We start from the raw sequence: 230686 nt of genomic DNA, 5'->3' as shown, positions 1-230686 counted from the left end.
AAGTGCCTGCGCTCGGTGATGCTTCGTTAAAAACCGGTTCGGACAGTGGCTTGCCACTGAACGCGCTTTAGCGCGGCCCGGAGGGCGAGCGGAGCGAGTAATGCTCATTTACAGCTCGTAAACTCCGCTTCCTCACCGGTTTTTGCCTCGCCTGACCTTCGCTCGGCGACTTTTCGTACAGAACCTAGCGGCTACTCCGCCACCCGTGGGCGCTCGCGCACCCAGGTCATGAACAGCTCGAAGCCGAGCGCCAGCACCACCGGGCCGACGAACAGCCCGAGGATGCCGCTGGTGAGCATGCCGCCGAGGGCGCCGATGAGGATCACTGGCATCGGCACCTTGACCCCGCGGCCGAGCATCAACGGTTTCAGCACGTTGTCGGAAAGCCCGGCGATCACGGTCCAGATGGTGAAGACGATGGAGATCAGCAGCGAATCGTTGGTGAGGAACACGTAGATCAGCGCAGGCAGGGTGATCAGCACCACCGGCAACTGCATGATCCCCAGCAGCAGCACGCCCAGCGCCAGCAGGCCGGCGCCGGGGATGCCCATGACGATGAAGCCGACGCCCAGCAGCAGGGTCTGGATGAAGGCGATCCCCACCACGCCCTGGGCCACCGCGCGGATGGTCGAGGCGCACAGTTCGGCCAGTTCCGGCCCGCGTTCCTCGCCGGAGATGCGCACGGCGATGGCTTCGGCGGTGCTGCTGCCATTCTTGCCGTAGGCCATGATGATGCCGGCGATGAGGAAGGCGGCGAGGAACTCCAGCAGGCCCGCGCCGGCGCCGGCCACCTGGTGCAGGACCGGTTTGGCGAAGCCTTGCAGATGCGGCGCGACCTGATGCAGCACGCCCATGAAGTCGGTGGCGAGGCGTTGCCAGAGCGAGTGGATGGGCTGTCCTACCAGCGGCCAACCGCGTACCGAGTCCGGCGGCATGGGAATGTGCAGGGTCTTGTTCTGGATGGCGTGGACTAACGTGCCTACCGATTCGGCCATCGACGTGCCGAGCATGGCCACCGGTACTAGCAGCACCACGAGTCCGAGCAGGAGGATCAGGATCGAGGCGCCGGCATGGCGGTCACCCAGCCAGCGGGTGAATACCTGGTGCAACGGGTACAGGGCGATCGCCAGGATCACTGCCCAGAGCATCAGGTCGAGGAACGGATGGAAGATACGGAAGCAGAACAGCGCCAACAGCAGGATCAACCCTGCGCGGATAAGCACGTCCAGCAGGTTGCGCGAATGCAGCTGTTCCGGGAGGGGCATTCCAGATCTCCTTGAATGGGGCCGCGTGAGGGCCAGTCCTAACTATCGGCGGACTCTGCCGCAGTTCAAGTGGACAAGGCAACTTTTGCCGGGGAGGAGGATATCTGGAGGGGAGGAGAGAGGAAGGGAAGCCTGCCGCTGGGGGCAGGCTTCGGGGGCATTACTTCTTGCCGAGGCTGATGTGGCGGCTCGGTGCGGCATAGTTCTGGCCGGAAACACCCTTGGCGATCTGCTGGATCTGGCCGCCGCCGTTCAGGAAGGCCGCTACCTGGGCTTCCAGGGACTCGCGGGTTTCCACTGCCGGCGGGGGTTTCGGCATGGATTTTTGGCGGGTGACGGGCTTCGAACTCATGGCTGCCATGACCTTTCATCATCAAAATGGCCGATCATTGTACATGAAATGAGCAGCCTGCGGGGCGGGAATTGGCATGAGCGGCAATGATCCAGGTCAACAGGGGGTGGTATAGCCTGTGACTTCGCGGCTTTCCATTGCATGGACTACGCCCGAGACGGCCTCAGGTGTAGGAGCGAGCTCTGCTCGCGAAGCTTTTGAGTTGCCGGCGTTCGCGAGCAGAGCTCGCTCCTACAGGAATTCACCCTATGGCCAGCCGTACAAGTGGGCTACGCCTTGCGTAGTGCTACGCTCGGCGCAGTGCCCCATCTTGCCGCGAGCAGCCCATGTCTTTCCTGTCGTCACGCCAGCGCACTGCCTTGCGTCTGGCCCGAACCTTCCTCGCTCCCTATCGCTGGCGGGCGCTCGGTGCGCTGGTCGCGCTGTTGTTCACCGCCGCCATCACCCTGTCGCTGGGGCAGGGCATTCGCCTGCTGGTGGACCAGGGATTGCTCACCCAGTCGGCGGATTTGCTGAACCGCTCGATCATGCTGTTCTTCGTGCTGATCGTTGGTCTGGCGGTTGGCACGTTTGCGCGCTTCTATCTGGTGTCGTGGATCGGCGAGCGCTGCGTCGCGGATATCCGCAAGCGTGTGTTCGACCATCTGATCGAGCTGCATCCGGGCTTCTACGAAGACAACCGCAGCTCGGAAATCCAGTCGCGCCTGACTGCCGATACCACCCTGCTGCAGACGGTGATCGGCTCGTCGCTGTCCATGGCGTTGCGCAATACGCTGATGCTGGTGGGCGGGGTGATCCTGATGTTCTTCACCAACGCCAAGCTGACCAGCATCGTCATCGCCGCATTGCCCCTGGTGATCGCGCCGATCCTGCTGTTCGGCCGCCGCGTGCGCAGCCTTTCGCGGCAGAGCCAGGATCGCATCGCCGATGTCGGCAGCTACGTCGGCGAGGCGCTCGGGCAGATCAAGACGGTGCAGGCCTACAACCACCAGACAGAGGATCGCCAGCGTTTCGGCCAGACGGTCGAGCGCGCCTTCGTCACCGCGCGGCGGCGCATCGCCCAGCGTGCCTGGCTGGTCAGCGTGGTGATCCTGCTGGTGCTCGGCGCGGTGGGGGTGATGCTCTGGGTTGGCGGGCTGGATGTGATTTCCGGGCAGATAACCGGCGGCGACCTGGCGGCTTTCGTGTTCTACAGCCTGATCGTCGGCATGGCCTTCGGCACTCTCAGCGAGGTGATCGGCGAGTTGCAGCGCGCCGCCGGCGCCGGCGAGCGGATAGCCGAGCTGTTGCGCGCACGCAGTGAAATCCGTGCGCCCGATGCCGGCCTGCTGAGATTGCCGGCGCGGGTGCAGGGGCGTATCGAGTTGCAGGGCGTGCGCTTCGCCTATCCCACGCGCCCGGAGCAGTGGGCGATCGACGGTATCGACCTGCTGGTGGAACCGGGAGAAACCCTGGCGCTGGTCGGGCCGTCGGGGGCCGGCAAGTCGACCCTGTTCGACCTGCTGCTGCGCTTCTTCGACCCGCAGCAGGGCAGCATCCGCATCGACGGCCAGCCCATCGACCAGCTCGACCCACGTGACCTGCGTCGCTGCTTCGCGCTGGTGGCGCAGAATCCCGCGCTGTTCTTCGGCACGGTGGAGGAGAACATCCGCTACGGTCGCCCGCAGGCCAGCGATGCCGAGGTGGAGGCGGCCGCCCGCGCCGCACATGCCCACGAGTTCATTCTCCGGCTGCCGCAGGGTTACCGGACGCACCTGGGCGAAAGCGGCCTCGGCCTTTCCGGCGGGCAGCGCCAGCGCCTGGCCATCGCCCGCGCGCTGCTGGTGGATGCGCCGATCCTGCTGCTCGACGAAGCCACCAGCGCGCTGGATGCGGAGAGCGAGCACTTGATCCAGCAGGCGCTGCCGAGCCTGATGAGCGGCCGCACCACGCTGGTCATCGCCCACCGCCTGGCCACGGTGCTGAATGCCGACCGTATCGCGGTGATCGATCACGGTCGTCTGGTGGCGCAGGGCAGCCACGCGGAGCTGGTGCGCCGCAACCCGTTGTATGCGCGGTTGGCGGAATTGCAGTTCGGCCAGGCGGTGGGCGGGTGACGCTTGTTGGCGCGTGGCGGCACGGCGCTCCTACGGGCAGACGTGGGGCGTATTCCTGTAGGAGTGAGCTCTGCTCGCGAACGCCGGCAACTCAAAAGCTTCGCGAGCAGAGCTCGCTCCTACAAAAAGCGCCCTCGGCTGCAAGACAGTTGCTCCTACGGGCTGTAATGCTCCACCGTTGGCGCTTCGCAACGCGAAGCCCAACATCGCCATCGTTGGGCTTCACTGCGTTCAGCACCAACCTGCGCGAGTTTTGGCCCAGCCACGTTGCTCCTACGGAAGCGCAAAGACACGGGAGGGAGTAGAATCCTCGCCCTCTTTTTCGAGGTAGACGAACATGGCGGTCATCGGGCGTTTCAATTCATTGCAGGTGGTCAAGCACACCGATTTCGGGCTCTACCTGGACGGCGGCGCGCACGGCGAAATCCTCCTGCCCAAGCGCTACGTGCCGAAGAACGAGCCAACGGAAGAGGGTGACTGGCTGAACGTCTTCGTCTACCTGGACAGCGAGGACCGGCTGATCGCCACCACGCTGAAGCCCAAGGTGCAGGTCGGCGGCTTCGCCAGTCTCAAGGTGGTCGAGGTCAACCGGGTCGGCCTGTTCCTCGACTGGGGCCTGCCCAAGGATCTGCTGCTGCCGCACTCGGAAGAGAAGCGCCCGCTGCAGGTCGGCGACTATTGCGTGGTGTACGTCTACCTCGACGAGCGCACCCGCCGCATCACCGCCACCGCACGCCTGGATCGCTACCTCGACAACACCCCGGCCAACTACAGCACTGGTGAGGAAGTCGACCTGCTGGTGGTCGAGCGTACCGACCTCGGCTACAAGGCGATCATCAACGGCAAGCACTGGGGCCTGATCCACAAGAACGAGGTGTTCAAGTTCGTGCGCAACGGCATGCGCGAGAAGGGCTACATCAAGGAAATGCGCGACGACGGCAAGATCAGCCTGAGCCTGCAGCCGGTCGGCCAGGCCGCCCGCGACGACCTGAGCGAGAAAATCCTCGCCGCGCTGCGCGATGCCGGTGGATCGCTGCCGCTGAGCGACAAGAGCCCGCCGGAGCTGATCAGCCAGCAGTTCGGCGTCAGCAAGGGCAACTTCAAGAAGGCCATCGGCGGCCTCTACAAGCAGGGCCTGATCGTCATCCTCGACGGCAGCATCGAGCTGCCCTGATACCAGGGCGGCCGGGGCTTGCGCGCCGGCCGATGGCGGACCAGCATTGCAGACCCACTACCCGTATCGATGAGGCCGGCATGATCCGCGAAATCCTGAAGATGGGCGACGAGCGCCTGCTGCGCATTGCGCCGCCAGTGCCGCAGGAGTTGTTCGGCAGCCCCGAGTTGCAGACCCTGATCGACGACATGTTCGAAACCATGCGCCACGCCGGCGGCGTCGGGCTGGCAGCGCCGCAGATCGGTGTCGACCTGCAACTGGTGATCTTCGGTTTCGAACACAGCGAGCGCTATCCGGATGCTCCGGCGGTGCCGCAGACCATCCTGCTCAATCCGCTGATCACGCCGCTCGGCGAGGAAGTGGAGGAGGGCTGGGAAGGCTGTCTTTCGGTGCCCGGACTGCGCGGCGCGGTGAATCGCTACCGGCGCATTAGCTACCAGGGCGTCGATCCGCAGGGGCAGCCGATCGATCGCATTGCCGAAGGTTTCCATGCGCGCGTAGTGCAGCATGAGTGCGACCATCTGATCGGCAGGCTCTACCCTTCACGCATCAGCGACTTCAGAAAGTTCGGCTTCACCGAGGTGTTGTTCCCCGGGCTCGATCCCAAAGCCGACGACTGACGGAACGAATCGAGGGGCGGATAACCCGGGAGGGGTTATCCGCGTGGGATGTGCATCAGGGTTGCGACGTGTGGCTGCCGAGCAGAGCCGGACCGGCTTTCTTGTGCTTTTTCGCCATGCGTTTTTCCTGAGCGGTTTTCTGGGGCTTTTTCTTTGCTTCCTTATGGGCATCAAGACCTTTGCTCATGACCTTCACCTCAGATGCTGGTTGATGGTTGCGGCATCCCTGCGGAACGCTCTTTGGCCATTACCACCTCCCGGGGCGCATGAGCGCCGACGAATCGACAAGCTTCTACAGCATAGTTCCGAACCTTGCGGATGGTGTTCGCGTCGGTCGGTTGGCTATATGGCTCTGCCCTCACCCCAGCCCTCTCCCAGTGGGAGAGGGGGCCGCCCCGGAGTGTCGGGCAGGCGTGGCGCTTCTCTCCACGCCGAACAGTCCCCTCTCCCTTCGGGAGAGGGTTAGGGTGAGGGGAAGCCGATCGAGCGGAATGCAATTCCGCCTCAAGACTCCGCCGCCAGCCGCTCCAGCTCCCGCCGCACCATCGCCGCATATTCCGGCGGGCTGAGGCGATACAGTTCTCCCGCCACCCATTGCAGCCAGCGGCCACCCATGCTGTCACGTCGGGAGAGCAGGCGTTGCGCCTCCTCGCGGGCCTTGTCGGCGTGCTGCTGATGGAAGGCGGCGCGGCTCATGCGGAATCCTGTCGCACTCAGCCGCGGCAGCGCAGCGTCTGCGGGTCGATATCGACCTTGGCCAGCAGCTTGCCGTCGTTGCCGGTGTACTGATGGCTGACGCGGATGCGGTAGCGGCGGAAGCGTTCGAGCAGTTCCTGCTGCTGGCAGGTGGCGGCGACCAGCCCGGCCCTCAGGCCGTCCTGCAGCTTCGCCTTGCCTGCAGCGTCAAGTTGCGTGGAGCTCACGCTGGAGATGGAGTAGCGGTAGTACAGGGTCCTGTCGTCCAGACTCAGCTTCACGCTGTTCAGGGTGGTCACCTTGTCCACCTGCTTCGGCAGGTTGTCTCGGGTCTGCTGGTCGAAGAACTCCGCCGACTGCCTGAGGAAGGTTGCCTCGTCCATCGGCGGCTGACCGGCGCGGGCCGAGTAGAGGTAGCCGAGCAGCGCCAGCGGGATTGCCAGCGCGGCGCCAATGAGGATGCGTTTGAGCGTGAATATCCTGCGGGCGGGGTCGCTCGGCATGCTGAAGTCCTGCGTTGGTGGAGAGAGATGGCCGTGCCTTGCGACACGGATGGGCTATTCGCAGTTATAGGTCAAACTGCGTCGCCGTGCCGTGGCTGCAATCCGTTGCAGCGTCGGTATCCCCGGATGTCAGCGCCCCGCCGCCTGGGCGTCCTGCGAGGATGCTGCGCCGAGCATCCCGTCGACCAGCGTCAGGGCCTTCTCGAAGGATGGATAGCCGCTGATCGCCACGTCCAGCCGGCTGTAGGCTGCGCGGTACTGGCTGGCCTTGGCGCGGTCCGCACTGGGGATCAGGAAGGGTTCGCTGTAGACCTTGTAGAGCAGGGCGGTGGCATAGGGCTGGCCTGCCTTCGCGGCCTCTTCCAGCAGGTCGAGGGCTTCCTCCGTGGGCGCGCCGTCCTTGATCTTCAGCAACGCCTTGTAGAAGGGCGCCTCGCCCTTCCGGTCGTAGGGCATGGCGCGATCCAGCAGCGCATCGGCGAGCCGGTAGTTTTCCTTTTCGCCGGAGGCGATGAGCAGTCGGGCCTGCAGCATGTCGTTCTGGTACAGCATGCGCTCCGCCTGGCAGCGTTCGCTGAGGTCGGTGCAGGGTTTGGATGCGGCACAGCCGGCCAGCAGGATAGGCAGGCTCAAGGCGATCAGGCGGGTACTCAGGCGATACATGCCCACGAAACTCCTCGATGTCGAGTATTGCACCAGGACCGCTGCCGGCCGCTGCGCAGTTTTTTGTAGGGAGCCAGCATAACCGGTCGGGGATGCAGGCAAAAAGCCATTCTTCAGTTGTCGCGCAGCATCTTCAGGTCCGTATCGGATGCGTCTGAGCCGTGCTCCAGCTTGATCTTCAGGCTGAGATCGGTTCGCGAATCGGCGAACTTCAGCGCGTCCGACAGGCTGATGCGTCCGGATTCGAACAGCGTGTAGATGCTCTGGTCGAAACTCTGCATGCCCTGTTCCAGAGCCCGCTCGGTCGCTCCCTTCATTTCCCCCAGTTCGTCGCGCTGGATCAATCCGCGGATATGCGGCGTGCCCAGGACCACTTCGACCGCGACGACGCGCTTTTGTGCCGTGCCGGGTATCAGGCGCTGGCCGATCACCGCCAGCAGGTTCTGCGCCAGATCCGCCATCACCTGGTGACGGGCTTCATCCGGGAAGAAGCGGGCGGCGCGTTCCATGGCATGGCGGGAGCTGGTGCCGTGCAGCGTGGCCAGGCACAGGTGGCCGGTTTCGGCGTAGTGCAGGGCATGCTGCATGGTTTCCAGGTCGCGGATTTCGCCGATCATGATGACGTCCGGCGCCTCGCGCAGCACGTTGCGCAAGGCCTCGGAGAAACTGTGGGTATCCAGCCCGACCTCGCGCTGGTCGATGATCGAGCGGCGGTGGGTGTGGAGGAACTCGATGGGGTCTTCCACGCAGACGATGTGCCCGCTGCGCCGCTTGTTGCGGAAATCCAGCATGGACGCCAGGGTGGTCGATTTCCCGCTGCCGGCCGCGCCGACCACCAGGATCAGCCCGCGATCCTGCAGCGCCAGCTTTTCCAGTATCCGCGGCAGGCCGAGGGTGGCGAAGTCCGGGATCACGTCCTTGATGTGCCGTGCGACCATCGCCACTTCGCCGCGCTGGTAATAGATGTTGATCCGGTAGCGCCCGCTGTCGGGCACGCTGATCGCCAGGTTCATCTCCAGATCGCGTTCGAAGTCGCCGATCTGTTTCTCGGTCATCAACTGATAGGCCAGTTTCTTCACTTCCCCGGAGGTCAATGGCCGCTCGCCAACCTGCTGGTTGTGTCCTTCCACCTTGATCAGCGGTGCTGCGCCGACGCTGAAGAACATGTCCGAACCGCCATGCTGGTGCAGCAGGTTCAGATAGGCGAACACATCGCTGGAGTTGTCCTGGGGCAAGTCGTTCATGGTGCCTCCGCGGGCTATCGGGAAAAGCCTAGCAGTCCGGCGCCGTGGGCGTGAAAGGGGCCGGCACTTCGATGCGGGCGGGCTATCCTTAGGCTGGCATGGGTGTGCGCAATCGGCAGCGTCATCCGACCGGCGTCGCCCGGGGCAGACCAAATGGGGCGGCATTCGATACAGGGACAAGACATGAAACCGATATGGGGATTGTTACCGTTGCTGCTGACCGGCTGCGCGTCGGTGAGCGATGTCTGGCCGGTCGGCGACGGCATGTATGTGGTGTCCGCCGCAGCGCTGCCGGGGATCGGCGGCGCCGCCACGGCCAACGAGTATGCGCTGCACAAGGCGCAGCGGTTCTGCGGGCAGAAGGACTATCGCGTCCTGCTGGTGAACGAGGACTACCAGGACCTGACGCGGCTTTCCATCAGCGGGTCCTTCTATCGCGTCGGCAAGTCCTACACGGACGACATGTTCAAGCACCAGCGCGACGGCGTCGTCTTCAAATGCGGGGTTGTCGCCGGCCGCAACGTGTCCGGGTGAGTCCGGGGCAGGCGGCGGATTCATCCCGCCTGCCGAATCTGCGCCGGAAATGGCCGTTCAGTCGTTTGTCGTGCTCATGCGCCAGTGGTATCAAGTTCCTGCCTCCGCAACGCCCCGGATGAACTGCGGAGTTTTCTTTCAGGAACGCCTAGAACAAGGAAAACAAGCATGAGCGTTACTTTGACCCACCTGGCCACCGCCACCCTCAAGCTGGGTGAGCCGGTCCAGATGCCCAATACCCCGCGCGGCACGCGCCTTGTCGTCGAACTGCTCGGCGGCCAGTGGGAGGGCGAGCGGCTGAAAGCCACCATGAAGAACGTCGCCGCCGCCGACTGGGCGCTGATCAGTCCGGACGGCACGCTGTTCATCGAAGTGCGCTGCACCCTGGAAACCCACGATGGCGCATTCATCCAGGTGTCCTATGAGGGCCGTGGCGCCATCGGCCCCGAGGGCCTGGGCGCGGTCATCGCCGCTCCCACCTTCGAAACCGGCGACCCGCGCTATGCCTGGCTGAACAAGGTGCAGGCCATCGGTCGCGGCCGGAAGACCAGCGACGACACCCTGGTATACGACTTCTACGAGGCGAGCTGATCGCCGTTCCGCATCGGTCGCGGTGCCGGATGGGGTGCGCTCCATCCTGTCACCGCTTGCGTAACACTTCCGCACCAGACTGAGGCGCATGGGAACGCTTTCGGGAGCAGGATTCGTTCATATACCTGCGCAGGCCCGCGATTGGCGGGGGATCGGTCTTGTGGCTCGATTCCTGCTTTATCTAACGGTTCAGCTTTTTTCCGAAGTTTCATGCTTTTCCTTCCCCGTCAATACCTTCGGTTATTCCTTCCGGCTCTTCTATAATTTGTTGTCGCATTGAAGAAATAACGGCTTCCGGGCTGCCGCTAGAATGCCGCCACCCCGGTTAGTGCGTTTCTACCAGAACCGCGCTACAGCGATGCGCAGATGACTCACCCCTCCATTTGCACGGACAGCCAGGGCCGATTCCTTTCTCCGCCAATCGAAGTCACATCCTCGAAGGAGCTGATGATGAAGAAGTTCGTACTTCTCGGCGCGCTGGCCATGTCCGCGCTCTCCCTGGTCGCCCATGCCGACGACAAGCCGGTGCGCATCGGCATCGAAGCCGGTTACCCGCCGTTCTCCTTCAAGACTCCGGATGGCCAGCTGGCCGGTTTCGACGTGGATATCGGCAATGCGCTCTGCGAAGAGATGAAGGTCAAGTGCAAGTGGGTCGAGCAGGAGTTCGACGGCCTGATCCCGGCGCTGAAAGTGCGCAAGATCGACGCCATCCTGTCGTCCATGACCATCACCCCCGAGCGCCAGAAGTCGGTCGACTTCACCAACAAGTACTACCACACCCCGGCGCGCTTCGTGATGAAGGAAGGCGCGGCCATGAGCGACCCGACCGTCGACCTGAAGGGCAAGAAGGTCGGCGTGCTGCGCGCCAGCGTGCATGATCGCTACGCCACCGACGTGCTGGCTCCGGCCGGTATCGAAGTGGTGCGCTACGGCTCCCAGCAGGAAGCCAACATGGACCTGGTTTCCGGCCGCATCGACGCGACCATGGCCGACTCGGTCAACCTCGACGACGGCTTCCTGAAGACCGAGGCCGGCAAGGGCTACGCCTTCGTAGGTCCGGAGTACAACGATCCGAAGTACTTCGGTGGTGGCGCCGGCATTGCGGTGCGCAAGGGCGATACTGCCCTGGCGGAGAAATTCAACGCTGCTATCGCAGCGGTCCGCGCCAACGGCAAGTACAAGCAGGTCCAGGACAAGTACTTCAAGTTCGACGTCTACGGCGAGAACTGATTTCCGTCCACGAAAGTGGCACAAGCGAGGGTGAAGTCCCGTTGTTTGTGCCACTTTTTTATTGGCGTGGTGATTTCCTTTCGGCGGCTGTCCTGATGCCGTCGTCCGCAAGAGGTGTTGAGCGATGTTCACTGGCTACGGGGCAACCATCCTTGATGGTGCCTGGCTGACGCTTCAGCTGGCGCTGCTTTCGATGGTCCTGGCGATTGCCCTCGGACTGATCGGCGCAGCCTTCCGCCTGTCGCCGGTCCGCTGGCTGGCCTGGTGCGGCGACCTGTATGCCACGGTCATCCGCGGCGTGCCTGACCTGGTGCTGATCCTGCTGATCTTCTACGGCGGCCAGGCCCTGGTGAACTGGGTCGCGCCGATGTTCGGCTACGAGGACTACATCGACCTCAATCCGTTCATCTCCGGCGTCGGCACCCTCGGCTTCATCTTCGGCGCCTACCTCTCGGAAACCTTCCGTGGCGCCTTCATGGCCATCCCGAAAGGGCAGGGCGAGGCCGGCTTCGCCTACGGCATGAGCGGCCTGCAGGTGTTCTTCCGCATCCAGGTGCCGCAGATGATCCGCCTGGCCATCCCCGGCTTCACCAACAACTGGCTGGTGCTGGTCAAGGCGACCGCGCTGATTTCCGTGGTCGGCCTGCAGGACATGATGTTCAAGGCCAAGCAGGCCTCCGACGCCACCCGCGAGCCGTTCACCTATTTCCTCGCCGTGGCGGCGCTGTATCTGGTGGTGACCACCATTTCGCTGATCCTGCTGCGCATGCTCGAACGCCGCTACTCGGTCGGCGTGAAAGTCGCCGATCTCTGATACAAGGGGTGCCATCGTGATTTTCGACTTCTCCGTCATCTGGGACAGCATCCCGCTCTACATCAGCGGCCTCTGGGTCACCCTCAAGCTGCTGGCGATCTCGCTGTTCTTCGGCCTGCTGGCGGCGGTGCCGCTGGCGCTGATGCGGGTGTCCAAGCGCCCGCTGGTCAACCTGCCGGCCTGGTTCTACACCTACGTGATCCGCGGCACGCCGATGCTCGTGCAACTGTTCCTGATCTACTACGGGCTGGCCCAGTTCGCCGTGGTGCGTGAAAGCGCGTTCTGGCCGTGGCTGTCCAACGCCACCTTCTGCGCCTGTGCGGCCTTCGCCATCAATACCAGCGCCTACACCGCGGAAATCCTCGCCGGCAGCATCAAGGCCACGCCCCATGGCGAAATCGAGGCAGCCAAGGCGATGGGCATGTCGCGCCTGAAGATGTACCGCCGCATCCTCCTGCCGTCGGCGCTGCGCCGCGCGCTGCCGCAGTACAGCAACGAAGTGATCATGATGCTGCAGACCACCAGCCTGGCTTCCATCGTCACCCTGGTCGACATCACCGGCGCGGCGCGTACCGTCTATTCGCAGTACTACCTGCCGTTCGAGGCGTTCATCACCGCCGGCCTGTTCTACCTGGTGCTGACCTTCACCCTGGTGCGCCTGTTCAAGATTGCCGAGCGCCGCTACCTGGCTTATCTCGCACCGCGCAAGCACTGAGGAACTGAGCATGGAACGTATCGATCACCTGCTGCCGTGGAGCAGTCTCGGCAGCGAACGCCGCCTGAGCGTGTTCCGCTTCGGCGCCGGCGAGCGCAAGGTCTACATCCAGGCCAGCCTGCACGCCGATGAGCTGCCGGGCATGCGTACCGCCTGGGAGCTGAAGCAGCGTCTTGCCGATCTGGAGGCCAGGGGGCTTCTGAAGGCGCGTGTCGAGCTGGTTCCGGTGGCCAACCCCATCGGCCTCGGCCAGACCCTGCAGGCCAGCCATCTCGGCCGTTTCGAGCTGGGCAGCGGGAAGAATTTCAATCGCGACTTCGTCGAGCTGAGCGAACTGGTTGCCGCCCGTGTCGGCGCGCGTCTCGGTGCCGACGAACAGGCCAACGTCGCGCTGATCCGCCAGACCATGGTCGAGGCGCTGGACGAGTTGCCGCCGGCCGGTTCCGAGCTTCAGGGCATGCAGCGCCTGCTGCTGCGCCATGCCTGCGATGCGGACGTGGTGCTCGACCTGCACTGCGATTTCGAGGCGGCGATCCATCTCTACGCGATCCCGCAGCACTGGCCGACCTGGCGCTCCCTGGCGGCGCGCCTGAAGGCGGGCACGGTGCTGCTGGCGGAGGATTCCGGCGGCAGCTCCTTCGACGAGTCCTGCTCACTGCCGTGGCTACGCCTGGCGCGCGCCTTCCCGGATGCGGCGATTCCGCTGGCCTGCCTGGCGACCACCGTTGAACTCGGCAGCATGGGCGATACCCGCGTCGACCAGGCCCGGGCCAACGCCGAGGCGATCCTCGGCTTCCTCGCCGAACAGGGCCTGATCGCCGGCGAGTGGCCGGCGGCGCCCGCGGAATGTTGTGAGGGAGTGCCCTTCGAGGGCACCGAATACCTGTACGCGCCGCATGCCGGCGTAGTCAGCTTCCTGCGCGCCGCCGGCGAGTGGGTGGAGAAGGGCGATGCACTGTTCGAAGTGGTCGACCCGCTGAATGACAAGCTCAGCACCGTTCATGCCGGGACTTCCGGGGTGTTGTTCGCCATCGAGCGCGGGCGCTATGCCCAGCCGGGGCTGTGGTTGGCCAAGGTGGCCGGGCGTGAACCGTTCCGCAAGGGCCGGCTGATCAACGACTGAATTCGAGAATCGACAGCATGTACAAACTGGAAATCCAGGACCTGCACAAGCGCTACGGCGACCACGAAGTGCTCAAGGGCGTATCCCTTGCCGCCAAGGCTGGCGACGTGATCAGCATCATCGGCTCGTCCGGCTCGGGCAAGAGTACCTTCCTGCGCTGCATCAACCTGCTGGAGCAGCCGCACTCCGGCAAGATCCTCCTCAACGGCGAGGAACTGAAGCTGGTGCCGACGAAGAACGGCGGGCTCAAGGCCGCCGACAGCAAGCAGTTGCAGCGCATGCGTTCGCGCCTGTCGATGGTGTTCCAGCACTTCAACCTGTGGTCGCACATGAGCGCGCTGGAAAACGTCATCGAGGCGCCGGTGCATGTCCTCGGCGTGCCGAAGAAGGAAGCGCTGGAGAAGGCCGAGCACTACCTGGCCAAGGTCGGCGTGGCGCACCGCAAGGACGCCTACCCGGCGCACATGTCCGGCGGCGAGCAGCAGCGCGTGGCCATCGCCCGTGCGCTGGCGGTGGAGCCGGAGGTGATGCTGTTCGACGAGCCGACTTCGGCGCTCGACCCGGAACTGGTCGGCGAAGTGCTGAAGGTCATGCAGGACCTCGCCCAGGAAGGCCGCACCATGGTGGTGGTGACCCACGAGATGGGCTTCGCCCGCGAGGTTTCCAACCAGTTGGTGTTCCTGCACAAGGGGCTGGTGGAAGAGCGCGGTTGCCCGAAGGAAGTGCTGGCCAACCCGCAGTCGGAACGTCTCAAGCAGTTCCTTTCCGGCAGCTTGAAGTAAGCTTGGGTATTCACACCTATACGAGGTCGATGGAACGTCCAGCATGACAGCCCAACGCATCGGTTTCCTGCTCTGGCCGCAGACTCGCGCGCTGACCCTGGCGCTCGCCGAGGAGGCCCTGAGGGTGGCCCGGCGGTTGCATCCAGAGGCGCTCTACGATCCGGTCTTCATGCTCGCCGAAACGCCAGCCGAAGGCGATGGCTGGCACCTGCCCGGAAAGCCCTGGCAGGGTCTGCTGGAGCAATGCCAGCGGGTGTTCCTGGTCGCTGACGAGGCTTCGGCGCAGGTCGCTCCGCCACTGGCTGCCGCGCTCAAGCAACTGGTGCGCGGCGGCTCCAGCGTCGGTGCGCTATCCGCCGGCATCTATCCTCTGGCCCAGCTGGGACTGCTCGACGGCTATCGCGCCGCCGTGCACTGGCGCTGGCAGGACGATTTCACCGAGCGCTATCCCAAGGTCATCGCCACCAACCACCTGTTCGAATGGGATCGCGACCGTCTCAGTGCCTGTGGCGGCATGGCGGTGCTCGACCTGTTGCTGGCGGTGCTGTCGCGCGATCACGGCGCGGAACTGGCCGGCGCGGTATCCGAGGAACTGGTGGTCGAGCGCATCCGCGAAGGCTCCGAACGCCAGCGCATCCCGCTGAAGAACCGCCTCGGTTCCAGCCACCCGAAGCTCACCCAGGCGGTGCTGCTGATGGAGGCGAACATCGAGGAGCCGCTGACCACCGACGAGATCGCCCAGCACGTCTGCGTGTCGCGCCGCCAGCTGGAGCGCATCTTCAAGCAATACCTGAACCGCGTGCCCAGCCAGTACTACCTGGAACTGCGCCTGAACCGCGCGCGGCAGATGCTCATGCAGACCAGCAAGTCGATCATCCAGATTGGCTTGTCCTGCGGCTTCTCCTCCGGCCCGCACTTCTCCAGCGCCTACCGCAACTTCTTCGGCGTCACCCCGCGGGAAGACCGCAACCAGCGCCGTGGTCATGGCGCAGCCGAGGCCGCTCCGGCCGTCAGCGAGCGCGGTTGAATAACGTCGCCGGGTTTCACTCCTCGTAGGTTGGGCTGAGGTACGAAGCCCAACGACTGCATCCGGCCCGACAGATGTCGGGCTTCGCTTCGCTCAGCACCAACCTACGGGCTCCGAAGAAAATTTCCCGCCGGCTGCGCCCATTGTTCCGCCTGCGTTTAAACTGCGCCTTCCCGACGCTTTCTGTCGCATTTCCGTAAGCCTCGGAATTCCGCGGGTTGGCGCTATAACAAGTTGTCGCATGGCGGCAATGCCGGCCTCGTTTCAGTCCCTACAATCCTTTCATCGATAGCCGCCTTACCAGGCAGGAGAACACCGATGTCCGCTCCGCAAGCGCAGGTTCAACGTTCCGACTTCGACCAGGTCATGGTTCCCAACTATTCCCCGGCCGCTTTCATTCCGGTGCGTGGTCAGGGTTCCCGAGTCTGGGATCAGAGCGGCCGTGAGCTGATCGACTTCGCCGGCGGCATCGCGGTGAACTCGCTGGGCCATGCGCATCCGGCGCTGGTCGAGGCGCTGACCGAGCAGGCCAACAAGATCTGGCACGTGTCCAACGTGTTCACCAACGAGCCGGCCCTGCGCCTGGCGAAGAAGCTGATCGACGCCACCTTCGCCGAGCGCGTGTTCTTCGCCAACTCCGGCGCTGAGGCCAACGAGGCCGCGCTGAAGCTGGCCCGCCGCTATGCCCACGACGTCTACGGTCCGGAGAAGTACGAGATCATCTCGATGGTCAACAGCTTCCACGGTCGCACCCTGTTCACCGTCAACGTCGGCGGCCAGGCCAAGTATTCCGATGGCTTCGGACCGAAGGTCGAGGGCATCACCCATATCCCGTTCAACGACCTGGATGCGCTGAAGGCCGCCATCTCCGCCAGGACCTGCGCGGTGATCATCGAGCCGGTGCAGGGCGAGAGCGGCGTGCTGCCGGCCGACCAGGCCTACCTGGAAGGCGTGCGCAAGCTCTGCGACGAGAACAATGCGCTGCTGATCTTCGACGAAGTGCAGAGCGGCTTCGGCCGTACCGGCTACCTCTATGCCTACCAGCACTACGGCGTGAATCCGGACATCCTCTCCAGCGCCAAGAGCCTGGGCGGCGGTTTCCCGATCGGCGCCATGCTGACCACCGCGAAGATCGCCGAGCACCTGGTCGTCGGCACCCATGGCACCACCTACGGCGGCAACCCGCTGGCCTGCGCGGTGTCCGGCGCGGCGTTCGACGTGATCAACACCCCGGAAGTCCTGGCCGGCGTGAAGGCCAAGCATGAGCGCTTCAAGGCGCGTCTGGAGAAGATCGGTGCCGAATACGGCATCTTCACCCAGGTTCGCGGTCTCGGCCTGCTGATCGGCGCGGTGCTTTCCGACGCCTGGAAGGGCAAGGCCAAGGACGTCCTGAACGCCGCCGAGAAAGAGGCCGTGATGGTCCTGCAGGCCGGTCCGGACGTGGTGCGCTTCGCGCCCAGCCTGGTGATCGCCGATGCCGACATCGACGAAGGCCTGGATCGCTTCGAGCGCGCGGTCGCCAGCCTGACCCGCGGCTGAACGCCCGGCTAAGCTGAAATATCTGCACCGGATCGCAGATCCGGTGCCTTCGATCCGGTCGGTGCAGTGTCCGACCGTTTCCCGTAGGGATTGAATGCGGCGACGCAGGATGTGTCGCGCCTGTAATTCACGGAAGACCTTTCGATGATTTGTCTGGTTAGAGGAGTGACGCCATGCTGGTGATGCGCCCCGCCCAAACGGCCGACCTGCAGGAAGTGCAGCGTCTCGCCGCGGACAGCCCGGTAGGCGTCACGTCGCTGCCGGATGATGCGGCCGTGTTGAAGGAGAAGATTCTCGCCTCCGAGGCTTCGTTCGCCGCCGAGGTGAGTTTCAACGGCGAGGAAAGCTACTTCTTCGTCGTCGAGGACACTGCCACCGGCCGCCTGGTCGGCTGTTCGGCCATCGTCGCCTCGGCCGGTTTCTCCGAGCCGTTCTACAGCTTCCGCAACGAGACCTTCGTGCACGCCTCCCGCGAGCTGAAGATCCACAACAAGATCCACGTCCTCTCGCTGTGCCACGACCTCACCGGCAACAGCTTGCTGACCAGCTTCTACGTCGAGCGCGACCTGGTGAACACGCCGGTCGCCGAGCTCAACTCGCGCGGCCGCCTGCTGTTCATGGCCAGCCATCCGGAGCGCTTCGCCGACGCGGTGGTGGTGGAGATCGTCGGCTACAGCGACGAGCACGGCGAATCGGCGTTCTGGAATGCCGTCGGCCGCAATTTCTTCGACCTCAACTACACCGAGGCGGAGAAGCTTTCCGGCCTGAAGAGCCGCACCTTCCTCGCCGAGCTGATGCCGCACTACCCGATCTACGTGCCGCTGCTGCCGGACGAGGCGCAGGAAGCCATGGGCCAGGTCCACCCGCGCGCGCAGATCACCTTCGACATCCTGATGCGCGAAGGCTTCGAGACCGACAACTACATCGACATCTTCGATGGCGGCCCGACCCTGCACGCGCGTTCCTCGGGCATCCGTTCGATCGCCCAGAGCCGCCTGGTGCCGGTGCGCATCGGCGAGGTGACCAAGGGCACCCGCAGCTACCTGGTCACCAACGGCCAGTTGCAGGACTTCCGCGCCATCGTCGCAGAACTCGACTGGGTACCCGGCAAGCCGGTGACCCTTAGCCTTGAAGCCGCCGATGCCCTCGGCGTCGGCGAGGGCGCCAGCGTGCGCCTGATTGCGGTCTGAGGGGGCCCAGCATGATCGTTCGTCCCGTTACCAGCGCCGACCTGCCTGCCCTGCTCGACCTGGCGCGGAGCACCGGCACCGGCCTGACCACCCTGCCTGCCAACGAGAAGCGCCTGGCGCACAGGGTCGGCTGGGCGGAGAAGACCTTCCGCGGCGAAGCCGAGCGCGCCGACGCCGACTACCTGTTCGTGCTCGAAGACGATGATGGCAAGGTGGTGGGGATTTCCGCCATCGCCGGTGCCGTCGGCCTGCGCGAGCCCTGGTACAACTATCGCGTCGGCCTGGTCGTCAGCGCCTCGCAGGAGCTCGGCATCCACCGCGAGATTCCCACGCTGTTCCTCGCCAACGACCTCACCGGGCAGTCCGAGCTGTGCTCGCTGTTCCTCCACGCCGACCATCGCAGCGGTCTCAACGGTCGCCTGCTGTCGAAGGCGCGGATGCTGTTCATCGCCGAGTTCCGCGAGCTGTTCGGCGACAAGGTGATCGCCGAGATGCGCGGCATGTCCGATGAAGAGGGCCGTTCGCCGTTCTGGGAAAGCCTCGGCCGGCACTTCTTCAAGATGGAATTCAGCCAGGCCGACTACCTGACCGGCGTCGGCAACAAGGCCTTCATCGCCGAACTGATGCCGAAGTTCCCGCTGTACACCTGCTTCCTTTCCGAAGAGGCGCGGGCGGTGATCGGCCGGGTGCATCCGAATACCGAACCGGCGCTGGCGATGCTCAAGGCCGAAGGCTTCAGCTACCAGGGCTACGTCGACATCTTCGACGCCGGCCCGGCCATAGAGGCGCCGACCGACAAGATCCGCGCCATTGCCGACAGCCAGAACCTGGTGCTGGCCATCGGCACGCCGGGCGACGACGCCGAGCCCTACCTGATCCACAACCGCAAGCGCGAGGACTGCCGCATCACCGCGGCGCCGGCGCGGGTCGCCGCCGGTTCTCTGGTCGTCGATCCGCAGACCGCCAAGCGTCTGCGCCTGGCTGCCGGCGCCTCGGTGCGCGCGGTGCCGCTGTCCGCTGGAAAACGCAGCTGATCCCGTCAGGGAGCAGAGGAGCCTGATGATGTCGAGTTTGTATATCGCCGGTGAATGGCTGGCAGGTGAAGGTGAACTGCTGGAGTCGCTCGACCCGGTGAGCCAGGCTGTCGTCTGGTCCGGCCGCGCGGCTTCGCCGGCGCAGGTCGAGCGTGCCGTCGCCGCTGCTCGTGCCGCGTTCCCGGCCTGGGCGCGCCGCCCGCTGGAAGAGCGCATCGCTATCCTGGAGCTGTTCGCCGCGGCCCTGAAAGCCAAGGCCGACGTCCTGGCCCGCGCCATCGGCGAGGAAACCGGCAAGCCGCTGTGGGAAGCCGCCACCGAAGTGACCAGCATGGTCAACAAGGTCGCCATCTCGGTGCAGGCCCATCGCGAGCGCACCGGCGAGAAGAGCGGTCCGCTGGCCGACGCCACCGCCGTGTTGCGGCACAAGCCGCATGGTGTGGTCGCCGTGTTCGGCCCGTACAACTTCCCCGGCCACCTGCCCAACGGGCATATCGTCCCGGCGCTGCTGGCCGGCAACGCGGTGATCTTCAAGCCCAGCGAGCTGACCCCGAAAGTCGCCGAGCTGACCGTGCAGTGCTGGGCCGAAGCCGGCCTGCCGGCGGGCGTGCTCAACCTGGTCCAGGGCGCCCGCGACACCGGCGTCGCCCTGGCCGGTCATGCCGATATCGACGGACTGTTCTTCACCGGCTCCAGCCGCACCGGCAACCTGCTGCACAGCCAGTTCGGCGGCCAGCCGCAGAAGATCCTCGCGCTGGAGATGGGCGGCAACAACCCGCTGATCGTCGATCAGGTGCAGGACGTCGACGCGGCCGTCTACACCATCATCCAGTCCGCCTTCATTTCCGCCGGCCAGCGCTGCACCTGTGCCCGCCGCCTGCTGGTGCCCGCGGGTGCCTGGGGCGATGCGCTGCTGGCGCGCCTCGTGGCAGTAGCCGCAGGCATCAAGGTCGGCCGCTTCGACGAGCAGCCGGCGCCGTTCATGGGCTCGGTGATTTCCCTCGCCGCCGCCGAACACCTGCTCAAGGCACAGGAAAACCTGCTGGCCGGGGGCGCCGTGACTTTGCTGGCGATGACCCAGCCGCAGGCCGGCGCCGCACTGCTGACGCCGGGCATCCTCGACGTGACGGCCGTCGCCGGGCGTCCGGACGAAGAGTTCTTCGGCCCGCTGCTGCAGGTGATCCGCTACGCCAGCTTCGACGACGCAGTGCGCGAGGCCAACGCGACCCAGTACGGTCTGGCCGCCGGCCTGCTGTCGGATTCGCGTGAGCGTTTCGACGACTTCCTGATCGAAAGCCGCGCCGGCATCGTCAACTGGAACAAACAACTGACCGGTGCTGCCAGCAGCGCGCCGTTCGGCGGCATCGGCGCCTCCGGCAACCATCGCCCGAGCGCCTACTACGCCGCCGACTATTGCGCCTATCCGGTCGCCTCGCTGGAAAGCGAAACCCTCAGCCTGCCTGCCACTCTCAGTCCCGGTATCAGCCTATGAACGCCTATGAAGTGAATTTCGACGGTCTGGTCGGACCGACCCACAACTACGGCGGTCTGTCCTACGGCAACGTCGCCTCGCAGAGCAACAGCCAGGCGGCTTCCAATCCTCGGGAGGCCGCCAAGCAGGGCCTGGCGAAGATGAAGGCGCTGATGGAGATGGGCTTCAAGCAGGGCGTGCTGGCCCCGCAGGAGCGTCCGGATGTCGCCTCGCTGCGCGCACTGGGCTTCTCCGGTACGGATTCCGAGGTGATCGCCAGGGCGGCGAAGGAAGCCATGCCGCTGCTCGCCGCGGTCAGCTCCGCTTCCTGCATGTGGACAGCCAACGCCGCCACCGTCAGCCCCAGCGCGGATACCGCCGACGGTCGCGTGCACTTCACCGCGGCCAACCTGAACTGCAAGTTCCACCGCTCCATCGAGCATCCGGTCACCAGTCGCATCCTCCGCGCGATGTTCAAGGACGAGAAACATTTCGCCCACCACGCCGCGCTGCCGGCGGTGGCGCAGTTCGGTGACGAAGGCGCGGCCAACCATACACGCTTCTGCAAGAGCTACGGCGAGGCCGGCGTGGAGTTCTTCGTGTTCGGCCGTAGCGCCTTCGACAGCCGCTTCCCGGCGCCCCAGCGCTACCCGGCGCGGCAGACCCTGGAAGCCTGCCAGGCCGTGGCCCGCCTGCATGGACTGGGCGAGGAGGGCGTGGTCTACGCCCAGCAGAACCCGGCGGTGATCGACCAGGGCGTGTTCCACAACGACGTGATTTCCGTGGGCAACGGCGAGGTGCTGTTCCACCACGAGGACGCCTTCCTCGACACCGACCACGTGCTCGCCGAGCTGCATGACAAGCTGAGCCGCCGCAACGGCCGCTTCCGTGCGGTATGCGTGCCGCGCGACCAGGTCGCCGTGGAAGATGCGGTGAAGTCCTACCTGTTCAACAGCCAGCTGCTCAGCCGCGCCGATGGCTCGATGCTGCTGATCGTCCCGGAAGAGTGCCGGCAGAACGAGCGCGTGTGGAACTACCTGTCGCGCCTGACCGCCGAGGACGGCCCGATCCGCGAGGTGAAGGTGTTCGACCTCAAGCAGAGCATGCAGAACGGCGGCGGTCCGGCCTGCCTGCGCCTGCGCGTGGCGCTGAAGGACGACGAACTGGCCGCGGTTAACCCGGGCGTGATCATGACCCCGTCGCTGTACGACACGCTGGTCGCCTGGGTCGACAAGCATTACCGCGACCGCCTGTCCGAAGCCGACCTGGCCGACCCGCAGCTGCTGGTCGAGTGCCGCACGGCGCTGGATGAATTGAGCCAGATCCTTAAACTGGGCTCGGTTTATCCCTTCCAACGGAGTTGAGAACTGCCATGTCCGAAAGTCTCCCGCTGATCCTCGAAGACGCCCACGGTGAACGCCGTGAAACCCATAGCGCCCGTATCGCCATCCGTCTCGAAGGTCGCGAGCTGTGGCTGGAGGCCGATGGCAAGGGCAACCTGCTGATGTACGCCGAGTCCTTCGAAGAGGACACCGAAATCCCGGTTCTGGTGGTGCGCCCGCAGGCGGTCAACCAGCTCCTGCTGAGCCTGGAACTGGAACCCGCCGAAGTGCACGAACATGGTCCAGACTGTGGTTGTGACCATAATCATTGAACGCGGGAACCACGGTCGCACGCGGCCGCTTGGCTCGATGGAGGCGTCCGCATGCTAGCCCTCGGCAAACTGCTTGAACTGACTCTTGCCGGTCGCGAGCCGACCGAGAAAATCCAGCTCACCGCCGACGGCACGCGCCTGCACTGGCTGGCCGAGGGTGTGCTGGAAGTGACGCCGATCGGCGCCCGCGACAACGGTCGCGACCTGCTGCTGTCGGCGGGCATTCATGGCAACGAAACCGCCCCCATCGAACTGCTCGACCGCCTGCTGCAGCGCATCGCCCGTGGCGAGCTGAAGCCGGCGGCGCGCCTGCTGTTCCTCCTCGGCAACCCGGAGGCCATGCGCCGCGGCGAGCGTTATCTGGAGCAGGACATCAACCGCCTGTTCTGCGGCCGCCACCAGGACGGCAGCGGCAACGAGGCCCTGCGTGCCTCCGAACTGGAGCGCCTGGCCGCGTCGTTCTTCTCCCGTGCCGGACGCAGTCGTCTGCACTACGACCTGCACACGGCGATTCGTGGTTCGAAGATCGAGCAGTTCGCTCTCTATCCCTGGAGCGAAGGCCGCCAGCACTCCCGCGCCGAGTTGGAGCGACTGCGCGGCGCCGGGATCGATGCGGTGCTGCTGCAAAGCAAGCCGGGCATCACCTTCAGTTCCTATACCTACAGCCAGCTCGACGCCGAGGCCTTCACCCTGGAGCTGGGCAAGGCCCGGCCGTTCGGGCAGAACCAGGTGGTCAATCTCGATCGCCTGGAAGAGTGCCTGCGCACCCTGATCGCCGGCGAAGAGGCCGAAGTGGATGGCTCGCAGCTCGACGGCCTGCAGCTTTTCGCCGTCTCGCGGGAGGTGATCAAGCACAGCGACCACTTCCGCCTGCATCTCGACGACGCCGTCGACAACTTCACCGAACTGGCGCAGGGCTATCTGCTCGCCGAGGACATCGGCGGCACGCGCTGGGTGGTGGAAGAGCTGGGCGCGCGGATCATCTTCCCTAATCCGCGGGTGAAGAACGGCCTGCGCGCCGGAATCCTGGTAGTGCCCGTCGAGCTTTGAGGCGCCTGTAATTTGCTTGCGGCCCGCCCGTCTCTCCGGGGCGGGCCGTTTTTTTATGATTCATTCGTAACTACGTGGCTGGGCCGGAATTCGCGTAGGTTGGTGCTGAACGTAGTGAAGCCCAACGATGGCGATGTTGGGCTTCGCGTTGCTCAGCGCCAACCTACGGTAGGCATTGCAGCCCGCAGGGGGCCATGCCCGCGATTCGCGCCCATGGGGCGCTCCTACATACACTCCCGATGCATGCGAGTCCGGTAGGGCGGGTGCAACCCGCCAATCCCGATGTGCCATGGCGGGTTGCACCCGCCCTACGGAATGGGAACTCCAAGAACCTTTTTATTGGTCCCGCGCGGCGGTGCGGAAAGCCCGGAATCCACGGAGTGAATGGCGAAAGTGCCAGTGTTTCAGGCATTTCAGGATAGAATATGGGCCTTTTCCATCGGATGTAGTAAAACTACACGATGTCATGCCCCGGAATGTCCGGGAAGGGATTGGATTCAGGACATTCGGACATGCTTTCGCATCCGCTTCTGCGTTTCTTTCATTCCATGCGGGCCAAGCGGCCATTCGACTGGGTACGTTTCCAGCGTCGCGACCTGCTGCTCATCGATCACCCGATGTGCCAGGCGGTGTTCTGCCGTCGCGGCGCACAGCTCCTGCATTTCCAACCCCAGGGCGAACGCCCGCTGCTGTGGTGCGCGGCCGACTGGCCGAGCCTGAGCACGGCGCCGATCCGTGGCGGGATTCCGGTCTGCTGGCCGTGGTTCGGCAGCCATCCCACCGAAAGCGGCTGGCCGCAGCACGGCTGGGCGCGCGAGCGCGAATGGCGCCTGGTGGAGGCGTACGCCGATGAAAGCCGGGTGACGGTAAGCTGGCAGCTGGATATCGAGGACTGGCACATCCGCCTGGATGCGCGCCTTGGCCAGACCCTGGAAATGGAGTTGTGCAGCTACCACGAGGATGACGGCGACTGCCTGTTCAGCTTCGCCCTGCAGCCGTACTGGCGGGTTGGGGCGTTGCGCCGGGTAGTGGTGCACGGTATGGAACTGGAAGGCGCCCGTAGCCAGCCGGGTGCTTCGCGGATTCCCGGCACCTGGAAGCCGAGCGGGGCGATCAAGCAGGTGCTTTACCACCCGGGCTCGCTGGTGCTGGAGGACGCCGGCTGGCAGCGGCGCCTGCGTATCGACAAGAACGCCAGCGCCGGCAGCGTCATCTGGCATCCCGGCAGCCGCTCGGTGACCCAGATTGAGCCGGGAGAGGCGGAGCGCTTCCTCTGCATCGGCGCCGCCGGCTACCGCCCGGGCGGGCTGATCCTCGCTCCGGGAGAGCGCATGCGCCTGAGCCTGCGCGCGGGGCTTGTGTAACACCTGCCGACTATCAAGGCTCTTGGCGCGGCTGTAGGAGCGAGCTCTGCTCGCGAACACCGGCAACACAAAAGCTTCGCGAGCAGAGCTCGCTCCTACAGGTGCATACCAAGCCGTAACTGTCTTGCATCCTACATAACTACGTGGCTGGGCCAGAACTCGCGTAGGTTGGTGCTGAACGCAGTGAAGCCCAACGATGGCGGTGTTGGGCTTCGCGTTGCTCAGCGCCAACCTACGGTGGGTTTTGCAGCCCGTAGGGCCATGCCCGCGAATCGCACGCATGGCGTGCCCCTGCGTTTCAACCTTCCTCGTCGAGCTGGTAGCGCGTCGGCACCAGGCTCTCCTTGATCCTGCGCAGATGCGGCTGGAAGTCCACGCCGCGGCGCAGGGTGACGCCGGTCGCCAGCACGTCGAGCACCGTCAGCTGGATGATCCGCGAGGTCATCGGCATGTAGATGTCGGTGTCTTCCGGCAGCGGGATATCCAGCGTCAGCGTGCAGGCCTTGGCCAGCGGTGAGCCGGCGGCGGTCAGGCCGAGCACCGAGGCGCCGTTTTCCCGCGCCAGGTGCGCCACGTCCACCAGTTCGCGGGTGCGGCCGGTGTAGGAAATCACCACGAAGAGATCGCCGGTGTGCGCCACCGAGGCGATCATCCGCTGCATCAGTACGTCGCTGTGCGCCGAGACCGCCAGGTTGAAGCGGAAGAACTTGTGCTGCGCGTCCAGCGCCACCGAGCTGGATGCGCCGAGACCGAAGAAGTGGATCTGCCGGGCCTGGATCAGCAGGTCCACGGCGCGGTCGATGGCGCGCGGGTCGAGCAGCTTGTGGGCGCTGTCCAGCGAGGCGATGGTGCTGCTGAAGATCTTCCGCGAGTAGGCTTCGGGGCCGTCGTCCTCGGCTACTGCCTGGGCGACGAAGGCGGCACCGCTGGCCAGGCTCTGCGCCAGTTGGATCTTCAGTTCCGGATAGCCGCTCATGCCGAACGAGCGGCAGAAGCGGTTCACCGTCGGCTCGCTGACGGCAGACGCCTGGGCCAGCGCGGCGATGCTGAAGCGCGTGGCCTGCTGCGGGTTCTGCAGTATCACTTCGGCGACCTTGCGTTCGGCCTTGTTCAGCTCGTCCAGGCGGGACTGCAACTGCTCCAGCAGGTTCTTCATCCGGGCTCCTAAGCATTCGATCGGCTTGGCCATTGGGCTCGGCCAGCGGCGCTATCCTAACTTCAGGACGGCAGGCGACCAACTGCGCAGCGTTTTGCGGAAAAATATGTTGTTTTATTACTACATATTTGTCTTAATTGCGCTGTTGATGGCCTAATATCTCTCAATATTTGGTTGGTAACAACAAATGCCTGATGTCCGAGTCCTGCCTTGCATCCTTGCCCTGTTCGGCGCCCTGGGCGATCTCGCCCTGCGCAAGCTGGTTCCGGCGCTGTACCAGCTCGATCGTGAAGGCCTGCTGCATCCCGACACCCGCATTCTCGCCCTGGCCCGCCACAGCGATGGCGAGGGCGATCCGCTGGCGGTGATCGAAAAGCGCCTGCGCCACGCGGTGCCGGCGAACGAGTGGAACGATGCGGTGTGGAACCGCTTCCACGCACGGCTCGGCTTCATCGCCATGGATTTCCTCGATGCGCGTTCCTATGCGGATCTGCGCGATGCGGTCACGGGCGACTTGCCGCTGGTGGCCTATTTCGCCACGCCGGCCTCGGTGTTCGGCGGGATCTGCGAAAACCTCGCCGCCGTCGGGCTGGCCGAGCGCACCCGGGTAGTGCTGGAGAAGCCCATCGGTCACGATCTGGAGTCGTCCCGCGCGGTGAACGAGGCGGTGGCGTGCGTCTTCCCGGAAAACCGCATCTATCGGATCGACCATTACCTGGGCAAGGAGACGGTGCAGAACCTGATCGCCCTGCGCTTCGCCAACAGCCTGTTCGAAACGCAGTGGAACCAGAACCACATCTCCCACGTCGAGATCACCGTGGCGGAAAAGGTCGGCATCGAAGGGCGCTGGGGCTACTTCGACCAGGCCGGCCAATTGCGCGACATGGTGCAGAACCACCTGCTGCAACTGCTCTGCCTGATCGCCATGGACCCGCCGAGCGACCTCTCCGCGGACAGCATCCGCGACGAGAAGGTGAAGGTGTTGCGTGCGCTCGAACCGATTCCGCCGGAGCAACTGGCGACGCGCGTGGTGCGCGGTCAGTACACCGCCGGTTTCAGCAAAGGCAAGCCGGTGCCGGGCTACCTGGAGGAAGAGCACGCCAATCGCGACAGCGACGCGGAGACCTTCGTCGCCCTGCGCGTGGACATCCGCAACTGGCGCTGGTCCGGCGTGCCGTTCTACCTGCGTACCGGCAAGCGCATGCCGCAGAAGCTGTCGCAGATCGTCATCCACTTCAAGGAACCGCCGCACTACATCTTCGCCCCCGAGCAGCGTGCGCTGATCAGCAACCGCCTGATCATCCGCCTGCAGCCGGACGAGGGCATCTCCCTGCAGGTGATGACCAAGGACCAGGGGCTCGGCAAGGGCATGCAGCTGCGCACCGGTCCGTTGCAGCTGAATTTCTCCGAGACCTTCCAGACCGCACGGGTGCCGGACGCTTACGAGCGTCTGCTGCTGGAAGTGATGCAGGGCAACCAGTACCTGTTCGTGCGCAAGGACGAGGTGGAGTTCGCCTGGAAGTGGTGCGATCACCTGATCGCCGGCTGGCAGCGTCTTGGCGACTCGCCCAAGCCGTATCCGGCGGGCAGCTGGGGGCCGCAGGCGGCCGTGGCGCTGATCGCGCGTGATGGGAGGGACTGGTATGGCGATCACTGATCTGCAACTTCCGGCCGGTGTCGGCTGGAACGAATGGGAAAACGCCGCCGCCCAGGCGAGCGGCCTGGCCGGCGTCGTCGCCGGGCATCTGCGCACGGCGCTGGCCGAGCGGGGCACGGCGCTGCTGGTGGTGTCCGGTGGCCGCAGTCCGGTGGCATTCCTCGAAGCGCTGAGCGTCGAGGAACTGGACTGGTCGCGGGTGTGCGTCAGCCTGGCCGACGAGCGCTGGGTGCCGGAGTCGCATCCGGACAGCAACGCCGGGCTGGTGCGTCGTCATCTGCTGCGCGGTACGGCATCCGGCGCGCGCTTCATCGGCCTGTACCAGCCGGCGGCAAGCCTCGACGAAGCAGCCGAGGCGGCCGACCGCTACCTGCACGAACTGCCGCTGCCGATCGATGTGCTGGTGCTCGGTATGGGCGACGACGGTCATACCGCCTCGCTGTTCCCGGACAGCCCCGGCCTGCGCGAAGCGCTCGATCCGGCCAGCGAGCGCCGCTGCCTGCCGATGTGGGCGCCGGGTGTGCCGCGTCAACGGCTGACCCTGAGCCGTGCGCTGCTGGCTTCGGCCCGCGTGCAATTGCTGGCCATCCAGGGCGACGCCAAGCTGACCACCCTGAAGGCCGCGCTTGCCGTGGAGCAGGAGCAGTCGATGCCGGTGCGTGCCTTCCTTCGTTCTCCCTTGTCCATCCATTGGTGCCCTTGAGTCGCAAAACATGATCAGCCTTGAACAGAAGACCCAGCGAATCGACGACATCTGCCGGCGTGCGCGAATCCTTCCGGTGATCACCATCGAGCGCGAGGCGGACATCCTGCCGATGGCCGATGCTCTGGCCGCAGGCGGCCTCGATACGCTGGAAATCACCCTGCGCACCAGCCTCGGCCTGACCGCGATCCGCATCCTGGCCGAACAGCGCCCGCAACTGATCGTCGGCGCCGGAACCGTCGTCGATCCGAACACCTTCCGGCAGGCGGAGGAGGCGGGTGCGCAGTTCGTCGTCACGCCGGGCTGCACCGAGGAATTGCTGAAGTACGCGCTGGAAAGCGAAGTGCCGCTGTTGCCCGGGGTGGCGACGGCTTCCGAGATCATGCTCGGCTACCGACTGCGCTACCGTCGCTTCAAGCTGTTCCCGGCCAAGGTCTGTGGTGGTCCGGAGGCTTTGAAGGCTTTTGCCGGTCCTTTCCCGGATGTGCGTTTCTGCCCGACTGGCGGAGTCGGTCCGGACAATCTGAATGACTACTACCGGCTGCCGAACGTGATGTGCGTCGGTGGCAGCTGGATGCTGCCCAAGGCGCTCATCGACGCCGGCGACTGGGCGGCCATCGAGCGCCTGAGTCGCGAAGCGGTGGAACTGCTCGCGAGCAAATGACCACACTGAGCTGTCCCTGTTTTGGACGAGCCCGGCCTTCGCGCCGGGCTTTTTTTTATTTCACGGAGCGACGTAGGTTGGTGCTGAGCTTGCGAAGCCCAACATCTGGCGGGAATGAAACGTTGGGCTTCGCGGGCTCAGCCCAACCTACGCGCAGATTGCGCGGGCGTGAACCCTATTTCTTGCCTCGCACACAACCGTTCTCGTCGAAGCTCACGGTGCGTGCGCCGTGGTTGTGGTCGGCCTTGTACTGGTAGCGCACCTGTCCGTTCTGCTGGCTGATGCGCTCGGGCTTGCCCAGCGTGCTCTCGACATCGGCGCGGGTCATGCCGGTCTTGATCCGGCCTTCGATCATGGCTTTCCGGCGTTCGCTGCCGGTGACGCGGTTGCCGCAACCATCCTGCCGTTCACCGACCACCGTGAGCGATTCGGCTTCCCTGTTCGAGTCACCGTGCTGTTTGCGCTCCCTGTGCCGGGCTTCGGGATTGGCCAGCGGTACGGGATCGTCGCTTCCGGGAGTGGGGTTGTAGGCATCCTGCAGCGACTGGCTCTGGTCCGTCGCGCAACCATGCTGGCTGTAGGTGATGCGTCCGCCGGCGGCTTCGCAGCGGAACACGGTGGTGGCTTCGCACAGTGGCAGGTAGAGGAGGGCGAAGAGGATCGAGAAGGGAACCGGCGAGCGCATGGGCAGTCCTTTCCTGTATGGGATTCGGCGCAGCCTAGAGGTGGGCGTCGTGATCCGGCTCCGGATGTTCTGCGGGAATGTTCCGCAGAATGGACTGACTGTGAACTTTGCAATGCAAGCGGTTGTTCTATCCTGATTTTGTAACGCGCACGGCGCCCCGGAGTGTTATCATTTGCGAGATCAGCCCCGCTTGGGCGCATGGGACACAACCATGGACATACCCAGTAGTTACTCAGAACCTCGATTGCGTAAACACGACCTGATGTACTGATCCCCAGCGGCGCGCTCTGCCACTGGGGGTGGAGCGTGCTATGACCGAAGTAGAAGCCAAAAAACCGCAGGAAAGCCTGCAGGACCGCCTCAGCCAGGTGGTCGACCTGCTGCAGAAGCATCGGCTGGTAGAAGACCTGACCCACCGTCAGGAAGGCCAGCACCACGACCTGGTAGAGAACCTGGTCCACCGGCAGAACCTCGCCGAACTGCAGCGCAAGCTCGACGAGCTGCACCCCGCCGACATCGCCCACATCCTCGAGTCCCTGCCGCTGGACGACCGCATGACGGTCTGGCAGCTGGTCAAGGCCGAGCGCGACGGCGACATCCTCCTCGAAGTATCCGACGCGGTGCGCGAGACCCTGATCGCCGACATGGACGATCACGAGATTCTCGCCGCGGCCAAGGAAATGGACGCCGACGAACTCGCCGACCTGGCTCCGGAACTGCCGCGCGACGTCGTCCACGAACTGATGGAAACGCTCGATGCGCAACAGCGCGAGCGCGTGCGTTCGGCGCTGTCCTACGAAGAGGATCAGGTCGGCGCGCTGATGGACTTCGAGATGGTCACCATCCGCGACGACGTCAGCCTGGAAGTGGTGCTGCGCTACCTGCGCCGGCTGAAGGAACTGCCCGGCCACACCGACAAGCTGTTCGTGGTCGACTACGACGGCATCCTCAAGGGCGTGCTGCCGATCAAGCGCCTGCTGGTCAACGACCCGGACAAGCAGGTGGCCGAAGTGATGGCTACCGACCCGGTGACCTTCGACCCCGACGAGGACGGTAACGACGCCGCCCAGGCGTTCGAGCGCTACGACCTGATTTCCGCGCCGGTGGTGGACAAGAACGGCAAGCTGATCGGCCGTCTGACCATCGACGAGATGGTCGACCTCATCCGTGAGGAGAGCGAGGCGGAAGTGCTGAGCATGGCCGGTCTGCGCGAGGAGGAAGACATCTTCGCCTCGGTGTGGAAATCCGTGGGCAACCGCTGGGCCTGGCTGGCCACCAACCTGGTCACTGCCTTCGTCGCCTCGCGGGTCATCGGCCTGTTCGAAGGCTCCATCGAGAAGCTGGTAGCGCTGGCGGCGCTGATGCCGATCGTGGCGGGCATCGGCGGCAACTCGGGCAACCAGACCATCACCATGATCGTCCGCGGCATGGCGCTGGACCAGGTGCAGCTCAGCAGCGGCGGCCGTCTGCTGCGCAAGGAGCTCGGAGTGGCGCTGGTGAACGGCATCGTCTGGGGCGGGGTGATCGGTGTGGTCGCCTACTACCTGTACGGCAACTGGGAGCTGGGCGCGGTGATGACCGCGGCGATGACGCTGAACCTGCTGCTGGCGGCGCTGATGGGCGTGCTCATCCCGATGACCCTGCAGCGCCTCGGGCGCGATCCGGCGATGGGCTCCAGCGTGATGATCACGGCGATGACGGACAGCGGCGGCTTCTTCATCTTCCTCGGTCTGGCGACCTTGTTCCTGATGTAGGCATCCGCGCCGCGTCGAAAGAAAAACCGCCTGCGGGCGGTTTTCTGTTTTCTGGAGAGAGAAACGAAAAAGCCGGCGAGATGCCGGCTTTCAAGGTCCGTCGGAACTCAGGCGTCGTTCTGCGCCAGTTCCGCATCGTGGGCGATGAGGGCGATCAGCGCATTCTGCTGGCGGTGGGTCAGCTGGCGGAAGCGTTGTACCAGTTCATGTTCGTGCGGGCTCAGGTCTGCGCTGTCCAGGCGCAGGCCGATGCTGTCCTGGAAGGCTCCTTCGCGGAGCAGGCTTTGCTCCAGACGGGCGATGATTTCAGAGTTCATGCTGCGGTGATGGCTGCGGGCGACATCGGCGATACGTTCACGCATGCCTTCGGGCAGGCGAACGACGAATTTGTCGGCAGTACGGCTGGAGTAGGTGGGGGTTGCCTGTTTCAATGGGCGCATACATTAAAACCTTTCAGTCGGAAAGAACGATGCCGGGAATCGATGGGTCTGGCGCTTTGACAGCTACTTCCATCGAATGTTCAGCGCAGGATTCTGATTTTTGTTTTTCCTGGCTTTACCTTGCCCGCATCCTAGACGCTATTCTCGGCTGGATGGAGGCTAATTGCCAGCAGTCTCCTGCTGAAACCGGATCGGCTCGACAGAACTTTTTTTCAGCGGTTCCAGTCTTTTAATGCCGATTTGTCGAAGCGTAGTCAAAGAATCGCTGTTGCGAATTGATTGCATTTGAATTTTCCGATTTCCTCAACTTTTATCTTCCCGACAGGTCGCAATACCTGGACGGGTTGTTTCGTGCAAACTCCACCGATGACCGACGTCGCGCTCCCCACCTCGTACCGACGTAGTGCTACCTGAAAGAGAATGTGATGAGCGGCAGACTGATTTATCTGATGGGCCCTTCGGGCTCCGGCAAGGACAGCCTCCTGCTGGCGGCGCGCGACGCACTGGCCGCACGCGGCTGCCGGATCGCCCGGCGCGTGGTTACCCGTTCGAAGAAAGCCGATGGCGAAGATGCGCACGCGGTTTCGGAAACGGAATTCGCGGCACTGGAGCAGGCGAACGGTTTTGCCATGAGCTGGCGCGCCCATGGCCTCAGCTATGGCATTCCGCGGATCATCGACCAGTGGCTGGCCGAGGGATACGACGTGCTGGTCAACGGCTCGCGCGCCTATCTGCGCGAAGCGCGACGTCTCTATCCTGAGTTGCTCGGGCTGCTGCTGACGGTGTCGCCGGATATCCTGCGGCAGCGCTTGCTGCAGCGCGGCCGGGAGAGCCTGGCGGAGATCGACGCGCGCCTGGCGCGCAATGCCGCGTTCGCCCGCGGGCTGGACGGCTCGGTGGTGATGCTGGACAACTCCGCCAGCCTGGATTGCACCGTCGGCCGCCTGTTGACCCTGCTCGACACGGATGCCTGCGTCGCCGGCTGAACCTTCAGTCGAGCTTCAGCGACAGACTGACGCCGTGCGGCGCGAAGCCCAGTGCGGCGTAGAAGCGCTGCGCCGTTTCGCGATCCTGATGGCTGGACAGCGCCAGCTTGTAGCAGCCCCAGTGGCGAGCCTGTTCCACCGCATGGCCGATCAGCGCCTGGCCGATGCCCTGGCCGCGGGCGCGGCTATCCACCACCATATCCTCGAGAATCGCCGAGCGCGCGAAGTTATGGGCGATGTGCTCGATCAGGTGCAGCGTGCAGGTGCCCAGCAGACTGCCATCGCGTTCGGCCACCAGCGTCACCTGCATGGGGTTCTGCAGGCGCAGTCGCTGTTTCAGGACGCCCGGGTCCGGCACGGGATCGTCCGCGCCCAATTGCTGCAGCAACTGCGCAAGCGCGGTCGCGTCGCGCGGGCTGGCGGTGCGCACGTCGAAGGTGGCGAACGGCGAATCGGGGAGAGAGGCGGAGTGGGCTGTCCGGTTCATGGCATGGCTCCTGGGTGGCCGGAAAATAATGCCGGCGGCAGGTGGCAGTGGCATGACAAATCGACCAGCGCTGGTTAACATGCGCACCCGCCAGGCGGCAACGTCCCCATAGTTCAAGGGATAGAATAAGCCCCTCCTAAGGGCTAGATACTGGTTCGAATCCAGTTGGGGACGCCATCCCGCCGCCAGGACCGACTTCCGCTTTCCTCCCCGCGTCGCATCTCCCTCCGCTATCACTGCCGAGCCAGCCGGGCATCGATCGGCGAACTATCCTTTCGAATGCACTGGCCGAGATGCCTGTCGAGCAGCCGAGTATGGAGCGCCAGTGCGCATTTCAGCTGGCCGCGTCAGCGGCCTCCGAATCGATGCATGCGGGCCGTTGCACCCGCAGCGCCATCCACCCTGCGCAGTGATGATAGGAGACGAAAATGGCTGTCTACACACATGTCACGGTCGGCACCAACGACTTGCCCAAAGCCCGCGAGTTCTATGACGACGTCCTCGGCAAGCTGGGCCTGAAGCGCCTCGCCGACCTCGGCGAGAACGGCTCCATCTGGGGCATCGACGCGCCCTCGTTCTTCGTGCTGAAACCCGCCAACGGCCAGCCGGCCACCGTCGGCAACGGCGTTACCGTCAGCTTCGAGGCACCGGACCGGCCGTCCATCGACGCCGCCCACAGCGCCGCCCTGGCCCGCGGCGGCAAGGATGAAGGCGCACCCGGCCCGCGCAGTTGGAAGGAGAATGCCTACGCGGCCTACTTCCGCGACCTGGACGGCAACAAGATCGCTGCGTACTGCTTCAAGCCGGCCTGATCCTTTCGTGCCGGGCTGGTAATCTCGTGTTTTTTCGCGGGCGTGGCCCTACTACAGGTATGGCAAGAGCGTAGGGTGGAAATCGCGAAGCATTTCCACCTTGTCGTGGGGCCGGGGCGGTGGACAAGCTTCGCGTTGTCCACCCTACGCCTGCGTAACTACGTGGCTGGGCCAGAACCCGCGTAGGTTGGTGCTGAACGCAGTGAAGCCCAACGGTGGCGATGTTGGGCTTCGCGTTGCTCAGCACCAACCTACGGTGGGCATTGCAGCCCGCGAACATCAGTGCCGCAACCGACAACGAGGAAAACCATGCAGCCCCGCATTACCCAGGAAGACCTCTGGATCGAAACGCCCCACGGCCGGATGTTCGCCCGCCGCTGGCGCCCGGACGGCCAGGGCGATGCGACAGGGCAGGCGCCCTTCATCCTGTTCCATGACTCGCTGGGCTGCGTCGAATTGTGGCGGGATTTCCCCGGCCAACTCGCCGCAGCGACCGGCCGCGAGGTCATCGCCTACGACCGGCTCGGCTACGGACGCTCCGATGCTCATCCCGGTGGCTGGTCGCCCGACTTCATCCGGGACGAGGCGCAGCGTTACTTCCCGTTGCTGAGAGAGAGCCTCGATCTCGGGCACTTCATCGCGTTCGGCCATAGCGTCGGCGGGGCCATGGCCGCCACCTGCGCATCGCTGTACCCGCACGCCTGCCTGGCGCTGATCACCGAGTCCGCCCAGGCGTTCGTCGAAGATCGCACGCTGCACGGCATCCGCCAGGCCAAGGAAGACTTCCGCAAGCCGGGACAGATCGAGCGGCTGCAGAAGTACCACGGCGACAAGGCCCGCTGGGTGCTGGAGGCCTGGACCGAAACCTGGCTGTCCGGCGAGTTCGCCGACTGGACCATCGAGCGCACGGTGTCTTCGGTGAACTGCCCGCTCCTGGTCATTCACGGCGAGGAGGACGAGTACGGTTCGCTCTGCCATCCGCCGCGTATCGCCCGGTTGACGTCCGCCAGCAGCGAGTCGCTGATCCTGCCCGGATGCCACCACGTCCCGCATCGGGAAATGCCCGGGCAGGTTCTGGAAGCGGTCATCCGTTTCCTGCAGGCGTCGCACCGCTGAGCCTCCGCCCCTTCCCGGACAACCAGCGCAGCGCAAGCTAGATTTTCCAGAGCAGGCTGACCGATCCCGCCACGCGGGCAGCGCATCGGCTGGCCCGGGTCTGCGATCGCTGCCGCCATGGCATGGGCTGTTCCGACAACGGGGAGAAAAGCGTTGATGCCACATGATGGAAGTCTGCTCCAGGCGACGGTGATCTTCCTGCTGGCGGTGGTGCTGCTGGTGCCGCTCGTCCAGCGGGCGAAGCTGGGTGCCGTGCCTGGCTACCTTCTGGCGGGAATCCTGATCGGTCCGTCGGTGCTGGGGCTGATCAACAATCCGGACAACGTCAGCCGGCTGTCGGAAATGGGCGTGGTGATGCTGCTCTTCATCATCGGCCTGGAACTGTCGCCGCGCCGGCTGTGGATGATGCGCCGCTCGCTGTTCGGCATCGGTTCGATCCAGGTGGTCCTCAGTGCGCTGGTGATCGGGGCGATCGCGTTTCTCCTGTTCGCCCAATCCTTCAAGGCGGCAATCGTGCTTGGCCTGGGCCTGGCCCTGTCGTCCACCGCCTTCGGCCTGCAGATGCTGGCAGAGCGCAAGGAGCTCGGCCGTCCGCATGGCCGCCTGGCCGTGGCGATCCTGCTCTTCCAGGACATCGCCGCCATTCCGCTGATCGCCCTGGTGCCGATTCTGGGCGGCGGCGATGCGGCCGATACGGACGGTGGCGGGCTGCGGCAGTTGCTGGCGGTCCTGGGCGGCATCGGCGTGGTCATCGTGGGTGGACGCTATCTGTTGCGCCCGGCTTTCGGCTGGGCCGTCGGCTCCGGTTTGCGCGACCTGTCCACCGCCACGGCGCTGCTGGTGGTGTTCGGCACCGCCTGGCTGATGGAGCACGTCGGGGTGTCCATGGCGCTGGGCGCCTTCCTCGCCGGCCTGTTGATGGCCGAATCGCAGTTCCGCCATGAGCTGGAATCGCAGATCGAGCCGTTCAAGGGGCTGCTGCTGGGGCTGTTTTTCGTCGGTGTCGGGATGACCGCGGATCTCCGCCTGCTGTTCGGCCAGCCACTGGCGGTCTTCGGCCTGACGGTGCTGCTGGTGGGTATAAAGCTGCCCCTGCTCTATGGCATCGGACGCCTGGCAGGTGGTTTGACGCGAGCCGAGGCGACCTGCCTTGGCGTGGTGCTGGCCTCCGGCGGCGAGTTCGCTTTCGTGGTGTTCAAGCTGGCTCTGGGGAGTCGTCTGCTGGATCAGCAGGTCCACGATCTGCTGGTGCTCGTCATCACACTGTCGATGGCGTTGTCGCCCCTGGTGATGATTGCCCTGTCGCGCCTGTTCAAGGCCGAGGCTGCCGTGCCGGAAGCGCTGCAAGCGGCGCCCGAAACCGATGACGAGCCGAAGGTGGTGATTGCCGGCATGGGGCGGATGGGCCGCGTCATCGCGCGTTTGTTGCAGGCCCAGGGTATTCCCCTCGTCGCCCTGGATACCTCGGTGGCTGCCCTCAACAGCCAGGATGGTGCGGGAGGCGTGCCGATCTTCTATGGCGATTCGACGCGCCCGGAGATTCTCCACGCCGCCAAGGTCGACACGGCGGGGCTGGTCATCGTCACTACCGATGATCCGGAGATCAACCTGAAGACGGTCGAGGTCATCGCGCGGCTCTATCCCGGGGTCAAGGTGATCGCCAGGGCGCATAACTGCCAGCAGGCGGTGCAGTTCATGAATCTGGGGGCCAGCCCGGTTCGGGAAACCTTCCATTCCAGCCTGGAGATGGCGCGGCGTGCGTTGCTCGCCCTGGGCCAGAGCGAGAGCCAGGCCGCCGAGTGGGTCCGCCGCTACCGGCAGCAGGAAGAGGAAACGCTGATGGGCCTGTACCGTGGGGCGGATGGCCAGGCGCCAGGCGGCAGCGAATTCGACGACGTCGACGGGCCGCCCGTGCCTGACCCGGACGGGCGCCGGTAAGGCGACGCGCCGGAACCGATCAGTTCAGGTGGTATTGCGCCAGCTCCTGCGGCGAGAGCACGCGCATGTGTTTCGGATCGATGCTCTGCATCTCCGACGCGAGGCTGTCCGGGACGTTCATTTCGCGGAAGTAGGCGCTCGGGCTGTAGCGGATGCCGCGCTGAGCGGAGTCGGCGAGGGCGGAGTCGCCGCTGGGGAAGTAGGGGCGGTGGAGGCCGACGTAGCCGCGCACCTTCCGGTTGTGGCCGGCGGCGAGCAGGTAGACGCAGGAGCCCTGGCAGACGCCATCGTTCGGAACCAGCGTGTCGAAACCCGCTTCGCGCAGCAGGCGGCCCATCTTCATGGCCTCGGGGACGCTGCCGCCGATGCTGTCCAGCAGCGCGACCTTCTTCGCGAACTTGCCCGGGTTGCCGACGATGCCCTTGAGCAAGCGTTCGTAGTCGCCGGGAGCGATGTCCTCGGTGATCCGCACGGCCAGGACCTGGCCGGCGCTCTTGTGTTGTACCGGCTGCACTTCGACCCTGGCGACGGCAGCACTTGCGCCGAACGCCAGGGCGCAGAAAACAACGGCCCGAAATGCGTTGCTCGCCATTCCCGGTCTTCCTCGGATGTTTCGTCGGTGGATGGATGAAAGATACCTGCGGCGGCTGGGGCTGCACAGGCGGAAACGGTGTCGGTTTGTAGCGACGATCCGCCCTGCCGTGGACCTTCGTCAGGCGGCTGGAATCATTTGGCCATTATGCGTGTCGATTGCTTGAAGCGAAACCGCTTGTGCAATGAATGAGCCGGCCGGCGCTGGCTCATTCAGGAGGTTCGAGCATGCGTCTGGTCTGGGCGGCAATCGGCCTGGCGGCAGCCCTTGTCGGCGGCCAGGTCATGGCGGCGGAAGCGGAACGGAAGGCGGAAGTGGCGGTAGACAAGGCCGAGGTGCTGGAGCAGCAGGCGGCGACCGGTGGTAGTGGTTCTACGCCTCGCGGCGAGGCGATCACCCGCTCCGAAGCACAGGCGGTCGACCCGGCAGGCGCGCAGCCGCTGGACGATGCGATCACCTGCCTTGCCCGCACCATCTATTGGGAGGCCAAGGGGGCCGCAGCCTCGGACATGGAAGCGGTCGCCAATGTGGTCATGAACCGCCTGGGCCGGGACGGCTTTGCGGATACGGTCTGCGGGGTGGTCAAGCAAGGCTCCGAGCGGCGCGCCTGCCAGTTCTCCTGGTGGTGCGACGGGCGCCCGGACCAGGTGAAGGAGGACGCCCGCTACGAGATCGCCAAGGAAGTGGCGCGCAAGGCGCTCAACCGGCAACTGCGCGATAGGACTCGTGGCGCGCTGTATTTCCACGACAGGAACGTCTCGCCCAAGTGGTCCGCCGTCTATCTCCGAACGGCCGAAACCGGCAGGTTTCTCTTCTACAAGCCTCGTGGCGGCGCCCTGCGATAACCGGGCCAGCCGTCACTCGGTGGCATCGAACGTCGGCAGACTGGCGCGTAGGTTGGCGCTGAGCTTGCGAAGCCCAACATCTGGCGAGGCCGGCACCAATTTCGTTGGGCTTCGTGCCTCAGCCCAACCTACGCGCTGAACGCAGTGAAGCCCAACATCCGTCGGTCGTGGCAACGTTGGGCTTCGCAAGCTCAGCGCTAACCTATGCACTGGATACGGCACCGGGCGGGGCTTCACTCGGTAGCCTCGAACGCCGCGTGATAGGCCACTTCTCCCACCGGCCAGCTGCCGCTGAAGGACACCGCCTGGAAGTACTCGGCCGGCACCCCAGGCAGCACCAGCCCGGGCCGGGCGGTGAAGCCGAAGCGCTGGTAGTAGCCGGGGTCACCCAGCAGCACGCAGCCCTCGGCGCCGAGTTGGCGCAGTTCGGCCAGCACCGCGTGCATCAGTTGCGATCCGATGCCCGTTCCCTGTCGCGCCGGCAATACGGAGATCGGCCCGAGGCCGAACCAGCCGCTGGCGCCGGAGGAAATCGTCACCGGCGACAGCGCGACATGGCCGATGATCCCGTCGGCGTCCTCCGCCACCAAGGAAATCGTCAGCTGCCCGGCGCGGCGCAGGGCGTTGACGATGAACTGTTCGGTATGACTGCTGTGCGGCGCGTCGAGGAACGCGGCGGCGGTCAGGCGCTCGATGGCGTCGATGTCGGCGGGGGTTTCCGGGCGGATGGATAGCGGCATGCGGTCCTCGTTGTCATTCATTCGCGGCTGAGCGCCGGGCAGGGCAGAGACAAGTCTGCGGCCTGTCCATTCCTCCGGCAAATCCCTGTGCTGTCACGAAATGAAAAGTCGCTGTCGTGCGATGTGAAGCGCCTGTTCCGGCCCGTCCGTACAGTCCTGTCATAACTTGCCGCGCCCCTCGGGCCGCGCCGAACAGAACCAACAAGAATCCAGACAGGAGAATAGGCATGGCCAAAGCGGTTCGCTTCTACGAGACGGGTGGCCCCGAAGTACTGCGCTACGAGGATGTGGAGGTTGGCGATCCGGGTCCGGGCGAGGTGCGCGTACGCCATGTCGCCGTTGGCCTGAACTACGCCGACACCTACTTCCGCAATGGCACCTACCCGGTTCCGATGCCCAACGGTATCGGCGTCGAGGCAGCCGGCGTGGTGGTCGCAGTGGGCGAGGGCGTGAGCAACGTCGTGCCGGGTGACCGCGTCACCTACACCGGCTTCCTCAACACCCTCGGCGCCTACAGCACCGAGCGCCTGGTGTCCGCCGCGCCGCTGATCAAGCTGCCGGAAACCATCGCCTTCGAGACCGCCGCGGCGATGACCATGCGCGGCCTGACCTCGGCCTACCTGATGCGCCGCATCCACGCGTTCCACGAGGGCGACAGCATCCTGCTGCACGCCGCGGCTGGCGGTGTCGGCCTGATCGTCTCGCAGTGGGCCAAGCTGCTCGGCCTGACCGTGATCGGCACCGTGTCCAGCGCCGCCAAGGCTGAAGTCGCCCTCGAACATGGCTGCGACCATGTCATCAACTACAGCAATGAAGACATCGCCAGGCGCGTGCGCGAACTGACCGGCGGGCGCGGCGTCGACGTGGTGTTCGACAGCGTCGGCAAGAGCACCTTCATGGCTTCGCTGGACTCGCTCAAGCGCCGCGGCCTGATGGTCTGCGTCGGCACCGCTTCCGGCCCGATCCCGGCCTTCGATCCGGTGCTGCTGGCCATGAAAGGCTCGCTGTACATGACCCGCCCGGCGCTGGCCGATTACATCGCCGATCCGGTCGAGAAGGCCCAACTGGTCGGCGAGCTGTTCGACCACGTCGGCAGCGACCGCATCCGCATCGACATCAACCAGCACTACGCGCTGGAAGATGCCGTGCAGGCGCACCGCGACCTGGAGTCGCGCAAGACCACCGGCTCTTCGATCTTCGTTATCTAAGGAGTGTCGACCATGCGTGTTGAACAATTGACCTGCAGTATCGGCGCCGAACTCAGTGGCGTGAACCTGGCCGACGCCTCCCGCGACGACGGGCTGTTCGCCGAGATCCGCCAGTTGCTGCTCAAGCACAAGGTGCTGTTCCTGCGTGACCAGGACTTCAGCCGTGCCGAGCACGTCGCCTTCGCCCGCCGCTTCGGTGAGCTGGAAGACCACCCGGTAGCCGGCAGCGATCCGGAGCATCCGGGCCTGGTACGCATCTACAAGAACCCGGACCAGCCCAACGACCGCTACGAGAACGCCTGGCACACCGACGCCACCTGGCGCGAGATGCCGCCCCTGGGCTGCGTGCTGCGCTGCATCGAGTGCCCGCCGGTGGGTGGCGACACCATGTGGGCGAACATGGCGCTGGCCTACGAGATGCTGCCCGCCGAGATCAAGACGAAGATCGCCGACCTGCGTGCCCGCCACAGCATCGAGGCGAGCTTCGGCGCCGCCATGCCGATCGAGAAACGCCTGGCGCTGAAGGCCATGTATCCGGACGCCGAGCACCCGGTGGTGCGCACCCATCCGGAAACCGGCGAGAAGGTGCTGTTCGTCAACGCCTTCACCACCCACTTCAGCAACTACCACACGCCGGCCAACGTGCGCTTCGGCCAGGACGCCAACCCCGGCGCCGCCGACCTGCTGCGCTACCTGGTGAGCCAGGTGTACATCCCCGAGTACCAGGTGCGCTGGCGCTGGAAGCCGAACAGCGTGGCGATCTGGGACAACCGCTGCACCCAGCACTACGCCGTGATGGATTACCCGCCGTGCCATCGCAAGATGGAGCGCGCCGGGATCATCGGCGACAAGCCCTTCTGAACCACCGTTTTGCCTGATCCGGTCCTACCGTTCCGGGTCGGGCACTTTTAACAAGTACGAACAAAGGATCCCGACCATGCAATTCCTCGACGATTCGCTGCACCCCGAGAACCAGGAAAAGGTAGTCATCACCGTAGCCCCCTATGGTCCGGAATGGGCGCCGGAAGACTTCCCGGAAGACATCCCGGTCACCATGGAAGAGCAGGTCCAGAAGGCGGTCGACTGCTACGAGGCCGGCGCCACCGTGCTGCACCTGCACGTGCGTGAACTGGATGGCAGCGGCTCCAAGCGCCTGTCGATGTTCAACGAGCTGATCGCCGGCGTGCGCGAAGCGGTACCGGACATGATCATCCAGGTCGGCGGCTCGATTTCCTTCGCCCCGGAGACCGAGGGCGAGGCGGCCAAGTGGCTGTCCGACGACACCCGCCACATGCTCGCCGAGCTGACGCCGAAGCCGGACCAGGTCACCGTGGCGATCAACACCACGCAGATGAACATCATGGAACTGCTCTATCCGGAATACCTGGAGGGCACTTCCCTGGCCAACCCGGCCTACCAGGCTGCCTACAGCGAGATGACCGTTCCGGCCGGTCCGGCCTGGGTCGCGGAGCACCTCAAGCGTCTGCAGGACGCCGGCATCCAGCCGCACTTCCAACTGACCGGCATGCACGCCTGGGAAACCCTGGAGCGCCTGGTACGCAAGGGCGTCTACCGCGGTCCGCTGAACCTGACCTGGATCGGCATCGGCGGCGGCTTCGACGGCCCGAACCCGTTCAACTTCATGAACTTCGTCCAGCGTGCCCCGGACGGCGCCACCGTCACCGCCGAGTCGCTGCTGAAGAACGTGCTGCCGTTCAACACCATGGCCCTGGCCATGGGCCTGCACCCGCGCGTCGGCATCGAGGACACCATCATCGACCAGCACGGCAAGCGTTTCACCTCCGTGCAGCAGATCCAGCAGACGGTCCGCATCGCCCACGAACTGGGCCGCGAGATCGCCAGCGGGAAAGAAGCGCGCGAGATCTACAAGATCGGCGTGCAGTACAAGGACGTTGAAGAAACGCTGCGCATGAACGGCATGGCGCCTAACCGCGTCGCCGGACAGAAGCACGTACCGCTTCGCGCCTGATTGGCGCCGAAGGACCGGTCCACGACACCGGTCGACAGGTAGGGGGACGCAACCCGTCCCCCCACCGACTACAACAACAAGAACCAGCGTTTCAAGGTGGTACCGCCCATGGCATTCCATACCGTCGCGGCCTGCGACACCGATGACTCCGCCCTCAGCGTGCCGCGCCGCTACGCCTGGGTGGTGTTCGCACTGACCTTCGGTCTGCTGATCTCCGACTACATGTCGCGGCAGGTGCTCAACGCGGTGTTCCCGCTGCTCAAGGGCGAATGGGCGCTGACCGATTCGCAGCTCGGCCTGCTCAGCGGCATCGTTGCCCTGATGGTCGGTCTGCTGACCTTCCCGCTGTCGCTCATGGCGGATCGCTGGGGGCGGGTCAAGAGCCTGACCCTGATGGCCGTCCTGTGGAGCCTGGCCACGCTCGGCTGCGGCCTGGCGGAAAGCTTCCAGCAGATGTTCGTCGCACGCTTCCTGGTCGGAGTGGGCGAGGCCGCCTATGGCAGCGTCGGCATCGCCGTGGTGCTCTCGGTGTTCCCCCGCAGCATGCGTGCGACCCTGACCGGTGCATTCATGGCCGGCGGCATGTTCGGCTCGGTGCTCGGCATGGCGCTGGGCGGCATCCTCGCAGAACACCTGGGATGGCGCTGGTCGTTCGCCGGCATGGCGCTGTTCGGCCTGCTGCTGGCGTTCGCCTATCCGATCGTGGTGCGCGAATCGCGGATCGCCCGCCCGGATGCTGCGCAGGGCGAGAGCAAGCCCGCCGGCAAGGGTGCATTGCGCACGATCTATTCCAGCCGCTCGGTGATCGGCGCCTATGTCGGCAGCGGACTGCAGCTGTTCGTCGGCGCCGCGGTGATGGTCTGGTTCCCCAGCTATCTGAATCGTTACTACCACATGGCGACCGATGAGGCGGGCGTGGTGTCGGCGGTCATCGTGCTGTGCGGCGGCGCCGGCATGGTCATCTGCGGGATGCTCAGCGACCGCATGTGCCGGCAATCGCCGGATCGCAAGATCGCCCTGGCCATCGCCTTCTGCCTCATCAGTTGCACGCTGCTGGCCGTCGCGTTCCGGCTGCCTGCCGGTCCGCTGCAACTGTCGCTGATCGCCATCGGCATGCTGGTTACCACCGGCACCTCCGGTCCGGCCGGCGCCATGGTGGCCAACCTGACCCACTACTCGGTGCACGGCACCGCCTTCGCCACCCTGACCCTGGCCAACAACATGCTGGGCCTGGCGCCGGGACCGCTGCTCACCGGCGTGCTGGCGGACTCGCTGGGTCTCGACCGTGCCTTCCAGATCATCCCGCTGATCAGCGTGGCGGCCGCCCTGGTGTTCCTCTACGCCAAGCGCCACTACCACCGTGACATTCAGAAACTCGGCGGCGCGGACACCCGCGCTGTGCCGACGGAGTAACAGACGTGAGCGCTCTACTGGTCGAAATGACCTTCGACTTCATCTGCCCCTGGTGCCTGATCGGCAAGCGCAATCTCGACAACGCGCTGTGGCAGTTCGCGGCAGCCCGCCCCGACGTATCCGTACAGGTGCGCTGGCGGGGTGCGCAACTGCTGTCGCATCTGCCCAGCGAAGGTGTCCCGTTCAAGGAGTTCTATGTCCAGCGCCTGGGCAGCGAAAGCGCCGTGCGCGCACGCCAGGCCCAGGTGCTGGCTGCCGCCAGGCTGGCCGGCATGGACCTCGCCCTGGACCGCATCGAGGTGATGCCCAACACCGCCAACGCGCACCGGCTGCTGGCCGGTGCCATGGACAAGGGCTCCACCGGGCAACTGGACAACCTGCTGGAGCGCGTGTTCGCCGCGCATTTCCAGCTGGGTGTGAACATCGGCCGGCAGGATGTGCTGCTGAGCCTGGCGGAGTCCTGCGGCTACGACCCGGAGCCGCTGAAGGCGCTGCTGCGCGATGATGCTGCGCCGTATTTCGGACTGCACGCGGAGTCCGCCAGCTTCGGCGTGCCGGGCTTCCTGATCAATGGCCGGCTGGCGCAGGTCGGCGCCCAGCCGGTGGATTGGCTGCTGGCCGCCCTGCATGGCGCGGTGGAAGACCGCCAGGCAGCGATGGAGCAGCGGGCATGAGCCGCTGGGTACTGATTCCGCCGGAAAAACTGCCGGCAGCGGGCAGTCGCAGCCTGTTCTGGCATGAGCAATACCGCGTGGTGCTGTTCAATCTCGACGGCCATTTCTACGCCATCGACAACAGTTGCCCGCATGCCGGTGCCTCCCTGTTCGGCGGCAAGCTGGACGGCCGCTGGCTGCAGTGCCCGGCGCATGGCCTGCGCTTCGACATCAGCAGCGGCTGCATGGCGCATGGCAAGGGATTGGGCGTGAAGCGCTATGAGATCGAGGCGCGGGAAGACCAGTTCTACATCAAGTTCCCTGACACAGGGCTCCAGGAGTTGTCGGCATGACTGCTACCGCCATTTCAATGCTGGGTTCGCGTAGCCGGACCCTGATGCCTGGCATCATCGTCAGCGCCATGGTCGCCGCGGCGGCCTCCTTCCTTTCCGAACACTACGGCGCGCCGGTCATGCTGTTCGCGCTGCTGCTGGGGATGTCGATCAACTTCCTCGCCGTCGACGGCGTGTGCAAGGCCGGCATCGAGTTCACCGCCCGCGAGATCCTGCGTGTCGGCGTGGCGCTGCTCGGCATGCGCATCACCCTGGAGCAGATCGCCAGCCTCGGCTGGCAGCCGGTGGTGATGGTAGTGGTGCTGGTCACCGTGACCATCCTGGTGTCGATCGGCGCTGCGCGGCTGATGGGCTTCAACAGCCTGTTCGGCCTGCTCACCGGCGGCGCCACGGCGATCTGCGGCGCCTCCGCCGCACTGGCGCTGGCCGCTGCGCTGCCCAGTCACAAGGAGAAGGAAAAGGCCACGCTGTTCACCGTGATCGGTGTGTCCGCGCTCTCCACGATGGCGATGATCCTCTACCCGATGATCGCCCAGGCATTCGGCCTCTCGCCGCTGAATGCCGGGATATTCCTCGGCGGCACCATCCACGATGTCGCCCAGGTGGTCGGCGCCGGCTACGGCATGTCCCACGAGACCGGCGACAGCGCCACCGTGGTCAAGCTGATGCGCGTGGCGATGCTGCTGCCGGTGATCCTCTGCGCGGCGATGATCACCCGCGCCCGTGGCGTCGAGCCGGGCAGCAAGCGGCCGCCGCTGCTGCCGTGGTTCGCCGTGGGCTTCGTGATACTCGCCGCGATCAACAGCACCGGCTACGTACCGGAGCAGATCCAGGAGGCGGGCAACAGCCTGTCGCGCTGGTGCCTGGTGATCGCCATCAGTGCACTGGGCATGAAAACCCAGCTCAAGGCGCTGGCAACCGTGGGCATCAAGCCGATCCTGTTGATGGTGGGGGAGACGGCCTTCCTCGCAGGACTGGTGTTGCTGATGCTGCACTGGAAGCCTTAAGCGACCTCGTGCTGGTCATCGACGCCCTGTTAACCAAGGGCCTTCCGCCGCGCAAAGGGCACTTCTGCGCGGCGTTTTTTTATCCGGAGTCCAGGGCAGGAGGGTACGCCCACCGAAAAGGCGGGGGGTATCCGCGCCGCGACAATCGATAGATTCCCGAACGTACTCACGCGGGGGCGTGGGAGCCATGAAAAATAACAACAAGAAGGAAACATGAATGATGCGACCGACTCTGCTGCTTGCTTGCCTGCTGTCCTGCGTTGTCTGCCTGCCAGCCTGGGGGAGTGGCGAAAGCGCCAGGCAACTGAATGAAATCGCCAGCCGCAGCCGGCTGCTTTGCGCCGCCGCCATGGCCTACTTCAATCCCGGGGAGCGCGAGCCGGACCCGAACGGCCTGACCACGGTGTTCCACCAGCTCAACATGCTCGACACGCTGGTGCAGCAGCAGGGCCGCCCGGCTGCACTGGCCAACCCGCTGCAGGCGATGCGCCGCCTGTTCAACACCCTCGACGGCATGTCACGCGAGCAGGCCGGGAAGTATCCTCCCCTGGTGCGCCAACTGCTGGAGCAGGGGAGCCTGTTGCAACAGGCGTCCAGCGAAGCGGCCGCCGGCATCGGGGCCAGTCCGCAGTCGGCGGCGTTCGCTGCGCAGAGCCTGGCACTGGCCACCCTACTGCAGGATTACGAACTGCGCGGCTATCCGCTGCCCGACAAGCAGGCATTCGCCCTGAGCAGTTCCGAACTGCAGGCACTGGACGTTGCGGTTGGAGAGCGATTCGCGCAACTGCAGGCGAGCTACCCGCAGCATGCGGCGGAGCTTGAGAAGATCAGCGGCACCTATCGCTTCGTTCGCGGGCAGTTGCAGGGCAGCAAGGGCCATGCGGGTGGCGGCGCGGGTTTCTATCTTGGACGGGCGATCAGCGATCTGGATGAGCTGGCGGGGGAATGAACCGCCGCAGCGTTTCCGTAGGTTGCGTAGGGCGGGTGCAACCCGCCATGCAGAAGGCGGCGGGTTGCACCCGCCCTACGGTTTTACGCCAAGTCCTGCGTCACCTTTCCTGCTTCCCCTGCCGCTCCTTCCGCCATGCCGCGGGCGACGTGCCGAACTGGCTGGCGAACCAGCGGGTGAAGGAGCTGGCCACCGAGTAGCCGAGCAGGTCGGCCACCTGGCCCAGGGTGTAGCGCGGGTTCTCCATGTAGCGCACCACCAGTTCGCGGCGCACGTCGTTGATCAGGTCGGAGAAGGTCACGTCGTTGTCCTCCAGCCGGCGCTGCAGGGTGCGTACGTTGAGGCCGAGGGACAGGGCGATCTGTTCGATGCTGGCGCGGCCCATCGGCAGCAGCAGGTAGATCGCCTTGCGCACTTCGTTGAGGGTCGACTGCTCGCTGGCACCGGGCAGGGTTTCGACGAAGCGCTGCGCGTGGCGGGCCATGGCCGGGTCGGCCAGCGGGTTGGGTTTGTCGAGGTCGGCGGCCAGGCAGACGATGCCGTTGAACTCGCTGCCGAACTCCAGCTTGCAGCCGAACAGCCGGCGATGCACGCGCTGGTCTTCCGGCGCGTCGTGGGTGAAGTTCACGCTCAGCGGTCGCCAGTGCGCGCCCAGCAGCGCACTGCACAGGCGGAACAGCACGCCGATGGCCAGTTCCAGCGCCTGGCGCATCGCCACGGGCGGATCGGAGAGGATCTCCTCGCGCATGATCACCAGCTTGCCGTGTTCCTCGACGTAGATCGCCAGGGACTCGTTGATCAGGTGGCGGTAGCGGGCGATGGTGTCGAGCGCGTCGCGCAGGGTTGCCTGGTGGGTGAGCAGCAGGCTGATGGCGCCGAAGTCGGAGAGCTGGCGCGATTCGGCCATGCGCAGGCCGAAGTTCTGGCAGTTGCTGGCGCGCGCCGAGTTCTCCAGCAGGGTCACGGCGGCGGAGGTGGGGATGCGTTGCTCGGGGTTGTCGAGGATCGACAGGCTGAGGCCGGCGTCGCGCAATTGCTGCTGTGGGCTCAGACCCAGGTGGCGGGCCACTTCCAGGTAATTGGTGAGACCCGCTGCGCGCACCATCGTCGTGGTCATTTCCAGGCTCCGGAGAGATTGCATGGCCGGTAACGGGGCAACCCGGTCCGGCGTTATTGTCATGAAAAGGCAAGAGAATCTTCCATGATTCCTACGTTCTGACAAGACCATGGATGACAGACCGAAAACCTGACTTCGGCTGCAGCCCAGTCCTGGCGGGCGTTCCAGCCATAACGCCGTGTGTAGTCCTACACCCGTGTCATCAAATGCGAAGACACTGACGCCCATTGCGAAGCGTCCGCATCCCCACGTCCTTACTGTGTCCCCATCGAGCCGAGAACCTCGCTTGCGCATAGGTAAACGACGTGAACACCCATAACGATAATGACAACAGCACCATCCTCATCGTCCCCGGTCTGCGCGACCACGTGCCGGAGCACTGGCAGACCCTGCTCGCCGCACGCCTGCTGAAGGTTCGCAGCGTACCGCCGCTGGAAGACAACAAACTCAGTCTGGACGCCCGCGTCGAAGCCATCCAGCGCGAACTGGAGCAGATCGACGGTCCGGTGATCCTGGTCGCCCACAGCGCCGGCGTACTGATGGTCGCGCACTGGGCGGCACGCTACAGCCGGCCGATCAAGGGCGCGCTGCTGGCGACCCCGCCGGATCTCGACGCCACCTGGCCGGCCAACTACCCGACACCCGAAGCCCTGCGCGAACACGGCTGGTCGCCGCTGCCGCGCCAGCCGCTGCCGTTCCCCAGCCTGGTCGCCGCCAGCGCCAACGATCACCTCGCCAGCCTCGACGCGGTGCGCCGCCTGGCCGAGGACTGGGAGGGCACGCTGGTCGAGCTGGGCGAAGTCGGCCACCTCAATCCAGCCGCCGGCTACGGCGACTGGCCGGATGCGGATGAGTTCATCCGCATGCTCGATCGCTGATCCGCAGCGACTTTCTCCACCAGCCGTGACCCCTTTGCGGTAACCCACAACAACAAAAAAGCGGAACCAACGCATGACACAGCAAAGCAAGAATCCCCGGAACCTGCATCGCTGCCTGCTGGCCTCGGCCATCCTGGCGGCCATTGGCGCCCCGGGCGCGCACGCCTTCGAAGTCAACACCGGCAACCCCGACTGGGCGGTGCGCTTCGACAACACCATCAAGTACAACTACGGCGTGCGTACCGAAAGCGCCGACAAGCGCATGTTGGGGACGCCGAACAACAACGACGGCGACTACAACTTCCGCAAGTCGGGCACCAACATCACCAACCGCATCGACCTGCTCACCGAACTGGACATGGTCCACGGCGGCAACAAGGGCGTGCGCATCAGTACCGCCGCGTGGTACGACCGGGCCTACGAGAACACCGGTTCCAGCTCCAACCCGTTCGTCAACGGCAACGAAGGCTCCTCGGGAATCATCGGCCTGCCCAGCACGACCAACCCGGGCTTCGGCAGCCCGCACCTGAGCAACTACGCCCAGCGCTACTACGCCGGCCCGTCCGGCGAGATCCTCGATGCCTTCGCCTTCTGGGGCACCGAGATCGGCGAGGAGTCGCAGATCAACGTCAAGGTTGGCCAGCACAACGTGTTCTGGGGCGAGACCCTCCTCAACCCGGTGCACTCGATCAGCTATGGCCAGTCGGGACTGGACCTCGCCAAGCTCGCCGCTTCCCCGGGCACCGAGGCGAAGGAGCTGTTCGTACCGCGCGAGCAGATTTCCACGACCTTCACCGTCACCCCGGAGCTGTCCATCGCCGCGCAGTACTTCTTCAAGTGGGACGCCGCGCGCCTGCCTGAGGCCGGCACCTACTACGGCAGCTCGGACCTGGTCGGCTTCGGCTCCCAGTCCCTCCTTCTCGGCCACACCGGCGGTCCGGGCCTGGCGGGTCCGAACGGCACGCTGACCAACGTCCGCCACGGCCACGACTTCGAGCCGGACGACCAGGGCGACTGGGGCATCATGGCCAAGTGGTCGCCCGAGTGGCTGAACGGCACCCTCGGCGTCTACTACCGCAAGACCTCGGAAATCCTGCCGCAGGCTGTGATCGACGGCCGTGGCCTGACCACCAATGGCCTGGCCGGTGCGGCAGGCGTAGGTGCGCTGCGCAACTCCATCGCCAGCACCTCCTACGGCTTCGGTTATGTCGACGACATCGATATCTACGGCATCAGCCTGTCCAAGGATGTTGGCGGCGTCAGCGTCGGCAGCGACCTGAACATCCGCCACGGCATGCCGCTGTCGAGCATTCCGATGCTGGTCAGCCCGGCGCTCGCCACCGGCATTCCCGGCCTGGCCCTGCCGGCGCGCAGCCCGGCCACCGGCACGGTCGCCGAGATGCCTGGCGACGGTGACAGCTTCGGCGCCACCGGCGACACCCTGCACTGGACCATCAACGGCCTGGTGAGCATCGGCGACACGCCGCTGTTCGACTCGGCCTCGCTGCTCGGCGAGCTGTACTACAGCAACCTGCTGGAGCTCGATAACAGGAACGAGGCGCTCTACAAGGGCAAGAGCACCTACCAGGGCATCGACAAGCCGACCCGTGACAACTGGGGTATCGCGGTCAACTTCACCCCGACCTGGTTCCAGGTCTTCCCGGGTGTCGACCTCACCGCGCCGATGTCGATCAACGTCGGCCTGGACGGCGTATCGCCGGTACAGGGTGGCGGTGCGGAAGACACCGGCAACTACTCGGTCGGTGTCGGCGCCGCCATCTACAACCAGTACTTCGTGGACCTGAAGTACGTCGACTCCTTCGGTGATTCCGCCAAGTGCTCCAACGGCGCCACCGACGGCTCCACACCCAACGCACTGGATGCCACGCAGCGCTACACCTGCTACGCGGGGGGCTACTCCTCCTTCTCCGCCGGCGGTGCAACCACGGAAGACCGTGGCGCGATGTACCTGACCTTCAAGACCACCTTCTGATTTCCGCATCGCCTGGATAACAGGCAGGAGACTTACGAGATGAAATTCGTACCCACTCTGTTGGCGGCTTCCCTTGTGGTCGCATTCGCCGGTACCGCCCAAGCTGCCGTGTCCTCCGCCGAAGCGGCCAAGCTGGGCACCAGCCTGACCCCGATCGGCGCCGACAAGGCCGGCAATGCCGACGGCTCCATTCCCGCCTACAGCGGCGGCCTGACCACTCCGCCGGCCAGCTTCAAGTCGGGCGACAGCGTGCGTCCCGATCCCTTCGCCAACGAGAAGCCGGTATTGGTGATCGATGGCAAGAACGTCGACCAGTACAAGAACCTGCTCAGCGCCACCACCGTGGAACTGGCCAAGCGCTTCCCGTCCTTCCGTGTCGACGTCTATCCGACCCACCGCACCGTGGCGATGCCGCAGGGCGTGCTGGACAACAGCGTGAAGAACGCCACCGGCGCCAAGTCGGAGAATAACGGCCTGGCGATCCAGAACGTCCTGCCGGGCGTGCCGTTCCCGATCCCGCAGACCGGCGCCGAGGCGATGTGGAACCACCTGCTGCGCTACCAGGGCGTGACCATCAACGCCAAGTACGACTCCTGGAACGTCGACTCTGCGGGCGTGCCGACCCTGGCCACCACCGGCCTGGCGTTCATCAACTACCCGATCTACGAAGACCTGAACAAGCCCATCAGCAATACCGACGTGTATTACCAGATGAAGCTGTACTACTCGGGTCCGGCTCGCCGCGCCGGTGAGGCGATCATGCTGAAGGACGCCGCCAACGCCGTGGAAGTACCGCGCAAGGCCTGGCAATACCTGCCTGGTCAGCGCCGCGTGAAGCTGGCGCCGAGCCTGGCCTACGACACGCCGAACCCGGGCACCGCCGGCGCCGGCACCTATGACGACGTATTCGTCTTCAATGGTGCGCTGGACCGCTACGACTGGAAGCTGGTGGGCAAGCAGGAAATGATCGTGCCCTACAACACCTACAAGCTGACCTACGCCAAGGACCCGAAGACGGTGACCACGGCGAAGCACCTGGCGCCTGACTACGTGCGCTGGGAGAAGCACCGCGTGTGGGTGGTCGAGGGCAACCTGAAGTCGGGCGCGCGCCACATCTACGCCAAGCGTCGCTTCTACCTGGACGAGGACAGCTGGATCGCTCTGGCTTCCGACCAGTACGACGCACGCGGCCAGCTGTATCGCGGCTCGTTCGCCTTCCTCAGCCAGAGCTATGACAAGCAGGTGCCGGACTCCACGCCGTTCATGATCTACGACCTGGTAGGCAACTCCTACAACATCAACGGCATCGTCGGCCCGTACGGCGGCATCCACTACATCGACGCGCTGTCCAAGGCGCAGTGGTCTTCCGAGTCGCTGGCCGGCGCGGGCATCCGCTGATCCTGCCTTGCATGGCCGCCGCGCCCGCTGGCGCGGCGGCCCCGTTTTGGAGCCTGCTTTAACGCTGCATGAGCAAGAAGTGCAGGCAGACATCGAGCAGGCTCGTTAGAGGTTTCCCACTATGTTGCTGAACAAGAGGATCGCCCTGGCGACCCTGGGCCTGCTGCTGCACGCTGGCATGGCCCAGGCCGCACCCTTCGTCGATGTGCTGGACCTTCCGGCCAAGCGCAGCGAACTGGCGGCGCAAAGTCCGTTGCTCGACCTGGCCGAAGCCGGTCAGCGCCTGGTGGCGGTGGGCCAACGCGGCCACATCCTGTATTCCGATGACGGCGGCAAGCAATGGAAGCAGGCCGACGTGCCGGTCAGCTCCGACCTTACCGCCGTGTATTTCCCCACGCCCAGCGAGGGTTGGGCGGTCGGCCATGACGGCGTGGTGCTGCACAGCCGCGACGCCGGCCACACCTGGGAAAAGCAGCTCGACGGCCGGCAGATCGGCCAACTGATGCTCGACCGCTACGCCGGTGTCGAACACTGGCAGGACGAGGCGCAGCGCCTGGCGAAGGAGGGCGCGGACAAGCCGTTCCTCGATGTCTGGTTCGCCAACGAGAACGAAGGCTTCGTCGTCGGCGCCTTCAACCTGATCCTGCGCACCGTCGATGGCGGCCGTCACTGGCAGCCGTGGATCGACCGCGTGGACAACCCCACCGGCTTCCACCTGACCGCCATGGCCTCCGATGGCGAGCACCTGTTCCTCGCAGGCGAGCAGGGCCTGCTGCTGCGCCTGGACGCGGCCGGCGAGCGCTTCGAAGCGCTGCAGTCGCCCTACCAGGGCAGCTTCTTCGGTCTCTACGCCGAACCCGGCGTGGTGCTGGCCTACGGCCTGCGCGGCAATGTCTTCCGCAGCACCGACGGCGGCGCGAACTGGACGCAGGTCGCTATCAACCTGCCGGTGAGCATCACGGCGTCGGCGCGTGGCGCCGATGGCCGCCTGTACCTGTTCAGCCAGGCCGGCCACGTGCTGGTCAGTACGAATCGCGGCGCGACCTTCCAGCCGCTGGATACCGGCGCCCTGGCCCCGGTAACCGCTGCCCTGACGCATGGCGACGCGGGTCTGGTGCTGGTCGGCAACCGTGGCCTGACTCAGCGGCCGCTTGTCGCTGCGACACAAGAATAAATAGAGAGGCGAACCCTCATGGGTGCGATGAAAGAAGGCGTAATGCCGGTAATCCGGAATCTCGAGGATTTCGACACACGCAGCGGCAACCTGCTCGAACGGATCGTGTTCAACAACCGCCTGCCGTTCGTATTCTGCATTCTGCTGATGACCGTGCTGCTCGGCTACATGGCCGTGACCCGGCTGGAGCTGAAGCCGAGCTTCGAGAAGATGATTCCCCAGGGGCATCCGTACATCCAGAACTTCCTGGCCAACCGCGATTCGCTGCGCGGCCTGGGCAACAGCGTACGGGTGGTGGTGGAGAATCCGAAGGGCGACATCTTCGACCCTGCCTATCTGGACGCGCTCAAGCAGGTGCATGACGAGCTGTTCCTCAGCGCCGGCGTCGATCGCGCCTGGATGAAGTCGCTGTGGGCGCCTGGCGTGCGCTGGACCGAAGTGACCGAGGAGGGCTTCCAGGGTGGTCCGGTGATGCCGGACGGCTACGACGGCTCCCCGGCCAGCATCGAGACCCTGCGGCAGAACATCGCCCGCGCCGGCATCGTCGGCAGCCTGGTCGCCAACGACTTCAAGTCCACCATGCTGGTGGTGCCGCTGCTCGACCGCGACGCGGCGAACGGCAAGGCCATCGACTACCACCAGTTCTCCCAGGAACTGGAAAACAAGCTGCGCCTGCGCTTCGAATACTCCGGAGACCAGAAGGCGCAGGCTTCCGGCAAGGAAGGGCAGGGCGAGGTGAAAGTGCGCGTGATCGGCTTCGCCAAGCTGGTCGGCGACCTGATCGACGGCCTGATCCGCGTGATGGTGTTCTTCGGCCTCGCGCTGGTGACCACCTTCCTCATCATCTTCGCCTACACCCGCTGCCTGCGCAGCAGCCTGCTGGTGATCTGCTGCTCGCTGCTGGCGGTGATCTGGCAGCTCGGCATCGTCGCCTGGTTCGGCTATGCGCTGGACCCGTACTCGATCCTCGTGCCGTTCCTGGTGTTCGCCATCGGCGTGTCCCACGCCGCGCAGAAGATGAACGGCATCATGCAGGACATCGGCCGTGGCACCCACAAGCTGGTGGCCGCGCGCAACACCTTCCGCCGCCTGTTCCTCGCCGGCGTCACCGCGCTGCTGGCGGACGTGGTCGGCTTCGCCGTGCTGATGCTGATCGATATCCCGGTTATCCAGGATCTGGCGATCACCGCCAGCATCGGTGTCGGCGTGCTGATCTTCACCACCCTGCTGATGATGCCGGTGGCGCTGTCCTACACCGGCGTCGGGAAAACCGCCGCCGAACGCGCCCTGCGCATCGACGCCAGCGCCGACACGCACCAGAGCTTCGGCCGTATCTGGGATTTCCTCGACCGTTTCGCCGAGCGGAAGTGGGCGCTGTCTGCCGTGCTGGTGGCTGTCGCCATGGGCGTGGGCGGATACATGGTCAGCCTCAAGCTGCAGATCGGCGATCTCGACGCCGGCGCTCCGGAACTGCGTGCCGACTCGCGCTACAACGTCGACAACGCCTACATCACCGGCCACTACTCGCTGTCCAGCGACCAGTTCGCGGTGATGGTGAAGACCGCGCCGGAAGGCTGCCTGAACTACCAGACCCTGATCCTCGCCGACCGCCTGGCCTGGGCGCTGCAGCAGCACCCGGGCGTGCAGACCACCGTGTCGCTGACCAACGCGGTACGGCAGATCACCGCCGGCACTTACGAGGGCAATCCGAAGTTCCTCAGCCTGCAACGCAACCAGGACGTGCTCAACTACGCCGCCCAGCAGGCTTCGGTGAACAGCCCCGAGCTGTTCAACACCGATTGCTCGCTGATGCCGGTGATCGCCTACCTGAAGGACCACAAGGCGCAGACGCTGAAGGAAGTCTCGGCGATCGCCGAGAAGTTCGCGGCGGAAAACAGCACGCCGGATCGCCAGTTCCTCCTCGCCGCCGGCAGCGCCGGTATCGAGGCGGCAACCAACGAAGTCGTGCATTCGGCCAACCGCACCATGCTGCTCTTCGTCTATGCCGCGGTCTGCGTGTTCTGCCTGATCACCTTCCGCAGCTGGCGGGCGACGCTGGTGGCCGTGCTGCCGCTGGTGCTCACCTCGATCCTCTGCGAGGCGCTGATGGTGGTGCTGGGGATCGGCGTCAAGGTCGCCACGCTGCCGGTGATCGCCCTCGGCGTGGGCATCGGCGTGGACTACGCGCTCTACCTGCTCAGCGTGCAGCTGCAGTTCCAGCGCGAGGGACTTCCGCTGGCCCAGGCCTACAAGAAGGCCGTGGCCTTCACCGGCCGGGTTGTGGCGCTGGTGGGTATTACCCTGGCTGCTGGCGTCATCACCTGGGCCTGGTCGCCGATCAAGTTCCAGGCCGACATGGGCATCCTGCTCACCTTCATGTTCGTCTGGAACATGCTCGGCGCGCTGATCCTCATCCCGGCGCTGTCACACTTCCTGCTGAACCGCGGCAAGCTGTGAGGTAGGTTGGTGCTGAGCGCAGCGAAGCCCAACATCTGTTGGGCTTCGCATCGTTGGGCTTCGTGACCTCAGCCCAACCTACGGGAGCGCCGCAGCCGAGCCGTGGTTGGCGCCAACCGTACGCGGTACGGCCGGGCCGCCAAGTTCGCAGGATGGCGTTGAGCGAAGCGATACCCATCAATGGGAGCGATCTCAGCGCCCCTTGAACTCCGGCGCGCGCTTGTCGATGAACGCCTGCACACCTTCGCGGGCGTCCTCGCTGCGGGTGCTGGCGAGGAGGGCGGCGCCTTCGATATCCAGGTGCGTTTCCACATCGCGGCTGGCCGCGCCGTCGCACAGCTGCTTGACCAGCCCGTAGGCGGCGGTGGCGCCGCAGGCGAGGGTACGCACCAGCGTTTCCGCCGCGCCAGCCAGTTCTTCCGGCGCATGCAACTGGTCGAACAGGCCCATCGCCAGGCACTGCTGGGCGTCGAAGGTCTCGTTGAGGATGAACATGCGCTTGGCCTTCGCCGCGCCGATGCGCTGGGCCACGTAGTACGAGGCGCCGATGTCCGGGGTCAGGCCGATGGCCGAGTAGCCGCCGCGCACCCGCACCTTCTCGCTGGCGAGAACGAAGTCGGCGCAGCAGGCGAGGGCGATCCCCGCGCCGCCGGCGCTGCCGTGCACCACGCTGACCACCGGGACTGGCAGGGTGGCGAGTTTCTTCATCGCCGGGTTGAGCAGTTCCAGCATGGCGCCGATGTGCTCGGGCAGGCGCTCGCGGTTCTCGACGAACTCGCCGATGTCGCCGCCGCTGCAGAAGCGCGGGCCATTGGCGGAGATCACGATGCAGCGCAGCTCGGCGCGGGCGATCTGCTCCACCGCTTCGGCGAAGGCCGAGCAGAACGCCAGGCTGATCGCATTGCCGTCGTCAGGACGGTTGAGGACGAGGCGGGCGATACCGTTTTCGATGCTGTGGAGGACGGGGGATTGGAAGTTCAAGATGGATACTCCGGGAGAAGCACTGTGCCAGGGGCTCCCTCACCCCAGCCCTCTCCCATAGGGAGAGGGGGCGCAATGACGTTGGTCTGAATGCCGTGCCAGCCGGCGATTCCGGACAGTCCCCTCTCCCTCCGGGAGAGGGTTAGGGTGAGGGGCTCTGCTCAATTCACGCGCTGTACCGCCGGCAGCCGGTAGCTGCCGTCGAGCACCGAGGTGCCCGGGCCGTAGAAGCGCATGGTCAGGTTGAATGGGCCGTCCGGCGCCGGCAGCCAGTTGGTGACGTCGGCCGGGCGCTCCTTCTGGATCAGCAGGGTGATCGAACCGTCGGCGTCGGCCTTCAGGTTGTCCATGTCGCCGATGCTGTAGCGGCCGAAATCGTTGTCGACGAACAGCATGTCGCTGCCGTACATCGACAGGTTCCAGAACAGCGATGCCGGCGGCTGCTGGCCCTTGGCGAAGCGCAGGACGTACTTGTGCCGGCCGTCCAGTTGCTCGCCCTTGGCGTCGACCTGGGTATTGGGGTAGAGCACTTCTTCGGCGAACTGTGCGCCGATCACGTACTTGACCAGCGCGACGCGCAGGGGGAAGTCGTATCCCGCGCGGCCGCCGGCCATGAAGTAGCGCCAGCCGTTGGTGTTCTCGCCAAGGTTCTTCCAGCGCTGGTCGACGATCTGTTCGCCGGCCTTCACTGCCCGGGCCAGTCCGCGCAGGGTGGCGGCGTCCAGCGAGTTCCAGTCGAAGCCGCGCACGCTGAGGCCGATCTGGGAGAAGCTGGCGATCAGCGCTTCATCCTGGTCGCCGGAACTCGGCAGGTACTGGTGCATGGCCTGGCCGAGCAGGTCGAAGAAGCGCACGCTCTCCGGCGCCGTGCTGGCTACTGCCGGCGGCAGCTCGGACTTGACGGGCGTGTATTGCAGGCCGCCGCGCAGGTAGGCCGACAGCGGCAATACCTGGAATTCCTTCTGCACCTGGGCAGCGGCGGCGATTTCCTTTTCGCCGTTGGAGAAGACGCGCACGGCCAGCATGCTGTGCTGGGTGCGCGAGGAGATCTGGGTCATGCCTGCCGGGATCGCTCCCCGGTAGTTCGGGCCGGTGATCAGGTACTCGCCCGGCTGCTGTCCACGGATGCCGCCGATGTTCCGCGTCATCTCGTCGAACATGTTGCCAACCTGCACGAGGTACCAGCGCGGTTCGACCAGCGCCGGCACATGCACGACCATCGGCTCCTGGGTCAGGTCCAGCCGGGCGTAGGCGTCGATCGTCACGTTGTTGGGGGTGACGATGGTGCGATCCTTGGCGGTCTTGAGCTGACTGTAGCGGCGGAAGTCGTTCCAGCCGACCGCGCCATTGCGCAGGGTCTTCTCGCCGGTCACGTAGCGGTAGTAGAGCGGGGCTCCCCACAGGTAGGCCTGTACGCCCATGGTGTAGGCATTTTCTTCACGCGCCTGTTCGGCGGACAGGGTGACGGCGCCCTGCGGAGCGGCTGCCGGCGTCTGGGCGAATGCCGGTGCGAGCAGGGAGAAACTCAGGCCGATGGCGAGTGCAAGCTTGGTTTTCATTATTGTTTTCCGGGATGCCTGGGAATGCGGGGAGGGGCCCTCTCCCGGGGGAGAGGGCTGCGGCGGTTACAGCGAGCGGGAAATGATTTCCTTCATGATCTCGCTGGTGCCGGCGTAGATGCGCTGCACGCGGGCGTCGATGTACATGCGGGCGATCGGGTACTCCAGCATGTAGCCGTAGCCGCCGAACATCTGCAGGCATTCGTCGACCACCTTGCCGAGGGTCTCGGTGACCCACAGCTTGGCCTTGGAGGCGGTCACGGTATCCATGCTGCCGTCGAGCATGCGTTCGACGCAGTTGTCGACGAAGACACGGATGATGGTGGCCTGGGTGTCGATCTCGGCCAGCTTGAAGCGGATGTTCTGCTGCTCGATCAGCGGCTTGCCGAAGGCCTTGCGCTCCTTGGTGTACTCGACGGTCAGGCGCAGCGCGCGCTCGATCGAGGCGCAGGCGCCGACCGCGCAGCCGACGCGCTCGTAGACCAGGTCGGACATCAGCTGGCGCATGCCGTTGCCTTCCACGCCGCCGAGCAGGTTGGACACCGGCACGCGCACGTCCTGGAACGACAGCTCGGCGGTATCGGCGTTGTGCTGGCCGACCTTCTCCAGTACGCGGCCGACGCTGTAGCCCTTGGCATCTTTCGTTTCGACGATGATCAGCGACATGCCCTTGCTGCCGGCATTCGGATCGGTCTTGCTGACCACCACCACCAGGTCGGCCATAGAGCCGTTGGAGATGAAGGTCTTGGAGCCGTTGATCACGTACTCGTCGCCCTCGCGCACGGCGCGGGTGCGGATGCCCTGCAGGTCGGAGCCGGCGCCCGGCTCGGTCATGGCGATGGCGCCGATCATCTCGCCCGAGGCCATCTTCGGCAGGTACTTCTGCTTCTGCTCCTCGGTGCCGTGGTTGAGGATGTAGTGCGAGACGATGTGGTGCACCTGCACGCCGAAGCCCCAGTCGCCAATCGCCGCCTGCTCCTCGAAGAACACCGCCAGGTGGGCGAAGGTGCCGCCGCTGCCGCCGTATTCCTCCGGCATGTCCAGCGCCAGCAGGCCGAGTTCGCCGGCCTTGTACCAGAGGTCGCGGTCGACGTGGTGCTGCTTGTACCAGCGCTCCAGGTTCGGCTCGACTTCCTCGGCGAAGAAGCGCCGAACGTTGTCGCGGAAGAACTCCAGGTCGGAGTTCATCCAGGGAGAGGTGTAGGGTTGGCTCATTTTGGAATCACCAGGGATAAGTCGTTTCTGTTGGCTGCTTGGCCGCATGATGGGTATCGCTTCGCTCAACCCATCCTGCGTAGCGGGGACGGCGCTCAGCGCTTGCTCTTGGCCAGGAAGTTGGCGATCGCGTCCTTGTGGAACTGGGTGGTGAAGCATTCCTTCTCCGCCGCCAGGGAGTAGTCGAGCACCAGGTTGGCGGTGTCGCGCAGGATCTTGTTCACCGAGGCCTTGGTCGAGCGGATGGCGATTTGCGAGCCGCTGGCCAGACGCTGGGCGAAGGCCTGGGCCTTGGCGACCAGTTCGTCCGCCGGGACCACGTCGGTGACCAGGCCGATGCGCTCGGCTTCGGCGGCGGTCAGCACGTCGCCGCTCATCAGGTAGCGCTTGGCGCGGGCCGGGCCGACCAGCAGCGGCCAGATCACCGAGCCGCCGTCGCCGGCGGTGACGCCGATGGCAACGTGCGGGTCGGACAGCTTGGCGTTGTCGGCGGCAAACACCGAGTCACCGAACAGCGCGATGGTGCAGCCGAGGCCGACGGCCAGGCCGTTGACTGCGGTGATCAGCGGCTGCGGCAGTTCGAGGATGTCGATGATGATCTTGCGCGCCTCGACGAACAGGCGATCCAGGTCTTCCTGCGGCATGCCGTGGAACCAGGACAGGTCGCCGCCGGCGGAGAAGGCGCGGCCGGCGCCGGTGAGCACTACCGCATCGACGGTCTTGTCCTGGGCGATGTCGGCGAACACCTGCGACAGCTCGGTGTGCAGGATCGAGCTGACGGCGTTCAGCGATTCCGGCTGGTTCAGGGTGACGGTCAGCACGCGGCCTTCCTGGCTGAACTTGATGGCCTGGTATTTCGAGTAATCCATGGGGAACTCCAATCGGAATGGGTGGGTGATCAGCCGGCGGTTACGCCGCCGTCGACGGTATAGGCGGAGCCGCTGACGAACGAGGCTTTGTCCGAACTCAGCCAGGCGACCAGTTCGGCGACTTCCTGGGGCTTGGCCATGCGGCGGATGGCGGCGCGGCGCAGTTCCGCCTGGATCAGCTTGTCGGCGACGAGATCGTCCCCGGTAGTGGTCATCGGCGTTTCGATGTAACCCGGGCAGACCGCGTTGATGCGGATGCCGTGGCGGCCGGCTTCCAGCGCGCTGGCCTTGGTCAGGCCGATCACGCCATGCTTGGATGCGCAATAGGCGGAACCGGAAATGGTGCCCTTCAGACCCATGATCGAGGCGGTGTTGACGATCGCGCCACCCTTGCCACCTGCTTCCATGGCCTTCAGCTCGTGGACCATGCAGTTGAAGACGCCGGTCAGGTTGATGTCGATCACCCGTTGCCAGTTTTCCACGCCGTAGTCGGCGGTAAGGTGCGGGTAGCCGCCAATGCCGGCGTTGTTGAAGGCGATGTCGAGCTGGCCGAAGCGCTCCAGGGTCTGCTCGACCATGCGCTGGCAATCGGCGTCGCTGCGTACGTCGACCTTCACGGCAATGGCTTCGCCACAGAACTCGGCGATCTGCGCCACGGTGGCCTGGGCGTTCTCCAGGGAGATATCGGCGACCACCACGCGGGCGCCCTGTTGAGCGAACAGCAGAGACGTGGCGCGACCGATGCCGGAGCCGCCGCCAGTGACGATTGCGACCTTGCCTTCGAGGTTTTGCATTGTTGTTGGCCTTCTGCAGATATTGGGGAGCCCCGGATGCCGGGAGCTGTAACGGAATGATGCAGAGGGCGGTGATGAGGTGTCGTCGTCCGAAACGACGGTTTTGCGGGGGGGCCGTACCCCGCACGCATCGATCAACCTGCAGGGGCGCGCAATGCACGCGATATCGGCGGCGCCGGCATTTCGCGGGCATGGCCCGCTCCTACGATCAGCCGCGGGGCGAACTCCTACAAAAAAGCACCCTCGGTCGCAAGGCAGTTGCTCCTACGGATGCACCGGCGTTGCGATGCAAAGGCAGAGCGTAGGGTGGAAATCGCGAAGCATTTCCACCTTGTCGTGGGGCCGGGGCGGTGGACAAGCGGAGCGTTGTCCACCCTACGCCTAGGGCGTGCCTCGCGACGATGCTCAGCCCGCTCCGAACCTCAATCGAGCAACCCGAGCTGCCGTGCGATGGCCACGGCGTGGGTGCGGCTCTGGCTGTTCAGCTTGACGTTGATGTTGCGCAGGTGGGTCCGCACCGTGGTTTCGCTGACGAACAGGCGGTCGGCGATTTCGCGGTTGCGCAGTCCTTCGGCGAGCAGGCGCAGCACGCCGAGTTCGCGGTCCGAAAGCAGGCCGGCCGCCGCGCCCGCGTCCTTCGAGGAATATTCCTCATGGCCGGCGAGCAGGGTGTCGAGCAGCGCCTGTGCGTCGTCCTGCATGGCGCCGTGGCTGCCGCGCAGTTCCGCCAGCAGGGCAAGCAGCTCCGGACCTTCGTCGGCGAAAGCGCGTATGAAGCCTTCGGTTGCTGCCCATTGCAGGGCTTCCAGCAGGCACGCGTGGCCCTCTGCGGTTTCGCCGCTGGCGCAGAGCGCCTGGCCGAGCAGGATTCGCAGGGTCAGCGCCTGGCGCTGGCGCTGCAGGGCCTGCGCCTGTTCCAGGGCTTGCCGGGCGGCGCTGGCGGCCTGCGCAGCGGCGCCGTTGTGCAGGTCCAGGCGGATGCGCGCCAGCGCCGGCGATTCGATGTCGTTGGCGTGCGCCACCAGGTTCTGGAAGGGCGCCCAGGTTCGCGCGCTGCTGGCGCTGTCGAGCAGGTCGGCGGCGTTTTGCAGGCTGCCCTGCAGCAGGGCGATCCGCGAGCGTTCCAGGCGCGCGCTGGCGACCAGCCGTGCCAGGGCCTTTTCGTGGCCCAGCGCCTCCAGTTCCGCCAGCAGCAGGTCGGCCCGCTCGGTATCGCCACTCAGGCGGCTGATGCGCGCCAGTACGCGATAGCTGGTGATCAGCTGGTCCGCCGCCGCCGCCTCCTTGAGTACCGGCAGATACAGGTTCAGCAGGCGCTCGGCTTCTTCCAGTTCGTTGCGCTCGTACAGCGCTTCGGCGAGCACGGCTATCGCCACGACGCTGCCGGACAGGTGGCGCATGGCGCTCGTCGAGCCGCTGGCCGGCGCGGTACGCAGGCGGGCGATGGCCCCGCGCAGCTGGCCCTGGGCCAGGTCGATGGCGCCCAGCATGGCGTTGGCCAGGGGGCCGACGAAGGTATCGCCGATGCGCAGGTGGCTCTGGCCGGCCTGGCCGATGATGTCCCTGGCCTGCTGGAAGCGGCTGGCAGCCGTCAGGCAGAAACCGTAGGAGTTGGCGAAGATGCCGTAGGCGAAGCCCAGGCTCGCGGATTGCCGTTCCGCGTAGTCCTGCCAGCGGCGAGTCGCTTCCGCTATCTCGTCGCGCATGGCACAGATGAACGCCTGCAACGCGTCCGCCTGCTCCGTGAGCGCCCCGTCCCGGGCGGAGCGGGCGCAGAGTTCGCGCACGCGCCGCAGCAGCGGTTCGGCCTGCTCCGGATGATTGCCGAGCGTCAGTCCCCAGGCATGCACCAGCAGCAGTTGCGGGTGATCCTGCAGGCGGCCGTCCAGCGCGGGGGCATGGAACCAGCGCACCAGCAGGCGCGTACGGCCCTGCCAGAGCAGACCTTCGGCGTGGCGTTCGAGCAGGCCGATCAGCCACTGGCTGTCGGCGCAGCGCAGGGCGTGCTCGATGGCCGGTATCGGCCGGCCCACCTCGGCGTACCAGGCGCTGGCGCGGCGATGCAGCAGCGGCACGCTGTCCGGCTCGGTCTGGCGCAACTGGTTGCGGAGAAACTCGCGGAACAGCGGGTGGTAGCGATACCAGCGCCGCTCGGTGTCCTGCGGGCTGAGGAACAGTTGTGCGGCTTCGACCTGCGCCAGCAACGCGGCGCTGTCGTTGCGTTCCAGCAGGTGGTTGCAGAGCGGCGCGCACAATTCGTCGAGCAGGCTGCTGCGGACCAGGAATTCGCGCAGCGCTGCCGGCTGGCGGGCCAGCACGTCTTCCAGCAGGTACTCGCCGAGGGCGGCGTTGGCGCCGTCGAAGGTGTCGACGAAGGTCTGCGGGTCATCGCGTCCCTGCAGGGCCAGCGAGACCAGCCACAGCGCGGTGACCCAGCCTTCGGTGCGTTGCTGCAGGCGGCGCAGTTGCTCGTCGTCGAGTTCGAGGCCATGCAGGTGGCGGAGGAATTCGCTGGTTTCCTCTGGCGTGAAACGCAGGTCCGCGGCGGCGATTTCCAGCAGTTGGCCGTGCGCGCGGAAGCGTCCGAGACCGATGTCCGGCGCCCGTCGCGAGCCGATCAGCAACTGGCCGTGGGCGGGGAGGTCGCCGGCGATCTGGCGCACCAGGTCGAGCACGGTCGGATTGTGGATCGCCTCGAAGTCATCGAGGAACAGGGTGAACGGCGAGGACAGCACCAGCAGGCGGTTGGCCAGGTCGATCGCGGCGCCTTCGATGGCATTGTCGTCGCCCAGCGTCGGTGCGAGGTCGGGAGCGATGTTCTCCAGGGCGGCGGCCAGATGGCTGATGAAGCGGCCGACGTCGTTGTCGGCATCGTCCAGCGTCAGCCAGGCGACCTGCCGGCCGTCGCGGCGCAACAGCTCGTAGGCCTGGCGCATGATGGTCGACTTGCCGAAGCCGGCCGGTCCCTGCACCACGACCAGGCGTGCGTGCTGGCTGGCGCGGATGCGCTCGACGATCCGCTGGCGCGGCAGCGATGTACCGGCGCCGAGAGGCGGGGCGAGTTTCGACCGGCGCACACGCGGTGACGGGGTCATGTTGTGCAATTGATCCTGTGGTCCGCTCGGCATTGGCATGGGCCTGACTGCTGGGATGAGCCATTATCCCGAGCCGGGCCGGGCTTGCATACCGCCCTGTTGGGGCATTGTGCAAGCCAGGCAGCGTGGTTGCCGGGGTGTCCGGCGTGCACGCTGTGGCGAGACTACAGGGTGCGGACGAGGTGGCCGCCGTCTACCGGCAGCACGGTGCCGGTGATGTATGCGGCGGCGTCGCTGGCCAGCAGCAGGATGGCGCCTTCCAGGTCCTCAAGCTGACCCGCGCGGCGCATCGGCACGAACTCCCGCATGTAGGACGTGCCCATGTCGCTGTCGAGGAAACCGTCGGTGATCTCGGTCTGGTAGAACCCCGGGGCGATGGCGTTGACGCGGATCTGCCGGTGGGCAAGCTCCAGCGCCAGCGATTTGGTCAGCTGGATCACACCGGCTTTCGCCGTGCAGTAGTGGCTGACCAGGTGCTTGACGCCCAGGCCCATGATCGAGGCGATGTTGATGATGCTGCCCGGACGCTTGGCCTTGGCCATGCGCTGCGCGCCGCACTGGGCCACGCGCCAGACGCCGTCGAGGTTGGTCGAGATCATCTCGCGCCAGTGCTCTTCGGTCAGCTTCAGGGCGGTCTCGTGGTGGGCGATACCGGCGTTGTTGACCACCACGTCGATGACACCGAATACCTTTTCGGCGGCATCGAAGGCGAGTTCGACGCTTTCGCGGCTGGTCACGTCCATCGCGACCGGCAGGACTTCGCCGCCGTTCGCGCGAATGTCCGCAGCGAGTTGGTCGAGGCGGTCGATCCGGCGTGCGCCGATCACCACGCGGGCGCCGGCGGCGCTCAGGGTCTTCGCCAGATGGGCGCCGATACCGCTGGAGGCGCCGGTGACCAGTACGGTCTTGCCGACCAGGGAGAATTTCTGCAGAACAGTGGGGGATTCTTTCATCACAAGGCTTCCGTGGAGCAACTTACAGGTTTAGGCGGTCAGCGGAGTGACCGCGCGGTGGAGTCTCCTCGAGTACAGGTGTCTGCGCCCGTGCGTGCGTGCACTGGATTGTTGTAGATCTGGCTCAGTGCGCGCCGGGCAGGTCGTTACAGGCTGTTGACCAGATGGCCTCCATCCACTTCCAGCACGGTGCCGGTCATGAAGGCGCCGGCGTCGCTGGCCAGCAGCAGGAACGGGCCTTCCAGGTCCCGCAGCGTGCCCAGGCGGCGCATCGGCACCATGTCGCGGATATAGGCTTTGCCCTTGTCGCTTTCGAAGTAGGCGTCGTTCATTTCGGTGCGGAAGTAGCCGGGGGCGATGGCGTTGACGCGGATGTTGTCGCGCGCCAGTTCCAGCGCCATCACCTTGGTCAGCTGCACCACGCCGGCCTTGGCGGCGCCGTACATGGTCTGGCCGAAGCCGGCGCGCACGCCGAGGATCGACGAGATGTTGATGATGCTGCCCGGGCGGCCGGCCTTGTGCAGGCGCTGGGCGGCGCACTGGGCGACGCGCCAGACGCCGTCCAGGTTGGTGGAGATCATGTCGCGCCAGTCGTCTTCGCTGATGTCGAGGGTGCGCTTGCTGTTGGCGATGCCGGCATTGTTCAGCACCACGTCGACCACGCCGAACGCGGCTTCGGCGGCATCGAAGGCGGCTTCGACGGCGGCGCGGTCGGTGACGTCCAGGGCCACGCTGATGGCTTCGCCACCGGCGGCGCGGATTTCCTCTTCGACCCGGGCGAGGCGGTCGGTGCGGCGGGCGCTCAGCACCACGCGGCCGCCGGCGCGGGCGGCCGCACGCGCCAGATGGGCGCCGATGCCGCTGGAGGCGCCGGTGATCAGGACGGTCTTGCCGGCCAGGGAGAAGTTGGGTTGCTCGGTCATGCAGGAACCTGCTTCGAAATGCGCGGAGAAAAAAACGGCCACTTCACTGTGGCCGTATCAAAGGGACTTCCGTGCGTCAGGCCGCCGAGATGGCGCCGTCCACGACCATGGCATGACCCATGGTGAAGCTGGCCTGGTCGCTGCACAGGTAGAGCACCGCGTCGGCGATTTCTTCCGGGCTGCCCATGCGGCCGGCCGGGTGGTAGACGGTCTTGTCGACCGCGCCGTCGATCACGCGCAGGCCCATGTCGGTCTCGATCAGGCCCGGGCAGACGGCGTTGACGCGGATGCCTTTCTTGGCGAATTCCACTGCCGCCGACTTGGTCAGGCCGATCACCGCGTGCTTGGAGGCGGAGTAGATGCTCATGTTCTTCACGCCACGGATACCGGCCACCGAGGCGGTGTTGACGATGGCGCCGCCGCCCTGGGCCGCCATGACCGGCAGCTGGTACTTCAGGCACTGCCACACGCCCTTGACGTTGACGTTCATGATGGCGTCGAACTCGCTTGCCTCGAAGGTCGGCAGGCGGTCCTTCTTGCCTTCGATACCGGCGTTGTTCACCGCATAGTCGAGACGGCCGTAGGTGGCCACGACCTGCTCGACCATCGCCTTGACGTCGGCTTCGCTGGTCACGTCGCAACGGACGAAGGTCGCTTCGCCACCGGCATCGCGGATCAGTTGCACGGTGCCTTCGCCGCCTTCGGCGTTGAAGTCGGCGACGGCTACCTTCAGGCCTTCGGCGGCGAAGGCGAGGGCTACTGCGCGACCGATGCCGCCAGCGGCGCCGGTGACCAGGGCGACCTGGCCGGAGAATTTCATTGCCATTGTTGTACTTTCCTCAGGAGGGAGCAGGGCTTGCTCGGGTTCGCCCCGGCCCCTGCGACGGGACCGGGGCTTGCAGTCAGGCGATGGCGCCGTTGGTACGCAGGGTGGCGATTTCCGCTTCGCTCAGGCCCAGCTCCTGGAGGACTTCCAGGGTGTTGCCGCCATTGCGCACCACCTTGCCGGGGACGGAGGGGGTGCGCGAGAAGCGCGGCGCGGGCGAGGGCATCAGCACGCCATCGCTTTCGAAGAACATCTCGCGCGCCTTGTTATGCGGATGGTTCGGCGCCTCGTTGAAGTCCAGCACCGGCGAGAAGCAGGCTTCGGTGCCTTCCAGCAGTTCGCACCACTGGTCGCGGGTGCGGCTGAGGAACAGTTGCTCCAGCCTGGCGCGCATCTCCGGCCATTCCTTGACGGCGTATTGCGACTTGAAAGCCGGCTCGTCGGCGACGCCGCAACGCTGTATCAGTTCCTGGTAGAACTGCGGCTCCAGTGGGCCGATGGAGATGAATTTGCCGTCGGCGCAGGTGAAGCAGCCATAGAAAGGGGTGCCGCCATCGAGCATGTTGCTGCCGCGCTGATCGCTCCACTTGCCGTTGTGTTTCATCTCGTAATACATCGAGGCGAGCAGGGTGGCGCCGTCGCAGATGGCGGCATCCACCACCTGGCCCTTGCCGGACTTCTGCGCTTCGAACAGTGCGGCGAGTACGCCGGTGACCAGGAACATGGCGCCACTGCCCATGTCGCCGACCATGTGCAGCGGCGGGGTCGGAGCGCGGTCGGCGTGGCCCATGGCGTTGACCACGCCGGACAGGGAGATGTAGTTGAGGTCATGGCCGGCGGTCGGCGCCAGCGGGCCGCTCTGGCCCCAGCCGGTCATGCGGCCGTAGACCAGTTTCGGATTGCGTGCCAGGCACACGTCCGGCCCCATGCCCAGGCGCTCCATCACGCCGGGACGGAAGCCTTCGATCAGAACGTCGGCTTCGTCGATCAGTTTCAGCAGGACTTCGGTCGCGCCCGGCTTCTTCGGGTCGATGGCGATGCTGCGGCGGCCACGGCCGAGCTTGCTGCCGTCGCCGTCGAAGAAACCGGCGGCCATACGGTCGATGCGGATCACTTCCGCGCCCATGTCCGCGAGGATCATGGTGGCGACCGGCGCCGGACCGATCGCATTCATTTCGACTATCTTCACACCTGCCAGTGGGCCTGCCATTGCTTGTCTCTCTATCACTGAATTCGTTTAGGAAGAGGCCTCCGCCCTCCGGACGGAAGTGGCTTTCTGCCCGCGATTGCAGGGGACTTCCGCGGTGCGCTGGCACCGTCGTCCCGGTCGTCGCATGACCGAAAATCCTGATGACAAAGGTTAACCTGCCTGCGCAACGCTACAATCGTCCGAAAATATGAACGTTGCCCGTGCGCCGGACTGCCCCCGGAACAGGGCGCTCCCGGGCTACAAATAGCCGACAGCCGGACGCCTGCAAGCGTGGCAGAATGCGCCTCCAACCAAGAACAACCATCAGCTGTCCGGGCGTCATGGATGGCCAGACTGCTGGAGATTACATGCCCGAGCACAAGAATCAGTTCTCTTCCGCCAATGCCCCCGTGCGGGATGAAGTTGGCACCGCGCAGGCACCCGCAGGGCCGTCCGGGAAAAGCGTGCAACCCGCCAGCATGGTCCGCCTCAAGCTGGTGGATCAGATGGAAAATGCGGGCTCTGCGAAGCTCATGCTGATCCGCGCGGCGGCCGGTTTCGGCAAGTCCACCCTGCTGCGCCAGTACCGCGAACGTTGCCGGGCAACCGGCAGGCAGACCGCATGGCTGAGCCTGGAACCGACCGACAACGACCTGTCGCGCTTCATCTCCCGGCTCGACGCCTGCGTGGGGGAGCTGGACCCCGAGGGCCTCATCGAGGGCGGCGTCCTCGATACCATCAGCGATGTGGAACCCGTCTACACGCTGCTGGAAAGCATTGCCGGCCAGGCCCGGCCGTTTTCCATCCTGCTCGACGAGTTCGAGGTGATCCAGAGCCCCGCGGTGCTCAACTTCATCCAGCAGTTGCTGGCCGCGTTGCCGCCGCACGGCTGCCTGGTAATCGCCTCGCGCACCGCGCCGGAAATCGGCCTTGGCCGTATCCGCGCGCGCGGGCAGTTGCTCGAAGTGGACCCCGGCGCGTTGCGCTTCAGCCTGGAAGAGACCGGCACCTTCCTGCGCGAGACGCACCGGCTGCAGCTCGACTCCGGCGACATCGCCGCCCTGCATCGCTGCACCGAAGGCTGGATCGCCGCGCTCTACCTGGCGGCGCTGTCGCTGAAAGGGCGCGACGATCCGTCGGCGTTCATCCAGTCCTTCTCCGGCTCGAACCTGAACCTGGCGGCCTATCTGGCCGAGCAGATCCTTGCCCAGCAGAGCGAGGAGTGCCGCCGCTTCCTGCTGCAGACCAGCGTGCTGAACCGTTTCTGCGCACCGCTCTGCGATGCGCTGACCGGCCGCAACGATTCCCAGGCGATGATCGAGAGCCTGCTGCGTGCCAACCTGTTCCTGTTCCCGGCGGACGAGGAACAGCGCTGGTTCCGCTATCACAGCCTGTTCGCCGGCTTCCTGCAGGATGTCCTGGAGCGCCAGACTCCCGGCGCGGCCCGCGAACTGCATCGTGCCGCTGCGCACTGGTATCTCTCGGTGAAGCAGCCGATACCGGCCATCGACCACCTGATCAGCGCCGGCGATACCGACGAGGCGATCGCCCAACTGACCGAGCATCTCGACGATCTGGTGCGCGGGGGACTGGTGCGGCTGCTGGTGCGCTGGCTGGCGCAGCTCCCGCCGGCGGCGCTGGGGCATTCGCCCAGGCTGCAGCTGGCATCCGCTTGGGCGCTGGTGCTGTGCCGCCGCTACCAGAGCGCCCAGGAGTTCATCGCCAGCTACCGTCCCAGCCCGGAGATCGAAAGCGCCAGGGTGATACTGCTCGCGTGCACCGACCGCATGGAGGAGGCCTACGAGTTCGGCCAGTCGCTGCTCCGCCGTCTGCCGACCGACGATCATTTCGTCTACGGGCTGACGGCCAACACCATGGCCTATGTCATGCAGGCCACGGGGCACTACGAGGAGGCGCGGCGTCTGCTGTCGGAAGCCATCCCGTACGTTTCGCAGCAGGGCGCCGGCTTCATGAGGAACGTGGCCGCCAGCGTCGAAAGCATTCTCGACCTGGCCCAGGGCCGTCTTGGCAATGCCCTGGCCCGCCTGCAGGCATTCACCCAGCAACAGGCGGATACCGCTGCGGACAACCAGTTCGGCGCCCAGATCTCGCTGGATATGATCCGCTCGGTGACGCTCTACGAGGTGGATGACCTGGAGGGGGCGCAGCGGGTGCTCAACGAAGGGCTGTCCTACAGCATCGACAGCGGTGTGGCGGACGCGTTGATCAGCAGCCACGTGCTGCTCTCGCGCATCGCCGCCCTGCGTGGCGATACGGTGGCCGGGCAGCGCTACCTGAACGACCTGGAAACCATCGGCCGTGACGGCGGCTCCTCGCGCATCCAGTGCTCCGCGTGGATGGAGCGTACCCGCGTCGCCACCCTGGAAGGGCGCCTGGATGCCGCCCAGCAGGCGCTGCGGCAGGTCGAGAAATACAGCGACTGGGATCGGCCGGACGTCTTCATGTACAGCAATGACGTGGATACGCCGGCCATCACCCGCCTGCGGCTGCGCGTCGCCCAGGGACAATGCGCGCAGTCGCTCGACGGCCTGCGCGAGGCCATCGCCGAAGCGCAGGGGCACAGCCTGATGCGGCGCGCGCTGAAACTGCGCCTGCTGCACGCCCTGGCGCTGGATGGGGCGGGGCGGCAGACGGAGGCCTTCGATGTGCTTACCGAAGCGCTGCAGTTCGCCAGCCATGAAGGCTTCCTGCGCACCTTCCTCGACGAAGGGAAGCGTCTGGCGGAGCTGTTGCAGCGCTGGGCGGTGACCTTCCAGGCGCGCAGCCGCAGCCTGGGCATCGCGCCGGGGTTCCTCGCCGATCTGCTCAAGCGCCTGGAGCCGGCCCGTCAGGACAGCGCCAGCGATGGCGGCCGCGACGCCCTGACCAAGCGGGAGCTGCAGATCATCCGCCTGCTCGCCGATGGCTGCCCGATTCCGGAAATCGCCACCAAACTGTTCCTTTCGGAAAACACGGTGAAGACGCACATCCGCAACGTCAGCGTGAAACTCGGCACCCACAGCCGCAACGAGTCGCTGGCCATCGCCCGGGCGCGGGGATTGCTGGATTGATGCGCTCCTGATCGCGGGCAGCAATGCCCGCCGTAGGTTGGCGCTGAGCAACGCGAAGCCCAACATCTGTTGGGGCCTGCACCGTTGGGCTTCGCAAGCTCAGCGCCAACCTACGGTTCGGCGTACGCATGTGGATCGTAGGATGGGTTGAGCGAAGCGATGCCCATGAGCCGGCGGCGAGTCGTCAATGTGGTGTCGGCGCGCTCTTGTAGGAGCGCGCCATGCGCGCGATACCCTGGCAGGAGAGTAGGGCGGGTGAAACCCGCCAGCCAATGGAGTGGTGGCTTGGCGGGTTTCACCCGCCCTACGCCTGCGCCTTGTAGGAGCAAGCTGGCTCCTACCGTCCCAAGTTCACCTTTCCGCCCGTCAGGCCAGCACGCCTAGCGCCCGGGCGCGCACGATGGCCTGGGTGCGGCGGACCACGCCCAGCTTGTTGTTGATGTTCTTGGTATGCGCCTTGACCGTATTGGTCGAGATGTACAGCCGCTCGCTGATTTCCGGGTTGGACAAGCCTTCGGCCATCAGTTCGAGGATGGAAAGTTCGCGGGAGGTGAGTTCCTCGCCCTTCCTCAGGCTGCCGGTCGGTTTGCTTTCCTGGTGCGCCTGGCCGATCGACGGCCGGGGACTGCGCAGCGGCAGGGCGAACGGTTTGCTGAAGGGCGTTTCCTGCTGCGGCGATTCGCGCCGGAACTGGGGCTGGGGGTTCTGCTCGAAGCCTTTCAGGGTCTGCTGGGTTTCGTCCCACAGGCGCAGGTAGTTCAGCCGCTGGCAATCCTTTTCCAGGGTCTGCAGGCGCCTTTCCGCCTCCTTCACCCGGCCGAGCTGCTGTTCCGCGCGAGCCAGCAGGAGCTGGTTGCGTTGCGGCAGCGACGGCGAACTGATGGTCGTGGAGCGGGCATTCGAACCGCGCAGGTACTCTTCCAGCATGCGTGCGAGCGACACCGCCTGCTCCCATTCGCCCTGGCTGACCAGCACGGTCAGCGACTGCAGGTTGAGCACGCCGCGGTAGAAGGATTCGGTCACGTTCGCGCACTGCATGCGCCGCTCGGCATCCTGCAGGTAGCGGTACGCCTGCTGGTAGTCGCCACGGCTGGCGCTCACCTTGGAGCGGTTCAGCAGAGCGACCAGGGTGAACGGGCCGACATGGTCCTGCCCGTGCCGCAGGGCATCGCGCAGCGCGCTGTCCGCGCCGTCCAGGTCGCCGCGCTTCAGGCGCAGCTTGCCGCGAACCACCAGCAGGCGGCCGAGCATCAGGTGATGGCGGTTGCCGTCGGCTGCCAGCAGTTCGAGGCTTTCTTCCAGCAGTGCCTCGGCCAGCTTCGTTTCGCCGCAGAGGACCATCTGCCCGATGCGTTCGCTGTTGATCAGCACCTCGCTGGCCAGGCAGCGCTGGCGCCGCGCCAGTTCGACCGCTTCGAGCAGATATTGCTGGGCGTGCAGCGTGTCGCCATCCGCGGTCGCCATCCGCGCAAGGGAGGCATAGCCGAGGAAGGAAACGTGCCAGTCGCCGCTGTCCAGGCGATCCAGGGCGGCCAGGCAATACTCGCGGGCCACGTCGCATCGGCCGAGGAAGCTCTGCATGCTGCCGTACAGCGATTGCCAGATCGCCAGCAGGCGCTGGTTCTCTTCGGCCGATGGTTGCGGCAGGAAGTTCTCAAGGCGCGCCAGCGTGGTCTGCGCCTCGTCCATGCGGCCACCGATCAGCAGCGCGGTGGTGTTGAGGAAAATAAGGTTCGGCGTGCCTTCCAGGAGATCCATGGGCAGCTGCTTGCGCCAGGCGTAGAGGGTCTGCACGTTGCGCCGTTCGTACAGCCAGTTCGAGCGCAGGCGATCCATGTAGTTGACCGCCACGTCCGGGTGCCCGGCGCTCAGCGCCAGTTCGATGGCGTCATCGAGGAAACCCAGGCCTTCGAGGATGCGACAGGCATTCAGGCGCAGGCGGCCGATCGTCGAGGTCACCGCGGCGCCGCGCAGGGCGTTGGCCACTGCGGGGAGCATGCAGTACCACTCGCCGGTCTGGTCGAGCGGCTGGAAGAACGATTGCGATTGCAGCAGTTCGCGGAACAGCTTCTGTGCGTCCAGATCGTCCCAGAGTTCGGTGCAGAGGGCGGCCGAGAAGCGCGGCAGGTGCGCCAGGCCGACCAGCAACTCGCGCTGCTGGTCATCCAGGCGCGATACCAGTTCATGTTCGAGATAGTCGCGCAGCCAGTGCAGGCCGGCGTGGGCGCTGCGGCGATGAGCGCTGAGCAGGAGCTTGCTGCCGGCGCACCAGCCGAGCGTCTGCTGCCAGATTTCCTCGGCGACGGCGCCCGCGGCGGTCGGAGCGTGCAGGGCCACCATCGCGTCGAATTCTTCGCGGCTGAAGGCCAGCGCATCCGGGCCCAGTTCGAGCAGTTCGTCCTGCATCAGCAGGCGCGGCAGGTTCCATGCCGGGCGTTGCCGGCTACTGACCCATACCTGCAGCGGCGCGTTCGACTGCACCAGCAGGTGGTTGACCAGGCCGTCGAGTTCGTCGCCCGCGGTGGCCGGGTAGTCGTCGAGCACCAGGTTCGCGGGTTTGCCGAGGGTTTCCAGGAAGCGCAGCAGGGCGGGGCCGTTGTCGATCCGCGCGGGATCGCCTCCCAGCTGGGCGGCCACCTGCGCACAGAACTGCGCGATATCCAGCGCCTGCCCGCCAAAGTCGACCCAGGCGCGCTGTGCGCTCTGGCGCAGGCAATCCCTGATCAGCGTGGTCTTGCCGTAGCCGGCCGGCGCGCACAGCAGGTGCAGGCGCTGCTTGCTGGCGGACAGCTGGGTTAGCAGGGTGGCGCGCGACAGAGACTCGGCGTGTGGGGTTGCCATACCGGCGTTCGACTTCGAGGCATCCAGGCCAGCGGTGGAAATAGGCTGCAACATCTCGTGCTCCAGAAACAGCGGAATCGGCCGGCATCCAGGACGGATGGGGACGGATTCCCTGTGGCAACGACGCTTTCAGGAAGGAGTAAAGGTACTGTGCGCGATTCTTCGGGATCACCCGCAAGGGACAAATACTACTTTCGGGCGAATCCTGGGGTGTCTTCGGAAAATTCGCGTGACTCAGGACAAGAGTCTGCGTGGTAGTTACGTACGATTCAGCTGAGCCTGGTCGTGACTGTGCAGTCGGAATCGGGACGGTGTAACAGCAGGCGTAACGCCTTTGGAAAACTCATGCCGGATGAGGGGTTGCAGCCGTGGCGTTGCGCTCTTCGGCCGCCTGAATCGGCTGCACTGTTACCTTTTGTATCCGGTGTCGATTCTGAAATTGATGCTTTGGGGTGAGGTGAAATCATCCCCCGAGGCGGTTCCGGATCGGGTGATCCGCTGCCTAGCATCGACTCACCACCAGTTGCCTGAGGCGGAGGGTCGTACCACCCGATCGATGAAACACCCTTCGCCCGTGACCTGAACAGCAATGCCGATCCCGACCCCGATTCGGCGTGAAATCCACGTAAGCAAGACAGATGCAGGAACCGAAGTATGAAAACAACAACAATGGTGAAAATGGGTGCTCTGGCTTTGTCGCTGCTGGCAAGCAGCGTGATGGCAGCCGTTTCGCCTGACGAGGCGGCCAAGCTGGGCTCCACCCTGACCCCGCTGGGCGCCGAGAAGGCCGGCAACGCCGACGGCAGCATTCCCGAGTGGACCGGCGGCCTCAAGCCCGACGCCGCGCCGGTGGATGCCAACGGCTTCCTTGGCGATCCGTTCCCCAACGACAAGCCGCTGTTCGTCATCACCAAGGCCAACATGGAGCAGTACAAGGACAAGCTGACCCCCGGCCAGCAGGCCATGTTCCAGCGCTATCCGGAGACCTACCGGATTCCGGTGTTCCCGACCCGCCGTACGGCCGCAGCGCCCCAGGCGGTCTACGACGCGGTGAAGAAGAGCGCGCTGACTACCGAATCGGTGAACGGCGGTAACGGCCTGAAGAACTTCGAGCAGTCCCGCTACGTCGCCTTCCCGATTCCGAAGAATGGCGTGGAAGTGGTGTGGAACCACGAAACCCGCTACCGCGGCACCAACTTCGACCGCATCGTCGCCCAGGCCACCCCGCAGGCCAATGGCGCCTACACCATGGTCCAGATGCGCGAGACCTCGGCATTCCCGCAGTTCATGTCGGATGTCAGCCCGGAGAAGGGCGCCAACTACCTCTTCTACGTGAAGCAGGAAGTGGTCGCGCCGGCTCGCCTGGCCGGCACCGTGGTGCTGATCCACGAGACCATCGACCAGGTCAAGGAACCGCGCCTGGCGTGGTCCTACAACGCCGGCCAGCGCCGTGTGCGCCGTGCCCCGCAGATCGCCTACGACGGTCCGGGCACCGCCGCCGACGGCATGCGTACCGCCGACAACTCGGACATGTACAACGGCGCGCCGGATCGCTACGACTGGAAACTGGTCGGCAAGAAGGAAATGTATATTCCGTACAACAACTACCGGCTGCAGTCGCCGAAGCTGAAGTACGCGGATATCGTCAAGCCGGGCCATATCAATCAGGATCTGACCCGCTACGAACTGCACCGTGTGTGGGTGGTCGAGGGCACCGTGAAGCCCAGCGAGCGGCACATCTATGCCAAGCGCACCTTCTTCGTCGATGAGGACACCTGGTCCATCGTCGAGGCGGATCACTACGACGGTCGCGGCCAGCTGTGGCGCGTCGGCGAAGGCTACCAGGCGCTGGATTACCGCCAGGGCGCCAGCCTCTACGCCGCCCAGGCGCTGTATGACGTGATCGCTGGTCGCTACGCGGTGCTCGGCATGAGCAACGAGTCGAAGCATGCGCCGATGTACGACCAGAAGCAGGCAATGAACGACTTCACTCCGGCCGCCCTGCGCAACGCCGGTATTCGCTAAGCCACCAGACGGGCCGCGTGACGGCCTGCCGTGGGAGTCCCTGCGGCAGGCCGGCGCGGCCTTCTTCTTTAATACAGTCACGTCTTTTCCGCGCCATTCCGCTTTCCGGGTAATGGAGCCGCCGGGGGGTGATGCCAGGGAGGGTTATCGCTGCCATATGACACTTCGTCCCGTGGCAAGGATTTGCCTCTCACCCGTTTGGATCGGGTGCAGTGCGAATCCCTCTCATTCTGCTGGCATACAGGTCGTGAATGGCTTTCTGGTGGCGTAATTGTCACCTCGAAAGTTCCCCTGTGGGGCGATGCGCCCAAGGATGGTGCGCAGCGTTGGCGGGCCTGGTAGCAGCACTGTCGTAACACTTTGAGTAACGTTGCCAAGGCCACGCCGGACTAAGGTTTGACCGGATTTCGCCCCGCGCGGGCGGGGAGGGGATGTCCCGCCGTGTGCGTCGCTGTTGTTACCTTCGGTGCCGTGGTGGTGGGCGAAATTGGTGCTTTGGGGTGGTACGAAACTACCCCGTCAGGCAATTCTTGGACGATCGTCCCGTTGAATAGGATGCGGCTCCCGTTGATACCGTAGTCGGAGAGCCGCATGACAAGAACAATGATGCGCGCCGCGTTTCAGCCGCATCTGCTGAGCGCTGCCGTTGCTTTAGGGCTGAGTGCTCAGGCCAGTGCCATTGACTTCAATATTGGCGAAATCGAAGGCAAGTTCGATTCCTCGCTGTCGGTGGGGGCCAGTTGGTCCGTGCGTAGTGCCGATCCGGACTACATCGGCGCGGCCAATACCATGGGCAAGCGCGGCAGGGGCGCTGCCACTGTTGACGATGGTCGCTTGAACTTCAAGAAGGGCGAAACCTTCTCGAAGATCTTCAAGGGCATTCATGACCTGGAGCTGAAGTACGGCGAGAGTGGCGCGTTCATTCGCGGCAAGTACTGGTACGACTTCGAGCTGAAGGACGAGCACCGTCTGTTCTATGACATCGACGACAGCGGCCGCGAAGACCTGGCCAAGTCCTCCGGTGCGGAATTCCTCGATGCCTTCGTCTACCACAACTACAACCTTGGCGAACTGCCCGGCAATGCGCGCTTCGGCAAGCAGGTTGTGAGCTGGGGCGAGAGCACCTTCATCCAGAACGGCATCAACGTGATCAACCCGATCGACGTGGCCGCGCTGCGCCGTCCCGGTGCCGAGGTGAAGGAAGGCCTGATCCCGGTGAACATGTTCTACCTGTCCCAGGGGCTGAGCGAGAACATCACCGCCGAGGCCTTCTACCAGCTGCAGTGGGAGAAGACCATCGTCGACAACTGCGGCACCTTCTTCGGTACCGATGCCGTGGCCCAGGGCTGCAACGACCGCCTGGTCGCCGCCGGTCCGGACCTGGCTCCCGGCATATCGCCGAATACCGGCCTGCCGGTACTGGCGGGAAGGGCCCAGCCTTTCAGCAGCAATGCCTACTTCCCGCGGCTGGAGGACAACGAGGCGCCGGACAGCGGCCAGTACGGCCTGGCCATGCGCTGGTTCGTGCCGGAGCTGAACGATACCGAGTTCGGCGCCTACTACATGAACTATCACAGCCGAAATCCGTACATCAACATGATCGCCCGCGATGCCAGTCTGCCGACTACCGGCTCCGCGCAGGTCGATCCGATCCGCCAGTCCCGTTATTTCATCGACTACCCGGAAGATATCCGCCTCTACGGCCTGAGCTTCCAGACCAACCTTGGCGGCACCTCGGTTGGCGGCGAGGTCAGCTACCGGCCGAACATGCCGTTGCAGCTGTCTTCTCCGGACTTCATCGCTGCCGCGGTGAACGGTACGGGTCCGTTGATCACCACTGGCGGTGCGACCTTCGTGCCAGGCCAGGAAATGACGGCCTACAAGCGTATGCCAGTGCTGCAGGCGCAGATGACCGCCACCCAGTTCTTCGACCAGATCTGGGGTGCCGATCGCCTGACCGTGGTTGGCGAGGTGGGCTACAACCGCATCAACGGCCTGGGCGATACCGATGGCAGCGATCTGCGCTTCGGCCGCAGCCCGGTATTCGGCGCGGGTCCGAGCAGCACCTGCACACCGAATCCGGCCACCAACGCCAAGTGCAGCGCCCACGGTTTCTACACCACCGACTCGTGGGGCTACCGTGCTCGCGCCAAGCTGGACTACAGCAACGTGTTCGCCGGTATCAACCTGTCGCCGAGCCTGGCCTGGTCGCATGACGTGGATGGCTGGGGTCCGAACTTCGATGAAGGCAGCAAGGCCATCAGCGTCGGCATCGATGCCGACTACCTGACCACCTACACCGCCAGCCTGAGCTACACCGACTTCTTCGGCGGCGACTTCAGCACCAACGGCGACCGCGACTTCGTCGCCCTCAGCTTCGGCGTGAACTTCTGATTAATAGTGGTATGAATTCGATGAAACTGTTGAAAACCGGTGCCCTGGCACTGACCCTGCTGGCTACCAGCGTGATGGCGGCGGTTTCGCCCGACGAAGCCGCCAAGCTCGGCACCAGCCTGACTCCGCTGGGCGCGGAGAAGGCCGGCAACGCCGATGGCAGCATCCCGGCCTGGACCGGCGGCCTGAAGAAAGGCGCTGCGCCGGTGGTGAACAACTTCCTCGGCAACCCCTTCGAAGCCGAAAAGCCGCTGTTCGTCATCACCAAGGACAACGTCGACCAGCACAAGGACAAGCTGACCGACGGCCAACTGGCCCTGTTCAAGCGCTACCCGGATACCTACAAGATTCCGGTGTATCCGACCCATCGCAGCGTGGCCGTTCCCCAGGAACTCGCCGATGCAGCGAAGAAGAGCGCGCTGAACACCACGCTGGTCAAGGAGCTCAGCGGTCCGGAGAAGATCGAGTCGCACTACATTCCGTTCCCGATTCCACAGAGCGGCCTGGAAGTGGTGTGGAACCACCTCGCACGCTACCGCAGCGGCAGCAACTACTCGCGGCAGATCGCCCAGGCCACTCCGCTGGCCAACGGCAGCTACACTGTCGTGCAGATCGAGGAGCAGTGCGCGTTCCCCTGGCGGATGGCTGATGCCGATCCGAAAGCCACCGCGAACATCCTCTATTACTGCAAGCAGACCGTGACCGCGCCGTCGCGCATGGCCGGCACCGTGTCGCTGGTGCACGAGACCATCAACCAGGTCTCCGAGCCGCGCATGGCCTGGGCCTACAACGCCGGCCAGCGCCGCGTGCGCCGCGCCCCGCAGCTCGCCTATGACGGCCCGGGCACCGCCGCCGATGGCATGCGCACCGCGGACAACTCCGACATGTTCAACGGCGCTCCGGATCGTTACGACTGGAAACTGGTGGGCAAGAAGGAAATGTACGTCCCGTACAACAGCTACACGATGGCATCGAACAAGCTGAAGTACGCCGACATCGTCAAGCCCGGCCACATCAATCAGGACCTGACCCGTTACGAGAAGCACCGCGTATGGGTGGTGGAAGGCACCGTGAAGGCGGGCGAGCGGCACATCTACGCCAAGCGCCGCTTCTACGTCGACGAGGACACCTGGGCCATCGTCGAGGCCGACCATTACGACGGCCGCGGCCAGCTCTGGCGCGTGGCTGAAGGCCACCTGATCAACGATTACGAGCATGGCGGCAGCTTCTATTCCGTACAGACCCTGTACGACCTGATCGCTGGACGTTACGCCGTTCTTGGTATGGTCAACGAATCCAAGGCTGGACAAGATTTCAGCTACAAGCCGAGCGTTCAAGACTTCACCCCGGCTGCCCTGCGTAACGCAGGTATTCGATAAGAACCTGCTGTACCGAGGCCGCCCGCCAGCGAGCGGGTGGCCTGCAGCAGAACCCTTGCAACACTGATAAGAAGCATGGAGAACGTGATGTCGCAAAAACCTTATGTAGCCGGTGTTGGCATGATCCCCTTCGTCAAGCCGGGGACCAGCGGCACTTACATCGAGATGGGTGCTGAAGCTACCCGTCTCGCCCTGCAAGATGCAGGCCTGGACTACAACCTGGTGCAGCAGGCCTACGTCGGCTACGTCTACGGCGACTCCACCTGCGGCCAGGCCGCCCTGTATGAAGTTGGCATGTCCGGCATCCCGGTGGTCAACGTCAACAACAACTGCTCCACCGGCTCCAGCGCCCTGTTCCTGGCTCGCCAGGCGGTGGAAAGCGGCGCCGTCGAGTGCGCCATCGCCCTGGGCTTCGAGCAGATGCAGCCCGGCGCGCTGAAGACCCAGTGGGACGACCGTCCGGGCCCGATGGGCGCGTTCGTCGACCTCACCCATGAACTCGCCGCCGAGGCAGCCGGCCTGCCGATGGCGCTGGCCATGTTCGGCGGCGCCGGTCAGGAACACATGCAGAAGTACGGCACCCAGATGAGCACCTTCGCCGCCATTCGCGCCAAGGCCAGCCGTCACGCCGCCAACAACCCGCTGGCGATGTTCCGCAAGGTCGTCACCACCGAAGACGTGATGAACGACCAGGTGATCTGGCCGGGCGTGATGACCCGCCTGATGGCTTGCCCGCCGACCTGTGGCGCCGCTGCCGCGATCATCTGCTCCGAAGCCTTCGCCAAGAAGCACGGCCTGCGCACCGACGTGGCGATCCTGGCCCAGTCGATGACCACCGACCGTCCGGTTGCCATCGAGGCGCGTTCGATGATCGAAGTCGTTGGTTTCGACATGGCCCAGCGCGCTGCCAAGGAAGTCTACGAGAAGGCCGGCGTCGATCCGCGCGACATCCGCGTCGCCGAGATGCACGACTGCTTCGCCCACAACGAGCTGCTGACCTATGAATCCCTGGGCTTCTGCCCGGTGGGCGGCGCCGAGAAGTTCGTTCTCGACGGCGGCAACACCTACGGCGGCCAGGTGGTCACCAACCCGTCCGGCGGCCTGCTCTCCAAGGGCCACCCGCTGGGCGCCACCGGTCTGGCCCAGTGCTACGAGCTGACCCGTCAGCTGCGCGGCACCGCCCAGGCTACCCAGGTCGAAGGTGTGAACCTCGCCCTGCAACACAACCTCGGCCTCGGCGGCGCCTGCGTCGTCACTCTGTACGGCCGCGCCTGAACCCTTGCGTGCGCGCCTTCGGGCGCGCGCCTTGAAGCATCCTGAAAGGAGAGAAGTGAAATGGCAGACAAGAGTCTGATCGGCCGCTCCCTCGGCGTAACCACCGCCGACGTGGAAAAAGGTCGCCTGCGTTTCTTCGCCAAGGCCATTGGCGAGACCGATCCGGTCTACACCGACGAAGCCGCCGCCAAGGCTGCCGGCTACAAATCCCTGCCGGTCCCGCCGACCTTCCTGATGTGCCTGTCCGGCGAAGGCCGCGATCTCGAAGAACAGCTGCGCATCTACGAATTCGACCTGGGCCGCATCCTCCATGCCGAACAGGGCTTCGTGTACCACAAGGCTGCCGTGGCCGGTGACACCCTGACCTTCGAAACCAAGGTTGCCGACGTCTACGAGAAAGCCGGCGGCCGCCTGCAGTTCGTGGTCAGCGAGACCCGCGTCACCAACCAGGATGGCGAGCACATCGCCGACATCCGTTCGTCCCTCGTGCAGCGTTGAGGAGCCACCGATGAGCAACGTTCAATTCTCCGACATCCAGGTTGGCGACGAGATCCCGCTGCTGAAGCTGGACCCGATCAACCGTACCACCCTGGCCCTGTACTGCGGCGCTTCGGGCGACCACAACCCGATCCACATCGACATCGACTTCGCCCGCAAGGCGCGCATGCCCGACGTCTTCGCCCACGGCATGCTTTCCGCTGCCTACCTCGGCCGCCTGCTGACCAACTGGGTTCCCCAGGCTCAGCTGCGCAGCTACTCGGTGCGCTTCACCGGCATCACCCAACTGGGCCACGTGCCGACCTGCACCGGCAAGATCACCGAGAAGTTCGAAGAGAACGGCGAAAAGCGCGTTCGCCTGGCCATCCGCTGCGGCAACCAGTACGGCGACGAGAAGCTCGTCGGCGAAGCCGTGGTCGCCCTGGCCTGACATGCGTAGGGCGGGTGCAACCCGCCAATGAAAGAACTGCAATCTGCCTGAAAATTTAGGAACGAATAAATGAAAAAGCTCGAAGGTAAAGTCGCCCTGGTAACCGGCTCCGGCCGTGGCATTGGTCGTGAAGTAGCCCTGCAACTGGCTGGCTACGGCGCCAAAGTAGTGGTCAACGACCTCGATGCCGCTCCGGCTGAAGAAGTGGTTGCAGAAATCCGCGCCGCCGGCGGTGAAGCCGTTGCCTGCGTGGGCAGCGTTACCGCTGTCGACTTCGCCGACCGTTTCGTGCAGACCGCCGTGCAGAACTTCGGTGGCATCGACATCATCGTCAACAACGCCGGCTACACCTGGGACAACGTGATCCAGAAGATGTCGGACGAGCAGTGGTACGCGATCATCGACTGCCACCTGACCGCTCCGTTCCGCATCCTGCGCGCCGCTCAGCCGATCATCAGCGCCGCTGCCAAGGCCGAGAAGGCCGAAGGCAAGGAAGTCATCCGTAAAGTGGTGAACATTTCCTCCGTCGCTGCTGGCGGTAACGCTGGCCAGACCAACTACTCCTCGGCCAAGGCCGGCATCCTGGGCATGACCAAGACCCTGGCGAAGGAGTGGGGCCGCATGAAGGTCTGCGTGAACGCCGTTGCTTTCGGCTTCATCCAGACTCGCCTGACCGAAGCCCTGGCCGGTGCCGACAGCAAGACCGTCAACATCGAAGGCCGCGAAATCAAGGTCGGCGTACAGCAGTCCCTGATCGACGCCGCCAGCATGACCATCCCGCTGGGCCGCCCGGGTACTCCGGTGGAAGCCGCCGGTTCCGTCGTCATGCTCTGCCTGCCGGAATCCGACTACGTTTCCGCCCAGACCATCATCTGCGGTGGCGGTAACGGCAGCCTGTAACAGTCGTTCGCCAGGCAAACAGGAGCAGCCCATGCCCGCATTCCCGCGGCCATGGGCTTGCTCCCATGAAGAAGCCCCATGCCCGGGGCTATGACAAAGAATTCGAGGTATTCGTGATGCTGGAAAATTACCGTTCGCCCTGGATGGACGCCGATGTCGAGGCATTCGCCGACAGCGTTCGTCGTTTTGTCACCGATACCCTGGCGCCCCGCGAAGACAAGTGGCGCGAGGATCATCGGTCCGATCGCGAGTCCTGGCTGGCCTGCGGCGAGATGGGCATGATCCTGCCCGACGTCGACGTCGAATACGGTGGCTCCGGCGGTACCCCGGCACACCTGGCTGTAGTCATCAACGAGCTCAACTATGCCGGCGTTTCCGGCCTTAGCCTGGGTATCAACCACATCGTCGGCCACTACATCCTCGACGATGGCACCGAAGAACAGAAGCAATACTGGCTGCCGAAGATCGCTTCCGGCGAGTGCATCTGCTCCGTCGCCATGACCGAGCCGGGCACCGGTTCCGACCTGCAGGCCGTGCGCACCCGCGCGGTGAAGAAGGGCGACAAGTACGTCATCAACGGCGCCAAGACTTTCATCACCAACGGCCAGCTGAGCGACATGGTCGCCGTGGTCGCCAAGACCGATGCGGCCGCCGGCTCCAAGGGCATCTCGATCTTCCTGGTGGACACCAAGCTGCCGGGCTTCCGTCGCGGCAAGTGCCTGGACAAGGTCGGCATGCCGTCTTCCGATACGTCCGAAATGTACTTCGATGACGTCGAAGTGTCGGCCGACTGCCTGCTGGGCGGCGTGGAAGGCAAGGGCTTCTACACCCTGATGAAGCAACTGCCCTACGAGCGCGCCCAGATCGCCCTCTGTGCCGCAGCCCAGATGGAACGCGCACTGAAGCTGACCGTCGAGTACACCAAGGAGCGTACCGTCTTCGGCAAGCCGGTGATCGAGTTCCAGAACAGCCGCTTCGTGCTGGCCGACGTCAAGGCCACCGCGCTGGCCGGCCGCACCTTCTGCGACCACATCGTCCAGCAGTGGATCGACGGCAAGCTGGATTCCACCCTGGCCTCCATGGGCAAGTTCTGGCTGACCGAGCGCAACAGCGAAGTCATCGACAAATGCCTGCAGCTGTTCGGCGGCTACGGCTACATGAACGAGTACCCGATCGCCCGCATGTTCGCCGACGCCCGCGTTGCCCGCATCTATGGCGGTGCCAACGAGATCCAGCGCGAGCTGGTAGGCCGCTCGCTCTGATGGCTGGTGCGGCCGGTTCAACGAACCGGCCGCACTGACCCAGGTTTGGAGCACCGACGGGGGCTCGTCGTGGAGAACCCCGCGTCGCCAGGGACGGCATCCGATTTTCAGCGTGCGCTCTGCTGCGTACGCCGCTACTGCTCATGTGTTTCGAGATGGTCGTGATGAAGGACGCTGCACCGAACGAGCCGACGCGCCAACTGCTGCATACCCGCCAGGTTGTATGCACCGGTTATCTGCGTAGCGACGGGCTCATCGATATCGAGGGGAGGATGCAGGACATCAAGCCGGAAGTTTCCAATACGGCTTTCCGCATCGTGCCTGCCGATACTCCTTTCCACCAGATGACTCTGGTGATGACGGTCGACCAGGACTTCGTTATCCAGGAAGTCAAGGCCTCGACCGAAGCGGGACCAACGCCGGTCTGCGGCAGCGTCGCTTCGGCGTACTCGGCCCTGAAGGGGCTGAGGGTCGGTCCGGGCTTCAAGAAGCAGGTCGCCGGCATCGTCGGCGGCGTGAAGGGCTGCACCCATCTGACGGAGCTGCTCGGCCCCATGGGCACGACCCTGATCCAGAGCACCTTCGTGATGCGCACCGAGACCAACCGGCAGCGCCGGGAGGTCGACCCGAGCTACGTGCGTCCCCGGCCCTGGGTGATCGGCACCTGTCATGCCTACCACCCCGACGGCGAAGCCGCGCGCCGCATATGGCCGGAAGGCTACGCCAACGAGGCGCAGGCGGTCCGCATCGTGGCTGGTGCCGAATGAACATGGAACTGCCTGCGAAATTCCACTGCTGTCGCCGGAAGCGTGCCGGTTGCCAGCTGCATCAATCGATTCAGTAATACCAGGGAGGGTCGGCACATCCGGGTCGCCCTCTAGAACAACAAGATTGGAGGTTTTGATGTACATCACCCAAGGTCTGCACCGTCATCTGCAGAAGCGTCCGAATGCAATCGCCGTCCGTTACCAGGGACGCAGTATCACCTATGCGGAATTCGGCGATCGCGTCGCCCGCCTGGCCGGTGCACTGAAGAACCTGGGCGTAGCCAGCGGCGACCGCGTGGCGATGCTGTCGGTCAACTCGCAGCGCTACATCGAGTACTACCAGGCGGTGCCGTGGGCGGACGCCGTACTCAACCCGGTGAATATCCGCTGGAGTGCGGCGGAGATCGTCTATTCCCTGGATGACTCGGAAACCTCCGTGCTGATCGTCGACGATACCTTCCTGGCCCTGGGCAAGAAGGTCGTCGCCGATTCGAAGACCCTCCGCGTGGTGATCTACGCCGGCGACGGCGAGACCCCGGAAGGCATGCTCAACTACGAAGCCCTGATCGTCGGGAACGAACCGGTCGAGGATGCCCGCCGCGGCGGCGACTCCCTGCTCGGCATCTTCTACACCGGCGGCACCACCGGCTTCCCGAAAGGCGTGATGCTCAGCCACACCAACGTCGGCTTCTCCGCCCTCGGCGTGGTCAATTCGCTCAGCTGCCAGGCTCACACCCAGTACCTGCACGTGATGCCGATGTTCCACCTGGCCGACTTCTCGGCGATGACCGCGCTGTTCATGACCGGCGGTACCCATGTCGTGCTGCCGTCCTTCGTGCCGAAAGTGGTGCTGCAAACCATCGCCAGCGAGCGCATTACCGAGCTTCTCCTGGCGCCGACCATGATCCAGATGCTGCTGGATGCCCGCGATGCCGATCCGGAGCTGCAGAAGCTCGACTTCAGCTCGCTGGAGCGCGTCGGCTATGGCGCCTCGCCGATCACCCGTGCGCTGCTCGACCGCGCCCGTGCCGTGTTCACTTCCGCCGGCTTCTCCCAGGGCTATGGCATGACCGAGCTGGCACCGCTGGCGACGCTGCTGACCCCGGAGCACCACAGCGCCGAATACGAGGCCAACGGCAAGATGTACTCGGCCGGACAGGCGGCGATCTGCGTCGAAGTACGCATCGTCGATGCGGACGACAACGAAGTGCCGCGCGGCACCGTGGGCGAGATCGCCGTGCGCGGGCCGAACATGATGCTCGGCTACTGGAACAAGCCTGAAGCCACCGCCGAGGCACTGCGTGGCGGCTGGATGCACACCGGCGACGGCGGCTACATGGACGACGAAGGCTTCGTCTTCGTCTGCGACCGCATCAAGGACATGATCGTCAGCGGCGGCGAGAACATCTATTCCGCCGAGGTCGAGACCGCCATCGCCAGCCACCCGGCCGTGGCGCAGAACGCGGTGATCGGCATCCCCTGCACGAAGTGGGGCGAGACCGTGCATGCGGTGATCGTGCTCAAGCCGGGCGCGACCCTCACCAGCGAGGAAATCGTCGCCCACTGCCGCGAGCGCATCGCCGGCTACAAGTGCCCGCGCAGCGTGGAATTCCGCGAAGCGCTGCCGCTGTCCAGCGTTGGCAAGGTGCTGAAGACCGACCTGCGCGAGCCGTTCTGGGCTGGCCGCAAGCGCGGCGTAGCCTGATTCGAACCCACCCGTCGGGCACGTAGGTTGGCGCTGAGCGCAGCGAAGCCCAACATCGGCAGCCACCGAGCCGAATCGTTGAGCTTCGTGCCTCAGCCCAACCTGCGAGCCCAGCGCCTGCGAAGCCCGACTGTCCCATCCACGAACAGCAGAGCAACAACAATGAACAAGCGCTCTCTCGCACTTCTTCGCAATCCCATGCTCGCCCTCGGCCTGCTGGGCGTTGCCGCACTGCCGCTGGCCGCCCACGCGGCCGAATCGCCCTACGAGTTCAAGAACGGCTATCCGACCGAGCAGACCGTCAAGCAGGTCTATGACGACATCGACCTGAACCGCGCCATCCAGTCCTACCGTTTCTTCTATCCGAACGTGGCGTTCTTCGCCCTCTGGAAGAACAACGTCGAATCCGGCGTGGTACCCAACCAGACGTTCAACCTCGTCCGCGGCAATCCCAAGCGCCTGGCCTTCACCGCCAACTCCGATACGCCCTATGGCTCGCTGATCCTGGACCTCTCGTCCGGTCCGATGGTGGTGGAGCTGCCCCCGGGACCGCTGATGTGCGTGGCCAACGACATCAACCAGCGCTGGGTCGCCGATCTCGGCCTGCCGGGGCCGGACGCCGGCAAGGGCGGCAAGCACCTGATCCTGCCGCCGGGCTACAAGGGCGAAGTGCCAGAAGGCTATTACGTCCACACCAGCACCACCAACGGCGTCGTGCTGCTCCTGCGCGCCCTGCCGAAGGGTGGCATCGAGGCCGCCAACCAGTTGATGCAGACCGTCAAGGTGCATCCGCTGAAGCCGGGCGCCGACTGGAAGGAGCCGACCTGGCACAACCTTGGCGCCGTCTCCGGCGACAGCACGCCGCTGAAGATCGAGAACGGCATCGGCTACTGGAAGATGCTGCATGAGCTGATCGACAGCGAGCCGGCCAATCCCGAGTACAGCAACTACTACGGCGAGCTGGCTGCGCTGGGTATCGCCAAGGGCAAGCCGTTCGCTCCCGACGCGCGGATGATGGCCATCCTCGAGAAGGCCGCGCAGATGGGCAACGCGCAACTGCGCGTGCAGTCCCTCGCCGACCGCCGTGCCGAGCGCGTGGTATGGCCGGACCGCCACTGGGAATGGGCGGTGCTGCTGCAACCCGAGAGCAACATGTTCGTGACGCCGAACTATGTCGATCTGGAGTCGCGCGAGAAGTGGTTCTACCAGGCGATGGTCGAATCGCCGGCGATGTTCCGCCGTGCCCCGGGCGCCGGCTCGCTGTACTGGCTGGGCGCGCGTGACGACAAGGGCGCTTACCTCGATGGTGGCAAGACCTACAAGCTGCGCGTCCCGCTGCCGGTGCCGAACAAGCTGTTCTGGTCGGTGACCGTGTACGACAGCGCGACCCGCTCGCAGGTCCAGACATCGCAGGACAAGGCCGTTCTCAGCTCGATGTTCGACCTGAAGGATGCCAGCGGCGACAGCGTCGAGCTGTACTTCGGCCCCGAAGCGCCGAAAGGCCAGGAGAAGCACTGGATCAAGACCAATCCGGGCCAGGGCTGGTTCACCTACTTCCGCGTCTACGGTCCGGAGAAGGCGACCTTCGATGGCACCTGGAAGCCGGGTGATTTCGAACTGGTGAACTGATTCGGCGATGGCCGTCCTCCCCCTACCCAACAAGGGGGAGGGCGGGGCTCCACGAACAATGCGATCTTCAGCAAGACAAAAATAAAGAAGAGGAATGCAGATGTACCGCTCCGAAGCACTGAAAAAGACGCGCTCCACCCTGTTCGCCGCCTGCCTGCTGGGCCTTGGCGTAGCCGCCGCGGCACTGCCCGCCGCCGCCCAGGCGACCGCGAAATTCACCTCCGAGCAACTGCAGACCCGCATGCTCGAACGCCGTGCGGTGGAAGCCGCGCTGTGGGGTATGCCGCTGGTCAACTTCGACGCCATGCGCCAGGCCTACTTCCGCGATGCCGGCGCGAAGTACAACGACGTCATGTTCTGGTCGCGCCCCTCGGACTGGAAAAACCAGACCACTACGCCGAACCACTCGACCATCTACGTGATGTTCTTCGTCAACCTGAAGGACGGCCCCGTGGTGGTCGACATTCCGGCGACGAAGGATGCCGGCCTCTATGGCACGCTGATCGACTCCTGGACCGTCCCGATGATGAACGTCGGCGACGCCGGCGAGGACAAGGGCAAGGGTGGCCGTTACGTGCTGCTGCCGCCGGGCTACAAGGGCGAGACTCCCGCCGGCTATGTCCCGGTGCAGAGCAAGACCTTCAACAACTACAGCCTGCTGCGCGTGATCACCAAGACCACCAGCGACAAGGACCTTGCCGGCGGCGTCGACTACCTCAAGGCGCTGAAGATCTATCCGCTGGCCAATGCCGCCGCGCCGGAGGCCAACCGCTACATCGACGTGGCCGACAAGGTCTACGACGGTATCGCCAGGTACGACGCCAGCTACTACGAGTCCCTTGCGCGCATGGTCGCCGAAGAGCCGGTGCAGCAGCGCGACCTGGTGATGGTGGGCCAGATGCGCTCGCTGGGCATCGGCAAGAGCATCGAGTTCAAGCCGGACGCCCAGCACAAGGCGATCCTCGAACGCAGCATCGGCGAAGCCCATGCCTACATGATGGATGGCTACGCCAAGACGGGCAGGGCTATCTGGGGTGACAAGCGCAAATGGCGCTCGCTCGCCGATCCGCAGGCGGCAATGGACACCAAGATGACTTTCGACAGCCCTGAGCAGGGTGTGTACCTGGACGAGCGCGCCTATTCCTGGTTCGCCATGTTCGGGCCGATCGTCCCGCCGGGGCCGCACGTCTACATGAAGAGCTACGAGACCGGCAAGGGCGAAGCGCTCGACGGCGGCCACACCTACCGCCTGACCATCCCGGCCGACGCCCCCGCCCGCGATTTCTGGTCGGTGGATGCCTACGACTCCGCGACTGGCGGCTTCATCCGCGAGGCCAAGGTGGTTGGTCTGGACTCCTACAACCAGAAGCTGAAGGCCAACGCCGACGGTACGGTCGACCTGTACTTCGGACCCAAGCCGCCGGCCGGCAAGGAAAGCAACTGGATCAGCACCAAGGCCGGGCAGCAGTTCTTCACCCTGTTCCGCATCTACGGCCCGGACCGCGACAAGCTGAAGGCCGGCTGGGTGCTGAACGACATCGAGAAGATCAAGTAAACCCCGTTGCCGTTGAGCTCCGCCCTGGCTGCGCCCACGCCAGGACGGAGCCAGAGGCTTCTGATTCAAGGAACATCCATGAGCGGAATTCATTCCATCCCGGAGTCTTCGGCCTCAGTCTGGCCAGCCGGCGTCGCCCTGCGCGACGAGGCCGAGATGCGCCAGCTCGACTGGCCGCGCATCGCCCGCTATCTGGCTGGGCATGGCTTGGTGCTGGACCCGCACACGCCGCCGCGGCAGTTCGTCGGTGGCCTGGCCAACTTCAACTTCCTGCTGCGGGTGAACGACACCTGGATGGTGCTGCGTCGTCCGCCGGATGGACCGCTGCCGCCCGGCGCCAACGACATGGCCCGTGAACACCGGATTCTCTCGCGCCTGTGGGAGGAACTGCCGTTCGCCCCGCGCAGCTATCACCTCTGCGAGGACGCGGAAATCGCCGGCGCGCCGTTCCTGCTCATCGAGTTCCGCCAGGGGCTGGTGCTGCACGGCGGCAGCGTGAGCCCGCTGGCGGCCACGGTGGAAACCGGCCAGGCGCTGTCGGGCATGCTGGTGGATACGCTGGTGGCCATCCATGCGGTCGATCCGGAGCGGGTAGGGCTTGGCACCCTGGGCCGTCCGGAAGGCTTCTTCCGCCGTACCGCGCAGGGCTGGGCCAAGCGCGCCGAACTGGTCAGCGGCGGGACGCTGCCAACCGCCGCCGTCGAGGCCGTGCGCTGGCTGGAACAGTGCGCCGAACCGGCCGCCACGACGCCGGTGTTGCTGCACAACGACTTCAAGCTGAACAACATCATCATCGACCCGCACAGCCTCAAGCCGAGTGCGGTGGTGGACTGGGACATGGGCACCCGCGGCGATGCGATGTTCGACCTGACCACGCTACTCAGCTACTGGAGCGAGGCGGGCGATCCGGACTGCATGCAGCGCCTGGAGCAGATGCCCTCGCTGAACCCCGGCTTCGCCAGCCGCGAGGCGTTCGCCAATGCCTATGCCGCGGCCACCGGCCGTTCGCTGGCGGACATCAAGCCGTGGCGGGTGCTGACCATGTTCAAGCTGGGCGTGGTATTCCAGCAGTTGCACAGCCGCTACGTCAGCGGCGAAACGAACGATCCGCGCTACGTCGGCTTCGGCCAGCTAGGCCTGGAACTGCACGAGTTCACCCTGGACGTGATCAACGAGCGGATTTTCTGAGGGGTTCGCAGTTCTTTCGCGGGCATGGCCCGCTTCCTACAGTCCGTCGTGGGGCGAGTTCCTGTAGGAGCGAGCTTTGCTCGCGAAGCTTTTGCGGGGCTGATGTTCGCGAGCAGAGCTCGCTCCTACGGGTGACGCTACGTAGGGTGGAAAACGGCGAAGCGGATGGCCGCCCCGCCTTTCCACCATCAAGCGCGGTGCGGCGGGGCGGTGGACAAGCTTCGCGTTGTCCACCCTACGTTCTGCACGAGCGAACCGTAGGAGCAACTGTTTTGCATGGTCGTGATGCTTCCCCCTCACCCTAGCCCTCTCCCTCGAGGGAGAGGGGACTATTCGGAGTCGCCGGTTGGCACGGTGTACCACCTCACACCGTCGCGCCCCCTCTCCCTCCGGGAGAGGGTTGGGGTGAGGGGATCGCAACGCCGGAGTATCTGTAGGAGCGGGCCATGCCCGCGATGCGAAAAGGACCGTCGGATCGTAGGATGGGTTGAGCGAAGCGATACCCATGAGACAGCCGCACCCAACTGGCTCACTCCCCCAACTGCTGGTGCCTGAGCGCCTGGTTCACGGTCAACCAGCCCTTCACCGCATCCTCGCCGGCCTCGCTGAAGGCCCGTTCCAGCAGCCGTGCCTGTTCCCGGCGCAGCGCCGTTTCCAGCTTTTCGCCTTCCTCGGTCAGCCCGAGCAGCCGCTTGCGCTTGTCGCTGGCCGAGGCCTCGCTGCTGATCAGGTGCATCTCCAGCAATTGCCGCAGCGGAATGTTCAACGCCTGCTTGCTGACCCCCAGCGCGGCGAGCAATTCCTTCACGCTCAGCCCCGGATAACGGGCGATGAAGAACAGGATGCGGTGGTGCACCCGGCTGAGGCCGCGGCGGGCGAGCATCTCGTCCGGTTTGGCGGTGAATGCCCGGTAGCTGAAGAAGAAGTCTTCCATGGCTTGCAGCTGAACGGTCGGCCTAGTTAGGTCAGGCATATTGACGTATCCACGGAGGCATCGTAGTTTCGGTCAAGCAGTTTGACCCATTTTTCCCTGCCTACGCTACCGGTGACCCCATGGCCTTCTCCGAACGCATTGCCCGCCTGAAAAGCTCCCTGATTCGTGAAATCCTTGCCGCGGCGCAGCGTCCGGAAGTGATGTCCTTCGCCGGCGGGCTGCCCGCCGAACCGATGCTGCCGAAGGTGGAGTGGGCGGACATGCCGGCCAGCATGGGCCAGTACGGCATGAGCGAAGGCGAGCCGGAGCTGCGCGAGGCCATCGCCGCCGAAGCGCGCAAGCTGGGCGTGCCCTGCGAGGCGAGCCAGGTGCTGATCGTCAGCGGCTCGCAGCAGACCCTCGACCTGGCCAGCAAGCTGTTCATCGATCCGGGCACCGAAGTGCTGCTCGAAGCGCCGACCTACCTGGCCGCGCTGCAGGCCTTCCAGCTGTTCGGCGCGGACTGCGTGACCGTGCCGCTGGGCGCCGAAGGTCCGGATGTCGCCGCACTGCGCCAGCGCCTGGAGAAGCACAAGCCGGCCTTCGCCTACCTGATCCCGACTTTCCAGAATCCGTCCGGCGTGCGCTATACCGAACAGCGCCGTGACGAAGTGGCCGCGCTGCTCGACGAGTTCGGCGTGACCCTGATCGAGGACGAACCCTACCGTGAGCTGGTGTTCGACGAAGGCGCCGCCACCCCGCTGGTCAGCCGCCTGAAGAAGGCCAGCTGGATCTACACCGGCACCGTCTCCAAGACCCTGCTGCCGGGCCTTCGCGTCGGTTTCCTGATCGCCACCCCGGACCTGTTCCCGCACCTGCTGCGTCTCAAGCAGTCGGCCGACCTGCACACCAACCGCATCGGCCAGTGGCAGGCGCTGCAGTGGTTCGGCACCCAGGCCTACAGCGACCACCTGGCCGAGCTGCGCGACTTCTATCGCGTACGCCGCGACGCCATGCAGGTGGCACTCGAAGAACATTTCGGCGACCTCGCCGAGTGGAATATCCCGCAGGGCGGCCTGTTCTTCTGGCTGACCCTGAAGCAGCGCATCGACACCCGTTCGCTGCTCGACACGGCGCTGAAGCAGAACGTCGCGTTCATGCCCGGCGAGCCGTTCTTCGCCCACCCGGAGCAGAACCCCGGTCACCTGCGGCTGAACTTCAGCCACGTCGCTCCCGAGCGTCTGGGCGAGGGCCTGCGCCGTCTGGCGGCGGTGATCCGCGAAGCGCAAGCTGCACAGGCGGCCTGATCCGGCTGTGCAGCATGTGGCCCACGAGGGCGGTTTCTATCTGTCCGGCTATCCGGCGATCGATGCCTGGCTCGCGCGCGTCGCCAGCCATCCCCGGCATGTCGGCATGCGTGGCTGAAGCCTCGTAGTTTCCTGTAGGAGGGCCCGCTATTTTCGCGGGCTCTCTGCATTCCGCTTGTGGAAGCTCCTTCGGCCGAATCCTTGCTATCGGAATTGTCCTACCGGATCGGTTTGATCGGCATCAAAATGCCGGATGCCCGCCACTCCTAAGCTCTGCGCCCTGCCATGCGGCTCCGCGTCCCACGCGCCGGGTACCCGCTGGCAGCGTCATCAGTCGGCAAGGAGAGGGAAATGTCTTATCTGGTTTGGCAGGAAGATCTGAATACCGGGATCCAGGTAATCGACAACCAGCACAAGCGCATCGTCGAGATGATCAACCACCTGCATCACGCCCAGGCGACCCATGATCGACGGGAACTCGGCGAGGTCATCGAGGAGCTGGTGGACTACACCCTGTCGCACTTCGCCTTCGAGGAAACCCTGATGGAGGACGCCGGCTACCAGTTCACCCGGGCACACAAGAAGGTCCATGAACTGTTCATCAAGCGCGTTTCCGAATACCGGCTGCGCTTCGAGGCCGGCGAGGATGTCGCCGAGGAACTCAAGGGGTTGCTCGGGCGCTGGCTGTTCAACCATATCCGCAACGATGACTCGAACTACGTCGACTCGGTGAAGGCGAGCATGCATGAGCTGACCAGCGACCACGGCGGCTGGCTGTCGCGCTCGATGAAGAGATTCTTTGGTTGATATGCGCGAAAATGAGCATCGCTATCTATGCTCATTCGACAACCAAATAACCATGGGGGGAATTCGCCGATGAAATATCTGGCGCGCGTTCTGGTTCTGTTCGCAGCCTGTCTGTCGGCTGCCGGCGCGATGGTGGCCAATGCCGACGAGGCGCAGGCGCAGCGGGCCCGGCAACTGCTGGAGAAGGCCGTGGCGTACTACAAGCAGGAAGGCGACAAGTCATTCGCCGCTTTCAGTCGCCAGGGGGAGTTCATCGACGGCGAACTGTATGTCTACGTGCTGAACAATGACGGCGTGATGCTTGCCAGCGGCGGCCCGTCGGTGATGCTGATCGGCCGCAATATCCTGCCGTCCCTCGATCCGACGCTGCGTGACGACTTCCAGAAAGCCCTGAAACAGTCGGAAAGCGGCAAGATAGAAGAGGCGGACTACCGCTGGAAGAACTGGTCCGATGGCCGTGTGGAGCGCAAGCACACCTATTACCAGCGCGTCGACGATCGCATCTTCGCCGTCGGCTATTACATCCCGCGTGCCGAGCCGGCGCAGGCGCAGGCCCTGCTGGAGAAGACCGTGGCGGAAGTCGCCAAGGACCCGCAGGCGACCTTCAAGCGCATCAACGACCTGGACAAGGCCTTCATCGAGGACGACCTGTACGCCTTCGTGATCGACCTGAACACCTCGAAGTACGTCGCCCACGGCTTCAATACGCGGATGGTCGGGACCGACTTCAACAACGTCAAGGACCCCGCCGGCAAGCCGGTAGGGCGCGACATGCTGGAGCTGGCGAAGAGCAAGGGCGAGGGCACCTACGACTACCAGTGGCGCAACCCGGTGACCGAGAAGGTCGAGTCCAAGCACACCTTCCTGCGCAAGTCAGGCGACTACCTGGTCGCCGTCGGCTACTACACGCGCTGATCGCCACGGATGAAAAACCGGCCCCACCGCCGGTTTTCCTTGCATGCGATTCGACAGGTAGGGCGGGTGCAACCCGCCAGTCCGGAGGCATTGATGGCGGGTTTCACCCGCCCTACGGCGCTACACTCCGCGCATGAAAAACCGGCCTCCACCGCCGGTTTTCCTTGCATCCGATTCGGCAGGTAGGGCGGGTGCAACCCGCCAATCCGGAGGCATTGATGGCGGGTTTCACCCGCCCTATGGCGCTACACTCCGCGCATGAAAAAACCGGCCTCGAGGGGCCGGTTTTCTTTTGCGCGCGATTCAGCGGATCAGGCTGAGGAACTCGCTGCGGGTGGCGGAGTTGTCGCGGAATTCGCCGAGCATCACCGAGGTGACCATCGACGAGTTCTGCTTCTCCACGCCGCGCATCATCATGCACATGTGCTTGGCCTCGATCACCACGGCGACGCCCAGCGCGCCGGTGACCTGCTGCACGGCCTCGGCGATCTGCCGCGACATGTTTTCCTGGATCTGCAGGCGGCGGGCGAACATGTCGACGATGCGCGCCACCTTCGACAGGCCGAGCACCTTGCCGTTCGGGATATAGGCGACGTGGGCCTTGCCGATGAAGGGCAGCAGATGGTGCTCGCACAGCGAATACAGTTCGATGTCCTTGACCAGCACCATTTCGCTGTTGTCGGAACTGAACAGCGCGCCGTTGACGATTTCTTCCAGCGTCTGCTGGTAGCCGCGGCAGAGGTACTGCATGGCCTTCGCGGCACGCTTGGGCGTGTCGACGAGACCTTCGCGGGTGACGTCCTCGCCGAGCTGGCTGAGGATCGCCGAATAGTGTTGTTCCAGGGACATGGAGCTACCTGTTGGCATTCGTGATAAGGGCGCAGAGGCGCAGGGTAGGGCGCACAGGACGCGGTGACAAGGGGCGGCTATTCGTCGCGGCCTTCGAGCATGGTCCGCCGCAGCATGACGTAGACCGCGCCGGTGCCGCCGTGGCGCGGCTGGCAGGAGGTGAAACCGAGCACCTGCGGATGCTGGCGCAGCCAGGTGTTGACGTGGCTCTTCACCAGCGGACGTTTGCCATCGAGGCGTGCGGCCTTGCCGTGGGTGACGCGGACGCAGCGGATTTCGAACCTGGCGGCTTCGGCGAGGAAGTCCCAGAGGGTTTCCCGGGCTTTCTCGACGGTCATCCCATGCAGGTCGAGACTGCCTTCGAAGGCGATCTGGCCCTGCTTGAGCTTGCGCATCTGGCTTTCCTGCACGCCGTCGCGGGCCCAGTAGAGCTCGTCTTCCGCACCGACATCGATCACGAACTGGTCCGACAGGCCGTCGACCTTGATGGCCTCTACGCGCACCGTGGCGTTCTGCCGGCGCTGGTTGAGCTGTTGGCGGTCGGCCTTGGGTTTGCCGGTGTCGGCCTGGTCCACGAGGATGCGCTTGACGCCGCGCATCTCGTTCTTGAACAGGGAAAAATCGTCGTCTTGCATGAAGCCTCCGCGAAGAGCCGGCGAGTTTACCGGATCATGCGCGCATTGCGGAAATCCCTGTCAGATTGCCCGGCAGAAGGCGCTCAGTCGCGCTTCTTCATCAGGTGCGGGGAAAGGCTCAGGCCTCCCGCATTGCGCGTCCGCCGCCGCGCGGCGCGCCAGAACATCACGCCCAGCCAGAGGGTGAGCAGGCCGACGACCAGCAGCACGGCACCCGCCCCCGGTTCGATGCGCAGATCGCCCAGTGCTTCCTGCCGGCCGAGCAGGGCGGCGACGCCGGCCATCGAGCACAGCACGCCCAGCGTGGCGATGACCGCGGCGATGGCGGCGGCGAAGCGCCAGCGCCAGCGGCCGGGCCGGCGAGGGCGCAAGCGGCGTGGATCGAAACTATCGGACAACTTCATCCGGACTTCCTCATCTGGTGATCGAGGCTATGACCGGTGCGGGTTGGCGGGGTTCCACCCCTCCACGGGCGCCACGCTTGCCCGCGCACGCCCTACAGCCTAATCGCTGGCGCCGCCGGCTGCCGGGCTGCGGGACGGACGGCGCGTGGCGTATGCGCTAGACCAGGGCCTGCGCCTGGGCCACGACAGCGGCGAAGTTGTCGCCCAGCGCGGCGAGTTCCGCCCGGTGCAGGTCCTGCGCGGAGAGCACTCCACCTTCCGGAGTGGGGATGTCGCGGGTGGCGCAGGCGGCGTCCACCAGCGTGCAGCGGTAGCCGTAATCCTTCGCGGCGCGCACCGTGGTGCTGACGCTGGAATGGGTCATGAACCCGCAGACGATCAGGTCCAGGCGGCCGATGGCCTGCAGGCGGTCATGCAGGTCGGTGCCGGAGAAGGCGTTGGGCATGCGCTTGTCTACCACGGGCTCGCCGGGCAGCGGCGCCAGCTCGGGCAGGAACTGGCCACGAACGCCCTGGGGATCGAGCAGGCCGCCATGCACGCCGAGATGATGGACGTGGATGATCGGCGTGCCGTGGTTACGGGCCGCCTCCAGCAACAGACGGATCTGCGCCACCGCCGGCTCCAGGCCAGGGAGCGCCAGGACGCCGCTGCGATACTCCTCCTGCGCGTCGATGATCAGCAGGGTGCTCTGGCGGAGGGTGGCTGGCGGATAACCGCGCCCGGTGATCTGCAGCAGGCTCAGCGGTTGGGGCATGTCACGACTCCTGATGATGCGATGCCTTCATTGTGGGCCGTAACGCGCGCGCTGTGAACCTTTGCTAAATATGCGCAAAGTGGTATTGACGCGAGGCGAGCCATGCGGACTGCCATCGGCTAGAATCCGCCCCTTTTTGCGAGCTGCGAGGACCTGTGCCGTGACCGAATCCCGTTTGCTGACCCTGCGTGACCATATCCGCTGGGCCGTGAGCCGTTTCCATGCGGAGGGCCTGTTCTTCGGTCATGGCACCGACAATGCCTGGGACGAGGCGCGCCAACTGGTCCTGGGCGCCCTGCATCTGCCGTGGGAAATCGCCGACGCCTATCTGGACTGCCGCCTGGAGGACGACGAGCGCGAGCACCTGATGTCGCTCCTGCTTCGACGCATCGACGAGCGCGTGCCGACGGCCTATCTGCTTGGCGAGGCCTGGTTCTGCGATATGCCGTTCGTGGTCGACGAGCGCGTACTGGTGCCGCGCTCACCCATCGGCGAGCTGATCCAGCAGCATTTCCAGCCCTGGCTGGCCGCCGAGCCGGCGCGTGTCCTCGACCTCTGCACCGGCTCCGGCTGCATCGGCATCGCCTGCGCCCACGCCTTCCCGCAGGCCGAGGTGGTGCTGGCGGACCTTTCCTTCGATGCGCTGGAAGTGGCCAATATCAACATCGAGCGGCATGAGCTGGGCGAGCGCGTCTACACCGTACAGGGCGACGGTTTCACCGGCCTGCCGGGGCAGCGCTTCGACCTGATCGTGTCCAATCCGCCCTACGTGGATGCGGAGGATTTCGCCGACATGCCGGCGGAATACCAGCACGAGCCGGAACTCGGCCTAGCCTGCGGCGACGATGGCCTGGACCTGGTGCGGCGCATGCTCGCCGAGGCGGCCGACCACCTGACCGCCCAGGGCATGCTGATCGTCGAGGTCGGCAACAGCCAGGTGCATGTCGAGGCGCTGTATCCGGAAGTGGATTTCACCTGGCTGGAATTCGCGCACGGCGGCCACGGCGTGTTCCTGCTCTCGGCGGCGCAATGCCGGCACCATCAGGAGCTGTTCCGTTCGCGGGTGAAGTGATACGTAGGTTGGCGCTGAGCTTGCGAAGCCCAACACTTCCGCGCTCGGGTGTTGGGCTTCACTGCGTTCAGCACCAACCTACGGGACGTGCACCGGTCAGCGCGTGGCGATCCAGATCAGCAGGATCGCCTGGAACACGGCGAACAGCGTCAGGCAAGCGATGATGAAGCGCAGGCTGGAGTCGTCGCGGCGGAAGGTCTCGATGCGCTGGCGCAACTGGCGGATTTCGCCTTCCTGGGCCTGTAGGTTGTGCTCGGCCTGTTCCAGCATCGCCGCCGCATCCAGCATCGACACGATCTGCAGCTTTTCCTTGTGCCAGTCGTCGTACAGCTCGCTGACCCGCCCGGCCGAGCAGTGCGCCTTGAGCTGGCGGTTGTCCTCGTAGCTGACATCGAAACCCTGGGCGCGCAGCACGTGGTCGCGGCGCAGGCGGGCCTCTTCGCTCGACACGTCCTTGATCCCCAGTACCGCGCCCTCGACCCGGTAATGCGCCCATTTCTGCTGCGCCCAGCCAATCCCCTGGGCCAGCAGGAACCGGCCCAGCCCACGGTTGGCCGGTTCGCTGGAGAAGCCGCTGTCGGCGCCGAAGCGCACCTCCCTGTTGCGATGGTCGACCCAGACCTCCAGCAGGTTCTGCTCCTTGCGCAGAGCCTGGCCGGGAAGCTGGACGGTCAGGCGCAGCAGGCTCTGCTCGTTGGAATGACGTTCCACCCGCCCCAACTGGACGAAGCGCAGCGGCCGCGTGCCGGTATGCGGATCGGCAGGCAGCGGCGCCAGGCGCAGCAGGCGGAACTGTTCCGCCGCCAGGTCCGCCCACGGGTGTGGCTGCTCGGTCTGCTCGGCAGGGCTTGTTTCGCTGTGAGTCATCAGGGCGCCTCGGGGCTGGCGAGGGAGGTCGAGACGGTTATCGGCAACTGGCGGCCATTCTTGAGGGTGCCGCCTGGCCACCAAGGCGCCCGCCGACGGTTCGCAGGGCGGGGCGCTGCGGGTATACTGCTCGGCCCTTCGAACAACGACGTATTTCCACGGAGCCTCGCATGTCCGGCAATACCTACGGCAAGCTGTTCACCGTCACCACGGCTGGCGAAAGCCATGGCCCGGCGCTGGTCGCCATCGTCGACGGCTGCCCGCCGGGGCTGGAGCTTTCCCTGGAAGACCTGCAGCGCGACCTCGACCGGCGCAAGCCCGGCACCAGCCGGCACACCACCCAGCGCCAGGAAGACGACGAGGTGGAAATCCTCTCCGGGGTGTTCGAGGGCAAGACCACCGGTACGCCGATCGGCCTGCTGATCCGCAATACCGACCAGAAATCCAAGGACTACTCGGCGATCAAGGACCTGTTCCGCCCGGCCCACGCCGACTACACCTACCACCACAAGTACGGCATCCGCGATTACCGTGGCGGCGGCCGTTCCTCGGCGCGCGAGACCGCCATGCGCGTGGCTGCCGGCGCCATCGCCAAGAAGTACCTGGCGACCCTGGGCATCCAGGTGCGCGGCTACATGAGCCAGCTCGGCCCCATCGAGATTCCCTTCAAGACCTGGGACAGCGTCGAGCAGAACGCCTTCTTCAGCCCCGATCCGGACAAGGTGCCGGAGCTGGAGGCCTACATGGACCAGCTGCGCCGTGACCAGGACTCGGTCGGCGCGAAGATCACCGTGGTCGCCGAAGGCGTGCCGCCGGGCCTCGGCGAGCCGATCTTCGACCGCCTGGACGCCGAGCTGGCCCACGCGCTGATGAGCATCAACGCGGTGAAGGGCGTGGAAATCGGCGCCGGTTTCGCCAGCGTCGCCCAGCGCGGCACCGAGCACCGTGATGAGCTGACTCCGCAGGGCTTCCTGTCGAACAACGCCGGCGGCATCCTCGGCGGCATTTCCTCCGGACAGCCGATCGTCGCCAACCTGGCGCTGAAACCGACCTCCAGCATCACCACCCCAGGCCGCTCCATCGATGTGAACGGCAACCCGGTGGACGTGATCACCAAGGGCCGCCACGACCCCTGCGTCGGCATCCGCGCCACCCCCATCGCCGAGGCGATGATGGCCATCGTGCTGCTGGACCACCTGCTGCGTCATCGTGCGCAGAATGCCGGGGTGAGCGTCTCGACGCCGGTACTGCCGCAATTGTGATTGCTGTCGTAGGTTGGGCTGAGCGCAGCGAAGCCCAACAGCGAGGCTCGGCGTTGGGCTTCGTCGCGTTGCTCCTCAACCCAACCTACATGACGATCTGATGCAGCCCGCGTTGCCCTACTGGCGCCTGTCCAGCTTCTACTTCTTCTATTTCTGCCTGCTGGGCGGGACGGCGCCGTTTCTCGCCCTTTATTTTCATCACCTGGGCTTCTCCAGCGCGCGGATCGGCGAGCTGGTGGCGATTCCCATGCTGATGCGTTGCGTCGCGCCGAACATCTGGGGCTGGCTCGGCGACTGGAGCGGGCGGCGGCTGGCCATCGTGCGCTTCGGCGCGCTGGCGACTGCGCTGAGCTTCTCGACCATCTTTCTCAGCCATAGCTACGCCTGGCTGGCGATGGTGATGGCCCTGCATGCGTTCTTCTGGCACGCGGTGCTGCCGCAGTTCGAGGTGATCACCCTGGCGCATCTCGGCCAACGTACCGAGACCTACAGCCGCATCCGCCTGTGGGGCTCGATCGGTTTCATCTGCACCGTGGTCGGGCTCGGCAAGCTGTTCGAACTGGCGAGCCTGGACGCCTATCCGCTGGCGCTGCTGGCGATCATGCTCGGCATCGTTGCCAGCAGCTGGTGGGTGCCCAACGCCCAGCCGTCCTGGCGCCAGGGTGCCGAGGAAGCTGGTGGTTTCCTCGCCCAGCTGCTGCAGCCCGGCGTGCTGGCGTTCTACCTGTGCGTGTGCCTGATGCAGCTGTCCCACGGGCCGTACTACACATTCCTGACCCTGCACCTGGAAGCGCTCGGCTACAGCCGCGGGGTGATCGGCCTGCTGTGGGCGCTCGGCGTGGTGGCCGAGGTGATCCTGTTCCTGGTGATGCCGCGTCTGCTCGGGCGCTTCACCCTGCGCCAGGTGCTGGCGGCGAGCTTCCTGCTGGCGGCGCTGCGCTGGCTGCTGCTGGGCAGCCTGGCCGAGCATCTGCTGGTGCTGCTGTTCGCCCAGCTGATGCACGCGGCGACCTTCGGCAGCTTCCACGCGGCCTGCATACACTTCGTCCAGCGCACCTTCCAGGCGCGCCAGCAGGGGCAGGGCCAGGCGCTGTACGCCGCGCTGGCCGGCACCGGCGGCGCGCTGGGTTCGCTTTACTCCGGCTATAGCTGGAGTAGCCTGGGTCCGGCCTGGACCTTCGCCATCGCCAGCCTCGCGGCACTCGGCGCGGCGATCATGATCAGCACCTGCCTGAAGAAAGAGGAGAGGGCATGAGCGACAACTGTGAAGAGCTGACCCGGCAGATCATCGAAGCCGGTCGCTTCCTCTATTCCCGCGGCTGGTCCCCGGCGACCAGCAGCAACTACTCGGCGCGCCTGGCCGCCGATCAAGCGCTGCTGACGGTGTCCGGCAAGCACAAGGGCCAGCTCGGCGTCGACGACGTGCTGGCCACCGACCTGGCCGGCAATAGCCTGGAGCCGGGCAAGAAGCCCTCCGCCGAAACCCTGCTGCACACCCAGCTCTACGCCTGGCGGCCGGAGATCGGCGCGGTGCTGCATACCCATTCGGTGAACGCCACCGTGCTGTCGCGGATGGTCCCGGGCGACCGCCTGGAGCTGGAGGACTACGAACTGCAGAAGGCCTTCGCCGGCGTGACCACCCATGAAGGCCGGGTGATCGTGCCGATCTTCGACAACGACCAGGACATCGCCCGCCTGGCGGACAAGGTCCAGCCCTGGCTGGAGGCCCATCCGGATTGCCCGGGTTACCTGATCCGCGGCCACGGCCTGTACACTTGGGGAGCGCGCATGAGCGATGCCCTGCGCCAGGTGGAAGCCTTCGAGTTCCTGTTCGAATGTGAATTGAAAGAGATGAGCCTGCGCCGATGAGTAGCCTGACCGTTTACCACGAATCCCAGCCCGAGCAGCCGTTGAAGCTGCTGACCAACGTAGAAGACATCGCCGCCACCCTGGACGAAGTCGGTGTGCGTTTCGAGCGCTGGGCCGCCAACGCCCCGATCGCCCCCGGCGCCAGCCAGGACGAGGTGATCGCCGCCTACCGCCACGAAATCCAGCGCCTGATGGACGAGCAGGGCTACGTCACCGTCGACGTGATCAGCCTGAACGCCGATAACCCGCAGAAGGACGAACTTCGCGCCAAGTTCCTCGACGAACACCGTCATGGCGAGGACGAAGTGCGCTTCTTCGTCGCCGGTCGCGGCCTGTTCACCCTGCACATCGACGATCATGTCTACGCCGTGCTGTGCGAGAAGAACGACCTGATCTCGGTGCCGGCCGGCACCCCCCACTGGTTCGACATGGGCGAGCGCCCGCACTTCGTCGCCATCCGCCTGTTCAACAACCCGGAAGGCTGGGTCGCGAAGTTCACCGGCGACGACATCGCCAAGCGTTTTCCGCAGCTGGAAGATTGAACAGCCAATGATGTGGTGGGTTGCACCCGCCCTACATCTTCACGCCATCCGTAGCCACGTAGGATGGGTTGAGCGAAGCGATACCCATCGTTGCCGCACAACCGGAGTACCTGAATGTCCATCAAAGCCATCCTCACCGACATCGAAGGCACCACCAGCGCCGTCAGCTTCGTCTTCGATGTGCTGTTCCCCTACGCCGCGGCGCACCTGCCGGATTACGTCCGCGAGCATGCCGACGAACCGGCGGTCGCCGGGCAACTGGCGGCGGTGCGTAAGGAGAGCGGCGAGGCGCAGGCGGATGTCGAGCGCTGCATCGAGATTCTTCTCGGCTGGATCGCCGAGGACCGCAAGGCCACGCCGCTGAAGGCGCTGCAGGGGATGGTCTGGGAGCAGGGCTACAAGGCCGGGCAGCTCAAGGGCCACGTCTATCCGGACGCGGTGGATGCGCTGCGCCGCTGGCACGACGAGGGCTATGCGCTGTACGTCTATTCCTCCGGCTCGATCCAGGCGCAGAAGCTGATCTTCGGCTGCTCCGAAGCGGGCGACCTGACTCCGCTGTTCTCCGGCTATTTCGATACCACTTCGGGCGGCAAGCGCGAGGCGGCGTCCTATGAGCGGATCGGCGCCGCCATCGGCCTGCCCGCCGAGAGCATCCTGTTCCTCTCCGACGTGGTGCAGGAACTGGACGCGGCGCAGGAAGCCGGCATGCAGACCGTCGGCCTGGCCCGCGAGGGCGGGGTGCTGGAAGGGCACGATACCGTCGCCAGCTTCGCGGTGATCGATCTGGCGCGGTTGTAACGATTCCCCGCCCGGCGCAGCAGTCGACCCGTAGGTTGGCGCTGAGCCTGCGAAGCCCAACAGCATTGGAGCAGGCCCCACCAGATGTTGGGCTTCACTGCGTTCAGCGCCAACCTACGGGTGACCTCACAGCCAGCCCGGTAGGATGGGTTGTTGCATCTCTCCTGTCACAGCCAGGCGCCTTCCAGGCGCAGCAGCAGTTCCTTTCTCTCCAGGCCGCCGCCGTAGCCGGTGAGGCTGCCGTCGCGGCCGATCACCCGGTGGCAGGGGATGATCACGGCGATGGGGTTGGCGCCGTTGGCGGCGCCGACGGCGCGCATCGCTTTCGGCCGGCCGATGCGTTCGGCCAGTTCGGCGTAGCAGGTGGTGCGGCCGAAGGGGATTTCCAGCAGCGCCTGCCAGACTTCGCGCTGGAATTCTGTCCCTTTCGGCGCCAGACGCAGGTCGAAGGTCTGCCGCTTGCCGGCGAAGTATTCGTCGAGCTGACGCACCACATCGTCCAGTTGGTCCGTGGCTTCGCTCCAGTCGGGCGGCAGCGTGTAGGCTTCCGCGGCGTCCATGTGCAGCAGGTACAGGCCCTGTTCGTCGCCGGCCAGCAGCAGGCGGCCGATGGGGCTGTCGTGGTAGCGGTAGTACATGGAATCAACCTCCGTTCGCATAGCTTTGCCATAGATAGACCGCCGCGTAGGCGCGCCACGGCCGCCAGGCTTCGGCGCGGCGGGCCAGTTCGCGGGCGCTGATGCCTCCTTCGCCCCACACCGGCGCCTTGAGCAGGCCGAGGTCGGCGGCGGGGAAGGCATCCGCCTCGCCGAAGGCGCGCAGGGCGACGTACTCGGCGGTCCAAGGACCGATGCCGGGGAGGGCGCAGAGCCGCTGCACCAGCGCTTCGGCGCCATCCTCCACATGCAGGGCGAGGGCGCCGCTGGCGCAGGCCTCGGCGAAGCGCTGCAGGGTCGCCACCCGCTTGCCGGGCATGCCGATGCCATCGAGATTGGCGCCGGCCAGGGCTTCCGGCGTCGGGAACAGCCGCCGGGGGCCGTCGGCCCGGGCATTCGGCAGCGGCTCGCCGAGGCGTTCGACCAGGCGGCCGGTGATGGTCACGGCGGCCTTCACCGTCACCTGCTGGCCGACGATGGCGCGCACCGCCTGCTCGAACGGATCGAAGGCGGTGGGCAAGCGCAGGCCCGGATGGTTTTCCAGCAGCGGCTTCAGCAGCGGGTCGGCGCCCAGATGGGCGGCCACCTGCCGGGGATCGGCGTCCAGATCGAACATCCGCCGAACCCGTGCCACCAGCGCCTGTGCATGGGCGGCAGCCTGCGGATCGAGGTACAGCTGCAGTTCCAGCGCGGCTTCGTCGTCCAGCGGAGCGACGCTGAACCAGCCGGCGTGGCCGTCCATGCGTACGCTGCGGCTGTAGCGGCGCGGCTCCAGGCATTCGACGCCGGGGAGGGCGCGCAGGGCGAAGTGCTGGTGGAACTGCTGCCAGTCCCAGGGGGCGAGGTAGGGCAGGTGCAGGGTCTGCGGCATCGTCGTGGCGTTCATGAGCGGACGATAACCGCTGCCGGTCCGCCTGTCCTCCCGCAACTGACTTTCAAACTCGCGGGGTTCGACCTGTAATGTCGTGCGGCGTAGAATGCGCGCCTCATTTTCGGGGCGAGGCGGAATCGTTCCGTTTCGCGTCTACCACTGTCCTGCCCGGGAGCCCCGCCCATGCGTGATTATCAGGAAACCCTCTACGAAGGCTACGGCCAGCGTTTCAGCGTCGACAAGATGCTCCATGAAGTGCGTACCGAGCACCAGCACCTGGTGATCTTCGAGAATGCCCGCATGGGCCGCGTGATGGCGCTCGACGGGGTGATCCAGACCACCGAGGCCGACGAGTTCATCTACCACGAGATGCTCACCCACGTGCCGATCCTCGCCCACGGCGCCGCCAAACGCGTGCTGATCGTCGGCGGCGGCGATGGCGGCATGCTGCGCGAAGTGGCCAAGCACGCCGGCGTCGAGCACATCACCATGGTCGAGATCGACGGCACCGTGGTCGACATGTGCAAGGAATTCCTGCCGAAGCACTCCAACGGCGCCTACGACGATCCGCGCCTGAACCTGGTGATCGACGACGGTATGCGTTTCGTCGCCACCACCCAGGAGAAGTTCGACGTGATCATCTCCGACTCCACCGACCCGATCGGCCCGGGCGAGGTGCTGTTCTCGGAGAACTTCTACCAGGCCTGCCGCCGCTGCCTGAACGATGGCGGCGTGCTGGTGACGCAGAACGGCACCCCGTTCATGCAACTGGACGGCGTGCGCAACACCGCCGGCCGGATGAACGGCCTGTTCGCCGACTGGCACTTCTACCATGCGGCCGTGCCGACCTATATCGGCGGCTCCATGACCTTCGCCTGGGGCGCCGCCGATGCCGCCCTGCGCAAGGTGGACCTGGAAACCCTGCGCCAGCGCTTCGCCGCCAGCGGCATCGTCACCCGCTACTACAACCCGGAAGTCCACCAGGGCGCCTTCGCCCTGCCGCAGTACGTGCTGCAGGCCATCGGCAAGTCCAGCAACGCGTGACTCCCTCCCGGGGGCTGTTGACGTTTCGTTCCGAGCGGTGCGTCAACAGACCCTATGTCGGCGTGACATTTTCTTCACGTCGATGCAGGCATGCTACCGGGCTGGCTGGTAGCATGCGGATAAGATTGCGATTCATTCCTGTTTGTCCCCTCTGCCACAGATCAATAGAATGCGCCGCCAGGGCTGATTCCGACGCGTGTCTTTGCACGCTGGTACAGCCTGCGTTCTAATGCCGCGGCACTTTTCAGGCGCGTCAACGAACCGACGCGAGGGAGCGTCCAGCGCTCCCGGCACATTCCACTTTCCAGTAAGCAACGACGGAACCTCCCATGGGTCAACCGGAAGTCATAAGCGAACGTCAAACAGGCATGCGCCTCGTGCGGCCCACCGTGGCCAGCCACCTGACCTTCACCCTGCGGGCCACGCTGGCGCTGATGGTGATGTTCTCCCTGCTGCGCCTTGCATTGTTCATCTATAACCGCGACCTGGTCGGCAACACCCCGACCAGCACCTTCTTCGAAGCCTTCATCACCGGCATGCGCTTCGATATCCGCGCCGTCGTCTACGGCATCGCGCCGCTGGTATTCGCCATCGCCAGCGCCCGGGCGATGGCCGCGCGCGGTGTCTGGCGCATCTGGCTGACCATATTCGCCAGCATCACCCTGTTCCTCGGCGTGATCGAGCTGGACTTCTACCGCGAATTCCACCAGCGCCTGAACAGCCTGGTGTTCCAGTACATGTCGGAAGACCCGAAGACCGTGATGAGCATGCTCTGGTACGGCTTCCCGGTGGTCCGCTACCTGCTGGCCTGGACAGTCGCCACCTGGGTGCTGTACCAGGTGTTCAAGCGCATCGACCTGGCCTCCCGGCCGAGCGTCGCCGGTCCGCAGCTCGCTGCCTGGTATCTGCGCGTTCCGGTGATGCTGCTGGTCGTCGTGGTCTGCGTGGTCGCCGCCCGCGGCACCCTGCGCCAGGGTCCGCCGCTGCGCTGGGGCGATGCCTTCACCACCGAGTCGATGTTCGCCAACCAGCTCGGCCTGAACGGCACCCTGACCCTGATCAAGGCCGCGGAAAGCCGCTTCTCCGAAGACCGCGACAACATCTGGAAGGCTTCCCTGCCGGTCGATCAGGCCCGCGACATCGTGCGCAGCATGCTGCTGATGTCGGACGAGAAGCTGGTCGATGCCGATGAAGCCGCCATCCGCCGCGACTACACCCCGCCGGCCGACGGCACCCTGCCGGTCAAGAACGTGGTGGTGATCCTCATGGAGAGCTTCGCCGGCCGCTATGTCGGCGCGCTCGGTGCGTCGGGCAACATCACGCCGTACTTCGACCAGCTGTCGAAGGAAGGCCTGCTGTTCACCCGCTACTTCTCCAACGGCACCCACACCCACCAGGGCATGTTCGCCACCATGGCGTGCTTCCCGAACCTGCCGGGCTTCGAATACCTGATGCAGACGCCGGAAGGCGGCCACAAGTTCTCCGGCCTGCCGCAGTTGCTCAGCGCGCGCCATTTCGAAGACGTCTACGTCTACAACGGCGATTTTGCCTGGGACAACCAGTCTGGCTTCTTCAGCAACCAGGGCATGACCACCTTCGTCGGCCGCAACGACTTCGTGAACCCGGTGTTCTCCGACCCGACCTGGGGCGTCTCCGACCAGGACATGTTCGCCCGTGGCAACGAGGAACTGGACAAGCTGGAAGCCAGCGGCAAGCCGTTCTACGCGCTGCTGCAGACCCTTTCCAACCACACGCCGTACGCGCTGCCGAAGGACCTGCCGGTGGAGAAGGTGACCGGCAACGGCAATCTCGACGAGCACCTGACCGCCATGCGCTACTCCGACTGGGCGCTGGGGCAGTTCTTCGAGAAGGCGAAGAAGTCGCCGTACTACAAGGACACCCTGTTCGTGGTGGTGGGCGACCATGGCTTCGGCGCGCCCGACCAACTGACCGAAATGGACCTGCACCGCTTCAACGTGCCGATGCTGTTCATCGCGCCCGGCATCCAGCAGAAGTTCGGCGCCAGCCGCGACATCGTCGGCACCCAGGTCGACATCGTGCCGACCATCATGGGTCGCCTCGGCGGCGAGGTGCGTCACCAGTGCTGGGGTCGCGATCTGCTCAACCTGCCTGCGGGCGACAAGGGCTTCGGCGTGATCAAGCCGTCCGGCAGCGAGCAGGTGGTGGCGATCATTTCCGACAACCGCATCCTGGTCAAACCGAAGGAAGGCGATATCCGCGTCTACGACTACAAGCTGGGCGCCAGCCCGCGTGCCGACCGGATCGACCAGCCCGCCGACCAGGAGGATCTGCGCAAGCGCCTGGAGTCGTTCATCCAGACCGCGACCAAGAGCCTGCTGGACAACACCGCCGGTGTGGTGGATGGCAAGCCCGACACGAAGAGCGGCGGCTGACGGAAAGGGGCCTTCGGGTCCCTTTCTTCTGTGTAGGGCGGGTGAAACCCGCCATGCCATCTCCGGACTGGCGGGTTGCACCCGCCCTACCTGCTTTCCTTTTCCCAGCACCCACCGGGTAACCCCAGCGCTGGGAAATTGACATCCCTGCAGGCGGCGCGGACTGCCGCCTGTCGCCGCCAGCGGTACGATCCGCCAAAGGGCCGGCATTCGGCCTGCATTGGCGCTACGCTGAATCCAATGGCTGTCGAGGTTATTCGGCAGACGCCTCAACTTTGTGCGTTCGCCGAAGATGACTGCCTGTTTGTGGACGTTGATCCAACTTGGCGTTTACCGGGCGCAAACCAGTGTCCTCCGCGTGCCCGGTTGGGAAGCGGGGAGGCGCCCGGATTCAGGAAACTAGGGTGAAACTGAATGTCACGAAAGGAGGTGCGTACCATGGAAAAGCCCCTCTCGGAGGATATCAGCGTCAACGTATTGCGCCGCATGAAGGAAGGTGGGTTCGACTTCGCTCGCATTCACCCCATCGACTTTTACGCCATCTTTGCCGATGAGCAGAACGCCCGGAAGGCCGCCCGGCAGTTCCGGGGAGAATCGCTGAGGGCCCAGGTCGAAGAGCGTCAGGATGGCGGCTGGAACCTGCAGATCAGCAAGGTGATGTTCGCCACCCACGCGGCGATTGGCGCGTTCGAACACGATCTTGAGGAAATCGTGGTGCCACTCGGAGGTGTACTCGACGGTTGGGGCGTCACTCAGGAAGTGACGTCGTTACGCTGACAGGGCGATTCGCGGCCCTTCGCGGTTGCAAGGCAAGCTCCCTATCACGAACGCGCGCCGTCGCCATCCAGGCGGCGCGGGTTCCGTGTTCTGGGGGTTTATGGGGCCGAGGCTTTGCGGCAGACTGCGCCGCATGAGCGAAATCCTGATCCTTACCCACGCGGACTTCTGTCCTCCCGGCCACCTGGCGAACGTGCTCGACCGGGCCGGCCACTCCTTCGACGTGCTGCGCGCCGATCTCGGCGAGCTGGACGGCTACGACCTGCAGCGGCCCCGGGCCGTCGCGATCATGGGCGGGCCAATGAGCGTGAACGACGACCTCGACTGGCTGAAGGCCGAAGTCGCGGCGCTGCGCCAGTTCATCGAGCGCCGGGTGCCGATGATCGGCCACTGCCTCGGCGGTCAGCTATTGGCCAGGGCGCTGGGCGCGGCCATCCGCCACCAACCCTATACCGAACTGGGCTGGCAGCCCATGCGCCGCCAGGAGTCGCGTAGCCCGTGGCTGGCGCATCTGCCCGAGGAATTTCCGATCTACCAGTGGCATGGCGACACCTTCGACCTGCCGCCGGGCGCCGAGCACTTGCTGTCCAGCCCCTGGTGCGAGAACCAGGCGTTCAGCTGGGGCGGCTTCGTCCTCGGTTTGCAGGGCCATCCGGAGATGACCGAGGAACTGGTGCACGGCTGGGTCACCGGCTTCCCGCAATACCTCGACCCGAGCCAGCCGAGCCAGGAGACGGCGGAAGCGATGCTCGCTGACCTGCCGGCCAAGGTCGCGGCGATGAATCGCGTGGCCGAGGGCTTCTACAGCCATTGGCTGAAGCTGGCGGAACTCGCGTAGGTTGGCTTTTCGTAGGTTGGGCTGAGCGCAGCGAAGCCCAACGTTGCCATGCCCGGCGGATGTTGGGCTTCGCTGCGCTCAGCGCCAACCTACAAATCAACGGCTTCAATGCTTGAACATGATGTGCCGCGCCACCGTGTAGTCCTCCAGGCCGTACATCGACAGGTCCTTGCCGTAGCCCGACTGCTTGAAGCCGCCGTGGGGCATTTCGCTGACCAGCATGAAGTGCGTGTTCACCCAGGTGCAGCCGTACTGCAGGCGTGCGGCGACCCGTGAGGCGCGGCCGATGTCGCGGGTCCACACCGAGGACGCCAGGCCGTAGTCGGAGTCGTTGGCCCAGCGGATCGCCTCGTCGGCATCGCTGAACGGCGTGACCGAAACCACCGGGCCGAATACCTCGCGGCGGACGATCTCGTCGTCCTGCTGGGCGTTGGCCACCACCGTCGGTTCGTAGAAGAAGCCCTTGCCGGCCACCAGGTTGCCGCCGGTGGCGATGCTGATGTGCGGGCTGGCCTTGGCCCGTTCGACGAAGCCGGAAACCCGGTCGCGCTGGGCTGCGGTGATCAGCGGGCCGAGTTCGGTGGCCGGGTCGTTCTGCAGGCCGGTCTTCAGGCTCGACACGGCGCTGACGAGGTCGGCGACGAAGTTGTCGTAGATCTTCTTGCCGGCGTAGATGCGGCAGGCTGCGGTGCAGTCCTGGCCGGCGTTGTAGAAGCCGAAGGTGCGGATGCCGGCGACCACGTCCTGAAGGTCGGCATCGTCGAACACGATCACCGGCGCCTTGCCGCCCAGTTCCATGTGCATACGCTTAACGTTTTCCGCCGCGCTGCGGATGATCGACTTGCCGGTACCGACCGAGCCGGTCAGGGAAACCATCCGTACCAGGTCGTGGCTGACCAGCGCATTGCCCGTCGAGGTTCCGCGGCCGCAGACCATGTTCACCACGCCGGCGGGGAACAGTTCGGCGATGAACTCGGCAAGGCGCAGGGCGGTCAGCGGCGTCTGTTCGGAGGGCTTGAGCACCACCGTGTTGCCGGCGGCCAGCGCCGGGCCGAGCTTCCAGGCGGCCATCATCAGCGGATAGTTCCACGGCGCGATGGAAGCGACCACGCCGACCGGATCGCGGCGGATCATCGAGGTGAAGCCGGGCAGGTATTCGCCCGCCGCAGAGCCAGGCAGGCAGCGGCAGGCACCGGCGAAGAAGCGGAACACATCGGCGATGGCCGGGATTTCATCGTTGAGCGCAGCCGAATAGGGCTTGCCGCAATTGTCGGATTCGAGGCGGGCGAGCTCTTCGCCGTGTTCCTCGATCTTGTCCGCCAGACGCAGCAGGAGCATCGCGCGGTCCTTCGGTGCGGTCTGCGACCAGCCGTCGAAGGCCGCATCGGCGGCCCGCACCGCACCATCCACCTGGGCCTCGCTGGCCTCGGCGATCTTGCCGATGACTTCGCCCGTCGCCGGGTTGAGGATATCCAGCGCCTCGCCTTCGCCGGCGACGAAATGGCCGTTGATCAGCAGTTTGGTTTGCATGAGATCGGTCCTCCTCTCAGGGCTTGGTGGGAGAGATGGGTTACTTGCCGCCTCCTGCCACGTCACTGGTTCCCCGGGTCAGGTAATAGGCGCCGAGGATCGGCAGCATGGTGGCGAGCATCACCAGCATCGCCACCACGTTGGTCACTGGCACGTCGCGCGGGCGGGTGAGCTGGTTGAGCAGCCACAGCGGCAGGGTGCGCTCATGGCCGGCAGTGAAGGTGGTGACGATGATCTCGTCGAACGACAGGGCGAAGGCCAGCATGCCGCCGGCCAGCAGGGCGGTGGCGATGTTCGGCAGGATCACGTAGCGGAAGGTCTGCCAGCCATCGGCGCCGAGGTCCATGCTCGCCTCGATCAGGCTCACGGAGGTGCGGCGGAAGCGGGCGATCACGTTGTTGTAGACGATCACCACGCAGAACGTCGCGTGGCCGATGACGATGGTCAGGAAGCCCGCGTCGATGCCGAGGGTCTTGAACGCCGAGAGCAGGGCGATGCCGGTGATGATGCCGGGCAGGGCGATGGGCAGGATCAGCATCAGCGAGATGCCTTCCTTGCCGAAGAAGTCCCGCCGGTACAGCGCGCCGGCGGCGAGGGTGCCGAGGACCATGGCGATCAGCGTGGCGACGGCGGCGATCTTCACCGACAGCACGATGGCATCCAGCACGTCGCCGCGCTGGGCGGCGATGGAGAACCATTTCAGGGTGAAGCCCTGCAGCGGGAAGCTGTAGGCCGAATCCTCGGTGTTGAAGGCGTAGAGCAGGATTACCAGGATCGGGAAGTGCAGGAACACCAGCCCGCCCCAGGCGGCCAGGCGCAGGCCCCAGGAAGCCCTTTCAGAGTGCATCGAAAGCCCCCAAGCGTTTGGCGATGGACAGGTAGATGGCGATCAGCACGATCGGCACCAGGGTGAAGGCGGCGGCCAGCGGCATGTTGCCGATCGCCCCCTGCTGCACGTAGACCATGGTGCCGATGAACAGCCCGCTGGGTCCCACCAACTGCGGGATGATGAAATCGCCGAGGGTCAGGCTGAAGGTGAAGATCGAGCCGGCCACCACGCCGGGGAAGGCCAGCGGCAGGGTGACCTGCATGAAGGTCTGCCGCGGATGCGCGCCGAGGTCGGCGGAAGCCTGCAGCAGCGACGGCGGCAGGCGTTCCAGCGCGGCCTGGATCGGCAGGATCATGAACGGCAGCCAGATGTAGGTGAACACCCAGAAGCGCCCGATGTGCGAGGTGGACAGCGTGTTGCCGCCCACGCCGGGCACTTCCAGCAGGTAGTCGAGCAATCCTTCCAGATGCAGCTTGGTGATCACCCAGTAGAGGATGCCGCCCTTGGCCAGGATCACCGTCCAGGCGTAGGCCTTGACGATGTAGCTGGCCCACATCGGCAGCATCACCGCGATATAGAAGAAGGCCTTTTCCTTCGGCCCGGCGAACAGCGCCATGTAGTAGGCGATGGGGAAGGCGAGGATGGCGCTGGCGATGGACACCGCGATGGCCATGGTCAGGGTGCGCAGGACTATGTCGTAGTTGGCCGGGTTGAGCAGCGCGACGTAGTTCGCCAGGGTCAGGTCCGGCGTCACCGCCATGGTGAAGTCGTCGAAGGTGTAGAAGCTCTGCCAGAGCAGGGCGAACAGCGAGCCGATGTAGATCACGCCGAACCACAGCAGCGGCGGTATCAGCAGCATCAGCAGGTACAGCGTGCTGCGGCGGTAGAAGAAGCTGGAGATGCCGCGCGTCAGGCTCATGGGCCGGGTTCCTCGCGCAGCGGCACCAGCGCGCTGCGCGCCCAGCAGGCGGTGACCGCCTCACCAGGCTGCGGCCGAGATTCTTCGCGCTCGCTATGGGGCAGGGCGGCGACCAGTCGCTCGCCGCTGTCCAGTTCGATCTCGTAGCGGCTGTTGGAGCCCATGTACTGCACGTCGAACAGCGTGCCGGCGACTTCCAGTTCGCCATCCCCTGCGCGACCGAAGCGCACGTGTTCCGGACGCAGGGAGAACTCCTTCTTCTCGCCGAGCAGGCGCTGGGACAGGTCGCCGCGCAGCACGTTGGCGGTGCCGACGAACTCCGCGACGAAGCGCGTGGCCGGGCGCATGTAGAGGTTGCGCGGGGTGTCGACCTGTTCGATGCGGCCCTTGTTGAACACCGCCACCCGGTCGGACATCGACAGTGCCTCGCCCTGGTCATGGGTGACGAAGATGAAGGTGATGCCGAGCTGGCGCTGCAGCTTCTTCAGCTCCACCTGCATCTGCTCGCGCAGCTTGAGGTCGAGGGCGCCGAGGGGTTCGTCGAGCAGCAGCACACGCGGACGATTCACCAGCGCACGGGCCAGTGCCACGCGCTGGCGCTGGCCACCGGAAAGCTGCGCCGGCTTGCGCGAACCGTAGCCGGCGAGGGCGACCATGCCCAAGGCTTCCTCGGCGCGCCCGAGGCGCTCGGACTTGCCGACGCCTTTCACCTTCAGGCCGTAGGCGACGTTCTCCAGCACGCTCATGTGCGGGAACAGCGCGTAGTCCTGAAACACCGTGTTGACGTCGCGCTGGTACGGCGGCAGGCCGGCGGCCTCTTCGCCATGGATGCGGATGGAGCCCGAGGTCGGCTGCTCGAAACCGGCGATCAGGCGCAGGCAGGTTGTCTTGCCGGAACCGGATGGGCCGAGCATGGAGAAGAATTCGCCATCGCGGATATCGATGGAAACCCGGTCGACGGCGCGTACCTCGCCGTAGTGACGGCTCACGTCGGTGAACTGGACGGCTGTGGTCATGCTGGGGCTGCCCGCGTTGCTGGTTTGCTACAGAAAAGGTAGCGCATGGGGGCTTTAGTGCGCGGCGGGGCGCATCGTGGGCCGAGGCGTCGGTGGCACATCGTAGGTTGGCGCTGAACGCAGTGAAGCCCAACATTTGCCGAGCCGTGGCACCGTTGGGCTTCGCAAGCTCAGCACCAACCTACGTTCCTATCGTCCACCCATGATCGCGATGTAGTCCTGCGTCCAGCGGCTGTACGGCACGCATTGCCCCTGGGAGCACTTGGCCTGCGGGGTCTTCCAGAAGGCGATGCGTTCGAAGTTCTCGTAGCCGTTGGTGGCGCAGCCTTCCGCGCCGAGCAGGGTGCTGGCCTTGCAGCCTTCCGGCACCGCCGGCACCGAGCCGAACCAGGAGGCGAGGTCGCCCTGCACCTTGGGTTCCAGCGACCAGTTCATCCACTTGTAGGCGCAGGTCGGGTGCTTGGAGTCGACATGCATCATGGTGGTATCGGCCCAACCCGTGGAGCCCTCCACCGGGATGGTCGAGGCGATCGGCTGTTTCTCACCCTCCAGCGCGTTCACCTGATAGGGCCAGGAGCCGGACGCGGCGACACCTTCGTTCTTGAAGTCGCTCATCTGCACCGTCGCGTCGTGCCAGTAGCGGTGGATCAGCTTCTGCTGTTCGCGCAGCAGCTTGACCGCCGCGGCGTACTGCTCGTCGTTCAATTCATAGGGGTCGGTGATGTTCAGTTCGGGCCGGGTAGTGCGCAGGTAGAGCGCGGCATCGGCGATATAGATCGGGCCGTCGTAAGCCTGTACGCGACCCTTGTTGCTCTTGCCGTCCGGCAGGTTCTGCTCCTTGAACACCACCGCCCAGCTTTGCGGGGCTTTCGGGAAGACCTTGGTGTTGTACATCAGCACGTTCGGCCCCCACTGGTAGGGCGTGCCGTAGTGGGCGCCGTCGACGGTATGCCAGGGGCTGTTCTGCAGGCGCTGGTCGACGTTCTTCCAGTTCGGGATCAGCTCGATGTTGATCGGCTGCACGCGCTTGCCGTAGACCAGCCGCAGCGAGGCGTCTCCGGAGGCGGTGACCAGGTCGTAGCCGCCCTTGGCCATCAGGCTGACCATTTCGTCGGAGGTGGCGGCAGTCTTCACGTTGACCTTGCAGCCGGTGTCCTTCTCGAACTGGGTCACCCAGTCGTAGTTCTTGTCGCTTTCGCCGCGCTCGATGTAGCCGGGCCAGGCGATGATGTCGAGGGCGCCTTCGGGCGTGCCGAGCTGTTTGAGCGCTTCGGCGGCCTGCAGCGAGCCGCTGGAGATGACACAGGCGCTGGCGAAAGCCAGGGAGGCGAATTTCAGTGAAGGCATGGACGGGACTCCAGTTGTTCCGGATGTCGGAGCCTCTGCGGCCGAACCGCGCCGAACGGGGGCACCGTGGCGACAGCAGCGTGCCATTACCGCCCGGGCACGCATTTGCAGCGTAGTCGTGGCCCCATGGGCTGACAAGGACGGTCCGGGGCCGGAAAAGCCCAGAATGGAGCGGCTGCGGCGGGTGCATGCACAGGTGTGCACCGTCGCAGTGCGCAGAAACCGCTGCAGATTTCCAAGTCATTGAAGATAAAGGATTTATTTCCTGGCGCGAGCCTTGCAACGCTCCTCTTGCCGCGAAACAGCGCGGCAGCAAGGAGTACAGCATGGCGCGGATTTTCTATGACGAGATGCATGACGCCGGTGGCGGCTGCCGACCCCACTACAGCGAGTTCGCCCGCTGGCTGGCGCAGACTCCGGCGGAGCAGTTGCAACAACGCAGGCGGGAAGCCGACCTGCTGTTCTACCGGGCCGGAATCACCTTCACCCTCTACGGCGACGACCAGGGCACCGAGCGCCTGATCCCCTTCGACACCATCCCCCGCAGCATCCCGGCCAGCGAGTGGCGCATCATCGAGGCCGGCTGCATCCAGCGGGTGCAGGCGCTGAACCTGTTCCTCGCCGACCTCTACCACGACCAGCGCATTCTCAAGGCCGGGCTGATCCCGCCGGAGCAGGTGCTGGCCAACGACCAGTACCAGTTGGCGATGCAGGGCCTGGACGTGCCGGGCAACGTCTACGCGCACATCGCTGGAGTCGACCTGGTGCGCGACGGCAGCGGCAGCTACTACGTGCTGGAGGACAACCTGCGCACGCCCAGCGGCGTCTCCTACATGCTGGAGAACCGCAAGATGATGATGCGCCTGTTCCCCGAGCTGTTCGCCCAGCAGCGCATCGCCCCCATCGACCACTACCCGAACCTGCTGCTGGACACCCTGCGCCAGGCCAGCGAAGTCGAGCAGCCCTGCGTGGTGGTGCTGACCCCCGGGCGCTTCAACAGCGCCTACTTCGAGCACGCCTTCCTCGCCCGCGAGATGGGGGTGGAACTGGTGGAGGGCGCGGACCTGTTCGTCCGCGACGAGCGCGTGTTCATGCGCACCACCGCCGGTCCGCAGCAGGTGGACGTGATCTACCGGCGCGTCGACGACGACTTCCTCGACCCGCTGGCCTTCAACCCGGATTCCATGCTCGGCGTCCCCGGCCTGCTGGCGGCCTATCGCGCCGGCAACGTGGTGCTGGCCAATGCCATCGGCACCGGCGTGGCGGACGACAAGTCGATCTATCCCTATGTGCCGGAGATGATCCGCTTCTACCTCGACGAGGAGCCGATCCTGCACAACGTGCCGACCTGGCAGTGCCGCAAGCCGGAGGACCTGTCCCATGTGCTGGCGCACCTGCCGGAACTGGTGGTGAAGGAAACGCAGGGTTCCGGCGGCTACGGCATGCTGGTCGGCCCGGCCTCGACCGCCGCGGAAATCGAGGCCTTCCGCGCCCGCCTCAAGGCCCGTCCGGAGGCCTACATCGCCCAGCCGACGCTGAGCCTGTCGACCTGTCCGACCTTCGTCGACAGTGGCATCGCTCCCCGCCATATCGACCTGCGCCCGTTCGTGCTGTCGGCGCCGGGTAATACCCGTCTCGTCCCGGGCGGGCTGACCCGTGTGGCGCTGCGCGAAGGCTCGCTGGTGGTCAACTCGTCCCAGGGCGGCGGCACCAAGGACACCTGGGTAGTGGAGGATTGATGGATGCTGAGTAGGACTGCCTCGGACCTGTACTGGATGTCGCGCTACCTGGAGCGCGCCGAAAACCTCGCGCGCATGCTCGAAGTCAGCTATTCGCTGTCGCTGATGCCGCAGAGCGGCCGTGGCGATGGTCGCGACGAACTGGCGATGCCGCTGCTGATCACCGGCACCCTGGATGCCTACCTGGAGCGCCACGGCGAGTTGCACGCCGAACGCCTGCTGAACTTCTTCGCCCTCGACGCGAAGAACCCGGCGAGCATCTACTGCTGCCTGGAAGCCGCACGGGCCGCGGCGCATGCGGTGCGCGGGCGGATCACCACGGACATGTGGGAGAACATCAACTCCACCTGGCTGGAGATGCGCGACATCGCCGGCCAGGGCCTGCTTCGCTACGGCATCAGCCGTTTCTGCGAGTGGGTGAAGAATCGCTCGCACCTGTTCCGCGGCGCCACCTTCGGCACCATCATGCGCAACGACGCCTACCACTTCATCCGCCTCGGCACCTACATCGAACGCGCCGACAACACCCTGCGCCTGCTCGATGCGCGCAACCAGGTGCTCGGCGCCGCCGAGGAAGGGCCGGGTGGCGACTCGGCGCGCGGCTACTACCAGTGGACCGCACTGCTGCGCGCCCTGTCGGCCTTCGAGGGCTACACCGAGCTGTACCGCGACGCCCTCAACGCCCGCAACATCGCCGAACTCCTGCTGCTGCGCGAGGACGTGCCGCGCTCGCTGCTGGCCTGCGCGGAAGTCCTCAGCCTGATCCTCTCCGAACTCCCCGGCGCCAACGGCCGCCCGGCCCAGCGCATGGCCGCCGAACTGGAGGCGCGGGTGCGCTACACCGGCATCGACGAAGTGCTGGATGTCGGCCTGCACGACTGGATCACCGACCACATCGGGCTGGTCCGCCAGCTCGCCAATGCCATCCACAGTTCCTACCTGGAGGCCGCATGAGACTCTCGATCCATCACGACACCACCTACCGCTACGAAGACCAGGTACGTGCGAGCATCCAGTACCTGCGCCTGACTCCGCAGGAAAGCCACCGCCAGCGCGTGCTCGACTGGCAACTGCAACTGCCGCGCCCGGCCCACGCGCTGCGTGACGCCTACGGCAACATCCTGCACGTGCTGACCCTCGACGAGCCGCACGAGTCCATCGTCATCACCGCCCACGGGCACGTGGAGATCGACGACAGCGACGAATGCGAGGACGACCCGGCCTCGCCGCTGCCGTTCCTGCGCGGCACCCGCCTGACCCGCGCCGACGCCACCCTGGGCGAATATGCCCGCGAGCAGTGCGGCGAGCGCCGCGACCGTGAGGCGCTGCTGGGCCTGATGCACGACCTCAACCAGCGCATCGCCTACTCGCCGGGTTCCACCCGCGTCGACAGCACCGCCGCCGAGGCCTTCGCGGCCGGGCAGGGGGTGTGCCAGGACCACGCCCACGCCTTCCTCGCCTGCGCCCGCAGCCTGGGCGTGCCGGCGCGCTATGTGTCCGGCTACCTCTACACCGACAGCGCCGAACACCTGGCCAGCCACGCCTGGGCCGAGGCCTGGCTGGACGACGGCTGGTACAGCTTCGACGTGACCAACTGCCTGGGCCGCCCGGAACGCCACCTGAAACTGGCGGTCGGCCTGGACTACCTCGACGCCTGCCCGGTGCGCGGCATGCGCCGGGGCGGCGGCTGTGAGCAGATGCACGCGCACGTCCGCGTAGCGCCGGGGCAGCAGCAACAGGCGCAACAACAGCAGTGATGGGCAGGGCTCGCAAACCTCCAACTCACGCCAATCCAGCCCCCTCTCCCTCTGGGAGAGGGTTGGGGTGAGGGAAACCCGGCCTGCACCGATCCTGTCTTCTCCCGTGGGGATGAGGGGGAAAAAGCACAACCATGAACAACAATCAGAATCCACCCGCCAGATGAGAACGCCCCTGCCATGACCTACTGCGTCGCCATGAACCTGGCCGAAGGCCTGGTCTTCGTCTCCGACTCGCGCACCAACGCGGGCGTCGACAACATCGCCACCTTCCGCAAGCTGCACATCTTCGGCACGCCGGGCGAGCGCCTGGTCGTGCTGCAGACCGCCGGCAACCTGGCCACCTCGCAGTCGGTGATCAGCCTGCTGCGGCAGCGGCTCGACGGCGAGGAAGCCAACCTGCACAACGTCGACAGCCTGTTCGAGGCGGCGCGGCTGGTCGGCAGCACCCTGCAGGAAGTCGTCGAGCACGATTGCGGCAACGTCCAGCGGCAGGGCGTCGATCTCGGCTGCTCGGTCCTGCTCGGCGGGCAGATCGGCGAGGAACAGCCGCGTCTGTTCAACATCTATCCGCAGGGCAACTTCATCGAGGCGACCCGCGACACGCCGTATTTCCAGATCGGCGAAAGCAAGTACGGCAAGCCGATCCTCGACCGCGCCCTGAACCACGCCACGCCGCTGGAGCAGGCGCTGCGCTGCGCGCTGATCAGCTTCGACTCGACCATCCGCAGCAATCTGTCGGTCGGCATGCCGCTGGACCTGCTGGTCTACCACGCCGGCAGCCTGGAGGTGCCGCAGGGATTCCGGGTGAAGGAGGGCGATGCCTATTTCGAGGGGATTCGTGCGCAATGGTGCAGCGGGCTGCGTCAGTTGCTCGGCGAACTGCCGGCGCCGCCGGGGGATTACTGGAGCTGAGAGGTGGCACCCGGGCGGCTGCGCCGCCCATACCGGCCATTTGCGGATGTGTCCGTGCTGCGCCGACCGCGGCAGCCGAAGGAGCGCTCGCGGTGCGCAGCGACGGGACGGTCGAGAGGTTTCAGATCACTAGTCGGCTGAGATTGGGAATGATCAGTAATACCGCGGTAACGATGACGATTACGCTTGCTTGCCGAAATTTTCTCGATTGTTGAGTAGTCATGTCCTTCCGCCTTTCTTGTTGTTGGTCGGGAGCCGATCCGCACTTACGGCCCTGCGGACGGGTGGTCGCGTACCTTGGCATTGGATTCATGGTCGCCCCGGCAAAACCCGGCGGCGACTTTCTGCAGAGACTGCAAGCCTGAGTCTAACGTCCGGCTCGTGCGCTCTTAGACGATCTGGTATGGACTTGCGCACGTCTCGGCAACATTCGCCTATAACGCCCGCATCAGGCTGCTCTGGCTCGCGCCTCGACCGTTTGTCTGGCCGACCGGGGAGGGTGCCGTTCGTCTTCCCGGGCGCACCAAGCTGGGTCTTGAGGGGCCGGGAGTGTTGCATTTTTCTTTCATGCGGTGAAATTTATGATATAAATTTTCACAAGGTTTCTTCGTTCCGTACGATGTGTTAAGAAAATCCAACGTTTGCACTGCTCATATCAGGACCCGCACTTCATGTCGCTGCAAATCTGCATTCTGGAAACCGACATCCTCCGCCCCGAGCTGATCGACGACTTCAAGGGCTATGGCTGGATGTTCAAGCAGCTGTTCGCCAAGCAATCCGTGCCCGCCGAGTTCAAGGTCTACAACGTGGTGCAGGGCGAGTACCCGCCGGACGACGAGCATTTCGACGCGTACCTGGTGACCGGCAGCAAGGCGGACTCCTTCGGCGACGACCCATGGATCCAGACCCTGAAGACCTTCCTGCTGGATCGCTACCAGCGCGGCGACAAGCTGCTCGGCATCTGCTTCGGCCACCAGTTGCTGGCGCTGCTGCTCGGCGGCAAGGCCGAACGCGCCAGCCAGGGCTGGGGCGTCGGCATCCACGACTATCGCATCGACGAGCAGCACGAGTGGATGCGCCCGCCGTTGCAAGACCTGACCCTGCTGGTCAGCCACCAGGACCAGGTCACCAGCCTGCCGGACAACGCCCGGGTCATCGCCTCCAGCGAGTTCTGCCCGGTGGCCGCCTATGCCATCGGCGAGCAGGTGCTGTGCTTCCAGGGCCATCCGGAGTTCGTCCACGACTACTCCCGCGCCCTGCTGGACCTGCGCAAGGACTTCCTCGGCGATACGGTCTACAGCGAAGGCGTCGACAGCCTGGACCGCCAGCACCAGGGCACCACGGTGGCAGAGTGGATGATGCGCTTCGTCGAGAAGGGCAAGCGCGTCGCCTGATCTTGCATCCTGCGTAACTACGTGACTGGGCCAGAACCCGCGTAGGTTGGCGTTGAGCGCAGCGAAGCCCAACATCTGCCGGGCATGGCGCCGTTGGGCTTCGCAAGCTCAGCGCCAACCTACAGGCCGTAGCGGGCCATGCCCGCGAAAAGCATCGTGGCCACGGCGTTACAGCCAATCCGCCTGCTTGAAACTGATGTACAACCCGATACAGCCCAGCACCAGCAGCCCCATGATGAGGAAATAGCCGTAGTGCCAGCGCAGTTCCGGGATGTACTCGAAGTTCATCCCGTAGATGCCGGCCACCGCCGTCGGGAAGGCGAGGATCGCCGCCCAGGCCGCGAACTTGCGCTGTACCACGCTCTGCCGCGAGGACTCCAGCAGCAGGCCGACCTCGATGGTCTGGCTGGCCACGTCGCGCAGGGTGTTGAGGTCTTCCAGCAGGCGATTGACGTGGATCGCGACGTCGCGGAAGTACGGACGCATCTGCTTGTCGATGAAGGGGAAATCCAGCTTCTGCAGTTCCTGGCAGATTTCCACCATCGGCGCCACGTAGCGCTTCAGCTTCAGCACATCCCGGCGCAGGCCGTAGATCTTCTCGATCTGCGCCTGGGTCAGCGGGCTGCGCAGCACGTGCTGTTCCATTTCCTCTATTTCGCTGCGAACCGCCTCGACCACCGGCAGGTAGTTGCCGACCACGAAGTCGAGCAGCGCATAGAGCACGAAGTCCGTGCCATGGGCGAGCAGCAGCGGCCGCGCCTCGCAGCGCTGGCGCACCTGTGAGTAGGACTGCGAGAAGCCATAGCGGGCGCTGATGATGTAGCCGATGCCGGCGAACAGGTGGGTTTCCACGAACAGCAGCCGGCTGTCCGCGCGGATCGGCGAGTAGATGACCATGAACAGGGCGTCGCCGAAGGTTTCCAGCTTCGGCCGGCTGTGCTTTTCCAGTGCGTCGGAAATGGCCAGCTCATGCAGGTTGAACTGCTTCTGCAGGTTCAGCAACTCCTCGCGCGTGGGCTCCTGCAGGCCGGTCCAGACGAAATGGTCCTCCTGGCAGGCCCAGCGGTAGCCGTCCTCCAGGGGAATGTCGGCGACTTTCTTGCCCTTGGTGTACACGGCTGATGCGATGACGCGGCCCATATCGTCGTCCACCACGCAGATGGAAAAACGCGCAGGCCGACGTCCGCCGGCCGCCCCGGATTACAGCATCAAGTGTTGGACATGCTGCCGGTACGCGCCAGCCGGATGCTGCCGGCCCTGGTGGTGCAGCGAATCCGGTACGGCTTGATGCGAGTCAAGAGGGGGCGGGTGGACGGCCGTACCTTGAAAAGAGGCGCCGCCGCAATCCCGCGTCGGTGAGCTGTCCAACGCTCAAGGAATTTCATCTCATGATCCGAGAAGTTACAGGCGACATTCTCCTCAGCAATGCCCAGGTCATCGCCCATGGCATCGCGCCGCAGGACCATTTCGACAGCGGCCTGGCGCTGGCCCTGCGCGAGTGCTGGCCATCGATGGTGCGCGATTATCGCCATGCCACCCACTCGGCGGCGCTGGAACCGGGCTCCATCTGGATCTGGCGTGGCATCGACGGCAATGGCGGCACGCGCTACATCGCCAACCTGCTGACCCAGGACATGCAGCACTCCGGGCGCAGCGCGAAGCCGGCGAAGGCTACCCTGGAAAACGTCGGCCACTGTCTGCGCGAGCTGGCCAAGTTCGTGCGCAGCGAGAAGGTGCAGAGCGTCGCCTTGCCCTGCCTGGCGACCGGGGTGGGCGGGCTGGACTGGAAGGATGTCAAGCCGCTGGTGGCGAAGTACCTGGGCGACCTGGAGATCCCGGTGATCGTCTACGAGGTCTATCGCAAGGACATGATTGCGGATGAACGTCTGGGCTGATCGCTCCGGCGCAGTCCATCGAGCCCGGCCTGGATGCCGGGCTTTTCATTTCTGCCGCAAGGGATCAGCCCAGGTGTCCCTGGTCCATCCGGATGGCCTTGTCGAGGCTTTCCAGCAACTGTTTGCGCACCTTCAGTTTGGTGTTCCGGTGGGCGGTCATGTTGATCTTCTTCAGTTGCTGGGCCGCGGCCAGGGCGGTGGGCATCAGTTGTTCCGCGGGCACGACCTTGTCGAGGAAGCCGGCTTCCACGGCGGAACGCGGATCGAACATTTCGCCGTTGATCACCGAGCGCTGGAAGGCCGACTTGCCCAGGCGGTCGCGGGCCAGTTCGATGCCGACGTGGTGCATGGTCATGCCGATCTGCACCTCGTTCAGCCCGATGTTGAACGGTCCCTCGACGCCGATGCGATAGTCGGCGGAAAGCAGCAGGAAGGCGCCCTTGGCTACTGCGTGGCCAGGGCAGGCGACGATGAGCGGATACGGGTGGGCGAGCATCCGGCGGGCCAGGGTCGAGCCGGCGGTCACCAGCGCGATGGCGTTCTCCGGGCCGGAAGTCATCACCTTCAGGTCATAGCCGCCGGAGAGAATGCCCGGCTGGCCGGTGAGGATCACTACCGCGCGGTCCTGTTCCGCCTGGTCCAGGGCCTGGTTCAGGGCATCGATCACGGCCGGGGAAACGGCATTCACCTTGCCGTTGTCGAGGGTCAGTGTGGCGATGCCGTCTTCGAGTCGGTAGGAAAGCAGCTCAGTCATGGCGGAAGATCCTGAAAGGGAAGTGGCCAGAACATACTGGCGGCCATCCTGACCGTAAAGCGTGCGGTCTGACCGGCGAGTCAGCCGCCCGGACGAAAGCGGTGGCTATCTCACGCGGACTTGCTGGAAAAATGACACATCGGGCTGGATAAATTACAGTTTGCCACCTAAGGTCGTATTGCTCCCATGGCTCAGGCGATTTCCAGCCGATTGCGCGCTGTTTGCCCCGTGCGATGGCGGCTCATCGTTGAATAAACGGTTGAGTCGACAGGGAGAACGCAGCAATATGGGTGGTCAATGCAGACCGTTTCAGGCCCTGCAGTTCGTTGCATAGTCTGCGCCCTGAGCGGGCGGAGTGGAGAACAGAGGGGGCGGGTCGCTGTCGAAGGCGAATCCGGCGGGGCAGGGAGGACTCCCTGTCTGAACAAACAGGTGTGGGTCAGGTAGTCCGGCCCGGAGAGGAGAGAGCAAGTGAGTGAGTCGTTGTCCATCCATCATGATGAGTCCAGCCACCAGTTCGTGACGACTGTTGACGGCCATCGCGCCTATCTGGCCTACATGGATCTGGGCAAGCAGACGCTGGATATCTACCGGACCTTCGTTCCGGACAGCCTGCGCGGACGCGGCATCGCTGCCGCCCTGACCGAGCATGCGCTGCAGTATGCCGAGCGTCGGGGCTACAGCGTGATTCCCTCCTGCTCCTATGTCGAACGCTACCTTGAACGTCGCCAGCGCCATACCGACCGCGCGCTGTAGCACTCGGGTGTAGTACCCAGGACAAATGAAAATGCCGGCCAATTGGCCGGCGTTTTCATTTCCGTGTCCGCATCAGCCGCGCTGACGCTTGGGCAGCACGTCCTGGAGCTTGGCGTGCATGCTGCGGATGCTCTTCTCGGTAGCGCTCCAGTCGATGCAGGCGTCGGTGATGGAGACGCCGTACTGCAGTTGGCAGAGGTCTTTCGGGATCGGCTGGCTGCCCCAGCCCAGGTGGCTTTCCACCATCAGGCCGACGATGGAGTTGTTGCCCTCGACGATCTGGTTGCTGACGTTGTCCATCACCAGCGGCTGCAGGGCCGGGTCCTTGTTGGAGTTGGCGTGGCTGCAGTCGACCATGATGTTCAGCGGGATCTTTGCCTTCTGCAGGTCCTGCTCGCAGAGTGCGACGCTGACCGAGTCGTAGTTCGGCTTGCCGTTGCCGCCGCGCAGCACCACATGGCCGTAAGGGTTGCCCTTGGTGGTGACGATGGACACGCCGCCTTCCTGGTTGATACCGAGGAAGCGGTGCGGGCTGGAAACCGATTGCAGCGCGTTGATCGCCACGGTCAGGCTGCCGTCGGTGCCGTTCTTGAAGCCCACTGCCGAGGACAGGCCGGAGGCCATCTCGCGGTGGGTCTGGGATTCGGTGGTGCGCGCGCCGATGGCGGACCAGCTGATCAGGTCCTGCAGGTACTGCGGGGAGATCGGGTCGAGCGCTTCGGTAGCGGTGGGCAGGCCCATTTCCGCCAGGTCGAGCAGCAGTTGGCGACCGATGTGCAGGCCGTCCTGGATCTTGAAGGAGTCGTCGAGGTACGGGTCGTTGATCAGGCCTTTCCAGCCGACGGTGGTGCGCGGCTTCTCGAAGTACACGCGCATGACCAGGAACAGGGTGTCCGAAACTTCCGCGGCCAGCACCTTCAGGCGCTCGGCGTATTCGTGGGCGGCCTTGATGTCATGGATCGAGCAGGGGCCGATCACCACGAACAGGCGGTGGTCCTTGCCGTCGAGGATATCGCGGATCACCTGGCGGCCATGGGTCACGGTCGCACGGGCGGCTTCGGTGAGGGGGATTTCGCGCTTGAGCTGCTCCGGTGTGATCAGGGTCTCGTTGGAGGCAACGTTAAGGTCGTCGATCTGTAAATCAGCCATCGTGGTACTCAGGTCAGGTCACGGGTGCCGGCCACCGAAAACCCCCATGCGATGGGGCGCAGGCAAAGATGTCGCTACGGGGAACCTGAACCTTAACGTGTCAGGCGGCGCCTCGACAATGGGGCAGGGGCCTTTGTTCCGATGAAAATGGCCGGATCACGGGCTCTTCCGGCCGGGCCGGCTTCAGATCGTGCAGAACAGCGGGAAGTCGGCGGCGTTCCGGGAGATCCATTCCAGCGCGGTGCTGTCCGTCGACAGGCTGGTGCCCAGTTCCCGTTCGCGCTTGCGCCGGTAGTGTTCGATCTGGCAGACCTGCTCGACCATGCGCGCCCGGAACATCGAGTCCTCGTCGACGAAGCCGATGCCTACCAGATAATCGCCGGTCTGCTTGTGGCTCCAGGCCACCACGCCGGGATAGCGTGCGGCGTCGCCGAACAGGGGGATGCGCACCTCGATCAGGGTGCCGCGGCGAAAACCGCGCGTCCAACTGCACGCCACGCCGCCGAGGCTGATATTGTGCACGCTCTGGCGCGGGAAGCAGGTCTGCTTGCGAACCAGGAGCTCCACCGGCAGATCGCACGGATGAAGCAGGAATTGATGCATGACGGAGCACTCCGACTGCACATGTTTCTTTTATTGATAATGAGCTGAGTATAGTGCCGAGCCTGGAACTTACCGACCTCGACGCGGATCGCCGGCTGCTTTCCCTGCCCGGCGTTTCCCTGCTGGTCTTCACCGGGGAAGGCTGTGCCTCGTGTCGCTGGGCGAGGGGACAGCTTCCCGCGTTCGGGCTCCCGGTCGATCGCCTGTGCTGGGTGGATGCCGGACGCAACGGCGGGTTGGTCCAGCGCTACGAAGTCTTCCATCTTCCCGCCCTGTTCCTGGTCCGCGACGGCCGCTTCCACGGCGCCCTGCATGCGCCGCTACGCGCCGAGCCGCTGGTCGCTGCCGTGCACGATGGCCTTTCGCGTCCTGCCGAAGAGTTGCCCTGACTGTCCGTCCGGCATGTACCATGATTTCGCTCGGCAGCCTGGGGCGACGCGCTGTACCGGGCCTTACGTTTCATCGACGCGCGCATTGAACCTGTCAGGGGGCTGAGGATGGGCAAGGGACTGGGCGACAAGCTGGTGGTGGCGATTTCCTCGCGGGCGCTGTTCGATCTGCGGGAAAGCCATCAGGTCTACGAGAGCGAAGGGGTCGAGGCGTACCGCCAGTATCAGATATCCCGCGAGGATGAAGTCCTGCCGCCCGGCGATGCCTTCGTGCTGGTGAAGAAGCTGCTCGGGCTGAATGCAGCGGTCGAGCGGGCCCAGGTCGAAGTCATCCTTGTCTCGCGCAACAGCGCCGATACCGGGCTGCGGGTGTTCAACTCGATCCAGCACCACGGCCTGGATATCTCCCGCGCGGCCTTCGTCGGCGGGCGCAGTCCATATCCCTACCTGGCGGCGTTCGGCTGCCACCTGTTCCTTTCCACCCATGTGGAGGACGTACGCAGTGCGCTGGATGCCGGTTTCGCCGCGGCGACCATCCTTTCCGGCGGCCCGCGCCGCGAGGCCGGCGGAGAGCTGCGCGTCGCCTTCGACGGCGATGCGGTGCTGTTCTCCGACGAGGCCGAGCGGGTCTATCAGCAGGGCGGGCTGGAAGCGTTCCAGAACCGCGAGCGCGAATCCGCCCGCGAACCGCTGGGCGGCGGGCCGTTCAAACCCTTCCTTTCTGCGCTGAACCGGGTGCAGCAGGCTTTCCCGCAGGAAAGCTGCCCGATCCGCACGGCACTGGTGACTGCCCGTTCGGCGCCGGCCCATGAGCGGGTGATCCGTACCCTCAGGGAGTGGGACATCCGTCTCGACGAGTCGCTGTTCCTTGGTGGCCTGGACAAGGCGGCGTTCCTCGAAGCCTTCGCCGCCGACGTGTTCTTCGACGACCAGCCCGGCCATTGCGCAAAGGCCATGGACGTGGTCGCGACCGGCCATGTGCCGCATGGCGTGACCAACGAGAAGGTATCCGGATAGCCGTCCCGCCCGGCCGGGGAGTTACTGCTAATCTGCAGTAAGGCCGCCGCGTTGGCTGTCGAGGAAGCCGCATGATCCATTCGATTCTCTATGCCACCGATCTTGGCCTCTACGCCCCATACGTTCTCCAGCATGCCCTTTCCCTGGCTCGCGCCTATGACGCCGAGCTGTATGTGGTACATGCCGTCGAGCCGCTCGGGCTGTTCGCCGAATCGGTGCTGAAGACCTATCTGGACGAAAACACCATGGCCGAGCTCAGGGCCAATGGGCTGGGCAATGTCATGGGCAGCATCGAGCAGCGGGTGATGGAGGGATTCCGCGACGAACTGGGGGAGCCGCGCCAGGACGCCGAGCTGATCCGTTCGGTGCGGGTCGTGCAGGGCGATCCGCCGCTGGTGATCCTCGATGAGGCGCAGCGGCTGGGGGTCGATCTCATTGTGGCCGGCAGCCACAGCTATGGCGCTGGCATGAACACGCCGCTGGGCCGCACGGCCGGGCGTCTGGTGCAACTCGCCGAGGTGCCGGTCTATCTGGTGCCGATGCTGCAGCACCGCGGACGGGAGCTCTGAAGGCCGTACCGGTCGGCGATTCGCTCATTCCCTTTAGACGAACGGTATGCAGAGACCGAAAAAGCGTCTAACTTTATTCCTAAACCATTAATATGGTTATAAAACATGAGCTCCTGATCGCGGGCCGCGACATCCATTTCGAGGAATCTCCATGAAGCTTCAGCAATTGCGCTACATCTGGGAAGTCGCGCACCACGATCTGAACGTTTCTGCCACTGCACAAAGCCTCTATACCTCGCAGCCGGGCATCAGCAAGCAGATCCGCCTGCTCGAGGATGAGCTGGGCGTCGAAGTCTTCGCGCGCAGCGGCAAGCACCTGACCCGCGTGACCCCCGCCGGTGAGCGCATCATCAATACCGCCGGCGAGATCCTGCGCAAGGTCGAGAGCATCAAGCAGATCGCCCAGGAGTTCTCCAACGAGAAGAAGGGCACGCTGTCCATCGCCACCACCCATACCCAGGCGCGCTATGCGCTGCCGGGGGTGATCAGCAATTTCATCAAGCAGTACCCGGACGTTTCCCTGCACATGCACCAGGGCACGCCAATGCAGATCGCCGAGATGGCCGCCGACGGCACCGTCGATTTCGCCATCGCCACCGAGGCGCTGGAGCTGTTCGGCGACCTGATCATGATGCCGTGCTATCGCTGGAACCGCTGCGTGATCGTGCCCCAGGGCCACCCGCTGACCAAGCTGCCGAAGCTGACCCTGGAAGTGCTGGCGGAGCAGCCGCTGGTCACCTACGTGTTCGGCTTCACCGGCCGTTCCAAGCTGGACGAGGCCTTCAGCCAGCGCGGCCTGGTGCCCAAGGTGGTGTTCACCGCCGCCGACGCCGACGTGATCAAGACCTACGTGCGCCTGGGCCTGGGCGTGGGCATCGTCGCCCACATGGCGGTCGATCCGAAGCTCGACAGCGACCTGGTGATGCTCGATGCCAGCCATCTGTTCGAATCCAGCGTGACCAAGATCGGCTTCCGCCGCGGCACCTTCCTGCGCGGTTTCATGTGCGACTTCATCGAGCGCTTCGCCCCCCACCTGACCCGCGACCTGCTGGCCAAGGCCGTGCAGTGCCACAACAAGGCGGAGCTGGACGAGCTGTTCGACGGGATCGAATTGCCGGTCTACTGACAGCCTGTCGAAGAACGAGAGCCCGGCCGCGTGCCGGGTTCTTCTTTATTTGAGGGGCTTCTTTCCAGGTGTTCCCGCCCTACGGGCTGCAATGTCCCGTAGGTTGGCGCTGAGCTTGCGAAGCCCAACGGTGCCATGGGGCAGCAGATGTTGGGCTTCGCTGCGCTCAGCGCCAACCTACGCGAGTTCTGGCCCAGCAGGTAGGGCGGGTGCAACCCGCCGATCCGGAAGCATCATGGCGGGTTTCACCCGCCCTACGGGGTGGGAGTGTCAGGAATTCCCCCACAAAAGAGCCTTTTCTTTGTCGCGCTCAGTTACCAACGCTGCGTCTGCTCAGCAGCACCAGCGCCAGCGCGGAGAACGCTGCGCCGACCAGAAAGGTGGTGCCCGCTCCGAAGCTTTGCCACAACCAGCCGGCCAGCACGCTGGCCAGCAGCATGGCGACTCCGCTCACCAGGTTGAACACGCCGAACGCGGTGCCCTTCAGGGCTTCCGGTGCGCTGTCGGCGACCAGCGTGGCGAGCAGTCCCTGGGAGAAGCCCATGTGCAGCCCCCAGACCGCTACCCCGAGCAGCACCAGGGCGACCGAATCGGCGAAGGCCAGGGTCAGGTCCGCGACGATCAGCAGCGCCATGCCCATGCACAGCAGGCCCGTGCGGCCCACGCGGTCGGACCACCAGCCCACCGGATAGGCTGAAACCAGGTAGAGCAGCGACATGATCACCATCACCAGCGGTATCCACGCATTGGCGAGGCCCTGCTGCTGCGCGCGCAGCACGAGGAAGGCTTCGCTGAAGCGGGCGAGGGCGAACAGTGCGCCGATCGCCACCACCCGCCAGTAGTCGGCGGAGAACTGACGCAGGGCGTCGCGCCGGATCGGTGTGTGGAAGCCCGTGCCGGCCCCGGCAGGGTGCGGCTCATGAACGCAGAAGACGATCAGCAGAAGCGCTATCGCTGCCGGGATGCAGGCGAACCAGAACACCAGAGGCAGGTCGCCGCTCAATAGCAGCATCAGGGCGATGGCCAGCAGGGGGCCGGCGAAGGCGCCGATGGTGTCCATCGACTGGCGCAGGCCGAAGCAGGCACCGCGTATCGACTCCGGCGCGACATCGGCGATCAGCGCATCGCGCGGGGCGCCGCGGATGCCCTTGCCGATGCGGTCGATGAAGCGGGCGGCGAACACCGTCTCCGCCGAAGTGGCCAGGGGAAACAGCGGTTTGCTCAGCGTCGCCAGGGCGTAGCCGAACAGCACCAAGCCCTTGCGCCTGCCGAGGAAGTCGCTGATTGCGCCGGAGAAGACCTTGGCGATCAGCGCGGTGGCCTCGGCGACGCCTTCGATCAGGCCGACGCCGAGCATGCTCACTCCCAGGCTGCCGACCAGGAACACCGGCAGCAGGCTGTGCACCAGCTCCGACGAGATGTCCATGAACAGGCTGACGAAGCCCAGCGCCCAGACGGTGCCGGGGATGCGTGGTTGCCGTTGCGCAGGCGATGCTGGTGTGGCGGACATCCATGTACCTCGTTGCAGAGGTGTCGCCCGCTCAGCAATGGGCTTGCGCCCGGTGCGGCGGGCGGGCGTTCAGGTCACAGAAAGTCCAGGTCGTCGCGGCGGGCCAGTTCCGCCAGCACCTCGGGCGAGTCCGGGGGCGTTTCGCCGCGTTGCTCCAATACTTCGTGGAGGAAGCTCATGAACACCGTGTAGACCTTCTCGCTGCCGTCATCGAAGCGGACGACGAAGAACGGCGCGCTATCGACACCATACTGCGCGGCGATCATCCAGCCGGTGCTGGCCGGATTGCGCTCGTCGGCGATCAGGGTGCGGTCGATGCGCCCGAGGTAGCCGCCTTTCTCCAGGCGCTCATGCACTTCGCGGCATTTGCGGCAGTCCTGGCCGTCGGCCAGGACCTTCTTCACCATGGTGATTCGCATCGGGCTTCTCCTTGCGGTCTGGCCCAACCCGTCCGGATCAGGCCTTGGTGATCAGGTTGCCGGCATGCAGGCCGCATTCCTTCTGGGTGGACTCTTCCCACCACCAGCGGCCCTCGCGCTCGTGCTGGTTGGGCAGTACCGGGCGGGTGCAGGGCTCGCAGCCGATGCTGATGAAGCCGCGCTCGTGCAGGCTGTTATAGGGTAGTTCGAGCATGCGGATATAGCCCCAGACTTCCTCGCTGCTCATGTTGGCCAGCGGGTTGAACTTGTACAGCGGCCGGTCCGGGGTGGAGAAGGCGCCATCCACTTCAAGAACCGCCACCTGGCTGCGGGTGCCGGGGCTCTGGTCGCGGCGCTGGCCGGTGGCCCAGGCGCGGACGGTGGACAGCTTGCGCTTCAGCGGCTCGATCTTGCGGATGCCGCAGCATTCGCTGTGGCCGTCCTTGTAGAAGCTGAACAGGCCCTTTTCCTTGACGAACGGCTCCAGCAGGCGCGGGTCGGGGGAGAGCACGTCGATATTGATCTTGTAGTGATCGCGCACCTGTTCGATGAAGCGATAGGTTTCCGGGTGCAGGCGGCCGGTGTCGAGGCTGAAGACCTTGACGTTCTTGTTCAGCTTCCAGGCCATGTCCAGCAGCACCACGTCTTCGGCACCGCTGAAGGAGATCCACAGGTCGTCGCCGAAGTGTTCGAAGGCGAGCTTGAGGACGTCCTGCGGGGACTTCTTGGCATAGGTCGCGGCGAGTTCGGCGACGTCGAACGGATGGCTCATCAGGCGGTTTTCCTAGTTTTAGTTGCGCGTGGCGCTATATGGCGGCGATGTTAACAAAACAGTGGATATGCCCCTAAATAACCATCAGGAAGGGTTACTGCCATATTCGGGTATAAGTGCCGCGTTGCGCCGGCCAAGGGGAGCGGATAGAGTGCCGCCTCCTGTCCAAAACCATGTGGGGAATCGTTCGTGGAAATCGCCTGTCTCGACCTGGAAGGTGTCCTGGTCCCGGAAATCTGGATCGCCTTCGCTGAAAAAACCGGTATCGAAGCGCTCAAGGCGACTACCCGCGATATCCCGGACTACGACGTGCTGATGAAGCAGCGCCTGCGCATCCTCGATGAGCACGGCCTGAAGCTGGCCGACATCCAGGAAGTGATCGCCACCCTGAAGCCGCTGGAAGGCGCGGTGGAATTCGTCGACTGGCTGCGCGAGCGCTTCCAGGTGGTGATCCTCTCCGACACCTTCTACGAATTTTCCCAGCCGCTGATGCGCCAGCTCGGTTTCCCGACCCTGCTGTGCCACAAGCTGATCACCGACGAAACCGACCGCGTGGTCGGCTACCAGCTGCGCCAGAAAGACCCCAAGCGCCAGTCGGTCATCTCCTTCAAGAGCCTGTACTACCGCGTGATCGCCGCCGGCGACTCGTACAACGACACCACCATGCTCGCCGAGGCGCACGCCGGCATCCTGTTCCACGCGCCGGAAAACGTGATTCGCGAGTTCCCGCAATTCCCCGCGGTGCACACCTACGAGGACCTGAAGCAGGAGTTCCTCAAGGCGTCGGACCGTCAGCTGAGCCTGTAAGGCGCCAGATGTGAAAAAGCCCGCTTCGGCGGGCTTTTTCTTTGCTCTTCGGAAATTATCGGGGAGGGCACGATGGTTTTCACCGTATCAACGTGTAGGAGCGGGCCATGCCCGCGATTCGCGCCCATGGGGCGCTCCTACAGAGGCGGGAAGTAGGGCGGGTGCAACCCGCCAATTCGAATGGGTCATGGCGGGTTTCACCCGCCCTACGGCGTGGAGAACGGACCCGATCAGTTGGAGAGATTTTCCAGCGTCTTCAGCAGCACCTTCACCTTGGTCACCGATTCGTCGTACTCCGCCTGCCAGTCGGAGTCGGCGACGATTCCGCCGCCGCCCCAGCAGCAGGCCTGGCCGTCCTTCACCAGCACGGTGCGGATGGCGATGGAGCTGTCCATTTCCCCGCGTACGTCGATGTACAGCAGGCTGCCGCAATAGATGGCGCGGCGGGTCGGCTCCAGTTCCTCGATGATCTGCATGGCGCGGATCTTCGGCGCGCCGGTGATCGAGCCGCCGGGGAAGCTGCCGAGCAGCAGATCGAAGGCGTCTTTTCCTTCCGCCAGTTCGCCCTCGACGCTGCTGACCATATGGTGGACGTTGGGGTAGCTCTCCAGCGCGAACAGCTCCGGCACCCGCACCGAGCCCGGGCGGCAGCTGCGCCCCAGGTCGTTGCGCAGCAGGTCGACGATCATCAGGTTTTCCGCGCGGTCCTTCTCGCTGGCCAGCAGTTCATCCGCATGGGCGGCGTCTTCCTCGGCGGTCCGGCCGCGCGGGCGGGTGCCCTTGATCGGGCGGGTTTCCACCTGGCCGTGGTGCAACTGGATGAAGCGTTCCGGCGAGAGGCTGAGAATCGCGCCTTCGGGCAGGTTCAGATAGCCGGCGAACGGCGTCGGACAGGCTTCGCGCAGCGCCTGGTAGGCCAGCCATGGCGAACCGCTGCAGGGCGCGCGGAAACGCTGGGTGTAGTTCACCTGGTAGCAGTCGCCGGCGAGGATATAGGCCTGCACGCGCTCCAGAGCCTGCCGGTACTGCTCCCGCGTCAGGTCGGCGGAAAAGGGCGCCCGCAGGCGGAAGGCCGGGAGATCGGGGGCGCTGGGTTCGGTGCCGAACAGTTCGATCAGACGCTGGCGTTCGCTCTCTTCCAGGCGCGGATGGAACACCAGTTGGCTGGTGCGCAGATGGTGATCGCTGACCAGCGCCCAGAGGTACAGGCCGAGGCGGGCGTCGGGCAGTTCCAGGTCGTCGCGGCTGCGTACGGGCAGGTGTTCGATGCGTCGGCCGAAGTCGTAGCTCAGGTAACCGATCAACCCGCCGGTGAAAGGCAACTCCAGTCCATCCGGCGCTTCGGCGTCGCCGATCTCCCGCAGGGCGTTGCGCAGGCGCACGAAGTAATCCCGTGCGGACTCGTCGGCGGCGGGCGCCAGTTCCGCTTGCGGCCAGGCGCTCATCAGGTCGTAGCGACCGCGCTCGGCGGCCGGCCGACCGGCGTCCAGCAGTACCGCGCCGGGGGCGGAGCTGATCGCGGCGAAAAGAGAGCCAGGGGATTCCCGGTAGGGAAGCGGGTATACGAGGCAGTGGGGCATGTGGGCGAGGCGAGCAGGGAGTGAGGGCGGATTCTAGTCCGCCCGGGGGATCGGGCCTAGGACTGATTTGCGCGCGGGTCGTGCGCGTGCAAGTTGGTGTCTCAATAAGGGAGAAGCCCGGCTAGCCGGGCTTCTGGTTCGCTTCAGAGCCTGTTTACGATCTCGCGAGCTAGAGCAGAACAAGGCGAAAACGGGCGAGGGAGCGGAGTTTACACGTAGTAAATGAGCATCCCGAGCCCGTTTTCAACGCAGTTATGCCGACGCGCAGCAGATCGTAAATAGGCTCTCAGAGCTCTTGCGGCCGCACATGGCCGAATAATCCCTGGGAGAAGCGTACCCGCTCTTCCGGGGTTTCCTGCACGCCCTTGGCTTTCAGCTCTTCGAGGCGCGCCTCGACGGCGTGGGTGCGCAGGGTCAGGCCGCAGTCGTTGGCGATCTGGATGTTCAGGCCGGGGCGGGCGTTCAGTTCGAGGATCAGCGGACCCTTGTCCTGGTCGAGCACCATGTCCACGCCGATGTAGCCCAGCCCGCACAGCTCGTAGCAGCCGGCGGCCAGCTTCATGAAGCCGTCCCAGTTCGGCAGCTGTACGCCGTCCACCGCGTTGGCGGTGTCCGGGTGCTTGCTGATCTTGTTGTTCAGCCAGGTGCCCTTGAGGGTGACGCCGGTAGCCAGGTCCACGCCGACGCCGATGGCGCCTTGGTGCAGGTTGGCCTTGCCGTTGGACTGGCGGGTCGGCAGGCGCAGCATGGCCATCACCGGGTAGCCCATCAGCACGATGATGCGGATGTCCGGAACGCCTTCGTAGCTGATGCTCTTGAAGATCTGGTCGGGCGTCACGCGGTACTCGATCAGCGCGCGGTCGCGGTGCCCGCCGAGGGAGTAGAGGCCGGTGAGGATCGAGGAAATCTGGTGCTCGATCTCCTCGTGGCTGATGATCCGCCCGGACACCGTCTTGTAGCGGTCCTCGAAGCGGTCGGCGATGACCAGGATGCCGTCACCGCCGGCGCCCTGCGCCGGCTTGATCACGAAATCGCTACGCTCGCCGATGATTTCTCCGAGCTTGTCGATTTCCTTCTCGGTCTCGATGATCCCGTACATCTCCGGCACGTGGATGCCGGCTTCGATGGCGCGCAGCTTGGTGATGATCTTGTCGTCGACGATCGGGTACAGGTGCCGCTTGTTGTACTTCAGCACGTAGTCCGCGTTGCGACGGTTGATGCCCATGATTCCTTTGGCTTCCAGGGCTTTCCAGCGCTTGATCAGGCCGAACATGGCTCAGTCCTTCAGGAAGGCTTTGAAGCGGAACAGCTCGGTCAGGCGGTAGCCGCGGTAACGGCCCATCGCGAGCATGAAACCGACCAGGATCAGCAGCACCGCCGGGAAGGTGAACACGAAGTACACCAGCTCCGGAACGCGCATCAGGATGTGCGCCAGCGAGGCGGCGAACAGCGTGCCGATGGCGGCCTTCATGGCGTGGGCGGCACCGCGCTCCTCCCAGGTGATCGACAGGCGTTCGATGCTCATGGTCAGGATCACCATCGGGAACAGGGCGATCGACAGGCCGCTTTCGAAGCCGAGCTTGTGACTGAACAGGCTGATCACCGCGATCATCACCACCACGAAGGTCAGCACCACCGACAGTCGCGGCAGCATCTGCAGCTTCAGGTGTTCGAGATATGAGCGCAGCGACAGGCCCAGCGCGGTAACCACGGTGAACAGGGCGATACCCCATTGCAGGCCGGTTTCGCGGAAGGCGAGGGCGATCAGCACCGGGGTGAAGGTGCCGAGGGTCTGCAGGCCGATCAGGTTGCGCAGGACCAGGATCACCAGCACGCCGAACGGGATCATGATCATGATCTGGAAGGTCTGCTGGGTGGAGAGCGGCAGGCCGTACAGGGAATATTCGAGGAAGTCCGCATCGGCGGTTTCGTCGGACAGCTTGGCCAGGCGGATGGCGTTCATCTCGCTGCTGTTCATGCTGAAGCTGACCTGCGGTTTCTTGCCGCCCTCGATGGACACCAGGCTTTCATCGCCCAGCCACCAGATCAGGCGGTCGGAGGGCAGGCCCTTTTCACCGGTTTCCGGATTGAAGTACAGCCAGTCCTTGCCGTTGTGGCTGCGCAGCCAGAGCTCCGGGGCCTGCTGCTGGTTGGCCAGCAGGCGCAGGGTGTGCACGCGCTCCATCGGAATGTGGGCGATGGACAGCAAGGTCTCGACGATGTGCGAGCGCTTCTCCAGGCTGGTATCGCCGGCCAGCAGCAGCTTCACATTGTCGTCGTTGAGGTTGTTGGCGCGCTTGATGGCTTCGCTGACGAAGGTCTCGATGTCCGCGGAGTGCTGGCGGATGGGGGCGAGCAGCGCTTCGGCGGCGATCTTGTCCGGACCTTCCAGCGGCGGGCTGTCGCGGAACACCGGGGCCTTTTCCTTGAGCTTCTCGCCGCTGAAACGCTTGGTCAGCACCAGGCGGTAGTACAGGGTCTGCTTGCCGTTGGCGCGGCGTGCCGACCAGGTCACCTTGCGGTTGCCGTCGGCGCGGTTGATGCTCACGCCGTAGTTGTTGGAAACGAAGCTCTCGTTGAGGCTGACGTAGTCCTGGTTCAGCGGCGGCACGAACATCTGCAGCTTGACCGGCGCCTTCGGCGTGGCAACGAACTCGACCTTGGCGTCGATGTTCCACAGATCGTCCGTCTCGGCCTCGGTCATCGGGATGCCGAGGACGAAGATCTGGTAGGCGGTGATCGCGATGCCCAACGTCACCAGGATGGCGATCAGGACCTTCAGATGCAGGGTAAGAGAGCGCATGCGGATTACTCGGCAGTTTTGGCAACGGGTTCGCAACCGGGCTTGCCGGCGGCGTATTTCAGACTTGGATCGACCAGTGCGCCGAAGCGCTTGAGCGCCTCGGAGCCGATCAGGAGCGGGTACTGGAAGGTGCTGCGGTCGGTCAGGTTGACTTCGATGGTGCGGCGGATCTTGCCCATGCAGACCGCGAGCTCGATGACCGGCCGGGCGGTGTAGGTCTTGTCTTCGTCGGGATTGAAGTCGCCATGGCGGCGCTTGATCTTGCTGATGCGCGCCAGCGGGCGCTCGATCGGATTGCTGTCGGCGTCGTCGGTGCCGAGATAGAAACGTACCCAGGTCTGCCCGTCGCGCTTGAATCGCTTGATGTCACGGGCGCTGAGCGAGGCGGTCTTGGCGCCGGTGTCGAGCTTCGCGGCGACTTGCAGATCCAGTTCCGCAATGCCGGCGTATTCGTTCAGGCCATAGATGGTCTTGCCGGCGGCGAAGCCGGTACCGGAGAGCAGCAGGGCGACAAGGGCAAGCAGCAGGGCTGTGGGCTTGAGTCTCATAAGTCCTGATGAGTGGGACCGCTAGGCCCTGAGGGAGTTGAATGGTTCGGCCAGCGCCTCGCTCGGGTGTGCTCAAACCGCCGCGTGGCGGGGCTTCAGGGAAGGTCCGGGCAAAAGCGGGCCAAATTCTACCATGCGGTTTTTCGACGGCGACAGTCGGTTGGCGTTCTGGCAGGGTATTTGTTTCACGCCTGCATCCATGCGGCGCCCTGCCTTGAGCGGGGCGGCGGAGTTTGCAGAAACGGCCTGTTCCGGTGTCTTTCAGGGTGCCGGCTGCTCCTTGACCTCGCTCCAACTGCTGTCCGGGTCGAAGCGGTTCATTTTCATGGCCAGCTTGGCGCCGTCCGCTCCCAGGTTCTTGGAGAAGACCTCGCCGTCGTGGCTGATCATGAAGCTCATCACCCCGCTGTCGCCATATTTGGCCGGCCAGGCGATCAGGGCGAAGCCGCGGCTCATGTCGTCGCCGATCTTGTAGTCGTAGGCGCCGCCGGGTGCGGATGGCCCCTGGGCGGTAAGGATCCGGTAGTGGTAGCCATGCCAGGCGCCGGTCGGCAGCTCGTCGCCGAACAGCGGGCCGAGCGGGCTTTCCTCGACGCCTTCCTCCTCGGGCCAGTAGAGGCCGTCGTACTGGCCGTCGCTGCTCATGAACTTCTGCGCGTACTCCAGCACGCCGTCGCCGTCGCGATCGACTTCGGCGTAATCCATCTGCGCATCGTGGTAGGCCTGCGCGGCCTTCACCACGGCTTCTTCGTTGCGGCCGATGCGCCGCACGCGGATTTCCTCGCCGCCGGCCTTGGCGTTGAACGCCCAGCCCTGCTTGCCGCGCAGGATGGGCAGCGGCAGTGTCCATGGATCGTTGCCGACCACCAGATGGGCGCGGTCGGGCTTGTCCTTCTGGATCACGTGTTTTTCCCGGTAGTGGGCGAGGAAGGCGTCGACATCGGAGCGATCGACCCCTTCGGTGGGGATGTAGCTGTGCCAGTCGGCGCCGAGCAGGGCGGCCAGGCGTTCGGGATCGGACTTCTCCGTGCCGAGCGCCGCGATGAAGGCTTCGCCGGCGGCTTCCGGCGTGGCGAACGTCTCCTGCGCCTGCAGGCTCTGGGTCGCCAGGCCCAGCAGAATGACGACCAGGGTGCGAAATGCGGCATGCATGGCGGGAACTCCTTATCTGCGCCGTTGGAAGCCGCCCCCGGAAGCGCGAGCGGGGCGTTGCACGGTATGGCCGGCGCGTACTGCCTGCGGCCGGCTGGCAGCGGCGCGACTGGCCTGTCCGCGGCTGGCGAGGTCGCGGGACTGGGATGGGTTGCGGGCGCCGGCGAAGGCGTTGTTGCGTGGCGCCTGGGTCCGGGTGAATTGCTGGCGTGACTGCTGGCGGGCCTTCAGATTGTTCTGGGAGTGCTGGCGTGCCTGCTGGTCGCCGCCCCGGTTCTGCAGCGACTGCTGGGCGCGTTGGCGCGCCTGCGGGTTGTCCTGCAGTTTGCGAGTGGCTGCCTGGGCCCGTTCGCGTGCCTGGTCGCCGCCTCTGTCCTGCAGAGACTGCTGCGCGCGTTGACGCGCCTGCGGGTTGTCGCGCATCTCGCGAGTGGCTGCCTGTGCGCGCTCACGGGCCTGCTGGTTGCTGGTGGCCGGTGCGGTAATGCCGCGCTGCGTCAGGCTTTCCCGGGCGCGAGAACGCTCCGCGGCACGGTCCGAGTCGAAGCCGCGCAGGGCCTCGCGCTGTTCGCTGCCGGCCAGCCGCCGGCTGAACTGTTCACGGCTGGCCTGATCGCGATATGGCACGCCGTTGCGGTAGGTGGGGTCATGTCTCCAGGTGCCGCGATTGGCGTTGATCTGCTGGCGATTGGTGTTGAATTGCCGATTGTCGTTGAACTGGCGGTTGACGTTGATGTTGTTGTAGCGGTTGACGTCGATGTCCAGGTCATGGCGACCCCAGTCGCAGTCGCCCCAGAGAGCGTTGGCAATGGCGATCCCCGTGCCGAAGGCCAGGCCGGTGGCCAGGGCGGTGCCGATGTAATAGCCGGGCGGAGGCGGGTAGTAGGCCGGCGGGCTGGATGGGTAGGCCCAGGTGCCATAGACCTGATTGGGGTTGTAGCTGGGGACGTAGACCACCTGCGGGTTGGCCGGCTCGATGATGATGGTCTGTGCCGGGGCGGGCTGCTGGACCACTACGGTGTCCCCGCTGGACTGCGCCGGAGCTGCAGGAGGCGGTGCGGCGGGCTTGACGGTGACCGTCTGCTGCTCGTTCGACTGCAGGTTGCCGGCCGCCTGGGCCTGACGGCGCAGGCGCTGGATCGAATCCATCACGGCGTCGGGCTGGGCGAGGAAGGCGTCGCCCACGCGCTGCACCCAGGCCGGGTCCTGGCCGAGGGTGGCCAGCGCGGCGGGGAAGGCGACCAGCGACTGCACGCTGGGGTCCCACGGCTGGTTGGCGACCTGGCGCACCGCCTCGTCGCCACTGACATTCGGGTGCGCCTTGGACCAGGCCACCGCATCGGCGACGTTGCCCGGATAGGTGGTGGCCATCAGCACCTGGGCGAGCAGCGAGTCGGGATACAGCGCCAGTGGCGCGAGCATCTGGTCGAGCTGTTCGGCGCTGAAGACCGCTTCGGTTGGTGCTGGCGCTGGTGCGGCCGCCGGGGTGGCCGGTGGTGCTGCGGCGGGTGGGGCAGGCGTGGGAGCGGGAGCCTGGGCTGCCTGGGTGGCCGGCGCGGCGCTGCTGGCAGGTGCTTGCGCAGCGGGCGGCTTGTCTTCGTCGGAGCAGCCGGTCAGAACCAGTATGGCGAGCAGGGCGAGGCGCGGACATTCTCGCATGGCGCTTCTCCTTCGTTAGGAAACGCCGGACCCGTGGCGGGCCCACGGGTGAAGTGGTCTGAAGAATGATAGGCGCGATGGGCGAATATCGCCGCAATTCGTGTGCCGGCCGGTGTCTGCAATGAAAAAAGCCGACCACGAAGGTCGGCTTTCCTGCTCGCTGCGACAGCGTCGGGCTTACTTGAGGCGGCGCTCGACGCCTCTTTCCACCAGCACCTTCGCCGAGATTTCCTCCACGGAGAAGTGCGTGGAGTTGAGGAAGGCGATGTTTTCGCGGCGGAACAGGTTCTCCACTTCCCGCACTTCGAATTCGCACTGGGCGAAGCTGGCGTAGCGGCTGTTGGGCTTGCGCTCGTTGCGGATGGCGGTCAGGCGGTCGGGGTCGATGGTCAGGCCGAACAGCTTGTGCTTGTGCTTTTTCAGCGCATTGGGCAGCTGCAGGCGCTCCATGTCCTCTTCGGTGAGCGGGTAGTTGGCGGCGCGGATGCCGTATTGCAGCGCCATGTAGAGGCAGGTGGGGGTCTTGCCGCAGCGCGACACCCCGACCAGGATCAGGTCGGCCTTGTCGTAGTAGTGCGTGCGGGCGCCGTCGTCGTTGTCGAGGGCGAAGTTCACCGCCTCGATACGTTCCATGTAGTTGGCGTTGTGGCCAATGCTGTGGGATTTTCCGACGGAATACGACGAATCCGAGGATAATTCCTGCTCCAGCGGGGACAAAAAGGTCGAGAAGATGTCAATCATGAAGCCGTTGGAGTGAGCCAGAACGGCACGAATCTCGCGGTTGACGATGGTATCGAAGATGATTGGCCGGGCGCCGTCAGACTCGGCAGCAGCATTGATTTGCTGTACCATGGTGCGCGCTTTTTCTTCGGTATCGATGTAGGGCCGCGTCAGTTTGACGAAGTTGATGTTCTCGAACTGCGCAAGGAGGCTTTGCCCGAGGGTTTCGGCAGTGATGCCGGTGCCATCGGAGATAAAAAATGCCGTACGTTTCATCTGCGCTGCGGGCCTTAAGGTAGGAACGATTCTTGGTTATGATGGGCCGCGCTTTTGCAAGGCCACTTGCCGGGCATTGTCACTCATTTTTCGGACCCAGACCAGAAAGCGGCGGAACAGTCCCCTCCGGCCCCGTTTGAGCTTGTCCAACACTTAGTGGAGAGATCACCTTGGTAGAGTACGTAGTTTCCCTCGATAAGCTCGGCGTGCATGACGTCGAACATGTGGGGGGCAAGAACGCATCCCTGGGCGAAATGATCAGCAATCTTGCCGGTGCCGGCGTTTCCGTACCGGGTGGTTTCGCCACCACTGCCCAGGCCTACCGGGACTTCCTCGAGCAGAGCGGCCTGAACGATCGCATCCATGCGGCGCTGGATGCCCTCGATGTCGATGACGTGAACGCCCTGGCCAAGACCGGCGCGCAGATCCGTCAATGGGTGATGGACGCCGAGTTCCCGGCCCAGCTCGATGCCGAGATCCGCAAGGCCTTCGCCGAAATGGCCGGCGGCAATGACAACATGGCCGTGGCCGTGCGTTCCTCCGCCACCGCCGAAGACCTGCCGGACGCTTCCTTCGCCGGCCAGCAGGAAACCTTCCTGAACATCCGTGGCGTGGACAACGTGATCCGCGCCGCCAAGGAAGTATTCGCTTCCCTGTTCAACGACCGCGCCATCGCCTACCGCGTGCACCAGGGCTTCGACCACAAGCTGGTCGCCCTGTCCGCCGGCGTGCAGCGCATGGTCCGCTCGGAAACCGGCACCGCCGGCGTGATGTTCACCCTGGACACCGAATCCGGCTTCCGTGACGTGGTGTTCATCACCGGCGCCTACGGCCTCGGCGAGACCGTGGTACAGGGCGCGGTGAACCCCGACGAATTCTACGTGCACAAGCCGACCCTGGAGGCTGGCCGCCCGGCGATCCTGCGTCGCAACCTGGGCAGCAAGGCGATCAAGATGATCTACGGCGACGAAGCCAAGGCCGGCAAGTCGGTCAAGGTCGTTGACGTGGAGAAGGCCGATCGTGCCCGCTTCGCTCTGAGCGATGCCGAAGTTACCGAACTGGCCAAGCAGGCTCTGATCATCGAGAAGCACTACGAGCGTCCGATGGACATCGAGTGGGCGAAGGACGGTGACGACGGCAAGCTGTACATCGTTCAGGCTCGTCCGGAAACCGTGAAGAGCCGCAGCAGCGCCAACGTGATGGAGCGCTACCTGCTGAAAGAGAAGGGCAAGGTGCTGGTCGAAGGCCGTGCCATTGGCCAGCGCATCGGCGCCGGCCCGGTCAAGGTGATCCACGACGTTTCCGAGATGGACAAGGTTCAGCCGGGCGACGTGCTGGTCTCCGACATGACCGACCCGGACTGGGAGCCGGTGATGAAGCGCGCCAGCGCCATCGTTACCAACCGTGGCGGCCGTACCTGCCACGCGGCGATCATCGCCCGTGAACTGGGTATCCCGGCCGTCGTCGGCTGCGGCAACGCCACTGCCGTCCTGCAAGACGGCCAGCGCGTGACCGTTTCCTGCGCCGAAGGCGATACCGGCCTGATCTACGAAGGCGAACTCGGCTTCGACGTGCGCCAGAACTCGGTCGACGCCATGCCCGACCTGCCGTTCAAGATCATGATGAACGTCGGCAACCCGGACCGCGCATTCGACTTCGCCCAACTGCCGAACGAAGGCGTTGGCCTGGCCCGCCTGGAATTCATCATCAACCGCATGATCGGCGTGCACCCGAAGGCGCTGCTGAACTTCGCCAGCCTGCCGGCTGACGTCAAGGAAAGCGTCGAGAAGCGCATCGCCGGTTATGACGATCCGGTCGGCTTCTACGTCGAGAAGCTGGTGGAAGGCGTCAGCACCCTGGCCGCTGCGTTCTGGCCGAAGAAGGTCATCGTGCGTCTGTCGGACTTCAAGTCCAACGAATACGCCAACCTGATCGGCGGCAAGCTCTACGAGCCGGAAGAAGAGAACCCGATGCTCGGCTTCCGCGGCGCCTCGCGCTACATCAGCGAATCGTTCCGCGACTGCTTCGAGCTCGAATGCCGTGCGATGAAGAAAGTCCGCAACGAAATGGGCCTGACCAACGTCGAGCTGATGGTGCCGTTCGTGCGTACCCTGGGCGAAGCCTCCCAGGTCGTCGACCTGCTGGCCACCAACGGCCTGAAGCGTGGCGAGAACGGCCTGCGCGTCATCATGATGTGCGAGCTGCCGTCCAACGCCCTGCTGGCCGATGAGTTCCTCGAGTACTTCGACGGCTTCTCCATCGGCTCCAACGACCTGACCCAGCTGACCCTCGGTCTGGACCGCGACTCCGGTATCGTTGCGCACCTGTTCGACGAGCGTAACCCTGCGGTCAAGAAGCTGCTGGCCAACGCCATCTCCGCCTGCCGCAAGGCCGACAAGTACATCGGCATCTGCGGCCAGGGCCCGTCCGACCACCCGGATCTGGCCAAGTGGCTGATGGAGCAGGGCATCGACAGCGTGTCGCTGAACCCGGACTCGGTACTGGATACCTGGTTCTTCCTCGCGGAAGCTCAGCCGGCCTGACGGTCGTTCGGTAATCCTGAAAAGGGCGGGTATTCAACCCGCCCTTTTTTATGTTCGTAGCAATCAGAATCATGCAAAGCAGTAGTGAACTCTTTCCCGTGGCGCTGTTGAGCGCTGAGTTGCGCGGTGACCTCGCCGAGGACGTGTATCGCCTGAAGCCGGGCAACAGCCCTGATCCAAGTGTCGAACTTGCCGTGACGCGCCTGGGTAGGGCAGATCGCGAAGGTGGCCGGGGCGTTCCGGTGATTCTCCTGCATGGCAGCTTCTCCAATCGGCGCTTCTGGTATTCACCCAAGTGCATCGGACTGGGGCCTTATCTTGCCCGGGAAGGCTTCGATGTCTGGATTCCGGAAATGCGTGGGCATGGCTTGTCCCCGCGCAACCAGGCGTATGACCGCAATCAGGTGGCCGACTACGCGCGGCATGACCTGCCGGCGATCGCCGCCTTCGTCGTCGAACAGGCTGGCCAGGCCGCGCACTGGCTGGGACATTCGCTGGGAGGGACATCACTGGCGGCGGCGCTTGGCGGGCAGTACCTGGGCGCTGCGGAGGTGGCGAGTGCCGCGCTGTTCGGCAGCCAGGTGAGCCGCAATTACTGGCCGCTCAAGCTGCCGCCGGTGGAATGGAGCAGCCGCTTCCTGCTCAAGCGCATGGGCGGCCTGTCCGGCTCCCGGCTCCGGCGTGGTCCCGAGGACGAGCCAGTGGGCGTTGCCCTGGAGGCACTACGCTGGTATCGGCTGTTCGGTCGTTTCGGCGATCGCGAGAAGGACTGGTGGGCAGGTCTGGCCGAATGCCGTGTCCCGGTGCTCGCCGTCGCGTCGAAAGGCGATTTCCAGGACCCGCCGTGGCACTGCCGCCAATTGCTCGAACAGTTCGGTTCCGAGGTTCGCGAGTTCCTCTGCCTGGGGCGCCGCGAAGGTTTTTCGGAGGATTTCGGGCATGCCGAAATGCTGATCAGCAAGGCTGCGCAGCGCGAGGTCTGGCCCCTGGTGAGGCACTGGCTGCAGCACGGTGGATTGCCGCGGCAGGTGGATGTGCAGGTTTCCGCCTGAGGTTCGGCTTCAGGCGTCTTCTTGTACGTTTCGTGTCGGCCTGTCTGTCGCTAGACTGTGACGCCATCAGGTATTCCGGTCATTCCCGGCGCCTGCCGGCCTGCTTTCGTGCCGTCCCGGCCGTCGATGGCAGGCTGGACCGGTCCGTTCCGTTCACCCGCTAGTCATGTTCATCTGGAGGAACTCCCCATGCATTACGTAACCCCCGATCTCTGCGACGCCTATCCGGAGCTGGTCCAGGTCGTCGAGCCGATGTTCAGCAATTTCGGCGGGCGCGATTCCTTCGGCGGCGAAATCGTCACCATCAAGTGCTTCGAGGACAACTCCCTGGTCAAGGAGCAGGTGGAGAAGGACGGCAAGGGCAAGGTCATGGTCGTGGACGGCGGCGGCTCGCTGCGCCGCGCGCTGCTTGGCGACATGCTGGCCGAGAAGGCGGCGAAGAACGGCTGGGAAGGCATCGTGGTCTACGGCTGCATCCGCGACGTGGATGTGATCGCCCAGACCGACCTCGGTGTGCAGGCGCTGGCCAGCCATCCGATGAAAACCGACAAGCGCGGCATCGGCGACCTGAACGTGCCGGTGACCTTCGGCGGTATTACCTTCCGCCCGGGCGAGTTCGTCTATGCCGACAACAACGGCATCATCGTTTCGCCCCAGGCGCTGAAAATGCCGGAGTGACACCGAACGTTTGACGGCTGTTCGAGTCAATGTGGGGAGTCGTTGCAAATCAACGACTTCCAACATCCTCTGAGTAGCTCCTCAAGGGCGTTTCCCCCGGTGTTCACATGCAGCCGCGACCATCCAACGGGAGAACGGATGCAGCAATACGAAAGCGCTACCGAGCGCGGGCTTATCTATGGATACGTGCTGGATGGGCACGGCGGTGGCCGCCAGGTTTCGCGCGCCGAATTGCCGCTGCTCGACCTGACGCCGGAAGAGACCCTGTGGGTCCACTGGGATCGCGGAGTGCCGGAGGCCCAGGTCTGGCTGCGCGAGTCCAGCGACCTGAACGAGTTCGCCTGCGACCTGCTGCTCGAGGAGGCCACCCGCCCGCGGATCGTCGATCTGGGGGCCGAGCGCCTGCTGGTGTTCCTTCGCGGAGTGAACCTGAACCCCGGCGCGATGCCGGAGGACATGGTTTCCTTGCGCGTCTATATCGAGGGGCAGCGACTGATTTCCCTGCGCATGCGCTCGACCAAGGCGGTGGAAGAGATGCGTGCCGACCTTGCCGCCGGGCGCGGGCCGAAGACCAGTTCCGAGCTCCTGCTGGCTCTGGCGCACTACATGACGGATCGTGTGGACACACTGATCGGCGGACTTGCCGACCGGCTCGACGGCATGGAAGAGGCGATCGAGGAAGACGAGCGCAGCATTCCCGATCAGCATCAGTTGCGGACCTTGCGCCGCCGTGCTGCCGGCCTGCGCCGCTATCTGGCGCCGCAGCGCGACATCTATGCGCAACTGGTCAAGCTGAAGCTCTCATGGACCGTGGCCGACGATGCCGACTACTGGAACGAGCTGTACAACAGCCTGACGCGCAACCTCGAGGAGCTTGAGCTGGTTCGCGAGCGGATCAGCCTGATCCAGGAGGCGGAGCACCGGCGGATGACCGAAAGAATGAACCGCACGATGTATCTGCTTGGTATCATTACCGGCTTCTTCCTGCCCATGAGCTTCGTGACCGGACTACTCGGCATCAACGTGGGCGGGATTCCCGGGTCGAGCGCGCCCTACGGCTTTGCCATCGCATGCCTGGTCATTGCCGGCATCGCACTGTTCCAGTGGTGGATATTCCGCCGCCTGCGCTGGCTCTGATGTGACTTGTGAATCAGGGACTGCGTCAAGCACCACACATAGGCGAGGTATGCATGCACGATCCATTCGAAGAGTCCCTGCGCGATCTGCTGCGGATGCCTCCGGAGCAGCCGGACGACGAGGCACGCCTGGGACGGGTGCTGAAAACCGCCAACCGCCAGGTCGGCGCCGGCGACCTGTTCAGCCTGATGGGTCACTGGCTGGAAGCGCTGCTGATCGGAATCAGCAAAGGCGCCCCGCACCTTGCCCCCGTATCGCGTCAAACACAGAATTCCGCACCTTCCGCTGACAAGGCCGACTGAACATGCAATTCGACATCTGGACGCAAAGCCTGCTCACAGCCATGAACACCCTGTGGGGCAAGCTGGCCGGCTTCATTCCCAACCTGCTCGGCGCACTGGTCGTGGTGTTGCTTGGCTTCGTGGTGGCCAAGCTGCTCGACACGCTGCTGTCCAAGCTGCTCGCCAAGCTCGGCCTGGACCGCCTGATGGCCGGCACCGGCCTGACCAAGCTGCTGGTGCGCGCGGGTATCCAGGTTCCGGTGTCGACACTGGTCGGCAAGATCGTCTACTGGTTCGTCCTGCTGATCTTCCTGGTTTCCGCGGCCGAATCCCTGGGCCTGCAGCGGGTTTCGGCAACCCTGGACATGCTCGCCCTGTACCTGCCGAAAGTCTTCGGCGCGGCCCTGGTGCTGATCGTCGGCGTGCTGCTGGCGCAACTGGCGAACAGCCTGGTGCGTGGCGCTGCCGATGGCGTCGGCCTGGAATATGCGAGCGGGCTGGGTCGGGTCGCGCAATGGATGGTCATCATCATCAGCATCTCGGTGGCCATCGGCCAGCTGGAAGTGAAGACCGACCTGCTGAACAACATCATTGCCATCGTGCTGATCTCCGTTGGCCTGGCAGCCGCTCTGGCACTGGGCCTGGGCAGTCGCGAAGTGGCCAGCCAGATCATCGCGGGCATCTATGTGCGGGAGCTGTACCAGGTCGGGCAGCAAGTGAAAGTGGCTGATGTCGAAGGCATCATCGAAGAAATTGGTACTATCAAGACTATTCTGCTGACGGATGACGGCGAGTTGGTGTCCATTGCCAACCGCAGTCTGCTCGATCAGCGTGTGACCAGTCGCTGAGATGATCCCGAATCGCACCGATGCCGCTCGCGTAGAGTTGCATCGGTTCCCGACCTGACCCGGCCAGACCCGACTTGAACAAGCCGCATTCACTGTCATTGCGCTATGACCCGCGCCAGCTCACCGATGAGGAGTTGGTTCAACGCTCTCACGAGGAATTGTTCCATGTGACGCGGGCCTATGAAGAGCTGATGCGTCGCTATCAGCGGACCTTGTTCAACGTTTGTGCGCGCTATCTGGGCAATGACCGCGATGCGGATGATGTATGTCAGGAAGTGATGCTGAAGGTTCTGTATGGGCTGAAGAACTTCGAAGGCAAGTCGAAGTTCAAAACATGGCTATACAGCATCACTTACAACGAGTGCATTACCCAGTATCGCAAGGAACGCCGCAAACGACGGTTACTTGACGCGCTGAGCCTCGATCCGATCGAAGAGGCGTCGGAGGAAAGGGCTCCCAAGGTCGAGGAACGGGGAGGGCTGGACCGTTGGCTAGTTCATGTCAATCCCATCGATCGGGAAATTCTGGTTCTGCGCTTTGTTGCGGAACTGGAGTTCCAGGAGATCGCCGACATCATGCATATGGGCCTGAGTGCGACAAAAATGCGCTACAAGCGAGCGCTCGACCGGTTGCGCGAAAAGTTTTCCACCGAGACGGAAACATAGTCCGGGAAATATTGTCCCTGCATATGGCAAGTTCTGATAAACTTGCAACCCAAGTTGTACGGCCTATAGTTCGGGCAACTTGAATACCACCAAGATGGGGATTTAACGGATGAAACTGAAGAACACCTTAGGCGTCGTTGTTGGCTCGTTGATCGCCGCCTCCGCTGTGAATGCCTTCGCTCAAGGCCAGGGCTCGGTCGAAACGGAACTCTTCGGCAAGCGCTATTTCACCGATAGCGTTCGCGACATGAAGAACGGCAATCTGTATGGCGGCTCGATCGGCTACTTCCTGACCGATGACGTCGAGCTGGCGCTGTCCTATGGTGAGTACCACGACATTCGTGGCACCAACGAAACCGGTAACAAGAAGGTCCATGGCAACCTGAGCTCCCTGGATGCCATCTACCACTTCGGTACCCCGGGTGCCGCCTCGCTGCGTCCCTACGTCTCCGCAGGCCTGGGCCACCAGAGCATCACCAACATCCACGACGCCAACGGCAGCCGTCAGAACCTGACCATGGCCAACCTCGGCGCCGGCCTGAAGTACTACTTCACCGAAAACTTCTTCGCCAAGGCCAGCCTCGATGGCCAGTACGGTCTGGAGAAGCGTGACAACGGTCACCAGGGCGAGTGGATGGCTGGCCTGGGCGTCGGCATGAACTTCGGTGGCGGTGCCGCTGCTCCGGCTCCGGAACCGGTTGCCGAAGTGTGCGCCGACTCCGACAACGACGGCGTCTGCGACAACGTCGACAAGTGCCCGGACACCCCGGCCAACGTCACCGTTGACGCCAATGGCTGCCCGGCCGTGGCTGAAGTCGTTCGCGTCCAGCTGGACGTGAAATTCGACTTCGACAAGGCGAAAGTGAAGGAAAACAGCTACGCGGACATCAAGAACCTGGCTGACTTCATGAATCAATACCCGTCCACCAACACCACCGTTGAAGGCCACACCGACTCCGTCGGCACCGACGCCTACAACCAGAAACTGTCCGAGCGCCGCGCCAATGCCGTTCGTGACGTACTGGTCAACGAGTACGGTGTAGAAGGCGGCCGCGTAGACGCAGTTGGCTACGGCGAGAGCCGTCCGGTTGCTGACAACGCCACCGCTGAAGGCCGCGCCGTCAACCGTCGCGTAGAAGCCGAAGTGGAAGCTCAGGCCAAGTAATCCGGTCCGAGTTACAGGAAAAACCCGACTTCGGTCGGGTTTTTCTTTGCCTGCGAAAAAGTCTCAGGCCGTGCGTGCCAGCAGCTGTTCGGCGCCTGCAGCGGCTACTTCGCCAATCACCAGAATCGCCGGGCTCTTCAGCTCGAAGCGGGTGGCATCGCGGGCCATGTCGCCCAGGTGGCTGCGGCATTCGCGCTGCCAGGGGAGGGAGGCGTTCTCGATCATCGCCACCGGCATGGCGGACGGCATGCCGCCGTCCAGCAGGCCTTGCTGGATTTCTGCCAGACGCGCGACGCCCATGTACACCACCAGGGTGGTTCCGCTTTGGGCCAGGGCTGCCCAGTTCGGCTCGCTGTCGTCCTGGGTGTGGGCCGTGACCAGCGTCACCCCGCGACTGATTCCGCGCAGGGTCAGCGGAATGCCACATTGCGTAGCCCCGGCCAGGCCGGCGGTGATGCCGTTGACCAGCTCGCAGTCGATACCGCGGGCGCCCAGCCATTCGGCTTCCTCGCCACCGCGCCCGAAGATGCACGGGTCGCCGCCCTTGAGGCGAGCCACGCATCTGTCCTGACGGGCGTAGCGCAGCATCAGCCGATGGATGAAGGCCTGCGGCGTGGAGCGGCAGCCACCGCGTTTGCCAACGCGAACCACCCGCGCCGAAGGGCAGTGTTCCAGGACTGCCGGGTTGACCAGATCATCGATCAGGACCACCTCGGCCTGCCGCAGTGCGCGCACTGCCTTGAGAGTCAGCAGTTCCGGGTCGCCCGGACCCGCGCCGATCAGCCAGACCTTTCCGCTCATGCTTCTTTCCTCCGCTCACCGCCCTGGAAGGGCGACTGCCGGGCAGTACGTCCGCCTGTCCCGCGCTATGGGTTGCATTCCTGCGTCCGGGGTGGACGCGATTGACAGTGGTTCGCTGTTTCAGCCGGACTGGGTTCCGTTTTCCTTCACCGCATTCGGCTCGCCGATGACCATCGACGTCAGGTGCTCGCGGATGTTCGTCCCGGCGCACATCTGGCTGTAGTACCAGTCCTCGTTGGCGGTGTTGCCGTACAGGCAGGCACCGACCAGCACGTCGTTGCGCAGCACCAGCTTCCGGTAAGTACCGCTCTCCGGGTCGGAGAAGGTGAAGGTCTCGGTGCCGGCGCCGCCCATGAACTCCCCGGCGGAGAACATATCGATGCCGGTCACTTTCAGCCGGGTCGCGGGCAGCGGGCTGTTGTAGCGGGCGATGCCGAACTGGGCCAGATGGTTGGCGCAGACCCTGGCCTGTTCGAGCAGCGGCCCGAGCAGGCCGTAGGTGGTGCCGCGATGGTTCGCGCATTCGCCCAGGGCATAAATGCACGGGTCGTAGGTTTGCAGCGTGTCGTTGACCAGGATGCCCTGGTTGCAGGGGATTCCCGCTTCTTCGGCGAGACGGGTGTTCGGCCGGATGCCAGCGGCCATGACCACCAGGTCGGCGGGGATCGCATCGCCACTGTTGAACTGCAGGGCGCAGACGCGGCCATCGCCGTTGTCCAGCAGTTCCTCGCTCTGTTCGCCGATGCGGAAGTGAATGCCGCGCTGTTCCAGCGCCCGCTGCAGCAGCTTGCCCGCCGTGCGGTCGAGCTGGCGTTCCAGCAGCCAATCGGCTTCGTGAACCACGGTCACGTCCATGCCGCGCTGCCGCAGGCCGTTGGCGGCTTCCAGCCCGAGCAGGCCGCCGCCGATGACTACCGCATGGCTGTGTGTGGAGGACGCTTCCATCATCGTCCGCGCATCGGCGATATCCCGATAACCGATCACGCCCTGCAGGCGGTTGCCGGGGATGGGCAGTCTTACCGGGATGGACCCGGTGGCGATCAGCAGCCGGTCATACTCCGCGACCGTGCCGTCGGCGGCGACGACCTTGCGCTGCTGGCGATCGATCTTCACCGCCGGGCTGCCGGACAGCAGTCTGATGCCGTTCTGCGCGTACCAGTCGAAGTCATTGAGGACGATTTCCTCGAAGCGCTGTTCGCCGGCCAGCAGCGGAGACAGCAGCAGACGGTTGTAGTTGGGATGGGGCTCGGCGCCGAACACGGTGATTTCGTACAGATCGGGGGCGAGCTGGAGCAGTTCTTCCAGGGTGCGGACACCGGCCATGCCGTTGCCGATCAACACCAGCTTGAGTTTTTTCATGCGAGGGATCTCCTGCAGAAAAATCGCGGAAAACAAAAAAGGCGTCCCGCCGGTTGCCCGGCAAGGACGCCTTTGTCCAGTTCCCGTTCTATCGGGATACGCCGGTCTCGTCGTTGAGGCCTGCGCTTTGTGGTCTTGTTGCAGTGTTCAAAGCAGGCGGCGTGCCAATCGTTGAAAAAGCGCTTTCTTCAGGGGCTGCTGACGTTTCGCGGGTGTCGGCTGTTCGCCGGATGCACTGCGATGATGCGTGGCGGGCCGATGTGGTGCGGCTCAACCCTTCAGCATCCAGAGCAGCAGGAGCAGGTTCAGCGCCAACGAGCCCAGCGCGATGGCACGCCAGACTCTCAGCGGTTCACGTTCGAGCAATGGGCGCGGGCGCTGTGGGGCCTGGCGCTCGCCTTGCTCCAGGGCGAGCAGGGCTTCCTCGGCGGTCTCGAAGCGTTGCTGCGGATTGCTTGCCAGCAGCTTGAGCAGCCAGTCGTCCAGCCAGGCTGGAAGGTCGGGCCGATAGCGGCTGGCGGGTGTCGGTGTGCCGAAGCGTGGGTGCTGGAAGGCTTCGATCTCGCCGTAGGGATAGTGCCCGGTGAGCAGGCGGTAGAGCGTCACTCCGGCGGCGTAGAGGTCCTGGCGCGCATCCGGTCCGGCGCCGTGGAAGGCTTCCGGCGCCAGATAGCTCGGCGTGCCGGGCAGGCTGTGCGGTTCGTCGCCGGACAGCCCCGGGCAATAGGCCAGGCCGAAGTCGAGCAGGCGCAGTTCGCCATCGTCGCCAAGATGGAGGTTTTCCGGCTTGATGTCGCGGTGCAGGATGTTGCGCCGGTGCAGTTGGCCGATAGCCCGCAGCAGCCGCGGCGCCTGCTCCTGCCACTGATTGAGCGGCATGAGGCCGTTCTGTCGCAGCTCATCCGCGAAGGTCCGTCCCGGGTATTCGCGCATCACGTAGTAGAGATGCTGCCGTTGCGGCAGGCTGTGCAGCTCCGGGAAGTGGCGGCTCTGCACGCGGCGCAGGAACCATTCCTCCAGCAATAGCGACTGGCCGTCGTGTTCGCTGGGCGGCAGCGTTTTCAGCAGCCACGGGCGATTCTGCGCATCGCGTACCCGATAGATCAGCGACTGGCGTGATTGGCCCAATCTGGACTCGACTCGCCAGCCTTCGAAGTCCTGACCGTCGCGCAGCGTTGGCGGCACCGGCCAGTGATCGAGTTGCGCCAGTGCATCGCCCAGCGCCGCTGCGGGGAGGTCGTCGACGCGCACCAGCAGGGCGCTGGCGTTGTCCTGGCTACCCGCCAGATGGGCAGCGCTGACCAGTGCCTCGGCGCAGCCCTGCAGAGTTTGCGCGTCCTGCAGGATGTTACGGATGCCGTTGTCGCCGAGAGTCGCCCAGACGCCGTCGCTGACCAGCAGGAAGCTCTGCCCGGCCTCCAGTTCGCCGTCTCGATAGTCCACTACCAGATGCTGGTCGAGGCCGAGGGCGCGCTTGAGCACATGCTGCATGCCCGGTTGTTCCCAGACGTGATCCTGGGTCAGGCATTCCAGTTGCCCGCCATGCCAGCGATACAGCCGGCAATCGCCGACATGGGCGAGGGTGAAGCGCCTGCCGCGCAGCACCAGCGCCGTCAGCGTGGTCAGCAGCGGCTGGCCGCCACCGTTGGCCTGCAGCCAGCGGTTGTGCGAGAGCAGCAGGCGGTCCAGGGCCTGCGCCACGGCCCAGGTTTCCGGCGTGGCGTAATAGTCCACCGCCAGTGCCTGCAGCGTCAGCCGCGCCGCCAGGCCGCCGTCGGCGCACTGGCTGACGCCATCGGAGAGGGCGAACAGGTGCCCCTTGCTGGCCGCCAGCGCGGCCGGAGGGGTGGCGACGCGGATGGCATCCTGGTTTTCCGTCCGCGGGCCGGTGGCGCTGGCCTGGGCGAAGCTCAGGCGCAGAGCGCCCGAGCCTTGCGCCTGATCGAAGGCGACGGCCTGGTTCATACGCGCGCCGCAGTGACGGCAGCGCTGCCCCAGGTGGTGCGCCAGCGGTTCTTCACTCCATGCAGGCCGAACCAGGCCAGCACGCCGAGGCTGGCGAACAGCCAGAGGCCGAGCTGGTAGTCACCGGTGGTCTGCTTGATCGCGCCGAGCCCGGCGGTCAGGCAGAAGCCGCCGATGCCGCCGGCCATGCCGATCAGCCCGGTCATCACCCCGATGGTTTGGCGGAAGCGTTGCGGCACCAGTTGGAACACCGCGCCGTTACCCGCGCCGAGGCTGAGCATGGCGATCACGAACAGACCCAGGGCCGCGACCGCGCTGGGCAGGTGGAAGCCCACGGCGGCGATGCAGATCGAGGCGACGGTGTACATCGCCAGCAGACTGCGGATGCCGCCGATGCGGTCGGCCAGGGCACCGCCGAGGGGGCGCATCAGGCTGCCGGCGAACACGCAGGCGGCGGTGTAGTAGCCGGCTTTCACCGGGTCGAGGCCGTACTGGTCGTGGAAGTAGCCGGGCAGGGTGCTCGCCAGTCCGAGGAAGCCGCCGAAGGTCACGCTGTAGAAGAACATGAACCACCAGCTGTCGCGGTCGCCCAGCGCCTTGAGGTAGTCGGCCAGCGATTTGGCGGCCGGGCGCTCCGGCGCATTGCGGGCGACCATGGCGAATACCACGAGGGTCAGGATCAGCGGGATCAGCGCGAAGCCGAAGACATTCTGCCAGCCAAAGGCGGCGGCGATAGCCGGGGCGAACAGCGCGGCGAGCACGGTGCCGGAGTTGCCCGCACCGGCGATACCCATCGCCTTGCCCTGGTGTTGCGGCGGATACCACTGCGAAGCCAGCGGCAGGGCGACGGCGAAGGACGCACCGGCCATGCCCAGCAGCACACCGAGCAGCAGAGCCTGTTCGAGATTGTGGATGCCGAGCTGCCAGGCGCCGATCAGCGCGGCGATGACGATCACCTGGCCGAATATCCCGGCACTCTTCGGCGACCAGCGATCGGCCAGCAGGCCCATGAGGAAGCGCAGCACCGCGCCGGAAAGGATCGGCGTGGCCACCATCAGCGCACGTTCCTGGGTGGTCAGCTGCAGGTCGGCGGCGATCTGCACGGCCAGCGGGCCGAGCACGTACCACACCATGAAGCTCAGGTCGAAATAGAGGAATGCGGCGAACAGCGTCGGCGCGTGGCCGGCCTTCCAGAAGCTTGTATTCATTGAACACCTCGTCTGCAACGGTTGAGTACCCGCCTCGTTGCCCGCGCTGCACGCAGCAGGGCTGGCCGGGTTCCTGGATGTCCCGCTGGACGTCCCGCAGGACGTCCGCGCCCCAGCACCGGGGCGAAACGAAAAAGGCGCCGCTCCACCCACCGCAGAGCGGGTGTGGAAGCGACGCCTTTGTCGTTGAGTTGGGTAACCGCCGTTGATTACCACCGAGGGTGACTCAGCAAATGCCGGGCCAGTTTCGTCCAGTGGCCGTTTCAGGCCCCTGCGTCAGGTGTGGTCCATGCAGGCTGGGCCACAACGGGGCGCTGCAAGGGCCGAGCTGCTCCCGCTTGGGGCATCTTCAGCCGAGCCAGTTGGCTTGCGGGGGGAGTGCCTTGCGGACGTTTTCCGGGATGGGGACGACCTTGCGTTCGCGGTAGTTGAAGAACACGAAGCCGGACTTGGCCATGGCGATGAGCGTGTCGTCGCCGATGCGGGTGACGCGGAAGATGATGTCGCCGCCGTACTTGTTGAGATCCATCATGCCGATCTCGAAGCGCAACTTGTCGCGGGCGAAGGCCTCCGCACGGTAGGTAGTGGCCAGGTCGGTGGCGACATAGCCGATACCGTCGGCATCGACGCCCTCGGTGATATGGCATTCATAGAGGTAGCGCGCCCGCGCCTCGGAAATCATCGAGATCATGGTGTCGTTGCCCAGGTGGCCGCCGCCGTTGATGTCGGTGGTGCGCACGGTGAGAACGGTTTCGTAGCAATACAGGTGCTCTGGGAATTCCAGTTGCAGGCGGGCCATGACTACCTCGGATGGCGATGGAGTTCGATGCGGTCGCTGATTTTAGACGGGATCGACTAACGGGACGATCCTCCAAAGGGATAGTTCGCTCGGAGTAGGAACTATCTTGCAGGATCGATTGGCCAGGGGTTCGATGGAAGTCTTGCATATATGACTTGTCCAGTACGAGGATCGAACGGGCTGGCGGTTTTTACTGGCTGCCAATTGATGACTGGAACTTGGCGGGAGGTGGGGCGGGGGAGGAAGTTGCCGGGTGTGCCGTGGTGGAGTTCTTTTTGTAGTACCGGTGTTTTATAGAAATAATCTTATTGTTCGGCTTCCAGGTTTATATTCCTGAACTGGGCTTCCCTGCCCGGTATTGCTCTTACCAGGGGGCGAGAGCCGGATTCACACGGAATGTGGAGGTATCTTCCGGACGATTGGCTGCCCACTTGACCAGCATCATCATCGTAACGAAGCCAAGGCAGATGAAGAGCGGGTAAGCGAAGAGGATTTCCTGGAGGGAATACTTCCAGCTCAGCGGGCGGGCGATGCCCAGCATGGCTGCGTAGAACCAGGAGACGCCGGAAACAACACCGGAGAACACCGCCAGGGTGCGGGCGCCCGGTTTCAGCTTGAGCAGCGTGCCGGCCTTGATCATCCATGGCATTACCACGCTGTGCAGCAGGAAGCCATTGATGGTCAGCAGTACCACGATCAGCACTTTCGCCTGAAGTTTGGGGTTGAGGAAGTACTCGGCACCCTTGACGGCGTAGTCCATCAGGATGATTCCGATCCCGGTAACCCAGAGAACAGCAAGTGCAGCAAGTACGGTCTTTTTCAAGGTTTCAAGATGGTTTTTGTCGCTATGGGAGTCGTTTTTTCCCTGGATCAGTTGCTTGATCATGGCGAAGTCGCTGGTCAGGACCAGGCCAATTGCAACGCAGCAAGCGATCAGATGGGCATAAACAACACCCATGCGCATTAATTCCATGGTTGCTTCCTGCTTCAGCAAGGAAGTAAGAAAGTGGGACAGCTCCATGGGTTACCTCTTGTTTTAAAAATTAAGTTGATGTGCTGATGCAGTAGGGCACCGCTATATAGTTATAAGTCTCTTCGGACTTTGTTTTTGTCATGGTCAGGTTGTTCTGGTTATTCGGTACATGTATCTCATGTCTTCATGAGCCACTCCTCTTTCTTGAGACAGAGAATCCGCCTGCACGGAAAGACTGTGCATGGAGGATTGCTCCGAACTCGAGGGTTAGACATGCACACCTTTGGACGACCATAACTCAAGGGTGGCGCGATTAACTCGGGCTTCCATCTGAGTGCCACCGGCGCCGGATTGTTCAAAAAATGATCTGAAACCCGACAGGCGGCAGCGGTCGGAAAAGATATCTAAGGTCCTGAAAAGGCAAGGAAACCTTGCCAGAAGGGCGTTTCGGAGAGGTTCACTGGATTGGGCAAATATTCAGCAGATACATTGCTTAGCAAGCTATCTTTCGTGAATTGTGGTCTCACTGTCCGAGCATGTCGTGCATGGCGATGACCTGCTCGGCGACCTGGATCAGCTTCTGCTGCCGGCTCATGGCTTGGCGGCGCATCAGGGTGTAGGCTTCTTCCTCGGTGCAACCCTTCATTTTCATCAGCAGGCCCTTGGCGAGCTCGATGCGCTTGCGTTCGGTCAGTTGCTGCTCGCGAGCCTGCAGTTGCGCACGCAGGGCCTGGTCGCTCTCGAAGCGAGCCATGGCCACATCGAGGATGGGCTTCAGGCGCTCGCTCTGGATACCTTCGACGATATAGGCGCTGACGCCGGAACGGATGGCCTGGCGCATCACCTGCGGGTCGTTTTCGTCGGTGAACATCACGATCGGCCGTGGCTGGTCGCGGGACACCAGCACCACCTGTTCGAGAACATCGCGACCGGGGGACTCGGTGTCGATGAGAATGACGTCCGGATGCAGTGCCTCGACCCGCTGCGGCAGGTCGATGGTCAGCCCGGACTCGTCCACCACGTCGAAACCGGCTTCCATCAGCGCAGCTTTCAGGCGACCGACTTTTTTCGGGGTGTCGTTGATCAGCAGAACTCGCAGCATGGTCGTACTCAGATGGCCGTGGGCAGGTGTTCGTCGGACAGGGCGTCGATCGGGAAGCTGCGGGCATAGCTGGCCGGGTCGTGGCCATCCCATGTGCGTCCGTCGATCAGCGTGGAGCTGCGCAGCTCGGTATCCGCAACGGCAATGCCCAGCGCCTCGGCAGCTTCCCGGTACAGCTGCAATTGCTGCACCTGGCGGGCGATGCCGAGGTAGTCCGGGTCCTCGCGCAGCAGGCCCCAGCGGCGGAACTGGGTCATGAACCACATGCCATCCGACAGCCAGGGCATGTTGGCCTGTCCGTCAGCGAAGAAGCGCAGCGGGTGGGCATCCTGCCAGGCGTGGCCAAGGCCGTCCTGGTAACGACCGAGCAGGCGTGGCTCGATGCTCGACAGCGGCGCATCGACGTATTCCGCGCTACTGAGCAATTGCGCCACACCGCGCTGGTTCGCTTCGCTGGCCTCGATGAAGCGGCTGGCTTCGAGGACGCTCATCACCAGGGCGCGGGTGGCGTTGGGATACTGCTCGACGAAGGCGCGGGTGGCGCCGAGGACCTTTTCCGGGTGGTCCGGCCAGATCGTCTGGCTGGTCGCCAGGGTGAAGCCCATGTCTTCCTCGATCGCCAGGGCTCCCCACGGGCCGCCGGCGCAGAAGCCGTCGATCCGCCCGGCACGCAGGTGCGCGACCATCTGCGAGGGCGGAACCACCAGGGTGTTCACGTCGCGCAGCGGGTGAATGCCGTGGCTCGCCAGCCAGTAGTACAGCCAGAGTGCATGGGTGCCGGTAGGGAACGTGTGGGCAAGCGTCAGGCGCGCTCCATCCTGGTGCACGTGCCGCCGCAGTGCTTCGGCATCGGTCACGCCGTCGCGCATCAACGGTGCGGAGAGGTTGATCGCCTGGCCGTTCTGGCAGATGCCCATGAGTACTGCCATGTCGGTGGCCGGCGTGCCGCCGATGCCCAGTTGAACGCCGTAGATCAATCCATACAGGCCCAGGGCCGCATCCAGTTCGCCACTCAGCAGGCGGTCGCGAAGATTGGCCCAGGAGTTCTGCCGGTGCAGGTTGAGGGTCAGGCCGTACGGTTGGCCGAAGCCCTGCGTGGCAGCCACCACCAGCGATGCGGAGTCGGTGAGGGCCATGAAGCCGATGTTCAGTGCGCTCTTCTCCGGCGCGTCGGAGCCGGCTACCCAGGCCAGGCTGTCCGGACGCTTGTGCATGTTATCGCTCATTCCCACCTCTGAAACGAAAAGGCGCCGCCCGGCGCACAACGCGATGGTTGCGGGCGAAGGCGACGCCGTTGTCTGCCGTTGGGCCTCTGAATGAGTGGGAAACAGCAAGCGCTGTGCCAGGCGAATGTTTCGCGGAAAAGAAAAAGCCCCGCACTGGGCGGGGCTCCTTCATTGCCGGTAAGGCTTAGGCTTGAACGACCGGGATATTGGCGTTCGCAGCGGCTTCCTTGTACTCGGCGATCTGGTCGAAGCTCAGGTAGCGGTAGATATCGGCAGACATGCTGTCGATGTTCTTCGCGTACTCCATGTACTCCTCGACGGTCGGCAGCTTGCCGATGATCGAAGCGACCGCAGCCAGTTCGGCAGAGGCCAGGTACACGTTGGTCGAGTCGCCCAGACGGTTCGGGAAGTTACGGGTGGAGGTGGACACCACGGTGGCACCGGTCTGTACGCGAGCCTGGTTACCCATGCACAGCGAGCAGCCCGGCATTTCCATACGGGCGCCAGCGCGGCCGTAGATGCCGTAGTAGCCTTCCTCGGTCAGCTGGTGCTGGTCCATCTTGGTCGGCGGAGCCAGCCACAGACGGGTCGGGATGCCACCCTTGACCTTCTCCAGCAGCTTGCCGGCAGCGCGGAAGTGACCGATGTTGGTCATGCACGAACCGATGAACACTTCGTCGATCTTGTCGCCGGCAACGGCGGACAGCGGACGGGCATCGTCCGGATCGTTCGGGGCGCACAGGATCGGCTCGTTCACTTCGGCCAGATCGATCTCGATCACGGCGGCGTACTCGGCGTCCTTGTCCGCTTCCATCAGCTGCGGGTTGGCCAGCCATGCTTCCATCGCTTGGGCGCGACGCTCCATGGTGCGGGCATCGCCGTAGCCTTCGCCGATCATCCAGCGCAGCAGGGTGATGTTGGACTTCAGGTACTCGGCGATCGCATCTTCCGGCAGCTTGATGGTGCAACCGGCAGCGGAACGCTCGGCCGAGGCGTCGGACAGCTCGAAGGCTTGCTCGACGGTCAGGCCGTTCAGACCTTCGATCTCGAGGATGCGGCCGGAGAAGATGTTCTTCTTGCCTTTCTTCTCGACGGTCAGCAGGCCGGCCTTGATCGCGTAGTAGGGGATCGCATGCACCAGGTCACGCAGGGTGATGCCAGGCTGCATCTTGCCCTTGAAGCGAACCAGTACGGATTCCGGCATGTCCAGCGGCATTACGCCGGTGGCGGCGGCGAAGGCCACCAGGCCGGAACCGGCCGGGAAGGAGATGCCGATCGGGAAACGGGTGTGCGAGTCACCACCGGTACCGACGGTATCCGGCAGCAGCATGCGGTTCAGCCAGCTGTGGATGATGCCGTCGCCCGGACGCAGGGACACGCCGCCGCGGGTCATCATGAAGTCCGGCAGGGTGTGGTGGGTATTGACGTCGATCGGCTTCGGATAGGCAGCGGTGTGGCAGAAGGACTGCATCACCAGGTCGGCGGAGAAGCCCAGGCAAGCCAGGTCTTTCAGCTCGTCGCGGGTCATCGGGCCGGTGGTGTCCTGGGAGCCGACGGTGGTCATCTTCGGCTCGCAGTAGGTGCCCGGGCGAATGCCGGCTACGCCGCACGCCTGGCCGACCATCTTCTGCGCCAGGGTGAAGCCCTTGCCGCTGTCGGCAGGCTGTTCCGGCTTCTTGAACAGGTCGGAAGAACCCAGGCCCAGTTCGGCGCGGGCTTTCTCGGTCAGGCCACGGCCGACGATCAGCGGAATACGGCCACCGGCGCGTACTTCGTCGAGCAGAACCGGGGTCTTCAGTTCGAAGGTGGTAACGACTTCGCCGCTGTCATGACGGACGACCTTGCCTTCGTACGGGTAGATGTCGATGACATCGCCCATTGCCAGGTTGCTGCAATCGAACTCGATCGGCAGGGCGCCGGCGTCTTCCATGGTGTTGTAGAAGATCGGGGCGATCTTGCCGCCGAAGCAGAAGCCACCGGCGCGCTTGTTCGGCACGTAGGGGATGTCGTCGCCGAAGAACCACAGCACCGAGTTGGTGGCGGACTTACGGGAGGAACCGGTACCGACCACGTCACCGACGTAGGCGACCGGGAAGCCCTTGGCCTTGACGGCTTCGATCTGTGCCAGCGGGCCCTTGACGCCCGGCTCTTCCGGCTCGATGCCGTCGCGGGACATCTTCAGCATGGCGAGGGCATGCAGCGGGATGTCCGGACGCGACCAGGCGTCGGGAGCGGGGGACAGGTCGTCAGTGTTGGTTTCGCCCGGGACCTTGAATACGGTCAGGGTGATCTTGTCAGCCAGGGCAGGCTTGGCCTTGAACCACTCGGCATCGGCCCAGGACTGCAGTACGGCCTGGGCCGCGGCATTGCCCTTCTTGGCGCGTTCGGCGACGTCGTGGAAGGCATCGAACATCAGCAGGGTGTGCTTCAGCTGCTCGGCAGCGGCACCGGCCAGTTCGGTGTCCAGCAGTTCGACCAGGGTGGCGATGTTGTAGCCGCCCTGCATGGTGCCCAGCAGCTCGATGGCGCGGGCTTTGTCGATCAGCGGGGAGGTGGTTTCGCCCTTGGCGATGGCGGACAGGAAGCCGGCCTTGACGTAAGCCGCTTCGTCCACGCCCGGCGGAACGCGATTGGTGATCAGGTCGAGAAGGAGCTGCTCTTCGCCGGCCGGCGGGTTTTTCAGCAGCTCGACCAGGCCTGCGGTTTGCTCGGCGTTCAGCGGCTGGGGCACGATACCCAGTGCGGCGCGCTCTTCTACGTGTTTGCGGTAGGCTTCAAGCACAGTATTTCCCTCATCAGTGGTCCCGGAGGACGCGTATCCAGGAGGCCTCACCGATCCATTCGTCAGGCATGGTGGACGGTAATCCACGGACCTACGACGGCACCGGCGGTCTCCAGGCAGAAGCTGCTTTCAAAGTTTAACGCCGGAAGGCCTGGGACGAGGGTGGCTGGGCGCTTGAGGGAAGAGCCCACGCCAACGCGGCTGCCGGAATCTGTGCTCGTGACGCTTTGAAAACAGCTTCTAACGGACAATGATGCCAAAAAGGCGCGCTGATTCTAATGGAAAAGCCCGGCGAAAGTAAGTCGGGAAGTCATTCATGACAGGGTGATCTTGCCTAGGCAAAGGGCTAAGATGCCTTTTCGTTTTCTTCCCCCTTTTCCCTCCCGCATGTCTTCACAACGCATCAAAACGCCCTGTGTCGGGCTCTGTTCCACGGTCTACGGCGATCTTGTCTGCCGGGGCTGCAAGCGCTTTCACCATGAGGTGGTGAACTGGAACGTCTACGACGAGGACGAGAAGCGCGCCGTCTGGAAGCGCCTCGAAGTCCTGCTGGTGCAGGTGATGATGGCCAAGCTGGAGGTGTTCGACCCGCAGCGCCTGCGTATCCAGCTGGAGCAGCGGCAGATCCGCTTCGTCCCGGAGCAGTCGCCGTATTGCTGGGCCTACCAGTTGATCGCACGCGGGGCGCGGATGATCAACCAGCTGGATGCATATGGCCTGGCGCTGTTGCCGGAGTTTCGTGACTGGCAACTGCCGGACCTGCGCGACGCCATCGATCGCGAGTTCTTCCTGCTGTCCGAAGCGCACTACGAGCGCTACATCGCCCCGCGCTTCCTGCGCGAAGGCCTGGATCTGCGGGTTTGAGCGTTCGTACGGACAAGAAAAAGCCGCCTGCGAAGGCGGCTTTTTCGTTTTGGCCGGATTTCAGCCCTGGGTAGCCAGTTCTTCCAGATGGGCGGCGATATCATCCGGCTTGAGCACCAGGATGTCGCTTTCCAGGGTGTCCAGCACCACTTCCGCGGTATTGCCGATCAGCGCGCCGGAGAGGCCGGTGCGTGCCACGGTACCGATCACCGTGACGACCGCCTTGAGATTGTTCGCGGCGCGCGGGATCAGCACATCGGCTGGCCCCTCTTCGACATGCAGGCGCTCGTTGTCGATCCCGTATTCGGCCTGGAAGGCCTTGCAGGCTTCGCGATAACGAGCCTCGATGGTTTCGCTGAGCTGGAAGGTCGGGTCGGCAGCCGAAAGCATCGGCGAGGGGTGGGCGGTGATGACGTGCAGCGTGCCATGGGTCAGGTTGGCGATGTCATGGGCGTGGCTGACGATGGTGGAGTGCAGGGTGCGGTGTTCGCTATCGCTGTTGCCCACGTCGACGGCCGCGAGAATGTTGCCGTTGACCCAGGGTTCGGTGTTCTTCACCAGCAGCACCGGGACGGGGCAGTAGCGCAGCAGCTTCCAGTCGTCCGGGGTCAGCAGGGCCTTCTTCAGCGGGTTGTCGGAGACGTGCTGCTTGACCACCAGCCCGCAGCCTTCCGCCTGTTGCTCGGCGATGATGGTGCCGTGCAGGTTGTCCTTCCAGGCTTGCCGCCCGGAGGCGCTGTAGCCTTCCTGGCGCAGACTCTCGGCGAGATCGTTGAGCTGGGCGGCATGATCGCCGCGCTTGTCGCTGACCAGCAGGTGCAGGTGGGATTGCGTGACCTTGGCGATCAGCTTGGCCCGCTTCAGAGCGAGTCCCTCCGGTTGGTTGGGGTCCACAACTACGAGGATGCTACGGATGGCTTGCATGATCGTCTCCCTGATTGCGCGTCTGTATATGGAAACCAACTCTAGTTGCGATCCAGCAATCATGGCGTTGAGATATATCAAGGCATAACTGGCTGCGCCCAGCCGCATTCGTATAATGCTCCGCCTTTGCAGCACCGGCCAGCGCCCAGCCGCTCGTCGGTCAGTTTTCCAGTGGAGTGCATGATGTTGTCTGAAATCAGGGAATTCCTCGGTTGCGCCACCCCCGATGCGTGGGTGCAGGCCGCCTTGCGGGACCAGGAGGTTCTGCTGATCGATCACAAGAACAACGAGTTCAAGGCCGCCAGCACGGCGCTGGCGCTGATCGCCAAGTACAGCACCCATGAGGATCTGGTGAACTTCATGTCGCGCCTGGCCAGAGAAGAGCTGCGCCATCACGAGCAGGTCCTGGCGATTCTCAAGAAGCGCGGGATCGCCCTGCGGCCCATTTCCGCCAGCCGCTATGCATCCGGCCTGCGGGCGGCGGTGCGCAATCATGAGCCCTTCAAGCTGGTCGACACCCTGATCGTCGGCGCCTTCATCGAATGCCGCAGTTGCGAGCGATTCGCCGCGCTGGTGGATCATCTGGATGCCGACCTGGCGAAGTTCTACGGTTCGCTGCTGAAGTCGGAAGCTCGGCACTTCCAGGGTTACCTGAGCCTTGCCCGGCGCTACGGCGATGCGGCCGATATCGACAAGCGCGTGGATCTGATCCGTCACCTGGAGGCGGAGCTGATCAGCGCTCCGGATACCGAATTCCGCTTCCACAGCGGAGTTCCGCTGGCCGCCTGAGTTTCCTGCGAGGAGCCCGCCATGCATGGGCGGGCGCTTCGTTGGAGTGGATTCTCAGCGTTCGATGATCTGCTTGATCTGGCCTTGCGGGATGATCTGCTCGCGCCCCTCATGATCCTTGAAGTGGACCATGCCGCTGTCCTTGTCCAGCCGTGGCTTGTTATCCGTGGCGATAAGCTGGCCGTCGGCCGTGGAGATGAGGTATTCGTTGGAGCAGCCGGCAAGGCAGAGCAGGCCGGCTGCAACCCATATCCAGTGCATGTTCACGATAGGTCCCCGCAAGAGTGGCGATGGCTATCGGAAAGTATAGTTGCCGCCTGATGCGCTCTCGGGGGTGATGCCTATCGCGGCTCGGTGTTTTCCAGGGCGAAGGGAGCCTGCCGCAGGACGCCATCGGCACCGGCTTCCAGCGCCCAGCCCTGACGATCCCAGTCACCAAGGACAATGCGGCGGGCCTTGTGTCCGTCGAAATCGAGTTCGTGGAAGGCGGGGCGATGCGTGTGTCCGTGGATCAGCGTGCGCACGCCGTGCCGGCGCATCAGGTGCGGCACTTCTTCCGGTGTGACGTCGACGATCTCGCTGGCTTTCATCCGCGTCTGCGCGCGGCTCTCCTTGCGCAGCTTGCGTGCCAGCTTGTGGCGGGTGCCGAGCGGCAGGTTGCGCAGGATGAACAGCGTCACTGGGTTGCGCAGCCAGCGGCGCAGGCGCATGTAGGCTTCGTCGCGGGTGCACAGGCTGTCGCCATGCATCAGCAATACCGGCTCGCCGTTCAGCTGGATCACGCTGGGGTCGGAGAGGAGGGTGCAGCCGGCTTCCCGGCAGAACGCCTTGCCGATCAGGAAGTCGCGATTGCCGTGCATCAGGAAGATGCGCGTGCCGCTATCCGCCAGCTCCTTCAGTGCGCTCGCGATGGAGTGCTGGAAGTCGTCCATGCCGTCGTCGCCGATCCAGGCTTCGAAGAAGTCGCCGAGGATGTAGAGGGCCTTGGCCTGGCGGGCGCGGGTGCGGAGGAAATGCAGAAACGCCCGGACTATGTCCGGGCGTTCCGCTTCAAGATGCAAGTCCGAGATGAACAGGACGCTCATCGGCTCATTCGCCGACGATTTCTGCTTTCTCGATGACGACGTCGTCTGCCGGGACGTCCTGGTGGCCGGAGCGCATGGTGGTGGCCACGCCCTTGATCTTGTTGACCACGTCCATGCCGTCGGTCACCTGGCCGAACACGCAGTAGCCCCAGCCCTGCACGGTCGGCGCGCTGTGGTTGAGGAAGTCGTTGTCATTGACGTTGATGAAGAACTGCGCGCTGGCCGAATGCGGTTCCATGGTGCGGGCCATGGCGACGGTGCCAGTCTTGTTGGAGACGCCGTTGTTGGCCTCGTTCTTGATCGGAGCGCGGGTGCTCTTCTGCTTCATGCCCGGCTCGAAGCCGCCACCCTGGATCATGAAGTTGTTGATCACGCGGTGGAAGATGGTGTTGTCGTAGTGCCCGCTCTTCACATACTCCTTGAAGTTGGCCGCCGTTTCCGGGGCCTTGTCTTCGAAGAGTTCCAGGGTGATGACGCCGTAGTTGGTATGCAGCTTGATCATGAGAGGGGTTCCGCTCGTTGGTAAAGAAATCGAAGGCCTGTCGGGGGGTTGACAGCTTCGGCTATGATAAGCGCTTTGGTTTGGCCGGCCTACCCTGGCCGCGCAACAGTATGATCAAGGACCCCATGAGCAAGCCCACCGTCGAACCCAAAGAAAGCACCGTAGCCGCCAACTTCCTGCGCCCCATCGTCCAGGCCGACCTGGACAGCGGCAAGCACCAGAAGATCGTTACCCGCTTTCCGCCGGAGCCCAATGGCTACCTGCATATCGGTCATGCCAAGTCGATCTGTCTGAACTTCGGGCTGGCCAGGGAGTTCGGTGGCGACTGCCATCTGCGGTTCGACGACACCAATCCGGCCAAGGAAGACCAGGAATACATCGACGCCATCGAAAGCGATGTGCGCTGGCTGGGCTTCGAGTGGTCCGGCGAGGTGCGCTATGCGTCCAACTACTTCGATCAGTTGCACGAGTGGGCTCTGCATCTGATCAAGGCCGGCAAGGCGTATGTCTGCGATCTTTCTCCGGAAGAGGCGCGTGCCTATCGCGGCAGCCTGACCGAGCCGGGTCGCAACAGCCCGTTCCGTGATCGCTCCGTCGAGGAAAACCTCGACCTGTTCGCCCGCATGAAGGCGGGCGAGTTCCCAGACGGCACGCGGGCGCTGCGGGCGAAGATCGACATGGCGTCGCCGAACATGAATCTGCGCGACCCGATCCTCTACCGCATCCGTCATGCCAATCACCACCAGACTGGCGACAAGTGGTGCATCTACCCGAGCTACGACTTCACCCACGGTCAGTCGGACGCCATCGAAGGCATCACCCACTCGATCTGCACCCTGGAGTTCGAGGATCACCGTCCGCTCTACGAGTGGTTCCTGGAAAACCTGCCGGTGCCGGCCCAGCCGCGCCAGTACGAGTTCTCCCGGCTGAACCTGAACTACACCATCACCAGCAAGCGCAAGCTCAAGCAACTGGTGGATGAAGGTCATGTGGCCGATTGGGACGATCCGCGCATGTCGACCCTGTCGGGTTATCGCCGTCGCGGCTACACCCCGGAATCGATCCGCAACTTCTGCGAGATGATCGGCGTGAACCGTGCCAGCGGCGTGGTCGATGTCGGCATGCTCGAGTTCAGCATTCGCGATCACCTGGATGCCACCGCGCCGCGCGCCATGTGTGTGCTGCGCCCGTTGAAGGTAGTGATCACCAACTACCCGGAAGGCCAGGTGGAAAACCTCGAACTGCCGCGCCATCCGAAGGAAGACATGGGCGTGCGCGTCCTGCCGTTCTCCCGCGAGCTGTACATCGACGCCGGCGACTACGAGGAAAACCCGCCCAAGGGCTACAAGCGCCTGGAGCCGAACGGCGAGGTGCGCCTGCGCGGCAGCTACGTGATCTGTGCCGACGAGGCGATCAAGGATGCCGACGGCAACATCGTCGAGCTGCGCTGCTCCTACGATCCGGACACCCTCGGCAAGAACCCGGAGGGCCGCAAGGTCAAGGGTGTGATCCATTGGGTGCCGGCCGAAGGCAGCGTCGAGTGCGAAGTGCGTCTGTACGACCGCCTGTTCCGCTCGGCGAACCCGGAAAAAGCCGAAGAGGGCGGCAGCTTCCTCGACAACATCAACCCGAACTCGCTGCAGGTACTGACCGGTTGCCGTGCCGAGCCGTCGCTGGCCCAGGCGGCGCCGGAGGATCGCTTCCAGTTCGAGCGCGAAGGCTACTTCTGTGTCGATCTGAAGGATTCCAAGCCGGGCAAGCCGGTGTTCAACCGTACCGTCACCCTGCGTGACTCCTGGGGTCAATGACTGTGCTGCAGATCTACAACACGCTGAGCAAGACCAAGGAAGACTTCAAACCGCTGGTCGGTAACCAGGTGCGCATGTACGTGTGCGGCATGACTGTCTATGACTTCTGCCATATCGGTCATGCGCGGGTAATGGTGGCGTTCGACGTGGTCGCCCGCTGGCTGCGCCAGCGCGGCTATGACCTGACTTACGTACGCAACATCACCGATATCGACGACAAGATCATCCGCCGCGCCAATGAGAACGGCGAACCGTTCGAGGCGCTGGTCGAGCGCATGATCGCTGCGATGCACGAGGACGAGGCGCGCCTGAGCGTGCTGCGTCCGGACATCGAGCCGCGCGCCACCGGCCATATCGCTGGCATGCACCAGATGATCCAGACCCTGATCGACAAGGGCTTCGCCTATGCCCCGGGCAATGGCGACGTCTACTACCGCGTCGGCAAGTTCGTCGGCTACGGCAAGCTGTCGCGCAAGAAGATCGAGGATCTGCAAATCGGTGCGCGCATCGAGGTCGATGAGTCCAAGGAAGATCCGCTGGACTTCGTGCTCTGGAAAGGCGCCAAGCCGGGCGAGCCGAGCTGGGAATCGCCGTGGGGCGCGGGGCGGCCGGGCTGGCACATCGAGTGCTCGGTGATGTCCACCTGCTGCCTGGGCGAAACCTTCGACATCCATGGTGGCGGCCCGGACCTGGTGTTCCCGCACCACGAGAACGAGATCGCCCAGAGCGAGGCGGCCACCGGCAAGCTCTACGCCAATGCCTGGATGCATGCAGGCGCGGTGCGTGTGGACGGCGAGAAGATGTCCAAGTCCCTGGGCAACTTCTTCACCATTCGCGAGGTGCTGGAGAAGTACCATCCGGAAGTGGTGCGTTATCTGCTGGTATCGAGCCACTACCGCAGTCCGATCAATTACTCGGAAGACAGCCTGAAGGAAGCCAAGGGGGCGTTGGAGCGCTTCTATCACGCGCTGCGTGGCTTGCCGCAGGCTGCCCCTGCCGGTGGCGAGGCATTCGTCGAGCGCTTCGGCGCGGCGATGGACGACGACTTCAATACACCGGAAGCGATGGCGGTGCTGTTCGAGCTGGCCCGCGAGGTCAACCGTCTGCGTGAAAGCGATCTGCAGGCCGCTGCCGGACTGGCGGCTCGTCTGAAGGAGCTGGCGGGGCTGCTGGGTGTGCTGCAGTTGGAGCCGGATGCATTCCTGCAGGCCGGTGCCGAAGGCAAGGTCGATGCGGCTGAAGTCGAAGCGTTGATCCAGGCGCGTCTGGCAGCGCGTGCGGCGAAGAACTGGGCGGAGTCCGACCGTATCCGCGACCAGTTGTCCGCCATGGGCGTAGTGCTGGAAGACGGGAAGGGTGGGACTACCTGGCGTCTTGCCGAGTAATCCGGAGTCCTGGACATGAAAAAGGCCGCTGATGCGGCCTTTTTCGTTTTTCGTCGATCAGCCGTGCAATTGCTCGGCGGCGTACAGGGTGTTTTCCAGCAGGCAGGCGCGGGTCATCGGGCCTACGCCGCCCGGCACCGGGGTGATCCAGCTGGCGCGCTGTGCGGCGACGTCGTATTCCACGTCGCCTACCAGACGGCCATCGGCCTGGCGATTGATGCCCACGTCGATGACGATGGCGCCTTCCTTGATCCATTCGCCTTTCACCAGGCCGGGCTTGCCGGCGGCGACCACCACCAGATCGGCCTGGCGCACGTGCTCGGCGAGATCGCGGGTGAAGCGGTGGGTAACCGTCACGGTGCAGCCGCCGAGCAGCAGTTCGAGAGCCATGGGGCGGCCGACGATATTGGAGGCGCCGACCACTACTGCGTTCATGCCGTACAGGTCGACTCCGGTGCTGGCCAGCAGGGTCATGATGCCTTTCGGGGTGCACGGGCGCAGCAGGGGGATGCGCTGGGCCAGGCGGCCGACGTTGTAGGGGTGGAAACCGTCCACGTCCTTGTCCGGATTGATGCGTTCGAGCAGTTGCGAGGCGTCGAGGTGCTCCGGCAGTGGCAACTGGACGAGAATGCCGTCGATGGCCGGATCGGCATTCAGGCGGTCGATCAGGGCGAGCAGGTCGTCCTGGGTGGTGTCTGCGGGGAGATCGTAGGCCTGGGAAAGGAAGCCGACCTCTTCGCAATCCTTGCGCTTGTGCGCGACATAGACCTGAGAGGCGGGGTCGCTGCCGACCAGGATCACGGCCAGGCCGGGAATGCGCAGCCCTTGCTGGCGTCGTTCGATGACGCGTTGGGCTATCTGCTGGCGGAGGCTGGCGGCGATCGCTTTGCCGTCGATCAGTTGTGCAGTCATGTCGGAGGGCAAACCTTCGAGTCGGGAAAAAATGGATGCGCATTTTCGCACGCTCACCCCCGAAGGCAAAGGCGCAGCCCCATCGATTTACCGTAACTCCTTTATCTCAATGAAATTTTTTTAAAAAAACCGTTGACGACATTTGGCCTCATCGATAACATGCGCCCCGCTTGTCGAGCACAGCCTGATGCAAGATAAGAAGGCAATGCGAACCGGTTCAGTGGTTTACGCTGTTCTGCTTAGCAAGGGTTGCAGCCACTAAAGCGCCCGTAGCTCAGCTGGATAGAGCATCCGCCTTCTAAGCGGATGGTCGCAGGTTCGAGTCCTGCCGGGCGCGCCAGATGGCGGTCGGCACAAGCATGTAATATGGTGGGCGTAGCTCAGTTGGTAGAGCACAGGATTGTGGCTCCTGGTGTCGTGGGTTCGATTCCCATCGTCCACCCCATATTCCGAAGCGCCAGGCCCAGAGCCTGGCGTTTTCGTTTCTGCGATTCCCTGCGGACGTGGTGAAATTGGTAGACACGCTGGATTTAGGTTCCAGTGGCGCAAGCTGTGAGAGTTCGAGTCTCTCCGTCCGCACCATCTTTCCCGATATCAAATCTCGCGCATCCGTGAATTTCCGCGCGCTCCGGCAGGGTGACTTCTGCATTTCTACCTACTAGAATGCTGCCCCTGAATTCTGGGGCCGGAACGACCGGCTTACGTCTGTGCCACGAGGAATATCCATGCAAGTTTCTGTAGAAAGCACCTCCGCTCTTGAGCGCCGCATGACCGTTGGCGTGCCGGCCGAGCGTATCGAGACCGAAGTGAACAAGCGTCTGCAGCAGACTGCTCGTCGCGCCAAGGTTCCTGGTTTCCGTCCTGGCAAGGTGCCGATGAGCGTCATTCGCCAGCGTTACGAAGCGTCCGCTCGTCAGGAAGCTCTGGGTGACCTGATTCAGGAAACCTTCTATGAAGCCGTTGTCGAGCAGAAGCTGAATCCGGCTGGTGCGCCGTCCGTCGAGCCGAAAGTGTTCGAAAAGGAAAAAGGCCTGGAATACGTCGCTACCTTCGAAGTCTTCCCGGAGTTCCAGGTTGCCGGCTTCGACGGTATCAATGTCGAGCGTCTGCAGGCTGACGTTGGCGACGCCGACGTCGACAACATGCTGGAAATCCTGCGCAAGCAGAACACCCGCTTCGAAGCCGTCGAGCGCGCCGCGCAGAACGACGACCAACTGAACATCGACTTCGTCGGCAAGATCGACGGCGAAGCCTTCGCTGGCGGTTCCGCCAAGGGCACCCTGCTGGTGCTGGGTTCCGGCCGCATGATTCCGGGCTTCGAAGAAGGCCTGGTTGGCGCCAAGGCAGGTGAAGAGCGCGTTCTCACCCTGAGCTTCCCCGAGGACTACCAGAACCTCGACCTGGCCGGCAAGGCTGCCGAGTTCACCGTTACCGTGAACAGCGTCAGCGAGCCGAAGCTGCCGGAACTGAACGAAGAGTTCTTCGGTCTGTTCGGCATCAAGGAAACCACCCTGGAAGGCTTCCGCACCGAAGTTCGCAAGAACATGGATCGCGAACTGCGCCAGGCCATCAAGTCCAAGGTCAAGAACCAGGTAATGGAAGGCCTGCTGTCCACCAATCCGATCGAAGTGCCGAAGGCGCTGGTGGGCAACGAGATCAATCGTCTGCGCGTGCAGGCTGTCCAGCAGTTCGGTGGCAACATCAACCCGGATCAACTGCCGGCAGAACTGTTCGAAGAGCAGGCCAAGCGCCGTGTGGTGCTGGGTCTGATCGTTGCCGAACTGGTCAAGCAGCACGAGCTGAAGGCCGACGAAGCCCGCGTTCGCGAAATGATCGAAGAAATGGCTTCCGCCTACCAGGAGCCCGAGCAAGTTGTTGCCTGGTATTACAAAAATGACCAGCAGCTGAACGAAGTTCGCTCGGTTGTACTGGAAGAACAAGTCGTGGATACTGTCCTGCAGAAGGCCAATGTGACCGATAAGCAGGTATCGTACGAAGACGCGGTCAAGCCTGCTGAAGCTCCGAAAGCGGCCTGATTCTTCTCTTCGCTCGATCCGTCATAAGCCAGCCTTCGGGCTGGCTTATGCGTCTTTGAGACATGACAATCCATAAGGGAGTGATCGTCGGACATGCCCCATAATCCTTTCATGCCGCAGGTTCCAGATATCCAGGCTACCGGCCTCGTGCCGATGGTGGTCGAGCAGTCCGCCCGTGGCGAGCGTTCCTACGATATCTATTCGCGCCTGTTGAAAGAGCGGGTGATTTTCCTGGTCGGCCAGGTCGAGGACTACATGGCCAACCTGGTGGTTGCCCAGTTGCTGTTCCTCGAGGCAGAGAACCCGGACAAGGATATCCACCTCTATATCAACTCCCCGGGTGGCTCGGTTACCGCTGGCATGTCGATCTACGACACCATGCAGTTCATCAAGCCGGACGTTTCCACCATCTGCATCGGCCAGGCCTGCAGCATGGGGGCGTTGCTGCTGGCTGGCGGCGCGGCCAACAAGCGTTATTGCCTGCCGCACTCGCGCATGATGATTCACCAGCCGCTGGGCGGTTTCCAGGGCCAGGCTTCGGATATCGAAATTCACGCCAAGGAAATTCTGTTCATTCGTGAGCGCCTGAATCAGGTGCTGGCTCACCACACCGGCCAGCCGCTCGACGTGATTGCCCGCGATACCGACCGTGACCGCTTCATGAGCGGCGACGATGCAGTCAAGTACGGCCTGATCGATCAGGTTCTGACTCAGCGCCAACAGGTCAGCTGAGGTCTTCCGCTATAAGGCGGCCGGGTTTCCGGCCGCGTCGCGGGCTTGAAAATGCCCGCATTTGCCTTCATCTTGTGTTGCAAGCCTACCCCCGATTGGAACGATCGAATGACTGATACCCGCAACGGCGAGGACAACGGCAAGCTGCTGTATTGCTCCTTCTGCGGCAAGAGCCAGCACGAAGTGCGCAAGTTGATTGCCGGCCCCTCGGTCTTTATCTGCGACGAGTGCGTCGACCTGTGCAATGACATCATCCGCGAGGAGGTGCAGGAGGCACAGGCGGAGAGCAGTGCGCACAAGCTTCCGGCGCCGAAAGAGATTCGCACCATTCTCGATCAGTACGTGATCGGCCAGGAACGCGCGAAGAAAGTGCTGGCGGTAGCGGTATACAACCACTACAAGCGCCTCAATCAGCGCGAGCGCAAGGACGATGTCGAGCTGGGCAAGAGCAACATCCTGCTGATCGGCCCCACCGGTTCGGGCAAGACCCTGCTTGCCGAAACGCTGGCGCGCCTGCTCAACGTGCCCTTCACCATCGCTGACGCCACCACGCTGACCGAAGCCGGTTACGTGGGTGAGGATGTCGAGAACATCATCCAGAAGCTGTTGCAGAAGTGCGATTACGATGTAGAGAAGGCCCAGATGGGCATCGTCTATATCGATGAGATCGATAAGATTTCCCGCAAATCCGACAATCCGTCGATTACCCGCGACGTGTCGGGTGAAGGCGTGCAGCAGGCACTGCTGAAGCTGATCGAAGGTACCGTTGCCTCGGTTCCGCCGCAGGGTGGTCGCAAGCACCCGCAGCAGGAATTCCTGCAGGTCGATACCCGCAATATCCTGTTCATCTGCGGTGGCGCGTTCGCTGGCCTGGAAAAGGTCATCCAGAACCGTTCCACCAAGGGCGGCATCGGCTTCAACGCCGAAGTACGCAGCCCGGATATGGGCAAGAAAGTGGGCGAAGCGCTGCGCGAGGTGGAGCCGGAGGATCTGGTCAAGTTCGGCCTGATTCCGGAGTTCGTCGGCCGCCTGCCGATCATCGCGACGCTCGACGAGCTGGATGAGGCTGCCCTGATGCAGATTCTCACCGAGCCGAAGAATGCGCTCACCAAGCAGTACGCCAAGCTCTTCGAAATGGAAGGGGTGGATCTGGAGTTTCGTCCGGATGCGCTCAAGGCCGTGGCCCGCAAGGCGCTGGAGCGCAAGACCGGTGCCCGTGGCCTGCGTTCCATCCTCGAAGGCATGCTGCTCGATACCATGTACGAGATTCCGTCACAGACGGATGTCAGCAAGGTGGTCATCGATGAGAGCGTGATCGACGGATCGTCCCAGCCACTGTTGATCTACGAAAACACCGAGCAGCCAGCAAAGGCTGCACCTGAAGCATAAGAAAAAGGGGCCCGTCGGCCCCTTTTTCTTTCCCTATCTTCCATCTACCGCGCTTGTTTTTTCCCTGGCCTAACCCCATCTTAGGCCCAAGGGTTTTCCCACTCGTTTTTGGCCAAGAGCCGCTGTAGAGCCGAATATCATGAAAACACTCGTCGAGTTGCCCCTGCTTCCCCTGCGTGACGTAGTGGTGTATCCGCACATGGTCATCCCGCTGTTCGTCGGTCGGGAGAAGTCCATCGAGGCCCTTGAGGCCGCAATGACCAGTGACAAGCAGATCCTGCTCCTGGCGCAGAAGAACCCCGCCGATGACGATCCGGGCGAAGACGGGCTCTACCGCATGGGGACCGTGGCCACCGTATTGCAGTTGCTCAAGCTCCCGGACGGTACGGTCAAGGTGCTGGTCGAAGGTGAGCAGCGCGGTCAGGTCGAGCGCTTTGTCGAGAAAGACGCCCATTGCCGTGCCGAGGTGTCGATCCTCGATGAGGAGCCGGTCGGCGAGCGGGAGTCGGAAGTCTTCATTCGCAGCCTCCTGAGCCAGTTCGAGCAGTACGTGCAACTGGGCAAGAAGGTGCCTGCCGAGGTCCTTTCCTCCCTGAACAGCATCGATGAGCCCGGCCGCCTGGTAGACACCATGGCGGCGCACATGGCGCTGAAGATCGAGCAGAAGCAGGAAATCCTCGAGATCACCGGGCTGTCTGCACGCGTCGAGCACGTGCTCGCGATGCTCGACGCCGAGATCGACCTGCTGCAGGTCGAGAAGCGCATTCGTGGCCGCGTCAAGAAGCAAATGGAGCGTAGTCAGCGCGAGTACTACCTCAACGAGCAGATGAAGGCCATCCAGAAAGAGCTGGGTGATATCGATGAAGGGCATAACGAAGTCGATGACCTGAAGCGTCGAATCGACGAGGCGGGTTTGAGCAAAGAGGCTCTTGCCAAGGCCAATGCCGAGCTGAACAAGCTGAAGCAGATGTCGCCGATGTCCGCCGAGGCGACCGTGGTGCGCTCGTACATCGACTGGCTCGTCAACGTACCGTGGAAGGCCGAGAGCAAGGTTCGCCTTGACCTGGCTCGCGCCGAGGAAATTCTCGATGCCGACCACTACGGCCTGGAAGAGGTGAAGGAGCGAATCCTTGAATACCTCGCCGTGCAGAAGCGCGTGAAGAAGATCAAGGGCCCGGTGCTTTGCCTGGTCGGCCCGCCGGGCGTGGGCAAGACCTCGCTGGCGGAGTCGATCGCTCGTGCCACCAATCGCAAGTTCGTGCGCATGGCGCTCGGTGGTGTGCGGGATGAGGCCGAGATTCGCGGTCACCGTCGCACCTACATCGGCTCCATGCCGGGCCGCCTGGTCCAGAAGCTGACCAAGGTTGGAGTGCGCAACCCGCTGTTCCTGCTCGACGAGATCGACAAGATGGGCAGCGACATGCGTGGCGATCCCGCTTCGGCTCTGCTGGAGGTGCTGGACCCGGAGCAGAATCACAATTTCAACGATCACTATCTCGAGGTCGACTACGACCTGTCGGACGTGATGTTCCTCTGCACGGCCAACTCCATGAACATCCCGGCACCGTTGCTGGATCGTATGGAAGTCATCCGTCTGCCGGGCTACACCGAGGACGAGAAGGTCAATATCGCCTCGAAATATCTTGTGCCAAAGCAGACCGAAGTTAACGGGCTGAAAAAGGGCGAGCTCAGTTTTGAAGAGGCTGCGATCCGCGACATCATCCGCTATTACACCCGCGAAGCCGGGGTGCGCAGCCTGGAACGGCAGATCGCCAAGGTTTGCCGCAAGGCGGTGAAGGAGGGCGGCAAGGCCAAGCGTATCAATGCCGTGGTGACGCCTGACAACCTGGAGAACTATCTGGGTGTGCGCCGGTTCCGTTACGGTCTGGCCGAACAGCAGGACCAGGTAGGGCAGGTGACCGGTCTGGCCTGGACCCAGGTGGGCGGCGAGCTGCTGACCATCGAGTCGGCGATCGTTCCCGGCAAGGGGCAGCTGACCAAGACCGGCTCCCTTGGCGATGTCATGGCGGAATCCATTACCGCGGCATTGACCGTGGTGCGCAGCAGGGCGAAGAGCCTGGGGATTCCTGCGGACTTCCACGAGAAGCAGGACATCCATATCCACGTGCCGGAAGGCGCCACGCCCAAGGACGGTCCGAGTGCGGGTATCGGCATGTGCACCGCGCTGGTTTCCGCGATCACCCAGATTCCGGTTCGCGCCGATGTGGCCATGACCGGCGAGATCACCCTACGTGGCCAAGTGCTAGCCATTGGTGGATTGAAAGAGAAATTATTGGCAGCGCATCGGGGTGGAATCAAAACTGTGATCATTCCGGAAGAAAATGTCCGGGATCTCAGGGAAATTCCTGACAATATTAAGGCAGATCTTGTTATTAAACCGGTTAAATGGATTGACGAAGTCCTGCAAATTGCGCTGCAATACGCGCCGGAGCCCTTGTCCGATGCGGCTCCCGAGATGGTAGCAAAGGATGACAAGCGTGAGTCTGATTCCAAGGAGCGAATCAGCACGCATTAGCCGGAAGGCTTTCTTGACACTGTTTTTGAGCCCTTGTTATAAAGCGGCACTTGCTTTGTCAGTTGGCAAACCAGCACCCGTTTTGCTTTTACCTTACACCTAGAAATAAGCTCAACAGAAATAAGGGGACTTAGAGTGAACAAGTCGGAACTGATCGATGCAATTGCCGCATCTGCTGATATCCCGAAAGCTGTTGCCGGTCGCGCACTGGACGCAGTGATCGAGTCTGTAACTGGCGCCCTGAAGGCCGGTGACTCCGTCGTGCTGGTAGGCTTCGGTACCTTCGCAGTGAAGGAACGCGCTGCTCGCACCGGTCGCAACCCGCAAACCGGCAAGCCAATCAAGATCGAAGCTGCCAAGATCCCGGGCTTCAAAGCCGGTAAAGCCCTCAAGGATGCCGTAAACTAAGCGTCTTTTTGGACTTGACCTTGCCGGTCGGGCTCGCCTGATTCGGTCGCGGAGCGGTAGTTCGTAGCTTTCTGCTTACTGACTACTGAAGGTCACGGGGGAAACCCGATGCTCCGTTAGTTACGAGAAGGCGCATCCACGGATGCGCCTTTCTTATGTCCGCATTTTTTACCCACGCCGCGTCGTCATCGACGCCAGGCCGTGGCCGCTTGTGGGGGCCGCATGCTGCAAAACATCAGGGACAATTCTCAAGGCTGGATCGCCAAGACCATCATCGGTGTCATCGTCGTGCTGATGGCGTTGACCGGTTTCGATGCCATCATTCGTGCGACCAACCATGAGAACGTCGCTGCCAAGGTAAACGGCGAGGACATCACCACTGCCGAGCTACAGCAGGCGGTCGAAATGCAGCGTCGCCAGCTCATGCAGCGCCTGGGCAAGGACTTCGACGCTTCGCTGCTGGATGAAAAGCTGCTCAAGGAGGCTGCGCTCAAGGGCCTGCTGGAGCGGAAGCTGCTCCTTCTGGCTGCCAAGGACGACAAGTTCGCTTTCTCCCAGCAAGCCCTGGATCAGGTGATCCTGCAAACCCCCGAATTCCAGATCGACGGCAAGTTCAGTGCTGACCGTTTTGATCAGGTGATCCGCCAGATGGGTTACGGCCGTATGCAGTTCCGCCAGATGCTCGAGCAGGAAATGCTCATCGGCCAGCTGCGTGCCGGTATTGCTGGTAGCGGTTTCGTGACCGATTCCGAGCTGCAGGCATTCGCCCGTCTGGAACGGCAGGCTCGTGATTTCGCGACCCTGACCTTCAAGGCCGACTCGAGCAAGATCAAGATCGAGGATGCAGACATCAAGGCCTACTACGATGCGCATCGTGGCGAATTCATGAGCCCCGATCAGGTCGTCGTCGATTACGTGGAACTGAAGAAGTTGTCCTTCTTCGACCAGGTTGAGGCCAAGCAGGAAGATCTCGACGCGCTGTATCAGAAGGAGATCGCCAACCTCTCCGAGCAGCGTGACGCCGCGCACATCCTCATCGAGGTCAATGACAAGCAGAATCAGGAACAGGCCAAGGCCAAGATCGACGAGATCAAGGCTCGCCTGGACAAGGGCGAAGATTTCGCCAAGCTGGCCAAGGAGCTGTCCAATGACACCGGCTCCGCTACCAGTGGCGGTGACCTGGGTTATGCCGGTCGTGGCGTCTACGATCCTGTCTTCGAGGATGCTCTCTACGCCCTGAAGAGCAAGGGTGACGTCTCCGCTCCGGTGCAAACCCAGTACGGTTGGCACCTGATCAAGCTCTTGGGCGTCCAGGCGCCGGAAGTTCCGAGTTTCGAGAGCCTGAAGCCGAAGCTGGAGCGCGAGGTCAAGGGCCAACTGGTCGAGCAGCGCTTCGTCGATACTACCAAGCAACTGGAAAGTGCGGCCTACGAGGCCTCCGATCTGGCTCAACCAGCCCAGGACCTGGGTCTGAAGGTGCAGACCAGCAAGCCGTTCGGTCGTGAGGGCGGCGAAGGTATCGCTGCCAATCGCCAGGTGGTACAGGCAGCGTTCAGCACCGAGGTGCTCGAAGACGGCGCGAACAGCGGCTCGATCGAACTGGACCCGAATACCGTCGTAGTCCTGCGCGTGAAGGAGCATCGCAAGCCCGAGCAGCAATCGCTCGAGCAGGTGACTGCCGCCATTCGCGAACGCCTGCAGCACGAACATGCGGCCGCCGATGCGAAAGCCCGTGGCGAAGCCCTGCTGGCCGGTCTGCGTGAAGGCAAGACGCCGGTCGGTCAGGCTCAGGACGGGCAGACCTGGAACGTGGTCGAGGCAGCTTCCCGCAGCCAGGAAGGCGTCGATCCGGTTCTGCTGCAACAGGCATTCCGCATGGTTCGCCCGGTTTCGGCAGACAAGCCGACCTTCTCCGGTGTGAGCATGGCCAATGGCGATTACGTGCTGGTGCGCCTGAATGGCGTCAGCGAGCCGACCGAGGCCATGAGCGACGAAGAGAAGACCATGTATCGCCGCTTCCTCGCTTCGCGCAGTGGACAGGAAGACTTCGCGGCATTCCGCCGTCAGCTGGAACAGCAGGCGGAGATCGAGAAGTTCTGATCTTCAGGCAAGCATGAAAAGGGGCCGCAATAGCGGCCCCTTTTTCATTCTTCGCGGGAAGACAGGGAGGGCGACACCAAAGTGCAGGAGCAACTGTCTTGCATCCTGCGTCGCTACGTGGCTGGGCCGGAACCTGCGTAGGTTGGTGCTGAACGCAGTGAAGCCCAACGATGGCGATGTTGGGCTTCGCGTTGCTCAGCGCCAGCCTACGGCGGGCATTGCAGCCCGTAGCGGGCTATGCCCGCAATTCGCGCCCATGGGGCGCTCCTACAGACGCTCTCCAGCCGACACGCGGGAACGCCAGGGAAGAAGCTCTTTCTCATTTGTGCCCAATTGGGCAGCGGAAATGAAAAAGGCCGCATTGCGCGGCCTTCTTCAATCGGTGAGCGGAGAGGCTTATTCCTCGTCTATCTGACCCATGGCGGTGGTGTTGAAGCCGCCATCGACGTAGAGGATCTCGCCGCTGATGCCGCTGGCCAGATCGGAGCAGAGGAAGGCGCCGGCGTTGCCGACTTCATCGATGGTCACGTTGCGGCGCAGGGGGGTCTGGCGCTCGTTGGCGGCGAGCATCTTGCGGAAGCTCTTGATGCCGGAGGCAGCCAGGGTGCGGATCGGGCCTGCGGAGACGGCGTTGACGCGGGTGCCTTCCGGGCCGAGGCTGCCGGCCAGGTAGCGTACGCCGGCTTCCAGGCTGGCCTTGGCCATGCCCATCACGTTGTAGTTCGGCATGGTGCGCTCGGCGCCCAGGTAGGAGAGGGTCAGCAGGCTGCCGTTGCGACCCTTCATCATCTCGCGACCGGCCTTGGCCAGGGCGACGAAGCTGTAGGCGCTGATGTCGTGGGCGATCTTGAAGCCTTCGCGGGTGGTGACTTCGGTGAAGTCGCCGTCCAGTTGGTCACCGGGAGCGAAGCCTACGGAGTGAACGATGACGTCCAGGCCGTCCCACTTCTTGCCGAGCTCGCGGAACACCGCTTCGATCTCGGCATCGTTGGCTACGTCGCACGGGAAGCACATCTCTGCGCTGGAGCCCCAGCCAGCAGCGAATTCTTCGACGCGGCCCTTCAGCTTGTCGTTCTGGTAGGTGAAGGCGAGTTCTGCGCCCTCGCGGTGCATCGCGGCGGCGATACCCGAGGCGATGGACAGTTTGCTGGCGACGCCAACGATCAGCACGCGTTTACCGGCGAGAAAACCCATGTTCGTTCCTTCCTCTTTCTGGTCGATCGTTAATCGGCTCCTGCCGGGGCCATGAAAGCGGCTTCCAGCAGTTGCTGAGTGTAAGAATGTTGCGGGGCGGCGAAGACCTGCTGCGCCGGGCCTTGTTCGACCACCTTGCCATGCCTGATCACCATCAACTGGTGGCTCAGGGCCTTCACCACCGCGAGATCGTGGCTGATGAAGAGGTAGGTCAGGTTGTACTTGGCCTGCAAACGCCGCAGAAGTTCCACCACCTGGCGCTGAACGGTCCGGTCGAGCGCCGATGTGGGCTCATCCAGCAAGATCAGTGCCGGCTTCAAAACCAATGCACGGGCAATGGCGATGCGCTGCCGTTGCCCTCCGGAAAATTCGTGAGGGTAGCGGTGCCGGGTTTCCGGATCCAGACCTACCTCCACCAGTGCCGCAATGATCGCCTGTTCCTGCTCCTCGCGACTACCGATGCCATGGATATCCAGGCCCTCGCCGACGATCTGGCCCACCGACATGCGTGGGCTGAGACTGCCGAAGGGGTCCTGGAAGACCACCTGCATCTGCCGGCGCAGCGGCCGTACGGCACTCTGCGTCAGGCCGTCCAGGGTGTTGCCCTCGAAGTGGATGGCGCCCCGACTCTCGATCAGTCGGAGGATGGCCAGGCCGAGGGTGGACTTGCCGGAGCCGCTTTCGCCGACGATGCCCAGGGTCTGTCCCTTGGGCAGGCTGAAATCGACACCGTCCACTGCCTTGACATGGTCCACCGTGCGCCGGAACACCCCTTTCTTGATCGGGAACCACACGCGCAGGTCATCCACCTTCAGCAAAACCGGCCCCGGCGGGTTGTCCGCAGGGCTGCCGCTTGGCTCGGCGCCGAGCAATTCCCTGGTGTAGGAATGCTGCGGCGCCTGGAACAGGTTTTCACACAACGCTTGTTCGACGATGCGACCGCGCTGCATGACACATACCCGATGCGCAATTCTTCGCACCAGGTTGAGATCGTGGGTGATCAGCAGCAGCGCCATGCCCAGGCGTTCCTGCAATTCCCGCAGCAGATCGAGGATTTTCAGCTGCACGGTGACGTCGAGCGCGGTGGTCGGCTCGTCGGCGATCAGCAGTTCCGGTTCGCAGGCCAGGGCCATGGCGATCATCACCCGCTGCCGCTGGCCGCCGGAAAGCTCGTGCGGATAGGCCTTCAGCCGGCTTTCCGGGTTGGGAATGCCGACCAGTTCGAGCAGCTCCAGGGTGCGCGCGCGCGCCTGTGGGCCGTTCATGCCCTTGTGCAGGGCGAGGACTTCGCCGATCTGCTTCTCGATGCAGTGCAGCGGATTCAGCGAGGTCATCGGCTCCTGGAAGACCATGGCGATGCGGTTGCCGCGGACTCGCCGCAGCTTGCCTTCCGGCTCGCGCAGCAGATCCTTGCCGGCGTAGTGGACGGTGCCGCTGGGGTGGCGCGCGGTGGGGTAGGGCAGCAGGCGCAGGATGGAATGCGCGGTCACCGACTTGCCCGAGCCGCTCTCGCCGACCAGGGCCAGGGTCTCGCCCTTGCGGATGTCGAAATTGACGCCATCGACGGCGCGCACCACTTCGTTGCCACAGAGGAATTCCACCGACAGGTCGCGTACTTCGATCAGGTTTTCGCTGTTCTGCTGGCTCATTTCATTTCCTCGGGTCGAAAGCGTCGCGGGCGGCTTCGCCGATGAACACCAGCAGACTGAGCATCACCGCGAGCACGACGAAGGCGCTGATGCCCAGCCAGGGCGCCTGCAGGTTCGACTTGCCCTGGGCGACCAGTTCGCCCAGCGACGGTGCGCCGGCCGGCAGGCCGAAGCCGAGAAAGTCCAGTGAGGTGAGGGTGCCGATGGCGCCGGTGAGGATGAATGGCATGAAGGTCAGGGTGGAGATCATCGCGTTGGGCAGGATATGGCGGAACATGATCATCCCGTTGCGCATGCCCAGCGCCCGCGCGGCGCGCACGTATTCGAGGTTGCGTCCGCGGAGGAACTCGGCGCGCACCACATCGACCAGGCTCATCCAGGAGAACAGCAGCATCAGGCCGAGCAGCCACCAGAAGTTCGGTTGCACGAAGCTGGCGAGGATGATCAGCAGGTAGAGCACCGGCAGGCCCGACCAGATTTCCAGGAAGCGCTGGCCGAGCAGATCGACCCAGCCACCGTAGAAGCCTTGCAGGGCGCCAACCAGCACGCCGATCAGCGAGCTGAGGATGGTCAGCGTCAGGGCGAACAGCACCGAAATGCGGAAGCCATAGATCACCCGCGCCGTCACGTCGCGCGCCTGGTCGTCGGTGCCCAGCCAGTTTTCCGCGCTCGGCGGCGCGGGGGCGGGTACGCGCAGGTCGTAGTTGATGGTGTCGTAGCTGAACGGGATCGGCGGCCAGAGTATCCAGCCGTTCTTGTCGTCGATCAGCTGGCGGATGTAGGGGCTCTTGTAGTTGGCCTCCATGGGGAATTCACCGCCGAAGGTGGTTTCCGGATAGCGCTTGAAGGCCGGGAAATACCACTCGCCGTCATAGCGCACGGCCAGCGGCTTGTCGTTGGCGATCAGCTCGGCGCCCAGGCTGAGGCCGAACAGGATGAGGAACAACCAGAGCGACCACCAGCCGCGCTTGTTGCTCTTGAAGCGCGCCCAGCGGCGCAGGTTGATGGGGGACAGGCGCATCGATCACTCCCGGGTTTCGAAGTCGATGCGCGGATCGACCAGGGTATAGAGGATGTCGCTGACCAGCTTCATGATCAGGCCGAACAGGGTGAAGATGAACAGCGTGCCGAATACCACCGGATAATCGCGGTTCAATGCCGCCTCGAAGCTGAGCAGGCCGAGGCCGTCGAGGGAGAAGATCACCTCGATCAGCAGCGAACCGGTGAAGAAGATGCCCAGCAGCGCCGACGGCAGGCCGGCGATGATGATCAGCATGGCGTTGCGGAACACGTGGCCGTAGAGCACGCGGCGTTCGGTGAGGCCCTTGGCGCGGGCGGTGACCACGTACTGCTTGCCGATCTCGTCGAGGAAGCTGTTCTTGGTCAGCAGGGTGAGGGTGGCGAAGTTGCCGATCACCAGGGCGGTGATGGGCAGCGCCAGGTGCCAGAAATAGTCGCGGATCTTGCCGCCGAGGGTCAGCTCGTCGAAGTTGTTGGAGGTCAGCCCACGCAAGGGGAACCAGTCCCAGTAGCTTCCGCCGGCGAACAGCACCACCAGCAGGATGGCGAAGAGGAATGCCGGGATGGCGTAGCCGACGATGATCGCCGAGCTGGTCCAGACGTCGAAGTGGCTGCCGTGCCGTACCGCCTTGGCGATGCCCAGCGGGATCGACACGAGATACATGATCAGCGTACTCCACAGCCCGATGGAGATGGACACCGGCAGCTTCTCGAGGAGCAGGTCGGTGACCTTGGCGTCGCGGAAGAAGCTCTGGCCGAAGTCCAGGTGCACGTAGTTCTTCAGCATGATCCAGAAGCGCTCGGGCGCCGGCTTGTCGAAGCCGTACATGCGCTCGATTTCCTTCACCAGATCGGGATCGAGGCCCTGGGCGCCGCGATAGTGCGAGCCGGCCGAGGCGACTTCGCCGCCGCCGCCGGAAATGCGTCCGGTGGCGCCGCCGCTGGCGGCATCGAAGCCTTCCAGCTTGGCGATCATCTGCTCCACCGGCCCGCCTGGGGCGGCCTGGATGATGATGAAGTTGATCAGCAGGATGCCGAACAGTGTCGGGATGATCAGCAGCAGGCGCCGTACGATATAGGCCAGCATCAGGGCGCCTCCTGTCCGGCATCGGCGGGCTGCCCGGCAGGTTTGCCCGTCGTCGGCTCGGCCTTCTCGCGAGCCTGCCACCAGGCCATCGGCGCGTAGCTGTAGGGCGGCAGTTTTTCCGGCCGGGCGATGCGGTTCCAGTAGGCCAGCCGCCAGGTATCCAGGTACCAGTTGGGCACCACGTAGTGGCCCCAGAGCAGCGCGCGATCGAGGGCGCGCGCATGGCGGACCAGGCTTTCCCGGGAGTCGGCGCCGATCAGTCCTTCCACCAGCGCATCGATGCCGGGATCGCGCAGGCCGATGAGGTTGCGGCTGCCCGGCTTGTCCGCGCTGCTGGAGTGCCAGAACTCGCGCTGCTCGTTGCCCGGCGAGTTGGACTGCGCCCAACTGCTGACGATCATGTCGAAGTCGCGCGAGCGCAGACGGTTGATGTACTGGGAGACGTCCACCCGGCGGATCTGCATGTCGATACCGAGTTCCGCCAGGTTGCGCTTGAATGGCAGCAGGACGCGCTCGAAGTCGGCCTGGACAAGCAGGAACTCGAAGCTCAGCGGCTTGCCGTCGGGGCCGACCATCCTGTCGTCGACGATCTTGTAGCCAGCTTCCAGCAGCAGGTTGTAGGCCTTGCGCTTCTGCTCGCGGATGATCCCGCTACCGTCACTCACGGGCGGTCGATAGACCTCGCTGAATACTTCCGGTGGTAGCTTGTCGCGTAGCGGCTCGAGGATCTTCAGCTCCTCCGCGTCCGGCAACTCATGGGCCGCCATTTCCGAGTTCTCGAAGTAGCTGCCGTCGCGCTTGTAGGAGCCGAAGAACAGCTGCTTGTTGGTCCACTCGAAGTCGAACAGCTGGGCGATCGCCTCACGCACTCGCCGGTCTTGGAAAATCGGACGGCGGATGTTGAAGGCATAGCCCTGCATGCCCCATGGGTTCTCATTGTGCAGTTCCTCGCGGACGATGCGGCCGTCGTGAACCGCCGGGGAGTCGTAGGCGGTCGCCCAGTTCTTCGCCATGCGCTCTTCGTTGAAATCGAACTGGCCGGCCTTGAATGCCTCCAGGGCCACGGTGAGGTCGCGATAGGAGTCCACCACCACCGCATCGAAGTTGTTGAAGCCGCGGTTGACCGGAAGATCATTGCCCCACCAGTCCTTGACCCGCTCATAGCGGATCGAGCGACCGGGATCGACCTTGGCGATGCGGTAGGGACCGCTGCCCAGCGGCGGCTCCATGTTGGTCTTGGCGAAGTCGCGGGTGGCCCACCAGTGCTTCGGCAGGATCGCCAGTTGACCGAGGATCAGCGGCAGCTCGCGGTTGCCGGCGTGCTTGAAGTCGAAGCGCACGCGCAGCTTGTCCTCGACCACCACCTTGTCGACGTCCGCGTAGTAGTTGCGGAACATCGGGTCGCCATGGCTCATCAGCGTCTCGAAGGTGAACACCACGTCGTCGGCGGTGACCGGCGTGCCGTCGTGGAAACGCGCCTGCGGGCGCAGGTAGAAGCGCACGAACTTGTGCTGCGGGTCCTTCTCGATCTTTTCCGCCAGCAGGCCGTACTCGGTGAACGGCTCGTCGAGGGCATGGAAGGTCAGGGTGTCGTAGATCAGGCTGATCTGCGCTGCCGGATTGCCCTTGGGGATGAACGGGTTGAGGCTGTCGTAGCTGCCGAAATCGGAAAGGCGCAGGGTGCCGCCCTTCGGTGCATCCGGATTGACATAGTCGAAGTGCTTGAAGCTGGCCGGATACTTCGGCGCTTCGTCGTACAGGGTAATGGCGTGCTGCGGAGCGGCCAGCACAGCGCCAGACAGTCCCAGCAGCAGCCCGGCGAGCAGGGCCACGCGGCGGGGGCGATTCATAGGGATTTCTCCTGGGCAGTCTGCCACCAGGCGCGCAACCCCAGGGTGTAGGGCGGCGTGGTGACGAAGGCGAACCGGTTGCGGTAGGCCAGTCGATGTCGGTTGAGATACCAGTTGGGAATACTGTAGTGCTGCCACAGCAGGACGCGGTCCAGCGCCCGTGCGGCGGCTATCTGATGGTCGAGCGTGCGGGCGTTGAGCAGCTTGTCGAGCATGGCGTCGACCACCGGGTTGGCTATGCCTGCGTAGTTCCTGCTGCCCTTGAGGCCGACCTGGCTCGAATGGAAGTACTGCCACTGTTCGAGGCCGGGGCTGAGGGTCTGGCCCAGGGTCATCAGAATCATGTCGTAGTCGAACTGGTCCAGCCGTTGTTTGTACTGGGCGCGGTCCACGGTACGCAAGCGCGCATCGATGCCGATGCTGGCGAGATTCTCGCGATAGGGCAGGAGGATGCGTTCGAGGCTGGGGTTGACCAGCAGGATCTCGAAGCGCAACTGCTGGCCCCTGGCGTTCAGCAGGCGATCGCCGGACAGCTTCCAGCCGGCCTCGCCGAGCAGGCTGAGGGCATGGCGCATGGTTTCCCGCGGAATGCCGCGGCCATCGGTGACCGGCAGCAGGAACGGGCGGGTGAAGAGTTGCGGCGGCAGTTGCTTGCGATAGCGCGAGAGCAGCAGCCACTCGCGTCCTTCCGGCAGGCCGATGGCGGAGAATTCGCTGTTGGGAAAGTAGCTGCTGGTGCGCAGATAGGCGTCGTTGAACAGCGTGCGGTTGCTCCACTCGAAGTCGAACATCATGCCCAGCGCTTCGCGCAGCTTGCGGTCCTTGAACTGCTCGCGGCGGGTGTTCATGAACAGCGCCTGGGCCTGGGTGGGAATCCGGTGCGGGATTTCCGCGCGGATCACCTCGCCGCGCAGCAGCGCCGGGAAGCGGTAGCTGTTGCGCCAGTTCTTCGCCTGGTGCTCGATGTAGATGTCGAACTCGCCGGCCTTGAAGGCTTCGAAGGCGATGGCGGCGTCGCGATAGAACTCGACCTCGACGCGATCGAAGTTGTACTTGCCGCGATTGACCGCCAGCTTCGCGCCCCACCAGTCCTTTACCCGCTCGAACACCAGACTCCTGCCGGGCACCACCTGGGTGATCTGGTAGGGACCGCTGCCCAGCGGCGGCTGGAAGGTGGTGGCGGCGAAATCGCGATTCTTCCAGTAGTGCTGCGGCAGCACCGGCATCTCGCCGAGGCGCAGGATCAGCAACGGGTTGCCCTCGCGGCGGAGCACGAAACGGATACTCCGCGGCGAGAGAATGTCGACCCGCTGCACTTCCTGCAGGCTGGTGCGATACAGCGGATGACCATGCTTGAGCAGGGTGCGATAGGAGAAGGCGACATCCTGGGCGGTGATCGCATGGCCGTCGTGGAAGCGCGCTTCCGGGCGCAGGTTGAACACCACCCAGCTGCGGTCCTCGGCGTACTCCACGCTGCCGGCGATCAGCCCGTAGCTGGAGGCCGGCTCGTCCCCTGAAGGGTCATAGAGGCCGGTTCCCACCATCAGCGGCTCGTTCAGTTCGTTGATGCCGTACTGCAGGAAATCGGCGGTGCCGATCGGGCTGGTGCCCTTCAGGGTGTAGGGGTTGAGCGTATCGAAGGTGCCCATGCCCATCACGCGCAGGGTGCCGCCCTTGGGGGCGTTGGGGTTGACCCAGGCGAAGTGGTCGAAGTTGGCGGGGTACTTGAGGTTGCCGAATTGCGCGTAGCCGTGGCTGACGGTGATCTCCGCGTAGCCGGGCACGCCCAGGGTCAGGCCGAGGAGCAGGATAAGCAGGCGAGGCATTGTCCGGACCTTGGCATTCGTGGCGGGCGATCAGCTTTTCAGATTGGATGACACTGCCGCACAGTAGCAGTTTGTCGCAGTTGTAATAAAGAGAAGGGCAGCGAATGCTGCCCTTCTTTTTTTTAGCGGAATCTGTCAGCGACTCGCCGTGTCGAGGTACAGGGTCAGCGTCTGGCCCGGTTTCAGCGCGCGCGTGCTGCGCGGATTCCAGCGCTTGATGTGCTTCATCTCGACATTGAAGCGCTTGGCGATGAGGTACATCGAATCGCCCTGCTTGACCTTGTAGTAGGTCGCGGTGTCCTTCTTCGCCTTGCCGCTGGAGGCCAGTTGCTGGCCGCCTTGCAGCTTGAGCACCTGGCCGGCCTTCACACCATGGCTGCCCAGGCCGTTCCAGCGCTTCAGGTCGTCGACGCCGACGCCGGTGTTGCGGGCGATCTGCCAGAGGTTGTCGCCTTTCCTGACCTTGTAGGTGCGGCTTTTTGCCGGACGCTGCTCGACCTGGGCGAGCTGCCGCGGGCTTGCCGGTTCGACCAGCGGACGGCCCGGCTGGCCGGGGATCAGCAGGGTCTGGCCACTGCGAACGCGGTTGGCGCTCAGGCGGTTGACCGATTTCAGCTCGGCGACGCTGAGGCGATAGCGCTCGGCGATGCTGTGCAGGCTGTCGCCGCGGCGTACCCGGTACTTCTGGTAGCTGGGTTGTGGCTGCGGCTTGAGGGTGGCGATGCCGGCGCTGACGGTGTCCGCCTTGTCCAGCGGCACCAGCAGTTGTTGCGGGCCGTCCATGGTGATCTTGCGCTTGAACGCCGGGTTCAGCAGGTAGAGCTCGTCTTCGTCGAGGTCGGCGAGGGCCGCGACGCTGGCCAGGTCGAGGCCCGGCTTGACCCGGATCGCGGTGAAGTAGGGCTCGTTGGCGATCGGGTTCAGGCTGATGCCGTAGGCTTCTGGCGCCATCACCACTTGCGACAGCGCCAGCAGCTTGGGCACGTAGTCCTGGGTTTCCTGCGGCAGCGGCAGGTTCCAGTAGTCGGTCGGCAGGCCCAGCCGCTCGTTGCGCTCGATCGCACGGCTCACGGTGCCTTCGCCGGCATTGTAGGCGGCCAGGGCGAGCAGCCAGTCGCCATTGAACATGTCGTGCAGGCGGCCGAGGTAGGTCAGGGCGGCGTTGGTCGATGCGGTAATGTCGCGGCGGCCGTCGTACCAGTTGGTCTGACGCAAGTTGAAGTGGGTGCCGGTGGTGGGGATGAACTGCCACAGGCCGACTGCCTGGGAGCGCGATATGGCCAGCGGGTTGTAGGCGCTTTCGATCACCGGCAACAGCGCCAGTTCGAGAGGCATATCGCGCTCTTCGAGACGCTCCACCACGTAATGCATGTAGGGGCTGCCGCGCTCGCTGGCCTGCTCGAGGAGCGACGGGTTGCTGATGAATCGCAGGCGCTGGCGTTCGATGCGTGGGTTGGTGTCAATCTGTCCCTGCAACTGGAAGCCGCTGCGCATGCGCTCCCAGATATCGCTGTGGGACTCCGTCCATGCAGGGTTGAACTGCACGTCGACGGCCCGGGAAACGGGGCTCGGCTGGCTTTCCCGGCTGACGTGGCTGCTGGTCTGGCAGCCGGCCAGGACGCCCGCGCAGAGCAGGACGGAAACACGGATGGCACGGGCCAAAGCGTCTAGATCGAAGGTTTTGCAGGTCTTTGGCGCCATTGGCTGATGACTCAATCCGAGGCAAAAATTTCCGCGATTCTAGGAACCACCCTGGAGGTGGTCAAGATTTCGCCAGTGTTCAGAACCTGTCCTTCCATAGCCGAACCTGGGCAAAAACCTCTTCAAGCGTACGGTTTTCCTGGCCGGCCCGCTCGTCGGCAATTTTCTTAACGGATGTTTCTGACACGCGAAGGAACGGATTCGTAGCCATTTCCAGACTCATGGTCGAAGGCAAACTGATGCGTCCCTGTTCGCGCCAGCGGCTGACTTCTTCGAAGCGGGCGAGCACCTGCGGATTCTCCGGTTCCACCGCGCAGGCGAAGCGCAGATTGCTCAGGGTGTACTCATGGGCGCAGTAGACGCGCGTCTCTCCCGGCAGGGCGGCCAGGCGGCTGAGGGAGGCATGCATCTGCGCCGGGGTGCCCTCGAACAGGCGACCGCAGCCGGCGGCGAACAGCGTGTCGCCACAGAACAGCAGCGGCTGTACCGGGTCGGCATGGTAGTAGGCGATGTGGCCGAGGGTGTGGCCGGGCACGTGGATGATCTCGAAAGCCAGGCCGAGTACTTCGACGCGATCGCCGTCGTCCAGTGCCAGGTCGCGCGCCGGAATGCGTTCCGCCGCAGGCCCGAGCACGCGCGCGCCGGTGCGCTCCTTCAGGCGCGCCACGCCGCCCACATGGTCGGCATGGTGGTGGGTGACGACGATGTCGCTCAGTTGCCAGTCCGGATGGGCGGCCAGCCATTCCTCGACAGGGCCGGCATCGCCCGGGTCGACCACTGCGCAACGGCGACTGGTTACATCCTGCAATAGCCAGATGTAGTTGTCGGAAAAGGCGGGCAGGGCATCTATCTGTATCATGGCCGGAGAGTCGCTAACTGGAATCGATTGGCGCATATTAGTGCGGTTATGCCGTCCTGTGTCGGCGAATGCTGTCGCGTGCCACGCGCGCCGCAGCCGAATGCCAACCTGCTGCAGGGGGTGGTGATGATCGAACAGCAACCCTTCGCCCATGCCGATGCCGACTGGCTCCAGTTGATCGGCGAGGCCCGCGACTGGCTCGCCGGGCCGATTGGCGGAATGATGCTCGCCGAGGAGCAGAGCCTGCTCACCGATGAACTGGAACGCTATTTCGGTGGCTACCTGGTGCATTACGGGCCGCATGCCGAGCTGCCCAGCGGCACCGGCAACATCCAGCGCGGGGTGCGCTTGGGGCCGCCGCTGCCGGGAGTGGAGATCGCCTGCGACGAATGCGCCTGGCCGCTGGGCGAGCACGCGGCCGACGTGGTGCTGCTGCAGCATGGCCTGGATTTCTGCCTGTCTCCGCATCGCCTGCTGCGCGAAGCCGCGCGCAGCGTGCGGCCGGGTGGCCACATGCTGGTGGTCGGGGTGAATCCCTGGAGCGCCTGGGGCATGCGCCACTATTTCGCCCGGGACGCCTTGCGTCGCGCGCGCTGCATATCGCCGGCGCGGGTCTGCGACTGGCTCAGCCTGCTGGGCTTCGCGCTGGAGAAACGCCGCTTCGGGTGCTATCGTCCGCCGCTCGCGTCGGCAGCCTGGCAATCGCGCCTGGCGAGGATGGAAAACTGGGGGCATGTCGTCCAGGGTTCCGGTGCCGGCTTCTATCTATTGGTCGCACGCAAGCTGGTGGTGGGCCTGCGCCCGCTGCGCCAGAGCAAGCGCGAGCCGCGCGGCCAGCTGGTGCCGCTGCCGGTGGCGAAGGTCAGCCGCCGGGATTCCGAGTCGTAAATTCAGGGCGATATGAGCGAAGAGAAAGTCGAGATCTACACCGATGGCGCCTGCAAGGGCAATCCCGGGCGTGGTGGCTGGGGAGCGCTGCTTCTTTACAAGGGTGCCGAGCGCGAACTGTGGGGCGGCGAGCTGGAAACCACCAACAACCGCATGGAGCTGATGGCGGCGATCATGGCGCTGGCGGCGCTCAAGCGGTCCTGCGCGATCCGCCTGGTCACCGACTCCGAATACGTCATGCGCGGCATCACCGAGTGGATGCCGAACTGGAAGAAGCGCGGCTGGAAGACTGCCGCCAGGCAGCCGGTGAAGAATGCCGACCTCTGGCAGGCACTGGACGAGCAGGTCAACCGCCACCAGGTGGAGTGGCAGTGGGTGCGCGGGCATACCGGACACCCGGGCAACGAGCGCGCCGACATGCTGGCCAACCGCGGCGTGAGCGAACTGCCGCGCTGATTCCCACAAGCCGATTCCCATAAGCAGCCCAAGGCATCTCCCGCCTTGCCGGCTGCTTTTTCATTTCCGCACACGATCTCCTGCAACCGGACGGGCCGCTGAAGCGGATTTCCCGTCTGCGCGCGCCTGCATCCTCGAAACGCCTCCCTCGATTCCTCCCGCCTGATCCCTGATCTGAATCTGGACCTGTTCACATTCCCTGTTTCTTACAACCGCTCTAGGACTTGGATTTCAGACGATTTGGAACTTATCATACAAATGATAATCAGTTGCATCTGTCTGTGATCATACTCAGCAAGGATGTGAATCATGCTGCATGCGTGCACTGCTTTGAGCCCTCGCTCACCTGTTGGTTGCAGGGTGGGTGAGGGCTCGGGAAACCAACGTCGCGAGGTTCTGATGCGTACCTATAGCACTCACCGGGAGGGACTGCTGCGCACGGCGATGCGCATGCTCGGCTGTCGCTCCCGCGCAGAGGACGTGGTTCAGGACGCCTTCGTGAAGATGCTGGAGAACGAACTGCCCTGCACCGACCCGGCCGGCTACATGTTCCGGGTGGTGCGCAACCTGTCCATCGATCATCTGCGCCGTCAGAACCTGGAGTCGGGGCGCGGCGTCGAGCCCGGGCAGGACGATGCGTCGAGCTGCGACCTGTCGCCCGAGCGGGTGCTGGCCGGCCGCGAATCGGTCGACCGGCTGATCTGTGCCCTCAACGAGTTGCCCCAGCGGATGCGCGTCGTCTTCGACCTCAACCGGCTGCAGGGCTACACCCAGCGGGACGTGGCCCAGGTGATCGGCACCTCGCCGACCATGGTCAATTTCCTGCTGCGCGACACGCTGACCCATTGCCGCGCCCGCCTGGGCGAGATCTAGCGCGCCCCGCGTTTCATTTCCAACGTCCGGAGTCCCACATGAAACTAGTTCGTCTGGTCTTCCAGCAATATCGCTGGCCCCTTGCGCTGGTCCTGCTGCTGAGCATTAGCAGCGGCCTGCTCAGCGTCGGCGTCATCGCCTTCGTCAACCAGCGCATGATCACCGCCCACGAGGGGCTGGGCACCGCCCTCTGGCAGTTCGGCCTGATGCTGGCGCTGCTGCTGGTGCTGGCGTCCGGCGCGCAGTTGTCGCTCACCGCCCTGGGCCACCGCTTCGTCCACGGGCTGCGCCGGGTGATGGTCAAGCGCCTGCTCGATACCGACATCGAACGCATCGAGGCCATCGGCGGGGCGAAGATCTTCGCCAGCCTGTCCAGCGACATCCGCAGCGTGACCATGGCCTTCGTGCAACTGCCCGACCTGATCTACGGCTCGGTGCTGAGCATCGCCGCGTTCAGCTACCTGGCCTGGCTGTCGCCGGCGCTGTTCGCCACCACCCTCGGCTGGATGAGCTTCACCCTGGCGGTGGGCTGGCTGCTGGTGGGCAGGCTGAACAACCACATCCGGCAACTGCGCGAGTCCGAAGACAAACTCTACCAGAGCTACCAGGCGGTGATCGACGGACGCAAGGAGCTGGCGCTCAACCGCGACCGCGCCCGGCGCCTGTACGAAGAAAGTTTCGACGCCGCCGCACTCAGGTATCGCGAGCATTTCACCCTGGCTGACCGCTACAACGGCCTGGCCAGCAACTGGGCGAACATCATGGTGCTGGGCACCATCGGCCTGGCCTTCTACCTGGCCAACGGCCTGGGCTGGGCGTCCACCGAAGTGGCCGCGACCTACGCCCTGACCATCCTCTTCCTGCGCACGCCGCTGGTGCTGGCGGTGGCGGCGATTCCCGCGCAGGTGTCCGGACGGATCGCCCTCGACAAGGTGGAATCCCTCGCGCTGGCCGTGCATCACCAGAGCTTCGAGGTCGCGCCGAGCCACATCTGCGGCCACTGGCAGACCCTCGAACTGCGCGGCGTCGAGTACCACTACCCGGGGCAGGGCGACGAGCCGGGGTTCGACGTGGGGCCGCTGGACCTGGTTCTGCGCCGCGGCGAGACGGTGTTCCTGATGGGCGGCAACGGCAGCGGCAAGTCCAGCCTGGCGCGCCTGCTCAGCGGCCTGTACCGGCCTTCCGCCGGCGAGATCCTGGTGGACGGCAAGCCCATCGGCGCCGACGACTGGCTGGCCTACCGCAAGCTGTTCGCCTCGGTGTTCACCGACTTCCACCTGTTCTCCCAACTGCTTGGCCCGGACGGACGGGATTCCGAACCGGCCCACACCGAGGGCTGGCTGGAGCGCCTGCACATGCGCCACAAGGTGCGCTTCGGCGACGGCCATCTGCTCGACACGCGCTTCTCCCAGGGCCAGCGCAAGCGCCTGGCGCTGCTGCTGGCGCTGCTGGAGCAGCGCGACATCCTGCTGCTGGACGAATGGGCGGCGGACCAGGACCCGCTGTTCCGGCGCTTCTTCTATCGGGAGCTGCTACCGCAGTTCAAGCAGGCCGGCCTGACCGTCTTCGCCATCAGCCACGACGACCAGTACTTCGACCTCGCCGACCGCCTGCTGAAGATGGAGTCGGGGCAGCTCAGCGAACTGCAGGGTTCCCGCCGCGACAACGCCAGCCGGGATGCGGTGGAAGAAATCAGCGCGGACTATCAAGGACGCGCCTTCAGCCTTTGATGAATTTCTTCGGACAGGACTAAACAGCGCCGCCGGCCACTCGTCATTGTTAATGATAATCGGTATCAAATGGCAGCTTGCGATGCCGGTGACATCGTCTCTCCCTGCGACCCACTCGCAGGGGAGTTGAACAGCACGGCATCGCGCCTTCGAGAGGGAAAACATGGAACTCGTTTACGACTACATCGGCATCGGCTTCGGCCCGTCCAACCTGGCGCTCGCCATCGCCACCCAGGAGCACGCGCAGTTCTATGGCCTGTCGCCGAACGTGTGCTTCCTGGAGCGCAAGCCGGGCTTCAACTGGCATGAAGGGATGCTGATCGACGGTTCCACCATGCAGATTTCCTTCCTCAAGGACCTGGTCACCCAGCGCAACCCCGGCAGCCATTTCAGCTTCATCAACTACCTGAAGGAACGCGGCCGCCTGCAGGACTTCATCAACCTGAAGACCTTCTTCCCCACCCGCGAGGAATACAACGACTACCTGGGCTGGGCAGCGTCGCACTTCGCCGGGCAGATTCACTTCGGCGAGCAGGTGATCGGCGTCGAGCCGTGTTTCGAGGATGGCCGCTTCGTCGCGGTGGACGTGCTGTCGCGCAGCGCCGATGGCGGCACGTCGCGCCGTCGGGCGCGCAACCTGGTGTTCGGCATCGGCGGCGTGCCGCAGGTGCCGGGCGCCTTCGAGGGCATCGACGATCCGCGCGTCCTGCATTCCTCGGCCTATCGCGGCGGCATCGAACAACTGCTCGCCGAGCACAGCGGACCGCTCAACGTGGCGGTCATCGGCGCGGGGCAGAGCGCCGCGGAAATCTTCGAAGACCTGGCCAATCGCTTCGACAACGTCAACGCCTCGCTGGTGATCCGTGGCAGCGCGCTGAAGCCGTCCGACGACAGCCCCTTCGTCAACCAGATCTTCAACCCGTCCTTCACCGACACCATCTTCCAGCAGACCCAGGAGCGCCGCGAGTCGATGCTCCAGGAGTTCCGCAACACCAACTACTCGGTGGTCGACCCCGAGCTGATCGAGGCGATCTTCCAGCGCATCTACCAGCAGAAGGTGCGCGGCGAGCAGCGTCACCAACTGCTGACCCAGCGCGAAGTGGTGCACGCCGAAGTCGGCGACGACATCGAGCTGTTCCTGCGCAATACCGCCGACGATCACCAGGACAGCCAGCGCTTCGACGTCGTGATCCTGGCCACCGGCTATCGACGCGACTACCACCACCAGATCCTCGCCGGCATCCGCGAATACCTGCAGGGGCCGGAAGTCGACCGCAACTACCGCCTCTCCCTGCGCCACGGCACGGATGTCGGCGTGTACCTGCAGGGCTGCTGCGAGGAAAGCCACGGCCTCAGCGACACCCTGCTGTCGGTGCTGGCGATCCGCTCGCGGGAAGTCGCCGAGTCGATCTTCGCCGACTCCGTGGAGTCCTGTGCCAGCCGGCCGTCGAGCACCCGGGAGCGGACCGCCGTCCCCCTGAAGCTGGCCCGCTGAGCCGCGCCATTCCCCTGCGGTGACCGTTCGCGGTCACCCGACTCTTCTCCCGACTTTGCGGGCGCCACGAGCCGCCTGCGGGCAGAGCCTTGCCGCTTGAAACAGGTGACAGATGAAATCCATTCGAGATCAGGTCGCGAACTTTTCCGAACTGCTGGACCACTACGCGCAATGCCAACCGGATCGGATCGCGCTCCGGCACATCGTCCATGACGACCAGGAGCCGCTGCTCACCACGTATGCCGAGCTGCGGAAGAAGGCGCGGGCGGTCGCCGGCCTGCTGCAGTACCACCTCGGCTGCGACGGCGGCCAGCGCTGCCTGCTGATCCTGCCCAGCGGCGCCGATTACGCGGCGGCCTTCCTTGGCTGCCTGCAGGCCGGCGTCATCGCCGTGCCGGCATTCGCCCCGGAAAACAACCGTCAGACCCATCTCGACCGCCTCGCCGGAATCCTCCAGGACGCCCAGCCGGCGTTCATCCTCGGCCGCGGCGAGGACCTGGACCGCCACCAGCACCTGCTGCTGCCGTTCGTGCCGGCCGACGCGCGCTTTTTCGCCATCGATGAGGTCCTCGACGGCTGGCAGGCGCACTACCGCCCGGTCGCGCAGGACAGCTCGGCGCTGGCCTTCCTGCAGTACACCTCCGGCTCCACCAGCGCGCCGAAAGGGGTGATGGTGTCCCACGGCAACCTGCTGGCCAACGAGCAGGCGATGACCCGCCACCTGCTCGACGACAACGTCCCGGAAAGCTGGGTCAGCTGGCTGCCGCTCTACCACGACATGGGCCTGATGTGCGGCCTGCTGCTGCCGCTGTACGTCGGCGGCACGCTGACGCTGATGTCGCCCAACCACTTCCTCGGCCGCCCGGCGCGCTGGCTGGAGGCGATCACCCGGTACCGCGGCACCTTCTCCGGCGGACCGGATTTCGCCTATCGCCTGTGCGTCGAACGGATCAAGGGCCCGGCGCTCAAGGAGCTGGCGCTGGACTCCTGGAGCCTGGCGTTCTCCGGCTCGGAGCCGATCCGCCTGGCGACCCTCGAAGCCTTCTGCGAGCGCTTCGCCCCGGCCGGCTTCGATCCGCGCGCGCTGACGCCCAGCTACGGCCTGGCCGAAGCCACGCTGTACGTCAGCGCGGCGAAACGCGCAGTGCCGTTCAGCGTCCGCCACTTCGACGGCGAATCGCTGGCAGCCGGCAAGGCCGCCCAGGCGCTGCTGCTCGACGGCCGGGAAACCGCCCGTCTGCCCGGTTGCGGCTGGGTGCGTCCGGACCACGACCTGCGCATCGTCGATCCGCAGAGCGAGGCCAGCCTGGAGCCCGGCCGGGTCGGCGAGATCTGGGTCGCCGGTCCGAGCATCGCCCAGGGCTACTGGCAGAACCCCGAGGCCACCGCGCGCACCTTCGTCGAGCGCGACGGCCAGCGCTGGCTGCGCACCGGCGACCTGGGCATCGCCGAGGGCGGCGAGCTGTTCATCACCGGCCGGCTCAAGGACCTGATCATCCTCAACGGCCAGAACCTCTACCCGCAGGACCTGGAACAGGCGCTGGAGCAGCGCGTCGAGCTGCTGCGCCGTGGCCGCATCGCCGCGTTCCCGGTCGCCGATGGGGCGGGCAGCGAAGGGGTAGGGCTGGCGCTGGAGATCAGCCGCAACGTGCGCCGCCTGATGAAGCCGCAGATGATCTGCGACGCGGTGCGCGACGCGCTCTCCGAACTGTTCATGGTGGCGCCGAGGGTGATCGTCCTGCTGGAACCCGGCGCCCTGCCGCGCACCACCAGCGGCAAGCTGCAGCGCTCGGCCTGCCGCGCCGGCTGGCTGGACGGCAGCCTGGACAGCTTCGCCATCTGGCAGGACGGCCGCCTGCAGGAGGGCGGGACAGCCGTCATCCAGACCGCAACCGCCGCACCCGCGCTGCTGCCGGAAGTGCTGGCCGCCTGGGAAGAAGTGCTCGGCGCAAGCGACCTGGCCGCCCACGACCACTTCTTCGAACGTGGCGGCAACTCGGTGGGCGTGGTGCAGGTGCTCGCGCGCCTGAACGCCGAACTGGGCCTGGCGCTGGAGCCGGCACAACTGTTCGAGCAGCCGACCCTGGGCGCCTTCAGCGCCATGGTCGCCAGCCAGGAACGCGGCGTTGCCGGCGCACGTATCGTGCCACTGTCGCGGGATGTTCCGCCGCAGCAGTCCTTCGCCCAGCAGCGCCTGTGGTTCCTCGCCCAACTGCAATCCGATAGCAGCGCCTACCACCTGTGCGGCCAGTTGAGCCTGCGCGGCGAGATCGACAACCACGCCCTGCAGCGCAGCTTCGAAGACCTCGCGGCGCGCCACGAAAGCCTGCGCACCACCTTCGGCGAGCAGGACGACCGGCTGGTGCAGCACATCCATCCGGCGCGGCCGGTGCGCATCGAGCCGCATGACCTGAGCCGCCATCCCGAGCCGTCGAAAGCCCTCGACACACTGGCCCGCTGCGCCGTGGAGGCGCCGATGGATCTGCGCAACGGCCCGCTGTGGCGCGTGCTCGACGTCAACCTCGGCGGCGGCCGCCGGGAGTTGCTGCTGGTGCTGCACCACATCATCTGCGACGGCTGGTCGGTGCAGGTGCTGCTGGACGACTTCTCCACCCTCTACGCCGCCCATGCCGAAGGCCGCGAACCGTCGCTGCCGGCCTTGCCGGTGCAGTACGCCGACTTCGCCGCCTGGCAGCGCGAGCACCTGGCGGCCGGCGAGGCGCAGCGGCAGCTGGCCTACTGGCGCGAACGCCTGGGCGACAGCCATCCGCTGTCCAGCCTGCCCACCGACCGCCCGCGACCGGAGCAGCAGGGCCATCGCGGCGCGCGCTACGCATTGATAATCGACGCCGGCCTCAGTCAGGCGCTGCGCGAGCTGGCCGGCTCCAACGGCGCCACCCTGTTCATGACCATGCTGGCCGTGTACATGACGCTGCTGCACCGCCACGGCAACCAGGACGACCTGCGCATCGGCGTGCCGGTGGCCGGGCGCACCCGCGCCGAGGTCGAGGGCCTCATCGGCCTGTTCGTCAACACCCTGGTGCTGCGCGGCCAGCTCTCCGCGCGGCAGTCCTTCGCCGCGCTGCTGCGGCAGGTCAAGGCGATCGCGCTGGGCGCGCAGGCCAACCAGGACCTGCCGTTCGATCAACTGGTCGAGGCGCTCGGCGTGTCCCGCAGCCTCGCCCACAACCCGCTGTGCCAGGTCAAGTTCACCCAGCAGTTCGCCCTGCCCGAAGAACGCGCCATCGGCGGCCTGCGCCTGAGTGCCAGCCAGCGCGACGACTTCTCCGCGCACTTCGACCTGGGGCTGGATATCACCGACACGCCGTCCGGCATCCAGGCGGTGTTCACCTACGCTTGCGACCTGTTCGACGAGCCGCGAATCGCCGGCCTGGCCGCCGACCTGCTGGGCATCTGCGCGCAGGTGGTGCGCCAGCCGGAGATCGCCCTCGGCGAACTGCAACTGGCCGCCGCACCTTCGCGGCTCGATGGCGAGGCGCGCGCCTTCCCGGCGAGCGACGTGCTGGGCCTGTGGGACGCCGCCGTCGCCGCCACGCCGCAGGCGCTGGCGCTGCAATGCGAGGACGCGGGATACGACTTCGCCTGGGTCGACGCGCAGGCCAATCGACTGGCCCGCTACCTGGGCGAGCGCGGCGTCGTCGCGGAAAGCCGCGTCGGCCTGTGCCTGGAACGCTCGGTCGAATTCGTCGTGGCGCTGCTGGCGACCCTCAAGGCCGGCGCCGCCTATGTGCCGCTGGACCCGAAATGGCCGGCCGAACGCCAGGCCTTCGCCCTCTCCGACAGCGCCGCCCGCTGGCTGCTCGGCGACACCGCCGCGCCCGGCGACTTCGGCGGCGAGGTGATCGGCATGGACGCCGACGCCGCCTGGCGCAGTCGGCCGGACAGCGCCCCCGCGCTGCGCGTCCACCCGCTGCAGGCGGCCTACGTCATCTATACCTCCGGCACCAGCGGCACGCCGAAGGGCGTGGTGATCGACCACGGCGCCCTGGCCGACTACGTGCAGGGCCTGCTGGCGCGCCTCGACCTGGGCGCCGGCGCGAGCATGGCAATGGTCTCCACCGTCGCTGCCGACCTCGGCCACACCGTGCTGTTCGGCGCGCTGTGCTCGGGCAACACCCTGCACCTGATCGCCCCGGAGCGCGCCAACGACGCCGACCGCTTCGCCGCCTACATGGCCCGGCACCGGGTCGATGTGCTGAAGATCGTCCCGACCCACCTCGGCGGCCTGCTGCAGGCCGCCACTCCGGAAGCGGTACTGCCCGCGCGGGCGCTGATCCTCGGCGGCGACGCCTTGCCCTGGGACCTGCTGGCGCGCATCCGCCGCCTGAAGCCCGAGTGCCGCGTGATCAACCACTACGGCCCGACCGAAACCACGGTCGGCGTGCTCACCTGCGAACCGGCCGGAGCCGAAGCCATCGGCGCCAGCGTGCCGGTCGGCCGTCCGCTGCCGAACGCCCGCGCGCTGGTGCTGGACGACGACCTGCGGCCGGTGGTGCAGGGCGCCGGCGGCGAGCTCTACCTCGGCGGTCCCGGCCTGGCGCGCGGCTATCTGGAGCGCCCCGGCCTTACCGCCACGGTGTTCCTGCCCGATCCCTGGGTGCCGGGCCAGCGCCTGTATCGCACCGGCGACCGCGCGCGCCTGCTCGGCGACGGCCAGTTGCAGTTCCTCGGCCGCGCCGACGACCAGGTCAAGGTGCGCGGCTATCGCGTATCCCTCGGCGAGATCACCGAGCGTCTGCGCCAGTTGGATGGCGTGGGCGATGCCGTGGTGCGCCTCGACGAGCGCGGCCAGTTGCTCGCCTATGCGGTCGGCGAAAGCGGTCGCCGGCTCGACGGCGAGGCGCTGCGTGCGGCGCTGAGCGAACGCCTGCCGGACTACATGGTGCCGGCCCACGTGCTGGCCCTCGATGCCTTCCCGCTGACCGCCAACGGCAAGCTGGATCACGCCGCGCTGCCGGCCCCGGAGCGCGCCATGGAAGTGTTCGAGGCGCCCCGCGAAGGAGTGGAGGCGATTCTCGCCGGCCTCTGGCAGGAGGCGCTGGGCCTTGACCGCGTGGGTCGCCACGACAACTTCTTCAGCCTCGGCGGCGACTCCATCCTCAGCCTGCAGATCATCGCCCGTGCGCGGCGCCAGGGCGTGCGGCTGACGCCCAAGCAGCTGTTCGAGAAGCAGACCATCGCCGAGCTGGCGCAGGTCGCCCAGGTGAGCGAAGCCAGGGCCGCAGCGCCGGTAAAGGCAGAACCCCCGGCGGTCCGCCACTTCCCGCTGACGCCGATCCAGGCGCGCTTCTTCGCCCTGCCGCTGGGGCGCCGCGCGCACTGGAACCAGTCGCTGCTGTTCGACCTCCCCAAAGCCCTCGATGCCGGCCTGCTGCGCCAGGCGCTGGGCTGGCTGCTGGCGCAGCACGACAGCCTGCGCCTGGCCTTCGAACAGGGCGAGGACGGCCAGTGGCGCCAGCGCTATCGCGACACGGAAGACGCCGGTCGCGTCCTGTGGACCTGCGAGCTGGCCCGCGAGGAAGACCTGGCGCCGCTGTGCGAGGAAGCCCAGCGCAGCCTGAACCTCGAACAGGGCCCGCTGCTGCGGGTGGTCCAGGCGCGCCTGCCGTCCGGCGAAGGGCGCCTGCTGCTGGCGATCCATCACCTGGCGGTGGACGCGGTGTCCTGGCGCGTGCTGCTGGAAGACCTGCAGCAAGCCTGTCGCCGCCTGGCGCAAGGGCAGGCGCTGGCGAACGCGGAGAAGACCGCGAGCTTCCAGGCCTGGTCGCAGTCCCTGCAGGACCTCGCGCGCAGCCCGGAACTCGCCGCCCAGCGTGACTATTGGCAGCGTCTCGACCCGTCGGCGGCGCGCCTGCCCGGCGACTGCGGCGTGCCCAGCCGCATCGGCGAGGCGGAAAGCCTCGACCTGCTGCTCGACGCCCACGACACCCGCCGACTGCTCGGCGAGGCACCGGCGGCCTACCGCACGCGCATCGACGAGCTGCTGCTCGCCGCCCTCGCGCAGTCGCTGGCGCAATGGACCGGCCGCCGCCAGCAGGTGGTCAGCCTGGAAGGCCATGGCCGCGAGGACGCCAGCGGCGAACTGGACCTGAGCCGCAGCGTCGGCTGGTTCACCACTATCTATCCGGTCGGCCTGGAAGCCGCCGACGACCTGGCCGGCACCCTCAAGGCGGTCAAGGAGAGCCTGCGCGCGGTGCCAGACAAGGGCCTGGGCTACGGCGTGCTGAAGTACCTCGCCGGAGCCGAACTGCCGGAGCTGGAAGGGCAGGGCGTGACCTTCAACTACCTGGGCCGCTTCGACGACGGCGACGAGGCGCTGTTCTCCCTGTCCGAACGCGCCCCGTCCAATCTGCGCGACCCGCAGGGCCCGCTGGCCAACGCGCTGGTGGTGGACGGCCAGGTGCGCAACGGCCGCCTGCGCCTGGACTGGACCTTCAGTCGCGAACGCTTCGACCGCGCCGACATCGTCCGCCTGATCGAGCTGTACCGGAGCAATCTGGCCGCGCTGATCGAACACTGCTGCGACGAGCGCAACGGCGGCGTCACGCCCTCCGACTTCCCGCTGGCCGCTCTCGACCAGGCCCAGCTGGACAGCCTGCCGGTGGCCGCGCGGGAGATCGAGGACATCCTGCCGCTGGCGCCGATGCAGCAGGGCATCCTCCTGCACAGCCTGCTGGAACGCGGCAACGGCATCTACCTGATGCAGGACCAGTACGCGGTCGGCAGCGAAGTGGACTTCGAGGCCTTCAAGTACGCCTGGCAGCAGGTGGTGCAGCGCCATCCGGCCCTGCGCACGGCCTTCCACGGCCTGGAAAACGGCGTGCAGCGCCAGGTGGTGCTGCGCCGGGTGCCGTCGCCGGCGCAGTTCATCGACCTCAGCCACCTGTCCCGCGAGAGCGCCGAGGCCGAGCTGGACGCCGTGCTGCGCAGCGAGCGCGAACTGGGTCTGGACTTCGCCCAGGCGCCGCTGCTGCGCCTGCGCCTGGTGAAGTTCGGCGCCGCCGACTACCGCATCGTGCAGAGCCACCATCACGCGCTGATCGACGCCTGGTGTCGCGGCCTGATGCTCACCGAGTTCTTCGCCCACTACCGGGCGTTCCTCGCCGGCACCCCGGTGCGCCTGCCGGCGGCGCGGCCGTACCGCGACTTCCTCGCCTGGCTGGGCGAGCAGGACGAGGCGGCCAGCCGCGACTACTGGCGCCAGGCGTTGGCCGGCTTCACCGAGGTCACGTCGCTGCCGTACCGGCAGAGTCCGAAGGGCGAGCCGGCGATGCGCGACACCAGCCTGTCGCTGGGCGCCGGACAGACTGCCCGCCTGGCCGAGCGCGCGCGGCAGTACCGGCTGACCGCCAACACCTTCGTCCAGGCTGCGTGGGCGCTTCTTCTGATGCGTCACGCCGACCGCGACGAGGCGCTGTTCGGCGTCACCGTGGCGGGACGCCCGACCGAGCTGGAAGGCATCGAAGGCGCGCTGGGCCTGTTCATCAACACCCTGCCGCTGCGCATCGCCCGCCCGGCTCCCGGCGCTCCGGCACTGGAGCTGCTCGCCGCGCTGCAGGCGCAGAACGCCGAGATGCGCCAGCACGAACACCTGTCGCTGGCCGACATCCAGATGCTTGCCGACACCCCGCGCGGCCAGCCGCTGTTCGACAGCCTGTTCGTGTTCGAGAACGTGCCGCTGGGCAGCGACGTGCAGCAGGCGGTGGAGGAATACCGCATCCGCCCGCTGGCGAACCGCACCCACACCAACTACCCGCTGACCGTGGTGCTGCTGCCGGGCGAGTCGCTGCAACTGCAGCTGACCTACGACGTGCGCCACTTCCGCGCGGCGGACATGGTGCGGCTGGTGAACCAGTTCCGCCATCTGCTGCTGCAACTGATCGACGCTCCCGAGCGGCCGCTGGCCGAGCTGCTGCGGCTGCCCGAGGCCGAGCGCGAGTCGCTGCTGCGCATGGGTCAGGGCGAGCCGCAGCCGCACTGGTACGCCCTCAGCTATCTGGAACGCTTCGAAGCCCGCGTGCATGCCCATCCGGAACGGGAAGTGGCGCGCTGCGAAGGTCGCAGCCTGAGCTACGCGGCGCTGAACGCCGAAGCCAACCGCATCGGCCACGGCCTGATCGCCGCCGGCGTGCGCGGCGACGACGTGGTCGCCCTGTACGCCCCGCGCGGCCTGGCCCTGCTCGGCATGATCGTCGGCGCGTTCAAGGCCGGCGCCGGCTACCTGGCGCTGGACGACCGACATCCGGCCGGACGCAGCGCGCGCATGCTCGCCAGCAGCGCGGCGCCGGTGCTGGTCACGCCGCGCGACTGCCTGGCGCAGGCCGGGGCGATCCTCGCGCAGAGCCCGGCCAGCCCGCGCCTGCTGGTCCTCGAAGACCTGCTGGCCGCAGGCGGCGAGGACAATCCGGGGCGCTATGCCAGCGCCGAGCAACTGGCCTACGTCATCTACACCTCCGGCTCCACCGGCGAGCCCAAGGGTGTGATGGTCAACCAGCGCGGCATGCTCAACAACCAGATGCCCAAGCTGCCGTACCTGCGCCTGGGAGAGGGCGACGTGATCGCCCAGACCGCCGCCACCGGCTTCGACATTTCCGTCTGGCAGTTCCTCACCGCGCCGCTGTTCGGCGGCCGCGTGGAGATCTTCCCGGACGCCGTGGTGCAGGACCCCGAGCGCCTGCTCGACGCCGTGGCGGCCAACCGCGTCAGCGTGCTGGAGTGCGTGCCGGCGGTGATCGACGGCATGCTCGCCGCGCCACACTGCGAGCTGCCGTCGCTGCGCTGGCTGCTGCCCACCGGCGAGGCGCTGTCCGCAGATCTCGCCGGGCGCTGGTTCGCCCGCTACCCGCGGGTGCCGCTGGTCAACGCCTACGGCCCGGCCGAGTGCGCCGACGACGTCTCGCTGCACACCCTGACCGCCGCGCCGGGTGCGCGGGGAGCGCTGCCCATCGGCCTGCCGACCGACAACAACCGCCTCTACGTCCTCGACTCCAGCCTCGAACTGGCGCCGCTGGGCGCGGTCGGCGAGCTGTATATCGGCGGCGTCGGCGTCGGTCGCGGCTATGCCGCGCGGCCCGGGCTGACCGCCGAACGCTTCCTCCCCGATCCGTTCGGCGAGCCGGGCGCGCGGCTCTATCGCAGTGGTGACCTGGTGCGCTGGAACGCCGACGGCGAGCTGGAGTACCTGGGCCGCACCGACTTCCAGGTGAAGATTCGCGGCCAGCGCATCGAACTGGGCGAGATCGAGGCGGTATTGCTGGCCCGCGCCGACGTGCACGACGCCGCCGTCGCCGCCCAACCGACCCCGCATGGCCCGCAACTGGTCGCCTACGTGGTCGCCGAGGCCGGGCAGCAGCCGTCTGCCGAATCGCTGAAGACCGCCCTCGGCCTGGAGCTGCCGGCGTTCATGGTGCCGGCCCAGGTGATGCTGCTCGACCGTCTGCCGCGCAACGCCAACGGCAAGCTCGACCGCAAGGCGCTGCCCGTTCCCGGCTGGCAGGAACGCGCCTTCGAGGCGCCGTGCGGCGAACGCGAGGAAGCGCTGGCCGGACTCTGGCAGGCGCTGCTGAAGATCGAGCGGGTCGGCCGCCACGACAACTTCTTCGAGCTTGGCGGGCACTCCCTGCTGGCGACGCGGCTGCTGTCGCTGATCCGCGAGCAACTGGGCGTGAGCCTGCCGCTGGCCCGGGCCTTCGAGGCCACCACCGTCGCCGCCCAGGCGGCACTGATCGAAACCCTGCAAGGACAACTCGACCGACTCGATGCCCTGGACGAGTTGATGAGCGAGCTGGAGGAAAGCAACTGATGTCGCAACAGAACCCGACTTCGCAAGCCAGGCTGATGGCCCTGGCCACGCGTTTTCTCAGCCTTGGCGCCGCGCAACGCCGCATCTTCCTCGGCAAGCTGCGGGAGCAGGGGCTGGATGCCTCGGCGTTGCCGATCCCGGCCGGGGTGGCCGGGGTGGCCGGGGAGCGCAGTCCCACGTCGTTTTCCCAGCAGCGCCTGTGGTTCCTCGAGCAGCTGGAGCCCGGCAACAGCGCCTACCACCTGCCCGGCGCGCTGCGCCTGAGCGGGCCGCTGGACGTCGAGGCGGTGCAGGCCGCCTTCGACAGCCTGGGCCGCCGCCATGCCAGCCTGCGCACGGTGTTCGAGCGCGGCGAGGATGGCACGCCGCAGCAGGTGATCCAGGCAACCCGCGCGCTGCCCATCGAACACCTGAACGTGGACGGCGAACAGGAACTGCAGGCGCTGGCCGGCGAGTTCGCCCGCCGTCCCTTCGACCTCGCCCAGGGACCGCTGTGGCGCGTCGCGCTGGTTCGGCTGGCCGGGGACGAGCACGTGCTGCTGGTCTGCCTGCACCACATCATTGCCGACGGCTGGTCGATCCAGGTGCTGCTCACCGACTTCGTCGCGGCCTACCGCGCCCGCGTTTGTGGCGATAACGAAGAACTGCCCGGACTGCCGCTGGACTACGCCGACGTGGCGCTGTGGCAGCGTACCTGCCTGGAGGCCGGGGAGGGCGAACGGCAGCTGGAATACTGGCGCGAACGCCTCGGCGACGAGCATCCGGTGCTGGAACTGCCCGCCGACCGTCCGCGCCCGGCTCGGCAGAGCTACCGTGGTGCGCGCCACGCCTTCAGTCTGGACAAGCCGCTGGTGGCGCGCCTGCGCGAACTGGCAGCGCAGCGCGGCACCACCCTGTTCACCCTGCTGCTGGCGGCCTATCAGGTATTGCTGTTCCGCCTCAGTGGCCAGGGCGACCTGCGCGTCGGCGTGCCCATCGCCGGCCGCCAGCGCGCGGAAACCGAAGGGCTGATCGGCTTCTTCGTCAACACCCAGATCCTCCGCTGCGAACTGAGCGCCGAGGCCAGTTTCGAACAGGTCATCGAGCAGGTCCGCACGGCCTCCCTGGGCGCGCAGGCCAATCAGGACCTGCCGTTCGAACAGCTGGTGGAGGCGCTGGAACCCGGGCGCAGCCTCAGCCACAACCCGTTGTTCCAGGTGCTGTACAACCACCAGCAGCGCCAGGACGAAGCCCTGCAACTGCTGCCGGACCTGCAGGCGCGCCTGCTGCCGCTGGACAGCGGCAGCGCGCAGTTCGACCTGGCCCTGCATACCTGGGAGAACGCCGCGGGCGAACTGGCGGGCAACTGGAACTACGCCACCGATCTGTTCGACGCGGTGACCATCGAGCGCCTGCACCAGCGCTTCCTCAACCTGTTCGCGCAACTGCTGGAGCGCCCCGACGCCGCCATCGGCGATTTCGCCCTGCTCGACGAGCAGGACCGCGCCTTGCTGGATCAGGTCAACCGCACCGCCCGCGACTGGCAGGCCGATGAGCCGGTGGTGCATCGCCTGTTCGAACGGCTGGCCGAGGCTTATCCCGAGCGCGAGGCGCTACGTTTCGGCGAGCAGGTATTGAGCTACCGCGAGCTGGACCAGCGCGCCAACCAACTGGCCCACTACCTGCGCGAGCAGGGCGTCGGCCGCGAGAGTCTGGTCGGTGTCGCGGCGCTGCGTTCGGTGGAAATGGTCGTCGCCCTGTACGCGGTGGTGAAGGCCGGCGCCGCCTATGTGCCGCTCGATCCGGAATATCCCAGCGAGCGTCTGGCCTACATGCTGGAAGACGCCGGCATCGCGCTGCTGCTCAGCCATGACCCGGCGCTGGAGCGTCTGCCGCAGGTCGAGGGCGTGCGGCTGGTCAATCTCGACCGGCTGGATGTCTCGACCTATCCGGTGACGGCGCCGGCGGTGGACATCCACCCCGAGCAACTGGCCTACCTGATCTACACCTCCGGCTCCACCGGCCGGCCGAAGGGTGCGGGCAATACCCACGCCGCGCTGTTCAACCGCCTGGCTTGGATGCAAGAGGCGTATGGCCTCGACTCCAGCGATGCGGTGCTGCAGAAAACGCCGTTCAGCTTCGACGTCTCGGTCTGGGAGTTCTTCTGGCCGCTGATGGTCGGTGCGCGGCTGGTGCTGGCCGAGCCCGGCGACCATCGCGATCCGGCACGGCTGGCGGCGCTGATCGAGCAGCAGGGCATCACCACCCTGCATTTCGTGCCGTCGATGCTGGCGGCCTTCATGGCGCAGGACGATCTCTCCGGCTGCGCCTCGCTCCGGCGCATCGTCTGCAGCGGCGAGGCGCTACCGGCCGACCTGCAGCGCGACACGTTGCGCCGGCTGCCACAGGCCGGACTGTACAACCTCTACGGACCGACCGAAGCGGCCATCGATGTGACCCACTGGACTTGCCGCGACGAGGCAGGCGCCAGCGTGCCCATTGGCCAGCCCATCGCCAACCTGCAGATCCATATCCTCGACAGCCGCCTGAATCCGCAGCCGGTCGGTGTGGCCGGTGAGCTGTATATCGGTGGCGCGGGACTGGCGCGCGGTTACCACCAGCGTCCCGGCCTGACTGCCGAGCGTTTCGTCGCCAGTCCGTTCGGCAAGGGCGAGCGGCTGTACCGCACCGGCGACCTGGCGCGCTGGCGTGCCGATGGGGCGGTGGAATACCTCGGCCGTCTGGACCACCAGATCAAGCTGCGCGGCCTGCGCATCGAGATCGGCGAGATCGAGGCGGCGCTGCTGGCGCATCCGGCGGTGAAGGAGGCGGTGGTGGTGGCGCGTACGCTGAGCACCGGCACCCAACTGGTCGGCTATCTGGTCGCTGATGCGCTGGACGAGGCCGAGCTGCGCGAGCGCCTGAAACAGCGCCTGCCGGACTACATGGTGCCGGCGCATCTGGTGGTGCTGGAGCGATTCCCTCTGTCGGCCAACGGCAAGCTGGATCGCAAGGCACTGCCGGAACCGCAGGTGCAGGCGCGCGCCTACGAGGCGCCGCTGCCCGGCGTGGAAAGCGAGCTGGTGGCGATCTGGCAGGAACTGCTGGAAGTGCCGCGAGTCGGTCGCCAGGACAACTTCTTCGAGCTGGGCGGCGATTCGATCCTCAGCCTGCAGATCATTTCCCGCGCGCGCAAACGCGGCATCCAGTTGTCGCCACGGCAGATCTTCGAACGCCAGAGCATCGCCGAACTGGCCCAGGTGGCCGGGCGGCTGGAGAGCGGCGCGACGCCGGTGGCGACCATCGATACGCAGCGCGACATCCCGCTGACGCCGATCCAGCACGCGTTCTTCGAACAGCCCATGAGCCGCCGCGAGCACTGGAACCAGTCGCTGCTGCTCGAACCGGGCGAGCCCCTCGACCCGATGGCGCTGCGCCAGGCGCTGCAGGCCCTGCTGGAACACCACGATGCGTTGCGCATGGCGTTCACCCGCCAGGACGACGGCCAGTGGCGGCAGCGCTACCGCGAGGCGGGCGACGCAGAGGTGCTGTGGCAACGGCAGGTGGAACTGGCCGGACTGTCCGCCGCCTGCGACCAGGCCCAGGCCAGCCTCGACCTGTCCCATGGCCCGCTGCTGCGGGCGGTGCATTTCCAGTTGGCGGAAGGCGGCGAGCGCCTGCTGCTGGTGGTCCATCACCTGGTGGTGGACGGGGTGTCCTGGCGACTTCTGCTGGAGGACCTGCAGGCAGCCTACAGCCAGGCGCGCAACGGCCTGGCCATCGATCTTGGCGAGAAGGGCCTGAGCTTCCAGCAGTGGGCCGAGCGTCTGCAGGCGTTCGCCCGTGGCGATGCGCTGGATGCCGAACTGGCGTTCTGGCGCGGCCTGCCGGCGGCGCCGGTGCTGCCTTGTGTCAATCCGCAGGGCAGGGCGGTGCAGGCCGTGGCGCGGCAGGCGCAGCGGCAGCTCGACACTGCCCGCAGCCAGGCACTGCTGGGCGAAGCCCCGGCGGCCTACCGGACGCAGATCAACGACCTGCTGCTGACCGCCCTGGCCCGCGCGCTGCACGCCTGGAGCGGCCAGTCCCGCGCGCTGGTCGCCCTCGAAGGGCACGGCCGCGAGGCGCTGTTCGAAGGGCTGGACCCGAGTCGCACGGTCGGCTGGTTCACCAGCCTCTATCCGGTCGCGCTGGATGCGCCGGAATCGCTCGACCAGGCCATCAAGCAGACCAAGGAAAGCCTGCGCGCGGTGCCGCGCGGCGGCATCGGCTACGGCCTGCTGCGCCATCTGCGCGGCGAGGCGCTGGCGCCTCTGCGGGGCTGCGTGCTGTTCAACTACATGGGCCGCGTCCAGCACGACGCCGGCCTGTTCCGCCTGGCCGGGGAAGGTAGCGGGGCGCAGCGTGGCGCCGACGCGCCGCTGGATTGCGAGCTGGCGCTGGACGCCCAGGTGCGCGACGGCCGCTTCAGCCTGACCTGCACCTACAGCGGCGAGCGGCATGCCGAAGCCTCCGTCGAAGCGCTGCTGGATGCCTACACCCGCGCGCTGGACGAGGTCATCGAGCATTGCCGCACGCATTCGGCGGTCACCCCGTCTGACTTCCCGGGGCTCGGCCTGACCCAGACGCAACTCGACGCGCTGCCGCTGTCGCCCCGCGACATCGAGCAGCTGTACCCGCTGACGCCGATGCAGCAGGGCCTGCTGTTCCACAGCGAGCTGAGCCAGGGCGAGGCCGAGGCCGGCGCCGCCCGCGACCTGTACATCAACCAGGTGGCGCTGGATATCGACAACCTGCCGCTGGCGCGCTTCAAGGCCGCCTGGGCGGCGGCGGTGCAGCGCCATCCGCTGCTGCGCGCGGCGTTCCTGCGCCTGTCCGGCAGCCAGCAGCCGGTGCAACTGGTGCGCCGCGACGCCGTGCTGGCCGTGCGCGAACTGGACCTGCGCGGCGACCCGGCATCCCTCGGCGAGGTGCTGGCGGCGGAGCGGGAAACGCCGTTCCGCCTGCACGAGGCGCCGCTGATGCGCGTGCTGCTGGTGCGCCTGGGCGACAGCCGCTGGAAGCTGGCCTGGACCTTCCATCACATCCTGCTGGACGGCTGGAGCAGCGCGGCGGTGCTGGGCGAGGTGATCCAGGCGGCGATGTCCGATGCCACGCCGGCGCCGGCCGGGCATTACGGCGATTACGTCGAGTGGCTGCAGAGCCGCGACCAGGCCCGCAGCGCCGAATTCTGGCAGCGCCATCTGGCCGGCTTCGAGCAGCCGACGCTGATGGTCGGCACGCTCAATCCGCCCGGCGAGCATCTGCCCAAGCAGGTGCTGGTCGAGTCCATGGAGCTGGATGCCGCCATGCTGCACGGCGCCGCGCGGCGCCAGCGGGTCACGGTGAACACCCTGATCCAGGCGGCCTGGACGCTGCTGCTGCAACGCTACACCGGCCAGCAGCGGGTGGCCTTCGGCGTCACCGTCTCCGGCCGTTCCGCCCAGGTGTCGGGCATCGAGCGCATGCTCGGCCTGCTCATCAACACCCTGCCGCTGGTGCAGGCGCCGCAGTCGCAACAGACCGTCGGCCAGTGGCTGGAAGCGCTGCAGGCGCACAACCTGGAGCTGCGCGAGCACGAGCACACGCCGCTGTTCGAAACCCAGCAACATGCCGGCCACGCCGGCCGCGACCTGTTCGACAGCATCCTGGTGTTCGAGAACTATCCGGTGGACGCCGTGCTGCGCGAGCAGCAGCCGGGCGGGGTGCACCTGGGCAGCGTCGAACTGAGCGACAAGACCCACTATCCGCTGAGCCTGGCGGTGGTCGCCGGCGAGCGCGCGCACATCCACGTCAACTACCACAGCGACCGCTTCAGCGCTGCGCAGATCGTCCGCCTGTGCGGACACTTCAAACAGCTGCTGGCGGGTATCTGCAATTCCCCCGAGACCTGCATCGGCGACCTGGACATGCTTGGCGCCGAGGACCGTGCGGAGCTGGAGAACTGGAACACGCCGCCGTTCTCGCCGTACCGCGATACGCCGGTGCACGAATTGATCGCCGAGCAGGCGCGCCTGCGCCCGGAGGCCATCGCCCTGGTACATGGCGAGCAGCGCCTGACCTTCGCCGAGTTCGACCGCCGCGCCAACCAGCTGGCCCACGCCCTGCGTGCTCTGGGAGTGACCACCGAAGTACGTGTCGCCATCGCCATGGAGCGTGGCGTCGATCTCTGGCTGGCCTTCCTCGCCGTGCTCAAGGCCGGTGGCGCGTACATCCCGCTCGATCCGGACTACCCGGCCGAGCGCCTGCGCTACATGCTGGAGGACGGCGGCGTGCGCCTGCTGATCAGCCACGACGCGGCGCTGGACCGGGTGCCGGTGGGCGAGGTGGAACTTCTCAACATGGACCGCCTGGACTTCTCCGCCGAACCGGAGACGCCGCCGCAGACGCGCATCCATCCGCAGCAACTGGCCTACCTGATCTACACCTCGGGTTCGACCGGCAAGCCCAAGGGCGCGGCCATCGCCCACGGCGATATCTCCATGCACATCCAGACCATTGGCGAGCGCTACCGCTTCACGCCGGAGGACCGGGAATTCCACTTCCTCTCGATCAGTTTCGACGGCGCCCACGAGCGCTGGCTGACGCCCATGTGCCACGGCGCGCGGGTGGTGTTGCGCGACCAGGAGCTGTGGAGCGTCGAGCAGACCTACGACACCCTGATCCGCGAGGGCATCACCGTGGCGGCGTTCCCGCCGAGCTACCTGCGCCAGTTGTCCGACTGGGCTGGGGTGCAGGGCAGGGGGCCGGGCGTGAAGACCTACTGCTTCGCCGGTGAAGCCTTCAGCCGCGAAATGCTCCACGACGTGATCCGCAACCTGCAGCCACTGTGGATCATCAACGGCTATGGCCCGACCGAAACCGTGGTGACGCCGACCCTGTGGCTGGAAAGCGCGGAGAAGGCCGACTTCACCACCGCCTACGCGCCCATCGGCGACCTGGTCGGTGACCGCCAGGGCTATGTGATGGACGCCGACCTCAACCCGTTGCCGCCCGGTATCGCTGGTGAGCTGTATCTCGGTGGCGCGGTGGCGCGCGGTTATCTGGATCGTCCGGGCGCAACCGCCGAACGCTTCCTGCCGCACCCGTTCCGTCCGGGGGAGCGCATCTACCGCAGCGGCGACCGCGTGCGGCTGAACAGCCAGGGACTGCTGGAATATCTGGGCCGCATCGACCACCAGATCAAACTACGCGGCTTCCGCATCGAGGCCGGCGAGATCGAGGCGGCGCTGAAGGGCTGCGAGGGTGTGCGCGAGGCGCTGGTGATCGTCCGTGACGGCCCTTCGGGCAAGCGCCTGCTGGGCTACGTCGGCGGCAACGGGCTGGACGAGGACAGCCTCAAGCGCCAGCTCAAGCAACACCTGCCGGAGTACATGGTGCCGCAGCATATCGTCGCCATGGAGCGCCTGCCGCAGTTGCCCAACGGCAAACTCGACCGCAACGCGCTGCCCGATCCGCAGGTGGCGGCGAACGATTACGAGGAACCCCGCAGCGAGCGGGAACGTCAGGTGGCGGCGCTGTGGGCGTCGCTGCTGGGCATCGAAAGGGTGGGGCGCAACGATCACTTCTTCGAGCTGGGCGGACATTCGCTGCTGGCGATGCAACTGATCTCGCGCCTGCGTCATGAACACGAGCTGAGCGTGCCGCTGCGTGCGCTGTTCGATGCGCCGCGCCTGGCGGACTTCGCCCAGTGCCTCGACCGCGCCGAAGTCCCGGCCGGCCTGCCGGAGCTGAGCGCCCGTCACGCCACCCTGGCCGCGCAGTCGTTCTCCCAGCAGCGCCTGTGGTTCCTCGACCGGCTGCAACCGGGCGGCCATGCCTACAACCTGCCGGGGGCGATCCGCCTGCGCGGCGCGCTGGACGAGGCGGCCCTGCAGGCAGCCTTCGACGGTCTGGCGGCACGACATGAAGTGCTGCGTACGGTATTTGTCGCCGGTGACGGTGTGCCCTTGCAGCGTATCGAGGCGCCGGCAGCGGTGGCCATCCAGCGTCTGGATATCAGCAGGGAGGCGGACCCGGAAGCGGCCTTCGCCAGCCTGGCGCGGGACTTCGTCCAGGCGCCGTTCGACCTGGCAAGCGGCCCGGCCTGGCGCCTGGCGCTGGTGCGCGTGAGTGCCGAGGAGCAGCGCCTGCTGCTGTGCCTGCACCACATGATCTCGGACGGCTGGTCGGTGCAGGTGCTGCTGCGCGAGTTTGGCGAGCTGTACCGCGCCGCTGTGGAAGGGCGCGCCGCCGAGCTGCCCGAGCTGCCCGTGCAGTACGCCGACTTCGCCGTCTGGCAACGCGAGTGGCTGGCGGCCGGCGAGGGCGAGCGGCAACTGAGCTACTGGCGCGAGCGCCTCGGCGACGAGCATCCGGTGCTGGAACTGCCCGCCGATAGTGCGCGTCCGGCCCGCCAGAGCTACCGCGGCGACCGCCTGCTGTTCGGCCTGGATGCCGCTCTCGGCCAGCGCCTGCGCGCGTTCGCCGGGCAGCGCGGGGTCACGCCGTTCATGGTGATCCTCGCCGCCTACCAGGTGCTGCTGCATCGCCTCAGCGGCCAGGGCGACCTGCGCGTCGGCGTGCCCATCGCCGGCCGCCAGCGCCCGGAAACCGAGGGGCTGATCGGCTTCTTCGTCAACACCCAGGTGCTGCGCGCCGAACTGGCGGCCGGGCAGTCGTTCGCCCAGGTGCTGGACGCGGCCCGCGACGCCGCCCTCGGCGCCCAGGCCAACCAGGACCTGCCGTTCGAGCAACTGGTCGAGGCCCTGCAGCCGCAGCGCAGCCTCAGCCACAACCCGCTGTTCCAGGTGGCCTACGACCACCAGCAGCAGGACTTCCAGCCGCTCTCCGGACTGCCGGGCGTGCAGGCCGAGGTGATTCCGCTGGATGACGGCAGCGCGCAGTTCGACCTGGCGCTGAACACCCTGGAAGACCCGGATGGCGCCTTCAGCGGTTCGTGGAACTACGCTACCGACCTGTTCGACCACGCGACTATCGAGCGTCTGCACCAGCGCTTCCTCAACCTGTTCGCGCAATTGCTGGAACGTCCCGGCGCGGCCATTGGCGATTTCGCCCTGCTCGACGGAGAAGACCGCGCCCTGCTGGATCAGGTCAACCAGACCGCCCGCAACTGGCAGGCCGATGAGCCGGTGGTGCATCGCCTGTTCGAACGGCTGGCCAAGGAACATCCCGAGCGCGAGGCGCTGCGTTTCGGCGGGCAGGTGTTGAGCTACCGCGAGCTGGATCAGAGTGCCAACCGGCTGGCCCACTACCTGCGCGAGCAGGGCGTCGGCCGCGAGAGCCTGGTCGGCGTGGCGGCGCTGCGTTCGGTGGAAATGGTTGTCGCGCTGTACGCGGTGGTGAAGGCGGGTGTGGCCTATGTACCACTGGACCCGGAATACCCCAGCGAGCGTCTGGCCTACATGCTGGAAGACGCCGGCATCGAGTTGCTGCTCAGTCATGATCCGGCGCTGGAGCGTCTGCCCCAGGTCGAGAGCGTACGGCTGGTCAATCTCGACCGGCTGGAAGTGTCGGCCTATCCGGCCACGGCGCCGGTGGTGGATATCCACCCCGAACAGCTGGCGTACATGATCTACACCTCCGGCTCCACCGGACGGCCGAAGGGCGCGGGCAATACCCACGCGGCGCTGTTCAACCGTCTGGCCTGGATGCAGGAAGCGTACGAACTGGGCAGTACCGATGCGGTGCTGCAGAAAACCCCGTTCAGCTTCGATGTCTCGGTCTGGGAGTTCTTCTGGCCGCTGATGGTCGGCGCGCGGCTGGTGCTGGCCGAGCCGGGCGATCACCGCGATCCGGCACGATTGGCATCGCTGATCGAGCAGCAGGGCATCAGCACCCTGCATTTCGTGCCGTCGATGCTGGCGGCGTTCATGGCGCAGGACGATCTGTCTGGTTGCGCCTCGCTGAAGCGTATTGTCTGCAGCGGCGAAGCGCTGCCGGCCGATCTGCAGCGCGACACGTTGCGCCGGCTGCCACAGGCCGGACTGTACAACCTCTACGGGCCGACCGAAGCAGCCATCGACGTCACCCACTGGACCTGCCGCGACGAGGCGGGCGCCAGCGTGCCCATCGGCCAGCCGATCGCCAACCTGCAGATCCATATCCTCGACAGCCGCCTGAACCCGCAGCCGGTGGGTGTGGCCGGAGAGCTTTATATCGGCGGCGCCGGACTGGCGCGCGGTTACCACCAGCGTCCCGGCCTGACCGCCGAGCGTTTCGTCGCCAGTCCGTTCGGCAAGGGCGAGCGCCTCTATCGCACCGGCGATCTGGCCCGCTGGCGCGCCGATGGTGCCGTGGAATACCTCGGCCGGCTGGATCACCAGATCAAGTTGCGTGGCCTGCGTATCGAGATCGGCGAGATCGAGGCGGCGCTGCTGGCGCATCCGGCGGTGAAGGAGGCGGTGGTAGTAGCGCGAACGCTGAGCACAGGCACCCAACTGGTCGGCTATCTGGTGGCCGATGCACTGGATGAAACCGAGCTGCGCGAGCGCCTGAAGCAGCGCCTGCCGGACTATATGGTGCCGGCGCACCTGATGGTGCTGGAGCGCTTCCCGCTGTCGGCCAACGGCAAGCTGGACCGCAAGGCGCTGCCGGAGCCGCAGCTGCAGGCGCGTGCCTACGAGGCGCCTCTGCCCGGCGTGGAAGCCGAGTTGGCGGCGATCTGGCAGGAGCTACTGGAAGTGCCGCGCGTTGGTCGCCAGGACGACTTCTTCGCCCTGGGCGGGCATTCGCTGCTGGGCATCCAACTGGTCGCCCGGGTGCGCAACGACCTGCACCTGGAGCTGCCGCTGCGCGCGCTGTTCGAGGCGCCGGTCTTGGCGGACCTCACCGATTACCTGGCCACCAGCGCCGAGCCTGCCGCGCGTCCGGCATTGCTGCCGCGCGGCGAGGGCGGTCTTGCGCCGCAGTCGTTCGCCCAGCAGCGCCTGTGGTTCCTCGCCCAGCTGGAGCCCGACAGCGCCGCCTACAACCTGCCGTGCGTGCTGCACCTGCGCGGCCATCTGCAGGTGGCCGCCCTGCAGCGCAGCTTCGATGCGCTGGCCGAGCGTCATGAAAGCCTGCGCACCTGCTTCCTGCATGGCGAGCAGGGCGTGCCGCTGCAGCGCGTCCTCGAAGCGGGCGGCGTCGCCATGGCCCGCCACGACCTGCGCGCCGATCCGGCGCCGGACGAGGCGTTCGATGTGCTGGCGCGGGCCTTCATGGCCGAGCCCTTCGACCTCGACAGCGAGCGCGCGCCCTGGCGCGTGGCACTGGTGCGGGTGGGCGACGACGAGTGGCGGCTGCTGATGTGCATGCACCACATCATCTCCGACGGCTGGTCGGTGCAGGTCATGCTGCGCGATTTCGCCGGGCTGTACCGCGCGTTCAGCGAAGGCGTCGAAGCGAACCTGCCGCAGCTGAGCGTGCAGTACGCCGACTACGCCGCCTGGCAGCGCCGCCATCTGGACGCCCGGGAACGCCAGCGCCAGCTCGACTGGTGGCGCGAGGCGCTGGGCGACGAGCATCCGGTGCTGGAACTGCCGGCCGACCGTTCGCGCCCGGCCGAGCGCGACGGCCGGGGCGGGCGGCATGCATTCGTCCTGTCGCAGGAGCTGGCCGAGCGCGTGCGGCAGACCGCCCGTGGCTGCGACGCCAGCCTGTTCATGCTGTTCCTCGCGGCGTTCGACACGCTGCTGTACCGCCTCACCGGCCAGCGCGACCTGCGCATCGGCGTGCCGGTGGCCGGGCGCTCGGAGCTGCAGACCCAGGAGCTGATCGGCTTCTTCGTCAACACCCTGGTGCTGCGCGCGCAGGTCAGCGGCGAGCAGCGTTTCAGCAGCCTGCTGCAACAGGTGAAGGACAACCTGCTGGGCGCCCATGCCCATCAGGACCTGCCGTTCGAGCAGCTGGTGGAGGCGTTGCAGCCGGCGCGCAGCCTGAGCGTCAACCCGCTGTTCCAGGTCAGCTACAACCACCAGCAGCAGCCGGACCTGTCGTTGCTGCAGTTCGATGGCCTGAGCTGCGAGGCTCAACAGTGGAACATCGAAGGCACGCAGTTCGACCTGGTGCTGGGCACCTTCGAGCACGCCGACGGACGCATCAGCGGCTACCTCGACTACGCCACCGACCTGTTCGAGGCGGCGACCGTGGAGCGCCTGTACGGGCAACTGCTGACGGTGCTCACGGCCGTGTGCGAGCAGCCGGACACCGCCATCGGCGACCTGCCGCTGCTGACCGAAGACGACCTGGCCGCCCTCGACCGCTGGAACACGCCGCCGTTCTCGCCGTACCGCGACACGCCGGTGCACGAGCTGATCGCCGAGCAGGCGCGCCTGCGTCCGGAGGCCATCGCCCTAGTCCATGGCGAGCAGCGCCTGACCTTCGCCGAGTTCGATCGCCGCGCCAACCAACTGGCCCATGCCCTGCGTGCCCGTGGCGTGACCACCGAGGTGCGGGTCGCCATCGCCATGGAACGCGGCGTCGATCTCTGGCTGGCCTTCCTCGCGGTGCTCAAGGCGGGCGGCGCCTACATTCCGCTGGATCCGGACTACCCGGCCGAACGCCTGCGCTACATGCTGGAGGACGGCGGCGTGCGCCTGCTGATCAGCCACGACGCGGCGCTGGACCGGGTGCCGGTGGGCGAGGTCGAACTGCTGAACATGGACCGGCTGGACTTCTCCGCCGAACCGGAGACGCCGCCGCAAACGGTGATCCATCCGCAGCAACTGGCCTACCTGATCTACACCTCGGGATCGACCGGCAAGCCCAAGGGCGCGGCCATCGCTCATGGCGATATCTCCATGCACATCCAGACCATTGGCGAGCGCTACCGCTTCACGCCGGAGGATCGGGAATTCCACTTCCTCTCCATCAGCTTCGACGGCGCTCACGAACGCTGGCTGACGCCGATGTGCCACGGCGCACGGGTTGTGCTGCGGGATCAGGAGCTGTGGAGCGTCGAGCAGACCTACGACACGCTGATCCGCGAGGGCATCACGGTGGCGGCCTTCCCGCCGAGCTATCTGCGCCAGTTGTCCGACTGGGCCGGCGTGCAGGGCAGGGGACCGGGCGTGAAGACCTACTGCTTCGCCGGCGAGGCATTCAGCCGCGAGATGCTCCACGACGTGATCCGCAATCTGCAGCCGGAATGGATCATCAACGGCTACGGCCCGACGGAAACCGTGGTCACTCCGACCCTGTGGCTGGAAAGCGCAGAGAAGGCCGACTTCTCCACCGCCTACGCGCCCATCGGCGATCTGGTGGGCGACCGTCAGGGCTACGTCATGGACGCCGACCTCAACCCATTGCCGCCGGGCATTGCCGGTGAGCTGTACCTGGGCGGCGCGGTGGCGCGCGGTTATCTGGATCGTCCGGGCGCGACCGCCGAGCGCTTCCTGCCGCACCCGTTCCGCCCGGGTGAACGTATCTATCGCAGCGGCGACCGCGTGCGGCTGAACAGCGAGGGGCTGCTGGAATACCTCGGCCGCATCGACCACCAGATCAAGCTGCGCGGCTTCCGCATCGAGGCCGGCGAGATCGAGGCGGCGCTGAAGGGTTGCGACGGCGTGCGCGAGGCGCTGGTGATCGTCCGCGACGGTGCGGCGGGCAAGCGCCTGCTGGGCTACGTCGGCGGCAACGGGCTGGACGACGACAGCCTCAAGCGCCAGCTCAAGCAACACCTGCCGGAGTACATGGTGCCGCAGCACATCGTCACCATGGAACGCCTGCCGCAGTTGCCCAACGGCAAGCTCGACCGCAACGCGCTGCCCGATCCGCAGGTGACGGCGAGCGACTACGAGGCGCCGCAGGGGCAGGGCGAGGAGCGCCTGGCTGAAGTCTGGCAGGCGCTGCTCGGAATCGAGCGGGTCAGCCGGCACGACAGCTTCTTCGAGCTGGGCGGCGATTCCATCCAGTCGCTGGCGGTGATCAGCCGTCTGCGCCAGACGGGCTGGAAGCTCGCGCCGCGCGATGTCTTCAGCCATCCGCGCCTGAAGGAGCTGGCGCTGTGCCTGGTGCAGCACGACATCGGCGAGGCCATGCAGGTCGAGGATGTGGCCAGCGGAAGCGTGCCGCTGACGCCGATCCAGTCGCACTTCTTCGAGCTGCCGATGAGCAACCGCGCGCACTGGAACCAGGCGCTGCTGCTGGACGTGCGCCAGCCGCTGGAAGCGCCGCTGCTGGAGAAGGCGCTGGATGCCGTGCTGGATCACCATCAGGGCCTCAATCTCGGCTTCCGTGCCTTGGCGGACGGCGGTTGGGAGCAGTTCTATCGCCCGGCTCCGGTACCCGACAGCCTGTGGGTGCGCGAGGTGGCGGACGATGCGGAGCTGCGGGCCCTGTGCGAACAGGCGCAGCGCAGCTTCGACCTGGAGAACGGCCCGCTGCTGCGCCTGGTGCTGGCGAACATGCCGCAGGGCCAGCGCCTGCTGCTGACCGCTCACCATCTGGTGGTGGATGGTGTGTCCTGGCGGGTGCTGCTGGAGGACCTGGCGCGCGCCTATGCGCAGCTGGGCGCCGGCAATCCGCTGGCGCTGGCGCTGGGGCCGAAGCCGACCAGCTACCAGCGCTGGGCGCGGCACCTGCAGGAAGCGGCGCGGGCGCCGCAGCGCCAGGCCGAAGTGGCGCACTGGGTCGATCTGATCGGCAGCGGCGAACCGCTGTGGCCGGTGGACGATCCGTACGGCAGCGCCACCCAGGCGGATCTCGACCAGTGCGAACTGGAACTGGACGAGGCGCACACCCGCCGGCTGCTGCGCGAAGCCCCGGCAGCATTGCAGGCGCGGGTGGATGAAATCCTCCTGGCGGCGCTGGTGCAGGCGCTGGCGGAATGGACCGGCTCCGACGACAGTCTGGTCGCCCTGGAAGGCCACGGCCGCGACGTGCTCGCCGACGATCTCGACATCGGCCGCACCCTCGGCTGGTTCACCACGCTGTTCCCGCTGCGGGTCGCTGCCGGTGGGCACATCGACGAAACCCTGCAGCGGGTGCGCTCGACCCTGCGCGGCCTGCCGGACAAGGGCGCCGGCTTCGGCCTGCTGCGCTACCTCGGCGACGCGGCGGCGCGGCAACGCCTCGCCGCGCTGCCGGAGCCGAAGGTGGTGTTCAACTACCTCGGCCAGTTCGACCAGGACCTCGGCGATGGGCGTTTCGCCCCGGCGCCGGTGTCGGCGGGCGCGCTGGTCGATCCGTCGACGCCGCTGTCCCGCGAACTGGAAATCAACGGCCAGGTATTCGCCGGCCGGCTCGGCCTGAGCTTCCGCTTCAGCGCCGCGCGTTACCGTCGCGAGCGCATCGAGGGCCTGCTGGCTGCGTATCGCCAGGCCCTCGGCGCGCTGCTCGACAACCTGCCGCAGGCGCAGTCCGTGGAGAGCCAGCCCGTCGCCGTCTCCGGTGGCGCGCCGAGTCCGCTGATCCGCCTGAGTCGTGGCGCCAGCCGGCAGCCGCCGGTGTTCTGCGTGCATCCGGTGAGCGGCACGGTGGTGGGCTACTACGCCCTGGCGCGCACCCTGTCGGAGCGCTGGGACGTGTGGGGTCTGCAGAACCGCCAGGTGCTGGATGGCAACTGGCGCGACAGCTCCATCGGGCAGATGGCCCGCGACTACGTGAAGTCGCTGCTCGAACAGCAGCCGAGCGGGCCGTACCGGCTGATCGGCTGGTCCATGGGCGGCACCCTGGTGCTGGAAATGGCCCGGCTGCTGGAGCGCCTCGGCAAGCCGGTGGAATTCGTCGGCCTGATCGACGGCTACGTGCCCGGCGCCGGCAAGCCACGCCCGGCGGCCAGCCGACCGGCCGACGCGGAAACCGGTGAGATCGAGGGCGACGAGCACTGGCAGCAGTTGCTGGCGGTCGAGCGGCACATGCGCCAGCTCGCCAACCAGTGCCGTGAAATCCGCCCGTCGAATGCACCGGTCCACGCCTGGTGGGCGCTGCGCTCGCCGGAAAACAACGAAAACGCACCGGCTCTACTGGAGCAGGGCATGGGTGGACGCATGCGGGCTTCGGCCTGGATCGATGCCGACCACCTGTCGATCGTCCGTGATCAGCTGTTCATCACTCAACTTGCCGAGACCCTTGCGCGGGTCGACGAGCAGCCCCGGTTACAGGATCACCAGGAACATGAATATGCATAACCCTCTTCAGGTCGCATCCATCATCGAGCCGAGCCCGGCCGCCGCGGTGGCCGCAGCGGACTACAGCTTCGCCCCGACGCCGCGACTGGAGCGCCAGGCCGCCGTCGAATCCAACGCGCGCAGCTATCCGCGGCGCATTCCCCTGGAGCTCAGACGCGCCCAGGGCATCCATGTGCAGGACAGCGAGGGCCGCTGGTTCATCGACTGCCTGGCCGGGGCCGGAACCCTGGCCCTCGGTCACAACCATCCGGAGGTGGTGCAGGCGATGCGCGCCACTCTCGACGGCCAGCGTCCGCTGCACACACTGGACCTGATGACCGAGGCCAAGGAAACCTTCATCGACGAGCTGTTCGCGCTGCTGCCGCCGGCGTTCGCCAGGAATGCGCGCATCCAGTTCTGCGGGCCGGCCGGCACCGACGCGGTGGAGGCGGCGCTGAAGCTGGTGCGCACCGCCACCGGCCGCAGCCAGGTGATGGCCTTCCATGGCGCCTACCACGGCATGACCCAGGGCGCGCTGGGGCTGATGGGCAATCTCGGGCCGAAGGCGCATCTGGACGGCATGATCTCCGGCGTGCAGTTCCTGCCGTATCCCTACGCCTACCGCTGCCCGTTCGGGATCGGCGGCGAGGCGGGCGAGCGCATCGGCCTGCACTACATCGAGAACCAGCTGACCGATCCGGAAAGCGGCGTGCTGCCGCCGGCCGGGATGATCCTCGAAACGCTGCAGGGGGAGGGCGGGGTGATCCCGGCGTCGGCGGCCTGGCTGCGCGAGATACGCCGCATCACCCGCGATGCCGGGGTGCCGCTGATCCTCGACGAGATCCAGTGCGGCGTGGCGCGCACCGGCAAGCCCTTCGCCTTCGAACATGCCGGCATCGTCCCGGACGTGCTGGTGCTGTCCAAGGCCATCGGCGGCAGCCAGCCGATGGCGGTGGTGGTCTACGACAAGTCGCTGGACGTGTGGAAGCCGGGCTCCCATGCCGGCACCTTCCGTGGCAACCAGTTGGCGATGGCCGCTGGCGCCGCGACCCTGCGCATCGTCCGCGAACAGCGCCTGGACGAGCACGCGGCGGCGATGGGCGCGCGTCTCGCCGGGCATCTGCGGGCGGTGCAGAAGGACTTCCCGCAGATGGGCGACGTGCGTGGGCAGGGACTGATGCTCGGGGTGGAAATGGTCGATCCGGCAGGGCGCCCGGACGCCCTCGGCCATCCGCCGCAGAACGGCGTACTGGCCTCGGCGGTGCAGCGCGAATGCCTGCGCCGGGGACTGATCATCGAGGTCGGCGGGCGCCATTCCAGCGTGCTGCGCTTCCTCCCGCCGCTGATCGTGGAAGCGGCACAGATCGACCAGATCGCCGACGTTTTCGCCAGATCCGTGGCAGCCGCTGTAGCCCGGGCCTGAGGTGGTGAATGCTGGCTATTTCATGTCAATGCGAATCGTTGAGAATATAGCGCGCAAATGAGAATGATTCGTGATAGATTGCCGCGCCTTTTGCGTGTTTCCAACACCTCAGGGGGCGTTTGCCCCCGCACTGTCAATGGAGGGGAAGTGGTAGATGGAAAGCAGTAAGTGGGAATTCAAGGTAAGCGCTCTGGCGCTTCTGGTCGCCACGGCGGCATACCAGGGCGCTGTCTGGGCCGCGGAGCCGGCCAAGTCGGCCAAGTCGGGCGAGGGGGATACCCTGCAACTGCAGGCGACCCTGGTGACCGGCGAAGCGGAAGACCAGCAGACATCCGGCTATCAGGTGCGCAACAGCACCGCAGGCACCAAGACCAGCACGCCGTTGTCCGAGACCCCGCGATCCGTATCGGTGGTAACCCGCCAGCGCATGCAGGATCAGAACTCGCAGACGCTCACCGAAATCCTCGGCTATGTGCCGGGTATCTTCGCGCCGCCGTTCGCCGCCGGTGACGGCCTGGCCGGCGACCTGTTCTTCATTCGCGGTTTCAACGCCACCGACTACGGCTACGGTCTGCTGCGCGACGGCCTGCGGGTGCAGGGCAACCGCTACGACACCACCACCGAGCCCTACGGCCTGGAGCGCACCGAAGTGTTCCGCGGCCCGAGCTCGGTGCTGTACGGCGAGAACGCCCCGGGCGGCGTGGTCAACCTGGTCAGCAAGCGCCCGACCACCAATGCCCAGGGCGAGGTGCGGGCCACCTACGGCAGCAACAATCGCCGGCAACTGGCCGTGGACGTATCCGGGCCGTTGACCGACGATGAGCGCATCCTCGGCCGCGTGGTCATGCTCGGCCGCAATGCCGATACGCAGGTCGAAGAGATCCCGGACGACCGCATCTACATCGCCCCGTCGATGACCTTCAACTTCAGCGAGTCCACGGCGCTGACCCTGCTCTCCGCCTACCAGCGCGACCGCACCATGATGGAGCTGGGCTACCCGGCGGCCGGCACGCTGCTGGACAACCCCAACGGCAAGTTCGACAAGGACGCCTTCCTCGGCAACCCGAACTGGGACGACTTCAAGCGGGAAACCTGGAGCCTGGGCTACGAGTTCAGCCACCAGTTCAACGAGACCTGGCAGTTCCGCCAGAACTCGCGCTACATGCAGTCGCGCATCGACCGCCTGGAGACCTGGCCGGGCAACCTGAACAACGGCGGCTTCGGCACCACCCTGGTGAACACCGCGTACGACCGCGACAACAAGTCGATCGCCTACTCCCTGGACAACCAGTTCGAGGGCCGCTTCCAGTCCGGCGAGTTCGAGCACAACGTGCTGCTCGGCGCCGGCTACGATCGCACCTCCTACAACCAGGACTGGGAAGCCGGTCTCGGCGGCACCATCAACGCCTTCAACCCGGTCTACCCGCCGAACAAGCCGACCATGGCGTTGCGCATCCAGGACTCCCAGCTCGACCAGGACATGTACGGCGTCTACGGCCAGGTGCAGACCAAGTACGACAACTGGATCTTCCTGCTGGGCGGCCGCCAGGACTACGTCAACAGCAAGTACCGCAACCGTCCCAACACCACCAACGGCCTGTCGGACCTGGACTACTGGGACCACGACTTCACCTGGCAGACCGGGGTGATGTACCAGTTCGAGAACGGCATCTCGCCGTACATCAGCTACTCCACCGGCTTCGTACCGGTCCAGCAGACCTCGAGCCTTTCCGGTCCGCTCGATCCGATCACCAGCGAGCAGTACGAGGCGGGTGTGAAGTACGAGCCGAAGGGCTGGAACACCACCTTCACCGCCTCGGTGTACGAGCTGCGCAAGGAGAATGACTTCATCTTCGACAGCGCCCTCCGCGACTACCGGCAGGTCGGCGAGAGCCGTGCCAAGGGTGTCGAGCTGGAGGTCAACAGCGACGTCAACGAGAACCTCAACCTGACGGCGTCCTACACCTACACCGACGCGAAAATCACCAAGGATGCGCCCGGCTCGCTGCTGGAGGACAAGCAGATGACCGGCGTGCCGCGCAACCTGGCTTCGGCCTGGGCCACCTATCGCTTCCGCGATGGTGCGCTGAACGGCTTCCGCGTGGGTGGCGGCGTGCGCTACATCGACAGCACCTTCGCCTACACGGCGCCGAGCCTGTACGGCAAGCTCGACAGTGGCGACGTGACGCTGGTGGATGCGATGGCCGGCTACGACTTCGACCAGCACTGGTCGGTGGACGTGAACGTCCGCAACCTGTTCGACGAGGAGTACGTCAGCGGCTGCAACAACGCCGGTCGCTGCTACTGGGGCGAGGAACGCACCCTGCTCGGCACGGTCGCCTATCGCTGGTAAGCGCGTGACCTGACGCGAGGGATCGCGGAGAAAGGGGCGGACGCCGAAGGGTGTTCGCCCCTTTTTCATGATGGGCGTCGTGGCGGGTTGCACCCGCCCTACAGGTCTGTCTTGCCGGCGTTTTTGTAGGAGCGAGCTCTGCTCGCGAAGCTTTTGCTTGCATGGTCGTGATGCTTCCCCCTCACCCTAGCCCTCTCCCCCGAGGGAGAGGGGACTGTTCGGAGTCGCCGGTTGGCACGGTGTACCACCTCACACCATCGCGCCCCCTCTCCCTCCGGGAGAGGGTTGGGGTGAGGGGATCGCAACGCCGGAGTATCTGTAGGAGCGGGCCATGCCCGCGAATCGCGCCCATGGGGCGCTCCTGCACGTTGTCCTCCGGAAGAAGAGTTTTTCTAGCTAACACTAATCATTCTCATCTGTAGATCGTCTACTAGGTACAGCCGCCCAATCGGGCGATTCAACCAGGACGAGGATTCGAGATGAGCTTCGACAGCGAAAGCACCCGCTTCAAGGTAGTGGTCAACCACGAAGAGCAGTACTCCATCTGGCCGGACTACAAGGCCATTCCGGAGGGATGGAAAAGCGTGGGTGTGGAGGGTGATAAGCAGACCTGCCTGAACCACATCGAGAGCGTCTGGACCGATATGCGTCCGCTGAGCCTGCGCAAGGCCATGGCCTGATCCGCCGTCGCTGGAGGGTCTTCCCATGAACATGAGCGTGCTCACGCCGCCCCGATTGCAGGTGGAGCCGGGCTTCCCGCTGCGCCTGTCCCCGGGCCTCGGGGAATTGTCCCTGGAGGCCGACTTCGCCGCCATCCGCGCGCTGATCGACGAGCGACTCGAACGCGATGGCGCGGTGCTGCTCAGCGGTTTCGCCGCCGACGGTGTCGAGGGCTTCCAGCGCTTCGCCGCGGCGTTCGGCCATCCGCTGCTCAACTACGAGTTCGGCTCGACGCCGCGCAGCCAGGTCGATGGCAAGGGGGTCTACACGTCCACCGAGTACCCGGCCCATCGTTCGATCCCGCTGCACAACGAGCAGGCCTACACCACCGAGTGGCCGATGCGCATCTGGTTCTACTGCGCGCGGGCGGCGGCCAGCGGTGGCGAGACGCCGATCGCCGACAGCCGCGAAGTGTTCCGCCGCATCGACCCGGCGCTGCGCCAGCGCTTCGCGGACAAGCGCCTGATGTACGTGCGCAACTACGGCAACGGCCTGGACCTGACCTGGCAGCAGGTGTTCAACACCGGGCGCCGGGACGAGGTGGAGGCGTTCTGCCGTCCCCGTGGCATCCACTGCGAATGGAACGAGGACGGCGACCTGCGCACCCGCCAGCTCTGCCAGGGCGTGGCCCGGCACCCGCGCACCGGCGACTGGGTGTGGTTCAACCAGGCGCACCTGTTCCACCTGACCAACCTCGACCCGGAGATGCAGGAAATCCTGCTCGACACCGTGGGCGAGGAGGGGCTGCCGCGCAACGTCTACTACGGCGACGGCACGCCCCTGGAAGCCGACGCCCTGGCGCATGTCCGTGGCGTCCTCGATGAATGCGAAGTGGTGTTTCCGTGGCGTACCGGCGACGTGCTGATGCTCGACAACATGCTCACCGCCCATGCGCGCAAGCCCTTCAGCGGCGAGCGCAAGGTGGTCGTGGCGATGGCCGAGGGCGTCAGCGGCGACACGCTTCCCACAACACTGTGAGTCCGAATCCGATGCAGAAAATCAAACTGGTGTACCTCTGGTCCCTGCGTAACGCCGCCGCCGACAAGGCCGGCCAGCAGGTGGCCTACAAGGGCGAACAGCGCTACATGAAGTCGCCGCTGGAATTCCTGGTCCAGGCCCTCAACGACACCGCCCTCGGCGAGACCTACGACCTGCGCGGCATCATCTACGACGACGATCCCGAATCGCCGCGCGACCGCAAGGTGATCGAGGACTACGGCTACCAGCCGGGGCAGGGCTGCCACTGGTTCTATCCGGCCGACCTGAAGGTGCAGGGGCGGTCGGTCAACGAACTGCTGGAGAACGTGCCCTCCAGCTATCGCAGCCTGCCGCTCGGCGATCCGCGGCGGGTGCCCGGCAAGTCGGACTTCGAGCGTCGCCTGGGCGAGCGCCTGCGGGCGCTGGAGGCGGATGTCGTGGTGATCGACGGCCTGCTGGTGATCCTCGACGAACTGGTCCGCGAAGGCGCCGAGTTCCATCGCCGCATGGTCAACATCCATCCCGGCATCACCCGCCTGGAATCGCCCTACGAGCGCCGTGGTGCCTATGCGACGCTGGATGCGCTGTACGGCGCGCGGGGCAGGAAGGTGATCGACTGGACCACGCGCGAGACCATCGACGTGCCGGTGGTCGCCATGACCGGCGCCTCGTTCCACTACGTCGACAACGGCATCGACTCCGGCGAAGTGATCTTCGACGTCCTCGACACCCCCATCGACCCCGAGGACACCATCCTCGAAATGCGCTGGAACAACTTCCACAACAGCCTGTTCCCGGCGCTGGAACAGGGTCTGGCGATCCTCGCGCGCGGGCTGCAGCGCAAGTGAGCCGACGGCGCCGGCGGAGTCGTTCCGCCGGCGCACCGGGGATTCCATCCGGCGTTGCAGAAGCGCCGGTTTCGCAGGTTCCGCATACCGCTGTGTTCAGGATGCCATCGACGCCTGGCGCAGAGTTGCATGGCCGGGCCGCGCTCAATGGCTCCTGCCGGCGCGCAAGCGACGCCACAGGGTGGTGCGGCTCACTCCGAGACGTCGGGCTGTCTCGTCCAGGTTGCCTTCGCAGGCGCCCAGCACCTGACGGGCGTGGGCCGCTTCGGCGGCTTTGCCAAGGCTTCGCAGGTCATCGGTGGCCGGCTCGATGGAGACAGGGAACCCTGCGTGTTCGTCCTCGAAGAGTTCGGGGAACAGGGTGCGGAGGGAATCGTCCCGATCGCTGCCTTCCAGCACCTGGGCGGATATCGCCGCGCGCTCCACGATGTTCTCCAGTTCCCGGATGTTGCCGGGCCAGCGGTGCCGGATCAGGTAAGGCATGAGCCGGGGCAGGGCGATGGTTTCGAAGCGTGGCATGCCAGGCGCGCGTGACAAGCGCCCGAGGATGCCGTTGACCAGCATGGGTATGTCCTGGGCCCGCTGGCGCAGCGGCGGGACGACCAGGCGCAGTATGTTCAGCCGATAGAACAGGTCTTCCCGGAAGCGGCCGTCGGCAATGCGTGTCCGCAGGTCGCAGTGAGTCGCGGCCACCACTCGCAGATCCACCGGAGTCGGTTCGGAGGCGCCCAGGCGCAGCACTTCGCGCTCCTGCAGCACGCGTAGCAGGCGGGTCTGCAGCGAAACCGGCATGTCGCCGATCTCGTCGAGGAACAGGGTGCCGGTGTGTGCCGCTTCGATCAGGCCGATCTTGCCGCCCTTGCGCGAGCCGGTGAAGGCGCCTTCCTCATAGCCGAACAATTCGCTTTCCAGCAGCGACTCGGGAAAGGCAGCGCAGTTGATGGCCACGAAGGGGGCCTGCTGGCGGGCGCTGGCATTGTGCAGGCTCTG

184 protein-coding genes, 4 tRNA genes and 2 pseudogenes (1 of these 190 only partly in view) are annotated in these 230686 nt (G+C 65.2%); 115 read left to right on the top strand and 75 right to left on the bottom strand.

Annotated features, from left to right (window positions below; translation table 11 throughout):
• Nucleotides 1-191 precede the first annotated feature (191 nt).
• On the bottom strand, nt 192-1265 hold the full coding sequence (locus tag JFY56_RS10845) for an AI-2E family transporter (protein WP_208313661.1): 1074 nt from the start codon (nt 1263-1265) through the stop codon (nt 192-194).
• A gap of 160 nt (nt 1266-1425) precedes the next feature.
• Nucleotides 1426-1617 (bottom strand): hypothetical protein, encoded by a 192-nt coding sequence (locus JFY56_RS10840; RefSeq protein WP_208313660.1) that lies wholly within the window; start codon nt 1615-1617, stop codon nt 1426-1428.
• A 326-nt stretch (nt 1618-1943) separates the two neighbouring features.
• Here JFY56_RS10840 and JFY56_RS10835 point away from each other — a divergent pair, with 326 nt between their 5' ends.
• The 3 genes from JFY56_RS10835 to def all read left to right on the top strand — a co-directional run bounded on the left by JFY56_RS10835 (nt 1944) and on the right by def (nt 5507).
• Entirely contained in the window at nt 1944-3713 is a 1770-nt protein-coding gene (locus tag JFY56_RS10835; protein WP_208313659.1) for an ABC transporter transmembrane domain-containing protein, read from the top strand.
• A 337-nt stretch (nt 3714-4050) separates the two neighbouring features.
• The gene (locus JFY56_RS10830) at nt 4051-4887 is read left to right on the top strand and encodes a CvfB family protein (protein WP_208313658.1); all 837 of its coding nucleotides are present in this window, start codon (nt 4051-4053) and stop codon (nt 4885-4887) included.
• An 80-nt stretch (nt 4888-4967) separates the two neighbouring features.
• Nucleotides 4968-5507, top strand: coding sequence for a peptide deformylase (def, locus tag JFY56_RS10825; RefSeq protein WP_208313657.1), 540 nt, complete (start codon nt 4968-4970; stop codon nt 5505-5507).
• 55 nt (nt 5508-5562) lie between these two features.
• On the opposite strand, the gene JFY56_RS24525 is transcribed toward def, so the two are convergent.
• The 5 genes from JFY56_RS24525 to JFY56_RS10805 form a co-directional block, all read right to left on the bottom strand.
• Entirely contained in the window at nt 5563-5694 is a 132-nt protein-coding gene (locus JFY56_RS24525; RefSeq protein ID WP_268968857.1) for a hypothetical protein, read from the bottom strand.
• A 317-nt stretch (nt 5695-6011) separates the two neighbouring features.
• Nucleotides 6012-6203, bottom strand: a complete 192-nt coding sequence (locus JFY56_RS10820; protein WP_208313656.1) for a hypothetical protein — start codon at nt 6201-6203, stop codon at nt 6012-6014.
• 17 nt (nt 6204-6220) lie between these two features.
• Nucleotides 6221-6706, bottom strand: a complete 486-nt coding sequence (locus JFY56_RS10815) for a hypothetical protein (RefSeq protein WP_208313655.1) — start codon at nt 6704-6706, stop codon at nt 6221-6223.
• Between the two features lie 129 nt (nt 6707-6835).
• A complete protein-coding gene (locus tag JFY56_RS10810) occupies nt 6836-7369 on the bottom strand; it encodes a hypothetical protein (RefSeq protein ID WP_208313654.1) in 534 nt (177 codons plus the stop codon).
• Between the two features lie 113 nt (nt 7370-7482).
• Nucleotides 7483-8613 (bottom strand): PilT/PilU family type 4a pilus ATPase, encoded by a 1131-nt coding sequence (locus tag JFY56_RS10805; protein ID WP_208313653.1) that lies wholly within the window; start codon nt 8611-8613, stop codon nt 7483-7485.
• Between the two features lie 183 nt (nt 8614-8796).
• Between JFY56_RS10805 and JFY56_RS10800 the strand changes: the two genes are divergently transcribed.
• The 16 genes from JFY56_RS10800 to JFY56_RS10725 all read left to right on the top strand — a co-directional run bounded on the left by JFY56_RS10800 (nt 8797) and on the right by JFY56_RS10725 (nt 24731).
• Nucleotides 8797-9147 (top strand): hypothetical protein, encoded by a 351-nt coding sequence (locus JFY56_RS10800; protein ID WP_208313652.1) that lies wholly within the window; start codon nt 8797-8799, stop codon nt 9145-9147.
• Nucleotides 9148-9315: 168 nt separating this feature from the next.
• A complete protein-coding gene (locus JFY56_RS10795; protein ID WP_208313651.1) occupies nt 9316-9738 on the top strand; it encodes a DUF3237 domain-containing protein in 423 nt (140 codons plus the stop codon).
• A 450-nt stretch (nt 9739-10188) separates the two neighbouring features.
• On the top strand, nt 10189-10968 hold the full coding sequence (locus JFY56_RS10790) for an ABC transporter substrate-binding protein (RefSeq protein ID WP_208313650.1): 780 nt from the start codon (nt 10189-10191) through the stop codon (nt 10966-10968).
• A gap of 124 nt (nt 10969-11092) precedes the next feature.
• Nucleotides 11093-11782 carry an ABC transporter permease gene (locus tag JFY56_RS10785; RefSeq protein WP_208313649.1) on the top strand — a complete coding sequence of 230 codons (690 nt, stop codon included), beginning with the start codon at nt 11093-11095 and terminating at the stop codon, nt 11780-11782.
• A gap of 16 nt (nt 11783-11798) precedes the next feature.
• Entirely contained in the window at nt 11799-12497 is a 699-nt protein-coding gene (locus tag JFY56_RS10780; RefSeq protein ID WP_208313648.1) for an ABC transporter permease, read from the top strand.
• A gap of 10 nt (nt 12498-12507) precedes the next feature.
• Nucleotides 12508-13620, top strand: coding sequence for a succinylglutamate desuccinylase/aspartoacylase family protein (locus tag JFY56_RS10775; RefSeq protein WP_208313647.1), 1113 nt, complete (start codon nt 12508-12510; stop codon nt 13618-13620).
• A gap of 17 nt (nt 13621-13637) precedes the next feature.
• Entirely contained in the window at nt 13638-14402 is a 765-nt protein-coding gene (aotP, locus tag JFY56_RS10770) for an arginine/ornithine transport ATP-binding protein AotP (RefSeq protein ID WP_208313646.1), read from the top strand.
• Between the two features lie 43 nt (nt 14403-14445).
• Nucleotides 14446-15429, top strand: a complete 984-nt coding sequence (gene argR / locus JFY56_RS10765) for a transcriptional regulator ArgR (protein ID WP_208313645.1) — start codon at nt 14446-14448, stop codon at nt 15427-15429.
• Between the two features lie 318 nt (nt 15430-15747).
• Nucleotides 15748-16968 carry an aspartate aminotransferase family protein gene (locus JFY56_RS10760; RefSeq protein ID WP_208313644.1) on the top strand — a complete coding sequence of 407 codons (1221 nt, stop codon included), beginning with the start codon at nt 15748-15750 and terminating at the stop codon, nt 16966-16968.
• Nucleotides 16969-17141: 173 nt separating this feature from the next.
• Nucleotides 17142-18158: an arginine/ornithine succinyltransferase subunit alpha gene (gene aruF / locus JFY56_RS10755; protein WP_208313643.1), complete on the top strand. Its 1017-nt coding sequence runs from the start codon at nt 17142-17144 to the stop codon at nt 18156-18158.
• Between the two features lie 11 nt (nt 18159-18169).
• Entirely contained in the window at nt 18170-19192 is a 1023-nt protein-coding gene (astA, locus tag JFY56_RS10750) for an arginine N-succinyltransferase (RefSeq protein WP_208313642.1), read from the top strand.
• A gap of 25 nt (nt 19193-19217) precedes the next feature.
• On the top strand, nt 19218-20684 hold the full coding sequence (gene astD, locus JFY56_RS10745; protein WP_208313641.1) for a succinylglutamate-semialdehyde dehydrogenase: 1467 nt from the start codon (nt 19218-19220) through the stop codon (nt 20682-20684).
• Nucleotides 20681-22027 carry an N-succinylarginine dihydrolase gene (gene astB, locus JFY56_RS10740; protein ID WP_208313640.1) on the top strand — a complete coding sequence of 449 codons (1347 nt, stop codon included), beginning with the start codon at nt 20681-20683 and terminating at the stop codon, nt 22025-22027. Before astD ends, astB begins: the two co-directional genes overlap by 4 nt.
• Before the next feature lie 8 nt (nt 22028-22035).
• A complete protein-coding gene (locus JFY56_RS10735) occupies nt 22036-22317 on the top strand; it encodes a GTPase (protein ID WP_208313639.1) in 282 nt (93 codons plus the stop codon).
• 51 nt (nt 22318-22368) lie between these two features.
• Nucleotides 22369-23367 (top strand): succinylglutamate desuccinylase, encoded by a 999-nt coding sequence (gene astE, locus JFY56_RS10730; RefSeq protein WP_208313638.1) that lies wholly within the window; start codon nt 22369-22371, stop codon nt 23365-23367.
• A 512-nt stretch (nt 23368-23879) separates the two neighbouring features.
• Nucleotides 23880-24731, top strand: a complete 852-nt coding sequence (locus JFY56_RS10725) for a D-hexose-6-phosphate mutarotase (RefSeq protein WP_208313637.1) — start codon at nt 23880-23882, stop codon at nt 24729-24731.
• A 298-nt stretch (nt 24732-25029) separates the two neighbouring features.
• Here JFY56_RS10725 and JFY56_RS10720 read toward each other — a convergent pair whose 3' ends face one another.
• Nucleotides 25030-25887 carry a MurR/RpiR family transcriptional regulator gene (locus JFY56_RS10720; protein WP_208313636.1) on the bottom strand — a complete coding sequence of 286 codons (858 nt, stop codon included), beginning with the start codon at nt 25885-25887 and terminating at the stop codon, nt 25030-25032.
• 187 nt (nt 25888-26074) lie between these two features.
• Here JFY56_RS10720 and zwf point away from each other — a divergent pair, with 187 nt between their 5' ends.
• The 3 genes from zwf to JFY56_RS10705 are packed head-to-tail and all read left to right on the top strand — an operon-like array spanning nt 26075 to nt 28911.
• The gene (gene zwf / locus JFY56_RS10715; RefSeq protein ID WP_208313635.1) at nt 26075-27544 is read left to right on the top strand and encodes a glucose-6-phosphate dehydrogenase; all 1470 of its coding nucleotides are present in this window, start codon (nt 26075-26077) and stop codon (nt 27542-27544) included.
• A complete protein-coding gene (gene pgl, locus JFY56_RS10710) occupies nt 27531-28247 on the top strand; it encodes a 6-phosphogluconolactonase (RefSeq protein ID WP_208313634.1) in 717 nt (238 codons plus the stop codon). Before zwf ends, pgl begins: the two co-directional genes overlap by 14 nt.
• A gap of 10 nt (nt 28248-28257) precedes the next feature.
• Nucleotides 28258-28911 carry a bifunctional 4-hydroxy-2-oxoglutarate aldolase/2-dehydro-3-deoxy-phosphogluconate aldolase gene (locus JFY56_RS10705; protein ID WP_208313633.1) on the top strand — a complete coding sequence of 218 codons (654 nt, stop codon included), beginning with the start codon at nt 28258-28260 and terminating at the stop codon, nt 28909-28911.
• A 175-nt stretch (nt 28912-29086) separates the two neighbouring features.
• Here JFY56_RS10705 and bamE read toward each other — a convergent pair whose 3' ends face one another.
• The gene (gene bamE / locus JFY56_RS10700) at nt 29087-29596 is read right to left on the bottom strand and encodes an outer membrane protein assembly factor BamE domain-containing protein (RefSeq protein WP_208313632.1); all 510 of its coding nucleotides are present in this window, start codon (nt 29594-29596) and stop codon (nt 29087-29089) included.
• A 311-nt stretch (nt 29597-29907) separates the two neighbouring features.
• On the opposite strand from bamE, the gene mgtE reads away from it, so the two are divergent.
• On the top strand, nt 29908-31350 hold the full coding sequence (mgtE, locus tag JFY56_RS10695) for a magnesium transporter (protein ID WP_208313631.1): 1443 nt from the start codon (nt 29908-29910) through the stop codon (nt 31348-31350).
• A gap of 107 nt (nt 31351-31457) precedes the next feature.
• Here the strand turns inward: mgtE and JFY56_RS10690 are convergent, their stop codons facing one another.
• The gene (locus tag JFY56_RS10690) at nt 31458-31790 is read right to left on the bottom strand and encodes an Arc family DNA-binding protein (protein WP_208313630.1); all 333 of its coding nucleotides are present in this window, start codon (nt 31788-31790) and stop codon (nt 31458-31460) included.
• A gap of 425 nt (nt 31791-32215) precedes the next feature.
• Here JFY56_RS10690 and phnN point away from each other — a divergent pair, with 425 nt between their 5' ends.
• The gene (gene phnN, locus JFY56_RS10685) at nt 32216-32776 is read left to right on the top strand and encodes a phosphonate metabolism protein/1,5-bisphosphokinase (PRPP-forming) PhnN (protein ID WP_208313629.1); all 561 of its coding nucleotides are present in this window, start codon (nt 32216-32218) and stop codon (nt 32774-32776) included.
• Nucleotides 32777-32780: 4 nt separating this feature from the next.
• Here phnN and JFY56_RS10680 read toward each other — a convergent pair whose 3' ends face one another.
• The gene (locus JFY56_RS10680; protein ID WP_208313628.1) at nt 32781-33263 is read right to left on the bottom strand and encodes a GNAT family N-acetyltransferase; all 483 of its coding nucleotides are present in this window, start codon (nt 33261-33263) and stop codon (nt 32781-32783) included.
• A gap of 102 nt (nt 33264-33365) precedes the next feature.
• On the opposite strand from JFY56_RS10680, the gene JFY56_RS10675 reads away from it, so the two are divergent.
• The 4 genes from JFY56_RS10675 to JFY56_RS10660 all read left to right on the top strand — a co-directional run bounded on the left by JFY56_RS10675 (nt 33366) and on the right by JFY56_RS10660 (nt 37129).
• A tRNA-Arg gene (locus JFY56_RS10675) sits at nt 33366-33440 on the top strand.
• Between the two features lie 251 nt (nt 33441-33691).
• Nucleotides 33692-34075: a VOC family protein gene (locus JFY56_RS10670; protein WP_208313627.1), complete on the top strand. Its 384-nt coding sequence runs from the start codon at nt 33692-33694 to the stop codon at nt 34073-34075.
• A gap of 309 nt (nt 34076-34384) precedes the next feature.
• Nucleotides 34385-35191, top strand: coding sequence for an alpha/beta fold hydrolase (locus JFY56_RS10665; protein ID WP_208313626.1), 807 nt, complete (start codon nt 34385-34387; stop codon nt 35189-35191).
• A gap of 156 nt (nt 35192-35347) precedes the next feature.
• Nucleotides 35348-37129, top strand: coding sequence for a monovalent cation:proton antiporter-2 (CPA2) family protein (locus JFY56_RS10660; protein ID WP_208313625.1), 1782 nt, complete (start codon nt 35348-35350; stop codon nt 37127-37129).
• 19 nt (nt 37130-37148) lie between these two features.
• On the opposite strand, the gene JFY56_RS10655 is transcribed toward JFY56_RS10660, so the two are convergent.
• Nucleotides 37149-37721 (bottom strand): COG3904 family protein, encoded by a 573-nt coding sequence (locus JFY56_RS10655; RefSeq protein ID WP_208313624.1) that lies wholly within the window; start codon nt 37719-37721, stop codon nt 37149-37151.
• A 227-nt stretch (nt 37722-37948) separates the two neighbouring features.
• Between JFY56_RS10655 and JFY56_RS10650 the strand changes: the two genes are divergently transcribed.
• A complete protein-coding gene (locus JFY56_RS10650) occupies nt 37949-38566 on the top strand; it encodes a cell wall hydrolase (RefSeq protein WP_208313623.1) in 618 nt (205 codons plus the stop codon).
• A 233-nt stretch (nt 38567-38799) separates the two neighbouring features.
• Here the strand turns inward: JFY56_RS10650 and JFY56_RS10645 are convergent, their stop codons facing one another.
• On the bottom strand, nt 38800-39306 hold the full coding sequence (locus tag JFY56_RS10645) for a GNAT family N-acetyltransferase (RefSeq protein WP_208313622.1): 507 nt from the start codon (nt 39304-39306) through the stop codon (nt 38800-38802).
• A 227-nt stretch (nt 39307-39533) separates the two neighbouring features.
• Here JFY56_RS10645 and JFY56_RS10640 point away from each other — a divergent pair, with 227 nt between their 5' ends.
• The 8 genes from JFY56_RS10640 (at nt 39534) to JFY56_RS10605 (ending at nt 46879) form a co-directional block, all read left to right on the top strand.
• On the top strand, nt 39534-40514 hold the full coding sequence (locus JFY56_RS10640) for a quinone oxidoreductase family protein (RefSeq protein WP_208313621.1): 981 nt from the start codon (nt 39534-39536) through the stop codon (nt 40512-40514).
• A gap of 12 nt (nt 40515-40526) precedes the next feature.
• On the top strand, nt 40527-41375 hold the full coding sequence (locus JFY56_RS10635; RefSeq protein ID WP_208313620.1) for a TauD/TfdA dioxygenase family protein: 849 nt from the start codon (nt 40527-40529) through the stop codon (nt 41373-41375).
• Between the two features lie 76 nt (nt 41376-41451).
• Nucleotides 41452-42504 carry a BKACE family enzyme gene (locus tag JFY56_RS10630; RefSeq protein ID WP_208313619.1) on the top strand — a complete coding sequence of 351 codons (1053 nt, stop codon included), beginning with the start codon at nt 41452-41454 and terminating at the stop codon, nt 42502-42504.
• Nucleotides 42505-42612: 108 nt separating this feature from the next.
• The gene (locus JFY56_RS10625; RefSeq protein ID WP_208313618.1) at nt 42613-43917 is read left to right on the top strand and encodes an MFS transporter; all 1305 of its coding nucleotides are present in this window, start codon (nt 42613-42615) and stop codon (nt 43915-43917) included.
• A gap of 5 nt (nt 43918-43922) precedes the next feature.
• Nucleotides 43923-44591 carry a DsbA family oxidoreductase gene (locus JFY56_RS10620; RefSeq protein ID WP_328824856.1) on the top strand — a complete coding sequence of 223 codons (669 nt, stop codon included), beginning with the start codon at nt 43923-43925 and terminating at the stop codon, nt 44589-44591.
• Nucleotides 44588-44923, top strand: a complete 336-nt coding sequence (locus tag JFY56_RS10615) for a Rieske (2Fe-2S) protein (protein WP_208313617.1) — start codon at nt 44588-44590, stop codon at nt 44921-44923. Before JFY56_RS10620 ends, JFY56_RS10615 begins: the two co-directional genes overlap by 4 nt.
• Nucleotides 44920-45930, top strand: a complete 1011-nt coding sequence (locus tag JFY56_RS10610; protein ID WP_208313616.1) for a YeiH family protein — start codon at nt 44920-44922, stop codon at nt 45928-45930. The genes JFY56_RS10615 and JFY56_RS10610 overlap by 4 nt, the downstream gene beginning before the upstream one ends.
• Before the next feature lie 217 nt (nt 45931-46147).
• The gene (locus tag JFY56_RS10605; RefSeq protein WP_208313615.1) at nt 46148-46879 is read left to right on the top strand and encodes a hypothetical protein; all 732 of its coding nucleotides are present in this window, start codon (nt 46148-46150) and stop codon (nt 46877-46879) included.
• A gap of 100 nt (nt 46880-46979) precedes the next feature.
• Here the strand turns inward: JFY56_RS10605 and JFY56_RS10600 are convergent, their stop codons facing one another.
• Nucleotides 46980-47984 carry an AraC family transcriptional regulator gene (locus JFY56_RS10600; protein ID WP_208313757.1) on the bottom strand — a complete coding sequence of 335 codons (1005 nt, stop codon included), beginning with the start codon at nt 47982-47984 and terminating at the stop codon, nt 46980-46982.
• A 317-nt stretch (nt 47985-48301) separates the two neighbouring features.
• Here JFY56_RS10600 and JFY56_RS10595 point away from each other — a divergent pair, with 317 nt between their 5' ends.
• The 5 genes from JFY56_RS10595 to JFY56_RS10575 all read left to right on the top strand — a co-directional run bounded on the left by JFY56_RS10595 (nt 48302) and on the right by JFY56_RS10575 (nt 55896).
• Nucleotides 48302-48874 carry an RBBP9/YdeN family alpha/beta hydrolase gene (locus JFY56_RS10595; RefSeq protein WP_208313614.1) on the top strand — a complete coding sequence of 191 codons (573 nt, stop codon included), beginning with the start codon at nt 48302-48304 and terminating at the stop codon, nt 48872-48874.
• Nucleotides 48875-48947: 73 nt separating this feature from the next.
• Nucleotides 48948-50867: a DUF1302 domain-containing protein gene (locus tag JFY56_RS10590; protein ID WP_208313613.1), complete on the top strand. Its 1920-nt coding sequence runs from the start codon at nt 48948-48950 to the stop codon at nt 50865-50867.
• A gap of 39 nt (nt 50868-50906) precedes the next feature.
• Nucleotides 50907-52265 (top strand): DUF1329 domain-containing protein, encoded by a 1359-nt coding sequence (locus tag JFY56_RS10585; protein ID WP_208313612.1) that lies wholly within the window; start codon nt 50907-50909, stop codon nt 52263-52265.
• A gap of 121 nt (nt 52266-52386) precedes the next feature.
• Entirely contained in the window at nt 52387-53439 is a 1053-nt protein-coding gene (locus JFY56_RS10580; protein ID WP_208313611.1) for a WD40/YVTN/BNR-like repeat-containing protein, read from the top strand.
• Between the two features lie 18 nt (nt 53440-53457).
• The gene (locus JFY56_RS10575; protein WP_208313610.1) at nt 53458-55896 is read left to right on the top strand and encodes an efflux RND transporter permease subunit; all 2439 of its coding nucleotides are present in this window, start codon (nt 53458-53460) and stop codon (nt 55894-55896) included.
• 192 nt (nt 55897-56088) lie between these two features.
• Here the strand turns inward: JFY56_RS10575 and JFY56_RS10570 are convergent, their stop codons facing one another.
• The 10 genes from JFY56_RS10570 to JFY56_RS10525 all read right to left on the bottom strand — a co-directional run bounded on the left by JFY56_RS10570 (nt 56089) and on the right by JFY56_RS10525 (nt 68321).
• Nucleotides 56089-56877: an enoyl-CoA hydratase/isomerase family protein gene (locus tag JFY56_RS10570; RefSeq protein ID WP_208313609.1), complete on the bottom strand. Its 789-nt coding sequence runs from the start codon at nt 56875-56877 to the stop codon at nt 56089-56091.
• Between the two features lie 161 nt (nt 56878-57038).
• A complete protein-coding gene (locus JFY56_RS10565; protein WP_208313608.1) occupies nt 57039-58436 on the bottom strand; it encodes a DUF1254 domain-containing protein in 1398 nt (465 codons plus the stop codon).
• A 66-nt stretch (nt 58437-58502) separates the two neighbouring features.
• A complete protein-coding gene (locus JFY56_RS10560; protein WP_208313607.1) occupies nt 58503-59651 on the bottom strand; it encodes an acyl-CoA dehydrogenase family protein in 1149 nt (382 codons plus the stop codon).
• A 95-nt stretch (nt 59652-59746) separates the two neighbouring features.
• Nucleotides 59747-60520: an enoyl-CoA hydratase/isomerase family protein gene (locus JFY56_RS10555; RefSeq protein ID WP_208313606.1), complete on the bottom strand. Its 774-nt coding sequence runs from the start codon at nt 60518-60520 to the stop codon at nt 59747-59749.
• Between the two features lie 29 nt (nt 60521-60549).
• Nucleotides 60550-61314 carry an SDR family NAD(P)-dependent oxidoreductase gene (locus tag JFY56_RS10550; protein ID WP_208313605.1) on the bottom strand — a complete coding sequence of 255 codons (765 nt, stop codon included), beginning with the start codon at nt 61312-61314 and terminating at the stop codon, nt 60550-60552.
• Nucleotides 61315-61736: 422 nt separating this feature from the next.
• Nucleotides 61737-64409 (bottom strand): LuxR C-terminal-related transcriptional regulator, encoded by a 2673-nt coding sequence (locus JFY56_RS10545; RefSeq protein ID WP_208313604.1) that lies wholly within the window; start codon nt 64407-64409, stop codon nt 61737-61739.
• 164 nt (nt 64410-64573) lie between these two features.
• Complete coding sequence (locus tag JFY56_RS10540; RefSeq protein WP_208313603.1) at nt 64574-65362, bottom strand: SDR family NAD(P)-dependent oxidoreductase; 789 nt, start codon at nt 65360-65362, stop codon at nt 64574-64576.
• A gap of 146 nt (nt 65363-65508) precedes the next feature.
• On the bottom strand, nt 65509-66285 hold the full coding sequence (locus tag JFY56_RS10535; RefSeq protein WP_208313602.1) for an SDR family NAD(P)-dependent oxidoreductase: 777 nt from the start codon (nt 66283-66285) through the stop codon (nt 65509-65511).
• A 76-nt stretch (nt 66286-66361) separates the two neighbouring features.
• On the bottom strand, nt 66362-67111 hold the full coding sequence (locus JFY56_RS10530) for an SDR family oxidoreductase (RefSeq protein ID WP_208313601.1): 750 nt from the start codon (nt 67109-67111) through the stop codon (nt 66362-66364).
• A gap of 76 nt (nt 67112-67187) precedes the next feature.
• Nucleotides 67188-68321 (bottom strand): CaiB/BaiF CoA transferase family protein, encoded by a 1134-nt coding sequence (locus tag JFY56_RS10525; RefSeq protein ID WP_208313600.1) that lies wholly within the window; start codon nt 68319-68321, stop codon nt 67188-67190.
• A gap of 347 nt (nt 68322-68668) precedes the next feature.
• Between JFY56_RS10525 and JFY56_RS10520 the strand changes: the two genes are divergently transcribed.
• Nucleotides 68669-71371, top strand: a complete 2703-nt coding sequence (locus tag JFY56_RS10520) for a LuxR C-terminal-related transcriptional regulator (RefSeq protein WP_208313599.1) — start codon at nt 68669-68671, stop codon at nt 71369-71371.
• A 366-nt stretch (nt 71372-71737) separates the two neighbouring features.
• Here JFY56_RS10520 and JFY56_RS10515 read toward each other — a convergent pair whose 3' ends face one another.
• Nucleotides 71738-74266, bottom strand: a complete 2529-nt coding sequence (locus JFY56_RS10515; protein ID WP_208313598.1) for a LuxR C-terminal-related transcriptional regulator — start codon at nt 74264-74266, stop codon at nt 71738-71740.
• Between the two features lie 600 nt (nt 74267-74866).
• Here JFY56_RS10515 and JFY56_RS10510 point away from each other — a divergent pair.
• From JFY56_RS10510 to JFY56_RS10450, 13 genes are all read left to right on the top strand, one after another.
• Nucleotides 74867-76237, top strand: a complete 1371-nt coding sequence (locus JFY56_RS10510; protein ID WP_208313597.1) for a DUF1329 domain-containing protein — start codon at nt 74867-74869, stop codon at nt 76235-76237.
• 591 nt (nt 76238-76828) lie between these two features.
• On the top strand, nt 76829-78631 hold the full coding sequence (locus tag JFY56_RS10505) for a DUF1302 domain-containing protein (RefSeq protein WP_208313596.1): 1803 nt from the start codon (nt 76829-76831) through the stop codon (nt 78629-78631).
• Between the two features lie 11 nt (nt 78632-78642).
• Nucleotides 78643-80010 (top strand): DUF1329 domain-containing protein, encoded by a 1368-nt coding sequence (locus JFY56_RS10500; protein ID WP_208313595.1) that lies wholly within the window; start codon nt 78643-78645, stop codon nt 80008-80010.
• 87 nt (nt 80011-80097) lie between these two features.
• Nucleotides 80098-81285: a lipid-transfer protein gene (locus JFY56_RS10495; protein ID WP_208313594.1), complete on the top strand. Its 1188-nt coding sequence runs from the start codon at nt 80098-80100 to the stop codon at nt 81283-81285.
• Between the two features lie 60 nt (nt 81286-81345).
• A complete protein-coding gene (locus JFY56_RS10490; protein ID WP_208313593.1) occupies nt 81346-81783 on the top strand; it encodes a MaoC family dehydratase N-terminal domain-containing protein in 438 nt (145 codons plus the stop codon).
• A gap of 10 nt (nt 81784-81793) precedes the next feature.
• On the top strand, nt 81794-82213 hold the full coding sequence (locus JFY56_RS10485) for a MaoC family dehydratase (protein WP_208313592.1): 420 nt from the start codon (nt 81794-81796) through the stop codon (nt 82211-82213).
• A 69-nt stretch (nt 82214-82282) separates the two neighbouring features.
• Nucleotides 82283-83113, top strand: a complete 831-nt coding sequence (locus JFY56_RS10480) for an SDR family NAD(P)-dependent oxidoreductase (RefSeq protein ID WP_208313591.1) — start codon at nt 82283-82285, stop codon at nt 83111-83113.
• 116 nt (nt 83114-83229) lie between these two features.
• A complete protein-coding gene (locus tag JFY56_RS10475) occupies nt 83230-84375 on the top strand; it encodes an acyl-CoA dehydrogenase family protein (protein ID WP_208313756.1) in 1146 nt (381 codons plus the stop codon).
• A 164-nt stretch (nt 84376-84539) separates the two neighbouring features.
• Entirely contained in the window at nt 84540-85142 is a 603-nt protein-coding gene (locus JFY56_RS10470; RefSeq protein ID WP_208313590.1) for a DUF2889 domain-containing protein, read from the top strand.
• 136 nt (nt 85143-85278) lie between these two features.
• On the top strand, nt 85279-86847 hold the full coding sequence (locus tag JFY56_RS10465) for a long-chain-fatty-acid--CoA ligase (RefSeq protein ID WP_208313589.1): 1569 nt from the start codon (nt 85279-85281) through the stop codon (nt 86845-86847).
• Between the two features lie 162 nt (nt 86848-87009).
• On the top strand, nt 87010-88476 hold the full coding sequence (locus JFY56_RS10460) for a DUF1254 domain-containing protein (RefSeq protein WP_208313588.1): 1467 nt from the start codon (nt 87010-87012) through the stop codon (nt 88474-88476).
• A gap of 100 nt (nt 88477-88576) precedes the next feature.
• Nucleotides 88577-90031: a DUF1254 domain-containing protein gene (locus tag JFY56_RS10455; RefSeq protein WP_208313587.1), complete on the top strand. Its 1455-nt coding sequence runs from the start codon at nt 88577-88579 to the stop codon at nt 90029-90031.
• 78 nt (nt 90032-90109) lie between these two features.
• Nucleotides 90110-91219, top strand: a complete 1110-nt coding sequence (locus tag JFY56_RS10450) for a phosphotransferase family protein (RefSeq protein ID WP_208313586.1) — start codon at nt 90110-90112, stop codon at nt 91217-91219.
• Between the two features lie 529 nt (nt 91220-91748).
• On the opposite strand, the gene JFY56_RS10445 is transcribed toward JFY56_RS10450, so the two are convergent.
• Complete coding sequence (locus JFY56_RS10445; RefSeq protein ID WP_208313585.1) at nt 91749-92192, bottom strand: MarR family winged helix-turn-helix transcriptional regulator; 444 nt, start codon at nt 92190-92192, stop codon at nt 91749-91751.
• Between the two features lie 80 nt (nt 92193-92272).
• Between JFY56_RS10445 and JFY56_RS10440 the strand changes: the two genes are divergently transcribed.
• The 4 genes and pseudogenes from JFY56_RS10440 (at nt 92273) to JFY56_RS10425 (ending at nt 95161) form a co-directional block, all read left to right on the top strand.
• Complete coding sequence (locus JFY56_RS10440) at nt 92273-93439, top strand: aminotransferase-like domain-containing protein (RefSeq protein ID WP_208313584.1); 1167 nt, start codon at nt 92273-92275, stop codon at nt 93437-93439.
• 4 nt (nt 93440-93443) lie between these two features.
• Nucleotides 93444-93557 (top strand): annotated as a pseudogene (locus JFY56_RS10435) (glutathione S-transferase family protein); the annotation flags it as partial.
• A gap of 233 nt (nt 93558-93790) precedes the next feature.
• Nucleotides 93791-94246 carry a bacteriohemerythrin gene (locus JFY56_RS10430; protein ID WP_208313583.1) on the top strand — a complete coding sequence of 152 codons (456 nt, stop codon included), beginning with the start codon at nt 93791-93793 and terminating at the stop codon, nt 94244-94246.
• Between the two features lie 69 nt (nt 94247-94315).
• Nucleotides 94316-95161 carry a cache domain-containing protein gene (locus tag JFY56_RS10425; RefSeq protein ID WP_208313582.1) on the top strand — a complete coding sequence of 282 codons (846 nt, stop codon included), beginning with the start codon at nt 94316-94318 and terminating at the stop codon, nt 95159-95161.
• Between the two features lie 303 nt (nt 95162-95464).
• Here JFY56_RS10425 and folE read toward each other — a convergent pair whose 3' ends face one another.
• From folE to JFY56_RS10405, 4 genes are all read right to left on the bottom strand, one after another.
• The gene (folE, locus tag JFY56_RS10420; protein WP_208313581.1) at nt 95465-96010 is read right to left on the bottom strand and encodes a GTP cyclohydrolase I FolE; all 546 of its coding nucleotides are present in this window, start codon (nt 96008-96010) and stop codon (nt 95465-95467) included.
• Nucleotides 96011-96087: 77 nt separating this feature from the next.
• Nucleotides 96088-96645 (bottom strand): Smr/MutS family protein, encoded by a 558-nt coding sequence (locus JFY56_RS10415; RefSeq protein ID WP_208313580.1) that lies wholly within the window; start codon nt 96643-96645, stop codon nt 96088-96090.
• Between the two features lie 83 nt (nt 96646-96728).
• Nucleotides 96729-97049 (bottom strand): hypothetical protein, encoded by a 321-nt coding sequence (locus JFY56_RS10410; protein ID WP_208313579.1) that lies wholly within the window; start codon nt 97047-97049, stop codon nt 96729-96731.
• 157 nt (nt 97050-97206) lie between these two features.
• Nucleotides 97207-97803: a cysteine hydrolase family protein gene (locus tag JFY56_RS10405; protein WP_208313578.1), complete on the bottom strand. Its 597-nt coding sequence runs from the start codon at nt 97801-97803 to the stop codon at nt 97207-97209.
• Nucleotides 97804-97963: 160 nt separating this feature from the next.
• Between JFY56_RS10405 and prmB the strand changes: the two genes are divergently transcribed.
• Nucleotides 97964-98875, top strand: a complete 912-nt coding sequence (gene prmB / locus JFY56_RS10400) for a 50S ribosomal protein L3 N(5)-glutamine methyltransferase (protein ID WP_208313577.1) — start codon at nt 97964-97966, stop codon at nt 98873-98875.
• Between the two features lie 96 nt (nt 98876-98971).
• Here prmB and JFY56_RS10395 read toward each other — a convergent pair whose 3' ends face one another.
• Nucleotides 98972-99742: a hypothetical protein gene (locus JFY56_RS10395; protein ID WP_208313576.1), complete on the bottom strand. Its 771-nt coding sequence runs from the start codon at nt 99740-99742 to the stop codon at nt 98972-98974.
• 170 nt (nt 99743-99912) lie between these two features.
• Here JFY56_RS10395 and aroC point away from each other — a divergent pair, with 170 nt between their 5' ends.
• The 5 genes from aroC to mtnC all read left to right on the top strand — a co-directional run bounded on the left by aroC (nt 99913) and on the right by mtnC (nt 104213).
• Complete coding sequence (gene aroC / locus JFY56_RS10390) at nt 99913-101004, top strand: chorismate synthase (RefSeq protein ID WP_208313575.1); 1092 nt, start codon at nt 99913-99915, stop codon at nt 101002-101004.
• Nucleotides 101005-101104: 100 nt separating this feature from the next.
• Nucleotides 101105-102259 carry an MFS transporter gene (locus tag JFY56_RS10385; RefSeq protein WP_208313574.1) on the top strand — a complete coding sequence of 385 codons (1155 nt, stop codon included), beginning with the start codon at nt 101105-101107 and terminating at the stop codon, nt 102257-102259.
• Nucleotides 102256-102873 carry a methylthioribulose 1-phosphate dehydratase gene (locus JFY56_RS10380; RefSeq protein WP_208313573.1) on the top strand — a complete coding sequence of 206 codons (618 nt, stop codon included), beginning with the start codon at nt 102256-102258 and terminating at the stop codon, nt 102871-102873. Before JFY56_RS10385 ends, JFY56_RS10380 begins: the two co-directional genes overlap by 4 nt.
• The gene (locus JFY56_RS10375) at nt 102870-103415 is read left to right on the top strand and encodes a 1,2-dihydroxy-3-keto-5-methylthiopentene dioxygenase (protein WP_208313572.1); all 546 of its coding nucleotides are present in this window, start codon (nt 102870-102872) and stop codon (nt 103413-103415) included. The genes JFY56_RS10380 and JFY56_RS10375 overlap by 4 nt, the downstream gene beginning before the upstream one ends.
• A gap of 114 nt (nt 103416-103529) precedes the next feature.
• On the top strand, nt 103530-104213 hold the full coding sequence (gene mtnC / locus JFY56_RS10370) for an acireductone synthase (protein WP_208313571.1): 684 nt from the start codon (nt 103530-103532) through the stop codon (nt 104211-104213).
• A 167-nt stretch (nt 104214-104380) separates the two neighbouring features.
• On the opposite strand, the gene JFY56_RS10365 is transcribed toward mtnC, so the two are convergent.
• Nucleotides 104381-104851, bottom strand: a complete 471-nt coding sequence (locus JFY56_RS10365) for a methylated-DNA--[protein]-cysteine S-methyltransferase (protein ID WP_208313570.1) — start codon at nt 104849-104851, stop codon at nt 104381-104383.
• A 4-nt stretch (nt 104852-104855) separates the two neighbouring features.
• Entirely contained in the window at nt 104856-105755 is a 900-nt protein-coding gene (locus tag JFY56_RS10360) for a DNA-3-methyladenine glycosylase family protein (RefSeq protein ID WP_208313569.1), read from the bottom strand.
• A 168-nt stretch (nt 105756-105923) separates the two neighbouring features.
• Here JFY56_RS10360 and speE point away from each other — a divergent pair, with 168 nt between their 5' ends.
• The 4 genes from speE (at nt 105924) to JFY56_RS10340 (ending at nt 110813) form a co-directional block, all read left to right on the top strand.
• Nucleotides 105924-106784, top strand: coding sequence for a polyamine aminopropyltransferase (gene speE / locus JFY56_RS10355; RefSeq protein WP_208313568.1), 861 nt, complete (start codon nt 105924-105926; stop codon nt 106782-106784).
• A 329-nt stretch (nt 106785-107113) separates the two neighbouring features.
• Entirely contained in the window at nt 107114-109198 is a 2085-nt protein-coding gene (locus tag JFY56_RS10350) for an LTA synthase family protein (RefSeq protein ID WP_208313567.1), read from the top strand.
• 438 nt (nt 109199-109636) lie between these two features.
• Entirely contained in the window at nt 109637-109975 is a 339-nt protein-coding gene (locus tag JFY56_RS10345; protein ID WP_208313566.1) for a ribonuclease E inhibitor RraB, read from the top strand.
• Between the two features lie 133 nt (nt 109976-110108).
• The gene (locus tag JFY56_RS10340; RefSeq protein WP_208313565.1) at nt 110109-110813 is read left to right on the top strand and encodes a type 1 glutamine amidotransferase; all 705 of its coding nucleotides are present in this window, start codon (nt 110109-110111) and stop codon (nt 110811-110813) included.
• 105 nt (nt 110814-110918) lie between these two features.
• Here JFY56_RS10340 and JFY56_RS10335 read toward each other — a convergent pair whose 3' ends face one another.
• From JFY56_RS10335 to ydcS, 5 genes are all read right to left on the bottom strand, one after another.
• Nucleotides 110919-112343: a gamma-aminobutyraldehyde dehydrogenase gene (locus JFY56_RS10335; protein ID WP_208313564.1), complete on the bottom strand. Its 1425-nt coding sequence runs from the start codon at nt 112341-112343 to the stop codon at nt 110919-110921.
• Between the two features lie 40 nt (nt 112344-112383).
• Nucleotides 112384-113190 (bottom strand): ABC transporter permease, encoded by an 807-nt coding sequence (locus tag JFY56_RS10330; RefSeq protein ID WP_208313563.1) that lies wholly within the window; start codon nt 113188-113190, stop codon nt 112384-112386.
• A complete protein-coding gene (locus JFY56_RS10325; protein WP_208313562.1) occupies nt 113180-114091 on the bottom strand; it encodes an ABC transporter permease in 912 nt (303 codons plus the stop codon). The genes JFY56_RS10330 and JFY56_RS10325 overlap by 11 nt, the downstream gene beginning before the upstream one ends.
• On the bottom strand, nt 114088-115107 hold the full coding sequence (locus tag JFY56_RS10320) for an ABC transporter ATP-binding protein (protein WP_208313561.1): 1020 nt from the start codon (nt 115105-115107) through the stop codon (nt 114088-114090). Before JFY56_RS10320 ends, JFY56_RS10325 begins: the two co-directional genes overlap by 4 nt.
• A gap of 189 nt (nt 115108-115296) precedes the next feature.
• Nucleotides 115297-116454 carry a putative ABC transporter substrate-binding protein YdcS gene (gene ydcS / locus JFY56_RS10315; RefSeq protein WP_208313560.1) on the bottom strand — a complete coding sequence of 386 codons (1158 nt, stop codon included), beginning with the start codon at nt 116452-116454 and terminating at the stop codon, nt 115297-115299.
• 326 nt (nt 116455-116780) lie between these two features.
• Here ydcS and JFY56_RS10310 point away from each other — a divergent pair, with 326 nt between their 5' ends.
• The 5 genes from JFY56_RS10310 to JFY56_RS10290 all read left to right on the top strand — a co-directional run bounded on the left by JFY56_RS10310 (nt 116781) and on the right by JFY56_RS10290 (nt 122259).
• Nucleotides 116781-118193 (top strand): circularly permuted type 2 ATP-grasp protein, encoded by a 1413-nt coding sequence (locus tag JFY56_RS10310; RefSeq protein ID WP_208313559.1) that lies wholly within the window; start codon nt 116781-116783, stop codon nt 118191-118193.
• Nucleotides 118194-118196: 3 nt separating this feature from the next.
• Nucleotides 118197-119147, top strand: coding sequence for an alpha-E domain-containing protein (locus JFY56_RS10305; protein ID WP_208313558.1), 951 nt, complete (start codon nt 118197-118199; stop codon nt 119145-119147).
• Complete coding sequence (locus JFY56_RS10300) at nt 119144-119950, top strand: transglutaminase family protein (protein WP_208313557.1); 807 nt, start codon at nt 119144-119146, stop codon at nt 119948-119950. Before JFY56_RS10305 ends, JFY56_RS10300 begins: the two co-directional genes overlap by 4 nt.
• 180 nt (nt 119951-120130) lie before the next feature.
• Nucleotides 120131-120865, top strand: a complete 735-nt coding sequence (locus JFY56_RS10295) for a proteasome-type protease (RefSeq protein WP_208313556.1) — start codon at nt 120131-120133, stop codon at nt 120863-120865.
• 671 nt (nt 120866-121536) lie between these two features.
• Nucleotides 121537-122259, top strand: coding sequence for an amidotransferase (locus JFY56_RS10290; RefSeq protein ID WP_208313555.1), 723 nt, complete (start codon nt 121537-121539; stop codon nt 122257-122259).
• A 168-nt stretch (nt 122260-122427) separates the two neighbouring features.
• On the opposite strand, the gene JFY56_RS10285 is transcribed toward JFY56_RS10290, so the two are convergent.
• Nucleotides 122428-123399, bottom strand: a complete 972-nt coding sequence (locus JFY56_RS10285) for a magnesium and cobalt transport protein CorA (RefSeq protein WP_208313554.1) — start codon at nt 123397-123399, stop codon at nt 122428-122430.
• Nucleotides 123400-123647: 248 nt separating this feature from the next.
• Here JFY56_RS10285 and JFY56_RS10280 point away from each other — a divergent pair, with 248 nt between their 5' ends.
• A complete protein-coding gene (locus tag JFY56_RS10280; protein WP_208313553.1) occupies nt 123648-124154 on the top strand; it encodes a macro domain-containing protein in 507 nt (168 codons plus the stop codon).
• A gap of 64 nt (nt 124155-124218) precedes the next feature.
• On the opposite strand, the gene JFY56_RS10275 is transcribed toward JFY56_RS10280, so the two are convergent.
• Nucleotides 124219-124908, bottom strand: a complete 690-nt coding sequence (locus JFY56_RS10275; RefSeq protein ID WP_208313552.1) for a crotonase/enoyl-CoA hydratase family protein — start codon at nt 124906-124908, stop codon at nt 124219-124221.
• Between the two features lie 471 nt (nt 124909-125379).
• Here JFY56_RS10275 and JFY56_RS10270 point away from each other — a divergent pair, with 471 nt between their 5' ends.
• Nucleotides 125380-125664, top strand: coding sequence for a GNAT family N-acetyltransferase (locus JFY56_RS10270; protein WP_208313551.1), 285 nt, complete (start codon nt 125380-125382; stop codon nt 125662-125664).
• A 72-nt stretch (nt 125665-125736) separates the two neighbouring features.
• Here the strand turns inward: JFY56_RS10270 and JFY56_RS10265 are convergent, their stop codons facing one another.
• Together JFY56_RS10265 and JFY56_RS10260 are read right to left on the bottom strand one after the other, a co-directional pair.
• Nucleotides 125737-126813, bottom strand: a complete 1077-nt coding sequence (locus tag JFY56_RS10265) for a 3-deoxy-7-phosphoheptulonate synthase (RefSeq protein ID WP_208313550.1) — start codon at nt 126811-126813, stop codon at nt 125737-125739.
• Nucleotides 126814-126996: 183 nt separating this feature from the next.
• Complete coding sequence (locus JFY56_RS10260) at nt 126997-127416, bottom strand: PilZ domain-containing protein (protein ID WP_208313549.1); 420 nt, start codon at nt 127414-127416, stop codon at nt 126997-126999.
• A 53-nt stretch (nt 127417-127469) separates the two neighbouring features.
• Here JFY56_RS10260 and JFY56_RS10255 point away from each other — a divergent pair, with 53 nt between their 5' ends.
• From JFY56_RS10255 to cysB, 4 genes are all read left to right on the top strand, one after another.
• Nucleotides 127470-127805: a YbbN family protein gene (locus tag JFY56_RS10255; RefSeq protein WP_408004396.1), complete on the top strand. Its 336-nt coding sequence runs from the start codon at nt 127470-127472 to the stop codon at nt 127803-127805.
• Between the two features lie 108 nt (nt 127806-127913).
• Complete coding sequence (locus tag JFY56_RS10250; RefSeq protein WP_208313548.1) at nt 127914-128822, top strand: 5'-nucleotidase; 909 nt, start codon at nt 127914-127916, stop codon at nt 128820-128822.
• 71 nt (nt 128823-128893) lie between these two features.
• Nucleotides 128894-129391, top strand: a complete 498-nt coding sequence (locus JFY56_RS10245) for a universal stress protein (RefSeq protein WP_208313547.1) — start codon at nt 128894-128896, stop codon at nt 129389-129391.
• A 151-nt stretch (nt 129392-129542) separates the two neighbouring features.
• Nucleotides 129543-130517 carry an HTH-type transcriptional regulator CysB gene (gene cysB, locus JFY56_RS10240; RefSeq protein WP_208313546.1) on the top strand — a complete coding sequence of 325 codons (975 nt, stop codon included), beginning with the start codon at nt 129543-129545 and terminating at the stop codon, nt 130515-130517.
• A gap of 310 nt (nt 130518-130827) precedes the next feature.
• Here cysB and JFY56_RS10235 read toward each other — a convergent pair whose 3' ends face one another.
• The 3 genes from JFY56_RS10235 to JFY56_RS10225 all read right to left on the bottom strand — a co-directional run bounded on the left by JFY56_RS10235 (nt 130828) and on the right by JFY56_RS10225 (nt 133218).
• Nucleotides 130828-132027: an MFS transporter gene (locus JFY56_RS10235; RefSeq protein ID WP_236032528.1), complete on the bottom strand. Its 1200-nt coding sequence runs from the start codon at nt 132025-132027 to the stop codon at nt 130828-130830.
• Between the two features lie 74 nt (nt 132028-132101).
• Complete coding sequence (locus JFY56_RS10230) at nt 132102-132446, bottom strand: hypothetical protein (RefSeq protein ID WP_208313545.1); 345 nt, start codon at nt 132444-132446, stop codon at nt 132102-132104.
• Nucleotides 132447-132483: 37 nt separating this feature from the next.
• Nucleotides 132484-133218 carry a phosphoadenylyl-sulfate reductase gene (locus JFY56_RS10225; protein ID WP_208313544.1) on the bottom strand — a complete coding sequence of 245 codons (735 nt, stop codon included), beginning with the start codon at nt 133216-133218 and terminating at the stop codon, nt 132484-132486.
• A 189-nt stretch (nt 133219-133407) separates the two neighbouring features.
• On the opposite strand from JFY56_RS10225, the gene thrH reads away from it, so the two are divergent.
• Complete coding sequence (gene thrH, locus JFY56_RS10220; protein WP_208313543.1) at nt 133408-134025, top strand: bifunctional phosphoserine phosphatase/homoserine phosphotransferase ThrH; 618 nt, start codon at nt 133408-133410, stop codon at nt 134023-134025.
• A 230-nt stretch (nt 134026-134255) separates the two neighbouring features.
• On the opposite strand, the gene pabB is transcribed toward thrH, so the two are convergent.
• From pabB to ppsR, 7 genes are all read right to left on the bottom strand, one after another.
• Nucleotides 134256-135605, bottom strand: a complete 1350-nt coding sequence (gene pabB / locus JFY56_RS10215) for an aminodeoxychorismate synthase component I (protein WP_208313542.1) — start codon at nt 135603-135605, stop codon at nt 134256-134258.
• Between the two features lie 286 nt (nt 135606-135891).
• On the bottom strand, nt 135892-136878 hold the full coding sequence (locus tag JFY56_RS10210; protein ID WP_208313541.1) for an alpha-L-glutamate ligase-like protein: 987 nt from the start codon (nt 136876-136878) through the stop codon (nt 135892-135894).
• A 3-nt stretch (nt 136879-136881) separates the two neighbouring features.
• A complete protein-coding gene (gene rloB / locus JFY56_RS10205) occupies nt 136882-138408 on the bottom strand; it encodes an osmotic stress tolerance membrane protein RloB (protein WP_208313540.1) in 1527 nt (508 codons plus the stop codon).
• A gap of 5 nt (nt 138409-138413) precedes the next feature.
• Complete coding sequence (gene rloA, locus JFY56_RS10200) at nt 138414-138956, bottom strand: retropepsin-like aspartic peptidase RloA (protein WP_208313539.1); 543 nt, start codon at nt 138954-138956, stop codon at nt 138414-138416.
• Between the two features lie 261 nt (nt 138957-139217).
• Nucleotides 139218-140108 carry a DUF2950 domain-containing protein gene (locus JFY56_RS10195; RefSeq protein ID WP_208313538.1) on the bottom strand — a complete coding sequence of 297 codons (891 nt, stop codon included), beginning with the start codon at nt 140106-140108 and terminating at the stop codon, nt 139218-139220.
• Between the two features lie 12 nt (nt 140109-140120).
• Entirely contained in the window at nt 140121-141767 is a 1647-nt protein-coding gene (locus JFY56_RS10190) for a DUF3300 domain-containing protein (RefSeq protein WP_208313537.1), read from the bottom strand.
• A 177-nt stretch (nt 141768-141944) separates the two neighbouring features.
• Nucleotides 141945-142763 (bottom strand): posphoenolpyruvate synthetase regulatory kinase/phosphorylase PpsR, encoded by an 819-nt coding sequence (gene ppsR, locus JFY56_RS10185; protein WP_208313536.1) that lies wholly within the window; start codon nt 142761-142763, stop codon nt 141945-141947.
• A gap of 170 nt (nt 142764-142933) precedes the next feature.
• On the opposite strand from ppsR, the gene ppsA reads away from it, so the two are divergent.
• The 8 genes from ppsA to JFY56_RS10145 all read left to right on the top strand — a co-directional run bounded on the left by ppsA (nt 142934) and on the right by JFY56_RS10145 (nt 151132).
• Nucleotides 142934-145306, top strand: coding sequence for a phosphoenolpyruvate synthase (gene ppsA / locus JFY56_RS10180; protein ID WP_208313535.1), 2373 nt, complete (start codon nt 142934-142936; stop codon nt 145304-145306).
• A gap of 71 nt (nt 145307-145377) precedes the next feature.
• Complete coding sequence (locus JFY56_RS10175) at nt 145378-146358, top strand: alpha/beta fold hydrolase (protein ID WP_208313753.1); 981 nt, start codon at nt 145378-145380, stop codon at nt 146356-146358.
• A gap of 189 nt (nt 146359-146547) precedes the next feature.
• Nucleotides 146548-147036: a ribonuclease E activity regulator RraA gene (gene rraA / locus JFY56_RS10170; protein WP_208313534.1), complete on the top strand. Its 489-nt coding sequence runs from the start codon at nt 146548-146550 to the stop codon at nt 147034-147036.
• Nucleotides 147037-147174: 138 nt separating this feature from the next.
• Nucleotides 147175-148173, top strand: coding sequence for a zinc transporter ZntB (locus JFY56_RS10165; RefSeq protein ID WP_208313533.1), 999 nt, complete (start codon nt 147175-147177; stop codon nt 148171-148173).
• A 53-nt stretch (nt 148174-148226) separates the two neighbouring features.
• The gene (locus JFY56_RS10160; RefSeq protein WP_208313532.1) at nt 148227-148475 is read left to right on the top strand and encodes a CrfX protein; all 249 of its coding nucleotides are present in this window, start codon (nt 148227-148229) and stop codon (nt 148473-148475) included.
• A gap of 2 nt (nt 148476-148477) precedes the next feature.
• Nucleotides 148478-149302 carry a mechanosensitive ion channel family protein gene (locus tag JFY56_RS10155; protein ID WP_208313531.1) on the top strand — a complete coding sequence of 275 codons (825 nt, stop codon included), beginning with the start codon at nt 148478-148480 and terminating at the stop codon, nt 149300-149302.
• A 74-nt stretch (nt 149303-149376) separates the two neighbouring features.
• Entirely contained in the window at nt 149377-149967 is a 591-nt protein-coding gene (gene sigX, locus JFY56_RS10150; protein ID WP_208313530.1) for an RNA polymerase sigma factor SigX, read from the top strand.
• A gap of 109 nt (nt 149968-150076) precedes the next feature.
• Nucleotides 150077-151132 carry an OmpA family protein gene (locus tag JFY56_RS10145; protein ID WP_208313529.1) on the top strand — a complete coding sequence of 352 codons (1056 nt, stop codon included), beginning with the start codon at nt 150077-150079 and terminating at the stop codon, nt 151130-151132.
• A 63-nt stretch (nt 151133-151195) separates the two neighbouring features.
• Here the strand turns inward: JFY56_RS10145 and cobA are convergent, their stop codons facing one another.
• The 9 genes and pseudogenes from cobA to acnB all read right to left on the bottom strand — a co-directional run bounded on the left by cobA (nt 151196) and on the right by acnB (nt 163347).
• Nucleotides 151196-151933 carry a uroporphyrinogen-III C-methyltransferase gene (gene cobA / locus JFY56_RS10140; RefSeq protein ID WP_208313528.1) on the bottom strand — a complete coding sequence of 246 codons (738 nt, stop codon included), beginning with the start codon at nt 151931-151933 and terminating at the stop codon, nt 151196-151198.
• A gap of 129 nt (nt 151934-152062) precedes the next feature.
• Nucleotides 152063-153292: pseudogene (locus JFY56_RS10135) on the bottom strand (NAD(P)/FAD-dependent oxidoreductase); the annotation flags it as partial.
• Nucleotides 153293-153562: 270 nt separating this feature from the next.
• Nucleotides 153563-155257 (bottom strand): bifunctional protein-serine/threonine kinase/phosphatase, encoded by a 1695-nt coding sequence (locus JFY56_RS10130; RefSeq protein ID WP_208313526.1) that lies wholly within the window; start codon nt 155255-155257, stop codon nt 153563-153565.
• Nucleotides 155254-156465, bottom strand: a complete 1212-nt coding sequence (locus tag JFY56_RS10125; RefSeq protein ID WP_208313525.1) for a nitrate/nitrite transporter — start codon at nt 156463-156465, stop codon at nt 155254-155256. Before JFY56_RS10125 ends, JFY56_RS10130 begins: the two co-directional genes overlap by 4 nt.
• A 349-nt stretch (nt 156466-156814) precedes the next feature.
• Nucleotides 156815-157264 (bottom strand): thioesterase family protein, encoded by a 450-nt coding sequence (locus JFY56_RS10120; RefSeq protein ID WP_208313524.1) that lies wholly within the window; start codon nt 157262-157264, stop codon nt 156815-156817.
• Between the two features lie 364 nt (nt 157265-157628).
• Nucleotides 157629-158285, bottom strand: coding sequence for a hypothetical protein (locus JFY56_RS10115; RefSeq protein WP_208313523.1), 657 nt, complete (start codon nt 158283-158285; stop codon nt 157629-157631).
• 475 nt (nt 158286-158760) lie between these two features.
• Nucleotides 158761-159339 carry an ANTAR domain-containing response regulator gene (locus tag JFY56_RS10110; protein ID WP_208313522.1) on the bottom strand — a complete coding sequence of 193 codons (579 nt, stop codon included), beginning with the start codon at nt 159337-159339 and terminating at the stop codon, nt 158761-158763.
• An 8-nt stretch (nt 159340-159347) separates the two neighbouring features.
• The gene (locus JFY56_RS10105; protein WP_208313752.1) at nt 159348-160553 is read right to left on the bottom strand and encodes a CmpA/NrtA family ABC transporter substrate-binding protein; all 1206 of its coding nucleotides are present in this window, start codon (nt 160551-160553) and stop codon (nt 159348-159350) included.
• Between the two features lie 196 nt (nt 160554-160749).
• Nucleotides 160750-163347, bottom strand: a complete 2598-nt coding sequence (acnB, locus tag JFY56_RS10100; RefSeq protein WP_208313521.1) for a bifunctional aconitate hydratase 2/2-methylisocitrate dehydratase — start codon at nt 163345-163347, stop codon at nt 160750-160752.
• A gap of 387 nt (nt 163348-163734) precedes the next feature.
• Here acnB and JFY56_RS10095 point away from each other — a divergent pair, with 387 nt between their 5' ends.
• Nucleotides 163735-164211, top strand: a complete 477-nt coding sequence (locus JFY56_RS10095; protein WP_208313520.1) for a DUF1289 domain-containing protein — start codon at nt 163735-163737, stop codon at nt 164209-164211.
• Nucleotides 164212-164271: 60 nt separating this feature from the next.
• On the opposite strand, the gene JFY56_RS10090 is transcribed toward JFY56_RS10095, so the two are convergent.
• Nucleotides 164272-165135 carry a universal stress protein gene (locus JFY56_RS10090; protein ID WP_208313519.1) on the bottom strand — a complete coding sequence of 288 codons (864 nt, stop codon included), beginning with the start codon at nt 165133-165135 and terminating at the stop codon, nt 164272-164274.
• A gap of 183 nt (nt 165136-165318) precedes the next feature.
• Between JFY56_RS10090 and miaE the strand changes: the two genes are divergently transcribed.
• The gene (gene miaE, locus JFY56_RS10085; RefSeq protein ID WP_328824854.1) at nt 165319-165924 is read left to right on the top strand and encodes a tRNA-(ms[2]io[6]A)-hydroxylase; all 606 of its coding nucleotides are present in this window, start codon (nt 165319-165321) and stop codon (nt 165922-165924) included.
• Nucleotides 165925-165978: 54 nt separating this feature from the next.
• Here the strand turns inward: miaE and JFY56_RS10080 are convergent, their stop codons facing one another.
• From JFY56_RS10080 to JFY56_RS10070, 3 genes are all read right to left on the bottom strand, one after another.
• Nucleotides 165979-166185: a YgdI/YgdR family lipoprotein gene (locus tag JFY56_RS10080; protein ID WP_208313517.1), complete on the bottom strand. Its 207-nt coding sequence runs from the start codon at nt 166183-166185 to the stop codon at nt 165979-165981.
• Between the two features lie 80 nt (nt 166186-166265).
• Nucleotides 166266-167009 carry a UDP-2,3-diacylglucosamine diphosphatase gene (gene lpxH / locus JFY56_RS10075; protein ID WP_208313516.1) on the bottom strand — a complete coding sequence of 248 codons (744 nt, stop codon included), beginning with the start codon at nt 167007-167009 and terminating at the stop codon, nt 166266-166268.
• A gap of 4 nt (nt 167010-167013) precedes the next feature.
• Nucleotides 167014-167511 carry a peptidylprolyl isomerase gene (locus JFY56_RS10070; protein WP_208313515.1) on the bottom strand — a complete coding sequence of 166 codons (498 nt, stop codon included), beginning with the start codon at nt 167509-167511 and terminating at the stop codon, nt 167014-167016.
• Between the two features lie 125 nt (nt 167512-167636).
• On the opposite strand from JFY56_RS10070, the gene JFY56_RS10065 reads away from it, so the two are divergent.
• A complete protein-coding gene (locus JFY56_RS10065) occupies nt 167637-169319 on the top strand; it encodes a glutamine--tRNA ligase/YqeY domain fusion protein (protein ID WP_208313514.1) in 1683 nt (560 codons plus the stop codon).
• 2 nt (nt 169320-169321) lie between these two features.
• Nucleotides 169322-170704, top strand: coding sequence for a cysteine--tRNA ligase (cysS, locus tag JFY56_RS10060; protein ID WP_208313751.1), 1383 nt, complete (start codon nt 169322-169324; stop codon nt 170702-170704).
• A gap of 57 nt (nt 170705-170761) precedes the next feature.
• Here the strand turns inward: cysS and folD are convergent, their stop codons facing one another.
• Complete coding sequence (folD, locus tag JFY56_RS10055; RefSeq protein ID WP_208313513.1) at nt 170762-171616, bottom strand: bifunctional methylenetetrahydrofolate dehydrogenase/methenyltetrahydrofolate cyclohydrolase FolD; 855 nt, start codon at nt 171614-171616, stop codon at nt 170762-170764.
• A gap of 263 nt (nt 171617-171879) precedes the next feature.
• Here folD and JFY56_RS10050 point away from each other — a divergent pair.
• The 9 genes from JFY56_RS10050 to JFY56_RS10010 all read left to right on the top strand — a co-directional run bounded on the left by JFY56_RS10050 (nt 171880) and on the right by JFY56_RS10010 (nt 180817).
• A tRNA-Arg gene (locus tag JFY56_RS10050) sits at nt 171880-171956 on the top strand.
• A 29-nt stretch (nt 171957-171985) separates the two neighbouring features.
• Nucleotides 171986-172061: transfer RNA gene (locus JFY56_RS10045), tRNA-His, on the top strand.
• 52 nt (nt 172062-172113) lie between these two features.
• Nucleotides 172114-172198: transfer RNA gene (locus JFY56_RS10040), tRNA-Leu, on the top strand.
• 143 nt (nt 172199-172341) lie between these two features.
• Complete coding sequence (gene tig / locus JFY56_RS10035) at nt 172342-173652, top strand: trigger factor (protein WP_208313512.1); 1311 nt, start codon at nt 172342-172344, stop codon at nt 173650-173652.
• A 93-nt stretch (nt 173653-173745) separates the two neighbouring features.
• Complete coding sequence (gene clpP, locus JFY56_RS10030) at nt 173746-174384, top strand: ATP-dependent Clp endopeptidase proteolytic subunit ClpP (protein ID WP_208313511.1); 639 nt, start codon at nt 173746-173748, stop codon at nt 174382-174384.
• A 108-nt stretch (nt 174385-174492) separates the two neighbouring features.
• On the top strand, nt 174493-175773 hold the full coding sequence (clpX, locus tag JFY56_RS10025; protein WP_208313510.1) for an ATP-dependent Clp protease ATP-binding subunit ClpX: 1281 nt from the start codon (nt 174493-174495) through the stop codon (nt 175771-175773).
• A gap of 139 nt (nt 175774-175912) precedes the next feature.
• A complete protein-coding gene (lon, locus tag JFY56_RS10020; RefSeq protein WP_208313509.1) occupies nt 175913-178309 on the top strand; it encodes an endopeptidase La in 2397 nt (798 codons plus the stop codon).
• 135 nt (nt 178310-178444) lie between these two features.
• Nucleotides 178445-178717, top strand: coding sequence for an HU family DNA-binding protein (locus tag JFY56_RS10015; protein WP_208313508.1), 273 nt, complete (start codon nt 178445-178447; stop codon nt 178715-178717).
• Nucleotides 178718-178939: 222 nt separating this feature from the next.
• The gene (locus JFY56_RS10010) at nt 178940-180817 is read left to right on the top strand and encodes a SurA N-terminal domain-containing protein (RefSeq protein ID WP_208313507.1); all 1878 of its coding nucleotides are present in this window, start codon (nt 178940-178942) and stop codon (nt 180815-180817) included.
• A 396-nt stretch (nt 180818-181213) separates the two neighbouring features.
• Here JFY56_RS10010 and fabI read toward each other — a convergent pair whose 3' ends face one another.
• The 8 genes from fabI to gloB all read right to left on the bottom strand — a co-directional run bounded on the left by fabI (nt 181214) and on the right by gloB (nt 192003).
• Nucleotides 181214-182011, bottom strand: a complete 798-nt coding sequence (gene fabI, locus JFY56_RS10005; protein WP_208313506.1) for an enoyl-ACP reductase FabI — start codon at nt 182009-182011, stop codon at nt 181214-181216.
• A 29-nt stretch (nt 182012-182040) separates the two neighbouring features.
• Nucleotides 182041-183660, bottom strand: a complete 1620-nt coding sequence (locus JFY56_RS10000) for an ABC transporter ATP-binding protein (RefSeq protein ID WP_208313505.1) — start codon at nt 183658-183660, stop codon at nt 182041-182043.
• Between the two features lies 1 nt (nt 183661).
• A complete protein-coding gene (locus JFY56_RS09995; protein WP_208313504.1) occupies nt 183662-184681 on the bottom strand; it encodes an ABC transporter permease in 1020 nt (339 codons plus the stop codon).
• Between the two features lie 3 nt (nt 184682-184684).
• Nucleotides 184685-185767, bottom strand: coding sequence for a microcin C ABC transporter permease YejB (locus JFY56_RS09990; protein WP_208313503.1), 1083 nt, complete (start codon nt 185765-185767; stop codon nt 184685-184687).
• A complete protein-coding gene (locus JFY56_RS09985) occupies nt 185767-187617 on the bottom strand; it encodes an extracellular solute-binding protein (protein ID WP_208313502.1) in 1851 nt (616 codons plus the stop codon). The genes JFY56_RS09990 and JFY56_RS09985 overlap by 1 nt, the downstream gene beginning before the upstream one ends.
• On the bottom strand, nt 187614-189443 hold the full coding sequence (locus tag JFY56_RS09980; RefSeq protein WP_208313501.1) for an extracellular solute-binding protein: 1830 nt from the start codon (nt 189441-189443) through the stop codon (nt 187614-187616). Before JFY56_RS09980 ends, JFY56_RS09985 begins: the two co-directional genes overlap by 4 nt.
• Before the next feature lie 135 nt (nt 189444-189578).
• Nucleotides 189579-191144: a lytic transglycosylase gene (locus JFY56_RS09975; RefSeq protein ID WP_208313500.1), complete on the bottom strand. Its 1566-nt coding sequence runs from the start codon at nt 191142-191144 to the stop codon at nt 189579-189581.
• 79 nt (nt 191145-191223) lie between these two features.
• A complete protein-coding gene (gene gloB, locus JFY56_RS09970) occupies nt 191224-192003 on the bottom strand; it encodes a hydroxyacylglutathione hydrolase (protein WP_208313499.1) in 780 nt (259 codons plus the stop codon).
• Between the two features lie 126 nt (nt 192004-192129).
• On the opposite strand from gloB, the gene JFY56_RS09965 reads away from it, so the two are divergent.
• The 12 genes from JFY56_RS09965 to JFY56_RS09910 all read left to right on the top strand — a co-directional run bounded on the left by JFY56_RS09965 (nt 192130) and on the right by JFY56_RS09910 (nt 229696).
• Complete coding sequence (locus tag JFY56_RS09965; RefSeq protein ID WP_208313750.1) at nt 192130-192891, top strand: class I SAM-dependent methyltransferase; 762 nt, start codon at nt 192130-192132, stop codon at nt 192889-192891.
• Nucleotides 192892-192903: 12 nt separating this feature from the next.
• Entirely contained in the window at nt 192904-193347 is a 444-nt protein-coding gene (rnhA, locus tag JFY56_RS09960) for a ribonuclease HI (RefSeq protein ID WP_208313498.1), read from the top strand.
• A gap of 309 nt (nt 193348-193656) precedes the next feature.
• Entirely contained in the window at nt 193657-194220 is a 564-nt protein-coding gene (locus tag JFY56_RS09955) for a sigma-70 family RNA polymerase sigma factor (RefSeq protein ID WP_268968855.1), read from the top strand.
• 38 nt (nt 194221-194258) lie between these two features.
• Nucleotides 194259-195950 (top strand): multidrug ABC transporter permease/ATP-binding protein, encoded by a 1692-nt coding sequence (locus JFY56_RS09950; protein ID WP_208313496.1) that lies wholly within the window; start codon nt 194259-194261, stop codon nt 195948-195950.
• A 163-nt stretch (nt 195951-196113) separates the two neighbouring features.
• Complete coding sequence (locus JFY56_RS09945; protein ID WP_208313495.1) at nt 196114-197445, top strand: lysine N(6)-hydroxylase/L-ornithine N(5)-oxygenase family protein; 1332 nt, start codon at nt 196114-196116, stop codon at nt 197443-197445.
• A 112-nt stretch (nt 197446-197557) separates the two neighbouring features.
• Nucleotides 197558-207268: a non-ribosomal peptide synthetase gene (locus JFY56_RS09940; protein WP_236032526.1), complete on the top strand. Its 9711-nt coding sequence runs from the start codon at nt 197558-197560 to the stop codon at nt 207266-207268.
• Nucleotides 207268-223395 (top strand): non-ribosomal peptide synthase/polyketide synthase, encoded by a 16128-nt coding sequence (locus JFY56_RS09935; RefSeq protein ID WP_208313494.1) that lies wholly within the window; start codon nt 207268-207270, stop codon nt 223393-223395. The genes JFY56_RS09940 and JFY56_RS09935 overlap by 1 nt, the downstream gene beginning before the upstream one ends.
• A complete protein-coding gene (locus JFY56_RS09930) occupies nt 223388-224797 on the top strand; it encodes an aspartate aminotransferase family protein (protein ID WP_408004395.1) in 1410 nt (469 codons plus the stop codon). Before JFY56_RS09935 ends, JFY56_RS09930 begins: the two co-directional genes overlap by 8 nt.
• Before the next feature lie 154 nt (nt 224798-224951).
• A complete protein-coding gene (locus tag JFY56_RS09925) occupies nt 224952-227150 on the top strand; it encodes a TonB-dependent siderophore receptor (protein ID WP_208313492.1) in 2199 nt (732 codons plus the stop codon).
• Nucleotides 227151-227629: 479 nt separating this feature from the next.
• A complete protein-coding gene (locus JFY56_RS09920; protein ID WP_208313491.1) occupies nt 227630-227830 on the top strand; it encodes an MbtH family protein in 201 nt (66 codons plus the stop codon).
• A gap of 31 nt (nt 227831-227861) precedes the next feature.
• Nucleotides 227862-228848 carry a TauD/TfdA family dioxygenase gene (locus JFY56_RS09915; protein ID WP_408004398.1) on the top strand — a complete coding sequence of 329 codons (987 nt, stop codon included), beginning with the start codon at nt 227862-227864 and terminating at the stop codon, nt 228846-228848.
• Between the two features lie 11 nt (nt 228849-228859).
• Nucleotides 228860-229696: a formyltransferase family protein gene (locus JFY56_RS09910; protein ID WP_208313489.1), complete on the top strand. Its 837-nt coding sequence runs from the start codon at nt 228860-228862 to the stop codon at nt 229694-229696.
• A gap of 144 nt (nt 229697-229840) precedes the next feature.
• Here JFY56_RS09910 and prpR read toward each other — a convergent pair whose 3' ends face one another.
• A protein-coding gene (gene prpR, locus JFY56_RS09905) for a propionate catabolism operon regulatory protein PrpR (RefSeq protein WP_208313488.1) crosses the window boundary here: on the bottom strand, nt 229841-230686 show its 3' end. It continues 1119 nt past the right edge of the window; the window shows 846 of its 1965 coding nt (coding positions 1120-1965); its start codon lies off the right edge, out of view; it ends in the stop codon at nt 229841-229843.

The sequence above is a fragment of the Pseudomonas schmalbachii genome, from assembly GCF_017589465.1.
Classification (GTDB): domain Bacteria; phylum Pseudomonadota; class Gammaproteobacteria; order Pseudomonadales; family Pseudomonadaceae; genus Pseudomonas; species Pseudomonas schmalbachii.
Note: the sequence above shows the minus strand (reverse complement) of the source record. Positions and strands in the feature narration are given on the sequence as shown.

Coding starts and splice junctions, on each gene's coding strand:
- JFY56_RS10655 (WP_208313624.1), bottom strand. CDS start 37,721: ATGGCGAGCAACGCATTTCGGGCCGTTGTTTTCTGCGCCCTGGCGTTC.
- JFY56_RS10455 (WP_208313587.1), top strand. CDS start 88,577: ATGTACCGCTCCGAAGCACTGAAAAAGACGCGCTCCACCCTGTTCGCC.
- aroC (WP_208313575.1), top strand. CDS start 99,913: ATGTCCGGCAATACCTACGGCAAGCTGTTCACCGTCACCACGGCTGGC.
- JFY56_RS10395 (WP_208313576.1), bottom strand. CDS start 99,742: ATGACTCACAGCGAAACAAGCCCTGCCGAGCAGACCGAGCAGCCACAC.
- clpX (WP_208313510.1), top strand. CDS start 174,493: ATGACTGATACCCGCAACGGCGAGGACAACGGCAAGCTGCTGTATTGC.
- JFY56_RS10090 (WP_208313519.1), bottom strand. CDS start 165,135: ATGCAAGCCATCCGTAGCATCCTCGTAGTTGTGGACCCCAACCAACCG.
- JFY56_RS09925 (WP_208313492.1), top strand. CDS start 224,952: ATGGAAAGCAGTAAGTGGGAATTCAAGGTAAGCGCTCTGGCGCTTCTG.
- JFY56_RS10520 (WP_208313599.1), top strand. CDS start 68,669: ATGCCCGAGCACAAGAATCAGTTCTCTTCCGCCAATGCCCCCGTGCGG.
- JFY56_RS09935 (WP_208313494.1), top strand. CDS start 207,268: ATGTCGCAACAGAACCCGACTTCGCAAGCCAGGCTGATGGCCCTGGCC.
- JFY56_RS10475 (WP_208313756.1), top strand. CDS start 83,230: ATGCTGGAAAATTACCGTTCGCCCTGGATGGACGCCGATGTCGAGGCA.
- JFY56_RS10735 (WP_208313639.1), top strand. CDS start 22,036: ATGTCCGAAAGTCTCCCGCTGATCCTCGAAGACGCCCACGGTGAACGC.
- argR (WP_208313645.1), top strand. CDS start 14,446: ATGACAGCCCAACGCATCGGTTTCCTGCTCTGGCCGCAGACTCGCGCG.
- JFY56_RS10810 (WP_208313654.1), bottom strand. CDS start 7,369: ATGTATCGCCTGAGTACCCGCCTGATCGCCTTGAGCCTGCCTATCCTG.
- JFY56_RS10660 (WP_208313625.1), top strand. CDS start 35,348: ATGCCACATGATGGAAGTCTGCTCCAGGCGACGGTGATCTTCCTGCTG.
- JFY56_RS10555 (WP_208313606.1), bottom strand. CDS start 60,520: ATGGATTACTCGAAATACCAGGCCATCAAGTTCAGCCAGGAAGGCCGC.
- JFY56_RS10840 (WP_208313660.1), bottom strand. CDS start 1,617: ATGAGTTCGAAGCCCGTCACCCGCCAAAAATCCATGCCGAAACCCCCG.
- JFY56_RS10125 (WP_208313525.1), bottom strand. CDS start 156,465: ATGAATACAAGCTTCTGGAAGGCCGGCCACGCGCCGACGCTGTTCGCC.
- JFY56_RS10445 (WP_208313585.1), bottom strand. CDS start 92,192: ATGCCTGACCTAACTAGGCCGACCGTTCAGCTGCAAGCCATGGAAGAC.
- JFY56_RS10585 (WP_208313612.1), top strand. CDS start 50,907: ATGAAATTCGTACCCACTCTGTTGGCGGCTTCCCTTGTGGTCGCATTC.
- lon (WP_208313509.1), top strand. CDS start 175,913: ATGAAAACACTCGTCGAGTTGCCCCTGCTTCCCCTGCGTGACGTAGTG.
- fabI (WP_208313506.1), bottom strand. CDS start 182,011: ATGGGTTTTCTCGCCGGTAAACGCGTGCTGATCGTTGGCGTCGCCAGC.
- JFY56_RS10265 (WP_208313550.1), bottom strand. CDS start 126,813: ATGGCTGATTTACAGATCGACGACCTTAACGTTGCCTCCAACGAGACC.
- JFY56_RS10630 (WP_208313619.1), top strand. CDS start 41,452: ATGCAATTCCTCGACGATTCGCTGCACCCCGAGAACCAGGAAAAGGTA.
- JFY56_RS10690 (WP_208313630.1), bottom strand. CDS start 31,790: ATGCGCCCATTGAAACAGGCAACCCCCACCTACTCCAGCCGTACTGCC.
- JFY56_RS10560 (WP_208313607.1), bottom strand. CDS start 59,651: ATGAGCCAACCCTACACCTCTCCCTGGATGAACTCCGACCTGGAGTTC.
- JFY56_RS10720 (WP_208313636.1), bottom strand. CDS start 25,887: ATGAAGAACCTGCTGGAGCAGTTGCAGTCCCGCCTGGACGAGCTGAAC.
- JFY56_RS10330 (WP_208313563.1), bottom strand. CDS start 113,190: ATGCACTCTGAAAGGGCTTCCTGGGGCCTGCGCCTGGCCGCCTGGGGC.
- JFY56_RS10335 (WP_208313564.1), bottom strand. CDS start 112,343: ATGCAAACCAAACTGCTGATCAACGGCCATTTCGTCGCCGGCGAAGGC.
- JFY56_RS10845 (WP_208313661.1), bottom strand. CDS start 1,265: ATGCCCCTCCCGGAACAGCTGCATTCGCGCAACCTGCTGGACGTGCTT.
- JFY56_RS10540 (WP_208313603.1), bottom strand. CDS start 65,362: ATGAAAGAATCCCCCACTGTTCTGCAGAAATTCTCCCTGGTCGGCAAG.
- pgl (WP_208313634.1), top strand. CDS start 27,531: ATGGCGATCACTGATCTGCAACTTCCGGCCGGTGTCGGCTGGAACGAA.
- JFY56_RS09945 (WP_208313495.1), top strand. CDS start 196,114: ATGGAACTCGTTTACGACTACATCGGCATCGGCTTCGGCCCGTCCAAC.
- lpxH (WP_208313516.1), bottom strand. CDS start 167,009: ATGAGCGTCCTGTTCATCTCGGACTTGCATCTTGAAGCGGAACGCCCG.
- aotP (WP_208313646.1), top strand. CDS start 13,638: ATGTACAAACTGGAAATCCAGGACCTGCACAAGCGCTACGGCGACCAC.
- JFY56_RS10430 (WP_208313583.1), top strand. CDS start 93,791: ATGTCTTATCTGGTTTGGCAGGAAGATCTGAATACCGGGATCCAGGTA.
- JFY56_RS09955 (WP_268968855.1), top strand. CDS start 193,657: ATGCTGCATGCGTGCACTGCTTTGAGCCCTCGCTCACCTGTTGGTTGC.
- phnN (WP_208313629.1), top strand. CDS start 32,216: ATGAGCGGCAGACTGATTTATCTGATGGGCCCTTCGGGCTCCGGCAAG.
- JFY56_RS10345 (WP_208313566.1), top strand. CDS start 109,637: ATGGAAAAGCCCCTCTCGGAGGATATCAGCGTCAACGTATTGCGCCGC.
- rraA (WP_208313534.1), top strand. CDS start 146,548: ATGCATTACGTAACCCCCGATCTCTGCGACGCCTATCCGGAGCTGGTC.
- astB (WP_208313640.1), top strand. CDS start 20,681: ATGAACGCCTATGAAGTGAATTTCGACGGTCTGGTCGGACCGACCCAC.
- JFY56_RS10410 (WP_208313579.1), bottom strand. CDS start 97,049: ATGAAGTTGTCCGATAGTTTCGATCCACGCCGCTTGCGCCCTCGCCGG.
- JFY56_RS10350 (WP_208313567.1), top strand. CDS start 107,114: ATGGGTCAACCGGAAGTCATAAGCGAACGTCAAACAGGCATGCGCCTC.
- JFY56_RS10485 (WP_208313592.1), top strand. CDS start 81,794: ATGAGCAACGTTCAATTCTCCGACATCCAGGTTGGCGACGAGATCCCG.
- JFY56_RS10110 (WP_208313522.1), bottom strand. CDS start 159,339: ATGCTGCGAGTTCTGCTGATCAACGACACCCCGAAAAAAGTCGGTCGC.
- JFY56_RS09965 (WP_208313750.1), top strand. CDS start 192,130: ATGATCGAACAGCAACCCTTCGCCCATGCCGATGCCGACTGGCTCCAG.
- JFY56_RS09930 (WP_408004395.1), top strand. CDS start 223,388: ATGCATAACCCTCTTCAGGTCGCATCCATCATCGAGCCGAGCCCGGCC.
- JFY56_RS10450 (WP_208313586.1), top strand. CDS start 90,110: ATGAGCGGAATTCATTCCATCCCGGAGTCTTCGGCCTCAGTCTGGCCA.
- JFY56_RS10805 (WP_208313653.1), bottom strand. CDS start 8,613: ATGAACGACTTGCCCCAGGACAACTCCAGCGATGTGTTCGCCTATCTG.
- JFY56_RS10235 (WP_236032528.1), bottom strand. CDS start 132,027: ATGTCCGCCACACCAGCATCGCCTGCGCAACGGCAACCACGCATCCCC.
- JFY56_RS10550 (WP_208313605.1), bottom strand. CDS start 61,314: ATGCAAAACCTCGAAGGCAAGGTCGCAATCGTCACTGGCGGCGGCTCC.
- JFY56_RS10645 (WP_208313622.1), bottom strand. CDS start 39,306: ATGCCGCTATCCATCCGCCCGGAAACCCCCGCCGACATCGACGCCATC.
- JFY56_RS10635 (WP_208313620.1), top strand. CDS start 40,527: ATGCGTGTTGAACAATTGACCTGCAGTATCGGCGCCGAACTCAGTGGC.
- JFY56_RS10115 (WP_208313523.1), bottom strand. CDS start 158,285: ATGGAGCTGTCCCACTTTCTTACTTCCTTGCTGAAGCAGGAAGCAACC.
- JFY56_RS10260 (WP_208313549.1), bottom strand. CDS start 127,416: ATGCATCAATTCCTGCTTCATCCGTGCGATCTGCCGGTGGAGCTCCTG.
- JFY56_RS10650 (WP_208313623.1), top strand. CDS start 37,949: ATGCGTCTGGTCTGGGCGGCAATCGGCCTGGCGGCAGCCCTTGTCGGC.
- JFY56_RS10305 (WP_208313558.1), top strand. CDS start 118,197: ATGCTGAGTAGGACTGCCTCGGACCTGTACTGGATGTCGCGCTACCTG.
- JFY56_RS24525 (WP_268968857.1), bottom strand. CDS start 5,694: ATGAGCAAAGGTCTTGATGCCCATAAGGAAGCAAAGAAAAAGCCCCAG.
- JFY56_RS10290 (WP_208313555.1), top strand. CDS start 121,537: ATGTCGCTGCAAATCTGCATTCTGGAAACCGACATCCTCCGCCCCGAG.
- miaE (WP_328824854.1), top strand. CDS start 165,319: ATGTTGTCTGAAATCAGGGAATTCCTCGGTTGCGCCACCCCCGATGCG.
- JFY56_RS10145 (WP_208313529.1), top strand. CDS start 150,077: ATGAAACTGAAGAACACCTTAGGCGTCGTTGTTGGCTCGTTGATCGCC.
- cysB (WP_208313546.1), top strand. CDS start 129,543: ATGAAGCTTCAGCAATTGCGCTACATCTGGGAAGTCGCGCACCACGAT.
- JFY56_RS10465 (WP_208313589.1), top strand. CDS start 85,279: ATGTACATCACCCAAGGTCTGCACCGTCATCTGCAGAAGCGTCCGAAT.
- rnhA (WP_208313498.1), top strand. CDS start 192,904: ATGAGCGAAGAGAAAGTCGAGATCTACACCGATGGCGCCTGCAAGGGC.
- JFY56_RS10705 (WP_208313633.1), top strand. CDS start 28,258: ATGATCAGCCTTGAACAGAAGACCCAGCGAATCGACGACATCTGCCGG.
- JFY56_RS10190 (WP_208313537.1), bottom strand. CDS start 141,767: ATGCGAGAATGTCCGCGCCTCGCCCTGCTCGCCATACTGGTTCTGACC.
- JFY56_RS10065 (WP_208313514.1), top strand. CDS start 167,637: ATGAGCAAGCCCACCGTCGAACCCAAAGAAAGCACCGTAGCCGCCAAC.
- JFY56_RS09950 (WP_208313496.1), top strand. CDS start 194,259: ATGAAACTAGTTCGTCTGGTCTTCCAGCAATATCGCTGGCCCCTTGCG.
- JFY56_RS10295 (WP_208313556.1), top strand. CDS start 120,131: ATGACCTACTGCGTCGCCATGAACCTGGCCGAAGGCCTGGTCTTCGTC.
- JFY56_RS10385 (WP_208313574.1), top strand. CDS start 101,105: ATGCAGCCCGCGTTGCCCTACTGGCGCCTGTCCAGCTTCTACTTCTTC.
- JFY56_RS09975 (WP_208313500.1), bottom strand. CDS start 191,144: ATGGCGCCAAAGACCTGCAAAACCTTCGATCTAGACGCTTTGGCCCGT.
- JFY56_RS10000 (WP_208313505.1), bottom strand. CDS start 183,660: ATGAGCCAGCAGAACAGCGAAAACCTGATCGAAGTACGCGACCTGTCG.
- zwf (WP_208313635.1), top strand. CDS start 26,075: ATGCCTGATGTCCGAGTCCTGCCTTGCATCCTTGCCCTGTTCGGCGCC.
- JFY56_RS10380 (WP_208313573.1), top strand. CDS start 102,256: ATGAGCGACAACTGTGAAGAGCTGACCCGGCAGATCATCGAAGCCGGT.
- JFY56_RS10325 (WP_208313562.1), bottom strand. CDS start 114,091: ATGAGCCTGACGCGCGGCATCTCCAGCTTCTTCTACCGCCGCAGCACG.
- gloB (WP_208313499.1), bottom strand. CDS start 192,003: ATGATACAGATAGATGCCCTGCCCGCCTTTTCCGACAACTACATCTGG.
- clpP (WP_208313511.1), top strand. CDS start 173,746: ATGCCCCATAATCCTTTCATGCCGCAGGTTCCAGATATCCAGGCTACC.
- JFY56_RS10640 (WP_208313621.1), top strand. CDS start 39,534: ATGGCCAAAGCGGTTCGCTTCTACGAGACGGGTGGCCCCGAAGTACTG.
- JFY56_RS10460 (WP_208313588.1), top strand. CDS start 87,010: ATGAACAAGCGCTCTCTCGCACTTCTTCGCAATCCCATGCTCGCCCTC.
- JFY56_RS10525 (WP_208313600.1), bottom strand. CDS start 68,321: ATGGCAGGCCCACTGGCAGGTGTGAAGATAGTCGAAATGAATGCGATC.
- JFY56_RS10495 (WP_208313594.1), top strand. CDS start 80,098: ATGTCGCAAAAACCTTATGTAGCCGGTGTTGGCATGATCCCCTTCGTC.
- JFY56_RS10835 (WP_208313659.1), top strand. CDS start 1,944: ATGTCTTTCCTGTCGTCACGCCAGCGCACTGCCTTGCGTCTGGCCCGA.
- JFY56_RS10310 (WP_208313559.1), top strand. CDS start 116,781: ATGGCGCGGATTTTCTATGACGAGATGCATGACGCCGGTGGCGGCTGC.
- JFY56_RS09985 (WP_208313502.1), bottom strand. CDS start 187,617: ATGAATCGCCCCCGCCGCGTGGCCCTGCTCGCCGGGCTGCTGCTGGGA.
- JFY56_RS10795 (WP_208313651.1), top strand. CDS start 9,316: ATGAGCGTTACTTTGACCCACCTGGCCACCGCCACCCTCAAGCTGGGT.
- JFY56_RS10160 (WP_208313532.1), top strand. CDS start 148,227: ATGCACGATCCATTCGAAGAGTCCCTGCGCGATCTGCTGCGGATGCCT.
- JFY56_RS10285 (WP_208313554.1), bottom strand. CDS start 123,399: ATGGGCCGCGTCATCGCATCAGCCGTGTACACCAAGGGCAAGAAAGTC.
- JFY56_RS10625 (WP_208313618.1), top strand. CDS start 42,613: ATGGCATTCCATACCGTCGCGGCCTGCGACACCGATGACTCCGCCCTC.
- JFY56_RS10565 (WP_208313608.1), bottom strand. CDS start 58,436: ATGAAAACCAAGCTTGCACTCGCCATCGGCCTGAGTTTCTCCCTGCTC.
- JFY56_RS09980 (WP_208313501.1), bottom strand. CDS start 189,443: ATGCCTCGCCTGCTTATCCTGCTCCTCGGCCTGACCCTGGGCGTGCCC.
- JFY56_RS09940 (WP_236032526.1), top strand. CDS start 197,558: ATGAAATCCATTCGAGATCAGGTCGCGAACTTTTCCGAACTGCTGGAC.
- JFY56_RS10480 (WP_208313591.1), top strand. CDS start 82,283: ATGAAAAAGCTCGAAGGTAAAGTCGCCCTGGTAACCGGCTCCGGCCGT.
- JFY56_RS10225 (WP_208313544.1), bottom strand. CDS start 133,218: ATGAGCCATCCGTTCGACGTCGCCGAACTCGCCGCGACCTATGCCAAG.
- JFY56_RS10615 (WP_208313617.1), top strand. CDS start 44,588: ATGAGCCGCTGGGTACTGATTCCGCCGGAAAAACTGCCGGCAGCGGGC.
- folD (WP_208313513.1), bottom strand. CDS start 171,616: ATGACTGCACAACTGATCGACGGCAAAGCGATCGCCGCCAGCCTCCGC.
- astE (WP_208313638.1), top strand. CDS start 22,369: ATGCTAGCCCTCGGCAAACTGCTTGAACTGACTCTTGCCGGTCGCGAG.
- aruF (WP_208313643.1), top strand. CDS start 17,142: ATGCTGGTGATGCGCCCCGCCCAAACGGCCGACCTGCAGGAAGTGCAG.
- JFY56_RS10080 (WP_208313517.1), bottom strand. CDS start 166,185: ATGCACTGGATATGGGTTGCAGCCGGCCTGCTCTGCCTTGCCGGCTGC.
- JFY56_RS10785 (WP_208313649.1), top strand. CDS start 11,093: ATGTTCACTGGCTACGGGGCAACCATCCTTGATGGTGCCTGGCTGACG.
- JFY56_RS10230 (WP_208313545.1), bottom strand. CDS start 132,446: ATGCGAATCACCATGGTGAAGAAGGTCCTGGCCGACGGCCAGGACTGC.
- JFY56_RS10375 (WP_208313572.1), top strand. CDS start 102,870: ATGAGTAGCCTGACCGTTTACCACGAATCCCAGCCCGAGCAGCCGTTG.
- mtnC (WP_208313571.1), top strand. CDS start 103,530: ATGTCCATCAAAGCCATCCTCACCGACATCGAAGGCACCACCAGCGCC.
- JFY56_RS10365 (WP_208313570.1), bottom strand. CDS start 104,851: ATGTACTACCGCTACCACGACAGCCCCATCGGCCGCCTGCTGCTGGCC.
- JFY56_RS10095 (WP_208313520.1), top strand. CDS start 163,735: ATGTCTTCACAACGCATCAAAACGCCCTGTGTCGGGCTCTGTTCCACG.
- JFY56_RS09995 (WP_208313504.1), bottom strand. CDS start 184,681: ATGCGCCTGTCCCCCATCAACCTGCGCCGCTGGGCGCGCTTCAAGAGC.
- speE (WP_208313568.1), top strand. CDS start 105,924: ATGCGTGATTATCAGGAAACCCTCTACGAAGGCTACGGCCAGCGTTTC.
- JFY56_RS09990 (WP_208313503.1), bottom strand. CDS start 185,767: ATGCTGGCCTATATCGTACGGCGCCTGCTGCTGATCATCCCGACACTG.
- JFY56_RS10210 (WP_208313541.1), bottom strand. CDS start 136,878: ATGTTCGGCCTGATCAAGCGCTGGAAAGCCCTGGAAGCCAAAGGAATC.
- JFY56_RS10605 (WP_208313615.1), top strand. CDS start 46,148: ATGATGCGACCGACTCTGCTGCTTGCTTGCCTGCTGTCCTGCGTTGTC.
- JFY56_RS10610 (WP_208313616.1), top strand. CDS start 44,920: ATGACTGCTACCGCCATTTCAATGCTGGGTTCGCGTAGCCGGACCCTG.
- JFY56_RS10070 (WP_208313515.1), bottom strand. CDS start 167,511: ATGATCAAGCTGCATACCAACTACGGCGTCATCACCCTGGAACTCTTC.
- JFY56_RS10300 (WP_208313557.1), top strand. CDS start 119,144: ATGAGACTCTCGATCCATCACGACACCACCTACCGCTACGAAGACCAG.
- JFY56_RS10510 (WP_208313597.1), top strand. CDS start 74,867: ATGAAAACAACAACAATGGTGAAAATGGGTGCTCTGGCTTTGTCGCTG.
- JFY56_RS10280 (WP_208313553.1), top strand. CDS start 123,648: ATGATCCGAGAAGTTACAGGCGACATTCTCCTCAGCAATGCCCAGGTC.
- JFY56_RS10815 (WP_208313655.1), bottom strand. CDS start 6,706: ATGCCGAGCGACCCCGCCCGCAGGATATTCACGCTCAAACGCATCCTC.
- JFY56_RS10545 (WP_208313604.1), bottom strand. CDS start 64,409: ATGACCCCGTCACCGCGTGTGCGCCGGTCGAAACTCGCCCCGCCTCTC.
- JFY56_RS10155 (WP_208313531.1), top strand. CDS start 148,478: ATGCAATTCGACATCTGGACGCAAAGCCTGCTCACAGCCATGAACACC.
- JFY56_RS10775 (WP_208313647.1), top strand. CDS start 12,508: ATGGAACGTATCGATCACCTGCTGCCGTGGAGCAGTCTCGGCAGCGAA.
- JFY56_RS10665 (WP_208313626.1), top strand. CDS start 34,385: ATGCAGCCCCGCATTACCCAGGAAGACCTCTGGATCGAAACGCCCCAC.
- JFY56_RS10535 (WP_208313602.1), bottom strand. CDS start 66,285: ATGACCGAGCAACCCAACTTCTCCCTGGCCGGCAAGACCGTCCTGATC.
- JFY56_RS10470 (WP_208313590.1), top strand. CDS start 84,540: ATGAAGGACGCTGCACCGAACGAGCCGACGCGCCAACTGCTGCATACC.
- JFY56_RS10515 (WP_208313598.1), bottom strand. CDS start 74,266: ATGTTGCAGCCTATTTCCACCGCTGGCCTGGATGCCTCGAAGTCGAAC.
- JFY56_RS10790 (WP_208313650.1), top strand. CDS start 10,189: ATGAAGAAGTTCGTACTTCTCGGCGCGCTGGCCATGTCCGCGCTCTCC.
- JFY56_RS10670 (WP_208313627.1), top strand. CDS start 33,692: ATGGCTGTCTACACACATGTCACGGTCGGCACCAACGACTTGCCCAAA.
- JFY56_RS10440 (WP_208313584.1), top strand. CDS start 92,273: ATGGCCTTCTCCGAACGCATTGCCCGCCTGAAAAGCTCCCTGATTCGT.
- JFY56_RS10680 (WP_208313628.1), bottom strand. CDS start 33,263: ATGAACCGGACAGCCCACTCCGCCTCTCTCCCCGATTCGCCGTTCGCC.
- cobA (WP_208313528.1), bottom strand. CDS start 151,933: ATGAGCGGAAAGGTCTGGCTGATCGGCGCGGGTCCGGGCGACCCGGAA.
- ppsR (WP_208313536.1), bottom strand. CDS start 142,763: ATGAAACGTACGGCATTTTTTATCTCCGATGGCACCGGCATCACTGCC.
- JFY56_RS10010 (WP_208313507.1), top strand. CDS start 178,940: ATGCTGCAAAACATCAGGGACAATTCTCAAGGCTGGATCGCCAAGACC.
- JFY56_RS10165 (WP_208313533.1), top strand. CDS start 147,175: ATGCAGCAATACGAAAGCGCTACCGAGCGCGGGCTTATCTATGGATAC.
- pabB (WP_208313542.1), bottom strand. CDS start 135,605: ATGCCCCACTGCCTCGTATACCCGCTTCCCTACCGGGAATCCCCTGGC.
- JFY56_RS10275 (WP_208313552.1), bottom strand. CDS start 124,908: ATGACTGAGCTGCTTTCCTACCGACTCGAAGACGGCATCGCCACACTG.
- JFY56_RS10800 (WP_208313652.1), top strand. CDS start 8,797: ATGAAACCGATATGGGGATTGTTACCGTTGCTGCTGACCGGCTGCGCG.
- ydcS (WP_208313560.1), bottom strand. CDS start 116,454: ATGCCTTCACTGAAATTCGCCTCCCTGGCTTTCGCCAGCGCCTGTGTC.
- astA (WP_208313642.1), top strand. CDS start 18,170: ATGATCGTTCGTCCCGTTACCAGCGCCGACCTGCCTGCCCTGCTCGAC.
- JFY56_RS10175 (WP_208313753.1), top strand. CDS start 145,378: ATGCAAAGCAGTAGTGAACTCTTTCCCGTGGCGCTGTTGAGCGCTGAG.
- JFY56_RS10505 (WP_208313596.1), top strand. CDS start 76,829: ATGACAAGAACAATGATGCGCGCCGCGTTTCAGCCGCATCTGCTGAGC.
- JFY56_RS10725 (WP_208313637.1), top strand. CDS start 23,880: ATGCTTTCGCATCCGCTTCTGCGTTTCTTTCATTCCATGCGGGCCAAG.
- JFY56_RS10820 (WP_208313656.1), bottom strand. CDS start 6,203: ATGAGCCGCGCCGCCTTCCATCAGCAGCACGCCGACAAGGCCCGCGAG.
- JFY56_RS10120 (WP_208313524.1), bottom strand. CDS start 157,264: ATGGCCCGCCTGCAACTGGAATTCCCAGAGCACCTGTATTGCTACGAA.
- JFY56_RS10590 (WP_208313613.1), top strand. CDS start 48,948: ATGACACAGCAAAGCAAGAATCCCCGGAACCTGCATCGCTGCCTGCTG.
- JFY56_RS10105 (WP_208313752.1), bottom strand. CDS start 160,553: ATGCACAAGCGTCCGGACAGCCTGGCCTGGGTAGCCGGCTCCGACGCG.
- JFY56_RS10405 (WP_208313578.1), bottom strand. CDS start 97,803: ATGCCCCAACCGCTGAGCCTGCTGCAGATCACCGGGCGCGGTTATCCG.
- rloA (WP_208313539.1), bottom strand. CDS start 138,956: ATGAGACTCAAGCCCACAGCCCTGCTGCTTGCCCTTGTCGCCCTGCTG.
- JFY56_RS10340 (WP_208313565.1), top strand. CDS start 110,109: ATGAGCGAAATCCTGATCCTTACCCACGCGGACTTCTGTCCTCCCGGC.
- JFY56_RS10530 (WP_208313601.1), bottom strand. CDS start 67,111: ATGGCAATGAAATTCTCCGGCCAGGTCGCCCTGGTCACCGGCGCCGCT.
- mgtE (WP_208313631.1), top strand. CDS start 29,908: ATGACCGAAGTAGAAGCCAAAAAACCGCAGGAAAGCCTGCAGGACCGC.
- astD (WP_208313641.1), top strand. CDS start 19,218: ATGATGTCGAGTTTGTATATCGCCGGTGAATGGCTGGCAGGTGAAGGT.
- JFY56_RS09920 (WP_208313491.1), top strand. CDS start 227,630: ATGAGCTTCGACAGCGAAAGCACCCGCTTCAAGGTAGTGGTCAACCAC.
- JFY56_RS10575 (WP_208313610.1), top strand. CDS start 53,458: ATGGGTGCGATGAAAGAAGGCGTAATGCCGGTAATCCGGAATCTCGAG.
- folE (WP_208313581.1), bottom strand. CDS start 96,010: ATGTCCCTGGAACAACACTATTCGGCGATCCTCAGCCAGCTCGGCGAG.
- JFY56_RS10195 (WP_208313538.1), bottom strand. CDS start 140,108: ATGCATGCCGCATTTCGCACCCTGGTCGTCATTCTGCTGGGCCTGGCG.
- JFY56_RS09910 (WP_208313489.1), top strand. CDS start 228,860: ATGCAGAAAATCAAACTGGTGTACCTCTGGTCCCTGCGTAACGCCGCC.
- JFY56_RS10245 (WP_208313547.1), top strand. CDS start 128,894: ATGATCCATTCGATTCTCTATGCCACCGATCTTGGCCTCTACGCCCCA.
- def (WP_208313657.1), top strand. CDS start 4,968: ATGATCCGCGAAATCCTGAAGATGGGCGACGAGCGCCTGCTGCGCATT.
- tig (WP_208313512.1), top strand. CDS start 172,342: ATGCAAGTTTCTGTAGAAAGCACCTCCGCTCTTGAGCGCCGCATGACC.
- JFY56_RS10760 (WP_208313644.1), top strand. CDS start 15,748: ATGTCCGCTCCGCAAGCGCAGGTTCAACGTTCCGACTTCGACCAGGTC.
- JFY56_RS10250 (WP_208313548.1), top strand. CDS start 127,914: ATGGGCAAGGGACTGGGCGACAAGCTGGTGGTGGCGATTTCCTCGCGG.
- bamE (WP_208313632.1), bottom strand. CDS start 29,596: ATGCGCTCGCCGGTTCCCTTCTCGATCCTCTTCGCCCTCCTCTACCTG.
- JFY56_RS10320 (WP_208313561.1), bottom strand. CDS start 115,107: ATGACCACAGCCGTCCAGTTCACCGACGTGAGCCGTCACTACGGCGAG.
- rloB (WP_208313540.1), bottom strand. CDS start 138,408: ATGCGCTCTCTTACCCTGCATCTGAAGGTCCTGATCGCCATCCTGGTG.
- JFY56_RS10360 (WP_208313569.1), bottom strand. CDS start 105,755: ATGAACGCCACGACGATGCCGCAGACCCTGCACCTGCCCTACCTCGCC.
- JFY56_RS10600 (WP_208313757.1), bottom strand. CDS start 47,984: ATGGTGCGCGCAGCGGGTCTCACCAATTACCTGGAAGTGGCCCGCCAC.
- JFY56_RS10415 (WP_208313580.1), bottom strand. CDS start 96,645: ATGCAAGACGACGATTTTTCCCTGTTCAAGAACGAGATGCGCGGCGTC.
- JFY56_RS10830 (WP_208313658.1), top strand. CDS start 4,051: ATGGCGGTCATCGGGCGTTTCAATTCATTGCAGGTGGTCAAGCACACC.
- JFY56_RS09915 (WP_408004398.1), top strand. CDS start 227,862: ATGAGCGTGCTCACGCCGCCCCGATTGCAGGTGGAGCCGGGCTTCCCG.
- JFY56_RS10500 (WP_208313595.1), top strand. CDS start 78,643: ATGAATTCGATGAAACTGTTGAAAACCGGTGCCCTGGCACTGACCCTG.
- JFY56_RS10425 (WP_208313582.1), top strand. CDS start 94,316: ATGAAATATCTGGCGCGCGTTCTGGTTCTGTTCGCAGCCTGTCTGTCG.
- JFY56_RS10130 (WP_208313526.1), bottom strand. CDS start 155,257: ATGAACCAGGCCGTCGCCTTCGATCAGGCGCAAGGCTCGGGCGCTCTG.
- JFY56_RS10580 (WP_208313611.1), top strand. CDS start 52,387: ATGTTGCTGAACAAGAGGATCGCCCTGGCGACCCTGGGCCTGCTGCTG.
- JFY56_RS10490 (WP_208313593.1), top strand. CDS start 81,346: ATGGCAGACAAGAGTCTGATCGGCCGCTCCCTCGGCGTAACCACCGCC.